This is a genomic window from Pseudomonas sp. AN3A02 (assembly GCF_011765255.1).
Taxonomy (GTDB): Bacteria; Pseudomonadota; Gammaproteobacteria; order Pseudomonadales; family Pseudomonadaceae; genus Aquipseudomonas.
This window is the reverse complement of sequence record NZ_JAARNI010000007.1, coordinates 1-210,694: the sequence shown is the minus strand read 5'-3', so window position 1 is coordinate 210,694 and position 210,694 is coordinate 1. Positions and strand designations below refer to the sequence as shown.

The 210,694-nt window shown below is 61.1% G+C and carries 184 protein-coding genes, 2 tRNA genes and 1 pseudogene; 97 read left to right on the top strand and 90 right to left on the bottom strand.

Going from position 1 to position 210,694, the window contains the following annotated elements; all coding sequences use genetic code 11:
- Window positions 1-324: 324 nt before the first annotated feature.
- Window positions 325-1,818 (bottom strand): CoA-acylating methylmalonate-semialdehyde dehydrogenase, encoded by a 1,494-nt coding sequence (locus tag HBJ59_RS23525; protein WP_167664900.1) that lies wholly within the window; start codon window positions 1,816-1,818, stop codon window positions 325-327.
- A 39-nt stretch (window positions 1,819-1,857) separates the two neighbouring features.
- Window positions 1,858-3,207, bottom strand: a complete 1,350-nt coding sequence (locus tag HBJ59_RS23520) for an aspartate aminotransferase family protein (protein WP_008430786.1) — start codon at window positions 3,205-3,207, stop codon at window positions 1,858-1,860.
- Window positions 3,208-3,333: 126 nt separating this feature from the next.
- Between HBJ59_RS23520 and HBJ59_RS23515 the strand changes: the two genes are divergently transcribed.
- The 4 genes from HBJ59_RS23515 (at window position 3,334) to HBJ59_RS23500 (ending at window position 7,076) form a co-directional block, all read left to right on the top strand.
- Window positions 3,334-4,254, top strand: coding sequence for a LysR family transcriptional regulator (locus HBJ59_RS23515; RefSeq protein WP_010174131.1), 921 nt, complete (start codon window positions 3,334-3,336; stop codon window positions 4,252-4,254).
- 86 nt (window positions 4,255-4,340) lie between these two features.
- Entirely contained in the window at window positions 4,341-5,735 is a 1,395-nt protein-coding gene (locus HBJ59_RS23510) for a uracil-xanthine permease family protein (protein ID WP_076017929.1), read from the top strand.
- Between the two features lie 87 nt (window positions 5,736-5,822).
- On the top strand, window positions 5,823-6,482 hold the full coding sequence (locus HBJ59_RS23505) for a TetR/AcrR family transcriptional regulator (RefSeq protein ID WP_003211175.1): 660 nt from the start codon (window positions 5,823-5,825) through the stop codon (window positions 6,480-6,482).
- A gap of 12 nt (window positions 6,483-6,494) precedes the next feature.
- Window positions 6,495-7,076, top strand: coding sequence for a YigZ family protein (locus HBJ59_RS23500; protein WP_076017930.1), 582 nt, complete (start codon window positions 6,495-6,497; stop codon window positions 7,074-7,076).
- 302 nt (window positions 7,077-7,378) lie between these two features.
- Here the strand turns inward: HBJ59_RS23500 and HBJ59_RS23495 are convergent, their stop codons facing one another.
- The gene (locus tag HBJ59_RS23495) at window positions 7,379-7,771 is read right to left on the bottom strand and encodes a hypothetical protein (RefSeq protein WP_076017931.1); all 393 of its coding nucleotides are present in this window, start codon (window positions 7,769-7,771) and stop codon (window positions 7,379-7,381) included.
- Between the two features lie 83 nt (window positions 7,772-7,854).
- Here HBJ59_RS23495 and HBJ59_RS23490 point away from each other — a divergent pair, with 83 nt between their 5' ends.
- The 3 genes from HBJ59_RS23490 (at window position 7,855) to HBJ59_RS23480 (ending at window position 10,422) form a co-directional block, all read left to right on the top strand.
- Entirely contained in the window at window positions 7,855-8,205 is a 351-nt protein-coding gene (locus HBJ59_RS23490; RefSeq protein WP_076017932.1) for a MerR family transcriptional regulator, read from the top strand.
- A 26-nt stretch (window positions 8,206-8,231) separates the two neighbouring features.
- Complete coding sequence (locus tag HBJ59_RS23485; RefSeq protein ID WP_167664899.1) at window positions 8,232-8,918, top strand: SDR family oxidoreductase; 687 nt, start codon at window positions 8,232-8,234, stop codon at window positions 8,916-8,918.
- 145 nt (window positions 8,919-9,063) lie between these two features.
- On the top strand, window positions 9,064-10,422 hold the full coding sequence (locus tag HBJ59_RS23480) for an 8-oxoguanine deaminase (protein ID WP_076017934.1): 1,359 nt from the start codon (window positions 9,064-9,066) through the stop codon (window positions 10,420-10,422).
- Window positions 10,423-10,577: 155 nt separating this feature from the next.
- Here HBJ59_RS23480 and HBJ59_RS23475 read toward each other — a convergent pair whose 3' ends face one another.
- Window positions 10,578-11,666, bottom strand: a complete 1,089-nt coding sequence (locus tag HBJ59_RS23475; protein ID WP_167664898.1) for a calcium:proton antiporter — start codon at window positions 11,664-11,666, stop codon at window positions 10,578-10,580.
- Between the two features lie 194 nt (window positions 11,667-11,860).
- On the opposite strand from HBJ59_RS23475, the gene HBJ59_RS23470 reads away from it, so the two are divergent.
- Window positions 11,861-12,814: an adenosine deaminase gene (locus HBJ59_RS23470; RefSeq protein ID WP_008430770.1), complete on the top strand. Its 954-nt coding sequence runs from the start codon at window positions 11,861-11,863 to the stop codon at window positions 12,812-12,814.
- Here HBJ59_RS23470 and HBJ59_RS23465 read toward each other — a convergent pair.
- Together HBJ59_RS23465 and HBJ59_RS23460 are read right to left on the bottom strand one after the other, a co-directional pair.
- Window positions 12,811-13,503 (bottom strand): helix-turn-helix transcriptional regulator, encoded by a 693-nt coding sequence (locus tag HBJ59_RS23465; RefSeq protein ID WP_076017936.1) that lies wholly within the window; start codon window positions 13,501-13,503, stop codon window positions 12,811-12,813. The genes HBJ59_RS23470 and HBJ59_RS23465 overlap by 4 nt on opposite strands.
- A 138-nt stretch (window positions 13,504-13,641) precedes the next feature.
- A complete protein-coding gene (locus HBJ59_RS23460) occupies window positions 13,642-14,571 on the bottom strand; it encodes a LysR family transcriptional regulator (RefSeq protein ID WP_167664897.1) in 930 nt (309 codons plus the stop codon).
- A gap of 117 nt (window positions 14,572-14,688) precedes the next feature.
- Here HBJ59_RS23460 and HBJ59_RS23455 point away from each other — a divergent pair, with 117 nt between their 5' ends.
- From HBJ59_RS23455 to HBJ59_RS23445, 3 genes are all read left to right on the top strand, one after another.
- Window positions 14,689-14,982 carry a putative quinol monooxygenase gene (locus tag HBJ59_RS23455; protein WP_167664896.1) on the top strand — a complete coding sequence of 98 codons (294 nt, stop codon included), beginning with the start codon at window positions 14,689-14,691 and terminating at the stop codon, window positions 14,980-14,982.
- Between the two features lie 27 nt (window positions 14,983-15,009).
- Complete coding sequence (locus HBJ59_RS23450; protein ID WP_167664895.1) at window positions 15,010-16,023, top strand: zinc-binding alcohol dehydrogenase family protein; 1,014 nt, start codon at window positions 15,010-15,012, stop codon at window positions 16,021-16,023.
- A gap of 145 nt (window positions 16,024-16,168) precedes the next feature.
- Window positions 16,169-16,348 (top strand): hypothetical protein, encoded by a 180-nt coding sequence (locus tag HBJ59_RS23445; RefSeq protein WP_003211153.1) that lies wholly within the window; start codon window positions 16,169-16,171, stop codon window positions 16,346-16,348.
- A 5-nt stretch (window positions 16,349-16,353) separates the two neighbouring features.
- Here the strand turns inward: HBJ59_RS23445 and HBJ59_RS23440 are convergent, their stop codons facing one another.
- Together HBJ59_RS23440 and HBJ59_RS23435 are read right to left on the bottom strand one after the other, a co-directional pair.
- Window positions 16,354-17,547 carry a multidrug effflux MFS transporter gene (locus HBJ59_RS23440; RefSeq protein WP_167664894.1) on the bottom strand — a complete coding sequence of 398 codons (1,194 nt, stop codon included), beginning with the start codon at window positions 17,545-17,547 and terminating at the stop codon, window positions 16,354-16,356.
- Between the two features lie 86 nt (window positions 17,548-17,633).
- The gene (locus HBJ59_RS23435; protein ID WP_063033291.1) at window positions 17,634-17,834 is read right to left on the bottom strand and encodes a heavy-metal-associated domain-containing protein; all 201 of its coding nucleotides are present in this window, start codon (window positions 17,832-17,834) and stop codon (window positions 17,634-17,636) included.
- 147 nt (window positions 17,835-17,981) lie between these two features.
- On the opposite strand from HBJ59_RS23435, the gene HBJ59_RS23430 reads away from it, so the two are divergent.
- The 3 genes from HBJ59_RS23430 (at window position 17,982) to cueR (ending at window position 21,142) form a co-directional block, all read left to right on the top strand.
- Complete coding sequence (locus tag HBJ59_RS23430; RefSeq protein WP_003211148.1) at window positions 17,982-18,362, top strand: hypothetical protein; 381 nt, start codon at window positions 17,982-17,984, stop codon at window positions 18,360-18,362.
- 180 nt (window positions 18,363-18,542) lie between these two features.
- The gene (locus tag HBJ59_RS23425) at window positions 18,543-20,744 is read left to right on the top strand and encodes a cation-translocating P-type ATPase (protein ID WP_167664893.1); all 2,202 of its coding nucleotides are present in this window, start codon (window positions 18,543-18,545) and stop codon (window positions 20,742-20,744) included.
- The gene (gene cueR / locus HBJ59_RS23420) at window positions 20,741-21,142 is read left to right on the top strand and encodes a Cu(I)-responsive transcriptional regulator (protein WP_076017943.1); all 402 of its coding nucleotides are present in this window, start codon (window positions 20,741-20,743) and stop codon (window positions 21,140-21,142) included. Before HBJ59_RS23425 ends, cueR begins: the two co-directional genes overlap by 4 nt.
- Window positions 21,143-21,284: 142 nt before the next feature.
- Here cueR and HBJ59_RS23415 read toward each other — a convergent pair whose 3' ends face one another.
- Complete coding sequence (locus tag HBJ59_RS23415) at window positions 21,285-22,184, bottom strand: PA4780 family RIO1-like protein kinase (RefSeq protein ID WP_076017944.1); 900 nt, start codon at window positions 22,182-22,184, stop codon at window positions 21,285-21,287.
- A gap of 266 nt (window positions 22,185-22,450) precedes the next feature.
- Window positions 22,451-23,728, bottom strand: a complete 1,278-nt coding sequence (locus HBJ59_RS23410; protein WP_076017946.1) for an acetyl-CoA C-acetyltransferase — start codon at window positions 23,726-23,728, stop codon at window positions 22,451-22,453.
- A gap of 114 nt (window positions 23,729-23,842) precedes the next feature.
- Here HBJ59_RS23410 and HBJ59_RS23405 point away from each other — a divergent pair, with 114 nt between their 5' ends.
- From HBJ59_RS23405 to HBJ59_RS23385, 4 genes are all read left to right on the top strand, one after another.
- Window positions 23,843-25,195, top strand: coding sequence for a 3-oxoacyl-ACP reductase (locus tag HBJ59_RS23405; RefSeq protein ID WP_167664892.1), 1,353 nt, complete (start codon window positions 23,843-23,845; stop codon window positions 25,193-25,195).
- Between the two features lie 2 nt (window positions 25,196-25,197).
- On the top strand, window positions 25,198-26,046 hold the full coding sequence (locus tag HBJ59_RS23400) for a MaoC family dehydratase (protein ID WP_167664891.1): 849 nt from the start codon (window positions 25,198-25,200) through the stop codon (window positions 26,044-26,046).
- Window positions 26,047-26,338: 292 nt separating this feature from the next.
- Complete coding sequence (locus tag HBJ59_RS23390; RefSeq protein WP_178124282.1) at window positions 26,339-28,009, top strand: collagen-like triple helix repeat-containing protein; 1,671 nt, start codon at window positions 26,339-26,341, stop codon at window positions 28,007-28,009.
- A 175-nt stretch (window positions 28,010-28,184) separates the two neighbouring features.
- Entirely contained in the window at window positions 28,185-29,870 is a 1,686-nt protein-coding gene (locus HBJ59_RS23385; RefSeq protein WP_167664889.1) for a ShlB/FhaC/HecB family hemolysin secretion/activation protein, read from the top strand.
- Window positions 29,871-30,023: 153 nt separating this feature from the next.
- Here the strand turns inward: HBJ59_RS23385 and HBJ59_RS23380 are convergent, their stop codons facing one another.
- Complete coding sequence (locus HBJ59_RS23380; RefSeq protein ID WP_167664888.1) at window positions 30,024-30,431, bottom strand: response regulator; 408 nt, start codon at window positions 30,429-30,431, stop codon at window positions 30,024-30,026.
- A gap of 65 nt (window positions 30,432-30,496) precedes the next feature.
- Window positions 30,497-30,688 carry a Flp family type IVb pilin gene (locus HBJ59_RS23375; protein WP_167664887.1) on the bottom strand — a complete coding sequence of 64 codons (192 nt, stop codon included), beginning with the start codon at window positions 30,686-30,688 and terminating at the stop codon, window positions 30,497-30,499.
- Window positions 30,689-31,004: 316 nt separating this feature from the next.
- Here HBJ59_RS23375 and cpaB point away from each other — a divergent pair, with 316 nt between their 5' ends.
- Genes cpaB through HBJ59_RS23335 form a run of 8 tightly spaced genes read left to right on the top strand, consistent with a single transcriptional unit; the run spans window position 31,005 to window position 38,457 of the window.
- Window positions 31,005-31,943 carry a Flp pilus assembly protein CpaB gene (gene cpaB, locus HBJ59_RS23370; protein WP_167664886.1) on the top strand — a complete coding sequence of 313 codons (939 nt, stop codon included), beginning with the start codon at window positions 31,005-31,007 and terminating at the stop codon, window positions 31,941-31,943.
- Window positions 31,944-31,963: 20 nt separating this feature from the next.
- The gene (locus HBJ59_RS23365) at window positions 31,964-33,187 is read left to right on the top strand and encodes a type II and III secretion system protein family protein (protein ID WP_167664885.1); all 1,224 of its coding nucleotides are present in this window, start codon (window positions 31,964-31,966) and stop codon (window positions 33,185-33,187) included.
- Complete coding sequence (locus HBJ59_RS23360) at window positions 33,184-34,374, top strand: pilus assembly protein (RefSeq protein WP_167664884.1); 1,191 nt, start codon at window positions 33,184-33,186, stop codon at window positions 34,372-34,374. The genes HBJ59_RS23365 and HBJ59_RS23360 overlap by 4 nt, the downstream gene beginning before the upstream one ends.
- Window positions 34,371-35,642, top strand: a complete 1,272-nt coding sequence (locus HBJ59_RS23355) for a CpaF family protein (RefSeq protein ID WP_167664883.1) — start codon at window positions 34,371-34,373, stop codon at window positions 35,640-35,642. Before HBJ59_RS23360 ends, HBJ59_RS23355 begins: the two co-directional genes overlap by 4 nt.
- A gap of 11 nt (window positions 35,643-35,653) precedes the next feature.
- Window positions 35,654-36,538 carry a type II secretion system F family protein gene (locus HBJ59_RS23350; RefSeq protein ID WP_167664882.1) on the top strand — a complete coding sequence of 295 codons (885 nt, stop codon included), beginning with the start codon at window positions 35,654-35,656 and terminating at the stop codon, window positions 36,536-36,538.
- 1 nt (window position 36,539) lies between these two features.
- Window positions 36,540-37,424, top strand: coding sequence for a type II secretion system F family protein (locus HBJ59_RS23345; protein WP_167664881.1), 885 nt, complete (start codon window positions 36,540-36,542; stop codon window positions 37,422-37,424).
- An 11-nt stretch (window positions 37,425-37,435) separates the two neighbouring features.
- Window positions 37,436-38,158: a tetratricopeptide repeat protein gene (locus tag HBJ59_RS23340; protein ID WP_167664880.1), complete on the top strand. Its 723-nt coding sequence runs from the start codon at window positions 37,436-37,438 to the stop codon at window positions 38,156-38,158.
- A gap of 20 nt (window positions 38,159-38,178) precedes the next feature.
- Entirely contained in the window at window positions 38,179-38,457 is a 279-nt protein-coding gene (locus HBJ59_RS23335) for a DUF3613 domain-containing protein (protein ID WP_167664879.1), read from the top strand.
- On the opposite strand, the gene HBJ59_RS23330 is transcribed toward HBJ59_RS23335, so the two are convergent.
- The gene (locus HBJ59_RS23330; protein ID WP_167664878.1) at window positions 38,454-39,242 is read right to left on the bottom strand and encodes a response regulator transcription factor; all 789 of its coding nucleotides are present in this window, start codon (window positions 39,240-39,242) and stop codon (window positions 38,454-38,456) included. The genes HBJ59_RS23335 and HBJ59_RS23330 overlap by 4 nt on opposite strands.
- A 113-nt stretch (window positions 39,243-39,355) precedes the next feature.
- Window positions 39,356-39,841: a prepilin peptidase gene (locus tag HBJ59_RS23325; RefSeq protein WP_167664877.1), complete on the bottom strand. Its 486-nt coding sequence runs from the start codon at window positions 39,839-39,841 to the stop codon at window positions 39,356-39,358.
- Between the two features lie 71 nt (window positions 39,842-39,912).
- On the opposite strand from HBJ59_RS23325, the gene HBJ59_RS23320 reads away from it, so the two are divergent.
- Entirely contained in the window at window positions 39,913-40,353 is a 441-nt protein-coding gene (locus HBJ59_RS23320; protein ID WP_167664876.1) for a TadE/TadG family type IV pilus assembly protein, read from the top strand.
- Window positions 40,350-43,094: a PAS domain-containing sensor histidine kinase gene (locus HBJ59_RS23315; RefSeq protein WP_167664875.1), complete on the top strand. Its 2,745-nt coding sequence runs from the start codon at window positions 40,350-40,352 to the stop codon at window positions 43,092-43,094. Before HBJ59_RS23320 ends, HBJ59_RS23315 begins: the two co-directional genes overlap by 4 nt.
- Here the strand turns inward: HBJ59_RS23315 and HBJ59_RS23310 are convergent.
- The 5 genes from HBJ59_RS23310 to HBJ59_RS23290 all read right to left on the bottom strand — a co-directional run bounded on the left by HBJ59_RS23310 (window position 43,091) and on the right by HBJ59_RS23290 (window position 47,529).
- The gene (locus HBJ59_RS23310; protein WP_167664874.1) at window positions 43,091-45,115 is read right to left on the bottom strand and encodes a pilus assembly protein TadG-related protein; all 2,025 of its coding nucleotides are present in this window, start codon (window positions 45,113-45,115) and stop codon (window positions 43,091-43,093) included. The two genes, HBJ59_RS23315 and HBJ59_RS23310, sit on opposite strands and share 4 nt — an antisense overlap.
- A 129-nt stretch (window positions 45,116-45,244) precedes the next feature.
- Complete coding sequence (locus HBJ59_RS23305) at window positions 45,245-45,802, bottom strand: DUF4136 domain-containing protein (protein ID WP_167664873.1); 558 nt, start codon at window positions 45,800-45,802, stop codon at window positions 45,245-45,247.
- 45 nt (window positions 45,803-45,847) lie between these two features.
- Window positions 45,848-46,453 carry a DUF4136 domain-containing protein gene (locus HBJ59_RS23300; RefSeq protein ID WP_167664872.1) on the bottom strand — a complete coding sequence of 202 codons (606 nt, stop codon included), beginning with the start codon at window positions 46,451-46,453 and terminating at the stop codon, window positions 45,848-45,850.
- 24 nt (window positions 46,454-46,477) lie between these two features.
- A complete protein-coding gene (locus tag HBJ59_RS23295) occupies window positions 46,478-47,227 on the bottom strand; it encodes a methyltransferase domain-containing protein (protein WP_076017967.1) in 750 nt (249 codons plus the stop codon).
- Window positions 47,224-47,529, bottom strand: a complete 306-nt coding sequence (locus tag HBJ59_RS23290; RefSeq protein ID WP_167664871.1) for a MazG-like family protein — start codon at window positions 47,527-47,529, stop codon at window positions 47,224-47,226. The genes HBJ59_RS23295 and HBJ59_RS23290 overlap by 4 nt, the downstream gene beginning before the upstream one ends.
- A gap of 153 nt (window positions 47,530-47,682) precedes the next feature.
- Here HBJ59_RS23290 and HBJ59_RS23285 point away from each other — a divergent pair, with 153 nt between their 5' ends.
- From HBJ59_RS23285 to HBJ59_RS23275, 3 genes are all read left to right on the top strand, one after another.
- The gene (locus tag HBJ59_RS23285; RefSeq protein ID WP_076017968.1) at window positions 47,683-47,976 is read left to right on the top strand and encodes a hypothetical protein; all 294 of its coding nucleotides are present in this window, start codon (window positions 47,683-47,685) and stop codon (window positions 47,974-47,976) included.
- Window positions 47,977-48,270: 294 nt separating this feature from the next.
- Window positions 48,271-48,573 carry a DUF6124 family protein gene (locus HBJ59_RS23280; RefSeq protein ID WP_167664870.1) on the top strand — a complete coding sequence of 101 codons (303 nt, stop codon included), beginning with the start codon at window positions 48,271-48,273 and terminating at the stop codon, window positions 48,571-48,573.
- 164 nt (window positions 48,574-48,737) lie between these two features.
- The gene (locus HBJ59_RS23275) at window positions 48,738-50,084 is read left to right on the top strand and encodes an MATE family efflux transporter (RefSeq protein ID WP_076017970.1); all 1,347 of its coding nucleotides are present in this window, start codon (window positions 48,738-48,740) and stop codon (window positions 50,082-50,084) included.
- On the opposite strand, the gene HBJ59_RS23270 is transcribed toward HBJ59_RS23275, so the two are convergent.
- The 5 genes from HBJ59_RS23270 to HBJ59_RS23250 form a co-directional block, all read right to left on the bottom strand.
- Complete coding sequence (locus tag HBJ59_RS23270; protein ID WP_076017971.1) at window positions 50,068-50,931, bottom strand: alpha/beta hydrolase; 864 nt, start codon at window positions 50,929-50,931, stop codon at window positions 50,068-50,070. The genes HBJ59_RS23275 and HBJ59_RS23270 overlap by 17 nt on opposite strands.
- Before the next feature lie 181 nt (window positions 50,932-51,112).
- A complete protein-coding gene (gene speA, locus HBJ59_RS23265) occupies window positions 51,113-53,026 on the bottom strand; it encodes an arginine decarboxylase (protein WP_076017972.1) in 1,914 nt (637 codons plus the stop codon).
- A 212-nt stretch (window positions 53,027-53,238) separates the two neighbouring features.
- Window positions 53,239-53,610 (bottom strand): translation initiation factor Sui1, encoded by a 372-nt coding sequence (locus HBJ59_RS23260; RefSeq protein ID WP_167664869.1) that lies wholly within the window; start codon window positions 53,608-53,610, stop codon window positions 53,239-53,241.
- Between the two features lie 297 nt (window positions 53,611-53,907).
- On the bottom strand, window positions 53,908-54,444 hold the full coding sequence (locus HBJ59_RS23255; protein WP_076017974.1) for an NUDIX hydrolase: 537 nt from the start codon (window positions 54,442-54,444) through the stop codon (window positions 53,908-53,910).
- A gap of 2 nt (window positions 54,445-54,446) precedes the next feature.
- A complete protein-coding gene (locus tag HBJ59_RS23250) occupies window positions 54,447-55,514 on the bottom strand; it encodes a DUF2333 family protein (protein WP_076017975.1) in 1,068 nt (355 codons plus the stop codon).
- Between the two features lie 274 nt (window positions 55,515-55,788).
- Here HBJ59_RS23250 and HBJ59_RS23245 point away from each other — a divergent pair, with 274 nt between their 5' ends.
- From HBJ59_RS23245 to HBJ59_RS23185, 13 genes and pseudogenes are all read left to right on the top strand, one after another.
- Window positions 55,789-57,459 (top strand): PleD family two-component system response regulator, encoded by a 1,671-nt coding sequence (locus HBJ59_RS23245; protein WP_167664868.1) that lies wholly within the window; start codon window positions 55,789-55,791, stop codon window positions 57,457-57,459.
- 1,519 nt (window positions 57,460-58,978) lie between these two features.
- Window positions 58,979-59,473: pseudogene (locus HBJ59_RS32090) on the top strand (methyl-accepting chemotaxis protein); the annotation flags it as partial.
- Window positions 59,474-59,737: 264 nt separating this feature from the next.
- Window positions 59,738-60,193: a type II 3-dehydroquinate dehydratase gene (gene aroQ, locus HBJ59_RS23235; RefSeq protein ID WP_017478426.1), complete on the top strand. Its 456-nt coding sequence runs from the start codon at window positions 59,738-59,740 to the stop codon at window positions 60,191-60,193.
- A gap of 25 nt (window positions 60,194-60,218) precedes the next feature.
- Window positions 60,219-60,674, top strand: a complete 456-nt coding sequence (gene accB / locus HBJ59_RS23230) for an acetyl-CoA carboxylase biotin carboxyl carrier protein (RefSeq protein ID WP_076017978.1) — start codon at window positions 60,219-60,221, stop codon at window positions 60,672-60,674.
- A gap of 17 nt (window positions 60,675-60,691) precedes the next feature.
- Window positions 60,692-62,053, top strand: a complete 1,362-nt coding sequence (gene accC, locus HBJ59_RS23225; RefSeq protein ID WP_076017979.1) for an acetyl-CoA carboxylase biotin carboxylase subunit — start codon at window positions 60,692-60,694, stop codon at window positions 62,051-62,053.
- 289 nt (window positions 62,054-62,342) lie between these two features.
- Window positions 62,343-63,221 (top strand): 50S ribosomal protein L11 methyltransferase, encoded by an 879-nt coding sequence (prmA, locus tag HBJ59_RS23220; RefSeq protein ID WP_017478425.1) that lies wholly within the window; start codon window positions 62,343-62,345, stop codon window positions 63,219-63,221.
- A gap of 30 nt (window positions 63,222-63,251) precedes the next feature.
- Entirely contained in the window at window positions 63,252-64,511 is a 1,260-nt protein-coding gene (locus HBJ59_RS23215; RefSeq protein ID WP_167664867.1) for a DUF3426 domain-containing protein, read from the top strand.
- Between the two features lie 185 nt (window positions 64,512-64,696).
- Window positions 64,697-65,710, top strand: a complete 1,014-nt coding sequence (gene dusB / locus HBJ59_RS23210) for a tRNA dihydrouridine synthase DusB (protein ID WP_076017982.1) — start codon at window positions 64,697-64,699, stop codon at window positions 65,708-65,710.
- Window positions 65,707-66,027, top strand: a complete 321-nt coding sequence (gene fis, locus HBJ59_RS23205) for a DNA-binding transcriptional regulator Fis (RefSeq protein WP_003186237.1) — start codon at window positions 65,707-65,709, stop codon at window positions 66,025-66,027. The genes dusB and fis overlap by 4 nt, the downstream gene beginning before the upstream one ends.
- A gap of 81 nt (window positions 66,028-66,108) precedes the next feature.
- Window positions 66,109-67,716, top strand: coding sequence for a bifunctional phosphoribosylaminoimidazolecarboxamide formyltransferase/IMP cyclohydrolase (purH, locus tag HBJ59_RS23200; RefSeq protein WP_167664866.1), 1,608 nt, complete (start codon window positions 66,109-66,111; stop codon window positions 67,714-67,716).
- A 148-nt stretch (window positions 67,717-67,864) separates the two neighbouring features.
- The gene (gene purD / locus HBJ59_RS23195) at window positions 67,865-69,157 is read left to right on the top strand and encodes a phosphoribosylamine--glycine ligase (protein ID WP_167664865.1); all 1,293 of its coding nucleotides are present in this window, start codon (window positions 67,865-67,867) and stop codon (window positions 69,155-69,157) included.
- 102 nt (window positions 69,158-69,259) lie between these two features.
- Window positions 69,260-72,037, top strand: a complete 2,778-nt coding sequence (locus HBJ59_RS23190; protein ID WP_167664864.1) for a hybrid sensor histidine kinase/response regulator — start codon at window positions 69,260-69,262, stop codon at window positions 72,035-72,037.
- 184 nt (window positions 72,038-72,221) lie between these two features.
- Window positions 72,222-72,818: a MarC family protein gene (locus HBJ59_RS23185; RefSeq protein ID WP_003217330.1), complete on the top strand. Its 597-nt coding sequence runs from the start codon at window positions 72,222-72,224 to the stop codon at window positions 72,816-72,818.
- Window position 72,819: 1 nt separating this feature from the next.
- Here HBJ59_RS23185 and HBJ59_RS23180 read toward each other — a convergent pair whose 3' ends face one another.
- The 5 genes from HBJ59_RS23180 to cobG all read right to left on the bottom strand — a co-directional run bounded on the left by HBJ59_RS23180 (window position 72,820) and on the right by cobG (window position 78,205).
- Window positions 72,820-73,611, bottom strand: coding sequence for a hypothetical protein (locus tag HBJ59_RS23180; RefSeq protein ID WP_076017985.1), 792 nt, complete (start codon window positions 73,609-73,611; stop codon window positions 72,820-72,822).
- 302 nt (window positions 73,612-73,913) lie between these two features.
- Window positions 73,914-75,554 (bottom strand): precorrin-3B C(17)-methyltransferase, encoded by a 1,641-nt coding sequence (gene cobJ / locus HBJ59_RS23175; RefSeq protein WP_167664863.1) that lies wholly within the window; start codon window positions 75,552-75,554, stop codon window positions 73,914-73,916.
- Complete coding sequence (locus HBJ59_RS23170) at window positions 75,554-76,285, bottom strand: precorrin-2 C(20)-methyltransferase (protein WP_088424735.1); 732 nt, start codon at window positions 76,283-76,285, stop codon at window positions 75,554-75,556. The genes cobJ and HBJ59_RS23170 overlap by 1 nt, the downstream gene beginning before the upstream one ends.
- Window positions 76,285-76,911: a precorrin-8X methylmutase gene (locus HBJ59_RS23165; protein WP_010174005.1), complete on the bottom strand. Its 627-nt coding sequence runs from the start codon at window positions 76,909-76,911 to the stop codon at window positions 76,285-76,287. Before HBJ59_RS23165 ends, HBJ59_RS23170 begins: the two co-directional genes overlap by 1 nt.
- Window positions 76,904-78,205, bottom strand: coding sequence for a precorrin-3B synthase (gene cobG / locus HBJ59_RS23160; RefSeq protein WP_167664862.1), 1,302 nt, complete (start codon window positions 78,203-78,205; stop codon window positions 76,904-76,906). The genes HBJ59_RS23165 and cobG overlap by 8 nt, the downstream gene beginning before the upstream one ends.
- 95 nt (window positions 78,206-78,300) lie before the next feature.
- On the opposite strand from cobG, the gene cbiE reads away from it, so the two are divergent.
- The 4 genes from cbiE to HBJ59_RS23140 all read left to right on the top strand — a co-directional run bounded on the left by cbiE (window position 78,301) and on the right by HBJ59_RS23140 (window position 81,117).
- The gene (cbiE, locus tag HBJ59_RS23155) at window positions 78,301-79,506 is read left to right on the top strand and encodes a precorrin-6y C5,15-methyltransferase (decarboxylating) subunit CbiE (protein WP_076017988.1); all 1,206 of its coding nucleotides are present in this window, start codon (window positions 78,301-78,303) and stop codon (window positions 79,504-79,506) included.
- On the top strand, window positions 79,503-80,228 hold the full coding sequence (locus tag HBJ59_RS23150; RefSeq protein WP_167664861.1) for a cobalt-precorrin-6A reductase: 726 nt from the start codon (window positions 79,503-79,505) through the stop codon (window positions 80,226-80,228). Before cbiE ends, HBJ59_RS23150 begins: the two co-directional genes overlap by 4 nt.
- 125 nt (window positions 80,229-80,353) lie before the next feature.
- Window positions 80,354-80,632: a hypothetical protein gene (locus HBJ59_RS23145; RefSeq protein WP_167664860.1), complete on the top strand. Its 279-nt coding sequence runs from the start codon at window positions 80,354-80,356 to the stop codon at window positions 80,630-80,632.
- Window positions 80,629-81,117, top strand: a complete 489-nt coding sequence (locus tag HBJ59_RS23140) for a PIN domain-containing protein (protein ID WP_167664859.1) — start codon at window positions 80,629-80,631, stop codon at window positions 81,115-81,117. The genes HBJ59_RS23145 and HBJ59_RS23140 overlap by 4 nt, the downstream gene beginning before the upstream one ends.
- Before the next feature lie 58 nt (window positions 81,118-81,175).
- Here HBJ59_RS23140 and HBJ59_RS23135 read toward each other — a convergent pair whose 3' ends face one another.
- On the bottom strand, window positions 81,176-81,415 hold the full coding sequence (locus HBJ59_RS23135) for a DUF6124 family protein (RefSeq protein ID WP_167664858.1): 240 nt from the start codon (window positions 81,413-81,415) through the stop codon (window positions 81,176-81,178).
- A gap of 395 nt (window positions 81,416-81,810) precedes the next feature.
- Here HBJ59_RS23135 and HBJ59_RS23130 point away from each other — a divergent pair, with 395 nt between their 5' ends.
- The 10 genes from HBJ59_RS23130 to HBJ59_RS23085 all read left to right on the top strand — a co-directional run bounded on the left by HBJ59_RS23130 (window position 81,811) and on the right by HBJ59_RS23085 (window position 92,561).
- Complete coding sequence (locus HBJ59_RS23130; protein WP_167664857.1) at window positions 81,811-82,221, top strand: DNA-binding protein; 411 nt, start codon at window positions 81,811-81,813, stop codon at window positions 82,219-82,221.
- 135 nt (window positions 82,222-82,356) lie between these two features.
- Window positions 82,357-82,752, top strand: a complete 396-nt coding sequence (locus tag HBJ59_RS23125; RefSeq protein ID WP_167664856.1) for a DUF2946 domain-containing protein — start codon at window positions 82,357-82,359, stop codon at window positions 82,750-82,752.
- A gap of 46 nt (window positions 82,753-82,798) precedes the next feature.
- The gene (locus HBJ59_RS23120) at window positions 82,799-83,281 is read left to right on the top strand and encodes a copper chaperone PCu(A)C (protein WP_076017993.1); all 483 of its coding nucleotides are present in this window, start codon (window positions 82,799-82,801) and stop codon (window positions 83,279-83,281) included.
- Window positions 83,282-83,345: 64 nt separating this feature from the next.
- Window positions 83,346-83,717, top strand: a complete 372-nt coding sequence (locus HBJ59_RS23115; protein ID WP_167664855.1) for a DUF2946 domain-containing protein — start codon at window positions 83,346-83,348, stop codon at window positions 83,715-83,717.
- Between the two features lie 93 nt (window positions 83,718-83,810).
- Window positions 83,811-85,883 (top strand): TonB-dependent copper receptor, encoded by a 2,073-nt coding sequence (locus tag HBJ59_RS23110; RefSeq protein ID WP_167664854.1) that lies wholly within the window; start codon window positions 83,811-83,813, stop codon window positions 85,881-85,883.
- 158 nt (window positions 85,884-86,041) lie between these two features.
- A complete protein-coding gene (locus tag HBJ59_RS23105; protein ID WP_167664853.1) occupies window positions 86,042-87,424 on the top strand; it encodes a PepSY domain-containing protein in 1,383 nt (460 codons plus the stop codon).
- Between the two features lie 152 nt (window positions 87,425-87,576).
- Complete coding sequence (locus HBJ59_RS23100) at window positions 87,577-89,682, top strand: TonB-dependent siderophore receptor (RefSeq protein ID WP_167664852.1); 2,106 nt, start codon at window positions 87,577-87,579, stop codon at window positions 89,680-89,682.
- Between the two features lie 139 nt (window positions 89,683-89,821).
- On the top strand, window positions 89,822-90,610 hold the full coding sequence (locus HBJ59_RS23095; RefSeq protein WP_076017999.1) for an ABC transporter ATP-binding protein: 789 nt from the start codon (window positions 89,822-89,824) through the stop codon (window positions 90,608-90,610).
- The gene (locus HBJ59_RS23090; protein WP_167664851.1) at window positions 90,607-91,554 is read left to right on the top strand and encodes an ABC transporter substrate-binding protein; all 948 of its coding nucleotides are present in this window, start codon (window positions 90,607-90,609) and stop codon (window positions 91,552-91,554) included. The genes HBJ59_RS23095 and HBJ59_RS23090 overlap by 4 nt, the downstream gene beginning before the upstream one ends.
- Window positions 91,551-92,561: an iron ABC transporter permease gene (locus HBJ59_RS23085; protein ID WP_076018001.1), complete on the top strand. Its 1,011-nt coding sequence runs from the start codon at window positions 91,551-91,553 to the stop codon at window positions 92,559-92,561. The genes HBJ59_RS23090 and HBJ59_RS23085 overlap by 4 nt, the downstream gene beginning before the upstream one ends.
- Here HBJ59_RS23085 and HBJ59_RS23080 read toward each other — a convergent pair.
- Complete coding sequence (locus HBJ59_RS23080; RefSeq protein WP_167664850.1) at window positions 92,558-98,503, bottom strand: hypothetical protein; 5,946 nt, start codon at window positions 98,501-98,503, stop codon at window positions 92,558-92,560. The two genes, HBJ59_RS23085 and HBJ59_RS23080, sit on opposite strands and share 4 nt — an antisense overlap.
- Window positions 98,504-98,625: 122 nt before the next feature.
- Window positions 98,626-103,197 (bottom strand): DUF4329 domain-containing protein, encoded by a 4,572-nt coding sequence (locus HBJ59_RS23075; RefSeq protein ID WP_167664849.1) that lies wholly within the window; start codon window positions 103,195-103,197, stop codon window positions 98,626-98,628.
- A 245-nt stretch (window positions 103,198-103,442) separates the two neighbouring features.
- Here HBJ59_RS23075 and urtA point away from each other — a divergent pair, with 245 nt between their 5' ends.
- From urtA to ureC, 11 genes are all read left to right on the top strand, one after another.
- Window positions 103,443-104,708, top strand: coding sequence for an urea ABC transporter substrate-binding protein (urtA, locus tag HBJ59_RS23070; RefSeq protein ID WP_076018004.1), 1,266 nt, complete (start codon window positions 103,443-103,445; stop codon window positions 104,706-104,708).
- Between the two features lie 138 nt (window positions 104,709-104,846).
- Window positions 104,847-106,349, top strand: coding sequence for an urea ABC transporter permease subunit UrtB (gene urtB / locus HBJ59_RS23065; RefSeq protein ID WP_167664848.1), 1,503 nt, complete (start codon window positions 104,847-104,849; stop codon window positions 106,347-106,349).
- Window positions 106,349-107,428 carry an urea ABC transporter permease subunit UrtC gene (gene urtC, locus HBJ59_RS23060; RefSeq protein WP_063033353.1) on the top strand — a complete coding sequence of 360 codons (1,080 nt, stop codon included), beginning with the start codon at window positions 106,349-106,351 and terminating at the stop codon, window positions 107,426-107,428. Before urtB ends, urtC begins: the two co-directional genes overlap by 1 nt.
- Window positions 107,425-108,285: an urea ABC transporter ATP-binding protein UrtD gene (gene urtD / locus HBJ59_RS23055; protein ID WP_003217378.1), complete on the top strand. Its 861-nt coding sequence runs from the start codon at window positions 107,425-107,427 to the stop codon at window positions 108,283-108,285. Before urtC ends, urtD begins: the two co-directional genes overlap by 4 nt.
- 128 nt (window positions 108,286-108,413) lie before the next feature.
- Window positions 108,414-109,112, top strand: coding sequence for an urea ABC transporter ATP-binding subunit UrtE (gene urtE / locus HBJ59_RS23050; protein WP_017478391.1), 699 nt, complete (start codon window positions 108,414-108,416; stop codon window positions 109,110-109,112).
- Between the two features lie 30 nt (window positions 109,113-109,142).
- Window positions 109,143-109,982 (top strand): urease accessory protein UreD, encoded by an 840-nt coding sequence (locus HBJ59_RS23045; protein WP_076018006.1) that lies wholly within the window; start codon window positions 109,143-109,145, stop codon window positions 109,980-109,982.
- Between the two features lie 148 nt (window positions 109,983-110,130).
- On the top strand, window positions 110,131-110,433 hold the full coding sequence (ureA, locus tag HBJ59_RS23040) for an urease subunit gamma (RefSeq protein ID WP_003217383.1): 303 nt from the start codon (window positions 110,131-110,133) through the stop codon (window positions 110,431-110,433).
- A gap of 9 nt (window positions 110,434-110,442) precedes the next feature.
- Window positions 110,443-110,964, top strand: coding sequence for a GNAT family N-acetyltransferase (locus tag HBJ59_RS23035; protein ID WP_167664847.1), 522 nt, complete (start codon window positions 110,443-110,445; stop codon window positions 110,962-110,964).
- Window positions 110,965-110,969: 5 nt separating this feature from the next.
- A complete protein-coding gene (locus HBJ59_RS23030) occupies window positions 110,970-111,503 on the top strand; it encodes a GNAT family N-acetyltransferase (RefSeq protein ID WP_167664846.1) in 534 nt (177 codons plus the stop codon).
- Entirely contained in the window at window positions 111,500-111,808 is a 309-nt protein-coding gene (locus HBJ59_RS23025) for an urease subunit beta (protein ID WP_167664845.1), read from the top strand. Before HBJ59_RS23030 ends, HBJ59_RS23025 begins: the two co-directional genes overlap by 4 nt.
- A 163-nt stretch (window positions 111,809-111,971) precedes the next feature.
- Window positions 111,972-113,672, top strand: a complete 1,701-nt coding sequence (gene ureC / locus HBJ59_RS23020) for an urease subunit alpha (protein ID WP_076018010.1) — start codon at window positions 111,972-111,974, stop codon at window positions 113,670-113,672.
- Here ureC and HBJ59_RS31680 read toward each other — a convergent pair.
- Window positions 113,669-113,797, bottom strand: coding sequence for a hypothetical protein (locus HBJ59_RS31680; RefSeq protein ID WP_256670878.1), 129 nt, complete (start codon window positions 113,795-113,797; stop codon window positions 113,669-113,671). The genes ureC and HBJ59_RS31680 overlap by 4 nt on opposite strands.
- A 246-nt stretch (window positions 113,798-114,043) precedes the next feature.
- On the opposite strand from HBJ59_RS31680, the gene HBJ59_RS23015 reads away from it, so the two are divergent.
- On the top strand, window positions 114,044-119,956 hold the full coding sequence (locus tag HBJ59_RS23015) for an NEL-type E3 ubiquitin ligase domain-containing protein (protein WP_167664844.1): 5,913 nt from the start codon (window positions 114,044-114,046) through the stop codon (window positions 119,954-119,956).
- 5 nt (window positions 119,957-119,961) lie between these two features.
- Here the strand turns inward: HBJ59_RS23015 and HBJ59_RS23010 are convergent, their stop codons facing one another.
- Together HBJ59_RS23010 and HBJ59_RS23005 are read right to left on the bottom strand one after the other, a co-directional pair.
- The gene (locus HBJ59_RS23010) at window positions 119,962-120,270 is read right to left on the bottom strand and encodes a chaperone modulator CbpM (RefSeq protein WP_003217397.1); all 309 of its coding nucleotides are present in this window, start codon (window positions 120,268-120,270) and stop codon (window positions 119,962-119,964) included.
- A gap of 2 nt (window positions 120,271-120,272) precedes the next feature.
- Window positions 120,273-121,220 carry a DnaJ C-terminal domain-containing protein gene (locus HBJ59_RS23005; protein ID WP_076018012.1) on the bottom strand — a complete coding sequence of 316 codons (948 nt, stop codon included), beginning with the start codon at window positions 121,218-121,220 and terminating at the stop codon, window positions 120,273-120,275.
- 288 nt (window positions 121,221-121,508) lie between these two features.
- On the opposite strand from HBJ59_RS23005, the gene HBJ59_RS23000 reads away from it, so the two are divergent.
- Complete coding sequence (locus HBJ59_RS23000) at window positions 121,509-122,777, top strand: Hsp70 family protein (protein ID WP_076018013.1); 1,269 nt, start codon at window positions 121,509-121,511, stop codon at window positions 122,775-122,777.
- 134 nt (window positions 122,778-122,911) lie between these two features.
- On the opposite strand, the gene HBJ59_RS22995 is transcribed toward HBJ59_RS23000, so the two are convergent.
- From HBJ59_RS22995 to HBJ59_RS22985, 3 genes are all read right to left on the bottom strand, one after another.
- Entirely contained in the window at window positions 122,912-123,925 is a 1,014-nt protein-coding gene (locus tag HBJ59_RS22995) for an AI-2E family transporter (protein WP_076018014.1), read from the bottom strand.
- Between the two features lie 191 nt (window positions 123,926-124,116).
- The gene (locus HBJ59_RS22990; protein ID WP_017478381.1) at window positions 124,117-124,431 is read right to left on the bottom strand and encodes a PsiF family protein; all 315 of its coding nucleotides are present in this window, start codon (window positions 124,429-124,431) and stop codon (window positions 124,117-124,119) included.
- 71 nt (window positions 124,432-124,502) lie between these two features.
- On the bottom strand, window positions 124,503-125,291 hold the full coding sequence (locus HBJ59_RS22985) for a helix-turn-helix transcriptional regulator (protein WP_167664843.1): 789 nt from the start codon (window positions 125,289-125,291) through the stop codon (window positions 124,503-124,505).
- Between the two features lie 97 nt (window positions 125,292-125,388).
- On the opposite strand from HBJ59_RS22985, the gene HBJ59_RS22980 reads away from it, so the two are divergent.
- Window positions 125,389-126,285, top strand: coding sequence for a DMT family transporter (locus HBJ59_RS22980; protein WP_076018016.1), 897 nt, complete (start codon window positions 125,389-125,391; stop codon window positions 126,283-126,285).
- Here the strand turns inward: HBJ59_RS22980 and HBJ59_RS22975 are convergent.
- Complete coding sequence (locus tag HBJ59_RS22975; RefSeq protein WP_076018017.1) at window positions 126,278-126,583, bottom strand: multidrug efflux SMR transporter; 306 nt, start codon at window positions 126,581-126,583, stop codon at window positions 126,278-126,280. The genes HBJ59_RS22980 and HBJ59_RS22975 overlap by 8 nt on opposite strands.
- Window position 126,584: 1 nt before the next feature.
- A complete protein-coding gene (locus HBJ59_RS22970; RefSeq protein ID WP_167664842.1) occupies window positions 126,585-127,226 on the bottom strand; it encodes an FMN-dependent NADH-azoreductase in 642 nt (213 codons plus the stop codon).
- A 124-nt stretch (window positions 127,227-127,350) separates the two neighbouring features.
- Here HBJ59_RS22970 and HBJ59_RS22965 point away from each other — a divergent pair, with 124 nt between their 5' ends.
- On the top strand, window positions 127,351-128,262 hold the full coding sequence (locus HBJ59_RS22965) for a LysR substrate-binding domain-containing protein (protein ID WP_167664841.1): 912 nt from the start codon (window positions 127,351-127,353) through the stop codon (window positions 128,260-128,262).
- Between the two features lie 99 nt (window positions 128,263-128,361).
- Window positions 128,362-128,892, top strand: a complete 531-nt coding sequence (locus tag HBJ59_RS22960) for a bacterioferritin (RefSeq protein WP_167664840.1) — start codon at window positions 128,362-128,364, stop codon at window positions 128,890-128,892.
- A gap of 137 nt (window positions 128,893-129,029) precedes the next feature.
- On the opposite strand, the gene HBJ59_RS22955 is transcribed toward HBJ59_RS22960, so the two are convergent.
- Entirely contained in the window at window positions 129,030-131,099 is a 2,070-nt protein-coding gene (locus tag HBJ59_RS22955) for an AsmA family protein (protein ID WP_167664839.1), read from the bottom strand.
- A gap of 368 nt (window positions 131,100-131,467) precedes the next feature.
- Here HBJ59_RS22955 and HBJ59_RS22950 point away from each other — a divergent pair, with 368 nt between their 5' ends.
- Window positions 131,468-131,917 (top strand): hypothetical protein, encoded by a 450-nt coding sequence (locus HBJ59_RS22950; RefSeq protein ID WP_076018022.1) that lies wholly within the window; start codon window positions 131,468-131,470, stop codon window positions 131,915-131,917.
- Between the two features lie 151 nt (window positions 131,918-132,068).
- Window positions 132,069-132,701, top strand: coding sequence for a TetR family transcriptional regulator (locus HBJ59_RS22945; protein WP_017478372.1), 633 nt, complete (start codon window positions 132,069-132,071; stop codon window positions 132,699-132,701).
- A 1-nt stretch (window position 132,702) separates the two neighbouring features.
- On the opposite strand, the gene HBJ59_RS22940 is transcribed toward HBJ59_RS22945, so the two are convergent.
- Window positions 132,703-133,191 (bottom strand): C40 family peptidase, encoded by a 489-nt coding sequence (locus HBJ59_RS22940; protein ID WP_076018024.1) that lies wholly within the window; start codon window positions 133,189-133,191, stop codon window positions 132,703-132,705.
- Window positions 133,192-133,529: 338 nt separating this feature from the next.
- On the opposite strand from HBJ59_RS22940, the gene ureE reads away from it, so the two are divergent.
- The 5 genes from ureE to HBJ59_RS22915 all read left to right on the top strand — a co-directional run bounded on the left by ureE (window position 133,530) and on the right by HBJ59_RS22915 (window position 137,249).
- A complete protein-coding gene (ureE, locus tag HBJ59_RS22935; protein WP_076018025.1) occupies window positions 133,530-134,030 on the top strand; it encodes an urease accessory protein UreE in 501 nt (166 codons plus the stop codon).
- Complete coding sequence (locus HBJ59_RS22930; protein ID WP_167664838.1) at window positions 134,027-134,701, top strand: urease accessory protein UreF; 675 nt, start codon at window positions 134,027-134,029, stop codon at window positions 134,699-134,701. Before ureE ends, HBJ59_RS22930 begins: the two co-directional genes overlap by 4 nt.
- Window positions 134,702-134,724: 23 nt before the next feature.
- Window positions 134,725-135,339 carry an urease accessory protein UreG gene (gene ureG, locus HBJ59_RS22925; RefSeq protein WP_003217431.1) on the top strand — a complete coding sequence of 205 codons (615 nt, stop codon included), beginning with the start codon at window positions 134,725-134,727 and terminating at the stop codon, window positions 135,337-135,339.
- A 24-nt stretch (window positions 135,340-135,363) separates the two neighbouring features.
- A complete protein-coding gene (locus tag HBJ59_RS22920; protein ID WP_167664837.1) occupies window positions 135,364-135,936 on the top strand; it encodes a HupE/UreJ family protein in 573 nt (190 codons plus the stop codon).
- A 182-nt stretch (window positions 135,937-136,118) separates the two neighbouring features.
- A complete protein-coding gene (locus HBJ59_RS22915; protein WP_076018028.1) occupies window positions 136,119-137,249 on the top strand; it encodes an AGE family epimerase/isomerase in 1,131 nt (376 codons plus the stop codon).
- Here the strand turns inward: HBJ59_RS22915 and HBJ59_RS22910 are convergent.
- The 9 genes from HBJ59_RS22910 to HBJ59_RS22870 form a co-directional block, all read right to left on the bottom strand.
- The gene (locus HBJ59_RS22910) at window positions 137,221-138,126 is read right to left on the bottom strand and encodes a cation diffusion facilitator family transporter (protein WP_003217435.1); all 906 of its coding nucleotides are present in this window, start codon (window positions 138,124-138,126) and stop codon (window positions 137,221-137,223) included. The genes HBJ59_RS22915 and HBJ59_RS22910 overlap by 29 nt on opposite strands.
- A gap of 223 nt (window positions 138,127-138,349) precedes the next feature.
- A complete protein-coding gene (locus HBJ59_RS22905) occupies window positions 138,350-139,117 on the bottom strand; it encodes an SDR family oxidoreductase (protein ID WP_167664836.1) in 768 nt (255 codons plus the stop codon).
- Window positions 139,118-139,908: 791 nt separating this feature from the next.
- Complete coding sequence (locus HBJ59_RS22900) at window positions 139,909-140,625, bottom strand: ABC transporter ATP-binding protein (protein WP_010173912.1); 717 nt, start codon at window positions 140,623-140,625, stop codon at window positions 139,909-139,911.
- Complete coding sequence (locus tag HBJ59_RS22895; RefSeq protein WP_076018031.1) at window positions 140,622-141,497, bottom strand: ABC transporter ATP-binding protein; 876 nt, start codon at window positions 141,495-141,497, stop codon at window positions 140,622-140,624. Before HBJ59_RS22895 ends, HBJ59_RS22900 begins: the two co-directional genes overlap by 4 nt.
- The gene (gene livM, locus HBJ59_RS22890; protein ID WP_167664835.1) at window positions 141,494-142,771 is read right to left on the bottom strand and encodes a high-affinity branched-chain amino acid ABC transporter permease LivM; all 1,278 of its coding nucleotides are present in this window, start codon (window positions 142,769-142,771) and stop codon (window positions 141,494-141,496) included. The genes HBJ59_RS22895 and livM overlap by 4 nt, the downstream gene beginning before the upstream one ends.
- 2 nt (window positions 142,772-142,773) lie before the next feature.
- Complete coding sequence (locus HBJ59_RS22885; RefSeq protein WP_003217447.1) at window positions 142,774-143,688, bottom strand: branched-chain amino acid ABC transporter permease; 915 nt, start codon at window positions 143,686-143,688, stop codon at window positions 142,774-142,776.
- Window positions 143,689-143,897: 209 nt separating this feature from the next.
- Window positions 143,898-145,034 carry a branched-chain amino acid ABC transporter substrate-binding protein gene (locus HBJ59_RS22880; protein ID WP_167664834.1) on the bottom strand — a complete coding sequence of 379 codons (1,137 nt, stop codon included), beginning with the start codon at window positions 145,032-145,034 and terminating at the stop codon, window positions 143,898-143,900.
- A 387-nt stretch (window positions 145,035-145,421) separates the two neighbouring features.
- Entirely contained in the window at window positions 145,422-146,705 is a 1,284-nt protein-coding gene (locus HBJ59_RS22875) for an FAD-binding oxidoreductase (protein WP_076018034.1), read from the bottom strand.
- Between the two features lie 169 nt (window positions 146,706-146,874).
- Window positions 146,875-148,365 carry an aldehyde dehydrogenase family protein gene (locus tag HBJ59_RS22870; RefSeq protein ID WP_076018035.1) on the bottom strand — a complete coding sequence of 497 codons (1,491 nt, stop codon included), beginning with the start codon at window positions 148,363-148,365 and terminating at the stop codon, window positions 146,875-146,877.
- Window positions 148,366-148,519: 154 nt separating this feature from the next.
- On the opposite strand from HBJ59_RS22870, the gene HBJ59_RS22865 reads away from it, so the two are divergent.
- The 3 genes from HBJ59_RS22865 to nadE all read left to right on the top strand — a co-directional run bounded on the left by HBJ59_RS22865 (window position 148,520) and on the right by nadE (window position 151,687).
- A complete protein-coding gene (locus tag HBJ59_RS22865) occupies window positions 148,520-149,416 on the top strand; it encodes a LysR family transcriptional regulator (protein WP_167664833.1) in 897 nt (298 codons plus the stop codon).
- Window positions 149,417-149,641: 225 nt separating this feature from the next.
- Window positions 149,642-150,856 carry a nicotinate phosphoribosyltransferase gene (gene pncB, locus HBJ59_RS22860; protein WP_076018037.1) on the top strand — a complete coding sequence of 405 codons (1,215 nt, stop codon included), beginning with the start codon at window positions 149,642-149,644 and terminating at the stop codon, window positions 150,854-150,856.
- A gap of 3 nt (window positions 150,857-150,859) precedes the next feature.
- Window positions 150,860-151,687, top strand: a complete 828-nt coding sequence (nadE, locus tag HBJ59_RS22855) for an ammonia-dependent NAD(+) synthetase (protein WP_167664832.1) — start codon at window positions 150,860-150,862, stop codon at window positions 151,685-151,687.
- Window positions 151,688-151,938: 251 nt separating this feature from the next.
- Here nadE and azu read toward each other — a convergent pair whose 3' ends face one another.
- The gene (gene azu / locus HBJ59_RS22850) at window positions 151,939-152,385 is read right to left on the bottom strand and encodes an azurin (protein ID WP_008439083.1); all 447 of its coding nucleotides are present in this window, start codon (window positions 152,383-152,385) and stop codon (window positions 151,939-151,941) included.
- 337 nt (window positions 152,386-152,722) lie between these two features.
- On the opposite strand from azu, the gene HBJ59_RS22845 reads away from it, so the two are divergent.
- Together HBJ59_RS22845 and HBJ59_RS22840 are read left to right on the top strand one after the other, a co-directional pair.
- The gene (locus HBJ59_RS22845; protein ID WP_167664831.1) at window positions 152,723-153,310 is read left to right on the top strand and encodes a TIGR00730 family Rossman fold protein; all 588 of its coding nucleotides are present in this window, start codon (window positions 152,723-152,725) and stop codon (window positions 153,308-153,310) included.
- 68 nt (window positions 153,311-153,378) lie between these two features.
- Window positions 153,379-153,558 carry a hypothetical protein gene (locus tag HBJ59_RS22840; RefSeq protein ID WP_076018039.1) on the top strand — a complete coding sequence of 60 codons (180 nt, stop codon included), beginning with the start codon at window positions 153,379-153,381 and terminating at the stop codon, window positions 153,556-153,558.
- Window positions 153,559-153,683: 125 nt separating this feature from the next.
- Here the strand turns inward: HBJ59_RS22840 and HBJ59_RS22830 are convergent, their stop codons facing one another.
- From HBJ59_RS22830 to rnr, 15 genes are all read right to left on the bottom strand, one after another.
- Entirely contained in the window at window positions 153,684-154,574 is an 891-nt protein-coding gene (locus tag HBJ59_RS22830; protein WP_076018040.1) for a transglutaminase family protein, read from the bottom strand.
- Window positions 154,574-157,060 (bottom strand): circularly permuted type 2 ATP-grasp protein, encoded by a 2,487-nt coding sequence (locus tag HBJ59_RS22825; RefSeq protein ID WP_167664830.1) that lies wholly within the window; start codon window positions 157,058-157,060, stop codon window positions 154,574-154,576. The genes HBJ59_RS22830 and HBJ59_RS22825 overlap by 1 nt, the downstream gene beginning before the upstream one ends.
- 175 nt (window positions 157,061-157,235) lie before the next feature.
- On the bottom strand, window positions 157,236-160,526 hold the full coding sequence (locus HBJ59_RS22820) for a transglutaminase family protein (protein ID WP_167664829.1): 3,291 nt from the start codon (window positions 160,524-160,526) through the stop codon (window positions 157,236-157,238).
- A gap of 187 nt (window positions 160,527-160,713) precedes the next feature.
- Window positions 160,714-161,163, bottom strand: a complete 450-nt coding sequence (locus HBJ59_RS22815) for a hypothetical protein (RefSeq protein ID WP_076018042.1) — start codon at window positions 161,161-161,163, stop codon at window positions 160,714-160,716.
- Between the two features lie 45 nt (window positions 161,164-161,208).
- The gene (locus tag HBJ59_RS22810; protein WP_076018043.1) at window positions 161,209-161,661 is read right to left on the bottom strand and encodes a hypothetical protein; all 453 of its coding nucleotides are present in this window, start codon (window positions 161,659-161,661) and stop codon (window positions 161,209-161,211) included.
- A 140-nt stretch (window positions 161,662-161,801) separates the two neighbouring features.
- Complete coding sequence (locus HBJ59_RS22805; protein WP_167664828.1) at window positions 161,802-162,251, bottom strand: hypothetical protein; 450 nt, start codon at window positions 162,249-162,251, stop codon at window positions 161,802-161,804.
- Window positions 162,251-163,168, bottom strand: coding sequence for an NAD synthetase (locus HBJ59_RS22800; protein WP_167664827.1), 918 nt, complete (start codon window positions 163,166-163,168; stop codon window positions 162,251-162,253). Before HBJ59_RS22800 ends, HBJ59_RS22805 begins: the two co-directional genes overlap by 1 nt.
- 221 nt (window positions 163,169-163,389) lie before the next feature.
- Window positions 163,390-165,693, bottom strand: a complete 2,304-nt coding sequence (locus tag HBJ59_RS22795; RefSeq protein WP_076018045.1) for a YgiQ family radical SAM protein — start codon at window positions 165,691-165,693, stop codon at window positions 163,390-163,392.
- Between the two features lie 99 nt (window positions 165,694-165,792).
- Window positions 165,793-167,187 (bottom strand): replicative DNA helicase, encoded by a 1,395-nt coding sequence (gene dnaB, locus HBJ59_RS22790; RefSeq protein WP_064450415.1) that lies wholly within the window; start codon window positions 167,185-167,187, stop codon window positions 165,793-165,795.
- Between the two features lie 134 nt (window positions 167,188-167,321).
- On the bottom strand, window positions 167,322-167,768 hold the full coding sequence (rplI, locus tag HBJ59_RS22785) for a 50S ribosomal protein L9 (RefSeq protein WP_003171376.1): 447 nt from the start codon (window positions 167,766-167,768) through the stop codon (window positions 167,322-167,324).
- Between the two features lie 18 nt (window positions 167,769-167,786).
- Entirely contained in the window at window positions 167,787-168,674 is an 888-nt protein-coding gene (locus HBJ59_RS22780; RefSeq protein ID WP_076018046.1) for a hypothetical protein, read from the bottom strand.
- A gap of 36 nt (window positions 168,675-168,710) precedes the next feature.
- On the bottom strand, window positions 168,711-168,941 hold the full coding sequence (gene rpsR, locus HBJ59_RS22775; protein ID WP_002551829.1) for a 30S ribosomal protein S18: 231 nt from the start codon (window positions 168,939-168,941) through the stop codon (window positions 168,711-168,713).
- A 28-nt stretch (window positions 168,942-168,969) separates the two neighbouring features.
- Window positions 168,970-169,392, bottom strand: a complete 423-nt coding sequence (rpsF, locus tag HBJ59_RS22770; protein ID WP_003217491.1) for a 30S ribosomal protein S6 — start codon at window positions 169,390-169,392, stop codon at window positions 168,970-168,972.
- 306 nt (window positions 169,393-169,698) lie between these two features.
- The gene (rlmB, locus tag HBJ59_RS22765; protein WP_076018047.1) at window positions 169,699-170,454 is read right to left on the bottom strand and encodes a 23S rRNA (guanosine(2251)-2'-O)-methyltransferase RlmB; all 756 of its coding nucleotides are present in this window, start codon (window positions 170,452-170,454) and stop codon (window positions 169,699-169,701) included.
- Entirely contained in the window at window positions 170,451-173,084 is a 2,634-nt protein-coding gene (gene rnr / locus HBJ59_RS22760) for a ribonuclease R (RefSeq protein WP_076018048.1), read from the bottom strand. The genes rlmB and rnr overlap by 4 nt, the downstream gene beginning before the upstream one ends.
- A 224-nt stretch (window positions 173,085-173,308) precedes the next feature.
- Between rnr and HBJ59_RS22755 the strand changes: the two genes are divergently transcribed.
- The 4 genes from HBJ59_RS22755 (at window position 173,309) to HBJ59_RS22740 (ending at window position 176,421) form a co-directional block, all read left to right on the top strand.
- Window positions 173,309-173,395 (top strand) — tRNA-Leu (locus HBJ59_RS22755).
- A 178-nt stretch (window positions 173,396-173,573) separates the two neighbouring features.
- Window positions 173,574-173,660, top strand: a tRNA-Leu gene (locus HBJ59_RS22750).
- Between the two features lie 170 nt (window positions 173,661-173,830).
- Complete coding sequence (locus tag HBJ59_RS22745; protein ID WP_063033383.1) at window positions 173,831-174,856, top strand: extracellular solute-binding protein; 1,026 nt, start codon at window positions 173,831-173,833, stop codon at window positions 174,854-174,856.
- Window positions 174,856-176,421, top strand: coding sequence for an iron ABC transporter permease (locus HBJ59_RS22740; protein WP_167664826.1), 1,566 nt, complete (start codon window positions 174,856-174,858; stop codon window positions 176,419-176,421). The genes HBJ59_RS22745 and HBJ59_RS22740 overlap by 1 nt, the downstream gene beginning before the upstream one ends.
- 108 nt (window positions 176,422-176,529) lie before the next feature.
- Here the strand turns inward: HBJ59_RS22740 and HBJ59_RS22735 are convergent, their stop codons facing one another.
- The 12 genes from HBJ59_RS22735 to HBJ59_RS22680 form a co-directional block, all read right to left on the bottom strand.
- On the bottom strand, window positions 176,530-178,464 hold the full coding sequence (locus tag HBJ59_RS22735; RefSeq protein ID WP_026078087.1) for a methyl-accepting chemotaxis protein: 1,935 nt from the start codon (window positions 178,462-178,464) through the stop codon (window positions 176,530-176,532).
- A gap of 139 nt (window positions 178,465-178,603) precedes the next feature.
- Complete coding sequence (locus HBJ59_RS22730) at window positions 178,604-179,893, bottom strand: adenylosuccinate synthase (RefSeq protein ID WP_076018051.1); 1,290 nt, start codon at window positions 179,891-179,893, stop codon at window positions 178,604-178,606.
- A 54-nt stretch (window positions 179,894-179,947) separates the two neighbouring features.
- Window positions 179,948-181,135, bottom strand: coding sequence for an ATP phosphoribosyltransferase regulatory subunit (locus HBJ59_RS22725; protein ID WP_167664825.1), 1,188 nt, complete (start codon window positions 181,133-181,135; stop codon window positions 179,948-179,950).
- A gap of 301 nt (window positions 181,136-181,436) precedes the next feature.
- Window positions 181,437-182,303: a protease modulator HflC gene (gene hflC / locus HBJ59_RS22720; RefSeq protein WP_076018053.1), complete on the bottom strand. Its 867-nt coding sequence runs from the start codon at window positions 182,301-182,303 to the stop codon at window positions 181,437-181,439.
- Window positions 182,303-183,478: an FtsH protease activity modulator HflK gene (gene hflK / locus HBJ59_RS22715; protein ID WP_076018054.1), complete on the bottom strand. Its 1,176-nt coding sequence runs from the start codon at window positions 183,476-183,478 to the stop codon at window positions 182,303-182,305. Before hflK ends, hflC begins: the two co-directional genes overlap by 1 nt.
- Before the next feature lie 96 nt (window positions 183,479-183,574).
- A complete protein-coding gene (hflX, locus tag HBJ59_RS22710; RefSeq protein WP_088425577.1) occupies window positions 183,575-184,876 on the bottom strand; it encodes a ribosome rescue GTPase HflX in 1,302 nt (433 codons plus the stop codon).
- A 12-nt stretch (window positions 184,877-184,888) separates the two neighbouring features.
- Window positions 184,889-185,152 (bottom strand): RNA chaperone Hfq, encoded by a 264-nt coding sequence (gene hfq, locus HBJ59_RS22705; RefSeq protein WP_003217515.1) that lies wholly within the window; start codon window positions 185,150-185,152, stop codon window positions 184,889-184,891.
- Between the two features lie 94 nt (window positions 185,153-185,246).
- On the bottom strand, window positions 185,247-186,218 hold the full coding sequence (miaA, locus tag HBJ59_RS22700) for a tRNA (adenosine(37)-N6)-dimethylallyltransferase MiaA (protein WP_167664824.1): 972 nt from the start codon (window positions 186,216-186,218) through the stop codon (window positions 185,247-185,249).
- Window positions 186,218-188,116: a DNA mismatch repair endonuclease MutL gene (mutL, locus tag HBJ59_RS22695; protein WP_167664901.1), complete on the bottom strand. Its 1,899-nt coding sequence runs from the start codon at window positions 188,114-188,116 to the stop codon at window positions 186,218-186,220. The genes miaA and mutL overlap by 1 nt, the downstream gene beginning before the upstream one ends.
- 14 nt (window positions 188,117-188,130) lie before the next feature.
- Window positions 188,131-189,564, bottom strand: coding sequence for an N-acetylmuramoyl-L-alanine amidase (locus HBJ59_RS22690; RefSeq protein ID WP_197680881.1), 1,434 nt, complete (start codon window positions 189,562-189,564; stop codon window positions 188,131-188,133).
- A gap of 3 nt (window positions 189,565-189,567) precedes the next feature.
- Entirely contained in the window at window positions 189,568-190,038 is a 471-nt protein-coding gene (gene tsaE, locus HBJ59_RS22685; RefSeq protein WP_076018059.1) for a tRNA (adenosine(37)-N6)-threonylcarbamoyltransferase complex ATPase subunit type 1 TsaE, read from the bottom strand.
- Window positions 190,026-190,886, bottom strand: a complete 861-nt coding sequence (locus tag HBJ59_RS22680; protein ID WP_167664823.1) for an NAD(P)H-hydrate dehydratase — start codon at window positions 190,884-190,886, stop codon at window positions 190,026-190,028. Before HBJ59_RS22680 ends, tsaE begins: the two co-directional genes overlap by 13 nt.
- A 62-nt stretch (window positions 190,887-190,948) precedes the next feature.
- On the opposite strand from HBJ59_RS22680, the gene queG reads away from it, so the two are divergent.
- Window positions 190,949-192,031: a tRNA epoxyqueuosine(34) reductase QueG gene (queG, locus tag HBJ59_RS22675; RefSeq protein ID WP_167664822.1), complete on the top strand. Its 1,083-nt coding sequence runs from the start codon at window positions 190,949-190,951 to the stop codon at window positions 192,029-192,031.
- Here queG and HBJ59_RS22670 read toward each other — a convergent pair.
- Together HBJ59_RS22670 and orn are read right to left on the bottom strand one after the other, a co-directional pair.
- A complete protein-coding gene (locus HBJ59_RS22670) occupies window positions 192,010-192,627 on the bottom strand; it encodes a trimeric intracellular cation channel family protein (protein WP_173860422.1) in 618 nt (205 codons plus the stop codon). The genes queG and HBJ59_RS22670 overlap by 22 nt on opposite strands.
- A gap of 205 nt (window positions 192,628-192,832) precedes the next feature.
- Window positions 192,833-193,375: an oligoribonuclease gene (orn, locus tag HBJ59_RS22665; RefSeq protein WP_076018063.1), complete on the bottom strand. Its 543-nt coding sequence runs from the start codon at window positions 193,373-193,375 to the stop codon at window positions 192,833-192,835.
- Between the two features lie 106 nt (window positions 193,376-193,481).
- Here orn and rsgA point away from each other — a divergent pair, with 106 nt between their 5' ends.
- Complete coding sequence (gene rsgA, locus HBJ59_RS22660) at window positions 193,482-194,513, top strand: small ribosomal subunit biogenesis GTPase RsgA (protein ID WP_076018064.1); 1,032 nt, start codon at window positions 193,482-193,484, stop codon at window positions 194,511-194,513.
- A 155-nt stretch (window positions 194,514-194,668) separates the two neighbouring features.
- Here the strand turns inward: rsgA and motB are convergent, their stop codons facing one another.
- Both motB and motA read right to left on the bottom strand, forming a co-directional pair.
- Entirely contained in the window at window positions 194,669-195,691 is a 1,023-nt protein-coding gene (motB, locus tag HBJ59_RS22655) for a flagellar motor protein MotB (RefSeq protein WP_076018065.1), read from the bottom strand.
- Between the two features lie 3 nt (window positions 195,692-195,694).
- Window positions 195,695-196,546 carry a flagellar motor stator protein MotA gene (motA, locus tag HBJ59_RS22650; RefSeq protein WP_076018066.1) on the bottom strand — a complete coding sequence of 284 codons (852 nt, stop codon included), beginning with the start codon at window positions 196,544-196,546 and terminating at the stop codon, window positions 195,695-195,697.
- A gap of 166 nt (window positions 196,547-196,712) precedes the next feature.
- Between motA and HBJ59_RS22645 the strand changes: the two genes are divergently transcribed.
- Genes HBJ59_RS22645 through asd form a run of 3 tightly spaced genes read left to right on the top strand, consistent with a single transcriptional unit; the run spans window position 196,713 to window position 199,999 of the window.
- Window positions 196,713-198,248 carry an HDOD domain-containing protein gene (locus HBJ59_RS22645; protein ID WP_167664821.1) on the top strand — a complete coding sequence of 512 codons (1,536 nt, stop codon included), beginning with the start codon at window positions 196,713-196,715 and terminating at the stop codon, window positions 198,246-198,248.
- A gap of 58 nt (window positions 198,249-198,306) precedes the next feature.
- Entirely contained in the window at window positions 198,307-199,122 is an 816-nt protein-coding gene (locus HBJ59_RS22640) for a rhodanese-like domain-containing protein (protein WP_167664820.1), read from the top strand.
- Between the two features lie 16 nt (window positions 199,123-199,138).
- The gene (gene asd, locus HBJ59_RS22635; RefSeq protein WP_076018069.1) at window positions 199,139-199,999 is read left to right on the top strand and encodes an archaetidylserine decarboxylase; all 861 of its coding nucleotides are present in this window, start codon (window positions 199,139-199,141) and stop codon (window positions 199,997-199,999) included.
- Window positions 200,000-200,119: 120 nt separating this feature from the next.
- Here asd and serB read toward each other — a convergent pair whose 3' ends face one another.
- Window positions 200,120-201,334, bottom strand: coding sequence for a phosphoserine phosphatase SerB (serB, locus tag HBJ59_RS22625; protein ID WP_003217536.1), 1,215 nt, complete (start codon window positions 201,332-201,334; stop codon window positions 200,120-200,122).
- A gap of 134 nt (window positions 201,335-201,468) precedes the next feature.
- Here serB and HBJ59_RS22620 point away from each other — a divergent pair, with 134 nt between their 5' ends.
- Window positions 201,469-203,001 carry an AhpA/YtjB family protein gene (locus tag HBJ59_RS22620; protein ID WP_167664819.1) on the top strand — a complete coding sequence of 511 codons (1,533 nt, stop codon included), beginning with the start codon at window positions 201,469-201,471 and terminating at the stop codon, window positions 202,999-203,001.
- Between the two features lie 168 nt (window positions 203,002-203,169).
- Here the strand turns inward: HBJ59_RS22620 and HBJ59_RS22615 are convergent, their stop codons facing one another.
- The 6 genes from HBJ59_RS22615 to HBJ59_RS22590 all read right to left on the bottom strand — a co-directional run bounded on the left by HBJ59_RS22615 (window position 203,170) and on the right by HBJ59_RS22590 (window position 210,409).
- Complete coding sequence (locus HBJ59_RS22615; protein ID WP_076018072.1) at window positions 203,170-203,877, bottom strand: membrane integrity-associated transporter subunit PqiC; 708 nt, start codon at window positions 203,875-203,877, stop codon at window positions 203,170-203,172.
- Window positions 203,878-204,054: 177 nt separating this feature from the next.
- Window positions 204,055-206,319, bottom strand: a complete 2,265-nt coding sequence (gene parC / locus HBJ59_RS22610) for a DNA topoisomerase IV subunit A (protein WP_076018073.1) — start codon at window positions 206,317-206,319, stop codon at window positions 204,055-204,057.
- Between the two features lie 10 nt (window positions 206,320-206,329).
- Window positions 206,330-206,851 (bottom strand): TIGR02281 family clan AA aspartic protease, encoded by a 522-nt coding sequence (locus HBJ59_RS22605; protein WP_167664818.1) that lies wholly within the window; start codon window positions 206,849-206,851, stop codon window positions 206,330-206,332.
- Complete coding sequence (locus HBJ59_RS22600; protein ID WP_076018075.1) at window positions 206,848-207,852, bottom strand: esterase-like activity of phytase family protein; 1,005 nt, start codon at window positions 207,850-207,852, stop codon at window positions 206,848-206,850. Before HBJ59_RS22600 ends, HBJ59_RS22605 begins: the two co-directional genes overlap by 4 nt.
- Complete coding sequence (gene parE / locus HBJ59_RS22595) at window positions 207,852-209,756, bottom strand: DNA topoisomerase IV subunit B (protein WP_076018076.1); 1,905 nt, start codon at window positions 209,754-209,756, stop codon at window positions 207,852-207,854. Before parE ends, HBJ59_RS22600 begins: the two co-directional genes overlap by 1 nt.
- A 44-nt stretch (window positions 209,757-209,800) precedes the next feature.
- Window positions 209,801-210,409 (bottom strand): YqiA/YcfP family alpha/beta fold hydrolase, encoded by a 609-nt coding sequence (locus HBJ59_RS22590; protein WP_076018077.1) that lies wholly within the window; start codon window positions 210,407-210,409, stop codon window positions 209,801-209,803.
- Window positions 210,410-210,488: 79 nt separating this feature from the next.
- Here HBJ59_RS22590 and HBJ59_RS31300 point away from each other — a divergent pair.
- Window positions 210,489-210,694, top strand: a 206-nt coding sequence (locus HBJ59_RS31300) for a hypothetical protein (RefSeq protein ID WP_218585938.1), incomplete at its 3' end; no start/stop codon positions are given.

Below are 210,694 nucleotides of genomic sequence, written 5' to 3'. Positions count from 1 at the left end.
GCGAATTCTACAGCGTTACACGCTGCTGTCAACACCTCTTTTTCTCCGCTTTCGACCGAGAAGATCGAACCGTTAATAGGGCCAAACAACACGGCCTTACTAACTCCTTCTGGGCTTCGATAATCTGAAGCAGCTCGCTGTCGAAACCTACATAACTCTTTGTTTACCAAGGAGTTTTCCGTTTCGACTGCGCCGGAAGTGGGGCGAATTATAGACTTCCAGAATCTGCCGTCAACACCTTTTTTCACAATACTGTCATATCGGTCAAAAAAGCCCTGAAAAGCAAAGGCCGGCCCCAAGGGGCCGGCCTTCTACTTACCGAACCTACAAACTAGGAAAGGCAAACTGCGACGCTTCATGACTGGCCCGTTGCGGCCAGCGCTGGGTAATCGCCTTGCGACGGGTGTAGAAACGCACCCCATCCGGCCCATAAGCATGCAAGTCGCCAAACAGCGAACGCTTCCAGCCACCAAAGCTGTGATACGCCACCGGCACTGGCAGCGGCACGTTGACGCCAACCATGCCTACTTCAATCTCGTCACAGAACAACCGCGCAGCTTCACCGTCACGGGTGAAGATGCAGGTACCGTTGCCGTACTCGTGATCGTTGATCAGCTGCATGGCCGCTTCCAGGCTATTCACCCGAACAACGCACAACACCGGCCCGAAGATTTCTTCTTTATAGATGCGCATCTCAGGCGTCACGCGATCAAACAGGCAGCCACCCAGGAAGAAGCCGTCTTCATGACCGGCAACACTCAAGCCACGACCATCGACTACCAGTTCGGCCCCCGAAGAAACGCCGTCTTCTATATAGCCGCTGACCTTATCCCGCGCCTGACCGGAAACCAGCGGCCCCATGTCCAAGCCACAGGTAGTGCCCGCACCGATCTTCAGCGCCTTGATCTGCGGCACCAACTTGGCAATCAACGCATCCGCTACCTGGTCGCCAACACACACGGCAACAGAGATCGCCATGCAACGCTCACCGCACGAACCATACGCCGCGCCCATCAAGGCACTGACCGCGTTGTCCAGATCCGCATCCGGCATCAGCACCGCATGGTTCTTCGCCCCGCCCAACGCCTGCACACGCTTGCCGCGCTTGGTCGCTTCGGAATAGATGTACTCGGCAATCGGTGTCGAACCCACAAAGCTCAACGCTTTAACTTCCGGCGCTTCGATCAGCGCATCCACCGCGCCTTTGTCGCCGTGCACCACACTCAGCACACCTTTAGGCAAGCCCGCCTCCTGCAACAGTTGTGCAATCAGCAGCGTCGAGCTTGGATCACGCTCCGACGGCTTGAGGATGAAGCAGTTACCGCAGACGATCGCCAGCGGATACATCCACAACGGCACCATCGCCGGAAAGTTGAACGGCGTGATACCGGCCACCACACCCAACGGCTGGAAGTCAGACCATGCGTCAATGTTCGGGCCAACGTTACGGCTGTACTCACCCTTGAGGATCTCCGGCGCCGAGCATGCGTACTCCACGTTCTCGATCCCGCGCTTCAGTTCGCCCGCCGCATCCTCCAGAGTCTTGCCATGCTCTTCGCTGATCAACTGGGAGATACGCGCTTCGTTCTGCTCCAGCAATTGCTTGAAACGGAACATCACCTGGGCACGCTTGGCCGGTGGCGTGTTGCGCCAGGCCGGGAAGGCCGCCTTGGCCGAGTCGATGGCGCTTTGAATGGTTTCGCGGCTGGCCAACGGCACCTGGTGAATCACCTGGCCAGTCGACGGGTTGTACACGTCAGCCGTGCGACCGTTCTCGGTCACCAGTTGGCCGTTGATCAAATGCTGGATGAGGCTCATGCAGGGCTCCTGAAAAGTTGTTCTATATAGAAGGAGAAATCAGTCGATCTTGTTCAGCACTTCGCCGACCGCATCGAACAAGCGATCCAGGTCCTGCGGCTTGCTGTTGAAGGTTGGCCCGAACTGCAAGGTGTCGCCGCCAAAGCGCACGTAGAAGCCGGCTTTCCACAAGGCCATGCCGGCCTCGAATGGACGCACAATCGCATCACCGTCACGCGGCGCAATCTGGATCGCACCGGCCAGGCCGTAGTTACGAATGTCGATCACGTTCTTGCTGCCCTTCAGGCCGTGCAATGCATTTTCGAAATGCGGTGCGACTTCGGCCACGCTCTGCACCAGGTTTTCCTTCTGCAGCAGGTCGAGTGCCGCCAGGCCGGCCGCGCACGCCACCGGGTGAGCCGAGTAGGTGTAGCCGTGTGGGAATTCCACCGCGTACTCAGGCGTCGCCTGATTCATGAACGTCTGATAAATCTCGGTGCTGGCAATCACAGCGCCCATCGGGATCGCGCCGTTGGTGACTTGCTTGGCAATGCACATCAGGTCCGGGGTCACACCGAAACTGTCGGCACCAAACATCGAACCGGTACGACCGAAGCCGGTGATCACTTCGTCGAACACCAACAGGATGTTGTGTTGATCGCAGATCTCGCGCAGACGCTTCAGGTAACCCTGCGGCGGAACCAGCACGCCAGCGGAACCCGCCATCGGTTCAACAAATACCGCGGCGATGTTCGACGCATCGTGCAACTCGATCAGCTTGAGCAGCTCATCCGCCAAGGCAATACCGCCCAACTCCGGCATGCCACGGGAGAACGCATTGCTCGCCAACAGGGTGTGAGGCAGATGGTCAACATCCATCAGGCCCTGACCAAAAATCTTACGGTTGCCGTTCACGCCGCCCAGGCTGGTACCGGCGATGTTCACACCGTGATAACCACGGGCACGGCCGATCATCTTGGTCTTGGTCGCCTGGCCCTTCAGGCGCCAGTACGCACGCACCATCTTCACGGCGGTATCGGCACACTCGGAGCCGGAGTCGGTGAAGAACACGTGGTTCAGGTTGCCCGGGGTCAGGTCGGTAATCTTTTCTGCCAGTTGGAACGACAACGGATGACCGTATTGGAAGCCCGGCGAGTAGTCCAACGTCCCCAACTGCTTGGAGACCGCTTCCTGGATTTCCTTGCGGGTGTGCCCGGCGCCGCAGGTCCACAGACCCGACAGCGAGTCATACACCTTGCGCCCCTTGTCATCGGTCAACCAGCTGCCTTCGGCCGCCACAATCAGGCGCGGGTCACGATGGAAGTTGCGGTTGGCGGTGTACGGCATCCAGTGCGCGTCCAGCTTCAGTTGGCTGGCCAGGGTGGACGGAGCGTTCTCGGGCATGTTCATAAGCAAAACCTCGCAAGGCGAAAGGCAGCGTAGGGATTTGAAAAGCGTTGTTGCAGCTAAATTGCCACGGGGATAAAGTCGGTGAAATCCAACTCTTCTAACCTTCAGTCAGGCCTTCACTAAACTATGAGCAGCCGTCGACCCGACCCTCTGGCCCAAGTCAGCGACTTCGATATCCGCCTGTTGCGCATCTTTCGCAGCGTGGTGGAGTGCGGTGGCTTCTCGGCGGCGGAAACCGTTCTGGGGATTGGTCGCTCGGCCATCAGCCAGCAAATGAGTGATCTTGAACAGCGCCTTGGCCTACGCTTGTGCCAACGCGGGCGTGCGGGTTTTTCCCTGACCGAAGAAGGACGCGAGGTGTACCAGTCGGCGTTGCAGCTGCTCAGCGCCCTGGAAAGTTTCCGCACCGAGGTCAACGGCCTGCACCAACACTTGCGTGGCGAACTGATCATCGGCCTGACCGACAATCTGGTCACCCTGCCCCACATGCGCATCACCCACGCCTTGGCACAGTTGAAGGAGCGCGGCCCGGACGTACAGATCCAGATCCGCATGATCGCCCCCAATGAAGTCGAACAAGGGGTGCTCGACGGTCGCCTGCACGTCGGCGTAGTCCCCCAGGCCAGCGCCCTGTCGGGGCTTGAATACCAGCCGCTGTACAGCGAACGCTCGCTGCTCTACTGCGCAGTCGGCCACCCGCTGTTTTACGCCGACGACAAGCAACTGGACGACGAACGCATCAACAGCCAGGACGCCATCGCCCCGACCTTCCGTCTGCCCGCCGATATCCAGGCGCACTACCAGGCACTCAATTGCACCGCCAGCGCCTCGGACCGCGAAGGCATGGCCTTCCTGATCCTGACCGGCCGCTACATCGGCTACCTGCCCGACCACTACGCCAGCCTGTGGGTACAACAAGGCCGACTGCGTGCGCTGAAACCGGCTACACGTTTTTACGATTTGAGCCTCGCTTCGGTCACGCGCAAGGGCCGTCGCCCTCATTTGGTGCTGGAAAGTTTTCTCGAAAGTCTGGCCGCAACGCGCTAACACGGGCCTTACAGAAAAACCTGAGCAACTGGACAGCTTTTTGCAAGGCAAGGGGATCTCGAACCATCAGCCATGAGCTCCCCACCATGCCGCCAGAATCCGAAAACCCCAGCGACCTGATCTACGGCCTCAACGATCGGCCCAAACCTTTGCCTGCATTGCTTGCCGCGTTGCAGCATGTATTAGCCGCCTTTGTCGGCATCATTACTCCACCGCTGATCATCGGTTCCACCCTCGGTCTCACCGCCCACCTGCCCTACCTGATCAGCATGGCGTTGATGGTTTCTGGTGTAGGCACATTCATCCAGGCGCGTAGGCCATTTGGGATTGGCGCCGGGATGATCTGCCTGCAAGGCACCAGCTTCGCGTTTCTCGGTGCGGTGTTGTCGGCAGGTTTCCTGGTCAAGCAACGCGGCGGGAGCCCGGAAGACATCCTGGCGATGATCTTCGGCGTGTGCTTCTTCGGCGCCGCAGTGCAGGTGGTGTTGAGCCGCTTTATCGGCCAACTGAGAAGAGTGATCACGCCCTTGGTCACCGGCATCGTCATCACCCTGATTGGCATCAGCCTGATCAAGGTCGGCATCACCGACTTGGGCGGCGGCTTCAACGCCCCGGACTTCGGCGCCCCGACCAACCTGGCACTCGGTGTGTTCGTGGTAATGACCATCATCCTGCTCAACCGCTCGAACACCCCATGGGTACGCCTCAGTGCCATCATCATCGGCCTGGCTTTGGGCAGCCTCGCCGCCTGGTTCAGCGGCAAACTGGTGCCGCAGGCCCTGCCTGACCTGCCATTGATCAGCCTGCCTACACCGTTCCACTTCGGTTTCAACTTCGACTGGAGCGCTTTCCTGCCGGTGGCGCTGATTTATCTGATCAGCACCATCGAAACCGTCGGCGACCTCACTGCCAATTGCATGATCGCCCGCCAACCCATCAGCGGCCCGTCTTATATAAGCCGGCTCAAGGGCGGCGTGCTGGGGGACGGTATCAGTTGCATGATCGCCGCTACCTTCAGCGCCTTTCCCAACACGACCTTCGCCCAGAACAACGGCGTGATCCAACTGACCGGCGTCGCCAGCCGTTACGTTGGCCTGTACATCGGCGTCGTGCTGTTTTGTCTCGGGCTGTTTCCGCTGATTGGCGCGGTGCTGCAACAAATCCCCAAACCGGTACTCGGCGGGGCAACCTTGGTGATGTTCGGCAGCGTCGCCGCCGCCGGCGTGCGCATCCTCGCCCAGGCACCGCTGGACCGACGCAGCATGCTGATCATCGCCACCTCGTTCGGCGTCGGCCTGGGGATCGCCGCTCAGCCAAACCTGCTGCACCTGATGCCAACGCTGGTGCAAAACCTGTTCGACTCCGCCATCACCAGCGGCGGCCTGACCGCCATTGTGTTGTGCCTGTTGTTGCCCGAACCCAAGGCCACCGCGAATGCCGCAAACCAGGCCCTGGAAAGCGACACTCTGGAGCCGCTTTGATGGTTTTATCGTATCGGGACTTGTCTGGGGCTTGAGGGTGGGTTATCTGTGCACACGTCGTATTCATCGATCTGCACGGAAACCTCCATGAGCCTCGAAGTTCCTGCCCACAGCAACCACGCCGGAAAACCTGCAAGCCGCATTCGGCAAAAGAACGAACAAGCGATTCTGCAGGCCGCCGAAGACGAGTTCGCCCGTCATGGCTACAAAGGCACCAGCATGAACACCATCGCGGCGAGTGCCGGGTTGCCGAAAGCCAACTTGCACTACTACTTCACCAACAAGCTGGGCCTGTACATTGCCGTGCTCAGCAACATCCTCGAACTCTGGGACAGCACCTTCAACACCCTGACCGCCGAGGATGACCCGGCCGCGGCCCTGACCCGCTACATCCGCACCAAGATGGAATTCTCCCGGCGCCAGCCACAAGCCTCGCGGATCTTTGCGATGGAGATCATCAGTGGCGGCGAATGCCTGACCGAATATTTCAGCCAGGACTACCGCGCCTGGTTCAGCGGCCGTGCGGCGGTGTTCCAGGCCTGGATCGACGCCGGCAAGATGGACCCCATCGACCCCGTGCACCTGATCTTCCTGCTGTGGGGCAGCACCCAGCATTATGCCGACTTCGCCACGCAGATCTGCCGGGTGACCGGTCGCACCAAGCTGACCAAGCAGGACATGGAAGACGCCGGCACCAACCTTATCCACATCATTCTCAAAGGCTGTGGCATCAAGCCGGCCCTCTAAACGAAGTTACCCATGCCTTTCACGCTTACCGGCTTTTGCGAGTTTCGCGAAGAAATTCGCAAAAGCCGCTTCATTACCCTCGCCGCCCCCATCAGCAGCCCCCAGGACGCCCAGGCCTTCATCGACCAGCACAGCGACCTGAACGCTACGCACAACTGCTGGGCCTGGAAACTCGGCGATCAATACCGCAGTAACGATGACGGCGAGCCCGGCGGCACGGCCGGGCGCCCGATCCTGGCCGCGATTGAAGCGCAGGACTGCGACCAGGTCGTAGTGCTGGTGATCCGCTGGTACGGCGGCATCCAGTTGGGCACCGGCGGCCTGGCCCGGGCCTATGGCGGCGGCGCCAACAAATGCCTGCAAGCCGCCGAACGCGTCGAGTTGATCAAACGTGTGCCGCTGAGTTGCTCCTGTGGTTTTGCCGAGCTGCAGTTGGTGAAACTGCGAGTGGCCGAACTGGGCGGGCTGGTGGTTGAAGAAGTCTTCACCGCCAATGGCGTCGACCTGCAACTGGCCCTCGGCGAAGCCCATATTGACACCCTGCAAACCCAGCTCGCCGACCTGAGCCGCGGGCGCATTCTACTGGAGCGCTGAAACTGCCCACATCTACTGTGCACCTGCCTGTGGATAACCTGAGCACACTCGCCTGTAACCCTTCTGTCACAAGGGTTCCAGGTGGTTGTTCAATTTTTGCTCAGCCCCCCGCACTAAAGTATTAATCCAGCTCAAAAACAGTCAGTTAGGCGGGTTATGTCCTTTAGAACAAAGGGCCGCAGCGCTTATATCCGCCGATCACGCTTGCGCACAATTACTGTGGAGCAACCTGTGGATAACCCGTGCAAGAGTGACCCGGCAGCAGAGCCCGCAACGCCCCGGCGCAACTGAGCGTTTTTTGATCAATTTTCTGCCTGGCGTACCGGCATCAACTGCGCCACCGCCCACAGCACTTCAAACACCACGACAATTACCAACACCACACTTGCGCCGTGGGCCAGCGCGTAAATCTGCCAAGTCGCAAATAACACCCGGCCGGCGGCGTCATAGCGGCCGAATATCGCTTGGGGATCACGGATTCGCAGCACCGACCACACGCACACAATCGAGCCCATCAGGTTGGCCATCAACATATGCACAGGCGCGAACGGCGGCAGTTCGCCGGGCAGATTCAACGCCACCAAAGCGTTATGCAGCAGAACAAAGGTCCAGGGGGTGACCAGCGCCGCGGTGACGATCAAATCGTACCAACCGCTGGCCCGAACCAGTTGACGGTATTGGTGTGCAGTCCACATAGCAGCAAGCTCCTTCAATTCAAGAAGCCAGCACGCTAAAGCCTGGAGTATGCTCCAGGGTCAAGCCCCTTCGAGCCCTCCGCATGCGTATCGGCGAATTAGCCCAGGCCAGCCAGGTCAGCCGCGACACCCTGCGCTTCTACGAGCAACGCGGGTTGATTGCCGCGCAACGCAGTGCCAACGGCTACCGCGACTATCCCGCCGACATGGTGCAGTTGGTGCTGTACATCAAGACCGCCCAGCGCCTGGGCTTCAGCCTGGCTGAAATCGGCAACAGCGTCGGCGCACTATGGCAAGCTCCAGATCCCGACAGCGCCGTCACTCAACTGTTGCAAGACAAGCTCAACCTGATCGAAACCCGCATCGCCGAACTCGACCAACTGCGCCAGGAGTTGCAGCAAAGGCTCGGCCAGCGTTGTCCACTGAACCCGTGAACCTCCATCGTCAAAGGAAGCCATTCATGTCCACTTCAAGAACCGCACTGATTATCGGCGCCTCCCGGGGCCTGGGCCTTGGCCTGGCCAAGCAACTGCTGGCGGACGGCTGGGACGTGACCGCCACCGTGCGCGATCCGCAAAAGGCCGATGCCTTGAAAGCCCTTGGCCCGGTGCAGATCGAAAAGCTCGACATGGATGACCAACAGGCCGTGATCGCCCTGAGCCAGCGCCTCAAGGCAAAAACCTTCGACCTGCTGTTCGTCAACGCCGGCGTCAAAGGCCCGGCCAATCAGGAACCGGGCCACGCCACCCTGGCCGAAGTCGGCCAACTGTTCTTCACCAACGCAGTGGCGCCGATCAACCTGGCCCAGCGTTTTGTCGGGCAGATCCGCCCGGATACTGGCGTGCTGGCGTTCATGAGTTCGATCCTCGGCAGCGTGACCATCCCCGACGGCTCGGACCTGGCCCTGTACAAAGCCAGCAAGGCCGCCCTCAACTCCATGACCAACAGTTTCGTTACCCAGTTGGGTGATCAAAAACTGACCGTGCTGTCGTTGCACCCGGGCTGGGTGAAAACCGACATGGGCGGCGAAAACGCACACATCGACGTGCCCACCAGCGTGCGCGGCCTGATCGATCAGGTAAATGCCTACAGCGGCAAGGGCGGCCATCACTTTGTGGACTACAAAGGCGAGACCATCGCCTGGTAAAAAACCGCGATCGTTATCGGCCGATTGCCGCCGATAACGATCCACACGTAAACTGCGCACCTCGCCCTTCCCGGCGACCCTGGATCAGCAGACAGGGCAACACTGAGCTGGCAAACCTGAACCCATCATTCAGAGGAGCCGGCCAATGCCTGCGACCCGTATCTGGTTAAAAAACCCCCTCGCGATTTTCACTGCAAATGGCCTCGACGCCCGTGGTGGCCTGGTGCTGCAAGACGGTGTGATCACCGAAGTGCTGGGCTGGGGACAAGAGCCCGCCGTGCCCTGCGGACAAGTCTTCGATGCCCGTGAGCATGTCGTCCTTCCGGGGCTGATCAATACCCACCATCACTTCTATCAAACCCTGACCCGTGCCTGGGCACCGGTGGTTAACCAGCCGCTCTTTCCCTGGTTAAAAACCCTGTACCCGGTCTGGGCCCGACTCACCCCGGAAAAACTCGCCCTGGCGAGCAAAGTGGCTTTGGCTGAACTGCTGCTCTCCGGCTGCACCACGGCGGCAGACCACCACTACCTGTTCCCGGAAGGCCTTGAAAACGCGATCGACATACAAGTCGACAGCGTGCGTGAACTGGGCATGCGCGCCATGCTCACCCGCGGCTCCATGAGCCTGGGCGAAGCCGACGGCGGGCTGCCACCGCAGCAAACCGTGCAACAGGGCGAAGTGATTCTGGAAGACAGCCGCCGTCTGATCCGCCAGTACCACGAGCGCGGCGACGGCGCGCAAATCCAGATCGCCCTGGCGCCCTGCTCGCCGTTTTCCGTCACCCCGGAAATCATGGAAGCCAGCGCCGAACTGGCCAACAACCTCGACGTGCGCCTGCACACGCACCTTGCAGAAACCCTCGATGAAGAAGACTTCTGCCTGCAGCGTTTCGGCCTGCGCACTGTGGATTACCTCGACAGCGTCGGCTGGCTCGGCCCGCGTACGTGGCTGGCCCATGGGATTCACTTCAACCCAGAAGAAATCGCACGCCTCGGCGCGGCCGGAACGGGGATCTGCCATTGCCCGAGTTCCAACATGCGCCTGGCATCCGGGATTTGTCCGACCCTCGACCTGCTCGCCGCCGGCGCACCGATTGGCCTGGGCGTGGACGGTTCGGCGTCCAATGATGCGTCGAACATGATCCTGGAAACGCGCCAGGCCCTGTACATCCAGCGCCTGCGATACGGGGCGGAGAAAATCACCCCGGAGCTGGTGCTGGGTTGGGCAACGAAAGGCTCGGCACAGTTACTCGGCCGCAGCGATATCGGCGAACTGGCCGTAGGCAAACAGGCGGACCTGGCGTTGTTCAAACTGGATGAGCTGCGCTTTTCCGGCAGCCATGACCCGATTTCGGCACTGCTGCTGTGCGGCGCCGACCGGGCGGACCGGGTGATGGTCGGGGGCAAATGGCGGGTGATCGACGGGCAGGTTGAGGGCCTGGATCTGAAAGGCTTGATTGCCGATCACAGCCAGGCGGCACGGGAACTGATCAACCGGACTTAACTGAAGAAACACCCTCAAAATGTGGGAGCGGGCTTGCTCGCGAAAGCGTTGGGTCAGTCAATATATCTGGCGACTGACACTCCGTATTCGCGAGCAAGCCCGCTCCCACACAAGCCCGGTTCCCACAATTATTTCTGCGGTGTTTTGAGGATTGGTTACAACCCCAACAGCGACAACATGATAAACGTCGCAAACAACACAAAATGGGTCATCCCTTCGATGGCATTGGTTTCGCCATCGTTGAGGTTGATCGCACTGACAATCAGCGTGATAAACACCATCACCGTCTGCACCGGCGTCATTGCCATCTGAAACGGTTGGCCGGTGTACAGAGCCATGGCTTCCATCACCGGCACCGTCAGGATCACTGTCGACAGCGACGCACCCAGCGCGATGTTCACCACCGACTGCATGCGGTTGGCCAGTGCTGCGCGCAACGCGGTCAAAATCTCCGGCGCAGCGGAAATCGCGGCCACGATGATCGCCGTGATCACCGGCGGGGCACCGGTTCCTTCCAGGCCCAGGTCGAGGGTCTTGGACATCACCTCGGCCAACGCACCAATCACGATCACGCCAAACACCAAAGTCCCGACAGAGAACGACAGGCTGATCGGCGGCGACTCTTCTTCCGGCTGTTTCTTGCGGCGTTTTTCCGGGTAGCTGTAGCTGAAGAAATAACTGTGAGGCCCCACCTGCATCCGCAGGAACAACGTGTACAGCACCACCATCGCGCCAATGGTGAAGGCCGAGTAAATTTTCCAGTCGGCTTCGGGGATAAATTCCGGCACCACCATCGACACACCCATGGCGGTAAGGATCATCACACTGTAGGTCCGCGCCGAATCGTCGTTATAGGACTGCTCGCCGTGCTTGATCCCGCCCATCAGCGCCGCAAGGCCGAGGATGCCGTTGATGTCAAGCATCACTGCCGAATAAATGGTGTCGCGCACCAGGGTCGGCGACGGCTCGTTACTCATCATGATCGCCAGGATCACCACTTCCACCAACACGGCGGCAAGGGTCAGGATCATGGTGCCGTAGGGATCGCCAACCTTTTCCGCCAGTTGCTCGGCGTGATGCGCCACGCGCATCGAGGCTACGACGATAAAACCGATCAGCGCTATGCCGCCGAGCAGCGCCACCATCTGCCCGCTGTGCAGCATCCAGTGCTCCAGCGGGTATGCGGCGATGGCGGCAATCAGCGCCAACAGCATGAATTTCTCTTGCTTGATAGATGTGAGCATTGCAGGCCTTTTGAACGCGGCGAATCCGTCATTGATGGGGTACAGACTGCACCGCGCCGCTAACGTTTCGTTACACCTTAGTTCACGCATCGCTTGCACGACGTTCGCGGATACTCACCGCTTGGTCAGGTTTTGCCGATTATTTCGGCGTGCGCCTGTAGAATGCCGCCATTGCACCTGATGAGAATTTATAAATGTACGATTGGCTCAACGCCCTGCCCAAGGCTGAATTGCACCTGCACCTGGAAGGCTCGCTGGAGCCTGAGCTGCTGTTCGCCCTGGCCGAACGCAACAAAATCGCGCTGCCGTGGAACGACGTCGAAACCCTGCGCAAGGCCTACGCCTTCAACAACCTGCAGGAGTTTCTCGACCTCTACTACAAAGGCGCCGATGTATTGCGCACCTCCCAGGACTTCTACGACCTGACCTGGGCCTACCTGCTGCGCTGCAAGGCGCAGAACGTGATCCACACCGAGCCGTTCTTCGACCCGCAGACCCACACCGACCGTGGCGTCCCCTTCGAAGTGGTGCTCAACGGTATCGCTGCCGCGTTGAAAGACGGCGAGCAACAACTGGGCATCACCAGCGGTTTGATCTTGAGCTTCCTGCGCCACCTGAGCGAAGAAGAAGCCGAAAAAACCCTCGACCAGGCGCTGCCATTCCGTGATGCGTTCGTTGCCGTGGGCTTGGACAGTTCGGAAATGGGTCACCCGCCGAGCAAGTTCCAGCGCGTGTTCGACCGTGCCCGTCACGAAGGTTTCCTGACCGTCGCCCACGCCGGTGAAGAAGGCCCGCCGGAGTACATCTGGGAAGCCATCGACCTGCTGAAAATCCAGCGTATCGACCATGGTGTACGCGCCATTGAAGACGAACGCCTGATGCAGCGGATCATCGACGAGCAGATCCCGCTGACGGTGTGCCCGCTGTCCAACACCAAGCTCTGCGTGTTTGACGACATGTCCCAGCACAACATCCTCGACATGCTTGAGCGTGGGGTGAAGGTCACGGTGAACTCGGATGACCCGGCGTACTTCGGCGGTTATGTCACCGAGAACTTCCATGCGCTGTACACCTCCCTGGGCATGACCCAGGATCAGGCCAAGCGCCTGGCGCAAAACAGCCTGGATGCACGGTTGGTCAAGCCTTAACCAACGACCGGTCTGGCGAGCCGGGCAATTTCCATTTGCCCGGCTTCACTGACCTGCAGCACCTGAGACTCATTGATCACACTGACCCAGTTCGACTGCAAACACAGTTGCAATAGCGCGACCCCCAACGCACCGCCCAGGTGCGGCTGCTGTTCGCTCCAATCAAAACAATCACACACGACCGGCTGAACCAGTGCCTGGGTAAAAATCCCCAGCGCAGCGAGTTTGCGCGCCCCCAGCGGTGTCACTTCAGTGCGCTGCTCCGCACGTTCGATCCACCCTGCTGCCATCATCCGTTGATACAAACCCGCCGCCAGTTCGCCGCCCAGGTGGCCATGGCAGAGCCTGGCCCGCCGCAAAGCGAGAGGCGCAATCAGTGACTGGGAATGGGTGGGCGTACTGCGTGCAACGCTGGCCATGGTGGTGCAGGCCAGGGCATCCACGGCGGCGCCCACGTCGGCGGCGGCCATACGGAAAAAGCGTTTGCCGCTACGGGCCTCGACGCGCAACAGCCCGCCGGCCGTCAAGCGTGTCAGATGAGCATTCGCCGAGGCCGACGACAGCCCCGCCAACGTAGCCAATTCATCGCAAGGTTTAGCCGAGCCGTCCATCAACGCCCAGACCATCGCGGTGCGTTTCGGGTCGGCCAGCAGGTTGGCGATCTGACTGATGCAAGGTGCCTGTTCCATGTGCTCATTCACTCCCTGTTGAATCATTCGTCTGCTGCAGTTCGCGGAAAAGTATAAGCGTGAAAACGCCGGGTTCCGTGCCGTCTTACAGCGCAACCAAGGACAGAGGCTGAAGGAAATTTCCCGATATTCCCGGAGTTAGGGTGTAGGGGCGGACCGCTCCGGCAACTGCGCAGTCAATGTCGCACAACGAGCAACGAGCATTTCCCGCAGAAGATTGATCGGCTTGCTCAGTTGCGCGCGATGGGCGCACAGCAGGTTGAGCGGCGTGCGCTCGCCCCGCAGCTCCGGCAGGATCAGGCGCAAGCGGCCGGCCAGCACATCAGAGCTGACATCCAGCCAGGACTTGTAGGCGATACCCACCCCGGCCACCGCCCAGCGCCGCACCACATCGGCGTCGTCGCTGAATCGGTCGCCGGTCACGGTCAGGCTGACGTCGCGCTTGCCATCGTTGAAACCCCAATGGTCATGCACCCGGCTGCCGAGCATATACAGCAGGCAATTGTGTTGGGTGAGCTGTTCCAGATGGCGCGGTTCGCCATGCCGCGCCAGGTAGCTGGGGGCGGCGCAGAGCACGCGGTGGTTGTCCGGGGCGATGGGCAGCGCGATCAGGCTGGAATCTTCCGGCTCGCCGTAGCGCAGGGCGATGTCCACCGGCTGGCGGAACAGGTCGGCAATCCGGTCGCCCAACAGCAGGCGTACGCTCAGGTCGGGGTATTCGCGCTGGAACTCATCCAGCCAGGGCAACAGCTGGTTACGCCCAAAGTCCGACGGCGCCGACAGTTGCAGCACCCCGCTGACTTGGTCCTGGCCACTGGCCAATAAGCGCCGGCCTTCATCCAGGCTGCTCAAGGCGGCACGGGCGTACTCCAGAAAGCCCTCACCCTCGGCGGTCAGGCGCAGGCTGCGGGTGGAGCGCGCCAGCAAACGTGCGCCCAGTTGCTGTTCGATACGCTTCAACGCCGCGCTGGCCACCGCCGCCGACATGTCCATGACCCGCGCCGCCGCCGAAAGGCTGCCCAGGTCTGCCGCACGCACAAACAACTGCAAGTCATCAAAACGCAGCACGCTGACCGCCCATTATCAAAAAAATGTTGAAAGAGACTGCTCTTTTAGCGGGTTTTATCTTCGAGAGAAATAGCCAATCATCTGTCCATCCCGTTCATCACGTATCTGGAGTCGAATATGTCTGCTGCCTTTAACGTCATCGCCACGCTGATCGCCAAACCCGGCCAACAAGCCACCCTGGAAACCCTGCTGCGCGAGCTGCTGGAACCGACCCGCGTCGAGGCTGGCTGCCAGCAGTACGACCTGCACCAGGACCTTCAACACCCCGAGACCTTCTACATGCTCGAACGCTGGAGCGACGACGCCGCGCTGGCCGACCACGACCAGAGCGCCCATATCCAGAATTTCCGCGCCAAGGCTGCCGACGTGCTCGAGCATTTCGAACTCAAGCGCCTGAAGCTTCTTGCCTGATCAACCGACCCCTTTTTGGAAACCATCATGAAAGCCATCGCCTACTACGCCGCATTGCCCATCAACGATCCAAAATCCCTGCAAGACATCGAATTGCCAGAACCGGTCGCCGGCCCCCGCGACCTGCTGGTGGAAGTCAAAGCCATCTCGGTGAACCCGGTGGACACCAAGGTGCGCCAGAACGTCGCCCCGGAAAACGGCGCCGCCAAAGTGCTGGGCTGGGACGTGGCCGGCGTGGTCAAGGCCGTGGGCAGTGAAGTGAACCTGTTCAAGGTCGGTGACAAGGTGTTCTACGCCGGCTCCCTGGTACGCCCCGGCGGCAACAGCGAACTGCACACCGTGGATGAACGCATCGTCGGCCACATGCCGAAAACCCTGGGTTTCGCCGACGCGGCCGCCCTGCCGCTGACCGCCATCACCGCCTGGGAGTTGCTGTTCGAACGCCTGCAAGTGCGTGAAGGCAAGACCGATGAAGGCCAGAGCCTGCTGATCGTCGGTGCGTCGGGTGGTGTGGGATCTATCCTGACCCAACTGGCGAAACAGCTTACCGGCCTGAAAGTCATCGGCACCGCCTCCCGGCCTGAAACCCAAGCCTGGGCCAAGGACCTGGGCGCCGACCTGGTGATCGACCACAGCAAACCGTTGAGCGAAGAATTGAAAAACGCTGGCCATCCGCAGGTGAACTATGTCGCCAGCCTGACCCAGACCGACCAGCACCTGGACCAACTGGTAGAAGCGCTGATTCCACAAGGCAAACTGGCGCTGATCGACGATCCCAAGGCGCTGGACGTCAGCAAGCTCAAGCGCAAGAGCCTGTCCCTGCATTGGGAGTTCATGTACACCCGCTCGATGTTCGAGACCCACGACATGATCGAGCAGCACAACCTGCTCAACCGCGTCGCCGAACTGATCGACGCCGGCACCCTGAAAACCACGGTGGGCGAGCACTTTGGCGTGATCAACGCGGCCAACCTGCGCCGCGCCCACGAACTGCTGGAAAGCGGCAAGGCCAAGGGCAAGATCGTGCTGGAAGGGTTCTAACGAAAGGTTCTGTCAGTGTCGTCTGTTATTCATGTGAGTAATGGACGACACCGCTAGTCAGAGACTTGATCCTTGTCATATTTGTGAGCGTATTCGGGTTTATATTGGCCGCCTTTGCCACGCAATTTACGTGAGGAAGTCAGCAATGAAGATCCTGATAAAAGCGCTAGCAAGATCCGAAGGCAACAAATGGCAGGTCCGTCTCGACCAGAACGCCTTTACCTTCCGCAGTGAGGCCGAAGCCCGCGCGTTTGCCGACACCCTGCAAACCCGTATCCAGGCCCCTCACCGATTCCCCGAAAGCCAGCAGCGTTCTGCTGGCTGACCCGCTCAGTCCGCCGCTTGCAGTGCCCGTTGGCGCTGCAGGCGCTGGGTCAGCATCGCGAACGTCACCGCAAGCACGCCACACAAGCTGATGACCATTGCCATCGGCATCGCCGTGCCATCGTGCAACACGCCGACCAACGACGCCGCGCCAGCTGCCACACTGAACTGAATGCAACCGAGCAACGCCGACGCGCTGCCCGCTCGTGCGCCCTGCCCACTCATGGCGCAGGCCGAGGTGTTGGGCAAAATGCAGCCCAGGCTGGCGATGCAGATAAACAGCGGCACCAGCAAAGGCCACAAGGCGTCAGTGCGCAGTGCAGTAATTGCCAGCAACGACAGGCCCGCCGCCAGGTAGACCCATACCGTGCGCGACAGCAAAAACGCCGGGCCGCGTGAGGCCAGCAAGCGCGCATTGACCTGTGCCACCAGGATAAAGCCGGCGGCGTTGGAGCCGAAGACCCAGCCATAGTGCTCGGCGGGCACGCCATAGAGTTTGATAAAGACGAAAGGCGAGCCCGCGATGTAGGCAAACATGCCGGCAATCGAGATACCACCGGTCAAGGCATAGCCCAGGTACACCCGGTCCGACAACAACCGGCCGTACTGGCGCAGCGCGCCCGACAGCGGCTGGCGCGGTTGATGGGCGGGGAAACTTTCCGGCAGCCCGACCGCTACCGCGATGGCCGCCATCACACTGAATGCCGTCAGCGCCAGGAAGATCGACTGCCAGCCCCAGATACCGACCATCACCCCGCCCGCCAGCGGCGCGAGGATCGGCGCCAGCCCGGTAACCAGCATCAGTTGCGAAAACACCTTGGCCGAGCCCACCGCGTCGCATTTATCGCTGACCACCGCCCGGGAGATCACCATGCCCGCGCAACCGCCCAAGGCCTGGACGAAGCGCGCGCCGATCAGCCATTCCAGAGAAGGCGCGTATGCACACGCGAACGAGGCCAGGGTAAACAGGGTGACGCCGCTGAGCAGCGGCCCGCGTCGGCCAAAACGGTCCGCCAGCGGCCCATAGATCAGCTGGCCGATCGCCAGGCCCGTGAAGTACACGGCCAAGGTCAGCTGAATATGTTTTTCGTCGGTGCCGAATGCCACGGCCATGGCCGGGAAACCCGGCAGGTAGAAGTCGATGGCCAACGGCGCGAACGCGCTCAAGGCCCCCAAAATCAGGATTATACGAAGGTTCATCAGGCACCCAGGTGAGTCGGCAGCCCGACAGTCTAGCCGGGCATGGGTGCCTTGAACATAAAGTTAGCTCGCTAACTATCAGAAAATCAGGCGAGCTTGACGCTGTAGCCTTCTTCGCTGATCAGGTTGATCACCTCCGCCGGCGAAAGCAGGCTGCTTTCCACCCCGACTTCCTTTGCTGCGAGGTCGACGCGCACGCTGGCCGCCGGGTCCTTATCCTGCACCGCCTGGGTGACCGAGCGAACGCAGTGGCCGCAGGTCATTCCTTCAACGCTGAATACTTGCATGACATGACTCCTTTGATGAGGTTGCCCGCAGTTTTGACCTTGCCACGATGGCAAGGTCAAGTTCTGAAAACATCGGCCGGGCTGGCATTCATTCGCGCCCTCGGCCAAGCTGCACCTATCCACGATGTGAACCTCGGAGAATTCGCCATGCGCTGGTCATTTTTTGGCCTTGTCAGCCTGATGGGCTTGTTTGCTGCTGTGCCACCGGCCAGCGCAGATGAAGATTATGCGGTGCTGATCATTTCCCGGGAGCGCCTCGAAGTGCCGACCAACTGCGAGATTGGTTTGTACATTCAAGACCAGTTGGCCGGGCGGCTGTTTCAGGAGCAGGCCACCTCCTTCAACTTGCCGGCCGGGAATGTGTCGCTACGCCTGAAATTGTTGCCGGGGCAATCCCAGGGCTGCTTGCCGGGCATGCTCGCACCACCGGCGCAAAACATCACGTTGAAGGCGGGCGACGTGCGCAAGCTGCGTATCGCGCAAGGTCCGGACGGCATGTACCTGAAGCCGGCCGCACTGGAATACTAAGCCCACCCTGTAGGAGCGAGCTTGCTCGCGAAGGTCGTGAACGATAACGCGCCTATCCTGAATGAACGCGGCGCTCTCAGGTTTTTCGCGAGCAAGCTCGCTCCTACAGTAAAAAAGCGTCTTGACCTTCCCCGCAGGTCAAGGTTGATCCTATGGGCAATCTCTCTTGGAGTACTGCCCATGAACGGATCCACCACCTTCGACCTGCCGATCAGCGGCATGACCTGCGCCAGTTGCGCCGGGCGGGTTGAACGGGCACTGGGCAAAGTGCCCGGGGTGCAAAGCGTCAGCGTCAACCTGGCCAACGAACGCGCCCACATCGAAGTGCTCGGCCAAATGGACCCCAGCGTCCTGATCGCCGCCGTCGACAAGGCCGGCTACACGGCCACCCTGCCCCAAAGCGAAACCGCCACCCAGGCCAGCCAGGAACAACGCCTGAGCCACGAACGCTGGTCGCTGCTGTTGGCGATCCTGCTCGCCGCGCCGTTGGTGCTGCCGATGCTGGTGCAACCGTTCGGCCTGCACTGGATGCTCCCCGCCTGGGTTCAATTTGCCCTGGCCACCCCGGTGCAATTCATCTTCGGCGCGCGCTTCTATATCGCCGCCTGGAAAGCAGTGCGCGCCGGAGCCGGCAATATGGACCTGCTGGTAGCCATCGGCACCAGCGCCGGTTACGGCCTGAGTATCTATGAATGGCTCACGGCGTCCGCGGGCACGATGCCCCACCTGTATTTCGAAGCCTCAGCGGTGGTGATCGCCCTGGTGCTGCTGGGCAAATACCTGGAAAGCCGCGCCAAGCGCCAGACCGCCAGTGCCATCCGCGCCCTGGAAGCCTTGCGTCCGGAGCGGGCGATCCAGGTGATCGACGGTCGCGAGCAAGACGTTGCCATCACCGCCCTCAAACTGAATGACCTGGTGCTGGTCAAACCCGGCGAGCGCTTCCCGGTGGACGGCGAAGTGGTTGAAGGCCAAAGCCATGCCGACGAAGCGTTGATCAGCGGTGAAAGCCTGCCGGTGCCGAAGCAGCCTGGCGATGCAGTCACTGGCGGCGCCATCAACGGCGAAGGCAGGCTGCTGGTGCGCACCCTGGCCCTTGGCGCAGAGAGCGTATTGGCAAGGATCATCCGCCTGGTGGAAGACGCCCAGGCCGCCAAGGCTCCGATCCAGAAACTGGTGGATAAGGTCAGCCAGGTGTTCGTGCCGGTGGTGCTGGTGCTGGCCTTGGCCACGCTGATCGGCTGGTGGCTGTATGGCGCTCCGTTGGAAGTTGCGCTGATCAATGCCGTGACCGTGTTAGTCATCGCTTGCCCTTGCGCCCTTGGTCTCGCCACACCCACCGCCATCATGGCCGGCACCGGCGTCGCCGCCCGCCACGGCATCCTGATCAAGGATGCCGAAGCCCTGGAGCGCGCCCATGAAGTCAGCGCCGTAGTATTCGACAAGACCGGCACCCTGACCTCCGGCGCACCGAAAATTGCGCACTTGGCCGCCGTCGATGGCAATGAAGCGGCCCTGCTGCAACAGGCCGGGGCGCTGCAACGCGGCAGTGAACATCCGCTGGCCAAGGCGGTGCTGGATGCCTGTACCAAGCAGGGCCTGGACGTGGCCGATGTCAGCGCCAGCCAATCCCTTACCGGGCGCGGCATCGCAGGCACTCTCGACGGTCGGCAACTGGCATTGGGCAACCGCCGCCTGCTGGAAGAAACCGGCTTGAGCACCGGCGACCTCGCCGACTCGGCCAGCGCCTGGGAGGCGGAAGGCCGCACCTTGTCCTGGCTGATCGAGCAAAGCCCGCAGCCCCGCGTGCTGGGTTTGTTTGCCTTCGGCGACACGCTCAAGCCGGGGGCGCTGCAAGCGATACAAGCACTCAAGGCGCGGCATATCAGCAGCCACCTGCTGACCGGCGACAACCGTGGCAGCGCCCGCGTGGTCGCCGAAGCCTTGGGCATCGACGACGTGCACGCCGAGGTATTGCCTGCGGACAAGGCGGCTACCGTCGCCGAGTTGAAGAAGACCGGCGTGGTCGCGATGGTCGGTGACGGCATCAACGACGCACCGGCCCTGGCCGCGGCCGACATCGGCATCGCGATGGGTGGCGGCACCGACGTGGCCATGCACGCCGCCGGGATCACCCTGATGCGCGGCGACCCACGCCTGGTGCCCGCCGCGCTGGAAATCAGCCGCAAGACCTATGCGAAAATTCGACAGAACCTGTTCTGGGCCTTTGTGTATAACTTGATCGGCATCCCGCTGGCCGCGTTCGGCCTGCTCAACCCGGTAATGGCCGGCGCGGCCATGGCCCTGTCCAGCGTCAGCGTGGTGAGTAATGCGCTGCTATTGAAAACCTGGAAACCCAAGGATCTGGAGGACGAACGTCCATGAACATTGGCCAAGCAGCACGCCAAAGTGGCCTGAGCGCCAAGATGATTCGTTATTACGAGTCCATCGGCTTGTTGAAAGCCGCCCATCGCACCGACAGCGGCTACCGCATTTATGGTGCCGATGACTTGCACACCCTGGCGTTTATCAAGCGTTCGCGGGATTTGGGATTTTCCCTTGAGGAGGTTGGCAAGTTGCTGACCCTCTGGCAGGACCGGGGCCGTGCGAGTGCCGACGTGAAGGCGCTGGCCCGCCAGCATATCGATGAGCTGAACCAGAAGATCCGCGAGTTGGGGCAGTTGCGCGATACGTTGCAGGACCTGGTGGAACACTGCCAGGGTGATCATCGGCCGGATTGCCCGATTCTCAAGGAGTTGGCGTCGGGCAGTTGTTGCGCCTGACGAGATTTAACTGACTGCACAAAGCAAATGTGGGAGCGGGCTTGCTCGCGAAAGCGGTGGATCAGTCAACTGATGTATTGACTGACACTACACATTCGCGAGCAAGCCCGCTCCCACATTTGGATATCCACTCGCCGTTGGATCACTGCATCCAAGGCGGCGGTGGAGGCTCTTCCGATGCTTTGCTCGGTGGAGCATCATCGGCCGCACGGATCGCCTGGCGACGCTCTTCATCGAGCCGCGCGGCTTCGATCTCGCGGATAACACCGCCCACGTCAGCCAACTCTTCCGGCTCGTCGAACTCGCCAGTCAAGACGCTGGCCGGGTGCAGAGTGCCGGCTTCATACAGCGCCCACATCTCCTTGGCGTACTTGGTCTTCTTCAACTCCGGGGCAAAGCGCCCGAAATAGGAAGCCATGTTGCCCACATCCCGTTCCAGCATGGTGAATGCGTGGTTGTTGCCCGCCGCATCCACCGCCTGGGGCAGGTCGATGATCACCGGGCCCGTCGGCGTCAGCAGCACGTTGAACTCGGAAAGGTCACCGTGCACCAGGCCGGTACACAACATCAGCACGATCTGGCTAATCAGGAAGGCGTGGTATTCACGGGCCTGGTCCGGCTCCAGCGTCACGTCGTTCAGACGTGGCGCAGCGTCGCCGTATTCATCGGCCACCAGCTCCATCAGCAGCACGCCTTCAAGGAAGTCGTACGGCTTGGGCACGCGAACGCCCGCACCTGCCAGACGAAACAACGCCGCTACCTCAGCGTTCTGCCAGGCGTCCTCGGTTTCTTTCTTACCGAACTTGGAGCCCTTGGCCATGGCCCGGGCCTGACGGCTGTTGCGGACCTTGCGGCCTTCCTGGTATTCGGACGCCTGACGAAAACTTCGTTTATTCGCCTCCTTGTAGACCTTGGCGCAACGTAACTCGTTGCCACAGCGCACCACATAAACAGCTGCTTCTTTACCACTCATGAGTGGGCGCAGCACCTCGTCGACCAGACCGTCCTCGATCAGGGGTTCAATGCGTTTAGGAGTCTTCATCAGCTTTTATTGTGGGTCCTTTATTACCAAACACGCGTATGGCACTCGTTATACGGCAATCCTCTCGCCGCGGGGAGAGGGTACCGACCTTTGACCGCTTAAGAATGCATCCAATATGCCAAATTAATCTGCGATCCCCTGTAGGAGCGAGCTTGCTCGCGAAAAACCCGAGGGCACCGCGTTGATTCAGGATGCCAGCGTCTTCGTTAACGACCTTCGCGAGCAAGCTCGCTCCTACAGGGGGTGGTTGTTCATCAATAATGTAATTAGCGCTCAATAATCGCGGTGACGCCCTGCCCTCCGGCGGCGCAGATCGAGATCAGACCCCGGCCCTTGCCGGCCGCGTCCAACAGCTTGGCCAGGTTGGCGACGATACGCCCGCCAGTGGCGGCAAACGGATGGCCAGCGGCCAATGAGCTGCCCTTGACGTTCAAGCGGCTGCGGTCGATGGAACCCAGCGGTGCGTCCAGCCCCAGGCGGGTCTTGCAATACTCCGGATCTTCCCAGGCCTTCAGCGTGCACAACACTTGGGCAGCGAAGGCTTCGTGGATCTCGTAGTAATCGAAGTCCTGCAGCGTCAGGCCATTCCTGGCCAGCAAGCGCGGCACCGCGTACACCGGCGCCATCAGCAGGCCTTCGGCACCGTTGACGAAATCCACCGCCGCCGCCTCGCCATCACGCAAATAGGCGAGGATCGGCAAGCCACGCTCCTTGGCCCAGGCTTCACTGCCCAGAAGCACCAACGAGGCGCCGTCGGTCAGCGGCGTCGAATTGCCAGCGGTAAGGGTGCCCTTTTCGCTTCGCTCGAAGGCGGGCTTGAGGCTGGCGAGCTTTTCAAGGGTCAGGTCGGGGCGCAGGTTGTTGTCGCGGGTCAGGCCGAGAAAGGGCGTGAGTAGATCGTTGTGCCAGCCCTCGGCGTAAGACGCGGCCATTTTCTGGTGGCTTTCCAACGCCAGTTGATCCTGCTCGGCGCGGGGAATCTGCCAGGTCTGCGCCATCAATTCGCAATGCTGGCCCATGGACAACCCGGTGCGCGGTTCGCCGTTACGCGGCAACTCCGGCTTGAGGTGATGGGGACGAAGTTGTAACAGGACTTTTAATTTATCCGCCATGGATTTGCTGCGATTGGCTTGCAGCAGGATTTTGCGCAGTCCCTCATTCACCCCGATCGGCGCGTCAGACGTGGTGTCGACGCCGCCAGCAATCCCGCACTCGATCTGCCCCAGCGCGATCTTGTTCGCCACCAGCAACGCGGCTTCCAGCCCCGTGCCACAGGCCTGCTGAATATCGTAGGCCGGGGTCTGCGGCGACAGGCGCGAGCCCAGCACACACTCGCGGGTCAGGTTGAAGTCCCGGGAATGCTTGAGCACCGCCCCGGCGGCCACCTCGCCAATACGCAGGCCGTGCAGGTTGTAGCGTTCGATCAGGCCTTCCAGGGCCGCGGTCAGCATCGCCTGGTTGCTCGCCGTGGCGTAAGGGCCATTGGAACGGGCGAAGGGAATGCGGTTACCGCCAATGATCGCTACACGGCGCAATTGAGTCATGGAAAGCTCCCTGAAGGTTGTGGGGTGAGTCTTTGAGACTAGCCTAGGCTCAATCGAACGACTTTCACCTATTGATGGTCCACCGTTTGAACCCCAGCACTCGGAGAGCGTTCCATGTCTGACCGTTATATTGACTTCGCCAACTCAAGCCTCGGCCATCGCCTGGTCGCTGCCATTGGCCTGCCGTCACCGGTGCGCCTGGAACGCTGGCAGGCCGGACGCCTGCGCCCGGTGGAGGGTGCGCTGCTGATCGGCGGCGGCCCGCTGGCAACAAAAATCCTGCCGTTCGCCAATAAGCTTACCGACGCTATCTATAGCTACGGCACCGAACCCTCGACGGCAACCACCTGGATTCCCGGACACGGGCCCAAGCTCAAGGCCGTGGTGTTCGACGCCAGCCAGTTGCAGCACACCGATCAACTCAAGCAGTTGCGGGAATTCTTTCAGCCGTTGATGAAGAACCTCGATCACAGCGCGCATCTGGTGATCCTCGGCCGCGCCCCGGAAAGCCTCAGCGACCCGTTTGCCGCCAGCGCCCAGCGCGCCCTTGAAGGCTTCAGCCGGTCGTTGGCGAAAGAGCTGCGCAGCGGCGGCGTCCTGCAATTGCTGTATGTGGGCGACGGCGCCGAAGACCAGCTGGAAGGTGCACTGCGGTTCTTCCTCTCACCTAAAAGCGCCTACATCTCCGGCCAAGTGATTCGTTTAAATGCCTGCCCGACCCAGGTCGAGGATTGGACCCGACCACTCGCCGGGCGCAGGGCCCTGGTGACCGGCGCCGCACGCGGCATCGGCGCCTCAATCGCCGAAACCCTGGCCCGTGATGGCGCCGAAGTGATTCTGCTGGACGTGCCGCAAGCCAAGGCCGACCTCGACGCACTGGCTGCGCGCCTGGGTGCCCGCAGCGTCGCCCTGGATATCTGCGCCGAAGACGCCGCCACGCAGTTGATCGAACACCTGCCGGACGGCATCGACATTGTGGTGCACAACGCCGGCATCACCCGCGATAAAACCCTGGCCAACATGACCCCGGAATACTGGGACGCAGTATTGGCGGTCAACCTCAACGCGCCGCAAGTGCTGACCAAGGCGCTGCTGGACAACGGCACCCTGCACGACAACGGCCGCGTAGTGCTGCTGGCGTCCATCAGCGGCATCGCCGGCAATCGCGGGCAAACCAATTACGCCGCCAGCAAGGCCGGGCTGATCGGCCTGGCCCAGGCGTGGGCGCCGTTGCTGGGGGAACGCGGGATCAGCATCAATGCCGTGGCCCCAGGGTTCATCGAAACCCAAATGACCGCGCACATTCCCTTCGCTTTGCGTGAGGCCGGGCGCCGTATGAGTTCGCTGGGCCAGGGCGGCTTGCCCCAGGACGTCGCCGAAGCAGTGGCCTGGCTCGGTCAACCGGGTTCGGGCGCGGTCAGCGGGCAAGCGTTGCGAGTGTGTGGGCAAAGTCTATTGGGAGCGTAAGCATGGAGTGGCAAACATTAGGCAGCACCCCGTTTCTGCCGCCGCTGTATTGGCGTGCGGCGCTCAAGCGCAAGATCACCGGCACCACGTTGCCCGAACAAGGGTTGCGCTGCCGGGTCAGCGTCAACCCCAAGGAGGTGGCCGCCTATCGCAAGGTCTGCGGGTTTGCCGAGAGCCCGGTGCTGCCGGCCACTTATCCACACATCCTGGCGTTCGGCCTGCAGATGCAGTTGCTCACCGACAAGGCGTTTCCATTCCCATTGCTGGGGTTGATTCACCTGAGCAACCGGATCCGCATCCTGCGCCCCTTGGGGGGTGTGAGCGACCTGACGGTTGGTGTCTACGCGCAGAACTTGCAACCCCATGCCAAGGGCGCGACTTTCGATATCGTGACCACGGTCGAGGATTCATTGGGGCTGCTGTGGGAAGCCGAAAGCCGGATGCTCTGTCGTGGCGTGAAACTCGATGGCGTTGCGGCGGATAACGCGTTGCAAGCCCCCGTCAGCGTCAGCGAGTTGACCCGATGGAAAGCCCCCGCCGATATCGGACGCCGTTACGCTCGGGTGTCCGGCGACTACAACCCGATTCACTTGAGTGCGATCACCGCCAAGTTGTTTGGCTTCCCCCAGGCAATTGCCCATGGACTATGGAACACGGCACGCACACTGGCCGAACTGGGTGAACACTTACCCGCAGCCAATATTGAGATAGACGTCGAGTTTAAAAAGCCGGTGCGCTTGCCCAGTGAAGTGACCTTATGGGCAAGTGCCGCCGGCTCAAGCGGTGAGTTGCAACTAAAGGGGGCCGGGGACATTGAGCATATGACGGGACGTTGGCGACCTATCGCCTGATTAATTGTATATATACACCTTAAGTTATAGCGGGCTATCGATAGCCCGCTAAGTTTATTAACCCCATGATTTTAAACACCTCCTGCTTTTCAATTCCCTCTTATATATACCCTTGGTATTAATCACTAAGCGGACCACTCGTGGGGGTATATAAATCGTTAATACCAAGTTGAGCATTGCGAGAAGAAGTGCCCGGGTCTGTTATAGCCATAACGGACGAATGTATCGCTGCCCTTAGAAACAGCGAACTTCGATAACAACAAAGGCTGTACCAGGTGCAAGGAACTCAATCATGAAAACTCAAGTCGTGTTGTGGAAAGCAAGTACCGCGCTGGCCCTGATTCTGGCAGTAAGCCTCGGAGGCTGCAGCAGCGGTGGTGGTGGTCATCACAGTAGCGTCGCCGCGTCCTCTCCGGATGCCGGCGCCGGATCAGGTGGTGGCACTGGCGGCGGAACAGATGGAGGCACTGGCGGTGGTACCGGCGGTGGCACTGATGGCGGTACTGGTGGTGGTACAGGTGGCGGCACTGGCGGCGGTACCGGTGGTGGCACAGGTGGCGGCACTGGTGGTGGTACAGGTGGCGGCACTGGCGGCGGTACAGGTGGTGGTACAGGTGGCGGTACCGGTGGTGGTACAGGTGGCGGCACTGGCGGCGGTACAGGTTCGACCACTCCGCTGGTCACCGGCCAGGTAGTGGGCGCTGTTGGCGGTGTCGTCGGCAACGTCGGCACCGCGGTGGGCGACCTGGGTTCAACCCTCACCACTGTCCCCATTGTCGGCACCACTGCTGGCGGGCTCGTCACCGCGACAGGCACTGCCGTCAACAGCATCGGCACCGGCCTGACCGACGGTCTGGGCACACTGGGTACCAATAGCAATTCCCTGGGCATCACTGTTGCCGGCGTCGCCAACGGCGTGGCCGACTTGGGTACCGGCGTTTCCAACACCGGTAAATCCCTGGGCACTACATTGGGTGGCATTCCCGTGGTCGGTGGTTTAACCGGGGGCGTGGGTGGCACAGCAGGCGGCCTGGTCGATAAGGTCGGCCAAACCGTGACCATGCTCGGCGACACCTTGAGCACGGCCAGCACCACCGGACCACTGGGCGGTTTGACCAATACGGTCGGCAAAAGCGTACTGGTACCCGTCGTCTCCCTGGTGGAAAACACCACCGGCAACCTGGGTAATAAAACCGGCCTGGGCAATCCTGTCGGTGGCGTACTGGACAAAGTCGGGGCCACGGTCAAAGGTCTCGGTGGCCAAGTGGCCAGCGCGGGCGGTGCAGGCAACCCTCTCGGGACTATCGTAGGCGGCGCGCTGACCGGTGTTGGCAACACCCTTGATAAGTCGAGTGGCTACGTCAATCCGGCAACCACTACCCCGCAATCGGGTCTGCCTGAACTGGTCGGTGGCCTCGTCGCCAACGTGGGCAACGGCCTGAATATCGGCAACACCAATGGTGCTGTCAGTGCGGCAGGCATCACCGGCGGCGCGGTGGGCAACACTGTCGCGTCCCTCGGCACTCTGATTGGCGGCAACGGTGTAGCCAACACCGGCGCCACCGCTCCAGTCGCTGCTCTGACGACCAATGTCGGTGCCGCGCTGAACCCAGTGACTTCGGGTGTTGCCGGGCTGACCCAAAACATCGGTACCACTACCGGCATCGGTGCACCGGTGAACGGTCTGGTCACCCAAGTCGGCGGCGCAGTCAGCGGCCTGGGTACCAACCTGACGGCAGCCAACGCCAACCCGATCACCAACGCCGTAGGCGGTACGCTGAATGCAGTCGGCAATACGGTCGGCTCGGTGGGTGGCTTGGTCACCGGCGGCACCAGCGGTAGCGGTGGTGGCCTGCTCGGCGGCTTGAATGTAGGGGGTGGCACTCCCGCCGGAGGCACTGCAAACACAAACACCGGTGGTGGCCTGGGCGGCTTGCTCGGCGGGCTGACCGGTAAAAAGTAGAATTGCACCTGGCCATTAGACGGCCTCCCCTCCAGCGCCTACGCTTGGTTGAGACGAGAGATTCCAATGAGTCTCTCGTCTTTTTTATTGGCCAGTGAAAGGCCTTCCCGAACCGCGCCCCAGAGCCCGGCGGGAATCCGCGAAACGCTGCTGCAGTTTGACCATGGAGTGTCCTATGCGCGCCTCGACGCCGTTGTTTCTACTCACCCTGATTGCTGCCAGTGTCCACGCCGAGACCCTGCCCAGCTTCCTCAACAGCAACGACACCATTCGCAACCTGCCGGTGCCCAATCTACCCGCCGACGCCTATCGTCCGGTCACGCCGCAGACCCAGTTGCCCGAGCCGGCCGCTACCCAGAATCAGCCACTGTTGATGGACACCAAAGTGACCATCCGCAAGCTGCAAATCGATGGCGGGACGATCTACCCGCTCAAGGACGTGGCCCAGGTTTTCGAGCCGCTGATTGGTCATGAAACCACCGTCTCACAACTGATCGAAGCCACCCGTGGCATCACCCGCCGCTATCAGCAGGACGGCTACCTGTTGTCCTACGCCTACCTGCCTGATCAGCGCTTCGAAAACGGCCTGGTGCACGTGGTACTGGTGGAAGGCTACATCAAGGATTACGACGTGCAGGGCGACATCGGCTCAGTCTCGGCCTACGTCGACAAACTGGCGAACAAGCTGCTGGGCGAGCGCCCGCTGACCCGCAAGACCTTCGAACGCTACACCACGCTGATGGGGCGTATTCCGGGTGTGACGCTGCAGGCGCAGGTACCGCCGCCGGGCACTACCGATGGCGGCACGCACATGCAGATCCAGGCCTCGCGCAAACCCTTCACCAGCAGCATGAGCATGACCGACGACAGCCGTGGTGGCCTGCAAGCCCTGATCACCGGTACCAGCAATTCCCAGACCTCCATGGGTGAGCAACTGAGCCTCAGCGGCCTGTTCCCGCCGGGCGAAGACAAGGAGCACTACTACCGCCTGGGATACAGCCAGTTCGTCAACGCCGAGGGCACCCAACTGGTGGTGAACGCCGAACGTTACCGCGCCGACCCGCGCAGTAACGTGCAACTGGACGGCGGTTTTGAACTCAAGCCACACCAGGAAATCGACCGCTACTCCGTTGGCCTCAGCCATCCGCTGATCGCCTCCCCGACCGAGTCGCTGACCTTGGGCACGCGGCTGTATGCCGTGGACCAAACCACCCGCTATCAACTGGTGGGTTTCCCTCAACGCTTCGACCTGGAAACCAACCTGCGCGCCCTGGCTTTTGAAGGCGACTGGCGCAAGTCCGACACGCGCCAACTGCGCATCCTCAGCGCCGGCCTGTACCAGGGCATCGACGGCCTGGGCGCCAAGACTCGCAGCGACTTCGAAGGCATAAAACCCGACATCGACTTCTTCCGCCTGCGCCTCTCGGGCGTGCAGAGCGACAAGTTCTTCGATAACTGGCAAGGGGTCGCCTCGGCGGCCGTTTACTGGAGCAACGACACCCTGCCCGACAGCGAACGCGCGACGTTCGGCGGGCAGAATTTCGGGCGTGGCTACCCGGATGACCAGGGCTCAGGCGACAAGGGTTGGGGCGTGGCATATGAGGTCAACTACAGCTTCAACCGCAGCGGCGAATGGGTAAAAATCCTGCAGCCGTATGTGGTACTGGATAAGGCCAAGACCTGGTTCAACGAGTTGCCGGTCAAGGCCAACAACATGTCATCGGCAGCGGTGGGCCTGCGTTTCGGTGACAACAAGTACTACAACATCGCGCTGGAAGCGGCCAAGCCAATGTCGGACATTGCCCTGGACAGCTTCAATCGCCGGCCGCGGTACACGCTGAGTTTCAGCTACCAACTCTGACCCCTGCTGCCAACTCCGCCCTCTACTGTAGGAGCGAGCTTGCTGGCGAAGAATGTCCAGACAACGCGGGAAACCAGACTGCCCGCGTTATCGTTGACGTTTTTCGCGAGCAAGCCCGCTCCCACACAAGCCCGTTCCCACACAAGCTCGCTGCTACATCAGCCTGATTTTGGGGATGGGGAAAAGGTTGTTGAGGGTGTCGATCAAGCGCACCAGGTAGATCGGCTTGCGAAACAGGTCCAGTACCTGCAAACGCAGCATATCGCTGACATCATCCATCTCGGCATGGCCAGACATGACGATCACCGGCAGGTGCTGGCGAGCGGTGTGTTCGCGCAGGCGCTTGATCAAGGAAATACCACTTTCCTCGGGCATGCGCAGGTCGGTGATCACCAGGGCGATATCGGGGTGCAGGGTCAGCTCTTGCAAAGCGAAGGTAACCGAGGTGGCGGTAAAACAGACAAAGCCCTCATTCTCCAGCGACTCCGCCAGTTCAATAAGGGCGTCCTCTTCGTCATCCACCAAAAGGATTTGTTGCCGGGGAGACAAAGAGGAGTTCATGGGGAGATGCCTGATGCGCAATAGATCATTCAGCGGAACCTGCACATGCTACGCGAGCACCAGAGTCAAGTATGAATGGCGGCCTGTATCGCAGTAAAAATGCCCGTTACCGCGGTCCGGATGGGGGTAATAAAGGCAGCCAGCGCCACCGCAACCATCGCCGCAACCAGTGCGTATTCGATACCCGATGCGCCCTCTTTGGAATAGAAAAAAATCTGGACTTTGATGAAACCCGTGCGAATAAGATCAAGGAACATAATGACTTCTCCTTTGCGCTCACGGCGCTGGTATCGCGGCATCACAAAAATGATTTCGGTGTGCCACTAGAGCATTGTCAACAAACCCCATACCAACAACTGTAATAACTGATTAATCACAAAGTATTAGTCGGCAGGCTGACGCCAAAAATCCAGCTTTTTTCAGCGCTTATGGAGATATTTTTCGCCCGGTAATGGCATTTCGTCCTAGCTGAACTACCTTCAAATAGCGAAATAGTTAGAAGTTTGAAGCGATCCGAATACGCCAGCATTAGTAGGAAAGAGCAGTGGATGCAGCAGGAAAAGGAGAGCCTTCATGAACAGTCGGATTAGCTTGATCCTCGCCGGGCTGCTATTGGTAGGCGCATTGATTGCAGGCTACTGGGGTTTAGTACTCAGCCGCCCTGCCCCTGTCGCACCGCCCGTGCCCCCATCACCTGAAGTGGCGCAACCCGTAGCCGAAGACCAGACACGCCAACCCGTGGTGGTGCTGGCCCATGACGTTGCGCCTTTTGTTGAGCTCACCGCCGCCGACCTGACCCTGGAAAGACTGCGCACCGTGCCCGCCGGCAGCCTGACCAGCCTCGACCAGGCCGTGGGCAAGGTCCCTTGGCGGCCGCTGTCGGCCGGTACCTGGCTGACAGAGGAAAGCTTCAATTCCGGCGGCACTCTGGCGCGGATGATCCGCCCCAACGAACGCGCCCTTGCCGTCGCCGTGGATGAAGTGATCGGCGCCAGCGGGCAACTCTCTCCGGGGGACTATGTGGACGTCCTGCTCTTCCTGCGCCAGGAAGCCAGCAACCCGCAGCAGTCCGCACAAATCGTGGTACCCGCCTTGCGCCTGTTGGGTGTGGGCGACCAATTGGGGCTGACCAACGATGGCAAGCCCGGCTCCGTACCACCGACCACCCCAGATGAAAAACTCAAGGCCCAGCAAAGTCGTGCCAGCGCACGTACGGTCCTCCTCGCCGTACCGGAGCAACTGATGAGCCGGCTGATGCTCGCCGCCCAATCCGGCGTGTTGCGCCTGGCCGTACGCAGTGCCGACGAACAACTGTTGAGCCAATACTGGGCCGGTGAAACGGAGTCCGCGATCAACCTGGAAAACACCCAGCGCGATCTCTATCAGTTCAACCAACTATCCTTCAGCCAGGCGCCCCTCAACAGCTTCGGTCCAGCCACTGCCAATGGCGCTCCAAAACGTTCGGGGGTCGAGGTGATACGCGGCAACCAGGTGACTCAACAAACGCCCTGAAAGCGCTAAGGATGCCTTGAATGAGCAGTCGTTCCGTGTGGTTTTTTTCGCGAGTATTCTGGGGCCTCCTCACCTTGAGCCTGCCTGTCGAACTGGCACTGGCAGCGTCCGGCAACTGCACAGCCCTGGGCCAACTGCCGGCGGTACTGGAGGTCGGCGAAGGCGCTCAACAGGCTATCCAATCGCCGGTACCGATTACGCGACTGGCCATTGGCGATCCGAAAGTGGCCGATGTGCAGGTCAATGGTAACCAGGCGTTCCTGCTCACCGGCATCGCCTCAGGCACCACCAGCCTGATGGTCTGGACGGCCTGTTCCAGCAGCCCGCGCCAGAGCATGGTGTTCGTTCAAGGCAAGGCCACGTCGGCCCTGACCAGCCTGGCCCTGTCGCCGTCCGATGACCCTACGCTGCCCAGCCAGGTGCAAACCGACATCCGCTTTGTGGAAGTGAGCCGCACCAAACTCAAGGAGGCCAGTACCTCGATCTTTGGTCGGGGCGGCAACTTTCTGTTTGGCGCTCCAAACAATGTCGCCAACGCGGCGGCCACAGGATTTCGCGGGCTGCCGGTAAACAACGACACCTTCAACATCGGCTTCGGTGGCGGCCGTGTCTCGGCCATGATCAACGCCCTGGAAAGCAGCGGTTTTGCCTACACCCTGGCTCGCCCAAGCCTGGTGGCGCTCAGTGGGCAAAGTGCAACTTTCCTCGCCGGTGGTGAAGTACCGATTCCGGTGCCCAGCAGCGGCAGCAACACCATCTCCATCGAATACAAGGAGTTCGGCATCCGCCTGACCCTGACCCCGACCGTCATCGACCATGGGCGAATTTCCCTGAAGGTGGCGCCAGAGGTCAGTGAGCTGGACTACAGCAACGCAGTCACCATCCAGGGTATCTCGGTGCCAGCGCTGACGGTCCGGCGTACTGACACCAGCATCTCCCTGGCCGACGGCGAAAGCTTCGTGATCAGCGGTCTGATCAGCACCAATAACACCTCAAGCGTCAGCAAATTTCCCGGCTTGGGCGACATCCCGATCCTCGGTGCATTTTTTCGCGACTCCAACGTCAGCCGCCAGGAAAAAGAGCTGCTGATGATCGTCACTCCGCACCTGGTACAGCCGCTGGCCGCCAATGCCAAGCTGCCCTCCTTGCCGGGGGAAAAACTGCGCAATTACGACCCGAACTGGTACCGCCTGTACTTCCTCGAAAATGGCAATTTCGACCGCCGCAGTGGACTGTCCGAATGAGCGAAAGCCTGAGCCAGACCTTTTTGGCCATTACCCGCAACACCACGGATCTGGAATGGCTCCAGGGGGCTCTTGCGCCCTTGGGACAAGTGGTCAGCGCCGGGGCGGGCAGCCTCGACGAACTGTTGGCACTGGTGGACGTGACGTTCGCCAACCTGGTGTTTATTGGCCTGGACCGTGAACACGTGACCACCCAGTGCGCCCTGATCGAAGGTGCTCTGGAAGCCAAGCCAATGTTAGCCATCGTGGCCTTGGGCGACGGTATGGACAACCAGCTTGTGCTGAACGCGATGCGCGCCGGTGCGCGGGATTTTGTTGCCTACGGCTCACGTTCCAGTGAAGTTGCCGGCCTGGTTCGCCGCCTGAGCAAACGCTTGCCGGCCGTCACCCCGAATGCCCACTTGGGCGGGCTGACAGTACTCTATGGCACCCAAGGCAATGCCGACGGCGCACTGATCGCCAGCCACCTCGCGCTGGTGGTGCAAAAAAGCGGGCAGCAGACGTTGCTGCTCGACCTGGGCCTGCCACTCGCTGACAGCCTGGCACTGCTGGGACTGGAAAGTTCTTTTCATTTCGGCGACGCCCTGCGCCACTTGCGGCGCCTGGACTCCACCCTGATCAACAGCGCCTTCACCTCGGCCGAAGGCGGTCTGCGCATTCTTGCCTACCACAATAACGATGAGCCGCTGGACCGTACCAGTGCGGCCGAGCTGTACATGTTGCTCAGCGCCCTGCGCCAGCACTTCCAGCACATCGTGGTGAACCTGACCGGCCAACCCGACAGCGAAGCCTTGCGCACCTTTGTCAGCCATTGCGACAAACTGCTCTGGTGTACCGACCAAAGCGTGCCGGACTGCCGCCGTAACCTGGCGGTACTGAACCTGTGGCGGGAAAAAGGCATGAAACTGGACCATGCCCGCCTGCTGGTCGACCGCTACCTCAAGGGTGCCGCCCCCGATTCGGAAGCCCTGAGCAAAAGCTTCGGGCTGGAAGTGATCGCCGTGTTGCCCTGGAGCCCGGAAGTTCGCCTGAGTGCCAAAAACCAGGCCCAGACCCTGTTCTCCCTGGCCCCGCGGGAAAGCCTGACGCAAGCCTTGCGTGCCTTGGGTGAGCGCCTGGCAAAACGCTCCGAAGGCCTGGAAAAACCCTCCACCAACTGGCTTAACCGCCTTCTGGGGACCAAATGAACGGTGAGAAGCTGTTTGGTATTCCCCCGCGCGGCAGCGCCGGCAACACCGATCACGACGGCCTGAAACTGGTGCTGCATCGCTACATCATCGATGCCATCGAAGAGTCGGGAAAAAACCTGTTGGAGGGCACACGCCAGTCCCTGGCGCAGTTCGTGATGGACAAGGTGGCCGAATACATCACGCGCATGCACCTGGCAATTTCCCGCTACGAGATGGAACGCCTGGCCGAAGAGATCGTCGACGAACTGACCGGTTTCGGCCCGCTGGAAGTGCTGCTGCGGGACCCGACAGTCACCGAGATCCTGGTCAACGGCCCGCACCGGGTGTTCGTCGAGCGCGATGGCCTGCTGCAACAAAGTGATTTGCGCTTCATTGACGACCACCATGTTGAGCGGGTCATGCAGCGAATCCTCGCGCCCCTGGGACGCCGGCTGGATGAGTCGTCGCCGATGGTCGATGCGCGCCTGCCCGATGGCAGCCGGGTCAATGCGATCATTCCGCCGATTGCCCTGGACGGGCCCTGCCTGTCGATTCGAAAGTTTCGCAAGGACATGCTTAAAAGTAGCGACCTGGTGGCCATGCAAACCATCGACCAGGCCATTTTCGACTTCTTCCAGGACGCTGTCGGCAAGCGCTGCAACATCCTGATCAGCGGCGGTACCGGCACCGGTAAAACCACACTCCTAAACATTCTCAGCCAACTGATCAACCCTCGCGAGCGCCTGGTCACCATCGAGGACGTGGCCGAACTGCAACTGGGCCATCCTCACGTTGTGCGCCTGGAAACCCGCCCGCCCAACGCCGAGGGGCATGGTGAGGTGAAGGCCAGCGACTTGATTCGCAACGCCCTGCGGATGCGGCCCGACCGGATCATCCTCGGCGAGATTCGGGGTGTGGAAGTCATTGATGTACTGACCGCCATGAACACCGGCCACGACGGGTCGATGAGCACCGTGCACGCCAACAACGCCCAGGACGCCTTGCTGCGTCTGGAAACCCTGGTGGGCCTGACCGGTCGGGTGGTGGCGGAAAAAACCCTGCGGCAAATGATCTGCGCAGCCCTGGATGTGGTGATCCAACTGACGCGCCTGCCCGATGGCCGCCGCTGTGTCAGTGAAGTGGTGGAAGTGGTGGGCATACGCGAGGACGTGTACGTCACCAACACCCTGTTTCGCCACGACAAGCGCACCGGCTTCGGCTTCCTGCGGGAAGCGGTCAACCCAGCCGGTGACAAGTTGCGCCACGAAGGTCACCTGCCGGTGTAGGAGGCAACCCAATGATCGGTCCGATTCTGCTCGCCCTGCTGGCCGTGGCCCTTCTGGTGCTGGGGATAGGCCTGATGCGCAACGGTTTGCGCAAAGCCCAGACCGACCGGGTGTTGGAACGTCTGGCCGAAGGGCAACCCCAGGTCATGAAAGACAACTCGGTGGTCACCAGCCTGGAACGCACCTTTATCCGTGCAGGCCTTGGCAGGCCGACCGAACGTTTGGGCCTGTGGCTGACGCTTTGGGCCTTCGGCGCCCTGCTGGGGGGGCTCTTGGGAGAGTGGATAGGCCTGCTTGTGATGGTGGTGGCACCGCCCTTGGCACTGCGCCTGTACATCGCCATACGCTACCAGCACCGGCTGCGCCGAATGATCGAGCAACTGCCGCAGTTGCTCGACCACGCAGTGCGCAGCCTCAAATCCGGACGCACCCTGGCGGACGCGATCCTGAGCGGCATCGATGCCAGTGACGACCCGTTGAAAAAATCCATGGGCCGCATCAAGCGCAATGTGCAACTGGGTGTCAGCCTGCCAGAGGCCGCTCAAGACTATGCCGAGTTTTATGAGCAGGATGAACTGCGCCTGTTTGCCCTGGGCCTCAAGGTCAACCACCGCTACGGTGGCAACGCCAGTGACCTGCTGGAGAACCTGATCAAGATGATTCGCGAGCGCGACCAGGGCGCACGGCAGTTACGCGCCATGACGGGGGAAACCCGGGTGACCGCACTCGTGCTCGCGGTGCTGCCGGTGAGTGTTGCAGGCTACTTCCTGATCATTAATCCAACGTACCTGATGGCCATGTGGGACGACCACAGCGGCCAACGCTTGATGCTCGGTGCGTTCGCCTTGCAAGTCATCGGCTGCGTGGCGCTGTGGCGCATGTTGCGGAGTATCTGAGATGGCGATAGTGATCAGTGCCGTATTGTTTCTTGCCGCGTTATTGCTACTGCTGGCCAACATCTTGAGCGGTCGTCGCCAACAACGCCTGGTTACCCAACGACTTCAAGGCGAGCCAAGCCGTAACGACAAAATGAGTGAGTGGTTCCACCAGTTGGGCAGCACCCGGATCGGTCAGCGCACCGTCAGCCTCGATAACGAAACGCAAACCCTGCTCAACCGCATGGGCTGGAGAAAGGCCAGCCAGCGTTCGATGTTCGCCGCCTGCCAGATCGCTTCGCCGATACTTCTGATGGGCCTGACCGCACTGGCACTGGAGCTGTTTTTCCCCGACACCGAGCATGAGTGGGTGATCGCCCTGCTGGGCCTGATCATCGGTTACCTGCTGCCCAAGCGAATCCTGGTTTCATTCGCCAAAAAGCGCCAGGAGAAAATCGCCCGGGAAGTAGCGACCTTCATACCCCTGGTGCGCATTCTGTTTGAGTCAGGCATGGCCGTAGAGCAAGCACTTCGGGTCATGGCCTACGACGCGCAGAAGCTGTTGCCGGTGCTGACCGCCGAACTGCGCCTGGTGCTGGCACGCGTCGATTCCGGGCTGGAATTGGGTGAGGAATTGAACAAGGCCAGCCAGGTATTGGCCGTCGATGAACTGACCGATACGTGCTTGATCCTCCAGCAGCTGCTTCACCAGGGTGGAGGCGCGATGAAGTCGCTGCAGTCGCTCAAGCAACTGCTGGATGACCGGCGCCTGACCCGCTTGCAGGAATACATTTCCAAGATGTCCGCCAAGATGTCCGTCGTGATGATGCTGTTCCTGTTTCCCGCGTTACTGATCGTATTGGCCGGCCCTGGTTTTATTGCCATCGCCAAAGCCTTCGTGCCTTGAGAGGACATGCAATGAAGACAGTGATGATCGCCTGCAGCCTGTTGTTGTTGGGCGGTTGCGCCAGTAACGGGCAACTGCCGTGGGCGGGTTTCAGCGCGCAGGGCAGTTGTGCCAAGCCCACCTCCAATCAGGAGTTGTCGCTGAACTTGGCCGACGATATGGCCAACGAGGGCAAGCTCCACGCCAGCCTGGCCAACCTGCAAAACCTGCCGGACAACCTGCCCCAGGTGCGCCAGCGCCAGGCCAAGGTGTACCGCCTGCTGGGCCGCAGCGAAGCCGAACCGTTGTACCGCAGCCTGCTCGGTACCTGCATGGCCGCCGAAGGCGAGCACGGCCTCGGCCAGTTGGCAGCCGCGAGAGGGGACAACGGCCAAGCCATGGCGTATTTGCAACGGGCGGCCAGGATGTCGCCTACAGACGAGAAAATCCGCAACGACCTGGGCGTGGTGTACCTCAATCAACGACGCCTGGAAGACGCGCGCTTTGAATTCCTCACGGCCATGGAGCTCAAGCAGAGTGATCAACTGGCGGCGATCAATCTGGTGACGCTGATGATCTACCAGGACAACTGGGAACAAGCCGCACAAGTGGCCAGCCGCATGGGTCTGAGCCCGGAACAAGTGACGCAAGCCCAGGCCCGGGCGCAGCAACTCAAGGCACCTGCATCAACGACGACACTGCCAAAAGATCAGGTCGCAACCGTAAGCGACGCGCTGCAAGCGCCGGTCAAATAGGTTTGAAGGGAGTACACAGGATGAAACTCACACTGCTCGCCACTCTGCTGTTCGCCAGCCTGCCGCTGACGGCGCAGGCCATTGAGCCAGGGCCTTCTTCGCCACAGCAAAAACAGACCGAAGGCTGGCTGCAAATGCAGGTCAGCGGCGAACGGGCATCCTCCAACCCACAAAAGGCCACGCCCGCTGAACGTAACCAGGCCATGCAGCGCCTGCTGGACAGCTACAACCACCCTATTCCTGAGTATTACGACCAGAAACAGGGCGGCAACACCCCAGGCGGCGGCAGCAGTAACTAGTGGGCAGTTACGCGCTGGCGTGCCGGTGAGTTATTCGGCGATAGCGCCAGCGCCAACTGGGTGCGGTTGTGCATATGGGTCAGGCGCAGCACCTGGGACACGTAGAGTTTCACGGTGTTTTCGGTGATGCCCAGTTCACAGGCAATCTGATAGTTGGTCTGGCCCTTGCCTACCAACCTTGCGACGTCCAGCTGGCGCGGGGACAACTGATTGAAGATCGCCGGTATTTCAACGCGGTCAGTGTCGCTGACTTCGCCATCGGCCTCATTCGACTGTACGGTTTGCGGACTGCTGCGCACCTTGTCGAGGTCATGATAAAGATCGTCGATGGACGCCGAGAGAAACTGCAGCTTCTGGTTCAGATGCCCCAGGTCGAGGTTTTTCTGCCGGTCTTGCAGCGCCACGACCTGGCGTTGCAACCCTTCAAGCAGTTCGCCCAAATTGATCGGCTTCTGGTAGTAATCGGCAATCCCGGCGCGCAGGGCCTTGATGACGTCCTGCTTGTCGGCACGCCCGGTCAACATGATGGCTTCAAACACCCGCTGTTTGCCGGCCAGGCGTTGCAGAGCCTGGACCAGTTCGATGCCATCCATCTCCGGCATGTGCAGATCACACAGCACCAGGCCGATCTCGGTATCGTCACGGAAACGCTCGATAGCCTGCTGGCTGGAGTTGCAAGGGACGCAACGGTAACCGTTACTTTCAAGAAATTCGCAAAGCTCTTCCACGATCAGGGGCTGATCATCGACAACGAGCACTTTCACTTCAGAGGTAAGCTTGTTCACGCGCTACTCCATGCCTGGGCAAGCCAAAGACCGACCGATCCATTCCGACCACTTTCCTATACAACCTACCCATAAACGTAGACGTACTTTCCTACTATGTACATAGCGATAGCCTACGTGGCGACTAATGGGATCCAAAGCCAGGCCAGGCAGAACCCGACCAATAAAAACGGCACGAACGGCTGTCTGGCCGAGCGTTCCGGATGCAGGTATTGCAAGGTGTTCTTAAGCCCTTGATTCATCAGCGGCCACAGTCTGGGGGCCAGCAGTAGCCAAGCAGCGCTGGCGAGGCCAGCGCCGATAAAAGTGCCCAGTACGTAGAGGTGGTTGGTCGCCAGCCCCAATGCCGCGATCAACTTCACGTCACCGGCACCCAGACGGCCCAGTGCGTAACCGGGCAGGGTAAACAACAGCGCCAGGGCAAATGCCCCACCGCCCTCGGCGGCAGGCGCGCCGAGCCAGGTGGTACCGTTCCAAAGCAGGTAGACCAGCGCCAGCAGGCCTGCGCCGAGGGTCAAGCGGTTGGAGATCTGACGTAGACGGATATCCTGCACAGCGCACAGCGCCAGCCAAACGAATAGGACGAGGCTTTGAATCACGTAAAAAAAATCCCTTTTTGCTGAATGATTCTATGCTGATATCAGGCAGTAGTAGTCAGGTTAGACGAGTCATGAAAAAAGGCCTCCCTAGAAAGCAAAAAGGTGCCGCCGCGCTGGAGTTCGCGATGGTCTTCATGATTTTTTTTGCCGTATTTTATGGTCTGGTCAGCTACAGCCTGCCGTTACTGCTGATGCAGTCCTTTACCCAAGCCGCTGCCGAAGGCGTAAGACGTAGCGTCGCGCTGGACCCCTCCACGCCTAACTACATAACGGCACTGCCCAATCAGGCCGTCGCCGCGGCCCAGGCACAACTGTCATGGATCCCCTCGTCGTTCAAGTTCCTGCCCACGTATGTCACGGCAACCTATAGCGCGAGCTCGCTGCTGACGGTGCAAATCAACTATCCAACGTCCAGCCTTCAGAACGTGTTGCCGTTTCTGGTCCTGCCAGGTTTGGGTACCGTGCCCAATCTGCCGCCCACACTGTCCGCCCAGTCGAGCATGCAGTTTTGACCTCAGGGGATAAACTATTCGGCCGCCTGCTCGGACGTGGCAACCACCTGAGTGCGGACGCCCCCGCCGCATTGCCAAGCACCGCCGCGTTGCTGTTCTACCTCGACGCCCAGGCCCGGGTCGTGGACATCCATGGCCCGCTTCGCCATCGACTGGAACGGCCCGCCGCGCAACAACCGCCAGCATCGCTGCTCGAGTACCTGACCCCGATGAGCAGCCTGGTGATCGAAGGCACGCCAGGCGACTGGCAAGGGCAAACCCTGGACCTGGATTTCAAAGGGCTTGCCGGGCAAATCCTGCATACACGCGGCTGGGTTCAACCCGAGGACAAGGGTTGGCTCCTGCAACTGCTGGACATTGGCGACCTGATTGCCCATCGCCAACTGACTCAGCGACGCGAACACAATCAGCGCGTGAACGACCAGATCAGCGAGCAACTGCGGGTCTGCAGCCTGACGCGTCTGCCCGAGGTGCTGCAGGACACTCTTCAGACTATCTCCCAGCACTGGCACATCCCCTGCACGGCGATTGCCTTGCTGGACGAGCAAGGCCAGGAATGGTGTATCCAGGGCTGTTACACAGCCCACGACGCTCCGGCACTCTGGAGCAACGGGCAAGCCCTGGGCGGCAGCCTCGACAGCCTGGGCGGTACAGCGCCGGTGAGCCTGGGGGTAAACCGAGGCCACAGCGACCACCCGCGCCTGCAAGGGCTGTTTGGCAATACCGATGGTTTTCTGGTGCCCTATCACGATGGTCATGGCCTTGGTGCATGGCTGCTGTGCGGCCTTTATAGCCGCCAGGAACAGACCAGTGACCGTGACTGGCTGCAACTGACCGCCGCCCTCGCCGCTCCGTTGCTCGGCCGCCTGCGCGAACAGCACCATCAGCAGCAACTGGAGCGCCTCGACGCCCTGCAGGGACTGCTCGGCACCGGCTGGTGGGAACTGCCCCCACACAGCGAGGACATTGAACTCGCCCCGCAGTTGCTGCACACCCTCAACCACGGCGAGTCCACCACACGGCTATCGTTGCCGATGTGGCTCAAGCTGATTCACCCCGCTGACCGGGAAGAACTCGCCAGCCGCCTGCAAGACCTCAAGACCCTGGGCAAGCCGCTGTCCACCAGCGTTCGCCTGCAACCTACCGACCCGGCGCAAAACCCCATCTGGTACCGCGTACAGGGGCAAGCGCTGGGCTCGGGCGAACACCGCCGCGTGGTGGGCTTCATGCTCGACATCAGCGATATAAAAAATCAGGAACAACAGGCCGCCGCCGCCCACGCACGCCTGGATAACCTGATCGCCAGCTCCCCGGCGGTGATCTACGTGCAACGCTACGTCGAAGGCACGCTGCAACCGGTGTTCTTCAGCGACAGCCTGCTGCCGCTGCTTGGCCGCAGCCTGGCCGACTTCACCCCGGCGACGCTGATCCAATGGATCCACCCCGAAGACCGCGAGCTCTACTTCGACCGTACCCGCCAACTGCTGCGCGAAGGCAGCGTGCGCAGCCGTTACCGGGTGCTCGACAAACAGGGCGATTACCACTGGCTGCTGGATGAAGCCCGGCTGCTGCGCGACGACCTGGGCTTACCCGTGGAAGCCGTGGGCCTGTGGCTGGATATCACCGAAACAACCCTCGCGGCGCAACGGGTCAAAGAGAGCGAGGAACGCTATCGAATCCTGGTGGAAGATTCCCCGGCCATGATCTGCCGTTACCGTCCGGATTTGACCCTGACCTTCGGCAATACTCCCTTGGCCAATTACATGGAGTGCTTGCCTGAAAAACTCCCGGGCATGAACCTCAGCCAGTGGCTGTCCGAAGAGCAACGCGAGGCATTTGTGCAGCGCATCCGGCAGTTAACCCCGGAGTTCCCCGTGAGCACCGCCGAAATCAGCCTGCAATTGCCGGGGCGTACACATGCCTGGTGGGTGTGGTCGGATCGGGGCGTGTTCGACGAACAGGGCCAGCTGCAGGAAATCCAGGCCGTAGGCCGGGATAACACCGAAGTCCGCCGCTCCCAGCAGCAACTGACCCAAAGCGCCAAAATGGCCACCCTCGGCGAAATGGCCACCGGCCTGGCCCACGAGATCAACCAGCCGTTGAATGTGATGCGCATGGCCATCGTCAACGTGCTCAAGCGCTTGAGCAATGGTGATGCCCAGATCGATTACCTGACGGAAAAACTCCAGCGCATCGACTCCCAGGTCCAGCGAGCCGCCCGCGTAGTGGATCATATGCGCGTGTTCGGCCGCCGTTCGGAAGTCGAACAGCAGCCCTTCAACCCGGCGCAGGCGGTGGAAGGCACCTTGTCGTTGCTCAGTGAGGGCATGCGCGGCAAAGGCGTAGAACTGCGGGTGACGCAGACGGACATTTCGGTGCAGGTCAAAGGCTATGTCGACCAGTTGGAGCAGGTGCTGATCAACCTGATGGTCAACGCCCGCGATGCCCTGCTGAGCAAACGCGAACACGACCGCGACCTGCGGCCGTGGATTTCGGTGCAGATCGAACACGACAGCCGTCACGTGCGCATCTGGGTAGAGGACAACGGCGGCGGGATTGACCCACGGCTGCTGGAGCGGATTTTCGAACCGTTCTTCACCACCAAGCCGATTGGCGTGGGCACCGGTCTGGGGTTATCGGTGAGCTATGGCATTGTGGAGAACATGGGCGGCCGGTTGAGCGTCGCCAACAGTGAACATGGGGCGAAGTTTTGTGTGGAGTTGCCGGTGGTTGAAGCCTAATTTACCAAGGCCGCTTGCCCGTGAGGACGGCAGCTGAGGTTGGCGCCCACTTCCACCGCATTCAGGTTAACTCCAAGATTCTGCAGCAGGTTGTTTACCAACGGATCCAGAATCGGGCTGAGTACCCCGCCGATCACAGAACCCAGGGTGCTATTGAGCCCGTTGAGCAGCGTGCCTGTCGTCTGCAGTAACCCTCCCAACAGGTTGAACCCCGTCGGTTTGTAGACCTGAAACTGAATACCGCTTAACGCGTTGCTGATCGCGCTCAACAAGCTGGCCGTCGATGAGGGGTAATACTGTGCAGGTATCACGTTGATTTCAGGAGGCTGATTGTAGGTGTGGGGTGGCAGCGTACTCACGGCCGCGCCCAACTGACTACTGACGCTGAGTCCGATACCGCCACCGTAGAATGGCTTCCGAGTCGCAGGGTCGCACGTCGTCGGGCCGAGCCCCAGCAACGGTTTGAAACAGGTAATCGCACCGATATCAACCACCGGTAGCGGCGCGACCGGATCCAGGGGGGTGTTGCTGTTGAACGCATTGATCAGCTGCGGGCTCTGGCCAATTTTCACGTTCACCAGTGAGGCGTTGGTTTGGGTGGTCAGGGTCTTGGTCGCATCACTGGCACAGGTGAAACCGGTGACATAGCTTTCAGCCGTGCCCAGTTCCAGAACCACATCGATCCTGGCCGCCGGCGGGTTCGAGGAAGAGGACAGCACTTGCAGGTCGGTACGCTGGCAATAGCCCCCCAACACACACAAGAGCGAACTCACCGTACCGCCCAGGTTCAAGCTCAACAGATTATTCAAAACGTCCGAAAGTGGTCCGATCAAGCCATTCAGAGCAACGTCCACCACTGGGGTGTCCAGCACCGGCAACCCCAGGGTCAGGCCGAGACTTAGCTGCGCGGTTTTCACATAAATCCTCGTCGCCGAGGTCTTGTCCTTGGCATAGGTAGGGTCACCGATCGCCGACAATTGTGGCGGCTGGATCACTTTCAACCGGACCCCGCCGTTAAGCAGGCCCGGGATATTTACCGGGATGGTAGCCACGGCCCCGTTTTTGGTGTTGGCCAGTTGCACGAAGGCTTCAGCGAGTTGGAATACGTTCAAGCTGGTGTTCAGTCCCGCTGACACCGCACCCGTTTGCAGCTGCAACAGGCTGCCCAGGGTGACATCCAAATTGCCCACCACCGTCTTGATGCTGGTAAGGCCGCTGACTGCAACGCTGGCCGTATTGCCTCCGGCACTGAGCACCGTAATCGCCGCATCGAGCAGTTGGCTGATCTTGACGGTCTTGGTCAACAGTTGGTCGTAGGCCCCTGCCGTAACGCCCACGTTCAGTGCCAACTGGTTGAGGTAGCTGAGCAAGTTGATGTTGGTGTCTACCAGGCCCTGCCAGCCTGCCACGCTCAGATTCAGTGAGCCGCCCAACAGTTGGCCGAACAACAGGTTCAGTGCTGCTGATTTGCTTGAGTCCACGGTGACCAGCGTGGATTTAATTGTCAGTTGTGCCTGGGGCGGCAGGATCTTCGGCGCGGCCACCGCGATGGCAGACAGTTGCGTGTTGAAGTTGTAGCCGCCACCACTGAACAATGCCCAAATACCCCCGGCAACGCTGGTCATGATCGGGCGCGAGGCAGTTACCTGGATGGCATCGGTCTTGGTCGAGTCTGCGGAAAACACCCGCTGGTTGGTCGCTCCGATTGTCAGCACGCCGCATTTCACTATCAGGGCGCTTCCCGGCGGGATGACATAACCGTTGCGCACTGCGCTGACACCCGCATAAGTGGGCGCGGTGTTGGTGGCGGCCAGGCAATCGCCCTTGCGCTGCACAGCCTCCAGCGCCGCCATATCGGCAATCCCCTGCAATTGCCGTTTTTCCAGGTACAAACGGCTGCTATCGATCACCAGCAACAGGAATACCAAGGCGATGCCCAGGGTCACAGCCGCAATCAAGCCAATCGCACCACGCTGCCTTGCATGCCCGGCCAGGCGGCCGGAACGAAGTCGAAGAGACATCGAGCACTCCTTTGCCGGCACACTGCCGAGCGCTTACTCTCCTGTGTTGATTGGGAGTGTAGTCAAGAGCGGCGGGGGCTGCAGGCCAGTCGCCATGAGCAGGCGACTGGCGGAGGGCGGATTAACGAATCAATGCGGCGGGTAGTTGGACAGCACCTTCGTCACCGTCGCACGAATGGCCGCGCTGCGGTCCTGTGGCTCGGGGGTACTGGCGAGGATTTGCTCATCGCTGCCGCGCCACACCAGTTTGCCGTCCTTGCCGTCGAGCAAATCAATCTGGATGGTGGCCACCTTGTAGGTGATGTTGCGGGTTTCGTTGTACATCGGCGCGCCCCAGTAGCCATTCCACGGGCCGCCCCAGGCGCCGCCGTAGTTGGTGGTGACTTGTTGCTGACGGTCTTCGACGATCAGGTAGGTCTGCACATTCAGGTCAGCCTTGGTGCCCGGCGCCGCAGGGCGCAGGCCACGCTGGTCGAGCTGCTCGCCCACGGCCTGGCGGATGCGCTGTTCGGTGAGGTCACTCTTGATCCGCGGGTCATCCGGGCGGTATTGCAATGCCGGCTCTTTCCAGCTCCAGCTGCGGTACGCGCCAAAGTCCCGGCTGGCGTCGAAATCATGGTTGACCTGGCTGGTCTGGCAACCGCTCAGCAACACAACAACAGCAAGTGCAGCGATACGACGAAGCATGGTTTTTCTCCAAAAGACGAACTGAGCCTGAAATGAGAATAGCTGCTAACTGGGCGGGTAGGCAGTCATTGCCTTTTGCATCGCCTCACGCAGGGAATCGGCGCGTTCGCTGAGGCTGCCCTGGCTCGTGGTTTCGGCGCTGGTGCTCCATACCGGCTGGCGGGTGCGGGCGTCGAACAGGCTGATGCGCGCCACGGCCACCGTCACTTCATAGGTGCGTACCACCGGCACGCTGTTGTACATGCCGTAGCCGTTGCCGTAGCGGTTATAGCCGCCGTAACCGTAGCCATAGTCGTCCTGGACCTGGCGCAGGCGCTTTTCCAGGCGCACGTCGGCGCTTACCAGCAGGTCGGGGTTGCGGTTGTCATGCAAGGGGCGCAGGCCGCGCTGGTCGAGGGCGCCGCTGACGGCATCGGCAATCTGCGCCGAATCGGCCCAGGCCGAGCCCGCCGGTAGCTGGTTGTTGAGCCAGGCCCAACTGCGGTAGGCGCCATAGTCGCGCAACGGCGCCGGGTAGGCGCTGGCATCAAAGGTGTTGGCCGCCTGGGCAGGCGCCGGCGGCATCGGGGCGGACGCCGCCACATACGGGTTGTTGCTCTGGCAACCCGCCAGGCCCAGGCCCAGCAGGATCAGTCCAAGACAGCGCTTCATTTCGACCTCCGCAGACTGGGCCGCTTAAACCGGACGGCAGATCCAGTGCAAATAACGCCCAAGTCCGGCAAAGCTTGGGTGACGACGGTGTGCGAGTTCCATCTCCAACAAATCCTGCAACTCGGCGCGGGCCTGGAATTCCACCGGCATATAGTCGTGGAACACTCGCACGCCACTCTGGGTTTCGACCTGCCACAGGCCCTCTAGTTGCGTCGCCAATTCCCGTGGATCGAGGGGTTGTTGTGGCGTGAGGCTCTGCTTCTCGCCGGCCATGTCGTTCTTGCGCATTTTGCGGAAGTGGCCTTTGAGCAGGTTGCGGTAAATCAAGGCGTCGCGGTTGTAGAAGGCCAGGGACAGCCAGCCGCCGGGCGCGGTCAACTGGTGCAGCACCGGCAGGATCGCATGGGGTTCGGCCAGCCATTCCAGCACGGCGTGGCACAGCACCAGGTCGTAGGGCTCGGTGAGCTGACCGAGCAGGTCCTGCCAGGGCGCTTGAATGAAGGTGGCCGTTTGCCCGGCTTCGGCGAAACGCTGGCGGGCGCCTTCGAGCATCGGCTCGGCGGGTTCGGCCAGGGTTACATCGTGACCGCGCTCGGCCAGCCACAGCGACATATGGCCCAGCCCTGCGCCGATATCCAGCACCCGCAGCGGGCGGTCCGGCAGCGCTTCGATCAAATCGGCTTGCAGCACCGCCAGGCGAATCGCGCCCTTGGCACCGCCGTAGATCTTCTCGGCGAAACGGGTAGCAAGCTGGTCGAAATGACGGTCGCTCATTTGGCAAACCGCCGTTCGCTGTCGGCCAGTTTGGCCTGTACAACCTGATCCATGTCCAACCCCAATTCGCTGCACAACAGCAGCAGATACAGAACAATGTCACCCACTTCCTGGCCGGCATGGGCGAGTTTGTCGGCGGGTAACTCGCGCGACTGGTCCTCGCTCAACCATTGGAAAATCTCCACCAGCTCGGCCATTTCGACGCTGGCGGCCATCGCCAGGTTCTTGGGGCTGTGGAACTGCTTCCAGTCGTTGGTATCGCGGATGCGGTGCAGGCGTTCGGTGAGGCGGTCGAGATTCATGGGGCGCTCCTGAAGGTGTATAGCTTCGGGCGCAAGCCGCGCGAAGGCAAGTGAATCCCTGTAACCCGTAAACCTCTATGCTAGAAGGGAACTAGGGTCAGGTAATAACGACCAAAGCCTCAGCTACGCCCACCTTTTCATCAGGACACACACATGCAGGTAGAAAGCTTTTTCGAATGGCTGGGCCAGGCGCTCGGTTCCGTCATCCGCTTTATCGTCGACGGGCTCAGTGGGTTGTTCAATGCGCTGACCCACGCGGGCGGGAATTTTATCGATGGGCTGTCACGCACGCTGGGCATGGACACCTCGATCATCAGCATCCTTACCCTGATCATCGGCCTGATGCTGCTGTACTCGGCGGTGCGCGCATTTATGCGGGCGTCGATCATCATGGGGATTATCTGGTTGATGCTGGGATTGTGGCTGTTGAGCTGGGTGGTGCGTTAATAAAGGGCCAGCAAGGCAAGTCCCTTTAATTTGACGGACGTTTCCGAGACAATCTTTCAGCCTTGTGCCTGCCAGGACCGGTGGCTAGTCTTCGCTCCTTCACTGCATATCAGTGATCGGGTTTAGTCGCCCGGAATTAGTGAGCGCAAGTTGTCGCCCTGCTTCATGGCGGCTGTGCGCAGGGCACCTTCGGGTGCGCCGGGTTCCACTAGCCGGTCGACTAACCTGCGTACAGCCGCCACCCTCGTTTAGTCGCGCGGGTGTCAGCTCCTTACCTACTAGTGGAGTTACACCATGAATAAGCTCGTCCCCGATCCACCCAGCGACCTCCTCAACGACCGCGCCGCCTTCAATCGCGCCCTCGAACACTACCTGCCATCGCAGGGTTTCCACACCATCAACGAAGACCTGAGCTTCGAAGACTCCCTGCTCTACACCGCCAGCCTGCTGAGCAGCGCCTCGGCCACTGCGCTTGATTGCAGTGAGCTGCTGGAGAGCCCACAGCGGGCGAAGATCCTGGCCGTTTGGCACTTGCTGGAAATTGCCAAGACCACCGTCGACCGCTCCATCGAATGCCTGCACCCGCGCAAAACCTGACACTACGCGGTCAAAACTGTGGGAGCGGGCTTGCTCGCGAAGGCGGTGGGTCAGCCAATACATCCGGCGACTGACACACCGCTTTCGCGAGCAAGCCCGCTCCCACATTGGATCTGCGGCGCAGCTAATGGACAGTTACACTACCGCTCCCCAAAGGAGCCCGCATGACTTCCCTGCTAACCGACTGGCGCGACCGCCCCACCCACCGCCGCGTGTGGGCCCTCGCCGCGCCGATGATCCTGTCGAACATCTCCGTGCCGCTGGTAGCGCTGGTAGACAGCATGGTCATCGGCCACCTGCCCCACGCCCATCAACTCGGAGCCGTGGCCGTCGGGGCCAGCCTGTACACCTTCCTCGCCTGGGCCATGGGCTTCCTGCGCATGGGCTCCACCGGTTTTGCCGCCCAGGCCGCCGGGCGCGGTGACGGCGCCGCGCTGAGGCAGATTCTGTTGCAGGGGCTGCTGTTGGCGCTGGGCCTGGCGATGTTGCTGGGCAGCATCGGCATTCCCTTAAGCGGCCTGGTGCTGGAGTGGATGCAGCCCTCCCCCGAGCTGAACCAGCTGACCCGGGAATTCTTCCATACCCGCCTCTTCGGCCTGCCCGCCGCCCTGGCCAGCTACGCGCTGGTGGGCTGGTTCCTCGGCACCCAGAACGCCCGCGCACCGCTGGCGATTCTGCTGACCACCAACCTCGTCAACATCGCCCTTAATCTGTGGTTCGTGCTGGGTTTGGATTGGGGCGTGGTCGGCTCGGCACGCGCCTCGGTGATCGCCGAATGGACCGGCGCCCTCCTTGGCCTGGCCCTCACCCAAAAAGCCCTGCGGGCCTACCCTGGCCATATCGCTTGGGCGGCACTCAAACTGTGGCAAAGCTGGCGCCCGCTGCTGGCGGTGAACCGCGATATCTTCATCCGCAGCCTGGCCCTGCAATCGGTGTTTTTCATGATTACCGTCCAAGGCGCGCGTCTGGGGGATGCCACCGTGGCGGCGAATGCGCTGCTGCTTAACGGATTACTGCTGACGGCTCATGCCCTGGACGGATTGGCCCACGCCGTGGAGGCGTTATGCGGCCACGCCATCGGCGCCCACGACCGCCAGGCCTTGCGCCGTTCGCTGGTGGTGGCCTGCGGTTGGTCGCTGCTGGCCAGCGTCGGCTTCGCGATCCTGTTCGCCGTGTTCGGCCACTTGTTTATCGCGATGCAAACCGACATCCCGAGCGTGCGCGAAACCGCCGACATCTACCTGCCCTACCTCGCCGTACTGCCGTTGATTGCCGTGTGGAGCTACCTGCTGGACGGCCTGTTTATCGGCGCTACCCGCGCCCGGGAAATGCGCAATGGCATGCTGCTGACGGTGGTGATTGTGCTGCCCTTCGCCTGGGCATTGCAGAGCCTTGGCAACCACGGCTTGTGGATAACCTTCCTGCTGTTCATGGCCCTGCGCAGCCTCACGCTGTGGGCGATTGCCTGGCGCCTGAACAAGCAGGACCGCTGGCTCACTGGCCCGGCGTGAAGGTGATAAACGCCGTGACCCGGTCGAGCACCGGCGCCAGCCAGCGCAGTGGCCGGGACATCGACGCCACCAACGTGGCATGGCTGGTCTTGGCGAAGTAGAACTCCTCCACCGGCACGCCCGCCGCCCGCAGTTTGTTCGCCAAGCCGCCAGTATTGCGCTTGGGGTTGACCAGGTTGTCGTCCACCGATGCAATCAACAGGCTCGGCGGTGCGTCATGGCTGACGTGATTGATGGGTTGGGAATCGGGCGGCGAATCCGGGTAAAAGAACACCGGGCGCACATCACGGTTTTCAATCGGCAGGAAATCATACGGCCCGGCGAGGCCGATCCAGCCCTTGAGCATGGACGGCGACAGGCCCACCGCCGCCAGTAATCGTGGATCCAGCGCCAGCATGGCCGCGTTATAAGCGCCGGAGCTGTGGCCCATCAGGTAAAGCTGCTTGGGGTCGGCGCCGTACTCGGCGATGTGTTGATGGGTCCAGGACACGGCTTTTGCACCATCCTGCAAAAACGCCGGGTAGCGCACTTGGGGATAAAGCCGGTAATCGGCAATCACCACCACGATTCCACGCGAAGCCAGGGCCTCGCCTACAAAACCGTAGTCATCCTTTGAGCCGCTGTTCCAGCTGCCGCCATAGAAAAACACCACGACGGGCGCGTTGGGCAAGGCGGTGACGGGACGGTAGATATCGAGTTTCTGGCGGGGGTCGTCGCCGTAGGCGATGGAGGAGGTTTTGGTGAAGGTGCTGGTGGGGGTGAGTGCGTTGAGCACTTTGATGGGCGAACAAGCCGCAAGAAGCGCGGCTATGGCCAGGGTGAGCGCTTGCAAGAGCTTTCTCGACATTATTCAGGCCCTATAAAAACTGCAGGACTTGCGGCGATCCAAATGTGGGAGCGGGCTTGCTCGCGAAGGCGGCGTGTCAGTCAATACATGGGCAAACTGATACACCGCCTTCGCGAGCAAGCCCGCTCCCACACTGGATCTCTGTCACTTTGAGATCTTTGTCAGCCTGGGAGCGGTGTACTTACGAGGACAGGTACGACGAACGAGTCAGGCCCAATCGCAACGCATCCAGGAACTGGGTCCGCTCCGCCGCCGTGATCTTCGCGCTGGCGCACTTGTCACGGTAGTGAGTCATCAACTCTTCCGGCGACAAGTGCACGTAGCGCAGCATGTCTTCGATGGTGTCGTGGGTCTCGATCCCGGCGCTGTACACCGAACCGTCTTCACGCTGGTAGATGTTCACCGAGTCGGTGTCACCGAACAGGTTGTGCATGTCGCCCAAAATTTCCTGGTAGGCACCCACCAGGAAGATGCCCAGCAAGTAATCTTCACCCTCGTTCACCGCGTGCACCGGCAGGCTGGTCTCGATGCTTTGCTCATCCACGTACTGCTTGATCTTGCCGTCGGAGTCGCAGGTCAGGTCTTGCAGCACGGCACGGCGCAGCGGCTCTTCGTCGAGGCGATGCAGCGGCAGGATCGGCAGTACCTGGCCGATGGCCCAGGTGTCCGGCAGGCTCTGGAATACCGAGAAGTTGCAGATGTACTTGTCGGCCAGCTTGTCGTTGAGTTCGTCCAGCACCTGGCGATGGGAGCGCTGGCGCGCCTTCAACGAGTTGTGCAGGCGGCGGCACACGGCGAAGTAGCACTGCTCGGCCAGGGCCTTTTCGGCGAGGGTCATTTTGCCGTCAGCGTACTGGGTGGCCACATCGCTCATGTAGTGCGTGGCGCGCCAGTAGGTTTCGGTGACCATTTCAATGTCGGTCGGGCCCAGCAGGTCCACCAGCCATTGAACGGTTTCCGGCAGGCTTTCCTTGTTCTCGATCACCGGCACGTCGTCGTTGTGTTTCTCGACGTCGGTCACTTGCACCACCAGCATGGCGTGGTGGGCGGTCAGGGAACGGCCGCTCTCGGAGAAGATGTTCGGGTGCGGCAGGCTCTGCGCGTCGCAGAATTCCTTGAGCATGCCCACGACCACGCCGGCGTAGTCGTCCATGTCGTAGTTGATGGAACTGGCGTTACGCGAGTGGGTACCGTCGTAGTCCACACCCAGGCCGCCGCCCACGTCGATGTGGTCCACCGGCAGGCCGAGGTTGCGCAGTTCGCCGTAGTAACGAATGGCTTCCTTGAACCCGTGCTGGTAGTCGGCCAGGTTGGCGATCTGCGAACCCATGTGGAAGTGCAGCAGGCGGATGCCCTGGTCCAGGCCCGCCGCGCGGAAGCGCTCGACCACAGACAACAGTTGCGCCGCCGACAAACCGAATTTGGATTTCTCGCCGCCGGTGTCCGCCCACTTGCTCGACGCCAGGGACGACAGGCGAACTCGCAGGCCCACCTGTGGCTTGACCTTGAGGTTGGCGGCTTCTTCGATCACCAGGCCGACTTCGGATTCTTTCTCGATCACAATAAATACGTTGTGGCCAAGCTTCTGGCCCATCAGCGCAAGGCGGATGAACTCACGGTCTTTGTAACCGTTGCAGACGATGGTGCCGCCTTTCGGCGCCAGGGCCAGCACGGCCAGCAGCTCCGGCTTGGAGCCGGCTTCCAGGCCGATGGACACGTCCTGGGTGGCGATGATGTTCTCGATCACCGCTTCCTGCTGGTTCACCTTGATCGGGTACAGCGCGGTGTATTTGCTCTGGTATTCCAGGCGCTCGATATTCGCGTCGAAGGCACCGGTCAGTTGGCGCACGCGGTCTTGCAGGATGTCGGGGAAGCGCACCAGCAACGGCAGGGACAGGCCGCTTTTACGCAGCTGGTCTACTTGCTCGTACAGGTCGACAGGCGTGCTGTTCGGGCCGTTCGGACGGACTTCAACGCGACCGGCATCATTGATCGCGAAATACCCGGCCCCCCAATGGCGAATCCCGTAAACACTGCGGCTGTCCGCAACTGTCCATTGGCTGCCATCGTCTTTGCGTGTGCGTCGTACGGACATCGAAGTCCCCTATAAATGAAGTCGAAGTGCACCGGCCTGATCAGAGGCTGGCGCAGTCTAAAGAATGAAAATGACGATTTGCCTGTGAGAGGGGTAGACCCCACTTGCAGGACAGAGTTTAGACACCGGTCAGGAACAGGCTCTGTGAAAACCATGGAGACGACAGTTTGCGTTCAGCAAGCGGGTCATCGGGGTGGTTTTCACAGAGGCTGCTAACCGCCGGATTTCTTCGCCTTGTAACCCAGCTTGATCAGCTCGGCCAACAGCAACTCGACGTGGTCGCCCTGAATCTCGATGATGCCGTCTTTCAAGGCGCCACCGGTGCCACAGCGCTTTTTCAGCGTCGTGGCCAACTCCTTCAGGGCATCTTCGGCCAGGGGCACGCCGGTGATGGTGGTCACCGTCTTGCCGCCACGGCCCTTGCTCTCGCGACGGACGCGGGCAATACCATCGCCTTCGGGAATCAGGGTTGTTTTGCAGGTACACGCGTCCACGGGCTGGCGACAGTCCGGGCAGTGTCGACCTGCGTCGGTGGAAAATACCAGGCCACCAAGGGCGGCGAAGGATGCGGCTTTTTTGGCCACCGGCAATCCTCTTGGGAGGACAAAGACTGATCGATGGGATCATCGACCGCGAAGCCCCACTCAGGCAGGGGCAGCGCTACTGAGCCGCAGATATTCAAACCACTGTAGGAGCGAGCTTGCTCGCGAAGGTCGTCAACGATTACGCGGGCATTCAGACAGCACGCGTCGTGCTTACGTTTTTCGCGAGCAAGCTCGCTCCTACAGGGTGGAACAACAGCGGTTCAGCCTGAAAAGTCGCGCAGTGTAACGGCAAAAAGGCCCCTTGCTAAGAGCCAAATGGCGCCAATTTATGCAACTTTAGCGACGCAGGGCCAAATAACGACGCAAGCCTTCCTGCGCATCCGGGCAATAGGGCTTTTGTTCGGCCTCCTGCAACACCGTCGCCAGTGGCAGAAAGCGCGCTTCCATGACTTCTTCCGGCTGGATCCGCAACGGCCCGTCCCACACGGCAGAGAACGAGGTGCACCAGAGCCGGCTGTCGCCGTCTTCGAAGTAGAAGTGGTCGTGCGGGGTCAATTCGACGCCGCTTACCCCCAGCTCCTCTTCCAGCTCCCGGGCCGCCGATTCGGCGTAGGACTCGTGGGCCGCCACCATGCCGCCCGCCGCCGTGTCCCAGAACCCCGGGTACATGGCTTTGCTCAGGGTGCGCCGGTGCACACACAGCTCACCGGCAGAGTTGAACAGGAAGATAAAGGTGCAGCGCCCGATCAGCCCGCGCTGGCGCAGGTCGGAACGCACCAGGCTGCCGAGCAGGTTGTCCTGCTCGTCGACCCAGGCAATCAGTTCGGCGTCGGAGGCCGCGCGGTGCGCAGCCTCCCGGGTGGAAGCGTCCATCATCAACCTTGGTTAAGCAGCTGACGCAAGTCGATCACTGCAGCGTTGGCCCGGGAAATGTAGTTGGCCATGACCAGCGAATGGTTGGCGAGGACGCCAAAGCCACTGCCGTTGAGAATCATCGGGCTCCATACCGGCTCCTGCGAGGCTTCCAGCTCACGAATGATCTGGCGCACGCTGACGGTGGCGTTCTTCTTGGCCAGCACGTCGGCGAAGTCGACTTCGATGGCACGCAGCAGGTGGGACAAGGCCCAGGCCTGGCCGCGGGCTTCGTAGAACACGTTGTCGATCTGCATCCATGGGGTTTCCACCACTTCTTCGTCGACCTGCGGCACTTCACCCGGCGCCAGCGCTTCGGTTTTCAGCGCGGTGTTGAGCTTGACCCGGCCCACGCTGGCCGACAGCCGTTGCGACAGCGAACCCAAACGGGTCGCCACATCACCCAGCCAGTTGTTCAGGTTGTCGGCACGCGCATAGAACAGCGCGCCGCGCTGATTCGGGTCGGACAAACGCGCTTCGTAGCGGCTCAGGGAATTGATGCCTTCCTGGTATTCCGACTCGCTGGACGGCAGCACCCAGCTCTTGTTGTCGAAGTTGAAACGCGGTTCGGCCTTGGCCAGGTCCGCGTCTTCCGCCGACTGCGACTGGGAACGGGCGAAGTCTTTGCGCAAGGCACGGGTCAGGTCACGCACCTGCACCAGCACGCCGTATTCCCAGCTCGGCATGTTGTCCATCCACAGGCCCGGCGGGAAACGGTCGTTGGAAATGTAGCCACCCGGCTTATTCAGCAAAGTGCCCACCACGGTCTTGAGGGTTTCGACGGTGGTGAAGCCCACCACCATCTGCTTGCCTTCCTTCTCGGCGGCAATCTGCGCGTTCTGCTGAACCGGGAACAATGCAGGCTCTTCGCTCCAGTACCAACCCAGGGCACCGGTGACCAACAGATACAACGCAACCAGCGAGAGCAATGCACGGCTCATCAGCATGTTACGGAAATAGCTGCGGGGGGCCGACTTGGTTTCAGGGGCCGGGCCCTTTGCACTGCCTGCGCGGTTTTTCCAGTCCAGCATGGCGATATCCTTTCAATCACTTGAGTTCAATAGCTACGACCACAACCCTACCCCATCGTGCCGAGCCGTGCGGCGCTTTTAGTCAGGGTGGCGCTTGTGCGCGGCTCGACTATAAAGGATGCACGCTGTTTACGCCCGCGCGACTGCAGGGTCGGTAAATGAATATCCATGACCTCGCAGTTAATTGACGTATGACACTCGTGCAACGGAAAAGAGGTGCTAGCATAGAGCCATCAGTTCGACCTCAGCATGCAGCCTAACTAGTAGTCAGGATATGACCGAGCCAGAAGACCCCAGCCGTGAGCGTCTCAAGCACCATTTTGCCCAGCGTGTAATTCATCAGGCACGTCAAATTCTTGAGATCTGGCAGCGCCTGCAACGCAGCGAATGGTCGACCGCCGACTTGACCGAACTCGGCGAGGCCAACCTGCGCCTGCTGCGTTTTGCCGAGCGCTTCGAGCAGCCGGAACATGGCCAGTTGGCACACCAGATCGGCGCTTCACTCAAGGCGGTGGACGATAACCGCGGCCGCCTGAGCAGCCACCTGATCACCGAACTCAACCGTCTGATGCAGCGCCTGTCGCGCACTGGCCTGCGCCAGGGCGATCAGCTTGAGCAAACCCTCCTGCCGCCGATGCGCAAGCCGATCTACGTGATGCTCGCCGATCACGATCGCGCCGAGCGCCTGGCCAAGCAGTTGGAATTTTTCGGCTTGAGCGCGCAGTCCCTCGACAGCGTGGCAGCATTTCGCTCATCGATGGCCGAACGCTTGCCGGCAGCCATCGTGATGGATGTGGATTTCTGCGGCACCGGCCTGGGCCTGAAGCTTGCGGCCGAAGCCCAGGAAGGCCTGGAGCAAAAACTGCCGCTGCTGTTTTTCAGCCTGCACGAAACCGATACACCCACTCGCCTGGCCGCCGTGCGCGCCGGCGGCCAGGAGTTCCTCACCGGAACCCTGGAGGCGTCGAGCCTGCTGGAAAAAATCGAAGTGCTGACCTGCGTCGCCCAGTACGAACCTTATAAAGTGCTGATCATCGACGACTCGCGGGCCCAGGCGATGCACACCGAGCGCCTGCTCAACAGCGCCGGTATCGTCACCCGCACCCTGATCGAACCGATCCAGGCCATGGCCGAGCTGGCGGACTTCCAGCCGGACCTGATCATCCTCGACATGTATATGCCTGCCTGCACCGGTACCGAACTGGCCAAAGTGATCCGCCACAACGACCGCTACGTCAGCGTGCCGATTATCTACCTCTCGGCCGAAGACGACCTGGACAAGCAACTGGACGCCATGAGCGAAGGCGGCGACGACTTCCTCACCAAGCCGATCAAGCCCCGACACCTGATCACCACCGTGCGCAACCGTGCGGCGCGGGCGCGCAACCTCAAGGCGCGGATGGTGCGCGACAGCCTCACCGGGCTGTACAACCACACCCACATCCTGCAATTGCTCGAAGACTGCAGCTTCCGTGCGCGGCGCGAGAGCAAACCGCTGAGCTTTGCGATGCTCGACATCGACCACTTCAAGCGGGTCAACGACAGCCACGGGCACCCCATGGGCGACCGGGTAATCAAGAGCCTCGCGCTGTTTCTCAAGCAGCGCCTGCGCAAGACCGACTATATAGGCCGTTACGGCGGTGAAGAATTTGCCATCGTGATGCCCGACACCGATCTCGACTCGGCCTGCAAAGTGCTCGACGAAATCCGTGGGCGCTTTGCCGAGATCCACTACCCCGCCAAGCCGCAGGATTTGTGGTGCACCTTCAGTGCCGGCGTGGTGGAGCTGTGTGACGGCTCCGACAGCCTGATGATGGCAGCCCAGGCCGACGAGGCGCTGTACCGCGCCAAGGATGCAGGGCGTAACCGGGTGATGTCGGCGCGCGCATCAAAGCAAAGTGCCACCTTTTCACCGGAATCCACCGAATCCGTCATAACTCTGTAATGGAAACGCAATAACTTCAGGCACTTACTTCTGCTGTCGGTTGAAACCACGCATGCGCCTGAAGCTGCTGACAAATCTGAACACCCTCCTTCTGGTCGCCGTTTGCCTGGCCCTCGGCGCGACGCTCTGGTGGTCGCAACGCGCCCTGGAACGGCCCTATCTGTTGATGGAGCGCTACCTGGGCCTATCGCAGACCTTCCAGAACCAGGCCGCGCGCAATATCGACGATTACCTCGCCAGCGGCGACGCCCTGCGCCTGAGCAGCGCCAGCCAGAGCCTGGAAAACCTGTTGCAGCATCTGGATGAACTGCCGGCAGACCTGGCGCAAAACCTGCGCCCCAGCCTGGTAGACCTGGACACTTTCAGCAAGACCGACCTGCTGGCCGCGGGCAAGCTGGCGGGTGACCCGCAAGCCTTGCTGCTGCAAGCCGAACGCGAACTCGGCGCCAATCTGGAGCAACTGAACCAGTACGCCAGCGGCGTCACCTCCCCCGACGCCGCGCGTTATCTGCCGCCGTTGCTCGCGGCGTCCCAGCACCTGGCCAAACTCTCCCTGGCCCGGGACAAGCTGGTGAGCAGCGGGCGCAGCGAACTGGCCGACGACGTGGAGCGCGAAGTCAGCAATATCCGCAGCCAGGCTGACGTGCTGGGGCAACTGCCATTACTGGGGGTGACCGCCAGCAGCGAGTCCAATACCGACGACTTCTCGGCCATGATGGGCCTGGAAAACGCTGAAAAAACCGTAGCCCAGGACACCGGCGTCGACCTCAAGCGCGAACTTAACAGCCTGCTGACCCGCTACCCCGCCGAGCTGAAACGCACCCGCGAGCAAATCCAGCAACGTACCGAACTGGCCACCAGCACCCACCTGAAAATCAACGCCGTGCAGCAAGCCATCGCCGGGCTGGAGCCGGTGGTGCGGGCCCAGCATGCGCAGATCCAGGGCGAAGTGCGGTTGATGCAAGGCGTCATGATCGGCCTGATCTTGCTGATCGCGCTGTTGATCGACACCTTGCAACGGCGCCTGGCTCGGGTGCTGACCAACCTGGCGCCGGCCTTGTCCACGTGGGCCGAAGGCAACTTCAGCCAGCCCATTGCCTTGGGCAAGACCAACCGCGAACTTCACGATATCGAGGAGTCCCTGAACCGCCTGCGCGCTTATCTGGTGGACCTGGTGGGCACCATTCGCGGCAACGCCGAGCAAGTGGCCGGCAGCAGCAGCGCCCTGGCGGAATTGAGCAATGGCATGCACGACGGCGCCGAGCGCCAGGCCGGTGACACCGCGCAGATTCGCGATTCCCTGGGTGAACTCGAAGCCACTATCCAGCAGGTTGCTGGCGACGCCAGCCAGGCCGCCGAGGCCAGCCGCAGCGCAGGCCAAGCCGTGGAACAGGGCCAACGGGTGATCGGCCTGAGCCTCACCGGGTTGCACGCATTGGTCGGCGAAGTGCAGATAAATGCGCAGATGATCGAGAAACTCGCCGAGGAGTCCGCAACCATCGGCGGCGTACTCACGGTGATTCGCTCAATTGCCGACCAGACCAACCTGCTGGCGCTGAACGCCGCCATCGAGGCCGCGCGGGCCGGTGAAGCCGGGCGCGGGTTCGCCGTGGTGGCCGATGAAGTGCGCTCCCTGGCCCAGCGCACCGCCGGCGCCACCGCTGAAATCCAGCACCTGATCGCCGGCCTGCAAACCGCCGCCCGGCAATCGGTGGAAGGCATGCGCGCCCAGGTCGAACACGCAGAAGCGACCGCCGAGCAAGCCCAGGCAGCTGACGGCGCGCTGGATGAAATCGTCGGAGCGATCCAGACCATTTCCGACACCGCGGTGCGGATTGCCGATGTCACCGCCCAGCAAAGTGGCGCAGTGAGCGAAATCCGCGATAACAGTGAGCGGATTCACCAGCTGGGTGAGGACAACTTGCTGCGAATTGGCCAGGGACGCAGCCAGGGAGAGCACTTATTGGTACTTGGCGGGCAACTCAACACTGCCGTACAGGCATTCCGCGTCTAACCGGCTCTCCCGCCTTGTGAAGATCAAAATGTGGGAGCGGGCTTGCTCGCGAAGGCGGTGCACCGGCCAACGCATGTGGCGGCTGAACCACCGCCTTCGCGAGCAAGCCCGCTCCCACACTGACCGGATTCAGGCTTGCGGTCACATATTTTGCGCAATCCTCGCTAATCGTGCTGCCTACTGCATAGAACTGGACAGTCACAAAGCCTTTGCGGCATAGTCGCCGGGTTCTACCGTGCCCACATCAATAACAAGGAACAGCCGATGGCGACCTTACTGGTTCTTCACGGACCCAACCTGAACCTGCTCGGCACCCGCGAACCGGGCGTCTACGGGTCAGTGACCCTCGAACAGATCAACCTCGATCTGGAACGACGGGCACGTGATGCCGGCCACCATCTGCTCTACCTGCAAAGCAATGCCGAGTACGAACTGATTGATCGTATCCATGCCGCGCGCAGCGAAGGCGTGGACTTTATCCTGATCAATCCCGCCGCTTTTACGCACACAAGCGTTGCATTACGTGACGCGCTGCTGGCGGTGAGCATCCCATTCATCGAAGTGCATTTATCGAACGTGCACAAACGCGAACCTTTCCGCCATCACTCTTACTTCTCCGACGTTGCGGTAGGAGTGATCTGCGGCCTTGGCGCCAGCGGTTACCGACTGGCCCTGGAGGCCGCCCTGGAACAGCTTGAAGACACGGCCAAGCGCCCCTGACCGACCCTTTGGGAGTTGATGATTCATGGATATCCGTAAAGTTAAGAAACTGATCGAACTGCTGGAAGAATCCGGTATCGACGAGCTGGAGATCAAGGAAGGCGAGGAATCCGTACGGATCAGCCGTCACAGCAAGACCCCGGCCCAACAGTTCTACGCACCTCAGATGCAAGCGCCGGCTCCGGCCGCTGCGCCAGTGGCTGCTCCGGTTGCTGCTGCCGAAGCCCCTGCTGCACCTAAACTGAACGGTTTCGTGGTCAAGTCGCCAATGGTCGGTACCTTCTACCGCACCCCGGCACCGACCTCGCCAGCCTTCGTTGAAGTCGGCGCAACCGTGAAAGTGGGCGACACCATCTGCATCGTTGAAGCGATGAAGATGATGAACCACATCACGGCTGAAAAAGCCGGCGTCATCGAATCCATCCTGGTAGAAAACGGTCAGCCGGTTGAGTACGACCAGCCGCTGTTCACCATCGTTTGAACCGCGGAGCGCCTTCGATGTTGAAACCTGCGAAGAAACTGCAAAAAGTCCTGATCGCCAACCGCGGCGAGATCGCGCTGCGTATCCTGCGCGCCTGTAAGGAAGAGGGCATCAAGACCGTCGCTGTTTACTCGACGGCCGATACCGAATTGATGCACGTGAAACTGGCGGACGAAAGCATCTGCATCGGCCCGCCACTGGCCACGAACTCGTACCTGAAAGTCTCGAACATCATCGCCGCCGCTGAAGTCACTGGCGCCGATGGTATTCACCCGGGCTACGGCTTCCTCGCCGAAAACGCCGATTTCGCCGAACAGGTAGAGAAATCCGGGTTTGCCTTCATCGGCCCGAAAGCCGAAACCATTCGCCTGATGGGCGACAAGGTATCGGCCAAGGACGCCATGATCGCAGCCGGCGTGCCAACCGTTCCAGGTTCCGACGGCCCGCTGCCTGAAGACGAGGCAACCGCCCTGCGCATTGGTCGCGAAGTCGGTTACCCGGTGATCATCAAGGCCGCCGGCGGCGGCGGTGGTCGCGGCATGCGCGTGGTACACAAGGAAGAAGACCTGATCGAAGCCGCCAAGCAGACTCGCTCCGAAGCGGCCGCCTGGTTCGGCAACCCGATGGTCTACCTGGAAAAGTACCTGACCAACCCACGTCACGTGGAAGTGCAGGTACTGTCCGACGGCCAGGGCCACGCCATCCACTTGGGCGACCGCGATTGCTCGCTGCAACGTCGTCACCAGAAGGTACTGGAAGAAGCGCCGGCACCAGGCCTGGATGAAACTGCTCGCCAGGAAGTACTGGCTCGCTGCGTCAAGGCGTGCATCGACATCAACTACCGTGGCGCAGGCACTTTCGAGTTCCTGTACGAGAACGGCCGTTTCTACTTCATCGAGATGAACACTCGTGTGCAGGTAGAGCATCCGGTTTCGGAAATGGTCACCGGTATCGACATCGTCAAGGAGATGCTGAGCATCGCCGCTGGCAACAAGCTGTCGTTTACCCAGGATGATGTGAAGATCCACGGCCACTCCCTGGAGTGCCGGATCAACGCCGAAGACCCGAAAACCTTTATCCCAAGCCCTGGCCTGGTCAAGCATTTCCACGCGCCCGGCGGCAACGGCGTCCGTGTGGATTCGCACCTGTACAGCGGCTACAAGGTTCCGTCCAACTACGATTCACTGATCGGCAAGCTGATCACCTGGGGCGCCACCCGCGACGAGGCCATGGCCCGTATGCGTAACGCACTGGACGAAATCGTGGTAGACGGCATCAAGACCAACATCCCGCTGCATCGGGATCTGGTTCGCGATGAAGGCTTCTGCGAAGGTGGTGTGAACATTCACTACCTGGAACACAAGCTGGCTAATCAGTAAGCGAAGTGATCCACCCAACAAAGCCGCCTTCGGGCGGCTTTGTTGTTTCTGCCCACCCGATTTTTCTGGATGGATACATTCCCCTTGTGGGAGCGGGCTTGCTCGCGAATGCGGTATGCCAGTCAAAACATCCATGACTGACACACCGCATTCGCGAGCAAGCCCGCTCCCACATTTTTGTTCTGTGTACACCAGCAGTACAGTCGTCTTCTGCTGTTCGCTCGCGTAAACTTGCGCGTCTTTCGCAGCCCTACCCCGCTGCACACTCATTTTTTCAAAGGTGCCCGCCATGCCTTGGCTGCAAGTCCGTCTCGCCATCAGCCCAGAACAAGCCGAAACCTACGAAGACGCTTTCCTCGAAGTGGGCGCCGTGTCGGTGACCTTCATGGACGCCGAAGACCAGCCGATCTTCGAGCCCGAGCTCAACACCACGCCGCTGTGGTCCCACACCCACCTGCTGGCCCTGTTCGAAGACGGCACCGATGCCGCCAGCGTGCTGGCCCATATGGAACTGCTGACCGGCGGCCCACTGCCGGAGCACCACAGCGAAATTATCGAAGACCAGGACTGGGAACGCAGCTGGATGGACAACTTCCAGCCGATGCGCTTTGGCCAGCGCCTGTGGATCGTGCCGAGCTGGCACGCCGCTCCCGAGCCTGACGCCGTCAACCTGCTGCTGGACCCGGGCCTGGCGTTTGGCACCGGCACTCACCCCACCACCGCCCTGTGCCTGGAATGGCTCGATGGCCAGGACCTGAAAGACTGCAACGTGCTGGACTTCGGCTGCGGCTCGGGGATCCTGGCCATCGCCGCCCTGCTGCTGGGCGCCAAGGAAGCCGTCGGTACCGATATCGACGTGCAAGCCCTGGAAGCCTCCCGCGATAACGCCGGGCGCAATAACATCGCTGAAGAGAAATTCCCGCTGTACCTGCCGGAGCAATTGCCCCAGGTGCAGGCCGACGTACTGGTGGCCAATATCCTCGCCGGGCCGCTGGTCGCCCTGGCACCGCAGCTGTCGAGCCTGGTCAAGCCGGGCGGCCGCCTGGCGCTGTCGGGCATCCTCGCCGAACAGGGCGAAGATGTTGCCGCTGCCTACGCCCAGGATTTCGAGCTGGATCCGATCGCCAACCGCGATGGCTGGGTACGCATCAGTGGTCGTCGGCGCTAGAATGAGCGCCTGCATGAATCGGATGGCCGCATGACCGACAGTTTCGTCACCCAGTGCCCACATTGCCAAGCACGCTTTCGCGTCAACCACGCTCAATTGAGTGTGGCCCGTGGCGTGGTGCGCTGTGGCTCATGCCTGCAAGTGTTCAATGCCGCCCGCCAACTGCTGGAGCAGCGCGCCAGTGCGCCCGCGCCCCAGGCAGCAGCGGTAGAGCCACCGCTAGCAGTACAACTGCCACCCGAAGCACCGCGAGCCATCAGCCAGAAGCAATGGACCGCCGAAGAGCTTGATCTGGATAACCTGGACCTCGACGAAGAGCTGGCCAAGCTGGAACGTCGCGAGATTCAGCACACCCAGCCCGTAGGTGCAGATCGTCGCCAACCCGGCGCCGACCGTCGGCAAAAAGAAGACTCCCTCAGCGCCAGCCGCGACACGGCCAAGGCCGAGGAAGAGCAATGGGCCGCCAGCCTGTTCAGCGAGCCTCGGGATGAACGGGCACAAGCCCCACAACCCACCGACGAAGAACCGCAACCGGCCAAGGCAAGCCTCGCCAAACCCAAGCGCACCGAACCCTCAATGTCGTTTGAAGCGGTCGAGCCCGACGAAGAACCAGCGCTGCACGCCAACGCCACCGATGACGAACTCGATCCACCGGTAACCGCGGTAACAGACGAGCCAGAACCCGAACAAGCGGAACGCCCGCAGCCCAAACGCAAGCGCCCTCGCCCCGAGGCCGGCGCCCACGACGACCTGCTTTCGGACCTGGAAGACGACCCGCTGCACCTGTATTCCCAGAAACGCGCCTCCGGCTGGGGCCGCCGTCTGTTCTGGGGCTTGCTGGTGTTGCTGGCCGCCGCCGGCCTGGCGGGACAATACGTCGCCTACCAATTCGACGAACTGGCACGCCAGGACGCCTACCGCCCGTGGTTCCAGGAACTGTGCCCGAAACTGGGCTGCACCGTGCCATCACGCGTCGATATCGCCCACATCAAGAGCAGCAACCTGGTGGTGCGCAGCCACCCGGAGTTCGCTGGCGCCCTGGTGGTGGACGCGATCATCTATAACCGCGCGACATTCTCCCAACCGTTCCCGCTGTTGGAGCTACGCTTTGCCGACATGAACGGGAATATGATCGCCAGTCGTCGCTTCAAACCCGCCGAATACCTCAGCGGCGAGTTGGCAGGCGTAACCGAGATGCCCTCCCAGACGCCGATCCACATTGCCCTGGACATCCTCGACCCGGGCAACAAAGCGGTGAATTACAGCCTGAGCTTCCACTCTCCCGAGTGATCCGGCCCAAGGAGTAAGGTTTGACGGCGGATTCTTGACTGCTCCGCCGTTGACCAAACCAGCGGCGATAAGAAAATAACTGTTCAGATTTTATCCAATTCAGCCTTTATCCAGTCATCGAGAGCGGGTATCATGCCAACCCTTTTTCGAACTCTAATGATCCGGCCCCACAACAGGGAAGTCCTATGTCGGCGGTACGCATCGGCCCATACACATTGCACAACGGCTTGATCCTCGCCCCGATGGCGGGCGTCACCGACCAGCCCTTTCGTCAGCTTTGCAAGCGTTTGGGCGCAGGGCTTGTAGTCTCGGAAATGGTCACCAGCGACATGAGCTTGTGGAACACCCGCAAATCGCGGATGCGCATGATCCACGAAGGTGATCCCGAGCCCCGCTCGGTACAGATCGCCGGCGGAGATGCGCAAATGCTGGCGGACGCGGCCCGGGCCAACGTGGAGTTGGGGGCGCAGATTATTGATATCAACATGGGTTGCCCGGCCAAGAAGGTCTGCAACAAGGCCGCAGGTTCTGCCCTGTTGAAGGATGAGCAGTTGGTGAGCGAGATCCTGCATGCCGTTGTCGCTGCAGTGGATGTGCCGGTCACCCTGAAGATCCGCACCGGCTGGGACCGGGACAACAAGAATGGCCTGACGGTGGCGAAGATCGCCGAGCAGGCGGGCATTACAGCGCTGGCGGTGCATGGCCGCACCCGCGCCGACCTTTACACCGGTGAAGCCGAGTACGACACCATTGCCGCGATCAAGCAGGCGGTGTCGATTCCCGTCTTTGCCAACGGCGACATCGATTCAGCCGAGAAAGCCCGGCGCGTGCTGCACGCGACCGGCGCCGATGGCTTGTTGATTGGCCGGGCTGCCCAGGGGCGGCCGTGGATTTTTCGTGAGATCGAGCATTTTCTGCGTACCGGTGAAACCTTGCCGGCACCGGAGCTGATCGAGGTGGAACGTATTCTGCTAGAGCATCTGGCCGCCCTGCACGCCTTCTATGGAGACGTGATGGGCGTACGCATTGCTCGCAAGCATGTGGGCTGGTATCTCGCAACCTTGCCGGGCGCCAAGGAGTTTCGCGCCCACTTCAATCGTTTGGATGATACGGAAGCACAGTGCGCCAACGTTCGTGAGTTCTTCAGCGAACGTTACAAGAGCCTGGTGACAGGGGACGGAGAAGGGGTGGCCGCATGACGATGATGACCGAGACTTTAGTGAGTGGAACAACACCCGTGAGCGACAACGTCAATTTGAAACAGCACCTCAACACGCCGAGCGAAGAAGGCCAGACCCTTCGCGGCAGTGTCGAGAAGGCGCTGCACAATTATTTCGCCCACCTTGAGGGCGCTGCCGTCACGGATGTGTACAACCTGGTGCTCTCCGAAGTCGAAGCGCCGTTGCTCGAAAGCGTAATGAACTACGTCAAGGGCAACCAGACCAAGGCCAGTGAGCTGCTCGGTCTGAACCGTGGCACGCTGCGCAAGAAACTCAAGCAGTACGATTTGCTGTAAGCATTCAATCAAACCAGAAAGGCGCCCGCGTAAAAACGGACGCCTTTTTTGCTGACTCCTTTGCTTTTGATGGAAATTGAAATGACCGACCAGACTACCCGCCTGCCGATCCGCCGTGCCTTGATCAGTGTCTCCGACAAGACCGGGATCCTCGAATTTGCCCGGGAGCTGGAAGCCCTGGGCGTGGAGATTCTCTCCACCGGCGGGACCTTCAAACTGCTGCAGGACAACGGCGTGGCCGCAGTGGAAGTGGCGGACTACACCGGTTTCGCAGAAATGATGGACGGTCGGGTCAAGACCCTGCACCCGAAAATCCACGGCGGGATCCTCGGTCGTCGCGGTATCGACGACGCCATCATGAGCGAGCACGGCATCAAGCCGATCGACCTGGTGGCCGTTAACCTGTACCCGTTCGAAGCCACCATCAACAAGCCAGGCTGCGACCTGCCGACCGCCATCGAGAACATCGATATCGGCGGCCCGACCATGGTTCGCTCGGCTGCCAAAAACCACAAAGACGTGGCCATCGTGGTTAACGCCAGCGATTACGCCAACGTACTGGAAAGCCTGAAAGCCGGCGGCCTGACCTACGCCCAGCGCTTCGACCTGATGCTCAAGGCCTTCGAACACACCGCCGCCTACGACGGCATGATCGCCAACTACATGGGCACCGTGAACCAGGCGGCTGAAACCCTGAGCACTGAAGGTCGCAGCCAGTTCCCGCGCACCTTCAACAGCCAGTTCATCAAGGCCCAGGAAATGCGCTACGGCGAGAACCCGCACCAGAGCGCGGCGTTCTACGTTGAGGCCAAACCTGCTGAAGTCGGCATCGCCACCGCGACCCAACTGCAAGGCAAAGAGCTGTCCTACAACAACGTGGCCGACACCGACGCCGCGCTGGAATGTGTGAAGAGCTTCGTCAAGCCAGCCTGCGTGATCGTCAAGCACGCCAACCCGTGCGGCGTGGCCGTGAGCCCGAACGCTGAAGGCGGTATCCGCCAGGCGTACGAACTGGCCTACGCCACCGACACCGAGTCGGCCTTCGGCGGCATCATTGCCTTCAACCGTGAACTGGACGCCGAGACCGCCAAGGCGATCGTCGAGCGTCAGTTCGTTGAAGTGATCATTGCCCCCTCCGTCAGTGAAGAAGCCCGCGCCATCGTTGCTGCCAAGGCCAATGTGCGCCTGCTGGCCTGCGGCGAGTGGTCGGCTGAGCGTGCCGCTGCCTGGGACTACAAGCGCGTCAACGGCGGCTTGCTGGTACAGAGCCGCGACATCGGCATGATCGGCAGCGAAGACCTGAAAGTGGTGACCAAGCGCGCCCCGACCGAGCAGGAAATCAACGACCTGATCTTCGCCTGGAAAGTCGCCAAGTACGTTAAATCCAACGCCATCGTCTACGCCAAGAATCGCCAGACCATTGGTGTCGGCGCTGGCCAGATGAGCCGTGTGAACTCGGCACGTATCGCTGCCATCAAGGCTGAGCATGCCGGCTTGCAGGTACAGGGTTCGGTGATGGCGTCCGACGCATTCTTCCCGTTCCGCGACGGCCTCGACAACGCCGCGAAAGCCGGTGTGACCGCCGTGATCCAACCGGGCGGCTCGATGCGTGATGCAGAAGTGATTGCAGCGGCTGATGAAGCCGGCATCGCCATGGTGTTTACCGGCATGCGCCACTTCCGCCACTGATCCAACTTGATCGAAATGTGGGAGCGGGCTTGCTCGCGAATACGGTGTATCAGCTACATATCCTGCGACTGACACACCGCTTTCGCGAGCAAGCCCGCTCCCACATAAAGCGCTCCAGCGGCGCCTTACAGAATTTGAGGTTTTTGAAATGAATGTTTTGATCATTGGCAGCGGTGGCCGTGAACACGCCCTGGCCTGGAAAGTTGCCCAGGACCCGCGCGTCCAGAAAGTTTTCGTTGCACCCGGCAACGCCGGCACCGCCATTGAAGCCAAGTGCGAAAACGTCGCCATCGACGTGCTGGCCCTTGAGCAGCTGGCGGACTTTGCAGAGAAAAACGTTTCCCTGACCATCGTCGGTCCGGAAGTGCCATTGGTAGCCGGCGTTGTGGACCTGTTCCGCAGCCGTGGCCTGGACTGCTTCGGCCCAACCGCCGGTGCCGCCCAACTGGAAGGTTCGAAAGCCTTCACCAAGGATTTCCTGGCTCGCCACAAGATCCCGACGGCCGACTACCAGAACTTCACCGAGATCGAGCCGGCCCTGGCTTACCTGCGTGAGGTCGGTGCACCGATCGTGATCAAGGCCGACGGCCTGGCCGCCGGCAAAGGCGTGATCGTCGCGATGACCCTGGCCGAAGCCGAAGACGCCGTGCGCGACATGCTCGCCGGCAACGCTTTCGGTGAAGCCGGTTCGCGCGTGGTGATCGAAGAGTTCCTCGACGGCGAAGAAGCCAGCTTCATCGTAATGGTCGACGGCAAGAACGTGCTGCCGATGGCCACCAGCCAGGACCACAAACGTGTAGGCGACGGCGACAGCGGCCCGAACACCGGCGGCATGGGCGCTTACTCCCCTGCTCCGGTAGTAACTGCCGAAGTGCACGAGCGCGTGATGGACCTGGTGATCTGGCCAACCGTGCGTGGCATGGCCGATGAAGGCAACGTGTACACCGGTTTCCTGTATGCCGGCTTGATGATCGATAAAGCCGGTAACCCGAAAGTCATCGAGTTCAACTGCCGCTTCGGCGATCCGGAAACCCAACCGGTGATGCTGCGCCTGCAATCGAGCCTGGTACTGCTGGTGGAAGCGGCGCTGGCCCAGGCCCTCGACAAGGTCGAAGCCCAGTGGGACCTGCGCCCAAGCGTTGGCATCGTGCTGGCCGCCGGCGGCTACCCGGCCGACTACGCCAAGGGCGATGTGATTGAAGGTCTGGATGCGGCTGCTACGCTGGAAGGCAAGGTGTTCCACGCGGGCACCGCGCTCAAGGATGGCAAGGTTGTCACCGCCGGTGGTCGCGTATTGTGCGCAACCGCCATGGGCAGCAGCGTAGATGCCGCCCAACAACAGGCTTACAAGCTGGCGGCGAAGATCGACTGGAAAGGCTGCTTCTACCGCACCGACATTGGCTACCGCGCCATTGCCCGTGAGCGTGGCGAAAGTCAGTAAACAGCTATCCGTTCGGTTAGGCAGGGGCCCTTGGCCCTTGCCCTACGCTTGTGGCCCCGCGCATAGTTATACCCATGCATCAACCTACGAAGGGATTTCGCCGTGCGCTGGCTCAGGATCGCCATAGGTTTCACTGTCAGTCTGCTGACCTTGCTCTGCTTGTTTCCAGCCCAGGCTGCGGCACAAGGCAGTGGCTGGGCGGTATTGCTTGATGAACAGGCCGATCTGCAACTGAGCGACATCCGCTCGCCCCGCTACATCAATCAATTCAGCCCCATCGAACTGGACCGGATTACCGCCGCGCAACCGGACGGTGCGTTGTGGGTGCGCTTCAGGCTGCAACCCGGCAAGCACGAGCAGGTGCTACGGGTATTCGCCCCGGACCTGGCACACCTGAACCTGTACGTGCTCGACGGCGACACCCTGGTGGAGCAGCAAGCCACCGGCACCCGCCAGCCCCAGGCCGAGCGCCCGCTGCCCAGCAGCGACTTCATGCTGCCGATGCCCCAAAGCCAGAAGCCGCTGGACGTGTACCTGCGCATGGTCTCGGAACACGAGCTGCGCCCGTACATCACCCTGGAACCCGCCGTACTCGCGGCGGCCAACCAGAACCAGACGCTGATCTACGGGCTGCTGTTCGGCTGCCTGGTGATGCTGATCCTGCACAACCTGACCCGCTACGCCTACCATCGCTCCCGCAGCAGCCTGTGGCTCGCCGCCTGCGAAGTGTTGTTGCTGCTCAGCCTGGCGCTGCTGCTCAACCTGGTCGGGCCGTGGCTGCCGAACTGGCACGCGGTACAGACCCCCGGTGCGTACCTCGCCCTGCTGCTGACGGCGCCGTGCGGGCTGATGTTCGCCTATCGCTTCTTTACGCCTCTGGGCCCGCATCCGCTGAACAAGCTGTTGATGGCGGACATCCTGTTGATCGTCCTGAGCGGGCTGTTGCTGTTGTTCGTCAATACGCTGCCGCTGAACATCATCACCTACGCGTTGGTGGCGCTGGCCGGCCTGAGCATGCTGTTCGTCTCGGCCTATCACTGGCAAAAAGGGTATCGCCCGGCGCGCCTGTTCATGGTGGCGATGGTGATTTTCAACATCGGCACGCTGATTATCCTGCCGGCCTTGCTGGGCCTGACATTGGTAGCGCCCCAAGGCTTGATCGTTACCCTGCTCGGTTTTATCTGCCTCAGCGGCCTGTTGATGAGCCTGGCCTTGGGCGAACGCCAGCGCGCCATCACCGAAGATAACTTCAGCCTCAGCCGCGACCTGGCCGCCAGCAATGCCGAGATCGCCGCCAAGGCCGAGTTCCTGGCGAAGATCAGCCACGAAATCCGTACGCCCATGAACGGCGTGCTGGGCATGACCGAACTGCTGCTGGGCACGCCGCTGTCGGTCAAGCAGCGCGACTACGTGCAAACCATCCACAGTGCCGGCAACGAATTGCTCACCCTGATCAACGAGATTCTCGATATCTCCAAGCTTGAGTCCGGGCAGATCGAACTGGACGACGTGCAGTTCGACCTCAACGCGTTGATCGAAGACTGCCTGAGTATTTTCCGCGCCAAGGCCGAGCAGCAAAACGTCGAGCTGATCAGCTTTATCCAGCCCCAAGTACCACGGGTGATCAGCGGCGACCCGACGCGCCTGCGCCAGGCGCTGTTGAGCCTGCTGGAAAACGCCCTGCAAAAAACCGATGAAGGCGAAGTGCTGATCGTGGTGGCGCTGGATGAGCGCAGCAGCAAACCGCGCCTGCGCATTGCGGTGCAAGACAGCGGCCTGCCAATGGAGCCCGCCGAGCGCGACGCCCTGCTGCACAGCGAATTGCACAGCAAGAATTTCCTGTCTGCTACACGCTTGAGCGGCCATCTGGGCCTGGTCATTGCTCGCCAGTTGATCCTGTTGATGAACGGCGAGTTCGGCATCAAGAGTGGCAGCCAACAAGGCAGCACCCTGTGGCTGACCTTGCCGCTGGACCCGGAACGTCTCGAACATCCCACCTCCGACCTCGACGGCCCGCTCAAGGGCGCGCGCGTGCTGGTGGTGGACGACAACGACACCTGCCGCAAAGTGCTGGTGCAGCAATGCACGGCCTGGGGCCTGAACGTGAGTGCCGTGCCTTCGGGCAAGGAAGCCCTGGCGCTGCTGCGCACCAAGGCGCACCTGCGAGACTATTTCGACGTGGTGCTGCTGGACCAGAACATGCCCGGCATGACCGGCATGCAACTGGCGGCGAAGATCAAGGAAGACCCGAGCCTGAACCACGACATCTTGCTGATCATGCTCACCGGCATCAGCAATGCGCCGAGCAAGATCATCGCGCGCAACTGCGGGATCAAACGCATCCTCGCCAAACCGGTGGCCGGCTACACCCTCAAGACCACACTGGCCGACGAGTTGACCCAACGCAGCAAAGGCACCGTGCAACCGCGCCAGCCGGCGATCAGCGCGCCAGCGCCTGTGACGGTGCCGAGTGATTTCCGGATCCTGGTGGCTGAAGACAACAGCATCTCCACCAAGGTCATTCGCGGCATGCTCGGCAAGCTCAACCTGCAGCCGGACACCGCGAGCAATGGCGAAGAAGCCCTGCAAGCGATGAAAACCCAGCGGTATGACCTGGTGTTGATGGACTGTGAAATGCCGATCCTCGACGGTTTCTCCGCCACCCAGCAACTGCGGGCGTGGGAAGTCAGCAACCAGCGCATTCGTACGCCGATCGTGGCGCTGACGGCGCACATTCTTTCGGAACACAAAGAGCGTGCACGCCAGGCCGGGATGGATGGGCACATGGCCAAGCCGGTGGAGTTGTCACAGTTGCGCGAGCTGGTGGAGTATTGGGTAGCACAGCGGGCACAACGCCCCGAGCACGCCCCGACTTCCTGACACGCCCCACCTGTAGGAGCGAGCTTGCTCGCGAAGAACCCGAGAGCGCCGCGTTAAACCAGAAAGCCCGCGTTATCGTTAACGACCTTCGCGAGCAAGCTCGCTCCTACAGGGGATCAGTGCAGCCCGTTCGTCACAGGCCTGATAAACTCCCGCTCGCCCTCCTTCGCTGTGAGCTCCCACCATGCTCCACGTGTTGTTCAGCGTTTACCTGAAGATGCTGGTGCTCTACAGCCCCTTCTTCGTGCTTTCCTGCTTTATCAGCCTGACCCGCGGTTACTCCAGCAAGGAGCGGCGACGCCTGGCCTGGAAAGTGGCCCTCGCCACCCTGGTATCCAGCGTGTTGCTCTACCTGTTCGGCCGGGTGATTTTCAGTGTGTTCGGCATCACCGTCGACGCCTTCCGCATCGGCGCCGGCAGTGTGCTGTTTATCTCCGCGCTGGGCATGGCCCAGGGCAAGTCGGCGGTGCAGACCGACAACGTGCAGCAGGACGTGACCATCGTCCCGCTGACCATCCCCCTGACCGTCGGCCCCGGCACCATCGGTGCGCTGCTGGTGATGGGCGTCAGCCAGCCGCACTGGGACGACAAGATCACCGCAATCCTCAGCATTGCCCTGGCCAGCCTTACGGTGGGCGTGGTGCTGTACCTGTCCAACCGTATCGAACGCATCCTCGGCGACCAGGGCTTGCAGATTGTCAGCCGATTGATGGGGTTGTTTGTGTGCGCCCTGGCCGCACAAATCATCTTCACCGGTGTACGCGGCTACCTGGTGCCGTAGGTCAGATCCTGTATTGGGCGATAGCCTGGCGGACCTTGTCCCCTGCGCTGTCGCGCAGCAGTTGAATCGTGGCTTCGTTGACCACCGAGCTGTTCAGCACCAGGCAGGTGCGGCCACTGAAGGCTTCAACGGACGCACTGTCCCACTCCAGAAACGGCATGCCCAACTGCTTGCTGACGCCGTGGGAACTGTAAGTCACCAGCACCATCGACACTTCCCCCGCCGTTTCCGAACACGACGCCAAGCCGAAATCACCGCCCTCATGGGTCGTGATATTTCGTTTGAATAACTCAAATGAGGCCGGGAGTTGCTTCAAGGCTTCGATAGCCTCCCCCACCCGTTTGGGCAGAGCGCTGATCAATGGTCCCGACAGGAATGTCGAGGCTACCGTGGCCGCCACCAGGTTCAGCGCCGCCAACTGCACCGACAACCCCTTGCGAGTCGTGTAGACCCGCTCGAAACTGCTCCTGACCGGCATCCACCCAAGGCTGCTCATCACGTTGATGAATTCGTTGTACCAGGCCTCCGTGCCCCGGGCGATCCGCAACACATCGCTGACGTAGCTGCTCGCCAGCAAATAGCTTTTGCGGGTGTACTCCTTGTTGAGACTCGTCATGCCCTCCACGAACGACATGACGCTGTTGTTCACCACCGCCGCGTTCATCTCCTCATCCCCTTCGGGCTGCACCGCCGGGCTCAAGCCCGACGGCAGGCTGGACGCGTCCGGAAGCCGGTAAGTGGCAATCAGCCTCCTCCTTTTTGCGCTGTTGATCCGTCTGTTGTTTCGCTCCATATCCATTTCTCCATAACCCCCAACATGGGGCTCAACGCCAACACTAGTCGAGTTGCCGGGGATTTTGAGCTGCTGGAAATTGACCACAGAACGCGCGGCGACACGCAGGAAAAAATCACTGCAGGCGGCGCAGGTGAGTAAACGTTGGGGATGAACCGGTGGTGCGCAAAGGCGTCGTATTTTTCTTCAATCAGTAGAGAAAGGTATGACCCGTCCCGACGCAAAAAGCACTCGGCAAGCAGACCTTTCTTCCATCACCTGATGACTTTTTCAAGGCAGCCCCGTTGCGGGGCCACCCTTTTTCAGAAGGCCGGCTTATCGCCATACCAACGTGGCGTGTACACCCACTCGCCACCACCGGCCCGGGGAAATACGCAGGTGGTGGACGAACCGATCAGCACCATGGTGCGCATGTCCACCTGGTCCGGTGTCAGTTGCCCCAGCGTTGTGACGCGCAAGGTCTGGCCCGGGCGACCGATATCACGGCCCAGCACCACCGGCGTTTCGGCCGTGCGATGCTGCGCGACGATCTCCAGGGCGCGCCCCAACTGCCAGGGCCGAGCACGGGAAATCGGGTTGTAGAACGCCAACGCCAGGTCGGCCTGGGAAGCCAGGTCCAGACGCTTCTCGATGATCGACCAGGGCTTGAGGTTGTCCGACAGCGACATCACGCAGAAGTCATGCCCCAGCGGCGCCCCCGCCTGTGCCGCCGTGGCGAGGGATGCCGAAACACCCGGCAGGATCTCCAGGTCGACCTGATGCCAGGCCGGGTCGCTGGACTCGTGCAGGGCCTCGATCACCGCAGCCGCCATGGCGAATACGCCAGGGTCACCCGAGGACACCACCACCACCGAACGCCCCTGCGCCGCCAGCTCAAAGGCGTGACGGGCGCGCTGCATTTCTTCGCGGTTGTCGGTGCAGTGCTGGATTTGATCCGGGCGGAACGGCCCAGCCATGCGTACGTAGGTTTCGTAACCCAGCACGTCGGTGCAGCGGGCCAGTTCGGCCTTTACCGCCGGCACCATCAGTTCGGCAGCGCCAGGGCCCAAACCGATGACCGCCAGGCGGCCACGGGGACGTCCGACCTGGGACAGGTCCAGAGGTGCATCGGCCACCGTGATTGCGATGTCCGCTTGGGTCGGCAGACCGGCGAAGCGCAACGGCACGCCCAACTCGACTGAAGCTTCATGCAACGACGAATTGGCCATCTCGGTTTCAGCCGCCAGCAAAACCGCCAGGGACTGCACGGCGAGCCCTGCCTCCTGCAACGCCGCACGAATGCGCGCGGCCAGTTGCGGCCCCGGCTGGCAGGTGACCAACACGTTCTTCGGATAAATCAGCAACTCATTGGCTGCAGGCGTGCGCTCGGCACTGCCGACGTGAATCGCCAGACGCGCCTGCTGATCTTGCGGTAAGTTGGCCTGATCCAGCCACGGCGCCGCGCCTTCAATACGTACCGATTCGCCAGCCAGCAAGTCGGAAACAAAGCGCTTGCCGAGCTCCAGATCGCCGAGCTGATAACCGCTGGGCGGGTTGAGCAGGCAGGTGCCGAAACGCAGTTCGCCACTGGTGGTGATCGCGGCGGCAACACCCAAGGCGGCGGCGATTTCCCGCGCCATTACATTCACGCCACCCAAGCCACCAAGCAGCGGCACTACGGCGCTGCCGTCTTCGGCAACCGCCAGCACGGCAGGCTCGACGCCCTTCTCCAGCAGCAGCGGCGCCAGGGTGCGGATCACAATCCCGGCGGCGCACAACGCGATGATCGGCGTGCCCTGTTGATACAACTGGCGCACGGTGGCACCGAATTCGTTATAGGCCTGATCTGCGCCCTCGACCCGACCGGCCAAGCCGTGGATCAGCGCATCGGGATACACCTGCTGGATAGCCCGGGCAGTGGCGAGACTGCCCTGCCCCAGAATGACAATCGCGGGAGCCGTCATCAGCCTTGCCACCTTTCGCCGGGAACGATGATCAGCGAGAAGTACGGCGAAGAGGTTGGATCGACGTCGCTCAGGGCGACGATTTTCTGATTGGCCATGGTCGCGCGCTCGACGTACAAAGCCCGGCTCGCCAGCCCCAACTCTTCAAGCACCTGACGCACCTTGGTGAAGTTGCGCCCCAGCTTCATGATCACCGCCGCATCGGCATCCGCCAGGCGACGCTTGAGTTCGTCATGGGGCAATACGCCGGAGAGCACCGACAGGCTCTGGTTGCGATACACCAGCGGCGCACCCAGCACGGACGCGCCGCCGAGCATCGAGCACACGCCCGGGATCACCTGGGCTTCATAGCGCTCGGCCAGACGGTCGTGCAAATACATGTAGGAGCCGTAGAAGAACGGATCGCCTTCGCAGATCACTGCCACATCGCGCCCGGCGTCCAGGTGTGCGGCCACGTCGACACTGGCGGTGTCATAGAAATCGCTGATCACTTGCTCGTACGACAGCGGCGCCGGCAACACTTCAGTGGTCACCGGGTACACCAGCGGCATCAGGGTTTGCTGTGGCACCAAATGGTCTTCAATAATGCCGAAAGCGTTGCCCTTCTTGCCCTTGGCCACGAAGTACGCCACCACCGGCGATTCGCGCAGCAGGCGCAGGGCCTTGAGGGTGATGAGTTCCGGGTCACCGGGGCCTACGCCCAGGCCAATCAAACGTCCGCGTGCCGGCATTATTCGACCTCCGTGGCCAAGGCGTTGACCGCGGCGGCGGCCATCGCACTGCCGCCCAGGCGGCCTTGCATGATCACGAACGGTACGCCGCGGCTGTCTGCCGCCAGCATCGCCTTGGATTCGGCGGCGCCGACAAAGCCCACCGGGAAACCGAGGATCAGTGCAGGTTTTGGCGCGCCGGCGTCGAGCATTTCCAGCAGGTAGAACAGCGCTGTCGGCGCATTGCCGATCACCACCACGCTGCCTTCCAGGTGCGGGCGCCACAGCTCCAGGGCGGCGGCGGAACGGGTGTTGCCCAGCTCGCGGGCCAACTCCGGCACGCTGTCATCGCGCAGGGTGCAGATCACCTGATTATTGGCCGGCAGGCGCGTACGGGTCACGCCTTCGGAGACCATCCGCGCATCACACAGGATCGGCGCACCGGCGGCCAGGGCTTCACGCCCGGCCTTGCCGGCACCTTCGGAAAATTGCAGGCCGTCGATGGCGTCGACCATGCCGCAAGCATGAATCACCCGCACGGCGAGCTTTTCCAGGTCGGCAGGAATGCGATCCAGCTTGGCTTCTGCGCGAATGATCGCGAAGGAGTTGCGATAGATCTCCTGACCGTCGCGGATGTAATCAATCATCGGTGTTGCTCCGTGGGTGGGCGCGCAACAAGGCGCCCGCCGCTTCAATAGAAAGAGTGCGCGCGCGCAGGCGGCCGAAACCGGGCTGGCCTGCGTCGCGAAAATAGAGGTCGTAGTGGCCTGGGCTCACGGCCAGCAAGGTGACGGGCGCGGTGTGTGCGGCCGCGCAGGACCGCGGGCAGCCGGACAGGTGCACGCTGTGGCCGGGCGCGAGCGTTGCCAATTGCAGGGCGTCGGTCTTGGTGTCGGCCAGGCCTTTGGCGCACCCACTGGAACCGGTGCAGGCGATCAGGCGCGCCAGGGGTTGGTCCACCGAGCACAAAAAGCCAAGCCGTTCGAGGCGCTCAATGACCGCCGCCGCATCACGGATATTGGGCAGCAACAGGCCCTGCCATGGCGTGACACGCAGGGTGGCGTCGCCATGGTCGACAGCCAATTGTGCGGCGCCCCTGAGCATCGCCGAATCCAGGCGGCCCAAGGGTGCGACGGCGGCGACGTAGACCTGGTTTTTTTGGCGCTGTGGATAACTTCCCAGGTGCAGCGGCGCGGAGTTGGGGCGCCTTGAAAAGCCTTCAACCGGCTGCAAGGGCAGGTTTAGTCGCTCGATAAAGTTATCCACAGCGGTTTCGGCCAGCAGGTGGCGCATCCGGGTTTGATCGGGCCGGGCCAGTTCAAGGAACAGCTCCAGAACCGCCACCACCAGTGCATGCCCTTGCGCCAAAGGCACGGCGGCCAACGGCGAGTCCTGCGCCGGGCAGCCTGCCAGGCCGAACGCCAACAGCGTCTCGCCGTTGGCGTCGAATGCCGACAGCCACAGGTCGTGATGATGTTCGAGCATTGCCAGCGCTTCACCGCCGTCCAGTTGTACGGCGAACTTGGCCGACAGTTCATGGAATCGCGGGTGGGTTTCCAGGGTGGTAAGGATTTCGTCGGCCAGCGGCCGTGTGTCGAACAGCATCTCGCGGTCAATCCCGGCGCTGGGGCTGAGCATCAGATTGCGCACATCGTCACCGGCGGCGCTCCTGGGGCCCAGGTCAGCCGCCAGCAAGGCGACGATCAATGCGTCGTGCCCGGCGCCTATTCCGCGAATTTGCAGGTTGGCGCGGTTGGTTGCCTCGATCACACCGCCGGCATGGGCCTGGGCCGCATCAGCCACGGCAAATGCCTGCTCGGCGCGGATCGAACCACCGGCCAGCTTGATCCGGCAAATCCCGCCGTCCAACGCCTGGACAATACGAAGCAACCCCGGACAGGCCGAGGGGCGCAAGGTATTGGACAGTGGTGTTGGTTTCACAGGGCTACCGGTTCACGGGTAAAGGCGCGGTATTATGCCTGCTTTGTCCGGCGGCATGAAAAGCCTGCCCGTCGGATGTCGTTCAAGGAATTCATATGTCGCCCTGGCTGACGGTAGTAGGCATCGGTGAAGACGGCTTCAAGGGCCTGGGCAGAAACGCCCGGCACGCCTTGTTACGCGCCTCGCGCATTGTTGGCGGCCAACGCCAGCTGGACTTGTTGCCGGTGTGTATCCGCGGCGAACGCCAGTTGTGGCCCAGCCCGTTTTCCCTGGAACCGGTGCTGGCCAAGCGTGGTGAAGCGGTGTGCGTGCTGGCCAGCGGCGACCCGATGTTCTATGGCGTAGGCGCGAGCCTGGCGCGGCAGGTGCCCGCCGATGAGCTGCTGATTTTGCCGGCGCCCTCTTCCGTGTCATTGGCGGCGGCACGTTTGGGCTGGCCATTGCAGGACGTGGTGACGCTGTCGGTGGTTGCCCGACCGTTGGCAGCGCTGAATGCGCACCTGGCCAGCGGCGTGCGTTTGCTGGTGTTGAGCAATGACGGCCAGAGCCCGGCGGCGATGGCGGCGCAGTTGGCTGAGCGCGGGTTTGGCGCAAGTCGCCTGAGCGTGTTTGAACACCTCGGCAGCCCGGATGAGCGGCGCATCGACGGCATCGCCCGGGATTGGCCAGGTGAACCGATTGCTGCCTTGAACCTGGTGGCCATCGACTGCGTGGCCGACGCTAACACCGCGCGCCTGTCACGCCTGGCGGGGCTGCCGGACTCGGCCTTCAAGCACGACGGCCAACTGACCAAACGCGACGTACGCGCCATGACCCTCGCCCGCCTCGCGCCGATGCCCGGCGAACTGCTGTGGGACGTGGGCGCGGGCAGCGGCTCCATCGGGATCGAATGGATGCGTGCTCACCCCAGTTGCCGCGCGCTGGCGATCGAAGCCGATGAAGGTCGGCAACTGTTGATCGAACACAACCGTGACGCCCTTGGCGTCCCCGGCCTGCAACTGATTCGCGGCACCGCGCCCCACGCACTCGCTGGCCTGGAAGCACCCGACGCCATCTTTATCGGCGGCGGCGTAACCCGCGACGGCGTCCTCGACACCTGCTGGCAACACCTGCGCCCCGGTGGCCGGCTGGTGGCCAACGCCGTGACCCTGCAAAGCGAAATGACCCTGATGGCCTGGCGCGAACAACACGGCGGCGAGCTGACCCGCATTCATGTGGCCCAGGCCCAACCACTGGGAGACTTTGATACCTGGCGCCAGGCGCTGCCGATCACCCTGCTGGAAGTGATCAAGCCGCTATGAAACGCATCCTGCTGCTGGGCGGTGTGACGGAAGCCCTGGCCATTGCCCGCACACTGGGCCCCGAGCATATCTACAGCCTGGCGGGTGTTGGCCGCGTCCCCACCGACCTTACGTGCCAGGTGCGCGTCGGTGGCTATGGCGGCGCGGAAGGTTTGGCGCAGTTCATTCGCGATGAAGGTATCGAGCTGGTGCTGGACGCGACCCATCCGTATGCCGCACAGATCAGCGCCAACGCCGCCCGTGCCGCGTGTGTGTGTGGCATTCCCTGCTGGGCCCTGCGCCGCCCGGCGTGGCAGCCACAGGCCGGTGATGACTGGCGCGAAGTCAGTGACTGGGCGGAGTTGATTGAAGCCCTGAAACCCTTCAAGCGACCACTGTTCACGCTGGGCCGTGAACCGTTGCAACACCTCGACGAAATCCCCGCCGAGCAGTTCTGGACTTTGCGCGCACTGGATGTGTACCCCGGCAATGAACGCTGCGAAGTGATCGGCGCCCGTGGGCCGTTTTTGATCGAGGATGAGCGGGCATTGTTTGAGCGACGGCAGATTGATGTGCTGATCAGCAAGAACAGCGGCAGCACGGCTACCGAGCCGAAGCTGGAAGTGGCACGGGAGCGGGGGGTGCCGGTGTTGGTGTTGAGGCGGCCGGTGTTGGTGGCGGTGGATCAGGAGCTTTTGTCGCCCGCAGAAACAATCGAGTTATTGGCAGATTTCATTCGATAGATCAGGATCATCGCCCACCTCTATCAACTCTATTTGTGACTAAAGGGACGGCGATGAATCCACAACATGAAGTGCTACACTCCAGAAACAGTTCAAGCCAGACTCAATTCTATTCAGGAGCTGACATGATAGACGTCAAAGAAGCCGTGCAAGTTGCCAAGGCAGCAGCCAATGACTTTCTCGGCCAGGAAACAGTGCTTCAGGACTTGATGCTTGAGGAAGTCGAGTTAAACCCAGGCGACAAAACGTGGGCAATAACACTTGGCTTCAATGTTCCAGCCCCTGATAAATATGAACGATTAGGCGCATCTCTAGCGGGACAAATGTACGCAAAAAAATATAAAACATTCTTTATTGACTCGGAGACTGGCGAGTTCCGCTCCATGAAGATCCGCGAAGTATGATCGAAACATATATCCGGCAATATCGAAGAAAAGGAATCATAGTCGACACTAACCTGCTGCTCTTGGCACTGATCGGAGGCACACCCAGTATTGCAGGCTTCAAAAGAACAAGCGGGTACACCGCCAAAGATTACAAACTTCTGCTTAACGTGATTGATCAATTCGAAAAGCTTACTTCAACTCCTCATATACTTGCGGAAGTCAGCAACCTTACAAACGGGCTTTATGGGAGCAAGCTACACGACTTCTACGCAACATTAAAAAAATCATTATCGACAGTCATTGAGATTCACTGCCCCGCTCTTGATATAAGTTGCGATTATGAGTTGTCGCCCTATGGCCTTACCGACGTCGGCATTATCTGGGCAGCCAAAGATAATTATCTGGTTTTGACAGATGACCTAAGAGTCGCTGGATTTGCTCATCAGCACAGCGTAGATGTCGTGAACTTCAATCACATACGGGAAGCAAGCTGGGACGTTTAAAGGCGTCTCACAGGATCATTCCCACACATCAGCGCAGGAACGATCGATCATCGAAGTGTTAAATGCGTTGTCCGGCACTTTCGTGCACCCGATCAGCCAGTAACTCCGCCAGTTCGATCAACTGAGCGACGCCCAACAACTCCTCTCGCTTCGATCCTTCCAGGCTAAACGCTAAGTCGCAACTCAGCGCGTTGGCCGAGGCGAGTGTTTCAATGAGGTTGACCAACAGGTCTTCGGTGCTGATTCCGTCGGCTACGGTGAACAGCCGAAAGGGGGGATTAGGGGTAGGTTTAATCATTGTGAAGCTCCTAAGGGACGTGGAGCTGCCACTGATCGCCGCGACGCGATGGAAGGTGGCAGCTGTGCGCAGGTTCGCGGACCGGTCCCTAGGCAACCCGGCATACCCGAAGGTATCCCGCGCACAGCCACCATAGCGCCGCACAGTAGACGATAAAAAAGCGCCAACTGAAAGCAGACGATGGCGCTTAGCGCCTATAGGGATCCGGGCCGCGACGCCCGACCGCTGAGTTTGCAGCGGTGTACGGAGACTAGAGATTGCGTTTCCTAGGGACAACCTCAAATCACTGTCGGAAATTTCTGTGGAGCATTCCCGTATCCAGGTTGCATGGAGGCCCAATGAGAAGCTGCCTACACCAACACCAGAACCCGCTGACTACCGGAATAAGTATTCCCTTGGCGATGATCTTCAACATTTCGTCCACCGACGTTAAACATGAGGTTCATCGCATGACTGAAAAATCCCGTCCCCGACGCTTAACTCGACCTGCTGAACATACGATTATCGAACACATAATCGGGAATCCCGAGCTTGCGCACGCGCTTGGCCTTGAAGCGGACGCATTGAAATCAGATGAGCCCGACGTCGCAGCACGATTAAACCAATGGCTGGAAAAAGCCCAATGCCTGCCTGACACAAAGACACAGTTCACGCGCTTCGATGCTGCAAACCATCTACGCACACAAGAAGAGATCGACGCTTATCTGGAAGCCTGCATCGAAGAAGACCCAGGCGATGGTTCATTGGTCAGCACAGCGCGAGAGACCATTGCCCGAGCAACCCGCAGGCTGAATACCAGGCAATAGCCGAATACAATCCCTCAGTTCCCGTCTATCCTCAAACCCAGCACTGCGACACCAAACCACACCGCGCCTTTTTACTTATCCCCCCCGATCAGGCTAAATACCCACCTGATCGTTTAACCCTACGGATTGTCCGCCATGGCCCGTCAACGCTTTGCAATTGCCTGGATAGCCTGCCTTGCAGTGCTGTTCAATGCGTTTGCCATGCCGCTGGCGAGTGCGATGCAGCAGGCGGATGACCCGGTCAAGCAATTGCTGTGGGGCAGTTTCTGCTCCTCCAACGGCACGAAACTGACGGCCATTGCCCTGGGCAAGCTGGAGATACCGGCGCCACAGCAGGACGATCACTCCACCATGCAGCATTGCTGGTGCTGCTCGGGCTCGGCGCCTCTGGTCGCGCTGCCCGGGCACACACCCAACCTGTATTTTGCTCGATTCGAAGCGGTGCAAGACCTGCCGCCGCCGTCATTGCAATCCCCTACCCCGCGCCAGCAATGGCCGAGCCTTAACCCCCGCGCCTCTCCAACGGTCTGATTTCTTCGCAAGTGAACTGCGTTTAGAACCGTTCTGGAGAACTGCCATGCTCAAATCTTCCCTGCTTCTGGCTGCGTTGTTGCTGCCGGTGTGTGCTGCTGCCAATGCCGAAGACTTCAAGGTCGGCGAACTGGTGGTCAGCGAACCCTGGTCCCAGGAACTGCCGCCCAACGCGCCGACCGTCGCGGCGTATTTCGTGATTCATAACCAGGGCGAGCATGCGGATCGCCTGCTCAGCGTCGACACGCCCGTGGCCGCCAAGGCCGAGCTGCATGAGCATGTGATGCAGGGCGACCTGATGAAGATGCAGCAGGTGACCAGCGTCGCGGTGCCGGCCAAAGGTGACCTGACGTTCGCCCCCATGGCCTACCACGTGATGCTGCTGGACCTGAAGGACCGCAGCGTCTTGCGCGATGGCCAGCATTTCCCGCTGACCCTGAATTTCGAGAAAGCCGGGCCTGTAAAGGTGGAAGTGTCGGTGCAGAAGCAACCGCCCATGGCCGGCCACGAGCATATGCACGCCCAATAGATCATTCTTGATGGGCGCCCCACGCGCCAGGTTGTCCCCGCACCGCCGTAAGCCTGTAGGCCTCATGCGCGGCAGCTGGATCAGCCTGTTCGCCATGCTGATGATCTTTATCGGTCCGCTGATTTCCCAAGCGATGCCGATGGATCATCACGCCGGTATGTCCATGGAAATGCCCATGGACGGCCCGAGTTGCCATGGCGACGCAAAGCCCCCAGCCGAACACAGCAAGGCCCCCGACGAGCATCACGTGCTCTGGGAAAAGTGCGGCTATTGCAGCCTGCTCTTCAGTTGCCCGGCGCTGCCTGGCAGCGTGTCGTTCGTCACCCTCGGCAGCCCGCCGCCCGCCAACGCCCTGACCCCCGCCCCACGCCTGGGCCATGCCCGGCAAACCGTCTTCCCCGGCGCCCGCAGCCGCGCCCCGCCCATCATCGCGTAAGCACTTCACACCGTTACTTCACCCCGGCCGACTTTAGACAGACAGCCGCAGGCTGCTGGCCGTGTTGTTTACGAATGATTGATGGAATTTTTCATGTCCAGGTTTTCTGCTGACACCCGTTTGGGACGTACTCCCGTGTTCGCCGTTTTGTGTGGTGCGCTGCTGGTTCCACAGGCCCACGCCGACGAACATGCCGACCACAATGAACTGAGCCCGACGGTGATCACGGCGGTCGCCCCCAGCTCGCCGCTGACCGTCGTCACCAACCCGAAAGACCCGCGCCAGCCAGTGCCCGCCAGCGATGGTGGCGACTATCTCAAGACCATCCCCGGCTTCGCTCTGGTGCGCAACGGCGGCACCAACGGCGACCCGGTGCTGCGGGGCATGTTCGGTTCGCGCCTGAATATCCTCACCAACGGCAGCATGATGCTCGGTGCCTGCCCCGGCCGGATGGACGCGCCCACCTCCTATATCTCGCCGGAAACCTACGACAAGCTGACGGTGATCAAGGGCCCGCAAACCGTACTCTGGGGCCCTGGTGCTTCAGCCGGCACGATCCTGTTCGAGCGCGAGCCCGAGCAGTTCGGCGAGCTGGGCACGCGGGTCAACGCCAGCATCCTGGCAGGCTCCAACGGGCGCTTCGACAAAGTCGTCGATGCGGCGGCGGGCGGGCCGCTGGGTTATGTGCGGGTGATCGGCAACCAGGCCCACGCCGATGACTACAAGGACGGCAACAACGACACCGTCGCCTCGCGCTACGACAAGTGGAACGGCGACGTGGCCGTGGGCTGGACCCCGGACGCCGACACCCTGCTGGAACTCACCGCCGGCCGTGGCGATGGCGAAGCCCGCTACGCCGGGCGTGGCATGGATGGCTCGCAGTTTTTGCGCGAGAGCCTCGGATTGCGATTCGAGAAGTCGAATATCGGCGAGGTGCTGGATAAGATCGAAGCGCAGGTCTACTACAACTACGCCGACCATGTGATGGACAACTACACCCTGCGCGTCCCGTCGGGCACCGGGATGATGGCCGGCCCCATGGCGTCCAACGTCGACCGCCGCACCCTCGGCGCACGCATCAAGGCCACCTGGCGTTGGGCCGATGTGCAGTTGATCAGCGGCCTTGATGCACAAACCAACGAGCACCGCCAACGCAGCGCCATGGGCGTCGACACCTACAAGGACCTGCCCCGCAGCAAGGACGCCAACTTCCACAACTACGGGGTATTTGGCGAACTGACCTGGTACGCCGCCGACCGCGACCGCGTGATCACCGGCGCTCGTGTGGACCGCGCCTCGGCCAAGGATTTCCGGCAAGCCATCGGCTCCGGGATGATGAGCAGCCCTAACCCCACCGCCGACAAAGCCCGCGCCGATACCTTGCCGTCGGGCTTTGTGCGCTACGAGCACGACCTGGCCGACAGCCCGACCACCCTGTACGCCGGCCTAGGGCACTCCGAACGTTTCCCGGATTACTGGGAGCTGTTTTCCCCCAACACCGGGGCGGTCGGTTCAGTGAATGCCTTCGATGGCGTGAAGCCTGAGAAAACCACCCAACTGGATTTCGGGCTGCAATACAAATCCGCAGATCTGGACGCCTGGGCCTCGGGCTACGTTGGCCAGGTGCGCGACTTCATCCTGTTCGATTACCAGCCGGGCATGATGGGCACCACTTCCCAGGCGCGCAATGTGGATGCGCGAATCATGGGCGGTGAATTGGGCGCCGCATACAAGCTGACCGACAACTGGAAAGCCGATGCCACCTTCGCCTACGCCTGGGGCAAGAACAGCAGCGACGGCAAACCGCTGCCGCAAATCCCGCCGCTGGATGCGCGCTTCGGGCTGACCTACAGCCAGGACGACTGGAGCGCCGGCGCCTTGTGGCGGGTGGTCGCGGCGCAAAACCGCATCGACCAGAACAAGGGCAACGTGGTCGGCAAGGACTTCGACAAGAGCTCGGGGTTTGGCGTGTTCTCGCTGAACGCGGCGTATCGCATCAACAAGAATTTCAAGGTCAGCACCGGCGTCGACAACCTGTTCGGCAAGGCATACGCCGAGCACCTGAACCTGGCCGGCAACGCCGGGTTCGGCTACCCGGCCAATGACCCGCAAGCCATCAAGGAACCGGGGCGCACGCTCTGGACCAAGGTGGACATGAGCTTCTAATGCCCAGTGCAGGAGCGAGCTTGCTCGCGAAAATCACCAACGATAACGCGGGGCTTCTGTATGACCGCGGCGTCCTCAGGTTCTTCGCGAGCAAGCTCGCTCCTACGGGATTGCGTTCATCAACGAATAACCAAAATGCCTTTGCGGAGCAGCCCCTGATGAGTACACCCAAGATTTCCTTCTACAACCTGGCCTGGCGTTGGCATTTCTACGCCGGGCTGTTTGTCGCGCCGTTCATGGTGCTGCTGGCCCTGACCGGCATCATCTACCTGTTCAAACCCCAGCTCGACCCGCTGATGTACGGCAACCTGCTGACGGTGCAAAGCGCCGAACACGCACTGAGTGCCGACGAACAACTGCAACGCGCCCAAGCCGCCTATCCCCAAGGCAAAATCAGCAAGTACCTGCCACCTGCCGACGCCACCAGCAGCGCGCAATTCGTGATGCGCAACGACGGGCACGAAGCGACGGTATTCGTCGACCCGTATCGCGGCACCGTGCTCGGTGAACAGGATTCCAAATACAACCTGCAAGCCATCGCTCGTGCGCTGCATGGTGAGTTGATGATCGGCACCATCGGCGATCGCCTGGTGGAACTGGCCGCCGGCTGGGGCGTGATGCTGGTGATTTCGGGCCTGTATCTGTGGTGGCCGCGTGGCAAGTCGGCGGCCGGCATTCTGTGGCCACGACTGGGCAGTCGCGGCCGCTTGTTCTGGCGGGATTTGCACGCGGTCGCCGGCTTCTGGGGCGCGGCTTTCCTGCTGGTGATGCTGCTCAGCGGTATGACCTGGACCGGCTTCTGGGGCAAGCAATATGCCGAACTGTGGAATAAATTCCCGGCGGCGATGTGGAACAACGTACCGCAGTCCGACCAGCAGGCCCGCAGCCTCAACACCGCGAGCCAACAGACCGTGCCGTGGGCCATGGAAAACACGCCGATGCCGATGTCCGGCGAGCATGCCGAGCACATGAAGCACGCCGGCATGAGCCAGGGCCCGGCAGCCCCGAGTATCCGCCTGCAACAGGTGGTAGACCTCGCCAACTCACGCAAGGTCGAGCCCGGCTACAGCATCACCTTCCCCACCACCGCCGAAGGCGTGTTCACCATCGCGGTGTTTGCCAACGACCCGCGCAACGACGCCACCCTGCATGTGGACCAATACTCCGGCAAGGTCCTGGCCGATGTGCGCTGGGAACACTACAACACCGTGGCGCGGGTCACCGAATCCGGCGTGATGCTGCACGAAGGCAAGATGTTTGGCGTGGTCAATCAGATCATCGTGCTGCTGATTTGCCTGATGATCCTGCTCAGTGCCGTCAGCGGCCTGGTGATCTGGTGGAAGCGTCGGCCACAGGGCAGCCTGGGGGTTCCACCGTTGCGCCATGACCTGCCGAAATGGAAAACCGCGATGGCGATCATGCTTGGGCTGGCGATTGTCTTTCCGCTGGTGGGCGCCTCATTGATTGTGGTCTGGGCGTTGGATCGCCTGGTGCTTTCACGTCTGTTTGGCCAACGTGAATCTGCTTCAGGTTCAGCGTGAAACAGACGAGATGCCCTGCCTAGAGGCGTTATGTAGTCTTACGCGGGCTTTCGCCCACGTCGCACAAAGTGTTATGTTGTAACACTTAATGCGTTCCCCCTCTCGCCGCGCCCAGCGGCGAGTACCGCCTCGAAGAAGCGATTTATCGTCCGATGAACAAGTACCTTGCGTCCGGCCTGTGCCTGCTCGCCCTGCAAAACAGTGCCCAAGCCCTGACGCTTCCCGCCAGTGCCGTGTCCGCCCCAGCCGTCGACGACGAGCGCGTCGACCTGCAAACCCCGACCACCGCAGGTTCGCGCTTGAACCTCACTGCCCTGCAAACCCCGGGCAGCGTTGAAAGCCAGACCGGCAAGCAGATTCGCGCCCGAGGCGATGCCACGGTGCAGGACGCCATTTCCCGGGCCACCGGCATCAGCCGCACCGGCACGCCGGGCGACGGCGGCACCTCGTTGTCGGCACGCGGTTTCACCGGCCAGAGTTCGGTGCTGCAACTGTACGACGGCGCTCGCATGTTCGATGGCGCGGGCACTTCCACCTTCCCGGTGGACACCTGGTCTGTGGAGCGGGTGGACGTACTGCGCGGTCCGGCCTCGGTGATGTACGGCCAGGGCGCCACCGGCGCGGTGATCAACACCCTCCCGAAGAAACCCTTCGAAGGCGAGATCGAAAACCATATCCGCCTGGGCTACGGCTCCTATGACCGCCAGCAGCAAGCCCTCGACAGCGGCGGCTCGCTGACCGACACCCTGAGCTATCGCCTGAACATCAACCGCCTGCGCAGTAACGGCTTCATCGACCGTGGCGACTCCAGCAGCGACTTCGTCAGCGGCGCCCTGCGCTGGCAGGCGGCGGACAACCTGAGCTTCACCCTGGCGTCCGACTACGGCGACCAGACCCCGCAAAACGACTACGGCACGCCGCTGATCAACGGCCAGTTGCACAAGGGCCTGCGGGACAAAAACTACAACGTCAGCAACGATATCCAGCACTACAACGACCAGTGGACACGCCTGACCAGCGAGTGGCAGATCAACGACAACGTCACCGCCACCAATGAACTGTCGTACCTGAAAAACCAGCGCCGCTGGCAGAACGCCGAGAGCTACAACTATGTCGACGGCGGGCTGGTACGCCAGAGCTACCTGGGCATCAAGCACAACCAGGAACAGATCGGCGACCGCCAGACCTTTACCTTCAAACACACCCTGTTCGGCCTCGACAGCCAGACGGTGACCGGCGTCGAGTACAACCGCATTCGCTTTCGCCTGGCCAGCAACTCGCCGTTCGATGACCTGACGAACGCCGGCCAACCGGTGGACATCAACCGCCCGGTACCGCAACCGTTTGAAAGCGCCAGCCCCTTCGTTCCGCAGTCCGTCAGCACCACCAAACAGCTGGCTGCGTTCGCCGAAAACCGCCTGCAACTGACTGATCAACTGTCACTGATCACCGGCGTGCGCCGCGACTACGTGCACATCGACAGTGACTCCCTGGTGGATGGCAGCGACGCCAACAAGACCTTTACCGGCAACAACTGGAAATCCGGCCTGGTCTACGCGATCACCCCGGACACCTCGGTATACGGCCAGTACGCCACCAGCACCGACGGCGTCGGCAGCCTGATTACCCTGAGCCCGAGCCAGCAGCAGTTCGGCCTGTCCACCGCCAGGCAAGCCGAGATCGGCCTCAAGCAGGCGTTCTGGGACTCGCGGGGTGAATGGACGCTGGCGGCCTACCACATCGTCAAAAAGAAGCTGTTGGTGAGCATCCCAGGCACCACCCTCAAGGAACAAATCGGCCAGCAATCCTCCAACGGCCTGGAAGCCAGCCTCGACCTGCAACTGCCGAACGCCTGGCAGTTGCAAGCCAATGCAGCCATCGTGCGTGCGCAGTACGACGACTTTTCTGAAGTGGTCAACGGCCAGGCCGTGTCCCGCGACGGCAACCGCCCCACCGACGTACCGCGCCGCACCGCCAACCTGTGGCTGAGCAAAGCCATCACTGACGACGTTCGCGCCGGTGCCGGCGTGCGTTATGTAGACTCGCGTTTCGCCAACGCCGGCAACACCAGCGAAGTGCCGAGCTACACCGTGGTCGATGCCAGCGTGTCGTGGAAAGCCATGCGCAACACGACATTGGGCCTGCAATTGAATAACCTGTTTGACCGCACCTACGCCGTCAGCCAATACAATGACGGCCAGCAATGGATCCTGGGTGAGCCCAGGTCGTTCTTTGTGACGGCGGACTACACCTTCTAACTGAACGCAACACTGTCCAAATGTGGGAGCGGGCTTGCTCGCGAATGCGGTGTGTCAGGCACTGTATCTGTTACTGATCCAACGCTTTCGCGAGCAAGCCCGCTCCCACATTTGTCCTGTGTTGGACCTGAGAGTAAAGATGACCTCACTCAACCTCACCGACCTCGCCTGGGCCCCACCCGGCCACGAGCACTGTCATCACCAGTTCCAACTGCGTGACGCCAGCCTGCGGGTGAGTGCCGGTGAGTTTGTCGGGCTGATCGGCCCCAACGGCAGCGGCAAGACCAGCCTGCTGCGGTGCGCCTATCGGTTCAGCAAACCGGCGGCGGGTGAGGTGCTGCTGGAACACCAGAACGTCTGGAAGCAATCCTCGAAGTGGTGCGCGCAACGTATCGCCGTGGTGCTCCAGGAGTTTCCCGATGCGTTCGGCCTGCGAGTGGATGAAGTGGTCGCCATGGGCCGCACGCCTCACAAGGGGCTGTTCGACAGCGACACCCTTGAAGACCGCAACCTGATCCGCCAGGCCCTCGAATCCGTCGGCCTGCTGGGTTTTGAAGACCACGCCTTCGCGACCCTTTCGGGCGGCGAAAAACAGCGGGTGATCCTGGCCCGCGCCCTGGCCCAACAACCGCAACTGTTGATCCTCGACGAACCGACCAACCACCTCGACCCGCGCTACCAGCTGCAATTGCTGCAACTGGTCAAGCGCCTGAACATCGGCACCCTGGCCAGCATTCATGACCTGAACCTGGCCGCCGCGTTCTGTGATCGGCTGTACGTGATCAACCACGGGCGCATCGTCGCCAACGGCACACCTCACGAGGTGCTGACCGCCGAATTACTGCGCGAAGTGTTCGGCGTTGAAGCATTGATCGACACTCACCCCTTGTCCGGCTACCCCCGAATTACCTGGATAACCCAACCATGATCCTGCGCTCCCTGCTGTCTCTCGCGTTGCTGCTCGGCACTGCTCAAGCGTTCGCCGAAGCGACTCATTACCCGTTGAAAATCAAAAGCTGCAACCGCGAAGTGACCTTCGCCGAGGCCCCAAAACACGCGGTCAGCCACGACATCAACATGACCCAGATGATGCTCGCCCTGGGCCTCAAGTCGCACATGGCCGGCTACAGCGGCGTGACCGGCTGGAAGTCCGTGACGCCGGAAATGGCGCAGATCCTCGACGGCCTGCCGGAACTGGCGAGCAAATACCCGTCGGTGGAAACCCTGCTCAACGCCAACGTCGACTTCTTCTTCGCCGGCTGGGACTACGGCATGCGCGTGGGCGGCGATCTCACCCCGCAAACCCTGCAACCGTTGGGCATCAACGTCTATGAGCTGACCGAGTCCTGCGCCTTCGTGATGAAGCGCCCGGCAGCCACCCTGGAAGACACCTATAACGATCTGCGCAACCTGGGCAAAATTTTCGACGTGCAGGACCGCGCGAATGCCTTGATCGCACAGATGCAGGCACAGGTCGCCGAAGTGCAGAAAAACCTGCCGGCCGACAAACCCCGCGTATTCCTCTACGACAGCGGCGAAGACCGCGCCATGACTTCCGGCCGCCTGGGCATGCCCCAGGCACTGATCGACGCCGCCGGCGGGCGCAACATTCTGGATGACGTGGACGCCAGCTGGACCCGGGTCAACTGGGAAACCGTGGTGGAACGCAACCCGCAAGTCATCGTGATCGTCGACTACAGCGAAATCACCGCTGATCAAAAAGAGCAGTTCCTGCTGAACAACCCGGCGCTGCAATCGGTGGACGCCATCAAGAACCAGCGCTTTATCGTGATCCCCTATGTGCAAGCCACGCCGGGCATCGACAACGTGCTGGCGGTTGAAACCCTGGCCAAGGGGTTCCACGGCGAATGATTACCCGTCGCTATGCCCTGCTGCTGAGTGCTCTTGGCGCGTTGTTGCTGATCTCTTGCGTGGTCTCGCTGGGGTTCGGCTCGGCGCGGGTGCCGGTGGACGTGGTGTGGCGGATCCTGCTGCATAAAGCCTTCGGCGTTGGCGAGGTGGACTGGAGCGCGGGGCAGGAACACATCGTGTGGCTGATCCGCGTGCCGCGCATGCTGCTCGGCGCGTTGGTGGGCGCCGGGCTGGCGTTGATCGGTGCGGTGTTGCAGGCGGTGACACGTAACCCGCTGGCGGATCCGCACCTGCTGGGCGTGACCTCCGGCGCCACCCTCGGCGCGGTGATCGTGGTGTTGCATGTGGGTGAAGTGATCGGCCTGCTGACCCTGCCCATCGCGGCGTTCATCGGCGCGTTGCTGAGCATGATCGTGGTGCTGGCGGTGGCCAGTCGCAACGGTCGGCTGGAGAGTGACCGCCTGCTGTTGTGCGGGGTGGCGGTGTCATTCGTGATGATGGCGGTGGCGAATTTGCTGCTGTTCATGGGTGATCACCGCGCGGCCTCGGCGGTGATGTTCTGGATGCTCGGCGGACTCGGGTTGGCGCGCTGGGAACTGCTGGCGATTCCCTTCGCCACGGTGTTGCTGGGGCTGGTGTTACTGCTGGGGATGGCGCGCCCGTTGAACGCGTTGATGGCTGGCGAACAGACCGCCGTGACCCTGGGCCTGAACGCACGCAATGTGCGGCTCAAGGTGTTCCTGATCGCCTCGCTGATGACCGGCGTGCTGGTGTCCATCAGCGGCTCCATCGGCTTTGTCGGGCTGATGGTGCCGCACATTGCCCGGCGCCTTGTAGGCGCCGAGCATCGCCGTTTACTGCCCGTGTGTGTGCTGCTGGGCAGTGTGTTCCTGGTGTGGGTCGATGTGGCCGCACGCACCCTGATCGCCCCGGAGGACCTGCCCATCGGTGTGGCCACGGCAGCCATTGGCGGTCTGTTTTTTATCGGGTTGATGCGCAGGCGTTAAACGTCCTGGTCGGCCTCCTTGAGTTCATGCAGCAGCCGCCGCCCGACCTGGCTGCGAGGTTGCCAAAAATGGTCGGCTTCCAGGATGGTCAGTTTGCCCAAGGTGGCCAGCCGGCGGATCACCTCGCTGGGCTTGACCTTCACCACGCCCGTGTTTTCGTCAATCCAATCATCGCGCAGCAACTGGCTTTCGTCCGAATGATAGCTGGGCTCATAGACAATCAGCGCGCCTTGCACCGGAGTGAAGTAGTAACGCGGTCCGGCCACCGGTTCATTGCGCAGCATCTCAATGAGTCCGCGAATTTCGTACTGGGCAATGAAGTTGTGGGCTAAGGCTTCCTCGTAACGATCAGCCATGCGTTGGCGTGCGCTGTGAATTTTGAACAACTGCTGCACACCCATCACCTTGAAGCCTGCCGGGTATTGAATCGAAGGGTTGGGGTAGCGCAAGTTCATCATGCTGAACAATGCCTTGTAGGCCGGTGTGTCCATCCGCATTCCCACCGCCACCGACGGGCCCGGATCCGCCACGGGATGCACCGCGATAAAGGTGTCGCTGTCGCCATTACCAAGGATCGCCCCCAGCCGTGGCGGGGTTGGCTGGTTTTTGAAACGTTGCCACACCAGGCGCGCGGCATCATCCGGGTGGCCGCACAATGGCCCCAGCGCCAGGCGCGTATCCAAAACTGTCAGCGTCGTAGCCAGGCGTTTTACTCGCGGTAGCAGGGCATCCCAGAATGGGCTGCTGTCGAGCACGCGGACTTCACCGGACTCAGCCAGTTTCAGCACATGGCTGTCATTGCTGCCACGGCTCTCGAGGCGGCGCAGATACCCCTCCTGTCGGTGGCTGGAATCCCAGTCAGGGTCTATCTGGACGGCCTGATAACGGTACAGCGAACCGTCGGCACAGGACACATACAGCGGCAGGAAGCGCTCGACACGCTGATTCAGCACCTGCAGAAAACTCAGTACCGCACGCACCACCGCCGGGGCCAGCAGTTGCTCATAGCCCTGTGCCTGAGGGAACCCGGCGGTGGCCTTCTCGGGTAGCCGCAGATACAGGCCGTGCAGGCTATAGCCGCCGGGCAGGTTGCCACGCAGGAATACGCGGTCGTAGCGGAACTGCAAGTCATCGCCCTTGACCGGTGCACTCGCGACAAAATGCCCGTTGTCGGAAGACTTGAGGATCAGGCCAAAGGTCAGCACGCCACGCCCGGTGGTGCCTTGATGCCCGTCGCGAGCAGCATCGTCGGCATGCTTGAACACGGGCCCCATGGCTCGATCTGCCACGGCATGCAGGGCCGCCTCAGGCGCAATATACGCCAGGGCCGGCATCCAGCCCGGCAGTACGCGCTTGGCAATCCCCCACAACGGGCCGCCCTCGAGCACTTGCAAGGTGCCCACCCGTGCCAGTTGGTTGACCAGTTCGGTCGGGGTTTTACGGCCCGCGCGCAGCTGCTGTTCAATGGCGTTACTGTCGGGATCCTGGGGTGCCAGGCTGTTGGGCGCGAGGGAAGTTTCCAACTGGTTGAGCAACTGCGTCGCTTCGTCTCGCTGGGCGTTGCTCATCAGGTTGCGCTCGGCGTCCCGGGTACTGAAACCGATCAGTGAACCGTCCGGCGTCAGCAGGTATTCGTGGGTCCACAGGTGGCCGGACTTCAGCGCGGTCTCCAGGGTCTTGGTGGAGAACAGGTTTTGATACGTCGCGTTTTCCTGAGTCCCCAGCCAGAACGGCAGCACCCGGGCAGCCCGCGAGCGGTAACGCCCGACCACTTTCCAACCGGGTGTCAGCAGCGCCTGGCTGACGTCCATGACGGGCAGGATCACGTTCGGGTCAAAGTCTTCACTCAACACCTGGATGCCCAGGGTAGCGACGAACTTGCCATTGCGTTGCAGCACCAGGCCACCGTATAGCGTGTCGCGATGTGGACCTAATTGCTGATGGACGTAACGTACGGCATCCGCCTGATTACTGAACAGCGGGCTCAAGCCTCGACGCATGAAGCCGCCAAAGGCGACCCAGGGTGCCTGGCTGACGTCCAGCTTGCCCGTCAGCGCCCAGCACTCACTCGGCACAAGCACACTCAGCCAGCTCAACTTCGCCACTTGGTTGACGAACCCCACCGCCGATAACTGGCCGCTGGACAACAAGGTCTGAACATCCTCGAAATTACCCGACGCCTGGCGGACCGGGTCGAACAAAGTTGAGGAGACCGGCGCTTGAACACGTAACAGTGCACGGTCGAGGGTCGAGATAAACACCGGCAAACCGCTCAAGGCTCCCGGCTCGCGCTGGCGCTTGGCTTCAACCGTAGCGCCGGCCAAATCCTCCGCTGACAGGAAGTGCTGCGCCAGCCAGCGTTCGGGACTGCCAAGCCCCTGCGGCATCCAGTGTCGTGCGTAGAACAAGGCATGCAACTGGTAACCCTCGGGGTAAATAACCTTGCCCTGCGCATCCACATCAAACAAGTCGTTCAAGGCGAACAACTCAGCTCTGCTCCACGAGGGCACGACCTCGCTGCTGACAAACGCATTCCTGTCCCGATGTTTGAGGATGAACGCAAATCCGGTTTGCGTCGGCCCGCCACGGTGTAACTTCGCGTGCAACGCTTGGGCGGATTCATCGGCACTGGCACACACTTGGCCGAAGGCAACCTGCTGCGGGCGTTGACTGCGGGGGATTGGCAAACGCGGGCGCCAGTGCTCGGTGATCAGCCCCGGCGCCCCCCAAAGCGGGCTGGACTGCACCACACGCACACTGCCGGCGCTCGCCACTTGCCTGACCCACTCCTGGGCCGTCAGCGTTCCATTGGCGAGGTTAAGCGCCGCCGGGCTTTGTTGTGTCGAGGGGGTGACGTCATTGAGCAGTTTCGCCAGCCCAGAGGAGTCGACCAGGTCATACACCAGCAAACTGTCCTCGTCGGCTGACAGGTAGGCGACTGGCACTTGCCGGCGGTTCTGGATCAGCGTGTAGAGGTCGTCGGGACTGAACATCTGCGCGGCCAGGTAAATATCATCCCTTGACCAGCCTGTGCGCAACATACGCTCGGGCTCGATCAGTGACATGCCGCGACAGGATGCGTAAAGCGCTTTCAGCCCATGTTTCACAGGCAGCAGCGAACGTCCCTTGGTGTCCTGAGGGTACACAAACCCCAGTGCAAAACGCCCGGAGTCGCTGGCATACAACGGCTCAGTCGCCACGTACAAACCATCCGGGCGTTGCAGAATATAGCCGCAGTATTCGCGCTCACGTTGACTGCCGATCTGTCCGTGAGCATAACGCGCCGCGTCTTCTATTTTTACAAAGGCGGGGCTCAGTTGAGGCCGCGCGGCCAATGCATAGGGCCGCCAGGTTTCGCTGACCAGCCCGGACACATCCCACAGCTTGCCCGTCTGAAGTACCGCCAATGACCCGGCTTCGGCGACTTTCAGGATCAGTTCGCGGGGAGTCAGCGTGCCGGCCCGCAACTCGTCTTCCAGGCCGTTGTCGGTGACACTGCCATCGGGCAATACCGTGTAAAGCTGGCTTTCTTCAGCTGAATGGGACGCCTCATAGCCCAGTTGCGCGCCATCGCTGGTGCTGAGGTACAGCGCCAGGTTGTTGCCAGGGCTGGTGCGAAAGGCCGCAACGGCCTGGGCGAAATCCGAGGTGGGGAAAAACGACTCGTAAACCCAGGGCTCGCTGGCCACGCCGGTGCTGTCAGGTTCGCTCTGACAGTACCAGCCTCGCAATGCGAAGCCAGATGGCAAGCGTGGCTGACCGTCGCCATCAAAGGGGAACAACCGTGAAAGTGCGAAGAGCCCATGCGTATCACCGGACGGCACGCTATCGCCAGGCTCGCTGACCACGTATTCCAATTCAGTCTGGTGCTTGAGAATACAACCGATACGCCGCCCGCCAGCATGCGCCTGCATACGATTATGGGCGTAGGACACAGCGCTTGGCAGGTCCGTAAAGACCCAGCTCAACGGCGCATCAATCGCCGCTGCCGCGGCGAACGGGGTCTCTGGAGCCCAGGTTGCGGGCACCCGTCCCTGAATGTTGTACCAACTGTCATCGGCCAGCAGCACCGTCAGTTCGCTGAGTTTTACCAGCTCCTTGATCAGCCCCTCAGGCGTTCCGTCGTAGCCTTGTGCACGCTTTCTCAGTACCCCGGTTTGAAGGGTAACGCGCAGATAATCGGCAAACTCACGCTCAGCACGTGAACCACTGGAGACGTATTTGAGCAGCGTACCGTTCGGCCCGCTGGTGTAAAGCGTCTTTATCAAGTCGGCAAAATGTATGCTCAGATAAACCGAATGAGCATTCGGCGCGCTGATCATGAAAGCCAGTTGCCGGGGGCTGCGTCGAGAAAACTGGCGGCTGAGCTCGTCCATGTCGGCTTCAGCCCGATTGAACTGGGCAACGATGCGATACCCCTCAAGCTCGACACGAGTCAAGTACTCACCGGTGGGCGACGGTACTCCCCATACGGCGTCGCACTCATCGGAACGCAGCAGCTGCGTCGCGACAAACCGGCCATCGGCGCGTTGCAGAATAAAACTGATGAATAGAGCATCACGCTGCCTACCCGCCTGATAATGCACGTAGCGCGCCGCATCATCGGCCTTCACGAAAGCCGGGCTCAGGGATTGATGGATGCTCTCGAAGGCTCGCCACTGTTGATCGACCACCCCGACCCGGGTAAAAACCTGCCCGGTCGCTACCACTGTCAGCGTGCCCACTGCGGCTACTTGCCGAACAAATTCGGAAGGACTCAAGGTGCCAGCTTTCAGGCGTTTGTCGATCGGCTTGCCTTGATCGGTGAGCAGCTGTTTTTGCGCCTCGGACCCCGTGCAGTTGTACACCAGCAGGGCTCCATCGTTGGCCCGCAAATACAGGTTTATATCCATGTCATCGGAGGCGGCCGCGGTAACGCCTGTCGCCAGGACAGACGCCGTGAAAAAACTCTCGGCCAGCCACGACTCCCTGGCCACGGGGGGTCCGGCCTTCGCCGCCAGCGAGCAGTAGATACCATGGAGATAGAAGCCGCTTGGCAGCTTTGGCCGGCCCTTGGGCAACGCCAACGCATTGGGGGCGGCCGCAAATATCTTCTTCAACGCGGCATCGGGCAGCATCGCCACGTAATCCCCGGCGTCGTCCTTGAGCAAATAGCCAAAGTAGCTTTCCGGCGTCCGCGCATCCAGGGGCGGCAACGCCGAACGGACCGCGTCCTGCCAGCGGCGAAAAACCTGGGTACCCGGCAGCGATTGCCGGGACTGGGCGAGCTGTGCCACGGTTTGGTTGAGGGTCCAGGGCTCAACAATCTGTCCTGCTTTGCCGCCCAATTCCTTGTTGGCCACCACCACACGCAAGACACCGGATCTCGCCGTGAGGTTGATCAGGAAGATAAAGTCGTCAAAGTCCGTGGGTGGGCGGGTCGTTTCCAGTGTGCGTAAAAAACCTGTTTCGGTTATAGAGCCGCTGCTTTCATATTTGATCAACGAATCGTGAAGCCCCGACAAATAGTAAATCGGGCAGAACTCGCGCTGCCCAATGATAAATATCAGGCCCTTCATTGAAAAAAAGCTGGCATCCAGCCGCCGCTGTGCCGGACTCCAGTGCGCCAACTCTTTCTTCAATACGTCGCTGTCGTCGGCGCGCGAACTGTAAAAAGCGTAGACACTGAAGTCTTCAGGGTGAATGAAATCGCCCTTGGCGTCGGTCTTGAGAATAGCCTCGAAGTTGAACCCGCGGGCATCGCCAGATGCCGGTACCGTCGGCAGGTAGCGGCCATCCGCGCGCTTGAGGATCACCCCGCCATAGACCCGCTCGCGCTTGTTGCTGACCTGCATATGTGCCCAAAAGGCCGCATCGTTACCGGTGATAAATGCCGGCCCCAGAGGGGGAAGCTGCGCCACCGCCCTGGCAGGCTGCTCGTGTTGAGTTTCAGTGCTGTCCATGTCCATTGCCACCTGATTGAAATGAGAAAGCCTGGCGTCACCCTCGAAATCCGGGGCACGCCAGGCAGGCTTAACTTCCAATGAATTGGCCAGGCAAAGGCGTTAGATAGTTAACGGGCGGCCTACAGTTCATCTTTGTCCCGGCCAAAGTCGACTTGGTCTTCATCCGGCTCAGCTGGTACAACGACGAATTGCCACTTTTCGCTCAGCAGTCCTCGTCGTGTCCAGAAGCTGTCGCTGTCCAGTACAGACAACGTGCCGAACCGCCTCAACTGGCTAACCAACTGGCTGGGAGTAGACGGCAGGCTGGGGTTGAGCAGTGCGGTTTCCTGGCTGTTAAAACCGGGCATGTATTTCAACAGGGCACCTCCCCGGCAGGCCAGATAGCAACTCTTCGCCGCGGGTAAATTACGCTGCAACACTTCCACGTAGCTTCGCAAATCCTGAACAGCAACGAAGTTAGCCAAGAGGTGAATGTCCAGGGGCACCTTGCTTGATGTCGAGGGTATCGCCTTGTAGAACGCCTGCACTGCCGCGATGGTGTAGAAGTAAAGTTCGTGAGAGGGCGGCAAATCGAACCCACTGTGATTCGGCCAGAAAAACAACTCCAGGCTGCTTTGTTCACCCTGCGCCCCATCCACATCCTCCACCGGCTCTATCGCCACAAATCCAGGTGTGTGCGGCGGCACCAGTACCGCGCCCAGATACTCCCTGCCGGCGAACGGGCCCAACTGCTTCTGTGCAAACCGCGCCGCATCATCGGCATCGGCAAACAACGGGCCGCAGAACGAGTGGAAATAGGGATTGCTGCTGAAGCCATGCGGGCTTTGCTGGGAATGCCATTGCGCAGTGACCCGTCCGGAGCGCCCCCAGATGCGGCTAGGGATACGAACATCCAACTCGCCACTCGCTACCAGTGACAGCACGTACTCACTCACGCGCTGCGAGCCTTCCAGCAGTTGCGTCGCGTCCCGGGGGGCACGTCTCATCAACTCATACAGCACATTCGGCGCCGTCAGCCGATACCGCAGCAGCGCTCCGTCAGCGCAGATCAGGTAGAGCGGCAACACTCGCCCATTGACGGGTTTGTTGACGAAATTCAGCCCGTTGGCAATAGCCTGGGGGCCCTGGAAGCTATAGACCATGTCATCGCCCGGCTCGGCGATCGCCTCGTTGCTGGCGCACAAGTACAAGCCCTCCAGCGCATAGCCCTGGGGCAGTTGGCCGTTAGGGAAGACTTGCTTCAAGTCGGCGTAATGCGCCCTCACCAGCGGCAGGGTGACCATGTACTGTGCCTTGTTGAGGGCCTTGAGCAGGAAGCCGAACGCTGGTTGAGCACCTACCGTATATCCCTGCTGGGCATGGCGCACCGCATCGTAGGGCCGGGTAAATATCGGGCTGCAGGCCGGGTCGGCGAGGGACGCCCGAATCAACAGGGCAGCCGGGCGCTCGACGTTCGCAATGAACTCTGCGGTGATCTGTCGGGAAGGGCCCCAGACTTCACTGCCCTCGATAACCCGCAGGGTTCCGGCACGTGCGACCTGGCTGACAAAGTCACTCGGCAACAAGGTGCCCTCGCGCAATTGCTGCTCGATCACAGTGTCGGCATTGTCTCCCCTGACCAGATTGCGCGGCGTCAGCTGGTTTTTCAGTTGGTTCTCTGCGGCAGAGTCCGACAGGTGATAGCTGAGTACCGAACCACGTGGTCCGATGACGTATTCACGCTTGAGGTGCGCCTCTCGCAGCATTAGGCTCGACAAAACTGCGCTGGGTATCATGCTGGTGTAGATAGCCTTTTGGGTCGCTGTCAATAAAATCGGGACTTCTTGCTCCACCACCGATGAATAGCGCGCAACGATTGTGCTGCCCACCGTGTACAGCCCTTTGGCAAGGATTTGGTCGGGGTAAATCCAATCAAGTGTGAACCCCCGAGGCGGCACGGCCAACGGCTCGGTCGCTGCAAACAAACCATTGGCAAGCCGCAGGATCACCCCGCCATAAGCGCGCTTGCGGCCCTGCCCCACCATCTGCGCCACATACCGCGCCGCATCATCGGCGTTGGCGAAGGCCGGGCTCAATCGTCGCCGTGTAATGTGCTCGTAACCAGACCAAGTTTCGCTCACCGGGCCCAAAGTGTCCCAACGCGGGCTGGTGCGTACCACGCTCAGTCGCCCGCGTTTCGCCCAGATCTGCACGAAGTCCCGCGCCTGTTTCTGGCCGCTGGTCAACTCCTGGGTGGTTTGCTCAAGCTCGCTCTCCACCTGCCCGCCATGCCCTATCTGAATGGGTGCAGGCACGTATCGGAGTAGCGCGCCCTCAAGGAGCGAGAAATAAATCGGCAGGTTGTTGCCCTTGTTGTAATCCCTCCCCCTGCGAACCGAGTCGTAGAGCGCGATATACATCACCGCAGGCGTTACAAAGTTCTTCGTCAGCCAGCCCATCGAGGAGTTAAGCCCGGTCGGCGCCCATTGCTGGGATCGAAACAGCGCGTGCAGCACGAAGCCCTTGGGAAACACGTATTCATTCGTTTCCGCCACTGCAAACAGGCTGTTGAGCTTGAAAAGCACATTGGCGCGGTCGACACAGACCACCTCGCTGGCAATGTACTGCGCCTTGTCCTGGTGCTTGAGGACAAACGCAAAACAGTCTTGAGTCTCCAGATTGCGACCGTGCACGCGGGCATGCAGGTCGCGGGCGGCCTGGTCGGCCGTGGCAAACACCGCGCCATAGGTCGCGTAGACCGGCGGCCCAACCCTGGGCTCATACTTGGAATGGGGCGTCCAACTACTGCCAATGACCGAGCGCGGCCCCCACAACGGGTTGCCCTCTATGACCCTCAGGTTGCCGCTTGCCGCCAACTGGCGGACCCACTCGGCGGGCTTGCCCGTTGCATTATCAAAGACCGGCGCGGCTGACGTGTCGGTAGGTGTATACGCCAGCAGACAGTCCTTAGCGCCGGACAGGTACCCCACCTGCCGCGACAGAATGATCGAGCGTATCTGCTCTGGCGAAAACGCCTGCAGGTTGGTCAGCGCCTCGTCCTGCGTCCATCGACGCTTATCGACCCAGCCCCGATCAATCATCGACAGCGCCGGGTGCGAGCCGTAGCGACCGTGCACTTCATAGCGCTCCGGCGGAATCAGCGGCCCCGCCCCGCCCAGGGGAAAGAACAACCGGCCGTCAAAGGCATTGACGGAACTTTCCCGAGGTTCGGAGATAAAAAAGCCCCCGTCCACGCCCTTCAATACATAGCCGCCGTAGTAGTGAGCCCGCCGATTGCCGACCACCTCATGCGCGTGCAATGCCGCATCGTTGGCCGAGAGAAACGAGGCCTTCAGGATGATCGCCTCTGACACCGCCACCACCGCAGAACGAGCAGTCACGAGACCGACATCGCGCCACAACTGCCCAGCCTTCACGACCGACAATTCGGTGGCAGCCATCACCCGCCGCACATAGTCGCGAGGGCTCAGGCTGCCGTCTGCCAGCGCCGCCTGAGTGCCCGTGTCCTCAAGCACACCCGCATGGATCGCGTTTTGGGTCTGCGGCACCTTGAGCTTGAGCAACGCACCATCCGACGCCTGCATGTACAGCTGCAATCCACGACGCTCGTGCTGCAATGCCAGGGTTGCATTGGCCTGAGTGATGGCCGCCTGCACTTCGCCCGGCGTGAAGAAAGCGTCATACAGCCAGGACTCCCGGGCAGGCATGTCGGCAGCCGAGGGCGATGAGCGAAAGTAGATCGCCTCGAGTCGATACTGGGCGGGCAGCGCCCAACCGCTGCGCGTCATGGGTGGAAAACGGCCCTGAGGAGAAAATAGCGGCAGGTCTTCCTCCAGGGCAAAGGTCGCCACATAGCGGTCAGCATCCGAGTGCTTGAGCACAAACCCGCAGGTGCGCCGGCCAGGTATCACCATCGATGACGCAAGTGCCGCCCCCACTGCGTCTTCGGCACGCGCAAAGACCGGGGTCAACAGTGGCTGGCTGGTCACGGCCTTTGATGTAAAGGGTTCAAACACCACCCAGTCCGCCGGTACCTTCCCGATGGAGCCACCCCATAATGAGGTGGGCACGATCAGGCTCAACTCGCCCAAGGTAGAGATTTTCTTCACAAACTCACTGAACGGGCCATACACACCGACACGATTGCCCGTCGGTTTGCCCGCCTTGATCCACAAGGCAAAGCTGCGCTCCGCAGCCGAGCCGCTGGGGGCGTAGCGAATCAGTGAACCATCCGGCCCGGAGAGATACGCGGCCGGGAAAAACTCCCGGTCATCGACATCATGGGTAAAGTCCGAGCCGGAAAAGAACCCGAGGAAAGCCTTGACCATCCTCGCGTCAAACGAGCGGTTGCGCTGCTGAATCAACGCATGCCGGGCCGGGTGGGAGTGATAGGTCGCCACACAGGTGTAGCCCCGGGGTTGCTGGTAGTAGCCTTCGGGGCTGAGGGCGAGAACTTTGAGCAGGTTGAATTCTATCGCATCACCGGGCACGGGCTCGGTTGCAAAGTACCGCCCGGCAGGGTTCTTCATAATCACACCGCCGTACTCGCGGTCGCGGCGCTCGCCGATTTTGCGGTGCGCCCAGTAGGCAGCATCCGCCTCATGCAAAAAAGCCGGGCTTAACGGTGGCAAGCGTGCAGCGCCTCGGTTGGTGCTGGCGGCACGTCGCTCGCGGTCTAATCGGATCGCCATGGGAACTCCTTTCAAGTAATCGTCAGCGTCCATTCTCGGCGGCCCACTCAGCGTTCAAGCGGTAGGTAAGTAGCCCGGCACCATCCGGGTGCACCTGCGTGCACAGGCCGCCGCGATTGGCGCCGCATTGGTGCGTCGCCCACGCGCATAGTCCAAGCAAAGCTCTGGTGCACCACGATTGCGCGCCTCGGCACAGCCTTTGCAATCACTCCCTCATCACATCATTGAGTCATGGAGATTGCACAATGAAGCGTCGCAGCTTGATCAAGGCTTTCACACTGTCGGCGTCCATCGCCGCCATGGGCATGACCTGGACCGTACAGGCCGCCGAGACCATCAAGGTCGGCATCCTGCACTCTCTGTCCGGGACCATGGCCATCTCCGAGACCTCGCTGAAAGACATGGCGCTGATGACCATCGACGAGATCAACGCCAAGGGCGGTGTGAACGGCAAGATGCTCGAACCCGTCGTAGTAGACCCGGCCTCCAACTGGCCGTTGTTCGCTGAAAAAGGCCGCCAGTTGCTGACCCAGGACAAGGTCGCCGTGGTGTTCGGCTGCTGGACCTCGGTGTCGCGCAAATCGGTATTGCCGGTGTTCGAAGAGCTCAACGGCCTGCTGTTCTACCCGGTGCAATACGAGGGCGAAGAGATGTCGCCGAACGTGTTCTATACCGGTGCGGCGCCGAACCAGCAGGCGATCCCGGCGGTGGAATACCTGATGAGCGAAGAAGGCGGCGGCGCCAAGCGCTTCTTCCTGCTGGGCACCGACTATGTGTACCCGCGCACCACCAACAAGATCCTGCGCTCGTTCCTGCACTCCAAAGGCGTAGCGGATAAAGACATCGAAGAGGTCTACACCCCGTTTGGCCATGCCGATTACCAGACCATCGTGGCCAACATCAAAAAATTCTCGGCCGGTGGCAAGACTGCGGTGATCTCCACCGTGAATGGCGACTCCAACGTGCCGTTCTACAAAGAGCTGGCGAACCAGGGCCTGAAGGCTACCGACGTACCGGTCGTCGCCTTCTCCGTGGGTGAAGAAGAACTGCGCGGCATCGACACCAAGCCGCTGGTGGGCAACCTCGCCGCCTGGAACTACTTCCAGTCGGTGGAGAACCCGGTGAACAAGAAATTCGTCGCCGACTGGAAAGCCTACGCCAAGGCCCACAACCTGCCGGGCGCGGACAAAGCCGTGACCAACGACCCGATGGAAGCCACCTACGTGGGCATCCATATGTGGGCCCAGGCGGTGGAGAAAGCCAAGTCCACTGACGTCGACAAAGTGCGTGAAGCCATGGCCGGGCAGACCTTTGCCGCGCCGTCGGGCTTCACCCTGACCATGGACAAGACCAATCACCACCTGCACAAGCCGGTGATGATCGGTGAGATCCAGTCCGACGGGCAGTTCTCGGTGGTGTGGCAGACGGAGGAGCCGATTCGTGCGCAGCCGTGGAGCCCGTATATCCCGGGGAATGACAAGAAGCCGGATTACGCCGTGAAGAGCAACTAAGCCACACCACAGGTCAAATGTGGGAGCGGGCTTGCTCGCGAAAGCGGTGGATCAGTAAGGGATGCAGTGACTGACACACCGCATTCGCGAGCAAGCCCGCTCCCACATTTTGACCGCGCATGATCAGGACATTTGTTTATGCCCACTGCCCTCAAACGCTATCTCATGACGTTGTTGCTGTTGCTGCCCTTCGCCGCACACGCCAGCGACGCCGAAGACTTCATCAACGCCAACCCGATGCGACAAGCCAAGCTGCTCCAGGACTGGGCCGCCCAGCCCGACCCGGCGCGCATCGAGTTGGTGAACGCCCTGCAACAAGGCCAGATCAGCGTCAACGGTGAAACCAAAACCGTGCGCCTGAACAACCGCCTGCGCGGCCTGATTGACAACGTGCAAGCCAGCCAGGAATTGCTCGCAGCCGATCCCAAGGTGCGCCTTGCCGCAGCGCTTACCCTGCAAAAAAGCGCACAACCTGCGCAGCTGAAATTCCTCGACCAGCAACTCGCCGGTGAAACCAACGACGACGTACACACAGCCCTCAGCCTCGCCCTGGCCAACCTGCAACTGGTGGACCCCGACCCGGCTGTGCGCCTGGCCGCCGTGCGCTTGCTCGGCGGCACCGGTGACCCGCTGGCCCGTACTCGCCTGGAAGCCCTGCTCGCGCCTGGTGTCGAAGCCGACGCCACCGTGCACACCGCTGCCGAAACCAGCCTGGCCCAGGTCAAACGCAAACTGATGGTGGGCGAGATTCTCGGCCAGGCCTTCAGCGGCATGTCCCTGGGTTCGATCCTGCTGCTGGCAGCGCTCGGCCTGGCGATCACCTTCGGCTTGCTCGGGGTGATCAACATGGCTCACGGCGAGATGCTGATGCTCGGCGCCTACTCCACCTATGTGGTGCAGTTGCTGATGCAGCGCTACGTGCCCCAGGCCATCGAGTTCTACCCACTGATCGCGCTGCCGGTGGCGTTTTTTGTCACCGCCGCCATCGGCATGGCCCTGGAACGCACGGTGATTCGTCACCTTTATGGCCGCCCGCTGGAAACCCTGCTCGCTACCTGGGGCATCAGCCTGATGCTGATCCAACTGGTGCGCCTGGTGTTCGGTGCGCAGAACGTTGAAGTGGCCAACCCCGAATGGCTGTCCGGCGGGATTCAGGTGCTGCCCAACCTGGTGCTGCCCTACAACCGCATCGTGATCATCGCCTTCGCGCTGTTTGTGGTGGTGCTGACCTGGCTGCTGCTGAACAAGACGCGCCTGGGCCTCAACGTGCGCGCCGTGACCCAGAACCGCAACATGGCCGCCTGCTGCGGTGTGCCCACCGGGCGCGTGGACATGCTCGCCTTTGGCCTCGGTTCCGGCATCGCCGGCCTCGGCGGTGTTGCCTTGAGCCAGATCGGCAACGTCGGCCCGGACCTCGGCCAGAGCTACATCATCGACTCGTTCCTGGTGGTGGTGCTCGGTGGCGTCGGCCAACTGGCCGGTAGCGTCATGGCCGCCTTCGGCTTAGGGATAGCCAACAAGATTCTCGAACCGCAGATCGGCGCCGTACTCGGCAAGATCCTGATCCTCGCGCTGATCATTCTGTTCATCCAGAAACGCCCGCAGGGACTCTTCGCACTGAAAGGACGGGTGATCGACTGATGAACCAGCCATTGATGCTCACGGCCGCGCAAAAGGCCGGCCCCAAGGTGACCGTTGCGGTCGGTGCAGTGATCCTGATCCTGCTGCTGGCGCTGCCGTTGTTCTCGCTGTTGTCACCGGAAAACCCGCTGCACGTTTCCGCCTACACGCTGACGTTGGTGGGCAAGATTCTGTGCTACGCCATTGTCGCCCTGGCCCTGGATTTGGTGTGGGGTTACGCCGGGATGTTGTCCCTCGGCCACGGCTTGTTCTTTGCGCTGGGCGGTTATGCCATGGGCATGTACCTGATGCGCCAGGCGTCCGGCGATGAGCTGCCGGCGTTCATGACCTTCTTGTCGTGGACCGAGTTGCCGTGGTACTGGACCGGTACCAGCCACTTCCTCTGGGCCATGTGCCTGGTGGTGTTGGCGCCAGGTTTACTGGCGCTGGTGTTCGGGTTCTTCGCCTTCCGCTCGCGGATCAAGGGCGTGTATTTCTCGATCATGACCCAGGCCCTGACCTTCGCCGGGATGCTGCTGTTCTTCCGCAACGAGACCGGGTTTGGCGGCAATAACGGCTTTACCAATTTCCGCAGCATCCTTGGGTTTGGCATCACCGAACCGGGCACGCGGGCGGTGCTGTTTGTGGCCACCGTGGCGTTATTGGTGGCGAGCCTGTACATCGGCTGGCGCCTGGCCCAGAGCAAGTTTGGCCGGGTGTTGACGGCACTGCGGGATGCGGAAAACCGCCTGATGTTCTGCGGCTACGACCCACGTGGCTTCAAGCTGTTCGTGTGGGTGTTGAGCGCGGTGCTGTGTGGTTTGGCGGGCGCGTTGTATGTGCCGCAAGTGGGCATCATCAACCCCAGCGAAATGTCGCCGACCAACTCCATCGAGGCCGCTGTGTGGGTGGCCCTCGGCGGGCGTGGAACCTTGATCGGCCCGTTGCTGGGCGCCGGTGTGGTCAACGGCATGAAGAGCTGGTTCACCGTGGCGTTCCCCGAGTATTGGCTGTTCTTCCTCGGTGCGCTGTTCATTATCGTCACCCTGTATTTGCCCAAGGGTGTGATTGGCCTGCTGAAGAAAAGGGGCGACCAATGAGAATTACAGCGACGGCGGAATTCATGCTCGAGCCCATTCTTGAACCGAACAAAGACCAGGGCAGCGCCCGCGATGCCATCGGCCTCGGCCAGGCCGCGGGTAAAGGGCTGAACACCCGCCACGGCACGATCCTGACCCTGGAAGACATCAGCGTCAGCTTCGACGGCTTCAAGGCATTGAACGACTTGAACCTGTACATCGGCGTCGGCGAATTGCGCTGCATCATCGGCCCAAACGGCGCGGGCAAGACCACGCTGATGGACGTGATCACCGGCAAGACCCGGCCCAGCCACGGCAAGGCCTGGTTCGGCGAAACCCTCGACCTGACCAGCATGAGCGAAGTGCAGATCGCCCAGGCCGGCATCGGTCGCAAGTTCCAGAAGCCCACGGTATTCGAAGCCCTGAGCGTGTTCGAAAACCTCGAGCTGGCGCAGAAGACCGACAAGTCGGTGTGGGCCAGTTTGAGGGCGCGTTTGAGCGGCGAGCAGAAAGACCGCATCAGCGAAGTCCTCGACACCATCCGCCTCACCGCCTCGGTCAACCGCCCCGCGGGTTTGCTGTCCCACGGCCAGAAACAGTTTCTGGAAATCGGCATGCTGCTGATGCAAGACCCGCAACTGTTGCTGCTGGACGAACCGGTGGCGGGCATGACCGACGCCGAAACCGAATTCACCGCCGAGCTGTTCAAGCGCCTGGCGGGCAAGCATTCGCTGATGGTGGTGGAGCACGACATGGGCTTTGTCGGCTCGATTGCCGACCACGTGACAGTGTTGCACCAGGGCAGCGTGCTGGCCGAAGGGTCGCTGGAACAGGTGCAGGAAAATGAGCGAGTGATCGAGGTTTACCTCGGCCGCTGAACCTGATCGTTCCCACGCTCCGCGTGGGAATGCATCCGGTGACGCTCTGCGTCACACGGCGGACGCGGAGCGTCCATTGCGGCATTCCCACGCAGAGCGTGGGAACGATCATTGAGGAGAATTTGAACATGCTGCAAGTCGACAAGCTGCACCAGTACTACGGCGGTAGCCACATCCTGCGCGGGCTTTCCTTTGAGGTAAAAGTCGGCGAAGTCACCTGCCTGCTGGGCCGCAACGGCGTGGGCAAGACCACCTTGCTCAAGTGCCTGATGGGTTTGCTACCGGCCAAGGAAGGCGCGGTGAACTGGGAAGGCAAGGCCATTACCGGCTTCAAGCCGCACCAGCGGGTGCACGCCGGTATCGCTTATGTGCCCCAGGGCCGGGAGATATTCGGTCGGCTGACGGTGGAAGAAAACCTGCTGATGGGCCTGTCACGCTTCCCCGGCTCCGAAGCCAAGGAAGTGCCGGCCTTCATCTACGAGCTGTTTCCGGTGCTGCTGCAAATGAAGCAACGCCGGGGCGGCGACTTGTCCGGCGGCCAGCAACAGCAACTGGCAATCGGCCGCGCCCTGGCCAGCCGCCCGCGCCTATTGATCCTCGATGAACCCACCGAAGGCATCCAGCCGTCGGTGATCAAGGAGATTGGCGCGGTGATCAAGAAGCTCGCGGCACGCGGCGACATGGCAATTCTGCTGGTGGAACAGTTCTACGATTTTGCCGCGGAACTGGCCGACCAGTACCTGGTGATGTCCCGGGGCGAAATCGTCCAGCAGGGGCGTGGAGAAAATATGGAAAGCGAGGGTGTGCGCGGGCTCGTTACGATCTAATCTGTAGCGTCCTAACGATAAGCACTGACCATGACTCTACCTGCCCCCACCGCGCTGTTCACCCCCAGCTGGCACGCCGAGCTGGAGCTCGGCTACGCGCGTTTCGGCGACACCACGCGCCCGGTAATGCGCCGCCACCTCGGCCCGCTGCGGGTGCAAAAGCACCTGTACGCCGAAGGCCCCGAGGTGTGCCAGCACATCATCGTGCACCCGCCAGGCGGAATTGCCGGCGGTGATCGCCTCGACATCACGGCCCATGTCGCCGAAGGAGCCTGGGCGCAATTGACCAGCCCCGGCGCGGCCAAGTGGTATCGCGCCGGCGGGCCGGCCTATCAAAAACTGGAGCTGACGGTGGAGGCTGGTGCGACGCTGGAATGGCTGCCGCAGGAGACCATCGTGTTCAGCGCCGCCCAGGCCGAACTCACCACGCGCATTGAGCTGCAAGGCGATGCCCGGCTGTTTTACTGGGACGTGGTCGCCCTCGGGCGCCCCGCCAGTGGCGAGCGTTTCGACCTCGGGCACTTCCAGTCGCACCTGGATATCCGCCGCGACGGCCAGTTGATTTGGCATGAGCGCCAGCGCATTGTGGGCGCCGACGGTTTGCTCGACTCACCCATCGGGCTGGACGGGCAACCGGTGTTCGCCACCTTGCTGGTGACCGGCGAAATCGACCCTGACCTGCTCGAACAATGCCGCTCCCTGCCCCACGCAGTACGCGGCGACCTGACCCAATTGCCCGGCCTGCTGGTAGCCCGCTGCCTGGCCAGTGAAGCGCTGCTGGCGCGAGGCTGGCTGATCGCGCTGTGGCGCCTGCTGCGCCCGGCGGTGCTGGGCCGAGAGGCTGTATCACCGAGAATCTGGAGCACATGAAGATTAAAAATGTGGGAGCGGGCTTGCTCGCGAATGCAGTGGGTCAGGCAAAGATGCATTCACTGACACACCGCATTCGCGAGCAAGCCCGCTCCCACATTGGATCTCCGGTGTTTTTACGAATGTATTTCATAGTGGACTTTGAACGATGGACCTGACCCCACGGGAAAAAGACAAACTGCTGATCTTCACCGCCGGCCTAGTGGCCGAGCGGCGGTTGGCGCGCGGTGTGAAGCTCAACTACCCGGAAACCATCGCCTACATTTCCGCCGCGCTGATGGAAGGCGCCCGCGATGGCCGCACCGTCGCCGAGCTGATGCACTTCGGCACCACCCTGCTCACCCGCGAACAGGTGATGGAAGGCATCCCGGAAATGATCCCGGACATCCAGGTGGAAGCCACCTTCCCCGACGGCACCAAGCTGGTCACCGTCCACCAACCTATCGCCTGAGGCCCGGCCATGTCCTTTCTGATTCGTGATGCGGTGCACGCCGATTTGCCAGGGATTCGCGATATCTACAACGACGCGGTGCTCAACACCACGGCGATCTGGAACGAACAACCGGTAGACCTGGGCAACCGCCAGGCCTGGTTCAGCGCGCGCCAGGCGCAGTTTTATCCGATCCTGGTGGCCGTCGAAGACGAGCAGGTCATCGGCTATGCCTCGTTCGGCGACTGGCGGCCCTTCGAAGGCTTTCGCCACACCGTCGAGCACTCGGTATACGTGCGCAGCGACCAGCGCGGCAAAGGCCTCGGGCCTCATCTGATGCAGGCGCTGATCGAGCGGGCGAAAACCTGCGACAAACACGTGATGGTCGCCGCTATCGAGAGCGGCAACCAGGCCTCTATCCGCCTGCATGAGCGCCTGGGGTTCATCACCACCGGGCAGATGCCCCAGGTCGGCACCAAGTTCGGCCGCTGGCTGGACCTGACCTTCATGCAACTGACGCTCAACCCAGGCGCTGTGCCGCCCAAGGAGTGATACCGATGAACGCCGCCCAACTGCGTCGAGTCAATGCCGAAAGTTTTGCCCATTACCGCCCGGGTTTGATTGAGCTGTTGCTGGACGCCGTGAAGCACGGCGCATCAGTGGGTTTCATGGCCGACTTCGATGAAGCCCAGGCCAGCGCTTATCTCAGCGGTGTGCAGGCCAGTATCACCGACGGCAGCCTGCTGCTGTGGGTGGTGGTGCGTGATGAGCAGGTCGTTGCCAGCGTGCAGTTGGCCCTGTGCCTGAAGGCCAACGGCCTGAACCGCGCCGAAGTGCAGAAGCTGCTGGTGCACAGCGAGGCCCGGCGCCGCGGCCTCGGCCAGCAACTGATGAGCGCCCTGGAACTGAGTGCCCGCCAGTACAAACGGGGGTTGCTGTACCTGGACACCGAAGCCGGCTCCGGTGCCGAAGCGTTCTACCAGTCGCTGCGCTACACCAAGATCGGTGAATTGCCCGACTACTGCCAAAGCCCGGACGGGCGCTACACCCCGACCGCCATCTACTTCAAGACCCTGGGACAACCCGCATGATTCCTGGCGAATTTCAGATCCAGCCTGGCGACATCGAACTCAACGTAGGCCGTCGAACCGCCACCTTGAGCGTAGCCAACAGCGGCGACCGGCCGATCCAGGTCGGTTCCCACTATCACTTTTTCGAGACCAACGACGCGTTGACCTTCGACCGTGCCGCCAGCCGTGGCATGCGCCTGAACATTCCGGCCGGCACCGCCGTGCGCTTTGAGCCGGGGCAGAGTCGCGACGTGGAACTGGTGGAATTGAGCGGCAAGCGCCGGGTGTTCGGGTTTGCCGGGAAAATCATGGGTGACCTGGACTGACCTGTGGCGAGGGAGCTTGCTCCCGCTCGGGCGCGCAGCGGCCGCTAAAGAACTGACTCAATCTTTCTGACTCACCCCGGTGCCTGGCTTTTGGGGCTGCTGCGCAGCCCAGCGGGAGCAAGCTCCCTCGCCACCTATCGGGAACGATCAAGGAACCAAACACATGAAGATTTCCAGACAAGCCTACGCCGACATGTACGGCCCCACCGTGGGTGACAAGGTCCGCCTGGCCGACACCGAGCTGTTCGTCGAAGTCGAACAGGATTTCACCGTCTACGGCGAAGAAGTGAAATTCGGCGGCGGCAAGGTGATCCGTGACGGCCAGGGCCAGAGCCAACTGCTCGCCCATGAGGTGGTCGACACCCTGATCACCAACGCGCTGATCATCGACCACTGGGGCATCGTCAAGGCCGACGTCGGCCTGAAGAACGGCCGCATCTTCGCGATCGGCAAAGCCGGCAACCCGGACATCCAGCCCGGCGTGACCATCTGCGTCGGCGCCAGCACCGAAGTGATTGCCGGTGAAGGCATGATCCTCACCGCCGGCGGCATCGACACCCACATCCACTTCATCTGCCCACAGCAAATCGAAGAGGCACTGACCAGCGGCGTCACCACCATGATCGGCGGCGGCACGGGCCCGGCCACCGGCACCAACGCCACCACCTGCACCTCCGGCCCGTGGCACCTGGCGCGCATGCTCCAGGCCTCCGACTCGTTCCCGATGAACATCGGTTTCACCGGCAAGGGCAACGCCAGCCTGCCGGAGCCGTTGATCGAACAAGTGAAGGCCGGCGCCATTGGCTTGAAGCTCCATGAAGACTGGGGCACCACGCCGGCGAGCATCGACAACTGCCTGAGCGTCGCCGACGAGTACGACGTGCAGGTGGCGATCCACAGCGACACCCTCAACGAATCCGGCTTTGTCGAAACCACCCTCGCCGCCTTCAAGGGCCGCACCATCCACACCTATCACACCGAAGGTGCCGGTGGCGGCCACGCGCCCGACATCATCAAGGCCTGCGGCTTCCCCAACGTGCTGCCCAGCTCCACCAACCCGACCCGGCCGTTCACCCGCAACACCATCGACGAACACCTGGACATGTTGATGGTCTGCCATCACCTGGACCCGAGCATTGCCGAAGACGTGGCCTTCGCCGAAAGCCGCATCCGCCGCGAGACGATTGCTGCCGAAGACATCCTGCACGACCTCGGCGCGTTCTCGATGATCAGCTCCGACAGCCAGGCCATGGGCCGCGTCGGTGAAGTGATCACGCGCACTTGGCAGACCGCCGACAAGATGAAAAAACAGCGCGGCCCGCTGCCGGGAGACGGCGAAGGCAACGACAACTTTCGCGCCAAACGCTACATCGCCAAGTACACGATCAACCCGGCGATCACCCACGGCATCAGCCATGAAGTAGGTTCCATCGAAGTGGGCAAGTGGGCCGACCTGGTGCTGTGGCGCCCGGCGTTTTTCGGGATCAAGCCGACGCTGATCCTCAAGGGCGGCGCGATTGCCTCAAGCCTGATGGGCGACGCTAACGCTTCGATTCCCACGCCGCAGCCGGTGCACTACCGTCCGATGTTCGCCAGCTTCGGCAGCTCGCTGCACGCCACCAGCCTGACCTTTATCAGCCAGGCGGCGTTGGCGGCGGGTTTGCCCGAGCAGTTGGGCTTGAAGAAGCAGATCGCCGTGGTCAAGGGTTGCCGCTCAGTGCAGAAAACCGACTTGATCCACAACGATTACCTGCCGGATATCGAGGTCGACCCGCAGACGTATCAGGTCAAGGCCGACGGCGTGTTGCTGTGGTGTGAACCGGCGGATGTACTGCCGATGGCTCAGCGTTACTTCCTGTTCTAGGCCCCGAGAATGGCACTGATCGCCTGATCGGTCAGTGTCCGGTTCAACGTCGTGAGCTCGCTGTCGATGCTGGCAAACGACGCGTCGTCGAAGGGGATAAAGGTGATGACCTTAGTCAGTCGCACCCGGTACTCGGCGCTAGCCATTTGAACGGATGTACGACGCACACCAGATTTCTCAGAAACGCGACATCCCCGGTGTAACGATACCTTGTGCAAAAGGGGCCTGCCGGGGCGGTAACCCGGTACTCGACCCATGCGTAATTTCAGGTTGCTGCGTTAACTATTGCAGCTGACCCAGCGGTTTTTCGACTTATTAATCCGATGATGTTTTCAGTAGGCTTTTCTTTTGCCAGCCCAAAGGAATGCCCCATGCAGGATGCCCCATCCGTCACCACCGACGTGTCGGTTGACGACAACAGTGACTTTATTCGCCAGGCCATTCCGGACTGGCTGGTACACGCCCCGCCCCACCGAATCAACGCGTTGAAACAGGTAGACCTCGAGCAAGCGCAGTGGATGGACAGCTTGTCACCGCTGCAGCGAAGAACGCTGAAAGCGTTCAATGAAACCAGTTTCAAATCTCAGCACGTTGTGGATAAACACCTGGAACACGTCCAGAAGCTCGAACCGTTCGCCATTGAGCTACTCAACCATGCGCTGAAAGAACAGTTCAATATCACTGTGGACGTCGAAGGCACTTACCTTCGTTTGTATGAGCCACTGACACTGGGCGTTCTGGGGGTCAAGGCCGGTAAATACAAAGTACTGGAAGTTTCGCTGTTACAGGCGGCCCTGCATAACTTTGAAGCCCACGAAAGCGAAGACGCAGCCTTTGATCCCTCCTCCGGGTTCACCCAACATCCCGATCGGGAAGGCGCCTCTCCCAGCGTTGGCCAGACACTGACCGTGCCTGGGTTTATAACGCTGTGCCGCACGCTGGACATAGGTGCCCGCTACCAGACTCACCTGAAGGAAACATTGCTGCCCACCGACGACGCAGCCGCCCCCTTGCGCGACGCCGTGATCACCAGCCAAAAAGACGCTCTCAGAGCAGCGGCGTACCTGGCGCTGCTCAAGCAAGATATTCGGCCTGACGATTTCATCATGGTGCTTGAGGTTGTCAACGGCGAACGCAACCCGACGTTGGGCGGCAAGCCCGTGTGGTTCAGCTGCCTGAGCGTGACAGGCCGTGCGCTGACGGGGAGCGTGGTGTTTACACCGGTGGAGAAATATCACTATGCCAGCGATTTCATCGTCTATCTGCCCCACGACCCGGAGCAACCGCTCAAGCGCTACAACACGTTTGACGAACTGAAAGCCGAGCTGAACCGCCAGTTGGTGACGCGCGATAAAGAGCCGAGCGAGCCGGGCAGTAAAGGCCGTCCGGAGCCTTCTCGCTACCAGCGTTTTTTCAGCCAGTTTCTCAATGAAAGCGACAAGCCGGCGTTCTTCACCCGGTTTACTGAACCCGCTCCGAACTCCACCTCCAGCGCCGATGCGATTGCTCGCTCGCCTGTGACCCAAACCATGCTGCAGATAGCCTTCCCGGTATTGGCTGCGACGGTCATGCCGCAAAAGCTTCCTCCACCGAAATCAGGCTGCAGGACAGTGACGGCGAACACTCCCGACCTGTACCTGCTGGTTGTATCGAGACGCGGCCTGTGGGCAGAAAACGTCGACCTGTGGGTTAGCCTGTTTGAGCATGGACGCGACAAGCTCCTCAAGGATGCACGCTACCAGGCAGTGCCCACCGCCGATGTCGACGCACGGGTGCGTGCGCAAAAAATCGCCCACTGGCTGGAGGTCGGCGCTGCCGCGCTCGGTTTGGCGCTGGCGTTCGTCCCGGTGCTCAGCGAAATCATGATGGCCGCCATGGCAGGCCAGTTGCTGTATGAAACCTTCGAAGGTGTGATCGACTGGAGCGAAGGCGACCGGGATACGGCCAAGGAGCACTGGTTCAGCGTCGCCCAAAACCTGGCAGCCATGGCCCTGTTGGCCGGTGCCGGAAAAGGCCTGCAAAAAGTGGCTGTACCGCCAGCACCTGCATTGGTACAGGAGCTCAAGCCAGTGCGTCTGCCAGGTGCAGAGCAACGGTTATGGAAACCGGACCTGACCGCCTATCGCAGCGCAGTCGTGTTGCCCAAAGACGCCGCCTTTGATGACCTGGGCCTGCACAGCCACGACCAACAGCCGCTGCTACGCCTCGACGATCAACTGTATGCGCTCGAACCCGAGCCCGACAGTGATAACTATCGCATACAACATCCGACACGCTCCGACGCTTATGCCCCGAAAGTGGCGCATAACGGTGCGGGCGCATGGCTCCATGAAGGAGAAGAACCACTGACCTGGGAGGGCTCGATGTTAATGCGCCGCCTGGGTTATCGCACCCAGGGCTTGAGCGACGCGCAGCTGGAACAGGTGCGCCTGGCCAGTGGCGTCACGCCTGATCAACTGCGCCAACTGCATGTAGACCTCCTGCCGCCGCCAGCGCTGTTGGCCGACAGCCTCGAGCGCTTTGGCATCCATCAGCGGATCGATACGTTTATCGAGAAAATGGGCAGCGATGATCCCCTGGACTATGCCCTGGCCGACCAGGCCATGACCGACCGCGTGGTTGCGCAACAAGGCCTGACCTATCCTGCGGTCCTCAACCCTACTCCACAGGCGCTGGATGAACAGACCATACAGTGGCGCCGAGAAGTCGCCCAAGCCGCCAGGGACAGCCGGGCCTCACTGTTCGACACAGATTACCGCGCCCACAATGTGACCCGCTCGCCTCACGTCCAACAGCTCATGGACCGGTTTGCCGGCCTGCCAGCCGACGTTGCGACGCAACTGCTGGAAACGGCCACAGACGCGGACCTGACGGCGCTCAGTGAACATCAGAAGCTGTCGCCAAGGCTTATGACCCAGGCCCGCGAAAGCCAACATCAGGTGCGGATGGCACGCGCCTACGAAGGCTTGTACGTGGACGCAATGGAGAGCCCGGACAGTCGACGACTGGCCCTGCATACCCTGCCAACCCTTCCGGGCTGGGACCCGAACCTGCGAATCGAAATCCGCGGGGGCAGCGAACAGGGGCCGCTGTTCGACGCCATCGGCCCACCGTCCGACACACCGCCACTGGTGCTGGCGATGGGTGAAGATGGATCATTCGGCGCTACCGATCTGTATGGCGCCGTCCTGGGAAAACTCGAACAAGGCCCACGTCGAGCACTCGGCGAGGCAGCACGCGACGCCGGCACCTTGAAGCAGAGGGTGCGGCAAACGCCGTTGGCCCGGGACGAGCTGCGCCCGGTGCTGCTGGAATTTCCTGCATGGCGTAAACCGCTGGCGGGAAACCTGCGCTTGCCGGGCGGTTCCCCGTTACTCAAATTCAATCGACTGCGCAGCCACTCAGCGCGATTGTGCAAGCTGTATCCGGACTTCCGCGAGGAGCACGTCAACGCCTTCATCGAGGCCCACGGGAGTGATGTACGCAGTGAACTGACGCGCAGGGAAGCACAGTATGCCGCCCTCAAACGCGAGCTCAAAGACTGGGTTAAACGAAGTGCCCGTGAAGAGGCTAACCAGCGACCATTTGAAGTGAACCCGGGTGGCCGGGAGCGGGCGGCGGCCGATGCGTTGAGAAACTGCTGGCGCCGGCAGACGGTGGACAGCGCCGGAGCAAATACCGGGCGCCGCCTGGAAATCAGCACACAGGTGACCCTGCCGGACGTGACCACTGACTTTGGCCATGTGGAAGAGTTGGTTCTCGACTCTGTGGGTTTTACCGACAGTCCCGGGCAGTTCCTTGGCCGCTTCCCCAATCTGAAACGTTTGACCCTCAAGCAAATCGGAGGCCTGGGTCGCCAGACGCTGACCGAATGGCCCGCAGCGGTCACCGCGATGAAGGAGCTGACGCATCTGGACGTGTCCGGCAATGCCATCCGCCTGAGCGAAACCAGCGCAGGCCAACTGGCTGGCTTGAGCCGCCTGGAAGAACTGTCCCTGAATGACAACCCCGTGGGTACCCTGCCCGATTTCAGCACCCTGCGACGGCTGCGCAAGCTGGAACTGCGCAACACACGGATCAACCAGTGGCCCACGGGCCTGCTCGAGTTGCCGGAACTCAGGGAACTCGACCTGTCCAGCAATCAGCTCAGCGCAGTGCCCGACAGCCTGCTCAACCCTGCACCCGAAAGTGTGGAGGCCAGTATTCGTCTCAACCGCATGACACGTCTGCACAACAACCCGTTCACCCCGCAAGCCAATCAGCAGATGCGTGCGTACATCACGCGCCTGTCGCAGACTCGACCGGGCTGGCGCAACGGTGGGCAGCCTGGTGCATTCGAAGTGCCCTTGAGCCACACCGAAGAAATGCTGCGGGTACGAGAGCTGTTTCCCGGTTTCAGCGAGGGAGAAAATGAGCAATTTGTGCTGAATGCAGGTGACGGGGCGCCGGCCGAGCTGACGCGCCTGGAAGGCCAATGGCAAGACTTGAACGCCCAACTGGACGCCTGGGCCGCGCAACGGTTTCTGATAGCCGCCGACGACGCAAACCTTCGCTTAGGGGACGCCGGCCACCGCCAGCAATTCGCCCGCAGCCTCAAACAGTGCTGGCGTCGCCTGACCCCCAAAGCCCTGGCTCGCGATGGCGTGCCCATCGGCTACACACTTGAAGCACTCGGCGTAAGCGTCGGTGACCTGCCCAGGCTGGAAGCGGATTTCAGCCACGTTGGGTCAATCAAATTGCAGGGCATGCATTCCCTGTACGGCCTGGATGAGTTTCTCGGCCACTTCAGCCACACCCGCTGGCTCGAACTCTCGAACAGCGAGTTGGGTTCAATCCCACCCAGCGTTGCGCGGATGAATCAGCTAACCCGCCTGGACCTCAGAGGCAACCTGCTGTCCATGACCGAGGCCGACGTGAATGTGCTGGAGGGGCTCACCTCACTCAAAATAATCAAGCTGGACAACAACCCGCTGTCGCGCACTCCGAACTTCAGCAGCCTGCGGAACCTGCGCGGGGTGTGGTTGAGAAACACCGGGATCACCGAATGGCCGCAGGGCCTGGGGGCTCATCAGACATTGGATATCATCGACCTCAGCGACAACCGCATCACGCAATTGCCTGCGTCCCAGGTCAACCCGCCGTCCGGGCAGGCCGTGTCTACCGTCCGCACCAATAACGTCACGTTTATCGGAGGAAACCCCCTGACCGCAGAAGCCCGGGGGCAACTGGCTGAATACTGGCTCAATGTTGCCTCGCGTCACCCCGAGGCAGAGACGGGGCGGCTCCTCGGCGCCATGCGCTACCAGGCGCCACGCCCGCCGGCAGAAGTGGCCGGCGCGGCACAAGTGCCGGCGGTGGACGACACGCCGGAGCCGGCATTCCATCACTGGATGAGTGGGTTGTCCCCCATGCAGATAGCCCAAAGACGCATCGCATGGGAGTCGATTGCCGAGAAACCTGGCTCGCAAGCCTTCTTCAACATCCTCAACAGCCTCGAAGCCTCTGCGGAGTACCGTAGCGGCTATATCGACCTGCAATCGCGCCTGTGGGATCTGCTCGACGCTGCCCGGCACGATGGCTTGCGTGAAGAGCTATTCAACATTGCGAGTGACCCACGCTGTGGTGACCGGGCAGCGCTGGTGTTCAGTGATATGGAAATCAAGAAGCTGACGTGGGATGCCACGTATGGGGCCAGCGACGACGAAGCAGGGCCGGCACTGCTGGACCTGGCAAAGGGCCTGTTTCGCCTGGACGAGGTGGAACAATCGGCAAGCGGGGATATTCGTGTTCGAGAAGGCGCGATTCGCATGTCGGGCATGACCCCGGAACAAAAAGCCACCGCCCTGGCAAACCTGGAAGACGTTGAAATCCGCCTGGCCTATCGTATGGGGTTACAACAACGTCTTGGCCTGCCTGGCCAACCCGGCGAGGCCCGCTACCTTGCAACGGGCCAGGTGACTCCGCAATTGCTGAAAAACGCTGCACGCCGAATCGAGCGATTGGACAACTCCAAGTTGTTCGTACAGTCACTGTTGGGCCGCGAGTTCTGGCAGGTATTTATCCGCAATCAGTATGCCGATGAGTTCAGCGCACTGAGAACACCCCATGACATGCACTTGAACAGGCTGTCGGAGGAACACGATTCAGGCACCCTGAGTGATGCGGACTACGCGACTCAGGCTGAAGATGTGCAACTGCAACTGGCCGTGAAGGACGCGCAGCTGATTCAGTCGCTAACCCTGCGTGACTGGGTGTCGTGCAAGGAGCACTGCAGCATTGCCTGATGGATTCAGGGTGTCTGCACCAACCGCCCCAAACGCTGCTTGAGCATCTGGTTCTCGGCCCGCAGTTGCTGGACTTCCTCCAGCAGGTCGAGCGCCAGGGCGACGCCTTCCCATTCCAGCTCCAGGTCCTTTTGCAGCGCCGAGGCACGCTTGGCCAGGGCCAGTTCGTAATCGGTAAAGCGCCAGGATTCGGGACTCGTCCCCACTGGTTCAACAATGCCGTGCTCGACGATTTCGATCACGTAGGCCACCGACAGGTCGGTGGCCTCACAGAATTCTGCCATGTTCACTTGAACCAAACGGGGACTGCTCATCGTTAGTTACTCCATGATTCTCTTGGATCGAAGGCGGCTTTTTGTGCCAGTTCCTGCCACAACGCCTTGACCTCTTCGTCGGTGTTTTTCGGCATCACCGCCTTGAGTTGCACAAACAGGTAACCGCGCTGCCCGGCCTTGTTCAACAAGCCGTGGCCCTTGGCGCGCATGCGCTGGCCGTTCTGGCTGCCGGCCGGCACCTTGAGGTTGATCTTGCCGGTGAGGGTCGGCACCGCCACTTCCGTGCCCAGCGCCAGCTCCCATGGAGCCAGTGGCAGGGTGATGATCAGGTCTTCGCCTTCCACATCGAATTTAGGGTGGGGCGCGAACTTGATGATCAAGTACAGATCACCTGCGGCACCCCCGCCAATCCCCGGAGCGCCCTGGCCCTTGAGGCGAATGCGCTCGCCGTCGGCCACACCGGCTGGGATCTTCACGTTCAGGCTCTTGGTGGTGTTGCTGACGTGCTGGCCGGCCGCGTTGTATTGCGGCACCTGGAAGTTGACCTGCTTGGACTCGTTGGACAGGGTCTCTTCGAGGAAGACCGGCAGTTCCATTTCCACATCTTGCCCTCGGCGCCCGGCACTGCGGCCCTGGGCACCACCAAAACCATTGCCGCGCGAACCGAAGATCGAGCTGAAGAAGTCCGAGAAGTCGCCGGTGTCCTGGCCACCGCCACCGTAGCCGCCACGGCTCTGCCAGCCTGGCGGGCCCTGGAACGGCTGGCCATGCTGGCCGTATTTGCGCAAATCGTCGTATTCGGCGCGTTTGTCGGCGCTTTTCAGCGCTTCATAGGCTTCGGACGCGTCCTTGAACTTGGCTTCCGCGTCCTTTTCCTTGCTTACGTCCGGGTGATATTTGCGCGCCAGCTTGCGATAGGCGGCCTTGATCGCCTTGTCGTCAGCGGTGGGTTCTACACCGAGAATCTTGTAATAGTCTTTGAAGTCCATCGGGGGCATCACCATCCATTATCGATATCGCACTGCCAGCGTCACAGCATGCGCCTGTTTGCGGCGTCTGGATTGACCGATCTCAATCTTGTGACCGAAGGGTGCGTCAGAAGTTTATCGGCGCTGCGGGCAGAATCGTGCAGCCACCAACCGTATGGGGAGGATTTGGGGGCAAAGCCCGGGCTTTCAAGGTAACAAGTCCGCTGTATTTAGCGGATAGTCGGCCTACGCATCTGCGCGCGGGTGGCATACACTGCGCGGCCGTTTTTCAACCGGAACCCGATTGACATGAAAAACCCATCCCCAGCCCGTGCCTGCGGTATCGACTTCGGCACGTCCAACTCCACCGTCGGCTGGATTCGTCCCGGCATGGAAACGCTTATCGCGCTGGAGGACGACAAGATCACGCTGCCGTCGGTGGTGTTCTTCAACTTCGAAGAACGCCGCCCGGTGTACGGTCGCCTGGCCCTGCACGAGTACCTGGAAAACTACGAAGGCCGGCTGATGCGCTCGCTCAAGAGCCTGCTGGGTTCCAAGCTGATCAAGCACGACACCAGCGTACTGGGCACGGCCATGCCGTTCACCGACCTGCTGGCGCTGTTTATCGGCCAACTCAAGAGCCGTGCCGAGACCACCGCCGGGCGTGAGTTTGAAGAAGTGGTGCTGGGCCGTCCGGTGTTCTTCGTCGACGATGACCCGATGGCCGACCAGGAAGCCGAAAACACCCTGGTGGACGTGGCCCGCAAGATCGGCTTCAAGGACATTTCCTTCCAGTACGAGCCAATCGCTGCGGCCTTCGACTACGAGTCCACCATCGAGAAAGAAGAGCTGGTGCTGATCGTCGACATCGGCGGTGGTACCTCCGACTTCTCCCTGGTGCGCCTGTCGCCCGAGCGCCGCCAGATCGACAACCGTCACGACGACATCCTCGCCACCGGCGGTGTACACATCGGCGGGACCGACTTCGACAAGCAACTCTCGCTGGCCGGCATGATGCCGTTGTTCGGCTACGGCAGCCGCATGAAAAGCGGCGCCTACATGCCCACCAGCCACCACATGAACCTGGCGACCTGGCACACCATCAACTCGGTGTACTCACAGAAATCCAAGCTGGCGCTGGGCAGCATGCGCTACGACATCGAGGACACCGGCGGCATCGACCGCCTGTTCAACCTGATCGAACAGCGCGCCGGGCACTGGCTGGCGATGGAAGTGGAAGAAACCAAGATCCAGCTGACCCAGCAGGACAGCCGCCATGTGCTGCTGGACCGGGTTGAGCCAGGGTTGAGCGTGGAATTGAGTCGGGCGTTGTTCGAATCGGCCATCGATGGCTTGCTGGAGCGGGTGCGCAACAGCGTGACCCAGTTGCTCAACGACGCCTCGGTGGACGTGGCCCAGGTGGACACGGTGTTCTTTACCGGGGGTTCCAGCGGGATTCCGGCGCTGCGCCACAGCATCTCGGCGATGCTGCCGAATGCGCAGCATGTGGAAGGGAATATCTTTGGCAGTATTGGCAGTGGTCTGGCGATTGAGGCCAGCAAGCGGTACGGCTACTGAGTTTTAGCTGAAACCGTGGCGCGCCCTTCGCGAGCAAGCCCGCTCCCACATTCGACCGAGTTCCAGCTTTGGAATGCAGCCGAATGTGGGAGCGGGCTTGCTCGCGAAGGGGCCAGTCCAGGCAACATCAATGCCTAAACCATCCCCGCCAGCTTCAACTCACTCTTCAAGTACGCATAATAAATCGGCCCCGCCACCACCCCCGGCAGGCCGAACGCGGCTTCGAACACCAGCATCGCCAACAACAATTCCCACGATTTGGCACTGATCTGCCCGCCGACGATCCGCGCGTTGAGGAAGTACTCGACCTTGTGGATCACGATCAGGTAGCCCAACGCCGCCACCGCCACCCAAATCGACAGCGACAAGGCCACGATGGTGATCAGGGTGTTGGACATGAGGTTACCGATCACCGGCAGCAGGCCCAGCAGGAATGTCAGCACGATCAGGGTCTTGGTCAGCGGCAGGTGAATCCCGCACAGCGGCAGCACCACCGCGAGGAAGATCGCGGTGAACGCAGTGTTCAGCGCGGCGATCTTGATCTGGGCGAAGACGATGTTGCGAAAGGCCTGGACCAGCAAGTGCAGACGATCGAACAGCGCAGCAGCCAAGGGTTTACGTTTGGTGACGTCCGGCACCCGTTGCAGGGCGATGATCGCGCCCAGCACCATGCCGATCAGCAAGGTCACGAACATGTGCGCAGCGTCTTTGCCCACCAACTGCAATTCGCTGAGGTGTTTGCTCAGCCATTCGCCGATGGCCACGCGAAACTCGGCGGCGCTGGCCGGCAGGTAGGCGTCGAGGAACGGCGGCAGTTGGCCGCGCGCACGGTCAACCACGCCCATGAATTTGTCGAGGGAAGCCCCCGGGTTTTCCGCTTCGTGCAGCAGGAAGCTGATGGCCCCGGCGAAGATCAGGGTCAGGATGCTGACGATCAAAGTCCCCAGCAACGCCACCGCCAACCAGCGCGCACGCCGGCCTTCGATCAGCCGCTGCAACTGCGGGGTGAGCATGTTGACCAGCTCGTACACCAGCAGCCCGGCCAGCAGGCTCGGCAGCAACTTCAACGGCAAAACCAGCAGCAGCCCGCCAAAAATCAGCACGCAACTAACCAACAACAACACGTGACGCTGAGAAAACGTTGGCATACAGCCTCAAAACGAACGGCGTTAAAAGATGCTGTTATTTGTAGGAGCGAGCTTGCTCGCGAAAAACGCAAGGAAGCCACGTTTATTCAGGATGAACGCGTTTTCGTTGACGTTCTTCGCGAGCAAGCTCGCTCCTACAAGACAACAGAGGGCTGTGTGCGAGTGTCGCAGCCTTCTATGGCACCCGGCTATTATTTCTTCAGGCAGGTGCTCATAAACGTTTTACGTGCATCGCCGGTCAGCGCCTGGGTTTTCGCCGTGGCGTTGCAGTCTTTCATCTTCTGCTGCTGTGGCGTGAGGGTCTTGGCGTCGTTGGCGGCCGGGGCGGCCTTGAGGCAGGTGCTCATGAATGCCTTGCGATCATCACCGGTTTTGCCACTGGTCTTGGCTTCGGCGTTGCAAGTGGTCATTTTTTGTTGCTGAGCCGTCTGTGCGGCAGTCGCGGCAAAGCCTTGGGAACACAACAGCAAGCCCATCATCAACAGCGGAATACGCAGCATCTTCATGGAGTTTTCTCCCTGTTACCGTGCCGAGGGGCACGGCCTCCCCAGCAGTGTAGTCAAACCTTGTTACACGTTCACCTGCTACGAATATTCGTCCGTCGGTACTGCTCCGGGGTGCAGCCGGCCTGGCGCTGAAACATCGCGATAAACGCCGAGGCGGTGCTGTAGCCCAGGTCAAAGGCCACTTCCTGGATGCTGCGCGGGCTATCCAAGGCTTCGATGGACGCGAGGAAGCGCAGGCGTTGGCGCCATTCGCCGAAACTCATCCCCAGTTCACGAGCAAATTGCCGGGCCAGGGTGCGCTCGCTGACATGTGCCTGCTCCGCCCACTGGGCCAGCGCGCGGTTATCACCTGGGTCGGCCTGCATGCCTTCCAGTACGCTGAGCAACCCGGGATGGCTGGCGTACGGCAGGAAGCAATCGTGCACCGGGGCCTGCCGGAGCTGGTCGACCAGCACTTGGGCGAGGCGCACATCAGCTTCATTCTCGGGAATGTTGACGTCACGCTCGGCGAAATCGCTGAGGATCGCCTTGAGGATATCGCTGATGGTCAGGGTGCACGGCTGCGCCGGCAAGTGCTCGCACAGCGTGGGCGCCAGGTACACCGAGCGATAGACAACCGCCTGGGCATTGTAGGAACTGTGCTGGGTATTCGGCGGGATCCACACCGCGTATTGCGGCGGCGACATGAAACGGCTGCCGGCGACTTCAAAACGCATCACGCCTCGGGCCGAGTAGTCCAGGGAGCCCCAGGCATGCTGGTGCGCACTGGCATGGGTGTCGGCCTCGAACTCCGAATAACGGAAGTACACCGGGGACGGCAACTGGTCGAAATCGGGAAGGTTGATGTACTTCTTGAGCATATTGTCTGGATACAAAGGTCGGATGGCTGGATCGAAGTATAGGCTTCGATCCAGACAAAGGATAATCGCCGCTCATAGACGTAACAGGTTCCTTTAGATGCAATACGCTTATCCGTTACTGGCCATTTTTATCTGGGCCGGCAATACCGTGGTCAACAAACTCGCGGTGGGGACGATTTTCCCTGCCGAGATCGGCTTTTATCGCTGGCTGCTGGCCGGCGTGCTGTTTACCCCGTTCATGCTCAAACCTGTCATCGCCAATTGGTCGCTGATTCGTCCCAACCTGGGCAAGATCTTTATCCTCGGCGTGCTGGGCATGGCGGTGTATCAGAGCCTGGCGTATTACGCCGCCAACCTGACCTCGGCCACCAACATGGGCATCATCCTCTCGCTGATGCCGCTGATGGCCCTCACCGCCGCAATCATCAGCCTTGGCCAACGCCTGACCTTCGGCGCCCTGACCGGTGCCGTGCTGTCGTTCGCTGGCGTGGTGGTGGTGGTCTCCGCCGGCAGTCTCAGCGCGCTGCTGCAACACGGGCTGAATATGGGTGATGCGATGATGCTGGTGGCCACCCTCGCCTACGCGGTCTACAGCACCCTGCTGAAAAAATGGCAGCTGCGGTTGCCGCCGCTGGTATTGCTGTATTTGCAGGTGCTGGTGGCGGTGGTGGTGCTGTTTCCGCTGTTCCTGTTCTCCGACAAGGCCGGCCTTGGCTGGTCGAATATCCCGCTGGTGCTGTATGCCTGCCTGCTGGCCTCGATGCTCGCGCCGTTGGCGTGGATGCATTCGGTGAAGACCCTCGGCCCAAGCCGCACCACGCTGTTTTTCAACCTGCTGCCGCTGATCACCGCGTTGATTGCCTCAGTGGTGCTGAAGGAGCAACTGGCGATGTATCACCTGGTGGGCGGCTTGCTGACCCTGGGCGGGGTGATTTTGTCGGAGCGCTGGACGACTCCGGTTCGCAGCAATGTCAGCGCGCCTGAAGCTACTTAAGGCCGACCACGCCGGCGACGATCAAGCCTACCGACACCAGCTTGATCATCGTCAGGCTCTCCCCCAGCAGCGCAAACCCGAGAAACACCGTGCCCAGTGAACCAATGGCGGTCCAGATCGGGTAAGCCACGCTCACCGGCAGTTCACGCATGGCCAGGGTCAGGAAATAGATCCCGCCCACCGCTGCAATGACGGTGATCAGCGATGGCCACAGCCGGGTGAAGCCGTCGGCGTACTTCATGCCCATGGCGAAGGTCACCTCAAACCCGGCAGCGATCAGCAGGAAGAGCCAGGACACCTCAGAAGCTCCCGGCCAGATCGCGCAGTTGCCCTTCGACCGCATCGCAGGAGCGGCGGAACACGCTCGGGTCGGACTCTTCACCTTCTGCTGCAATCACCGTGACGTCTTCAACGCCGATGAACCCCAACGCGGTGCGCAAGTGCGGATCGGCGTGGTTCATCGCCTCGTTTTCCCCGCCCGGGCCAAAGCCACTGCCGCCGCGGCTGGTGATGATCAGCGCCTTTTTACCCAACAGCAACGGCTGGTACTGGGCGATGCCCTGGCTGTCCTGGGTGATGTCCACGGTGTGGCCCATGCGCACGATCTGGTCGATCCAGGCCTTGAGGCCGCTGGGAATCCCGAAGTTGTACATCGGCACGGAAATCACCAGCAAATCGTGCTCGACCAGCTCGGCCACCAGTTCGTTGCTCAGTTGCAAATCAGCGTGCATGGACAAGGGCATCGACTGCGGCTCGGGGTGAAAACTGGCGGCAATAAAGGCTTCGCTGACATGGGGAATCGATGCACGGCCGACTTCGCGGCGACTCAGTTGCGCGTCAGGGTTGGTGGCGTGCCAGGCGGCCAGGAACACCTCGGCCAGGCGCCGGGAGTGAGAACGTTCGCCACGGGGGCTGGAATGGATCGCAAGCATTTTTTTCATCTGTAGGCCTTCACGCGCTAGACTCAGGCAACCTGACTGGCCGCCTCTCTTGCCCACAAATCTAGAGATGCCTGGCTTACCTCACAAATGAGCAATAGTTGTTCTGGATGATCTGAATTCATCCATGGAGCCTCATATGTTTGCCTCGCTGCCCCTGACCGCCCTGCGTGCCTTTGAATCGGCGTCGCGCCTGCTGAGCTTCAAGGCCGCCGCCCAGGAGCTGTCGGTAACGCCGACGGCCGTGTCCCACCAGATTCGCTCCCTGGAAACCTGGCTCGGCGTGCCACTGTTCGAGCGCCTGCCGCGCCAGGTGCGCCTGACAGAACGCGGCGAGCGCCTGTTCCACAGCCTGCACGGCGCGCTGCTGGACGTCGCGCAAAGCGTCGACACCCTGCGCCCGCAGCGCAGCGCCGGCAATCTCACGCTCTCCACCACGCCGGCGTTTGCCGCTCTGTGGCTGGTGCCGCGACTCGGCCGCTTCTATGCCGCCCATCCGGATATCAGCCTGCGCCTGGACACCAACTGCGCCGTGGTCGATTTGCAGCAGGACGCCAGCGTCGACCTGGTGATCCGCTACAGCATTGACGATTACGTGAACCTGTACGGTTTATGCCTGTTCGACGAATGCTTCGCGGTGTATGGCTCCCCCGAACAGGTCGCCCTGGCGAGCGAACGTACCCCGACCCTGATCAGCGTGTGCTGGCACAACTCCAAGCTGTACGCCCTGGGCTGGCAGGCCTGGTGCGAAAAGGCCGGGGAAGACTGGCTGCAATCCGCCTCGCCACTGCGCGAATACGACGAAGAGCACTACGCCTTGCAAGCAGCGATTGCCGGCCAGGGTCTGGTGTTGGCGAGCAACATCCTGGTTTCGGAAAGCGTCGCCAGCGGTTTACTGGTGCCTTACCGGCCACAGGTCCATGTCGACGGCGCCGGTTACAGCGCCCTGTGCGTGCCGGGCCGTGAACGACACCCGCCGGTCCGGGCGTTTTTTGAATGGTTGCAGGAGGAAGCGCGGCTATCGGGACACGCGCTGTAAAATCCGATAAAACTTTTCGGGTTGCCTGGGACTCACAACCAATGAGCGATCACGCCGGCAGAGCGTGGCGCAAAACCGGATTAGTACCAGGAGAATGAGATGACTGACTCACATTTGTCTGACGTAGCCACCTTACGTGAGCGCGCCCGCAAGAACGTCGAAAACGGTGCCGTGACTGAAGGCTATGACGCCGACCGCCAGGAAATCCTGCGTCTGCTCAACGAATCGCTGGCCACCGAACTGGTGTGCGTGCTGCGCTACAAGCGCCACTATTTCATGGCCAATGGCGTCAAGGCGCATGTCGCCGCCGAGGAATTCCTCGAGCACGCCACCCAGGAAGCCGAACACGCCGACAAGCTGGCCGAACGCATCGTGCAGTTGGGCGGCGAGCCGGAGTTCAACCCCGACCTGCTGTCGAAGAACTCCCACGCGCAATACGTGGCCGGCAATACGCTGAAGGAAATGGTCTACGAAGACCTGGTGGCCGAGCGCATCGCGGTGGACAGCTATCGCGAGATCATCCAGTACATCGGCGACAAAGACCCGACCACTCGCCGGATCTTCGAAGACATTCTGGCCCAGGAAGAAGAACACGCCGATGACATGGCGGATATTCTGAAGGACCTGTAACTAACACAGCTAACACCGCAAAACCCATGTGGGAGCGGGCTTGCTCGCGAAGGCGGTGGACCAGTCGGCACATTATTGACTGATCCACCGCCTTCGCGAGCAAGCCCGCTCCCACATTTGGTTCCTGGTTTTGTCAGCTAGCCCTTCACTGTTTTAGGCGCCTTGCCTTCCTTCATCTGTTGCAGCAACGGCGCACATTGGTTCGGCTCATCGCCGCTCGGTGCCACCAGCGCCAGCAAGCCTGCTGCCGGACCGGCAATCACACCCAGTGCAACCATTCCCGCGCCACGCAGCATCAGCGGCACCGCCTTCACGCCAGCATTCGGCTTGATAAACGGCCCGTTGACATACAACGGCGAGCGCAGGGAGAACAGGCGGAAGCCTTTCGACTCTGGCGTGATCGTCAGATCAAGCTGCTCACTGGCCATGTTCGCAGTGCCATCGATGTAGATGATCGCGTTCTCGGTATCGAACACAAACAGACGAGTCGTCGCCAGGCCGGACTTGATGCCAAAGTCTGCCGCCGCGCAGTTGATCTTCACTTCCTTGTCGCCAAACAGTCGGCCTACCACGTAGTTGCCGACGTTAAGCCCGGCGATTTCCATCAGGCCACGGCTGATGGCGCCGTCGTTGATCAACATCTTCAGATCACCATTCGACGTGCCCAACAGCGCCGCGACGGAGTTGCCGCGCCCGGAAATGTCGGCGTCACCGTTGAGTTCACCGAAGCTGGTTTTCATCGGTTCAAAGGTCGGGAACAGCTGCTTGAGCTTGAAGTTACGTGCGGTGAGTTTGGCCTGGCCTTCCATCGGCGTGGTGCGCCCATTGAGGCGAATCTGCGCGTCGAGCTTGCCACCGGCTACGCCGAAACGCAGGGGCTCGAGGCTCAACTGGCCGTCGTTCAACACCAGGTGGGTGTAGAGGTCGGTGAACGGCAGTTCGGCACTGTGGACGATGCGCTTGCCGGTGAATTCGACGTCGGCATCCATGTCGCGCCAGCGCTCCGTGCGGAACTCTTCCACCGGCAGCACCTTGGTCGCCGGCTGCTTGCTTTCGCCGCCACGGGCTTTTTGCTTGGCGTTGGAGTCAGCACCAATCAGCGGCGCCAGGTCGGCCATCAACAGTTGGTTGGAAACCAGCGCCCCCGTGAGCTTGGGCCGTGGCTGGCTGGCGACGTAGCCAAGGTTGCCGTGGATGTCGCTGTTGCCGATCTTGCCGTTGAAGTTTTCATACTGGAACGACGCACCGCTGGCCTCATGCAGCTTGGCGATCAGGTGGCCGTCGGTGGAATAAGCCGGCGAATCCGGCAAGGTCACACCAGTGAGCGGGTACAGGTTGCCCAGGCTGCTGCCGGAGAGCTTGAGGCGCAGGTCGAGGGCGCCGAGGTTCATCGGGTCGGTGAGGGTGCCGGCCAGCGCGATGCTGGTGTCGCCGATCCTGGCCTGTGCTTGCAGCGGGAACGGCTTGGCCGCGTCCTGCAATGCCAGCAAGCCACCAATCTTGCCGGTGCCATCGAGCTTCTGGCCGTGGTACTTGCCTTTGACCTTGAGGGCGAACGCGTAATCCTGCGGCGCCGAGCCTTTTTCCAGGGCTTTCTTGGCGTCGGCATCACCGACGATCTCACCGAAGGGAATTGGCTTGCCGAGCAAATCAATCACTACGTCGAGTTGGGTCTTGAGGGTTTGGTCGTCGAGGGTCACGTGGCCTTTGTCGAAACCAATCGCGCCGATGTCCACCACCCAGTTGGAGGGTTCAGCGTTCGGATCCTTGGGGTCGAACTTGAAGGTCCAGTTGGCGCGGCCGTCGGCCAGGCGCTGCAACTGCGCACTCGGTTCGGTGAGGTCGATACGCGGGATCACCACGCGCTGGGCCAGCAACGCCAGGGGCGAGACGCGCAATTCCACGCGTTTGAGGGTGACCATCTGCGGGGTTTTCGACCAGTCGGGGTTGCCCAGGGTCAGGTCTTCGGCAATCACATGGGGCCACGGAATCCAGGCGCGCCAGCCGCCTTCATCGGGCTCGCGCTGCCACACCACTGCCAGGTTGCCATTGATGGCAAACGGTCGATGCAGCTCTTCGGAGACCTTGGCGTTGAGCGGCGGCTTGATCCGGTTCCAGTCGAAGAACACCAGGACCAGCACCACAATGGCGATTAACAGAACGAAGCTGGCGCAGCTCCAGGCGAGAATTTTACGAGTGCGCGTCATTGCACAGGACTCCAGGTTACGACTGAGCGGGCGCATTGCGGCGCGCGTTTTGACTACAGCTTATATGGCTACGACTGACAAACGGCGCTGGGGTTTAACCACATTGATGAATTAGCCGTCAAAACCGCCTTTCCTGACCAATCAGACAGTTTCAATCATCAATCACGCACCGTTGTTACCCACGGTCGTGTCGAAAATACCCACCACGGTGCAAAAGCGCGGGCTTGAGACCTGCGAGATAGAGCCCTCGGCGAGAACAATCAATTCTGTTGATTATTACCATTGTGTTTATGAACTTTTATATCGACTTATCAAGAGTAGCATTAGCCCTGTACCCAATTTATCGCCCTCCCAAGGAGCAACCCATCATGAAACGCCAATTACTCGCAAGCTTTGTACTCTCCGTCCTGGCCACCAGCGCATTTGCCCTGCCAGCTGCTGAACAGGCCACGCCACAAGTAAAAGCCGATGCTTCCCACGTCAGCCAAACCCTGGCGCGCAGCGGTGCTTCGGACAAGAACAACACCGACTACAACGGCAGCATCACTGAAAACGGTTCGGACAACGCCAACAAACGCGCTTACACCGAAGGTGTTGTAGAAAACGGCCGTAATCGTCTGGAACAGAAAGGCCTGGTTGAAGGTGGCGCTGATCGCCTGATGGAACGCAACGCTGTTGCCGAAGGTGGCCGTGATCGCCTGGAACAGAAAGGTCTGGTTGAAGGCGGTGCTGAACAAGCCAACGAACGCGCCTATGCCGGTTCCGTAGCTGAAGGCGGTGCTGACCGTCTGCAAGAACTGCATCAAGCACAGAGCTAAGCCCGTGCTGGCCCTGGAAAAAAGCCCGATCACCCGATCGGGCTTTGACTTTGTGTGAACCGCAACGCCCTTCTCCCTTTTGAAGTTCGACGCTGGCAAAGCTGATTTGCTAGAGTGCGTCGCTGTCCTTGTCCACAAAGCCCGCCTGCCAATGCTGCCCCGCGCCGAACAGAAGCAACAGACCCGACTCGCCCTGATGGACGCAGCCCGCCATCTGATGGAGTGTGGCCGTGGGTTCGGCAGCCTGAGCCTGCGTGAAGTGGCCAAGACCGCCGGCATCGTGCCCACCGGTTTCTACCGTCACTTTGCCGATATGGATCAGTTGGGCCTGGTATTGGTCAGTGAAGTCGGCCAGACCTTTCGCGCGACGATTCGCCTGGTGCGCCACAACGAATTCGTAATGGGCGGCATCATTGATGCCTCGGTACGGATTTTCCTGGATGTGGTCGCCGCCAACCGTTCGCAATTCCTGTTCCTGGCCCGCGAGCAATACGGTGGCAGCCTCGCCGTGCGCCAAGCCATTGGTGCCCTGCGCGAAGACATCACCAGCGACCTCGCCGCCGACCTGACCCTGATGCCCAAGCTCCAGCACCTGGATGCCGACGGTTTGCACGTAATGGCCGACCTGATCGTCAAGAGCGTGTTCGCTACCTTGCCCGATATCATCGACCCGCCCGCCGAAGCGCTGCCTGCGCACCTCACGCCTCAAGCCAAGATCACCCAGCAACTGCGCTTTATCTTCATTGGCCTCAAGCATTGGCAAGGCCTGGGCAGCACCGAATAACTCAGCGCACGGCGTGGAATCGCTTGGCGGTGGTGTAGTTCTTGTTCCAGTAACTGTTTGCCAGTGAGTCGATGCGCACGCTTTTGCCGGTGCGGGGCGAGTGAATGAATTTGCCCTCACCTATATAGAGACCAACGTGGCTGACCTGGCCGCGCCCATTGCCCCTGAAAAATACCGCATCACCCGGTTGCAATGCATCGCGCTTGACCGTGGCCGCAGTTGAGCGATGCATCTCGGAAGTCGTGCGGGGCAGATGAATGTTGGCTTCAGTCTTGAACAGGTACACCAGGAAGCTGCTGCAATCGAACCCCTGCCGTACCGAGGTGCCGCCCCACTTGTAGGGCGTGCCCAGCAGTGCATGGGCACGATCGATCACGTTGTCGATAGAGGGCCGCGGGGCAAATGCCGGGGCCCGCTGGAGATTGGCCGAAGCGGATGAAAGGGCGAGCGACAGGCTGACAATGATTAAACAGAAAAATGACTTGTACATGATGGAACCGCTGAGAATTAAACACGGAGCGGAATCCTAATGAAACAGCGCGTAACCCGATGACCGCCTAATCCTGTAACTGCGTGGGAAAAATCCGAAACAACTCATCACCCCCCCAAAGATGAAAGAAATTTCATGCAGCGAGCCATGGAATTCAACGCTGAGCGCCCGAATCCGGTGCTATAAATCCACTCACGCACCAAAATGAAACATTTTGGAATAATTTCCTGCGCCATCAGGTGGCACATGCCGCCTGCCTACAGGGAATTCCTACTCTTCGCGTGGTTGGCAAGACCCTTGCTCTAGCTTGCTTATCGCTCATAGCTGGAAGCTTTCTGATGTTGGTGATCCACCGCCGAATCGCCCCCGAACCCGTCTGGGCCGCCGAGTTGCTGCTGAACTTCGAAGCCCGCAGCAAAAGCCGCCTGCGCTGTTTCAGTGCCGACGGAGAAGACGTCGGCCTGTTCCTGGAGCGCGGCCAATCGCCGCTGCACGATGGCGAATTCCTACAGGCCGAAGACGGACGTGTCGTACGCGTATGTGCCCGCCCTGAACAACTGTTGCACGTCACCTGCAGCAGTGCCTTTGAACTGACCCGCGCCGCCTATCACCTGGGCAATCGCCATGTCGCCCTGCAAGTGGGCGACGGCTGGCTGCGCCTGCTCGATGACTACGTGCTCAAGGCCATGCTCGATCAGTTGGGCGCGACGACCGAAACCATCGAGGCTCCGTTCCAGCCGGAACACGGTGCCTATGGCGGTGGCCACCACCACTCCCGCCATGGCGACGAAGACTTCAACTACCCGCCCAAGCTGCACCAGTTCGGCGTACGTCTATGAACCCAGCCTGGGCGCTGTTGCGCCTGGCCAGTCCGCAGCTGCCGATTGGCGGCTACAGCTATTCCCAAGGCCTGGAAATGGCCGTGGAGCAAGCCCGCGTGACCGACCCGGCGAGTGCCGGGCGCTGGATCAGTGATCAATTATTGCTAAACCTGGCGCGCTTCGAAGCGCCGCTGCTGCTCGCCCACTGCAAGGCCGCTGCTGAACAGGATTGGCCGCGCCTCGCGCAGTTGTGTGAAGAACACCGCGCCAGTCGCGAGACCCGCGAGCTGTACCAGGAAAGCCGGCAGATGGGTTATTCGCTGCATCAACTGCTCAACGGTTTGCCGGAGCTGGATGATGACGCGCGGGCGTTTCTCGCGCTGCGACCCGAACCGCACCTGGCCCTGGGCTGGGCGCTGGCCGCCCGCGCCTGGCAGATCAGCCCCGATGACGCCCTGGCTGCCTGGTTGTGGAGCTGGCTGGAAAACCAGTTGACGGTGCTGATGAAGACTCTGCCACTGGGCCAGCAAGCCGCTCAACGCCTGACCAGTGAACTGCTGCCGCTGCTGCAACAAGCCCAGCAAAGCGCCAGCCAACTCGACCCCAATCACTACGGCAGCGCCGCCTTTGGCCTGTCCCTGGCGTGCATGGCCCATGAGCGCCAGTACAGCCGCCTGTTCCGTTCCTAGGGCACTTTATCTTGGAGAATCACATGAACACCCAACCCCTGCGCGTCGGCATCGGCGGCCCGGTCGGTTCCGGCAAGACCGCCCTGACCCTGGCCCTGTGCCTGGCCCTGCGCGACCGCTACAACCTGGCGGTGGTGACCAACGACATCTACACCCGTGAAGACGCCGACTTCCTGGTGCGCAACCAGGCCCTGGCGCCCGAGCGCATCATCGGCGTGGAAACCGGCGGCTGCCCCCACACCGCGATTCGCGAAGACGCCTCGATCAACCTCGAAGCCGTGGACCAGTTGAACCGGCGCTTTCCCGGCCTGGACCTGATCCTGGTGGAATCCGGCGGCGACAACCTGTCGGCCACCTTCAGCCCGGAACTGTCAGACCTGACCATCTACGTGATCGATGTGTCGGCCGGCGACAAACTTCCGCGCAAAGGCGGGCCGGGGATCTGCAAATCCGACCTGCTGGTGATCAACAAGATCGACCTGGCGCCGCTGGTGGGCGCGTCCCTGGAGCTGATGAACAGCGACACCCAGCGTATGCGCGGCGGTAAACCTTTCGTCTTCAGCAATCAGAAAACCGGCGTCGGCCTGGAAGAAATCGTCGCCTTCATCGAACGCCAGGGCTTGCTGACCGCAGCCTGATCAACCCCAACAAGGAGCCTGTCCATGCGCCTCAATACACTTCTCGCCGCCGCAGCGTTGCTGCTCACTCCCGCCCTCGCCTTCGCCCACCCCGGCCATGGCGACAACGGCCTGGTGGCCGGCATCAGTCACCCGCTGGGCGGCATCGACCACTTGCTGGCGATGGTCGCCGTGGGCCTGTGGGCAGCTCAACAAAAAGGCTCAGCACGCTGGGCGCTGCCGTGCACCTTTGTCGGCACCATGCTGATCGGCGGGATGCTGGGCTTTGAAGGGCTGGAACTGCCGGCGCTGGAAAGCGGGATTGCCGCGTCGGTGCTGGCGCTGGGCCTGGCGGTTGCGCTGGCAGTGCGTCCGCCGTTGTTCGTGGCGGTGGCAGCGACTGCACTGTTTGCGCTGTTCCATGGCGTGGCGCATGGCTTGGAGCTGCCGGACATGTCCAGCCCTTGGGCGTATGCCATAGGGTTTGTGGGTGCGACGGCGGTTCTGCATGCGGCGGGCTATGCCGTGGTGCGTTTCCTGCCAGCAGCGGCAGCACCGTTGGTGCGGGTGGCTGGTGCGGCGGCGGCGGCGACTGGGGTTTGGTTGCTCGCTGCCTGATTTTCGGCGCTCCTGAGGGCCTCTTCGCGAGCAAGCCCGCTCCCACATTCGACTGCATTCCAACAATGGAACTCGATCGAATGTGGGAGCGGGCTTGCTCGCGAAGGCGGCAGTAAAGACAACACCGATCCCAAGCCTGATACCATGTCGCGCAAACACCCCTGCCGTGACGACGCCAGCCGATGCCCATCGCTCCAAGCTCCGCCCTCAAGCCTCAATTGACCGCTGTGTTGACGCACTTCCACGACCTGATCGTGCCGCTCTGGCATGGCCCGGGCTGGAATGCCGACCTGGCGCTGCCCTATGAGGCCCTGGACGCCGATCATCGGCCTTTGCCCCCGCAACGCTACCGCGCCATGGCCTGCGCACGGCAGTTGTACCTGTTCGCCAGCCTGATAGGAGAGCCCGGCGCAGCCTTTGCCGAGGAGCGCGCCGCCGCACTGTTCCGCTCCCTGCAACGGCACTTCCACGACGCGGAGCACGGCGGCTGGTTCTACAGCATCGACGCCCACGGCAAGCCGCTGGATAAACGCAAAGACCTCTACACCCACGCCTTCATCATCTTTGCCTGCGCCCACTATTGGGCCAAGGTGCGTGAATCGCTGGCGGAGTCGGTACTCGATGCCGCCCTGGAAGTGGTTGCCGAACGCTTCGCCACCGGCGACGGCCTGTACGAAGCGGTGCTGGAACGTAACTGGTCATCCCTCAAGTCCGGCCCTCTGCAAAACCCGTTGATGCACCTCGCCGAAGGCTTCCTCGCCACGCTGGCCGTGCGTGAAGACGCCGTCACCCAAGACGCACTGGTGGACCTGGCCAACGCCATGCAGAAGCGCTTCATCGACCGCCAACAGGGCGTGATGATGGAAAAACCGCTGGGCGCTGTGGATAACTGGTTTGAGCCGGGGCACCAGTTCGAATGGTTCTTCCTGCTGGAATCTTCGGACTTGTTGCGGGGCACGCCGCTGCACGCATCGTTGAACAAAGCGTTCACCTATGCCGAGCAAAAGGGTGTGGATAAAGTGACTGGCGCGGTCAGCGGAATGCTGGCCCTGGACGGCAGCGTACGCGACGGCACCCAGCGTATCTGGGCCCAGGCCGAATACCTGCGGGCGCTGACCTTGCGGCCCAACAGTGAAGCCGTGCTGCAACGCCAATTGCTGGCGTTGCAGCAGCGCTTCCTGCACGACAAAGGCTGGAATGAGTGCCTGGATGCCAAGGGGCACGTGAGCCGACGGGACATGCCGTCGACCACGCCTTACCACTTGGCGACGTGCTACCTGGGCCTTACGCAATCCATTTGCGATCCCCGGTAAAACTGATCGTCAGCCAGCGCGCCGCGTCCGGTTTGCCGAGCCCTGTGGATATTTCTTCGCGTAGCCCGTCCAGGGTGGCGACGTTATCCACCGGGTAATCCGCCGGCAGTACCACATGAATCTCGATAAACCGCGCCCGCCCGTGCTTCTGCACGTAGGACACGTAGTCGTCGAAACCATGCCTGGCCTGGGCCGCGTCCATCACTTCGCGGACTTTGCCGTCCAGTTGGTCCGGCACAATCCCCAGCACATCCCGTAGCGCCGGGCGCAGGATCTTGAAGGCCGGCGCCAGCATGCTCAACGCCAGCAGGATCAGGATCAACGGGTCGACATACACCGCCCACTGCCCGTAGCCCTGAGACTTGAGCAACAGCGCCGCCAGGAAGCTCACCAGCAGCCCCACCGACAGCATCGCGTCCACCAGCCAGCTGATGTTGTCGAACTGGATCAGCGACGACTTGAGCGTGCGATTGCGATAACGCACATAGAAGAAATAGGCGAACTCGACGACGGTAAACACCGCCGCGTAGATGATCACCAAGCCCAACTCGATATCGCGCCCGCCATTGATAATGCCGAACACACCGTTGAGAAACGCATAGATGGCGATCAACAGCAGGAAACTGCCCTCGATCAACAGCACCATGGGCTCTAGGTGCCAGTAGCCGAACTGGAAACGTTCGTTGCTTTTCTTGGCGATCAGCTTGGCCGTGATCAGCATCAGCACCTTGATGGCCGTGGCGATCAGCGAGAAAAAGCCGTCGAATAAAATCGATTGGGCGCCCGACACCACACCCGTGACAATCCCGGCGATCGCTACGGCGAACATCAGGATGGTCGATTGTTTGAGCAGCGACTGCTCACCTCGGTTACTCACATATCCTCCTGTCAAAACCTTTGAACCGCACAACGCGGCGGGGTTTTCAGGGGTGGAGTGTACCTTATGTCCTGTTTTGGCCGATTTGCCGCATATTCAAGACTGACAAAAACCTGTGGCGAGGGAGCTTGCTCCCGCTGGGGCGCGGAGCGGCCCTAGCTTTTTTGGGGCCGCTTCGCAGCCCAGCGGGAGCAAGCTCCCTCGCCACAACAGCTCGACGAAATTAGGCCTTGGCGCCGCGCTCAATCGCAAACCCGGCCCAGGTCTGGCTGACCGGCATCAGTTCCAGACGGTTGATGTTCACGTGCGCCGGGGTGTTCAGCACCCAGAAGATCGTGTCCGCAATGTCCTGTGGCTGGATCGGCTCGGCACCGGCATAAGTCGCGTCATAACGCGACTGGTCACCGGCAAACCGCACCAGGGAGAACTCGCTTTCGCATAGGCCGGGCTCAATGTTGGTCACGCGCACGCCGGTGCCTTGCAAGTCACACCGCAGGTTCAGCGAGAACTGTTTGACGAAGGCCTTGGTGCCGCCATACACGTGGCTGCCCGGGTACGGGTAGCTGCCGGCGATGGAACCAAGATTGATGATGCCGGCGCCACGGCCGTGGGCGATCAGGCGCGGCAACAGCAGGCTGGTGGTGGTCAGCAGGCCCTTGATGTTGGTGTCGACCATGGTTTCCCAATCGTCGAGGCTGCACTTGGGCGCAGGGTCGGTGCCCACCGCCAGGCCGGCGTTGTTGATCAGCCCGCGCAGCGTGGCGAAGGACGGCGGCAGGTTGGCGATCGCCTCTTCCATGGCCTTGCGGTCACGTACGTCCACCACCAGGCCGAGTACTTCGGTCTGCTTGGAGAGCTCGGCGCACAGGGCGTTCAGACGCTCTGCGCGACGGCCGGTGAGCACCAGTTTCCAGCCGGCTTCGGCAAAACGGCGGGCACAGGCTTCGCCGAAACCGGAGGTCGCGCCAGTAATAAACAGCGTATTGGACATGGTGTTCTCCTTGCAGGGCTACGAGGTAAAAAATCAGCCAGCAGAATGCCCGGCTGCCGGGCTGGCGGCAACTGATACACGCTGTGGACACAGGTGAACGCGGCTCATACTGTACGAAATTCAACCAATCCCTTGGGAGCCATACAGGCCGTGGCGTGCAGCCATGTGCGCGCACCTTATCCACAGCCCCGTCCACAGTCTTTGGGGGCAAGTGCAAAAGCTGAAAGCCGCGGTGTACAAGGCTTTCAGCACGATTCAAAAAGTTTTTTGCTTGACCTGGACCAAGCCATATGTAGCCCGGTTCAAAACAGTGCACTCAGGACGATGGCTTCAGGCCAGTCATTCCGGCCTCTGCGGCACTCTTTCCAGAGTTTAGTCACAGACTTATCCACAGGCCGGAGTGACATATTCCGGTCATATACCTGTGTCTTTAAACAGGTTGACAAAACCCTCGGGTGGTCGCGAAAAACTTACTGATCAATAAACAACCACCGCGCTACAAGCCACGAAAACAAAGGCCTCCAGCCAGCTACTCCCACGTTACCCACAGCCGGTTCCACAGTGGTTGGGGACAAGTCAAAACTGTGACAAAACAGGGATTTGCGGCGGCTATATGTCGCGCTTTGGCAGGTGGCTGGATTTGTTGTCCACAATTTCGGGAAAGCCTGCAGGCGACGCAAAAAAATGTGGGAGCGGGCTTGCTCGCGAAGGCGGAGTGTCAGCCTATACATGTGTGACTGATACACCGCCTTCGCGAGCAAGCCCGCTCCCACATTGGACCTGCGAACGACTTAATGCCCGCCGAGGTAGGCGTTGCGCACCTCTTCATTCACCAGCAGCTCCTTGCCGGTGCCTGTAAGGCGAATTTCGCCGTTGACCATCACGTACGCCCGGTCCGACAAGCGCAACGCATGGTTGGCGTTCTGCTCCACCAGGAAGATGGTCATGCCGGTAGACGCCAGCTCCCGCAGCGTGGCGAAGATCTGCTTCACCACAATCGGCGCCAGCCCCAGGCTCGGCTCGTCCAGCAGCAACAGCTTGGGCCGGCTCATCAGCGCGCGGGCGATGGCGAGCATCTGCTGCTCACCACCGGACATGGTCATCGCCCGCTGGTTACGCCGCTCCTTGAGCCGCGGAAACAGCTCGAACATCCGCTGCATGTCCTCGGTGGCGAACTTGTCGCCAATCGGGATGGTGCCCATCAGCAGGTTTTCCTCGACGGTCATGTCGGGGAACACCCGCCGCCCTTCCGGCGACTGCGCAATGCCGTTGGAGGCGATGTAGTGGGACGACTTGTGGGTAATGTCGACGCCGCGATAGATGATCTGCCCGGACTCGGCCCGTGGCTGGCCAAAGATCGACATCAGCAGCGTGGATTTACCCGCGCCGTTGGAGCCGATCAGGCTGACGGTTTCGCCTTCGTTGATGTGCAGCGAGACTTTCTTCAAGGCCTGGATCGGGCCGTAGAACACGTCCAGGTCTTTCAGTTCGAGGATTGGCTCACTCATACCAGCTCCTCTTCATCTGCGCCCAGGTAAGCCGCGATCACTTTAGGATCGTTGCGGATCGCTTCCGGGCCGCCTTCAGCAATCACGTTGCCGTGGTCCAGCACCACGATGTGGTCGGAAATACTCATTACCATGCCCATGTCGTGTTCGATCAGCACCACCGTCAGGTCGTGCTCGTCCCGCAGCAGGCGAATCATCGCGCTGAGGGCTTCGGTTTCCTGGGGGTTGAGGCCGGCAGCCGGTTCGTCGAGGCAGATGATCTGCGGCCGGGTGCACATGGCGCGGGCGATTTCCAGGCGGCGTTGTTGGCCGTAGGACAGCTCGCCGGCCAGGCGGTTGGCGCAGTCCACCAGGTCCACCACTTCCAGCCAGTAGAAGGCATGGTCGAGGGCATCGCTTTCAGCCTTGCGGTAACCCTTGGTGTTGAGGATGCCCGCGAGCATGTTGCGGTTGACCCACATGTGCTGGGCCACCAGCAGGTTCTCCACCACCGACATTTCCTTGAACAGGCGAATGTTCTGGAAGGTGCGCGCCAAACCGGCACGGTTCACCAGGTGGGTGCCGCCGAACATCTTGTAGAACACCCGGCTGAAGAAGCTTTTCGGTGAAACAAAGTCGGTGACCTTGAAGCGCTCGCCCAGCAGTTGGATCACGTTGGTCTGCTTGCCGCGCACATTGAGTTCGATCTTGCCGCCGGAGGCTTTGTAGAAACCGGTCAGGCAGTTGAACACCGTGGTCTTGCCAGCGCCGTTGGGGCCGATCAGGGCGAAGATCGAGTTGCGTTTGACCTGCAGGCTCACATCACTCAAGGCCTTGATGCCACCGAAGTGCATCATCAGGTGTTCCACAGAGAGGACGACTTCCTTGCTCATGGCGCCACTCCTTTACGTGGGACTACACCGGTACGGCTGATACGAATCAGGCCTCGTGGTCGCCAGATCATCATCACCACCATCAACACGCCAAACAACAGCACGCGGTACTCGGAGAAGCTGCGCAGCAGTTCCGGCGCCACGGTCAGTACGAACGCGGCAATCACTACGCCGACGGTCGAGCCCATGCCGCCCAATACCACGATGGCCAGGATCAGCGCCGACTCGAAGAAGGTGAACGACGACGGGTTGACGAAGCCCTGGTAGCTGGCGAAAAACACCCCGGCCAGACCGGCAGTGGACGCGCCGATGGTGAACGCCGAGAGCTTCACCAGCACGTGGTTGAGGCCCATGGAACGGCAGGCGATTTCATCTTCGCGCAAGGCTTCCCAGGCGCGGCCCACCGGCATGCGGGTCAGGCGGTGCTTGATGTACAGCACCAGCAGCACCACCAGGAACAGCACGATGTAGATAAACAGGAATTTGAAGTTGGGGTTGTAGTCGATGCCGAAGAACTCGTGGAACGGCACCCCGCCGTCCTTCGCCTTACGCACGAACTCCAGGCCGAAAAAGGTTGGCGACGGCACCGGCATGCCGTTCGGGCCACCGGTAAACGACAGCCAGTTGTTCAGCACCAGGCGGATGATCTCACCGAAGCCCAGGGTCACGATCGCCAGGTAATCCCCGTGCATTCGCAACACTGGGAACCCGAGTATGCACCCCGCCAACGCCGCGCAGATCGCCGCCAGCGGCAGCACCGTCCAGAAGCCCAAACCGAGGTATTGATAACCCAGCGCCAGGCCATAGGCGCCGATGGCGTAGAACGCCACGTAACCGAGGTCGAGCAGCCCGGCCAGGCCCACCACGATGTTCAGGCCCAGGCCCAACAACACGTAGATCAACCCGAGGATCACCACGGTCAGCAGGTATTTGTTGGCGAAGAACGGGAACACGATGGCAATCACGATCAACGCCGGGATGATCCAGCGCAGGCGCGATTTGTAGTCCGGCTTGAGCACATGCACACCGGAGCCGGTGCTTTCAAAACCCTGCAGAATCCGCAGGCCCTTGGGGGTTTGCAGGAACAGGCTCATGGCGAACCGACCGACCATCACGATGGCCACCAGGATGCCGACACGCGCCGGTTGCAGGTTGAAGCTGTAGCCGTCGAGGACCACGCCGACGATCGGACCGAACACGATCAGCGAAATCAGCCCGGCGAGTACCGCATCGACGACACTTTTCTTGATATCGATAGAGTAGGCAGCAGACATAGTTACACCTTCGCCACGAGTGGGCGACCGAGCAGGCCCTGGGGACGGAAAATCAGGATCACCACCAGCAGGGAGAAACTGAACACGTCTTTGTAGTCAGAGTTGATCAACCCCGAGAACAGCGACTCGGAAATACCCAGGATGATCCCGCCCAGCATGGCCCCAGGCAGGGAACCGATGCCGCCGAGTACCGCCGCGGTAAATGCCTTGATGCCGATGATGAAGCCGGCATAGAAGTCGAACGTGCCGTAGTTCAGGGTGATCAGTACACCGGCCAAGGCGGCCATGGCGGCACCAATCACGAATACGTAGGAGATGACCCGGTCGGTGTTGATGCCGAGGATCGACGCCATCTTGCGGTCTTGCTGGGTAGCGCGGCACATGCGGCCGAGCTTGGTGTACTTGATGATGTAGGTCAGCAGGCCCATGCCGACGAACGCGGCCACCAGGATGAACACCTTGGTGTAGGTCAACTGCACGAAGCCGGTGCCGATATCGACTCTCCAGGCGCCGGCCAGCAGCGTCGGGATGCCTTGTTGCTTGGCGCCCTGGGCGATCTGTGCGTAGTTCTGCAGGATCAGCGAAATACCGATGGCGCTGATCAGCGGTGCCAGTCGGGTGGAGTTACGCAGCGGTTTGTAGGCGACACGCTCGATGACCCAGCCGTAAACGCCGGTGACGACGACCGTGAAGATCAGAGTGCCAAGAATGAGCAGCGGGAAGGATTCGATGCCGAAGTAAGCCAGCAGTGCCAGACTGATCGCCGCGAGGTAAGCGGAAATCATATAAACCTCGCCATGGGCGAAGTTGATCATCCCAATGATGCCATAGACCATTGTGTAGCCGATGGCGATCAAGCCATAGACCGACCCGAGGGTCAGCCCATTGACCAGTTGCTGCAGGAAAATACCATCCATAACGCAATCTCACGCAGTGAGAGCCTGCACACGGGTGGGTGTGCGGATCTTCTAGGAGGAAAACAGAGGCTCGGCACTCGCCCACTGCAGGAGCGAGCTTGCTCGCGAAAAACCCGAGAGCGACGCATGCATCCAGGATGCCCGCATCATCGTTGACGTTCTTCGCGAGCACGCTCGCTCCTACAGAGAGGTCATGCAGTCAGTTCGGATTACTTCTGCTTTTCCAGCTGGTGATACTTGCCGTCCTTGTCCCACTGGTAAACCACGTAGTCGGAGATTTTCAGGTCGCCCTTGGTGTCCCAGTTCTTCTCGCCCATAACGGTTTTGACCGGGTGGGCCTTCAGCCACTTGGCAGCGTCTTCGCCCTTGTCGGACTTGGCGCCGTTGAAAGCAGCCGCCAGGGCCTGGACCGACGCGTAGGCGTACAGGGTGTAGCCTTCAGGCTCGGTGCCATTTTTGCGGAACTCTTCCACGACGGTCTTGCTGTCTGGCAGCAGGCGCGGGTCGGCGCCGAAGGTCATGTACACACCATCCACGTACTGCGCACCACCGGCGGTCGCCACCAGTTCGTCGGTGACCACGCCGTCATCGGACATGAACTTGACGTCTTTCAGGCCGGCTTCACGAATCTGGCGAACCAGTGGACCGGCTTCCGGGTGCAGGCCGCCGAAGTACACAACGTCAGCACCGGTGGAGCGGATCTTGGTGACCAGCGCGCTGAAGTCTTTCTCGCCACGGGTCAGGCCTTCTTCCAGCACCGGCTTGACGCCGCGCTTGGTCAACTGCGCCGCAGTGGCGTCAGCCAGGCCTTTGCCGTAGGTGTCCTTGTCGTTGATAACCGCGACTTTCTTGCCCTTGAGCACGTCGACGATGTAGTCGCCGGCCACGATGCCTTGCTGGTCGTCACGGCCACACATGCGGAACACAGCCGACAGGCCGCGCTCGGTCACCTGTGGGTTGGTGGAGCCCGGGGTGATCATGATCACGCCCGCATCGGCATATACCTCGGAGGCTGGAATGGTGTTGGACGAGCAGAAGTGCCCGACCACGCCAATCACTTTGTCCTGGTCAACCAGGCGGTTGGCCACGGCCACGGCCTGCTTGGGTTCGCAGGCGTCATCACCGGCCACCAGCTTGATCTGCTCGCCGTTGATGCCGCCGGCCTTGTTGATGACATCGGCTGCCGCCTGGGCACCTTTCATGTACTGCTCACCAAATGCCGCGTTGGCGCCGGTCATCGGCCCCGCTACGCCAATCTTCACATCAGCTTGAGCAAACGCAGAAACACCCAGCGCCGCAGCAACGGCGAGGGCTAGAAAACCTTTCTTGTAAAACGTCTGGGACATGAGTGGTGCTCCGAGGTTTTTGTTGAATTGGCATTCTTTTAATAACAGCCGGCTTCACTTCAAAAGCTTTCGGAAAGCCCAGAGCAAGCGGCGTGCCATTACGTTTTTATTATTCAAAAAGACACGGTGTCATTGTTATTACAGGTTTTTGGGCGCCTTTTGATTGGACGTGCAACCGTCTATCTCAACCGGGTGCAACCATTGGACCCATAAAGTGCAACCCGGCCGATCAAGCACTGCAACCCGGCCATTAAACGGCCACCCTTGAACCTGTAACAGCGTGCGTAACGGAAGTGCACATTTACAGTGCGTTACTGCTACGACTCGCACCAATACAGATTAGTAGCCTGCTAAGAAAATGCAGGCTTCTGAGCGGTATTTCGTTGATCAGATCACGATCCGCAGACATTGGCCCGCGTGATACAGCGAGAATCCCGCCTCATATAGACAGCTACGCAGGCCCACACCGGCCAGCGGCTGCATGGGTGCAAAGGGGATTGGCAACGCCTGTGGATCCTGGTGACACAGGTAATCCGCAAAGGCTTTACCCACGACACTGCCGGTCGTCACTCCACGCCCGTTGTAACCGGTGACGGCCACCAGCCCGGGCGCCGGCTCGAACAGGCGCATCAGGTGGTCCGGAGTGAAGGCAATGCAGCCGGTCCAGGTGCATTCCCACTGCACCGGTTTGAGGTACGGGAAATAGTGCTGCTGCACCCGATCGGCCCAGGCCTTGAGAAACCACGCGGGTTTCTGGTTGCCATTGCCCAGGCTGCCGAGTAGCAGCCGGCCTTCGGCGTCGCGGCGGATGCTGCTGAGTACCTGACGGGTGTCCCAGGAGCCTTGTCCGCCGGGGAGGATTTGTTGTGCGGCTGCGTCGGTCAGCGGGGCCGACGCCACCTGATAGTAATAACCGGGGAAGAAGTTGCGGCGCAGCTCGGTCCACTCGCCTTCGGTGTAGGCATTGGAAGCGATCACCACCTGTTCAGCCTGCACCGAGCCCTGGGCAGTTTGCACAGACCAGTGCTGGCCCTGGCGTTCCAGTTGGGTGACCGGGGAATGGTCAAACAACTGCCCGCCCAGGCCGACTGCGGCATTGGCCAAACCGCTGGTGTAGGCCATCGGGTTCAAGGTGCCTGCACGCCGATCCAGCAAGGCGGCGGCGATTTTTTTAGTACCGGTGGCTTGCTCGCAGGCCGCGCCGGTCAATAGTTCCACCGGTGCGCCGCGACGCTTCCATTGTTCTTCACGACTGCGCAGGTCCGCCTCGCCACGGGCGTTATGCGCCATGTGCAACGTGCCCTCGCGGCGCAGTTGGCAATCGATGTTGTATTTGTCGATCAGGCTGAACACCAGGGACGGTGCCGCGCCGAGCATGCGGTTGAGCTGGCTGCCTACCGCTTCGCCGAAACCGGCTTCGATCTCGTCCGGGGGAATCCACATCCCGGCGTTGACCAGCCCCACGTTGCGCCCCGAACCACCGTGGCCGGTGCGATGGGCTTCGAGTACAGCGACGCTTTTACCTTGTTCCAGCAAATGAATGGCCGCCGACAAACCGGTGATCCCGGCGCCGATCACGCACACATCCACCTTGACCTCGCCCTTGAGCGCGGCGCGATCCGGCCGGCCAGGGGTGAGTTGCTCCCACAAACACGCTTCGCGTAATGCCATTGCCAGACTCCGATGAGACCTAACAAACCACTTTTCCGAATTGTAAATACGGTCAAATGTGGGAGCGGGCTTGCTCGCGAAAGCGGTGGGTCAGATAAGTATTCGTTGACTGACACACCGCTTTCGCGAGCAAGCCCGCTCCCACATGGACCGCACTCCGAGCAGAGACTTAGTCGAAAGTAATGCCCTGGGCCAGCGGCAATTCCAGCGAGTAGTTCACGGTGTTGGTCTGGCGACGCATGTACCCGCGCCATGCATCCGAACCCGACTCACGCCCACCACCGGTCTCTTTCTCACCGCCAAACGCGCCACCAATCTCCGCGCCGCTTGGGCCGATGTTGACGTTGGCGATCCCGCAATCACTGCCTACCGCCGACATGAACTGCTCAGCTTCACGCACGTCAGTGGTAAAGATGCATGAAGACAGGCCTTGTGGCACCGCATTGTTCAGGCGCAGCGCCTCAGCAAAATCGGTGTAGCCGACCACGTACAGAATCGGCGCAAACGTCTCGGTGCACACCACATCACTCTGTTCCGGCATTTCCACAATCGCCGGCGACACGTAGTAAGCGTTGGGGAATTTATCTTCCAACTGACGCTTGCCACCAAACACCCGACCGCCTTCGCTCAAGGCTTGTTCCAGGGCATCCTGCATGTTTTCGAAGCTGTGTTTGTCGATCAGCGGGCCGATCAGGTTGCCTTCCAGCGGATGACCGATGCGCACTTTGGAATACGCGGCCTTGAGGCGGGTGACGATCTCATCTTTCACCGACTCATGGGCGATCAAGCGGCGCAGGCTGGTGCAGCGCTGCCCGGCGGTACCGACGGCGCTGAACAGGATGGCGCGCACGGCCATGTCCAGGTCGGCGCTTGGGCCGAGGATCATCGCGTTGTTGCCGCCCAGTTCGAGAATGCTGCGGGCAAAACGTGCGGCGACTTTCGGTGCCACTTCGCGGCCCATGCGGGTGCTGCCGGTGGCGCTGATCAGCGCAACGCGCGGGTCATCCACCAACGCGGCGCCGGCATCGCGGCCACCGATGATCACTTGGCTGAGGTACGGCGGCGCATCGCTGAAGTTCTTCAACACGCGCTCGAAGAGCGCCTGGCAGGCCAGGGCAGTGAGCGGGGTCTTTTCCGAGGGTTTCCAGATCACCGCGTTGCCGCATACCAGCGCCAGCGCGGTGTTCCACGCCCATACGGCGACCGGAAAGTTGAAGGCGCTGATTACGCCGACCACGCCCAGCGGGTGCCAGGTTTCACGCATGTGGTGGCCCGGGCGCTCAGAGGCGATGGTCAAGCCGTACAGTTGGCGCGACAGGCCGACGGCGAAGTCGCAGATGTCGATCATTTCCTGCACTTCACCCAAACCTTCCTGGGTGATCTTGCCGGCTTCCCACGACACCAACTCACCGAGGTCGGCCTTGTACTCGCGCAACACGTCGCCGAACTGGCGCACCAGCTCACCACGACGGGGTGCCGGCACCTTGCGCCAGGCGTCGAATGCATGCTCGGCGCGACTGACCTGCTGCTCCACCTCGGCGGCGCCTTCCCAGTGCACACTGGCAATCCGGCTGCCATCAATCGGCGAATGCACGGGTTGTTTACCCGACTGGTACAGCGCCGGGTTTACCCCGAGACGATCAAGCAATGCGGCAACCATGGGTCACTCCTTCAATCCACAAACAGAAATATGCGCCGCCAGTTCACACGGCGATCCAGACCTTATTTGTAGCTGGCCCAAGACTTGCCAACAAACGACGATTAGGCGAGATATCATTCCGTTTATTCATGCTAAGAACAAAAAGAGGCGTGCCGTGCTGAATAAAAGACATTTGCCCTCGATCACCGCCTTGCAGTGTTTCGAAGCGGTCACCCGTCACCTGAGTTTTACCCGCGCCGCCGAGGAGCTGAACCTCACCCAGAGCGCTGTCAGCAAACAGGTCGCGCAGCTGGAAGAACTGCTGCAGCACCTGCTGTTTCGCCGGGTGCGCCGCCGCTTGCAAATGACCCCGGCAGGCGATCTGTACCTGGTGGAAGTGCGCAAGATCCTCACCCAAGTGGAGATGTCCACCCATTACCTGCGTTCCTACGGCGGCGAGACTGAAGTGCTGCGGGTGTCCACGCCCTACACCTTCGGCGCCCGCTGGCTGGTGCCGCGCCTCAAGGGCTGGCGACTGCGGCATCCGCAGATTCACCTGGACCTGTGCAACGAACAGGAGCCCGACGAGCTGCTGCAAGGCAAGGCCGACCTGGCCTTCTACTTCGGCCAGGGCTCACGGCCCGGCACCGAGAGCCTCAAGCTGTTCAGCGAAGAACTGGTGCCCGTGTGCTCGCCCGACAGCCTGCCCTCCCAGCCGTTTACCGACCCCACGCAACTCAGCGAACTGGTGCTGCTGCAAAACGCCTCGCGCCCCCAGGGCTGGCACGACTGGTTCGCTGCACAGGGCCATCACACCGAACACAGCTACCACGGGCCGCGCTTCGAAACCTTTTATATGTGCATCCGCGCCGCACAAGTCGGCTGCGGCGTGGCGCTATTGCCCAGGTTTCTGGTGGAAGAAGAGTTGGCCGAAGGCAAGCTGGTGATTCCCTGGGAGCACGCGATGCCGAGCCAGGATGCCTATTACCTGGCCTACCCCGAGCACTCGGCGGAAGTGCCCAAGGTGCGGGATTTTGTGAAGTGGATGATGGAGCAGGTTGAGTCTGATTGAGGCGCGTCGCCTGCAATACCGCCTTCGCGAGCAAGCCCGCTCCCACATTTGGAACGCATTTCAAATGTGGGAGCGGGCTTGCTCGCGAAGGCGTCAGGGGCCAAACAACAATGCCCAGCTGAAAAAACACTGGCAAAACAACACAGGTCTATGCGCCACTAGCGCCATTCCTTAATTGTGCGTAAAGGTCGGCGCCCATCGCCGACCCGTCTGGAGATTCCCGTTATGAGCGAGAGTGTGTTTGCCGATCGCATCGTGCAGAACCTGCTCGACACCGACTTCTACAAGCTGACCATGATGCAGGCGGTGCTGCACAACTACCCGAATGTGGAAGTTGAATGGGAGTTTCGTTGCCGTAACAGTGAAGACCTGCGCCCGTACCTGGCGGAGATCCGCTACCAGATCGAGCGCCTCGCCGAGCTGAGCCTGAGCCCCGACCAACTGGGCTTCCTGGAACGCATCAGCTTCATGAAGCCGGATTTCCTGCGCTTCCTCGGGCTGTTTCGCTTCAACCTGCGCTACGTCCAGACCGGCATCGAAAACGGCGAGCTGTTTATCCGCCTGCGCGGGCCGTGGCTGCATGTGATCCTGTTTGAAGTGCCGATGCTGGCCATCGTCAGCGAAGTGCGTAACCGCTATCGCTACCAGACCGTGATCCTCGAACAGGCCCGCGAGCAGCTGTATCGCAAGTTCGACTGGCTGACGGCGAATGCCAGCGTCGAAGAACTCTCCGAATTGCAGGTGGCGGATTTCGGCACGCGCCGACGCTTCTCCTACCGCGTGCAGGAAGAAGTGGTGAGCGTGCTCAAGCACGACTTCCCCGGGCGTTTTGTCGGCACCAGCAACGTGCACCTGGCCCGTGAGTTTGATATGAAGCCGCTGGGCACCATGGCCCACGAATGGATCATGGCCCACCAACAACTCGGCCCGCGCCTGATCGACAGCCAGATCGCCGCCCTCGATTGCTGGGTGCGGGAATACCGTGGCCTGCTGGGCATCGCCCTGACCGATTGCATCACCACCGATGCGTTCCTCGGCGATTTCGACCTGTACTTCGCCAAACTCTTCGACGGCCTGCGCCACGACTCCGGTGACCCGGTGCAATGGGCCGAAAAGGCAATCGCCCACTATCACAAGCTGGGGATCGAGCCGATGAGCAAGACCCTGGTGTTCTCCGACAGCCTGTCGCTGCCCAAGGCGCTGGAGATTTTCCGCGCGCTGCGTGGTCGGATCAATGTGAGCTTCGGCATCGGCACCAACCTGACCTGTGATATTCCAGGTGTGGAACCGATGAGCATCGTGCTTAAAATGACCGCCTGTAATGGCCAGCCCGTCGCAAAGATCTCTGATGAAGCGGGCAAGACCCACTGCACCGATCCGAACTTCGTCGCTTATTTGCGCCACGTTTTCAAAGTACCTGCCCTACCCAGCAAGGAGTGAATCATGCAAGCCGTACAGCGCGAGATTGCTGAACAGCTCAAGGTCCAACCGCCGTTCAAGGACCAGGCCGCCCTTGACGCGGAGGTCGCCCGGCGCGTTACCTTTATCCAGGACTGCCTGCTCAATTCAGGCCTCAAGACGTTGGTGCTGGGCATCAGCGGCGGCGTCGACTCGCTGACCGCCGGCCTGCTGGCCCAGCGTGCAGTGGAAGAGTTACGGGCCGCCAAGGGTGACGAGGCCTACCGCTTTATCGCGGTGCGCCTGCCCTACGAAACCCAGTTCGACGAACACGATGCCCAAGCGTCCGTGGACTTTATCGAACCCGACGAGCGCCACACGGTGAACATCGGCCCGGCGGTGAAATCCCTGGCCAACGAAGTGGCGGCGTTTGAAGGCAAGGCCGCGGTCTCCCGGGACTTCGTGCTGGGCAACACCAAGGCGCGCATGCGCATGGTGGCGCAGTACACCATCGCCGGCGCGGCCAGTGGTTTGGTGATCGGTACCGACCATGCGGCGGAAGCGGTGATGGGCTTTTTCACCAAGTTCGGTGATGGCGCCTGCGACCTGGCGCCGCTGAGCGGGCTGGTGAAGAACCAGGTGCGCGCGATTGCCCGGCACTTTGGTGCACCGGAATCGTTGGTGGAGAAAATCCCGACGGCCGACCTGGAAGACCTCTCGCCGGGCAAGCCGGACGAAGCGTCCCATGGCGTGACCTATGCCGAGATCGATGCGTTCCTGCACGGCGAGCCGGTGCGCGAGGAAGCGTTCCGGATCATTTGTGACACCTATCGCAAGACCGAGCACAAGCGGGTGATGCCGTTTGCACCCTGAGGTAACTCAGCAGCTCATTGTGGCAAAAGGGCTTGTTGTGGTGAGGGAGCTTGCTGTGGCGAGGGAGCTTGCTCCCGCTGGGGCGCGAAGCGGCCCGTGAAACCTGCTTAGCGCTTTTTCTGATGCTACGCAGTGACCTTATTGGGGCCGCTCCGCAGCCCAGCGGGAGCAAGCTCCCTCGCCACAAGAGCAGCTTGTCTACAGGCAAAAAAAAGCGCCCCGAAGGGCGCTTTTTTTTGCCTGATGGGTGATTACTTCAGGGTCACAGTGCCTTTCATCATCGAGATGTGGCCTGGGAACGAGCAGAAGAACGCATAGTCAGTGCCTGCCGCCAGCTTCGACACATCGAAGGTCACGGAGTCTTTCTCGCCAGCACCGATGATCTTGGTGTGGGCGATGATGCGGGTGTCGCCGTCTTTGAGGTAGTTCTTGTCGATGCCGGCGGCCATGCCGTCGCTGGCGATGCCAGGCATGTCGGCGGCGGAACTCAGCACCCAGTTATGGCCCATGACGTTTTTCGGCAAGCTGCCGGAGTGGGTCAACTCAACGGTGAACGTCTTGCAGCTCTTGTCAATTTCGATGGCCTTGGTGTTGAAGGACATCTGGTCAGTGGAGTCGACAGTGACCTTGCACTCTGCAGCAAGCAACTGGCCGCTAGCCAGAGTCAGCAGGGAAACAGCAACGAGTTTGGCAAACATGTGAATCTCCAGGGCAGGGTTTAAAAAACGCGTATTGCGACAAGGGTGCCTGAGGCAGGCGGGAATTCTTATGATCTGAGTCAACAGATTGTATACAACTTTAGGCTATCAGACTCATCGACACAATCTACCGGCCAAAGTACTGATGCCGGCCTATGATCGGCTCATCACCCTTCCGGAGTCCGAGCCATGCACCTCAATAGCCTGTTCCGCAGCCTGCTTGCCGCCTATGCCTGTGGCGCCAGCGGCACCTGTGAAACGCCTCAACGCGAGGTTTAATCCTTTGAGAGACGCAGGCCAGCCTTTACTCTTTAGCCACAACTGAGTGGAGTCAGGTATGTCCTTGAAGTCTGTCTGTGTGTTTTGCGGTGCCAGCAGCGGCACCAACCCGGCCTACCGTGAAGCAGCCGTGGCCCTCGGGCGCGCGCTGGCCGAACGCAAGCTGACCCTGGTGTACGGCGGTGGCGCCGTGGGCCTGATGGGCATCGTCGCCGATGCCGCCCTGGAAGCCGGCGGTGAAGTGATCGGGATTATTCCCGAAAGCCTGAAAGTCCTGGAAATCGGCCACAAAGGCCTGACCCGCCTGGAAGTGGTCGACGGCATGCACGCCCGCAAGGCCCGCATGGCCGAACTGAGCGACGCCTTTATTGCGCTGCCAGGCGGCCTGGGCACCCTGGAAGAACTGTTCGAAGTCTGGACCTGGGGCCAGCTCGGTCACCACGGAAAACCGCTGGGTTTGCTCGAAGTGAATGGTTTTTACCGCAAGTTGACCGATTTTCTTGATCATATCGTCGGCGAAGGTTTCGTCCGTGCACCGCATCGTGCCATGCTGCAAATGAGCGAATCGCCGGCTGAGCTGCTTGACGTACTGGATGCCTGGCAACCGCTGGTCCTGCCCAAATGGGTGGACCAAAAACCCGATTAACCCTTGGGACGCGATTAAAGGCAGAATACGCGCCGCTCAACCTCACCTTCGACCCCAGAGGATCGCCCATGGCAAAACCTAATTACTCCTTCGCCAAACGTCAGAGAGACTTGGCCAAAGAGCAGAAGAAAGAGGAAAAGCTGCAGCGCAAGAAAACTGCAGCCGACGAAGAAGCCGGTGCACTGAACCCGGATGCTGAAGGTACAGTGGCTACAGACGAAACCGAAGCACCGAAAGACGCTGAATAGGTGATCGTTCCCACGCTCCGCGTGGGAATGCATCCTGGGGCGCTCCGCGTCCCGATTTGAGTGCAGGGTGACGCAGAGCGTCACGGCAGGCATTCCCACGCGGAGCGTGGGAACGATCTTGCGCATTACTCCAGCGGCATCACCGTCACCCGCACTTCCGGGTCATGGCTCCCTCCCCCCAGAATCACCCCCCGCAACGGCGAAACATCGGAGAAATCCCGGCCCCAGGCCAGGGTGATGTGTTCCAGTGCCGGCTGCACATTGTTGGTCGGATCAAAATCCACCCAACCCGACACCGGGCAAAACACTGACACCCACGCGTGGGACGCATCCGCGCCGATCAACCGTGGCTGGCCGGGCGGTGGCTGGGTCAGCAGGTAACCACTGATATACCGCGCCGCCAGGCCTCGGGAACGCAGGCACGCGAGCATCAGGTGGGCGAAGTCCTGGCACACGCCGCGCCGGCGCTCCAGCACTTCCACCAGCGGCGTGGCGACCTGGGTGGCTTCGGCGTCGAAGGTGAACTCGCTGAAGATCTTTTCCATCAACGCCTGCACACCCAGCAGCAACGGACGACCCGCCGGGAAACAGTCTTGGGAGAACTCGACGAAGCTTTTCTTCAAATGCACGTAGGGTGATTCGAACCGATAGCGGCAGGCCTCGATCACCTCGGCCGACATCGGCTGGCTGCTGTAGGTCAGGCCGTTGCGGGTCTGGTCCCAGGCCGGCGACAGGCTGAAATCCAGCACCGGACGCGCCAGCACTTCCACCGTCAGCCCGGCGTTGACCAATAGCTCATCGTGGGGCCGCTCGAACGCCAGCCGGGTGATCGGATTGCCAAACACGTCCAGCTCATCCCGGCGCGAGGTCGGCTCGGGGCTGATCTCCAGTTGCTGCGAGCTGCAGCGCTGCCAGGCGCAAGGCCGCGGCCACAGGTGCGCCAGCTGCTGGGCCAGGGACACCGGGCTGTCGTAGTGGTAATGGGTATCGTGGAAAATCTGGTAGCGGGCACTCATCACACAGACACCGTTTGCTGGCTGACATCGTCCACATGGGCAAAATGGCGCAAGGCCAGGCGGTCGGAGACTTGCCCGCTTTCATCGGCCACCGCTTGCAGCAGGTCGGCCAGGCCATCCAGCGCAGCGCGCACGCTGGACTCGCCGAACAGCGGGTTCTCCAGGCAGCCCAGGTCAAAGCGCGCCAGGCGCTCCACCAACGGCGCCAACCCGGTTTCCCGGGGCACGCCGAAATCGTCATTCAGGCGGCGCAAGGTGCGGCTCACCAGTTTCAGCTGGAACAGCACCGCGTGGGGGTTCTGCTCGTCCAAAAGCAACAGGTCCAGCACCGGAATCAATTGCGGCACCGCGAGGTAGCGCGAACGATAGGTGATGCTGCTGTTGCCCAGTTCCAGCAACCATTCCAGCCCGGCCTGATCGAACACCGCCACACCACGCAGGAAGGCTGCCAGGCTGCTGCTGAGAAACTGCAGGCGCTCGATGCGCCGGCCCATCATCAAGAAACGCCAGCCTTCGTCGCGGGTCATGTCGTCGAGGGCAAAGCCCGACAGCGCCGCCAGGGACATCACCAGGCGGTTGAGGAAATCCAGCAGTTCGCCGAAGTCCGGCTCTTCGCTTTCCAGCTCCAGGGCTTCGCGCTGCAATTCCACCAGCGCCTGCCAGTTTTCCCGGGACAGCTTGCCGCGCACCTGGGACGCCGCCCACTGCAAGCGCTGCAAGTTGGCCCGCAGGCTCGACGGCCAATCGTCACCGAGCAACGCCGCCTGAAGCCGCTCAGGCAACTCGCCCTCCTCCGGCAACAGTCGCAGGTTCTCACCCAGTTCAACCGCCGCCTGCAGCGCCAGCGGGTCGTCTCCGTCGACATAGCGGGCGAGGACGATGCGCAGCCAGCGCGCACTGTCATCACAGCGCTCGCAATAGCGGCCAAACCAGAACAGGTTTTCCACCACCCGCGACGGCAGGTACGGATCGCGCCGCACCAGGTCATGGGCGCCGATGGCCCGCTGGGCGCGCCATTGCTCGGTGCCGAGGGCGCGTTCGCCAAGCACCCAGGTGTCCTTGCTCGCACCGCCGCGCTGCATCGACACCACTTCGGCATCGGCTTCGGCGGCCACACGAGTCAGGCCACCGGGCAGTACCCGGTAACCGTCGGCGCTGGCCACGGCGTAGACACGCATGCCGATGGCGCGGTGTTGCAGGTGATCGTCGACGGTGTGCCAGACCGGCGCCTGTGACAGCTGCGCGAGTTCCTGGGCGACATAGGCGTAAGGCCGCGCGCGCATGCGTTCGGCCAGGGCCTCGCGTTGTTCGTCGTTCAAGTCGCGACCAAACACCGGGGTGAAACTTTGCGACGGAAACGCCGGTTTGATCAGCAGTTCCGGCAGTTTTTCCAGGGCTTCGGCCAGCACCGGCGCCTCACCGCACCACCAGGTGGCGATGGACGGCAGGATCAGTTCTTCGCCAAACAGGAATTGATTGATCTTCGGCAGGAAGCCCAGCAGGCCAGGGGATTCCAGCACGCCGCTGCCCAGGGCGTTGGCCACCAGCACATTGCCTTGGCGCACAGCGTCCAACAGGCCGGGCACGCCGAGGGCCGAGTCGGTGCGCAGCTCCAGCGGGTCGCAGAAGTCGTCGTCCAGGCGGCGCATGATCGCGTGCACCCGGCGCAGGCCGCTGAGGGTCTTGAGGTACACCGTGGCGTCGCGCACGGTCAGGTCGCCGCCTTCCACCAGCGGGTAGCCAAGCTGGCGGGCGAGGTACAAATGCTCGAAATAGCTTTCGTTGAAACGGCCCGGGGTCAGCAGCACGATCAGCGGTGGCTGGTCGTCGCTCGGCGCCTGGCGGGCCAGAGTTTCCTGCAAGGTGCGGAAGAACCCGGTGAGGTGCTGCACCTGCAAGTCACGGTACAGGTCCGGGAAGGCGCGAGACACGATGGTGCGGTTTTCCAGGGCATAACCGGCGCCGGACGGGGCCTGGGTACGGTCGGCGGTGACCCACCAGCGGCCATCCGGCGTGCGCGCCAGGTCCACGGCGTACAGGTGCAGAAAGGCGCCGTCGGGCGGCTGGATGCCTTGGCACGGCCACAGGAAATTGTTGTGGCCAAACACCAGTTCTGCCGGCAGCAAACCTTCGGCGATCAAGCGTTGCGGGCCGTAGAGGTCGGCCAGTACCGCATTCAGCAGGCGCGCACGTTGGGCGATACCGGCGGAAAGTTGCTTCCATTCATCGGCCGCCAGCACGTGGGGCAACAGGTCGAGTTCCCAGGGGCGATCGGCGCCCTTGGGGTCGGCGTAGACGTTGTAGGTCACGCCGTTTTCCTGGATCTGCCGGGTCAGCAAGGCCTGGCGCTGGGCGAGTTGCGCCGGGGTGCTGCGTTGCAGGTGATCGAGCAGGCGCTGCCAATGGGCACGAACCGCGCCGCTGTCGTCCAGCAGTTCGTGATAAGTGCCCGCGGTCAGCGGGTAACGGTCGAGCAAGTCGGGCATGGAACGCTCGGCAGGGGCAAGGGAAGTCAGGTTAACTCACAAACCACGCGATCCAACTGTGGGAGCGGGCTTGTGTGGGAGCGGGCTTGCTCGCGAAAGCGGAGTGTCAGTCACTTAATGTGTTTCTGACACACCGTATTCGCGAGCAAGCCCGCTCCCACATTTTGAATCGCGTTTATTCATTCTTATTGGGGAAACGTCGTAAATCCAGGGTCATCGGCAATTCATCGTTGATCACCACACTCGGCACCGGCAATTTCCCGGGGCTGTGTCCCAGACGGAAAAACCGCGCCATTCGCCGGCTTTCAGCTTCATTGGCATTCACCGGCAGGCTGTCGTAATTGCGCCCGCCCGGATGGGCGACATGGTACTGGCAACCACCCAGCGAGCGCTGCATCCACGTGTCCAAAAGATCAAACACCAGCGGCGCATGCACCGGGATGGTCGGCTGCAAACAGTTGGCCGGCTGCCACGCGCGATAGCGCACGCCAGCCACAAACTCGCCGACACGCCCGGTGGGTTGCAACGGCACCGGAATGCCGTTGCAGGTCAGCAGGTAACGCTGGGGTGGCAGGCCGCTCAACTTGACCTGCAAGCGCTCCAAGGACGAGTCCACGTAACGCACCGTGCCGCCCACCGCGCCCTCCTCGCCCAGCACATGCCAGGGTTCAAGGGCCTGGCGCAGTTCCAGTTCGATGCCGCTGACCGCATAGTCGCCGACCTTGGGAAAACGGAATTCCAAGTGCGCAGCAAACCATTCGGCCCGCAGCGGATAACCGGCAGCGTTCAGCTCGACAATCACGTCGGCAAAATCCTGCTCGATGAAGTGCGGCAGCAGGAAGCGGTCGTGCAGTTCCGTGCCCCAGCGCGCCAGCTTCGGCGGCGCATAGGGCTCACGCCAGAAGCGCGCGACCAGCGCCCGCAGCAGCAGTTGTTGGGTCAGGCTCATGCGTGCATGGGGCGGCATTTCAAAGGCGCGCAATTCCAGCAGGCCCAGGCGGCCGGTGGCACCGTCCGGCGAGTAGAGCTTGTCGATGCAGAACTCGGCGCGGTGAGTGTTGCCAGTGACGTCGATCAGCAGGTTGCGCAGCAGGCGGTCCACCAACCAGGGCGGGCATTCTTGGCCCACTTCGGGCATCTGGGCGAAGGCAATTTCCAGCTCGTACAGCGCATCGTTGCGCGCTTCATCGACCCGTGGCGCCTGGGAAGTCGGGCCGATGAACAGGCCGGAAAACAGGTAGGACAACGACGGGTGGTTATGCCAATAGCTGATCAAGCTGCGCAGCAGATCGGGACGCCGCAGGAACGGCGAATCCTTCGGCGTGGCGCCACCGAGGACGAAATGGTTACCGCCGCCGGTGCCGGTGTGGCGGCCGTCGATCATGAATTTTTCAGTGGTGAGGCGGGTTTGCCGGGCTTCCTCGTAGAGAAACTCGGTGCGCTCCACCAACTCGTCCCAGGTGGCGGACGGCTGCACGTTGACCTCGATCACGCCCGGGTCCGGTGTCACCCGGAAGTTGCTCAGGCGCGGGTCACTCGGCGGCTCATAACCTTCCAGCAGCACCGGGCAATGCAGTTCTTCGGCAGTGGCTTCGATGGCCGCCACCAACTCCAGATAATCCTCGACCCGCTCCAGCGGCGGCATGAACAGGTACAGCCGGCCTTCCCGCGCTTCGGCACACAGGGCGGTGCGGGTCAGCCAGTCGGCGGATTCGTCGATCTTCGGACTGCGCTCTTTGCTCTCGGCCGCCTCGCCGTGGCTTTGCAACTGTGAGGGGGTCGGCAGGTCTGCCAGATCCTGGTTGGGATCGGTGGGGTGCACGAACGGATAGTCCGCCGCCGTCACCCACGGCTGCGAGGCCAGTGGCAGGCGATAACCCAGTGGTGAATCACCCGGCACCAGGCGGCAATGGTTGTCCCGCAGGTACCAGCGGCCGCTCTGCCAGCGGTCATTGGCCGCCGTGCGCGCCAGCGGCAGCACCTGGCCGATGACTTTATCCAGGCCCTGGCTGAAGACTTTGCGCAGGCGTTCGCGCTCGAGCTTGTCCTCCAGGCGCGGATCTTCGGCGCTGACGTTTTGCGGCAAGGCGCCTTCACGCCACAGGTAATAGAAATTGTCTTCGTAGGCCGGGAATACAAAATGCGTAGGCAGTTTCAGGCGCTCGGCGACGCTGGCCAGAAAACGCCCGGCCATCACGCCGTCGGCGCCATAGCTTTCCTGCTCATCGGCGATCAGCGCGCTGTTGTGCCAGATCGGCACGCCGTCGCGGCGCCAGTAGCAGTTGAGGGACCAGCGCGGCAGTTGCTCGCCGGGGTACCACTTGCCTTGGCCAAAGTGCACCAGGCCCTTGGGCGCGTAGTGCTTGCGCATGCGCTGGAACAGCTCGGCAGACAGGCGGCGTTTGTCCGGACCGAGAGCGGCGGTGTTCCATTCCGCACCGTCGGGGTCGTCGATGGAGACGAAGGTCGGCTCGCCACCCATGGTCAGGCGCACGTCGTCCTTGAGCAGGTCACCGTCGATCTGCCGGCCCAAGGCCTGGATCGCCAGCCACTGCTCTTCGGTGTAGGGCTTGGTAACCCGTGGGGCTTCCCAAATCCGCTCTACGGACATCTCGTGGGTAAATTCGCACTCGCAGGGTTCCACCAAGCCACTGATGGGCGCTGCTGAGGAAGGATCAGGACTACAAGCCAACGGGATATGCCCTTCACCGGCGAACAAGCCGGAAGTGGCATCTAGACCGATCCAACCGGCGCCGGGCAAATACACTTCGCACCAGGCATGCAGGTCGGTGAAATCCACTTCGGTGCCGGACGGGCCGTCCAGGGCTTTGACGTCAGCGGTCAGCTGGATCAGATAACCGGACACAAACCGCGCCGCCAACCCGAGATTGCGCAGCAGTTGCACCAGCAACCACGCTGAATCCCGGCAGGAACCGGAGGCGTTTTCGAGGGTGAATTCCGGGGTCTGTACGCCCGGTTCCATGCGGATCAGGTAGCCGATGTCGGCGGCCAGTCGCTGATTGAGGCCTACCAGGAAATCCACGGCCGGCAACGGTGTGCGGTCGATACCCGCCAGGTAGGCGGCGAATCGCGGGGTCAGCGGCAATGTTTCCAGGTACGGCGCCAGCTCGCGCTGCTCATCGGCGGCGTAGCTGAACGGGATTTTTTCGGCGTAGGGTTCCAGGAAAAAGTCGAAAGGGTTGAACACCGCCATCTCGGCGACCAGGTCGACCTCAATGCGCAACTCGTCAGTTTTTTCGGGGAACACCAGACGTGCCAGGTAATTGCCCTGGGGGTCTTGCTGCCAATTGATGAAGTGCTGTTCCGGCAACACCTTCAACGCGTAGGACAGAATCCGCGTGCGGCTATGGGCCGCCGGACGCAGACGGACAATCTGTGGGCCGAGTTCGACCGCGCGGTCGTAGCGGTAATGCGTAACGTGGTGCAACGCGACATGAATCGACACGGCGGCCTCCTGCGAGCCAGGGCATGAAAACAAAGCGCGCAAGACTTATGCCAGAGCAGCAGTCATTGCGCTTTATCGTGGGACCCGGTGCAGTACAGCACCAAAACGGCGCGATGGCTGCCGTCGTGGTGCGAGGGTTGCACATTTTTGTGGCGGGAGTGTGAGGGTGGGTGGTGAATCTACCCAGTCACCGGGCTGTGTGCCTGCCGATCATGGCTTCGCGCAGGTGACGCACTTCGATCAGCTTCTGGCGCATTTCGCGGTGGCGCTTGCTGTTGAGCAATAGCAGCGCAAGCAAGGGTAAAAGCACGCTCACACCATAAATGAACGCATGCGGCTGATACACGATAGTGGGCAGCACACACGCAAAACAAAGCCCCAGTAACACCACCAGTGGCCAGACCCATTGCGGGCGCCCGCGCGCAATCATGAAGTTGCAGTGCACGATGACCATCGTTAAAGCGATTCCGCCGATAAAGGAGTACTTGGCGGTATCGGCCACAGAAAGGTCCCGGAAATAGCTTTCAAAAAACAATGGCACCGCAAAGGCCAGGGAAAATACCGATGCCAATATCACCCCCATGAAAACAGGAAAATACCGGGACAGAAAACCGCGAATGCTCGGTGCTTGATTCATTGCTCGATTCCCTTATCAAAATCGACAGGAGTGATGCCCTGATACCTATCGGGTTCGGCTCTTGGTCTTCAATGACTGCCGAATGTGGCGAATTCCCACGAGTTTAATGCGCATATCTCGCTGAACAGAGCTGTTGAGTATCAAGAGGCCAAACAGCGGAAAAACCAACGCCAGGCCATAAAGAACGGCGTGCGGCGTGTACTGAATCATGGGAAGCACAAACAGAAAGCAGGCGAAGTAAATACCCACCATTACCCACACCCACGACGGGCGCCCGCGCAAAATCATGAAATTGCTATGGACCGTTAACAGGATCAGCAATGCTCCGACGAGCATGATCGAAAAGCCCAAACCGCCAGCGAGAGGTGAATCACGAAAATAGGTCGCAAAGGAAAGCGCTGTAGCGAAGCCCAAAGAAAAATAGGCCGCAAATACACCACCGATAAAAGTAAGGAAGTAATCCCTGAAAAAATCACGAAGCGTCATCAGCTCGCTCATTCTCCGACCTCCTCATACAACCCCAATGCGATGGTTTTTACGTTGCCCGTGTAAGCACTCCCTATAAGGCCCGCCGTTGCGCCCCAAGCATTTTTAATTTGGCCGCTTGATACGAGCGTGGTGGTGACGGCACTACCCACTCAACGGGCCTTGTGCCTGGCGATTATGGCTTCGCGCAGGTGGCGCACTTCGAGCAGCTTCTGACGCATTTCGCGGTGGCGCTTGCTGTTGAGCAATAGCAGCGCGAGCAAGGGTAAAAGCACGCTCATTCCATAAATAAACATGTGTGGCCGATACTCGATCGTGGGCAGCACACACACAAAACAAAGCCCCAGCAACACCACCAGCGGCCACACCCACTGCGGGCGCCCACGGGCGATCATGAAGTTGCAGTGCACGATGATCATCGTCAGAGCGATTCCGCCGATAAAGGAGTACTTGGCGTTATCAGCCAGAGAAAGGTCCCGGAAATAGCTGTCAAAAAACAACGGCACCGCAAAGACCAGGGAAAATACCGATGCAAATATCGCTCCCATGAAAACGGGAAAGTACTGTGATAGAAAGCCGCGAATGCTCGGCGCTTGGTTCATTACTCGATCTCCTCATATAGACCTACGGCAATGGTCCGAACATTCCCGGAGAGCGCGCTTCCAGTGAAACCAATGGAAGCGCCCAGAGCGTCCTGTATTTGCGTAACCGTTGCATGCTTGACCTGTGTGGGCGTGAATCGCTTGGGCAACTCACCCGATAACTGCCGCAACTTGCGCATCTTCGAAGTCAGGCGAGGGTCGTTAATACTTAGCAACTCCTTGGTCAGTTTGGCGCGCTCCTGCCGATTCAAGCCCTTCAGCACCTCCCGAACACTTTTGCCGGTTGTCGCCTTATTCAGCCGAACCAGCTTGAGGGTGGTCAGTGACGATGCGCCGACACCTACCAACGATGCGGCGTCCAACGCAATCATCGTGTATTGATACCATTCCTCGCCGTCGAGCTCGTCGTTGCGCGATGGGTTTCTTATTTCGTTGACGGTGCGGTAGCCACCAGCAAAACACTGAACAGTACTGGCTGCCGCAGCGGTGTAGCCGAGGGCTGCAATCACAGTACTGGCGCCCGCCGAAAACGGTATTGCAACGGATCCGCTGAGCACCACTACCCAGCCGATAACAGCACCGGCACACGACAACGTGGTGTTGATCGCTTCCCCAACCAGCCGCGATTCACGGGGGTTGTCCTGAACCTGCTGGGCGAACTGCGCCGGCGCAATGTACCTCTGCGCTTCACGCAAGATCACACGCTTGGGCGTAATGCTGCAGAGGGGTTGGAATTCGCGCAGGGTGACGACATTGAAGTCAGCATCGATATACACCACACCCGCCCCCACAATGCCGGGGTCGGCGTCGATGGCGGCAAACAGGCGTGGCAGATTGATCTGGCTTTCGATGCGCTGGCGCGCCATGAACTGGGAGCGGTTGGAGTCCATGCCGATGCCAAGCAGGGGGCTGCTCATGGGGGTGTTCTTCCTTGAAATGGGTGGTGTCTGAACTGGCGCTTTCGCGAGCAAGCCCGCTCCCACATTCGACCGCATTCTCATGCTGGAACCTGGTCAAGTGTGGGAGCGGGCTTGCTCGCGAAGGCGATTTAATGGGCGCCACCTTAACAAACAGGCTACCCACCCGCTAGAAAGCAAAACGCCAGCACGAGGCTGGCGTTTTGCGTTTCAGGCTGCGATCAACGCGGCACGACCGGCTTGCGGGCTGGCTTCTTGCCTTTGCCCTTGGCTGCGTCGGTGCGTTCCTTGGCGGCCTGCTTGTTGCGCACCATGGCCGCGGCCTTGGCTTGCTCACGCTTGTCCCACGGGTTGCTGCCGTCACTGCCACGGGGCGGCAAGCCGGTGTGCTGGGTGAGGATCCTGGTGGTGGTTTCCTTCGCAACCTTGTGGCTGCCAGCCGGCGTCGAGTTCTTGCGACGGGCGCTCTGGTAGCTGTCGGTGGACGGCTGATGCAACGGGATCAGTTGCTCCTTGCCCGACCCGATCAGGTCGGCACGGCCCATACGGGTCAAGGCTTCACGCAGCATCGGCCAGCCTTTCGGGTCGTGGTAGCGCAGGAAGGCCTTGTGCAAACGGCGCTGTTCTTCGCTCTTGACGATGGTCACCGCGTCGCTCTTGTAGGTGACCTTGCGCAGCGGGTTCTTGCCCGAGTGGTACATCGCGGTGGCGGTGGCCATTGGCGACGGGTAGAACGCCTGCACCTGGTCGGCGCGGAAGCCGTTGCCCTTGAGCCACAGGGCCAGGTTCATCATGTCTTCATCGGTGGTGCCCGGGTGGGCAGCGATGAAGTAAGGAATCAGGTACTGCTCCTTGCCCGCTTCCTTGGTGTACTTCTCGAACATGCGCTTGAACTTGTCATAGCTGCCGATGCCCGGTTTCATCATCTGGTTGAGCGGACCTTCCTCGGTGTGTTCCGGGGCGATCTTCAGGTAGCCACCAACGTGGTGGGTCACCAGCTCTTTCACGTATTCCGGCGACTCGACGGCGAGGTCGTAGCGCAGGCCGGAAGCGATCAGGATCTTCTTCACACCCGGCAACGCACGGGCGCTGCGATACAGCTGGATCAGCGACGAGTGGTCAGTGTTCAGGTTCGGGCAGATGCCCGGGAACACGCAGGACGGCTTGCGGCACGCGGATTCGATTTCCGGGCTCTTGCAGGCGATGCGGTACATGTTCGCGGTTGGGCCGCCGAGGTCGGAGATGACGCCGGTGAAGCCTGGCACCTTGTCGCGGATCTCTTCGATTTCGCGAATGATCGACTCTTCGGAACGGTTCTGGATGATCCGGCCTTCGTGCTCGGTGATCGAGCAGAAGGTGCAGCCGCCGAAACAGCCACGCATGATGTTTACCGAGAAACGGATCATGTCGTAGGCCGGGATCTTTTCCTTGCCGTACGCCGGGTGTGGAACACGGGCGTAAGGCATGCCGAACACGTAGTCCATTTCTTCGGTGGTCATGGGAATCGGTGGCGGGTTGAACCACACGTCCACTTCGCCATGCTTCTGTACCAAGGCGCGGGCGTTGCCCGGATTGGTTTCCAGGTGGAGCACGCGGTTGGCGTGGGCATACAGCACCGAGTCGCCGCGGACTTTTTCCACGGACGGCAGACGAATGACCGTCTTGTCACGGGTCATGCGCGGGCTGGCCAGAATCTGTACGACCTTGGCTTCTTCCGGGTCGTCCGTCGGGCCCTTTTCCTGCTCGATGGCGCAGGCCTGGGTGTCTTGGGTATTCACGTACGGGTTGATGATCTTGTCGATCTTGCCCGGACGATCGATACGGGTGGAATCCACCTCGTACCAGCCTTCAGGCGTGTCACGGCGAATGAACGCGGTGCCGCGCACGTCGGTGATGTCTTCGATCTTGTGGCCCCACGACAGGCGCTGGGCGACTTCGACAATGGCCCGCTCGGCGTTGCCGTACAGCAGGATATCGGCGCAGGCGTCGATCAGGATCGAGTTACGCACCCGGTCCTGCCAGTAGTCGTAGTGAGCGATGCGGCGCAGGGAAGCTTCGATGCCGCCGAGCACGATTGGCACGTGCTTGTAGGCTTCCTTGCAGCGCTGGCTGTAGACCAGGCTCGCGCGATCCGGACGTTTGCCAGCCATGCCACCGGGGGTGTAGGCGTCATCGGAACGGATTTTCTTGTCGGCGGTGTAGCGGTTGATCATCGAGTCCATGTTGCCGGCCGCGACGCCGAAGAACAGGTTCGGCTCGCCGAGCTTCATGAAGTCGTCTTTGGACTGCCAGTTGGGCTGGGCAATGATCCCGACGCGGAAGCCCTGGGACTCCAGCAACCGGCCGATGATTGCCATGCCGAACGACGGATGGTCTACATACGCGTCACCGGTGACGATGATGATGTCGCATGAATCCCAGCCAAGCTGATCCATCTCCTCCCTGCTCATCGGCAGGAATGGCGCAGGACCGAAACATTCGGCCCAGTACTTGGGATAGTCAAATAACGGCTTGGCTGTTTGCATGACGGTGACCGGTGTTGAGATGAAAAATCGCGGGCGCGGAATATAGCACAAATTTTGACCAATTCCGACCTTTGCAGTCGGAATTGGCAGGACGACTTTTTACTCGTCGTCGAAGTTATAGCTACCCGGCGCCAGGTTTTCGAAGCGGGTGTATTTGCCGATAAAGGCCAGGCGCGTGGTGCCGATTGGCCCGTTACGCTGTTTACCGATGATGATTTCGGCGATGCCTTTATGCTCGGTTTCCGGGTGGTACACCTCGTCCCGGTACACGAACATGATCACGTCAGCATCCTGCTCGATCGCTCCGGATTCCCGCAAGTCGGAGTTGATCGGGCGTTTGTTCGGGCGCTGCTCCAGGGACCGGTTGAGCTGCGACAGGGCAACCACCGGGCAGTTGAATTCCTTGGCCAGGGCTTTCAACGAGCGGGAAATCTCGGAAATCTCGTTGGTCCGGCTATCACCGCTGGAGCCCGGGATCTGCATCAGTTGCAGGTAGTCGATCATGATCAGGGCGATGTCGCCATGCTCACGCACCAGGCGTCGGGTACGCGCGCGCATTTCCGACGGGCTGATGCCCGCGGTGTCATCGATAAACAGCTTGCGGTCGTTGAGCAGGTTGACCGCCGAGGTCAGCCGTGGCCAATCGTCGTCTTCCAGGCGACCGGCACGCACCTTGGTCTGGTCGATGCGGCCCAGGGACGACAACATACGCATGATCAGCGATTCACCTGGCATCTCCAGGGAGTAAACCAGAACGGCCTTGTCGCTGCGCAACACGGCGTTCTCCACCAGGTTCATGGCGAAGGTGGTTTTACCCATGGACGGACGGCCGGCGACGATGATCAGGTCAGACGGCTGCAGGCCGCTGGTCATGCCGTCGAGGTCGGTGTAGCCGGTGGACAGGCCGGTAATGGCGTTATCGGTGTTGAACAGGGTATCGATACGGTCGATGGCCTTGGTCAGCAGGTCGTTGACGCTGACCGGGCCGCCGGTTTTCGGGCGGGCCTCGGCGATCTGGAAGATCTGCCGCTCGGCTTCGTCAAGAATCTCTTCCGCGGTACGGCCTTCCGGGTTGAAGGCACTGTCGGCGATCTCGGTGGCGATGCCGATCAGTTGGCGCAACGTGGCCCGCGCGCGGACGATCTGCGCATAGGCCTTGATGTTGGCGACCGATGGCGTGTTTTTCGCCAGCTCGCCCAGGTAACCCAGGCCGCCCACTTGGGACGTCTGGCCTTCCTTGTCCAGTTGCTCGGCCAGGGTCACCACGTCGATCGGTGAGTTCTGGTCGGCCAGCTTGGCAATGGCGCGGAAGATCAGGCGGTGGTCATGACGGTAGAAATCGCCGTCCGAGACTTGATCCAGCACGCGCTCCCAGGCGTTGTTGTCCAGCATCAAACCACCGAGCACGGCCTGTTCGGCCTCGATGGAATGCGGCGGCACCTTCAGGGCAGCGGTTTGCAGATCGTATTGCTCAGGAGCGGAGATATCGTTCATGGCCACTTGGAATAGTTGGAGAATCAGGGGCTACAGAAAACAAAAGGCAGAAAAACAAAAGGCACGACCTGTAAACAGGATCGTGCCCGATGTTAACCGCCCGGCACGCGAGGTGCCAGTCAGTTAGGTGCTGCTTAAGCTGCTACCACAACAACGCGTACGGTTGCTTCGACTTCAGCGTGCAGGTGCACGGCTACATCGAATTCGCCAACGTTGCGGATGGTGCCGTTCGGCAGACGAACTTCGCTCTTCTGCACTTCAACGCCGGAGGCGGTCAGTGCATCAGCGATGTCGTGGGTGCCGATCGAACCGAACAGCTTGCCTTCGTCACCGGCGGTGGCAGTGATAGTCACTTCCAGCTCAGCCAGTTGGGCAGCGCGAGTTTCGGCCGAAGCTTTTTTGTCTGCTGCTGCTTTTTCCAGCTCAGCACGACGCTCTTCAAACGCAGCCAGGTTGGCAGCGGTTGCAGCGGTGGCTTTGCCGTATGGCAGCAGGTAGTTACGACCGTAGCCGGCCTTAACGTTCACTTTGTCGCCCAGGTTGCCCAGGTTGGCGACTTTTTCCAGAAGGATCAGTTGCATGTGAAAATCCTCTAACTTTTAACCTTCACCGTTCGCGTTATCGGCGTCTTTCGGCGCCAGACGACCGCGAAAATCAATCAGGCCGTCGACAATGGCCAAGACCACGAGTAACGGATAGATCAGCTGCATGAACAGCAACAGCGTTACGTACAACCCCACCAGCCAGAATCTGCCCAGTCGCTTTTGCGCCACCAGCCCATGAATCAGGGATAGCCCGGCGAATACCAGCGGTACGCTGCACAACGGCACCAACAGCGCCAGGCCAAAAGTCGGCCCGACCACCATGAACGCCAGCAGCAACATCGCCGGTCCAGCGGGGATTCTGATACTGCGAAACTCGCGACCAAAACCACCCGGGTTATACAACAACGCCTGCCAATAACGCCCAAGAATCAGGCTCAGCACGCTGACGATCTGCAACAGTGCCGCTATCAGGCCGGTAAGCATCGGTGCAACCACTGACGCAAAGCGCGCTCGCTCCTCTACCGATAACTGCTGGTAGAGATCCCCGAGGGCCAGCGGCAGGATCTTTATGATCTCCTGCGCCAGCGCCTCGATTTGCGGGCGGAAAGCCGCGCCAAGCGCCAGTGAATACACCAACCCCAATGCCACGCTGACCAGCAGCGTACGGACCCAGGACTCACTTGCGCGTAAAACCAACGCAAGGGCCGATGAACCGAGCAGTACCAGAAGTACCCGTGGATCATCGAATTTCAACCACCAGACCAAGGCCGGCAGCATTCCCAGGGCAAGAACGCCAAGGGCGTCCTTCAAACCGCGCCGCAGGAGCACAAGGCAACCTGCAGCAGCACCCAACCAATACAACAACGGCAACGCTGCACATCCAGCCACTACCAGAGTGGCCTGCACACGACCGCGCATGATGAACTCAGCTAAGGCGCGCATGCATTCAATCCCTTACTACTTGTCGACTGCCCGGTCTCAGCGGCCGTGGCTGTCGGTGTAGGCCAGCAGGGCCAGGAAGCGGGCGCGCTTGATAGCGGTGGCCAGCTGACGCTGATAACGAGCTTTGGTACCGGTGATGCGGCTTGGAACAATTTTGCCGGTCTCGGATACGTAGGCTTTCAGAGTGTTGAGATCTTTGTAATCGATCTCCTTCACGTCTTCAGCGGTGAAGCGGCAGAATTTACGACGACGGAAGAAACGTGCCATTTGATAGGCTCCTTAAAAGGTCCGTGGATTACTCGTCAGCGTTATCGCTGTTGTCGCTGTCATCACTATCAGCGCTTTCAGCGCCTTCGTGCTCAGGACGGTCGCGACGCTCACGGCGCTCACTGCGGTTTTCTTCAGCCTTGAGCATCTCGGATTGGCCGGTAACGGCTTCTTCGCGACGGATGACCAGGTTACGGATCACTGCATCGTTGTAGCGGAAGTTGTCTTCCAGCTCGGCCAGGGCCTTGCCAGTGCATTCAACGTTCAGCATCACGTAGTGAGCCTTGTGAACATTGTTGATTGCGTAGGCCAGTTGACGACGGCCCCAATCTTCCAGACGGTGGATTTTGCCGCCGTCTTCTTCGATCAGCTTGGTGTAACGCTCTACCATGCCGCCGACTTGCTCGCTTTGATCCGGGTGGACCAAAAAGATGATTTCGTAATGACGCATGAATGCTCCTTACGGGTTGTAGCCTGCCGCTCAAAAACGGTCAGACAAGGAGTGAATGACACTTATGGATCTTGCCGAGGGGAGGCACATGCGTGCCTGCCATGAAGGCAAGGGGCGCAATTGTAGAGAAGGGGGAGAAAGGGCGCAAGGTGATTGGTGATTATTTGAACAGCCCCACACACCACAAAAACAACTGTGGGAGGGGGCTTGCTCCCGAAAGCGGTGTGCCAGTCACCAAATGCACTGGCTGATACACCGTATTCGGGAGCAAGCCCCCTCCCACATTTTGACCTGCGCCAGACTTGGTTACTTCTTGGCTTTAGCCTTGGCGCCACGCTGGCGCCGGGCTTCGAACAGGCAGACGCCCGTTGCGACTGAAACGTTGAGGCTGCTGACGCTACCGGCCATCGGCAGGTGCACCAGGTAGTCGCAGTGCTCACGGGTCAGGCGACGCATGCCCTTGCCTTCAGCCCCCATGATCAAAATGGTCGGGCCGGTGAGGTCCTGGTCATAAATACTGACCTCGGCCTCCCCCGCCGTACCCACGACCCAAAGGCCGCGCTGCTGGAGTTTCTCCAGGGTGCGCGCCAGGTTGGTCACGGCTACCAACGGAATCACTTCCGCCGCACCGCAGGCGACTTTACGCACCACAGGGGTCAAGGTTGCCGACTTGTCTTTGGGCACGATCACCGCCAGCGCACCGGCAGCATCCGCCGAACGCAGGCAGGCGCCGAGGTTGTGCGGATCGGTCACGCCGTCGAGCACCAGCAACAGCGGTGCGCCTTCGGTGCGATCGAGCAGCTCGTCGAGCATCGCTTCGCCCCAGACCTGGCTCGGGCTTACGTCCGCAACCACACCCTGGTGAACGCCTTCGACCCAAACGTCCATTTCACGACGCTCGGCCTGGCCGATGGCGACTTTATTTTGGTTGGCCAGTTCGACCAGCGCTTGAACGCGCGGCTCACTGCGGCCTTCTGCCAACCACACCTGCTTGACGCGTTTCGGGTGGTGACGCAGCAATGCTTCTACGGCGTGTACGCCGTAGATTTTTTCCAGACTCATGACTTGGCCTTAGGTTTGCGCGACCCGCCGCTTTTCGCGGGGGCCGAACCCGCTTTTGGCGGGCCTTTACGGTGTTTACTCGGTTTGCTCGACGGTTTTTCCGCCTCGCGGGACTTTCCCCCAGACGCCGCTTTACCACCGCTTTTGGCTTCGTTGAGCAACTGCTGCTTCAACTCGCGGCTCTTGCGCAGCTCGGCGTTTTTCGCCGCGGCATCGCTTGGGCGATAAGCTTCTGGGGCCTTGTCCTTGGCAGACGAACGACGAGCAGGCTTGGCTGGCGCAGGTTCGGCGACCGCTGCTTTCGCAGGAGTACCTTTGCCTTTGCTGGCCGGCGCAGTCGTTTCGCCGCCACGTTTTTTACGGCCAGTCGGCTCGGCTGGCTTGTCGGGCATACCGAAGTCAATCTTGCGTTCGTCGAGGTCGACGCGCATGACCTGCACTTCCACGGTGTCGCCCAGACGGAAGCTGCGACCGGTGCGCTCGCCCGCCAGGCGGTGATGCACAGGGTCGAAGTGGTAGTAGTCACCCGGCAAGGCGGTGACGTGCACCAGGCCCTCGACGTAGATGTCGGTCAACTCGACGAACAGGCCAAAACCGGTCACGGCGGTGATCACACCCGGGAACGACTCGCCCACGCGGTCTTTCATGAACTCGCACTTGAGCCAGTTCACTACGTCGCGGGTCGCTTCGTCAGCGCGGCGCTCGCTCATGGAGCACTGCTCGCCCAACTGTTCCAGGGCCGCTTCGTCGTACGGATAGATCCGTGCTTTCGGAATGGTCATGGCACCGGCGCGCTGGACGTGCGGGGTGTTCTGCTTGGAATGGATCACGCTGCGGATCGCCCGGTGCGTGAGCAAGTCCGGGTAACGGCGAATCGGCGAGGTGAAGTGGGTGTACGCCTCGTAATTCAGGCCGAAGTGGCCCTGGTTATCAGCGCTGTACACCGCCTGGCTCAGGGAGCGCAGCATGACGGTCTGGATCACATGGTAATCCGGACGGTCCTTGATACTCGCGAGCAGAGCCTGGTAGTCCTTCGGCGTCGGGCCGTCCTTGCCTTTGTGCAGCGACAGGCCGAGCTCACCGAGGAACGCGCGCAGCTTCTCCAGACGCTCCGGCGGCGGGCCGTCGTGCACCCGGTACAACGCAGGAATCTCGTGCTTTTTCAGGAACTCTGCGGTGGCCACGTTGGCCGCCAGCATGCATTCCTCGATCAGCTTGTGGGCATCGTTACGTGTGGTCGGGGTGATCGCGGCGATCTTGCGCTCGGAACCGAAGACAATCCGGGTTTCCTGAGTTTCAAAGTCAATCGCGCCACGCACGTGACGAGCGCCCAGCAGCACTTTGTACAACGCATAGAGCTGCTTGAGGTGCGGCACGACATGGCCGTACTCACCGCGCAGAGCTTTCGCTTCGCTGGTTTTCGGCTGTTCCAGGATGGTGCTGACCTTGTTGTAGGTCAGGCGCGCCTGGGAGTGGATCACTGCTTCGTAGAACTGGTAATCGGTCATTTCGCCGGTTTTCGAGATGGTCATCTCGCACACCATGGCCAAACGGTCGACTTTCGGGTTCAGGGAGCACAGGCCGTTGGATAGCTGCTCAGGCAGCATCGGGATTACGCGCTCAGGGAAGTACACCGAGTTGCCGCGCACCTGGGCTTCGTTGTCCAGGGCCGAACCGATCTTCACGTAGCTGGACACGTCGGCAATCGCGACGAACAACTTCCAGCCGCCGGAGAACAGGCGCAGCTTGCCAGGCTTGGCTTCGCAGTAGACCGCATCGTCGAAGTCGCGGGCATCTTCGCCGTCGATGGTGACGAACGGCAGATGACGCAAGTCGATGCGCTTCTCTTTGTCTTTGTCTTCAACTTCCGGCTTGAGCTTGGCGGCTTCTTTGAGCACAGCCTCAGGCCAGACGTGAGGGATATCGTAGGTGCGCAGCGCAACATCGATTTCCATGCCCGGCGCCATGTAGTTGCCGACCACTTCAACGATATCGCCCTGTGGCTGGAAGCGCGCAGTTGGCCAGTGGGTGATTTTCACCTCGACGAACTGACCGACTTTTGCAGCGCCATTGCGGCCCGGGGTGATCAGCACTTCCTGCTGGACCTTCGGGTTATCCGGCACGACAAAACCGATGCCGCCTTCTTCGAAGTAGCGACCAACGATGGACTCGTGGGCACGGGACACGACTTCGACGATCACGCCTTCGCGGCGGCCGCGACGGTCGAGGCCGGAAACGCGCGCCAGAGCACGGTCGCCATCGAACACCAGGCGCATTTGCGCCGGGCTCATGAACAGGTCGTCGCTGCCGTCGTCCGGAATCAGGAAGCCGAAACCGTCACGGTGGCCGGCAATGCGACCGAGGATCAGGTCAAGCTTGTCCACAGGCGCGTAGGTGCCCCGGCGGGTGTAGATCAACTGGGCATCGCGCTCCATGGCGCGCAGGCGGCGACGCAGGGCTTCGAGTTGGTCTTCGGTGGTCAGACCGAATTCTTCAACCAGCTGCTCGCGGCTAGCAGGCGAACCCCGATCGGCGAGATGCGCCAGGATCAGTTCGCGGCTAGGAATAGGGTTTTCATATTTTTCCGCTTCACGAGCGGCCTCGGGATCGAGGGACTGCCAATCGGCCATTAGAGAGTTTTCACCTTGTCTATATGCGGGTTAGTTTGGCATACGCGTATTGAAACGGGAAATTTCAGGTGTCGACAAGCCCGTAAAAGCACTTTGTAGCCCTCGAAATGCACCTTGCGCGACCGCCCGCGAAATTTTCCAGGCTTTTTTGATAACGGGGCTTTACAGCGCAAAAAGTGCTCCGTATAGTGCGCGCCATCGACGACGGCAACGTTGACGATACTGCCCAGATGGTGAAATTGGTAGACACGCCAGCTTCAGGTGCTGGTGACCGCAAGGTCGTGGAAGTTCGAGTCTTCTTCTGGGCACCAATTCTAAACTTGAGGTTTTAACCTTGAGTCTCACAAAAGCCCGCGAAAGCGGGTTTTTGCGTTTCAAGCCTTTGATTTTTAACCATAAAGTTGATTTATAAAATCAAATCAGGGGTTTACAGATCAAAAAGCCCTCCGTATAGTTCGCTCCATCAACAGCGGCAACGTTGCTGATGCTGCCCAGATGGTGAAATTGGTAGACACGCCAGCTTCAGGTGCTGGTGACCGCAAGGTCGTGGAAGTTCGAGTCTTCTTCTGGGCACCAATTCCAAACTTGAGGTTTTAACCTTGAGTCTCACAAAAACCCGCGAAAGCGGGTTTTTGCGTTTCCGGGGTTTGAAAACTTCCAGGCCGATTTGCCTCATGACCGCACCTGAGAAACTTTATCGTTTATCCTAGCAACGATTTGTTGCACTCAAGTGAGGAACACCCCGGATGATGATCCGCGATACCCGTCTCAAGACATCCCTTCTGCGTGGCCTGACCATCACTCTGCTCGGCCTGACCCTGCTCTCGCCCGCTGCCTATTCTGCCGACAAGGTTGCACTGACCTTGTACAACGGCCAACACAAGGAGGTCGGCGATGAACTTGCCAAGGCCTTCGAAGCCAAGACCGGCATCCACGTCAATGTGCGCAAGGGCAGCAGCAACCAGCTGGCCAGCCAGGTCGTCGAAGAAGGTGACCGCTCCCCTGCCGACGTGATCTACACCGAAGAATCACCGCCGCTGAATAAACTCGGCGAGCAAGGCCTGCTGGCGACCATCGACGCCAGCACCCTCGACGTTCTACCCAAGGAATACGTGGCCGCCAACGGCGCCTGGATGGGCGTGACCGCACGCACCCGCGTCGTGGCGTTCAACCCGAAACTGATCGCCGAGAAAGACCTGCCCAAATCGGTGCTGGATTTCGCCGGCCCTGAATGGCAAGGCAAGGTTGGTTTCGTACCCACCAGCGGCGCCTTCCAGGAACAGGCCGTGGCGATCATCAAGCTGCACGGTCGCGAAGCAGCTGAAGAGTGGCTGACCGGCCTGCGCGCCTTCGGCAAGGTCTACAGCAACAACATGGTTGCGCTCAAAGCCGTGGAAAATGGCGAAGTCGCCACCGTCCTGGTGAACAACTACTACTGGTTCGCCCTGAAGAAAGAAAAAACCAACCTGGATTCGCAGCTGCACTACTTCACCGACGGTGATGCCGGCGGCCTCATCACCGTGTCTGCCGCAGCAGCATTGAAATCCAGCAAGCACCCAAAGGAAGCCCAGCAACTGTTGGCCTTCATGGCCAGCGAAGAAGGCCAGCGGGTGATCACCAACACCTCCGCCGAATACCCGTTACGCAAGGGCATGGAATCCAACCGCGGCCTCAAGCCTTTCAGCGAGCTGCAACCGCCGAAAGTCACCCCTGCCGACCTGGGCAACGCCGAAGAAGCCCTGGAACTGGAACGTGACGTTGGCTTGAACTGATGAACCCATCGCTCCCCGCCCCCGCCTTGCGCGGGGGTTTTACGCCGAGACGCAAACGCCCTTCGATCTGGTTGTTATTGCCGGTCCTGCTGCTGGTAGGCCTGAGCCTGTTGCCGCTGGCGTATGTCGGCCTCAAGGCCTGGCAAGCGGGCTGGGCCGAGGCGGTGCATTTGCTGTGGCGGCCTTATGTGTTCGGGCTGCTGCGCAACACCCTGGCGCTGATGGTCGGTGTGACCGTGGCCTGCGGCGTGATTGGCCTGTCGCTGGCCTGGCTGCTGGAACGCAGCAACTTGCCGGGGCGGCGTATTTGGGGAGTGATCCTGTGCCTGCCGTTTGCAGTGCCGGCGTTTGTCAGCAGCTTTACCTGGGTTTCGTTGAGCGCCAATTTCGAGGGGCTGGGCGGGGCAATCCTGGTGATGACCCTGTCCAAATACCCGCTGGTGTTTCTGCCGGTGGCGGCGACCCTGCGCAATCTTGATCCATCCCTGGAAGAATCGGCCCGCACCCTCGGCCTGAATCGCTGGGGCGTGTTCTTTCGCATCACTTTGCCGTTGTTGTGGCCATCGCTACTGGCCGGGGCGCTGCTGATTGCCCTGCATATGCTGGTGGAATTCGGCGCGCTGTCGATCATCGGCCTGCAGACGTTTACCACCGCGATCTATCAGCAATTCGAGCTGGAATTCAGTAACGCCAATGCGGCGATGCTCTCGGCGGTGCTGCTGGTGATGTGCCTGACGCTGCTCTGGCTGGAGTTGCGGGTACGCGGCAAAGGCCGGCATGTGCGCACCGGCCAGGGCGCGGCGCGGCATGCTGAGCAGGTTCGGCTCGGCAAATGGGCGCCGCTGGGGCAGTTGTATTGCCTGCTACTGGCAATCATTGGCAGCGGTATTCCACTGGGCATGCTCGGTTACTGGCTGGCAGTGGGCAGTTCGGCGGCGTTTCCGGTCGCCGAGATCAGCGAGGCGCTGCTTTCTTCCTTGGCACTATCGCTGGGCGGCGCAGCACTGTGCCTGTTGTTTGCAGTGCCGGTGGGCTTGCTGGTGGTGCGCTACAAGGGTCAACTCGCGCTGTGGGCCGAACGCCTGCCGTACCTGCTGCACGCGCTGCCCGGCCTGGTGATTGCGCTGACGCTGGTGTACTTCGCCCTGCATTACGTGCCGGCGCTGTATCAGACATCGGCGTTGTTGCTGATCGCTTATGCGTTGCTGTTTTTGCCGCTGGCCCAGGCGCCGATCCGTACGGCACTGAACAAGGCGGCACCTCAGCTGGAAGAGGCCGCGAGAACGCTGGGAGCTTCGTCGTTCAGTGCATTTTGCCGGGTGACACTGCCGATTATTTTTCCGGCATTGGGCGCGGCGTTTGCGCTGGTGTTTCTGGATGCGATGAAGGAATTGACGGCGACGCTGCTGCTTAGCCCTACTGGGTTGAACACACTGGCGACTGCCGTATGGGCGCATACCTCGAATGTGGAATTCGCGGCTGCCGCGCCGTACGCGGCGCTGTTGATTCTGGTGTCGGGGTTACCGGTGTATCTGCTTACGACGCGGATGTATCTGAGCCGCTGAAATAGCTTTCGCGAGCAAGCCCGCTCCCACATTTACTCGCATTCCAGAAGTGGAACTCGGTCGAATGTGGGAGCGGGCTTGCTCGCGAAAGGGCCGCACCAGGCGACATCAAGCCCGGAACTGCCCCAGGCTCGCCTTCAACTGCGCCGCCAACCCATCCAGCACCTTGCCACTGGCGGTAGTCTCCACCACTGCCTGAGCCGCGCGCTCGGCCTGGGCATGAATGATCTCCACCCGCCCACGCACCGCATGCGCGCCTTGCGCCTGATGCTCAGCCGCACGCGTCGCCAGACCAATCGCTGCATGCACCTGCTCCACCGAGGCCTGCACCGACTGCTGCAGGCGCACGCTATCGCGCAACACCAGCAAACCTTCGCTGGCCTGACGCCCGGCCTTGCCGATGGTCTCTACCGCCTCACGGGCGCCTTGCTGCAAGGCCACGATGTGCGCCTGGATATCACCGGTAGAACTCTGGGTTTTACTGGCCAGGGCGCGAACCTCGTCCGCCACCACAGCAAAACCGCGGCCGGTCTCGCCGGCTCTCGCCGCTTCAATCGCCGCGTTGAGTGCCAGCAGGTTGGTTTGCTCGGCAATCCCGTGGATCACCGTCAATACCACCTCAATCTGCTCGCTCTGCTGCGCCAGACGCTCGATCACCTTGGACCCCGCCTGCACCTGCCCCGCCAACGCCTCGATCAGGCTGCCGACTTCGGCTGACGTACGCGAGTTTTCATCAGTGGCCTGGCGAATATCCACCACCTGCTGCAACGCCGCCTGCATCGCATGACTTTCCGCCTGCGCCTCGTCGGCCATTTGCGACAGCGCCCGCAGGCTTTCGGCAACCTCATCACGCTGCAGGCCGGCGGCGGCATCGGCACCGGCATTACGCAGGGTCATCGCGCCGATTTCCACGCCGGTACGCTGGGCCACATCACCCGCTTCGCGCACGATGGGCTGCAACTTATCCACAAAGCGATTGACCGCTGAGGCCATGTCGCCGATTTCATCACGGCTGTTGATCTGCACGCGCTTGGTCAGGTCGCCCTCGCCTGCCGCCAGATCGTCCATCGCTGCAATCAGCAGCTTCAGGCGATTGACCACCCGACGCCCGAGCACCACGGCAATCAGCAACAGCACGCCAAAGCCTACGACCGCCAGACCCATGCCGATGCGCCAGCGCAAGGTACCTGCCGCCTCTTGCACAGCATTGGTGGTATTGGCGGTCATCTGGGTGGCGGTTGCTTGTGCCGACTGCAAACGCGCGCCCATGGCGGCAGCACTGTCAGCGGCGGCACCTTTGAGGCTGTCACCCACCAGTTGATCACTGCTGGCAATCAGCGCGGCGAAGCGCTTATCCAGCGCCGCCAGATCAACGTCCACCGAAGCGGTCGAAACCCCCATGATGACCTTGCCGATTTCCACGCCATTGGGGCTGATGGACGCCTCGAGGTAGTAGACCGCCGGATCGTTTTTCGCCGCATCCAACACCTTATCCAGGGCACGCTCGCCCTGCCCTTTCTCGAGCAGCGCAGCGTTAATCGGGTTATCCCGGTTCAGGTAGCGCGTCAGGTGCTGGCCGGTGGCATCGTCGTAGACCACGAACAACACATTGGGATTGCGCTGGGCACGCCGAGCAAATTCCGATAGCGTCGGCACGTCGCTGTCCCACATGGCGCGGGGCGCCACCGAGGCCAGCAGTTGCGCCATATCGTTGGCGGAGTCCTTCAGGTCTTTTTCCAGGGTCGCACGCAGTTGCTTCTGCTCGTCCTGCAGGCGCGTGGAAAGCCCCGCGGTGAGACGCTGGCGAGTACTGGAAGACAGGCTGTCCAGACTCGAGGTGACTTCCTTGCCGGCCTGGGCCAGTTCACCGGAAAGCTTTTGGCTGTCGACACCCAGCCGATTGTCTAAATCGGCTTCCAGGGCGGTGACCGTGCTCCGGGTCAGAGCGACAGCCACCAGTACTTGCACCAAAAGAGCGATACCTAGGGTAACGAACACGGGCCGCAACAGTCGGCTTTGTAACAATGAGAGAACGGCAGACACTGGGAATCCCTCCACCACGGGTGCCATTAATTTGATAGCACCGCGAAAGAAAGAACCATAGCAAGGGCCGTGCCGTTTACCAGGCGGAAACGACAAAGGGCTCCCGAAGGAGCCCTTTGCTTTTTACATCAACAGCTTATTAAGCGAACGGGTGACGCAGAACGATGGTCTCGTTGCGGTCCGGGCCCGTCGAAATAATGTCGATTGGCGCACCGATCAGCTCTTCAACGCGCTTGATGTAAGCGCGAGCGTTCGCTGGTAGTTCTTCCAGGGTCTTGGCGCCCACGGTCGATTCGGTCCAGCCCGGCACTTCTTCGTACACAGGCTGCAGGCCTACGTAGCTGTCAGCGTCGGTTGGGGCAACGTCGTTGCCTTGCGCATCTTTGTAGCCGATGCAGATGTTGATGGTTTCCAGGCCGTCGAGTACGTCCAGCTTGGTCAGGCAGATGCCCGAGATGCTGTTCACATCGATAGCGCGACGCAGGATAACGGCGTCGAACCAGCCACAACGACGAGCACGGCCAGTAGTTGCGCCGAACTCGTGACCTTGTTTGGCCAAGTGCGCACCAACGTCGTCGAACAGTTCAGTCGGGAACGGACCCGAACCCACACGCGTGGTGTACGCCTTAGTGATGCCGAGGATGTAATCCAGGAACATCGGACCAACGCCCGAACCGGTCGCAACGCCGCCAGCGGTGGTGTTGGAGCTGGTGACGTACGGGTAGGTGCCGTGGTCGATGTCCAGCAACGAACCCTGGGCGCCTTCGAACATGATGTCTTTGCCAGCGCGACGCAGGTCGTGCAGCTCGGCAGTCACGTCCAGCATCAGCGGCTTGAGCAGCTCAGCGTATTCCTTGCACTCAGCCAGGGTCTTTTCAAACTCGATGGCCGGCTCTTTGTAGTAACCCACCAGCATGAAGTTGTGGTAATCCACCAGTTCACGCAGCTTGTCTTCAAAGCGCGGCATGTTGAGCAGGTCGCCCACACGCAGGCCACGACGTGCAACCTTGTCTTCGTAGGCCGGGCCGATACCGCGACCGGTAGTACCGATCTTCAGCTCGCCACGGGCCTTTTCACGGGCCTGATCCAGCGCAACGTGGAAGGACAGGATCAGCGGGCAGGAAGGGCTGATACGCAGGCGCTCGCGCACGGGTACGCCTTTCTCTTCCAGCTTGGTGATCTCGCGCAGCAGGGCGTCAGGTGCAACCACCACGCCGTTGCCGATCAGGCACTGCACGCCTTCGCGCAGTACACCCGACGGAATCAGGTGCAAGACGGTTTTTTCGCCATCGATGACCAGGGTGTGGCCAGCGTTGTGGCCACCTTGGTAGCGCACTACGGCGGCAGCATGTTCGGTCAGCAGATCAACGATCTTGCCTTTGCCCTCATCACCCCATTGGGTGCCCAGGACTACGACATTCTTACCCATAACACTTGTCCTCATTCGCGCAAACTTGGTGCCGGCAGCGGCCGGCAGGAAAACTCAAGAAGCCAGTGGCGATACTTGCCAAAGCCCGTTCTGCAGAATCAATTGCCGGTCGCAGTCCGCTTCACGGGCGGCGGCCAATGGCTGCCCAGGCAAGGCCTGGACCACACGTTGACCCTCACTGCGCAACTGGCAAACCTGCTGCCAGAGTGCCGCGTCCGTACTGTCGGGCATCCAGATGCCACCAGACGGCAGCACGACCTCAGCACGCCCCAGGGTCACCAGGGTTTTCAAATCGGTGGAAAAGCCGGTCGCCGGACGGGCGCGACCGAAGTCGGCGCCGATATCGTCATAACGACCGCCCTGGGCGATGGCTTGACCAACACCCGGGACAAACACCGCGAACACCACACCGGTGTGGTAGTGGTAGCCGCGCAGCTCACCCAAATCAAAGTACAGCGGCAACTGCGGGAAGCGCGCAGACAACTGCTCGGCAATCGCCACCACGTCGTCCAGGGCCGCCAATACATCAGCCGGCGCGTTCGCCAGACGATCACGGGCGGCGGTCAGTACTTCACGGCCGCCACACAGGCCTACCAGCGCACGCAGCATGCCGGCCAGGTCAGCAGGCACGCCCGCCGTCAGGGCGATCACTTCATCGATGGCCTTGCGTTGCAGGGCATCGAACAACTGTTGTTCCACTTCACCCGACAAACCGGCCGCACGGGCCAGGCCGCGGTAGATGCCGACATGCCCGAGGTCCATGTGCACATCCGGCACATCGGCCAGTTGCAGCATGGCCAGCATCAGGCTGATGACTTCCACGTCACTGCTCGGGCTCGCATCGCCGTACAACTCGGCGCCCAGCTGGATCGGGCTACGGGAACACGACAAGGCACGCGGTTGAGCATGCAGCACGCTGCCGGCGTAGCACAGCCGACTTGGCCCTTCGCGACGCAGGGTGTGCGCATCAATGCGCGCGACTTGCGGCGTGATGTCGGCACGAAAACCCATTTGCCGGCCCGATTGCGGGTCGATGACCTTGAAGGTGCGCAGATCCAGGTCCTGGCCCGCGCCGGTCAGCAGGGATTCCAGGTACTCGATATGGGGGGTCACGACAAACTCGTAACCCCAGCTCTGGAACAGATCCAACACCTGGCGGCGCGCGATTTCAATGCGCGCAGCTTCTGGTGGCAGTACTTCTTCGATGCCATCTGGCAGCAGCCAGCGGTCTACCGTTGCCATTACGCCATTCCCCTATGATCCGGGCGGCCAGCCCTCGGGCGAGCCTTGAGTGAAGCAGAAAATACCCGGCCCCTGCATAAACCACGCGCAAGAGCGACGTGACGAACGACCAACAATCGGCCTCGTCGGGCACTTTCCTCGAAAAACCTGTGGCGCCTGCGGAGCAAAACCACAATCAAACATGCAGACGCAAAAAAGCCGGGAATTTCCCGGCTGCCGCATCATACACCCGTTTTCTGAAAGGATCACCCCGCCCGGCATTTTAGCCGCCCGACGGAGTGATTCTCAGACTACATGTGGGTTACTTGGACTTTTCCAGGTAGCGGAAGAAATCGCTACTTGGGTCCAGCACCATGACGTCGGTTTTGTTCGCGAAGCTTTCACGGTAGGCACGCAGGCTACGGTAGAACGCGTAGAACTCCTGGTCCTGGCCATACGCCTTGGAGTAGATCGACGCGGCTTGAGCGTCACCATCACCACGAGCCTCTTCAGACTCACGATAAGCTTCTGCCAACAGTACGCGACGCTGACGATCGGCATCCGCACGGATCCCTTCTGCCAGTTCGTTACCCTTGGCGCGGTGCTCACGAGCTTCACGCTCACGCTCGGTGCTCATACGCTCGAACACGCTACGGTTCACTTCCTTCGGAAGGTCGATAGCCTTGACCCGAACGTCGATCACTTCGATGCCCAGTTCTTTTTCCGCCATCGTGTTCAACGAACGCGTGATGTCAGCCATCAGCGCATCACGTTCACCGGATACCACCTCGTGCAGGGTGCGTTTACCAAACTGGTCACGCAGGCCCGATTCCAGACGGCGCGACAAACGCTCGTCAGCAATCTGCTTGAGGCCGGAGGTCGCGGTGTAGAAGCGCTCGGCGTCCTTGACGCGCCACTTGGCGTAGGCGTCAACCATCACAGCTTTCTTTTCCAGGGTCAGGAAGCGTTGTGTCGGTGCATCCAGGGTCATCAGGCGGCCGTCGAACTTGCGCACCTGGTTGACGTAGGGGACTTTCACATGCAGGCCCGGCTGGACATCTGCCTGGACCACGCGACCGAATTGCAGCAACACCGCGCGCTCGGTCTGAGACACGATATAGAAGCAGTTCCAGGCAGCGATGACCACGACGACGCCCACAATCAGGGCGGTCAGCGATTTATTGCTCATCAACGACTCTCCCTGGTACGTGTTTGCTGTTGCAGCAAGTCAGCGGCCGCACGGGCGCTCGCTTCGTTGGCAGCGGCAGTTGAACCGGAGGCCGGTGCGCTGGTGCTGCTACGACCACCTTCGATCATCTTGTCCAGCGGCAGGTACAGCAGATTGTTCTGCCCGCCCTTGCTGCCGGTCACGAGAACCTTGCTGGTGTTGGTGAACACTTCCTGCATGGTGTCCAGGTACAGACGCTCACGGGTGACTTCGGGTGCCTTGCGGTACTCGGCCACCAGCTTGGTGAAGCGATCTGCCTCACCCTTGGCGCGGGAAACCACTTCGTCGCGGTAACCGTTGGCATCTTCAAGGATACGCTGGGCCTGACCACGGGCTTCCGGCACCACGCCGTTGGCGTAGGTTTCAGCCTGGTTGCGCGAACGCTGCTCGTCTTCACGGGCACGGATCACATCATCGAAGGCTTCCTGTACTTCACGCGGTGCGGCTGCGCTCTGTATGTTGACCTGGGTTACGGTGATACCGGTGCGATAGGTATCGAGGAACCGTTGCAGGCGCTCCTTGATCTCGCTGGCCATCAATTCACGACCCTCGGTCAGCACCTGGTCCATTGCGGTGGAACCCACCACGTGACGCAGGGCACTTTCGGTCGCTTGTTGCAGGCTGATTTCCGGCTGATCAACGTTCAGCACGAAGTCCTGCAGATTGCTGATCTTGTACTGCACGGTCAGCGGCACCTCGACGATGTTTTCGTCTTCGGTCAGCATCTGGCCCTGCTTGGTGTAGGCACGCTCACGCGTGACGTTTTCCATGTACTTCTTGTCGATCGGCGGGAAGTAGATGTTCAGGCCGGGGCCGACCGTCTCGTAGTATTTGCCGAAGCGCAGCACCACGGCCTGCTCCTGCTCGTCCACTACATAGACGGCGCTGTACAGCCAAACGGCCGCCAGCACGACGAGGCCGATGCCAAGCAAGCCGTAACCACCGCCCTTGCTCGTACGACCGCCTTCGTCACCACCACGTTTTTTTCCACCACCGAACAACCCATTCAGGCTTTCCTGCAGCTTTCGGAAGGCCTCGTCGAGATCTGGTGGCCCCTTGCGGTCGCCATTATTGCGGCGTTTACCACCCCAAGGATCCTGATTATTCGAGTTGCCACCCGGCTCATTCCAAGCCATAGCGCTCTCCATCTGATAAAGCAAAGACGCACCCACGGCGCGCCGACCAATGCTACAGAATGCCTGTCACAGCGGCACAACCGCTTTTTCAGGCTTTTATTGCAAAGTGTGTTGTTCGATGAACTCCGCCGGCACAACACCTTCCCGGCTGACTAGCCGATTCAGCTCCGTGCGCGGTATTCGAACGGCCAGCAAGCTGACACCTTCTTCGTCGTGTTCTTCTTTCTGTACCGCGCCCAGCTCGAAAAACTGTGCACGCAGTCGAGCAAAACGCTGAGGCAAGCGCAAGGTGCCAACAAACAAATCGCTGCCCAACAGCTCGGCAATGGCTTGTTCAAGCAATTCCAGGCCACTGCCATCACGCGCCGACAGCCAGACCCGCTGGGGCTTGCCGTTTTCGTCGCGCTGGATTTGTGGCTCAACGCCTTCAAGCAAATCGAGTTTGTTATAGACCTCGAGGATGGGCAAGTCCTGGGCACCAATCTCACCCAACACCACCATGACCTGTTCAATCTGCAACATGCGATCCGGCTCAGCCGCATCGATTACGTGCAGCAGGAGGTCGGAATTGCTCGACTCTTCGAGCGTAGACCGAAATGCCTCGACCAGCTTGTGGGGCAAGTGACGAATGAAACCCACGGTATCGGCCAGGACAATCGGCCCCAGGTCGTCCAGTTCCAGACGGCGCAAGGTCGGGTCGAGGGTCGCAAACAGTTGGTCGGCCGCGTACACGTCCGATTTCGTCACGTTATTGAAGAGCGTGGATTTGCCGGCGTTGGTATAGCCCACCAGGGAAACGGTCGGGATATCCGCACGCATACGGCCACGTCGCGATTGTTCGCGCTGGCTGCGCACCTTCTCCAGGCGGCCCTTGATCTGTCGCAGGCGCACCCGCAGCAGACGCCGGTCGGTTTCCAGCTGGGTTTCACCCGGACCACGCATGCCGATACCGCCACCCTGACGTTCAAGGTGAGTCCAGCCGCGAACCAGCCGGGTGCTCATGTGGTCAAGCTGGGCCAGTTCTACCTGGAGCTTGCCTTCATGGGTACGGGCGCGTTGAGCGAAAATATCGAGAATCAGACCCGTGCGGTCGATCACGCGACACTCGAAAACTCGTTCGAGGTTACGTTCCTGACTGGGCGTGAGGATGTGATTGAAAATCACCAGATCGGCCTTTTCGGCATGGACCAAGTCGTGCAGCTCTTGGACCTTACCGCTGCCAATCAAGAATTTGGCGGTTGGCCGATGACGCGGCACGTTAAAAAACGCGACGGTCTCGGCGCCGGCCGAATTTGCCAACTCCTGAAACTCCTGCGGATCTTCGCGCGCCTCAGGGTCCTGTCCATCCAAGTGAACGAGGATTACTCGCTCACCACCACCGTGGCGCTCAAAGAACAAAGGAGACTCCTATCAGGCGTTACCTGGTGCAGGCTCGGCGTCACCCTGTTCTTCGGTTGCGCTAGGCAGACGAATCGGACGAACCGGCACTACGGTCGAGATAGCGTGCTTGTAAACCATTTGGCTTACGGTGTTTTTCAGCAGGATCACGAACTGGTCGAACGACTCAATCGTGCCCTGCAGCTTGATACCGTTGACCAGATAGATGGAAACCCCAACTTTCTCTTTACGTAAAGTATTCAAGTAAGGGTCTTGTAGCGAATGCCCTTTTGACATGTGCCGCACTCCTTTAAGGATCAATAATAAAAAATCGGAAAATAGATAGCTTATGGCCGTCACACCCCCAAGGATAGACGGCAATTGCAAGGACTCAGCTCAATATGGAGACCGTTCCCAAGTATTTCAAGGCGCGTGACAGATTGTCGCAATCCAGACTGTCCAACCAGTGTAAATCAGTCCAGCTGCGCAGCCATGTGAACTGGCGTTTCGCCAATTGGCGCGTGGCAATGATGCCGCGCTCCTGCATTTCGGCTGACGTCAGCTTGCCATCCAGATGATCCCAGACTTGGCGGTAGCCTACAGCACGTATCGAAGGCAACCCCGCATGCAGGTCACCTCTTGAACGCAGTGCTACGACCTCCTCCACAAACCCCTGTTCCAACATAATTGTGAATCTTTGTGCAATTCGTTCATGCAGCACCTGGCGATCCGTCGGAGCGATGGCCAGATTCGCCACAGTATAGGGCAATTGTGAGTGTCCCGAGGCGCCTGCTTCAGCACTTTGCGCAGTTTGTTTCAGCCTGTGTTCAGTCATGGTCTGGCCACTGACCCGCCAGACTTCCAACGCCCGTGTCAGGCGCTGGGGGTCATTGGGATGAATCCGCGCGGCGGAAACCGGATCCACAGCGGCCAACTGGTCATGCAAGGCCTGCCAGCCAAGGCGCGCAGCCTCTCCCTCAAGGTCGGCACGCACCTGTGGATCGGCCGGCGGCATATCAGCCAGACCTTCCTGCAACGCCTTGTAGTAGAGCATCGTGCCGCCTACCAACAGCGGAATCTTGCCCCGCGCGGTGATATCGGCCATGGCTGCCAGGGCATCGGTGCGAAAATCCGCCGCCGAATAGCTCTCGCGGGGGTCGATGATGTCGATCAACCGGTGCGGATACTGCGCCAGCAGCTCTTTTGAAGGTTTGGCGGTACCGATGTCCATGTCCCGGTAAACCAGTGCAGAGTCGACACTGATCAGTTCGCACGGCAAGACCTTGGTCAGCTCGATGGCCAGGTCGGTCTTGCCGGCGGCCGTCGGGCCCATCAGGAAGATCGCGGGGGGCAAGGCACTCATCAACGGCCGCGCAAGAACAGTTTGTCGAGATCGTCCAAGCCCATCTGGGTCCAGGTCGGTCGGCCGTGGTTGCATTGGCCGCTGCGCTCAGTGTTTTCCATGTCCCGCAGCAAACCGTTCATTTCCGGCAGGGCCAGCCGGCGGTTGGCGCGGATGGCGCCGTGGCAGGCCATGGTACCGAGCAGTTCATTGATGTGAGCCTGGATACGGTCGCTGGTGCCGTATTCCATCAAGTCCGCCAGTACGTCAGCCACCAGCCGGTTGGCCTCGGCCTGCTTGAGCAAAGCCGGGATCTGGCGGATAGCCAGGGTTTCCGGGCCCAGGCGTTGCAGCTCAAAGCCCAGTTTCTGGAATACGCTGACGTGCTCTTCGGCGCAATCGGCCTCGCGCTGGCTGACCGCCAGGGATTCCGGCACCAGCAGCGGCTGGCCACTAAGGCCTTCGCTGGCCATGGCGATCTTCAGGCGCTCGTACATGATCCGCTCGTGGGCGGCGTGCATGTCCACCAGCACCAGGCCATGGGCGTTTTCCGCAAGGATGTAGATGCCCTTGAGCTGGGCCAACGCGTAACCCAGCGGCGGCACGTCGCCCTGGCCTTCCGGCAAGGCGGCAGCCCCCGACTCGGCACCGGGCAGCGGCGCGAAAAACTCGCGATAGGCTGCCTGGGCTTCGGCCACTGGCAACGCTGATTGCGGGCGCGGCGTGTATTGGTATTGATAGCCGGCGCCTGAGCCTGAGCCTGGAGAGGTATAGCTCGGCTGGGCTTGCGGCGATTGCAGCAAGTTGGCCGCCAGGCTCATTTCGCCCTGGGGTCCGAACTCACCGGCTTCCGGCCCCGAAGGACGGACGACAGCCGTGACAATCGGTGCGGCCAGATGATCATCGGGGCGCACATCGCCCAAGGCGCGGTGCAGCGTGCCATAAAGGAAGTCGTGAACCATGCGACCGTCACGGAAGCGCACTTCGTGCTTGGTCGGGTGCACGTTAACGTCCACCACCGACGGGTCGACCTCGAAAAACAGCACAAACGTCGGATGCCGCCCGTTGAACAGCACGTCGCGATACGCCTGGCGCACCGCGTGGGCCACCAGTTTGTCGCGCACCGCCCGGCCGTTCACAAAGAAGTACTGCAAGTCTGCCTGGCTACGGGAGAAGGTCGGCAAACCCACCCAACCCCAAAGGCGCAGGCCATTGCGCTCGATCTCGATCGGCAGCGCCTGTTCCAGGAACCCCGCGCCGCAGATAGCCGAGACACGCCGGGCACGGGCCGCATCATCATGGGCCTCATGCAGGCTGAGGATGGTCTTGCCGTTATGGCGCAGGTGGAAAGCCACATCAAAACGGGCCAGGGCCAGGCGCTTGATGACTTCTTGCAAGTGATCGAATTCGGTTTTTTCGGCCTTGAGGAATTTGCGCCGGGCCGGGGTGTTGAAGAACAGGTCGCGCACTTCCACCGAGGTGCCCACCGGATGCGCAGCCGGCTGGACTCGGGGCGCCATGTCGCGACCTTCGGTTTCAACCTGCCAGGCTTGATCGGCGTCGCGGGTGCGGGACGTCAGGGTCAGGCGAGCCACGGAGCTGATGGAAGCCAGGGCCTCACCACGAAACCCAAGGCTCATCACTCGCTCAAGGTCTTCCAGGTCGCGAATCTTGCTGGTGGCGTGACGGGCCAGGGCCAGCGGCAGGTCGTCGGAGGAAATCCCGCTACCGTCGTCGCGCACCCGCAGCAGCTTGACGCCGCCCAATTCAACGTCGACGTCAATGCGCTTGGCGCCGGAGTCGATGCTGTTTTCCAGCAACTCCTTGATCACCGACGCTGGCCGCTCGACCACCTCGCCTGCCGCGATCTGGTTGGCGAGGCGCGGGCTTAGCAGCTCAATGCGCGAAGTGTTGCTCAAGACTGTTTCGCTCATTATTGCGCCGCCAGTTCAGTGCCCGGGATGGTCAACACCTGGCCGACCTTCAGTTCATCGGTCTTCAGGTTGTTGGCACTGCGCAAGGTTGCCGCAGACACCTGGAACCGCACCGCCAGCATTGCCAGGGTGTCGCCCGGTTGCACGCGATGGTCACGCGGACCCTGGGCGATCTTCCCGGAATCACGCAGCCAGGCGATGTAGGTGCCCGGCGGCGGGTTCTGCTGGAAGAACTGGCGAACACCGGCGCTGATGGAACGCGCCAACGCCTGTTGATGGCTGGAAGAGGCCAGTTTCGAGGCTTCGTTGGAGTTGGAGATAAACCCGGTTTCCACCAGGATCGACGGAATATCCGGCGACTTGAGCACCATGAACCCGGCCTGCTCCACGCGCTGTTTATGCAGCGAAGTGACGCGACCGATATTGCTCAGGACTTTCTGCCCGACGTTCAGGCTGGAGGTCAGCGAGGCGGTCATCGACAGGTCGAGCAATACGCCGGCGAGCATTTTGTCCTTGTCGTCGAGGGACACGTTGCCGGCCCCGCCGATCAAGTCGGAACGGTTTTCACTGTCCGCCAGCCAGCGGGCGGTCTCGGAAGTGGCGCCGCGATCCGACAGGGCAAACACCGAAGCACCAAACGCAGCAGCCGAAGGGGCGGCGTCGGCGTGGATCGAGACGAACAGGTCGGCGCCCTTCTTGCGGGCGATTTCGGTACGGCCACGCAGCGGAATAAAGTAGTCGCCGGTACGGGTCAGCTCGGCGCGATAGCCTTTCATGCCATTGATCTGGCGCTGCAGTTCGCGGGCGATGGCCAGTACCACGTCTTTTTCATGCTGGCCGCGCGAGCCGGAGGCTCCAGGGTCTTCGCCGCCGTGGCCGGCATCGATGACCACGATGATGTCACGCTTGCCCGCGGGTGCAGGTGGTGGTGGCGGCAATTTGACCTGAGGCTGGGACTGGTTGACCGGCACCGCCGGTATCGTCGCGACGCTTGGGGTTGGCGCGGGCGGCGGCGCGGCATCGGCGGCGTTGTCGAACAGGTCGACCACCAGCCGGTTGCCATATTGCGCGTTGGGCGCCAGCACGAAGCTTTTCGGGGTCACGGCCTTTTTCAGGTCGATGACCACCCGCAGATCGGTCGGCGTACGTTGGGCCGAGCGCATCGCGGTAATCGGGGTATTGGCCATGGCGACTTTCAACGGCGCGGCCAGGGTCGCACCGTTGATATCAATCACCAGGCGATCGGGCGCCGTAAGGGTGAAGACGCTGTGCTGAACCGGGCCAGACAGGTCGAATACCAGTCGCGTGTTATCCGGTGCCCGCCACAGGCGAACACTTTTCACCTGTGAGGCCGCCAGTGCATTGAAAGTCATTGCCGCAAGCAACACCCCTACGACAGTAACCAACGCGCGAAAGCGCATACCTAACCCCATCAATTATTTGAATTCCAATGCCAAAGCGGCGCACCACGACTCGCCGCGCGCGCTCTGGGACAACAACTTCAGCTGACGTCCATGCTTATGCGGGGTAATGGTAATGGTCAGGTCCGGCTTTGGCAAAAAGCCTGTGCCTTTATCTGGCCACTCGATCAGGCATAACGCGTCTTCATCGAAGTAATCGCGGATGCCCATGTATTCCAGTTCTTCTGGATCCACCAGGCGATACAGGTCGAAGTGGAAAGCTCGCACGTCGCCAATTTCGTAGGGCTCTACCAAAGTGAACGTAGGGCTTTTCACAGCACCTTGATGCCCCAACCCGCGAATGATGCCCCGGGACAAGGTGGTTTTCCCGGCGCCCAAGTCGCCTTCCAGAAAGATCAAACCCGAGCCTTTCGTCACCTGGGCGATACGGTTGCCCAGCGCGACCATGGCGTCTTCATCGGACAGGAAAAGGACTACTTCAGACACGGCGATTGCTCCTCCAGCAACTGACGAATGGCAGGAATCAGGTCACTGGCGGCCAGCCCGCGACCGTAGGTGCCCTGGCGATCTCCGGCAGTGGCATGCAGCCAGACCGCCAGGCAGGCGGCATCAAATGCCGACATGCCTTGAGCCAATAAAGCACCGACCAGGCCAGCCAACACGTCGCCCAGGCCGGCCGTCGCCATCGCCGGATGGCCCTGATCACAGCGGGCAACGCGGCCGTCCGGGCTGGCGATCAAGCTGCCTGCGCCCTTGAGGATCGCTACTGCATTGAATTTCTGACTCAACGCGCGCGCTACGTTAAGGCGGTCGGCCTGAACCTCGGCTGTCGAAATGCCCATCAAGCGGGCGGCTTCGCCAGGGTGTGGAGTGATCACACAATTGGCCGGCAAGCTGACGCTGCCCGTCGCCAGCAGGTTCAAGGCGTCGGCATCCCAGACCTGCGGCTGCCTGGCGTTGGCCGCTACCGACAGCAGGCTTTTGCCCCAAGAGGCTTCGCCCAGGCCCGGGCCGATGACGATCACGGAAATCTTTTCCAGCAAGCCCATCAACTGATTGGCCGAGTGCACGCCCACGGTCATGACTTCCGGCAACCGCGCCAGCGCCGCTGCAACGTGCTCGCTGCGAGTCGCCAGGGAAACCATGCCGGCACCACTGCGCAGGGCACTTTCGGCGCTGAGCAAGGCGGCGCCGCCAAAACCCCGGTCGCCACCGATCAGCAATACATGGCCGAACTGGCCTTTATGGTCGTCCGGGGAACGCGCAGCGAGTTGCGGCAATTGGCCGGGCAACAGGTGCTGAACGTCGGGTATTTCGTGTTTTGTCTGCGGCATGCGTCTTCAAGCTCCGATGTCTGGCAGAATTATACGCATCTAACCTGCGGTTTCTCTTGTTCATGCCTGCTATTACCTACGACCTGCCCGCCCTCGCCCAATCGATCAAAGACTGGGGCCGCGAGCTGGGCTTTCAACAAGTGGGCATCAGCGGCCTCGACCTCGCCGAGCATGAGCAGCACCTGCAGCACTGGCTCGACGCCGGCTACCACGGCGAAATGGACTACATGGGCGCCCACGGCAGCAAGCGCTCACACCCGGAAGAACTGGTGCCCGGCACCTTGCGCGTGGTGTCGCTGCGCATGGACTACCTGCCCGGTGACACTCAAATGGCCCAATTGCTGGCCAAACCCGAAAAAGCCTACATCTCCCGTTACGCGTTAGGCCGCGACTATCACAAGCTGATCCGCAAGCGCGTGCAGCAACTGGCCGACCGGATTCAGGCACAGATCGGCCCGTTCGGCTTCCGTGCGTTTGTCGACAGCGCCCCGGTGCTGGAAAAAGCCATCGCCGAAAAAGCCGGGCTGGGCTGGATCGGCAAAAACACCCTGGTACTCAATCGCAAGGCCGGCAGCTACTTCTTCCTGAGCGAGTTGTTTGTCGACCTGCCATTGCCGGTCGACCCACCCCACGCCACCGAACACTGTGGCCGTTGCACCGCCTGCCTGGACATCTGCCCGACCAACGCCTTCGTCGGCCCCTACGTGCTGGACGCCCGACGCTGCATTTCCTACCTGACCATCGAGCTGAAAAGCGCGATCCCCGAAGACTTGCGCCCACTGATCGGCAACCGGGTATTCGGCTGTGATGACTGTCAGATCGTTTGCCCGTGGAATCGTTTCGCCCGGCCTACCGACGAAGGTGATTTCAAGCCACGGCACAATCTGGATAACGCAGAACTGGCCGAATTGTTCATGTGGGACGAAGACAAATTTCTCAGCAGCACCGAAGGCTCGCCCCTGCGCCGCGCCGGCTATGAGCGCTGGCTGCGCAACCTGGCGGTGGGCCTGGGCAATGCGCCGTCAAGCATTCCGGTGCTGGAAGCGTTGAAGGCGCGAAGGGAATACCCGTCGGAACTGGTACGCGAACATGTGGAATGGGCGCTGAACCAGCACGCCGAACGTCAGTGCACGTCGTCGTTGTAGACGAACTTGGGCATTTCCCAATGGAAGCGGATCGCCAACAGACGCAATAGAAAGCCGCTGAACAGCGTCAGCAGTATCGATTGCTCGCTGGGCAGTTCCAGATAGATGCACAGCATGTAGAACCAGGCGGCCAGGAACGACACGCTGGCGTACAGCTCGCGGCGGAAGATCAGCGGGATGTCGTTGCAGAAGATGTCCCGCAGGATGCCGCCGAATACCCCAGTGATCACACCGCTGACCGACGCCACCAGCATGCCGTGGCCCATTTCCAGGGCGGTCATGCAACCGATCAGGGTAAAGGCCACCAGACCGACGGCGTCCAGCGCGAGGAACAGCGAGCGCAGGTGGCGCATCAGTGGGGCGATGAAGATTGTCACCAGAGCTGCGATGGAGGTCAGCACCAGGTATTCCGGGTGCTTGACCCAGGTCAGCGGGTAGTGGCCGAGCAACACGTCACGCACCGAACCGCCGCCCAGTGCCGTCACACAGGCGATCAGCACCACACCGAACCAATCCATGCCCCGCCGCCCGGCGGACAAGGCGCCCGTCATGGCTTCGGCGGTAATGGCGACGAGGTAGAGCATCAGCAGCATGATGGCGATCCTTGCAAAGAGGCGCGCAGTCTAATCATTTGGTGATGGCACCAAAAGGGGGCGAGCCCTCAAGAGCTTAAAGCTCGTCCTAATGTGGCGAGGGAGCTTGCTCCCGTTGGACTGCGCAGCAGTCCCATTTTTCAGGGCTGCTTCGCAGCCCAGCGGGAGCAAGCTCCCTCGCCACAACAGCTCTTCACCACGACTCAAATCAGAACTTGATGAAATGCTTGCGGTAATGCTGCAGCTCGGCAATCGACTCGCGAATATCGTCCAGCGCCAGGTGGGTGCTGCCTTTATGGAAGCTGTCTTTGACTTCCGGCGCCCAGCGCGCGGCCAGTTCCTTCAAGGTCGACACGTCCAGGTTGCGGTAGTGGAAGTAGCTTTCCAGCGCTTTCATGTGGGTATAAAGAAAGCGGCGGTCCTGGCAAATGCTGTTGCCGCAGATCGGCGACTTGCCCTTGGGCACCCACTTTTCCAGGAAGGCGATGGTTTGCGCTTCAGCCTCGGCCATGCTCACGCGGCTGTCACGCACGCGCTGGGTCAGGCCCGAGTTGCCGTGGGTGCGGGTGTTCCACTCGTCCATGGTGGCCAACACAGCATCGCTGTGGTGAATGGCAATCACCGGACCTTCGGCCAAGGTGTTGAGGTTGCTGTCGGTGACAATGGTCGCCATCTCGATGATGACGTCGGTGTCAGGGTTCAGACCGGTCATTTCCAGATCGATCCAAATCAGGTTCTGTGGGTTTTGCATGTCGTGGTTCCTTGGCACCTTGGCGTAGCTGCGCAGTTTAGCAGGCAGGGCGTGCTAGACTCGCGACCGTTTTACCTAACCTTTGCATTATCGACACGGAACACCAATGGCCAAACGCCAGCTCAACCGTCGCCAAAACTGGCGCATCGAAAAGATTCAGGGCGAACGCGCTGCTCGCGCCGCCAAACGTGAGTCCTCCGCCGTGGAAGCGCTTGAGGGCGGCGACCTGGGCCCCGAGCAAACGGGGCTGGTGATCGCGCACTTCGGTGTGCAGGTCGAAGTCGAGGCCACAGAAGGCGACCACGCCGGCCAGGTATTCCGTTGCCACTTGCGCGCGAACCTGCCTGCACTGGTGACCGGCGACCGGGTGGTATGGCGTGCTGGCAACCAGGGCATCGGCGTCATCGTCGCCCAGTTGCCGCGAACCACCGAACTGCGTCGCCCCGACAGCCGCGGCCAGCTCAAGCCGGTGGCGGCCAACGTCGACATGATCGTCATCGTCTTCGCGCCACTGCCCGAGCCCCATGCCAACCTGATCGACCGCTACCTGGTAGCCGCCGAACATGCCGGCATTCGCCCGCTGTTGCTGCTGAACAAATTCGACCTGATCGACGAGCAGAACGCCCCGGCGCTCAACGCGCTGCTGGCGGTGTACCGCACCCTCGGCTACCCGGTGCTGGAAGTCTCGGCGCATCACGGCAATGGCATGGAGCAATTGCAGACTGAACTGGATGGACGCATCAGCGTGTTCGTCGGCCAGTCGGGTGTGGGCAAGTCGTCCCTGGTCAACAGCCTGTTGCCGGAAGTCGAAACCCGTGTGGGTCCATTGTCGGAGCTGTCCGGCCAGGGCACCCACACCACCACCACGGCACGGCTGTTCCACTTCCCGGGCGGCGGTGAACTGATCGACTCCCCGGGCATTCGTGAGTTCGGCCTGGGCCATGTGAGCCGTGCCGATGTTGAAGCGGGCTTTATCGAGTTCAACGACTTGATCGGCACCTGCCGCTTCCGCGACTGCAAACATGACCGCGAGCCGGGTTGCGCCCTGCTCAAGGCACTGGAAGACGGCCGCGTGCAGCAGCAGCGAATGAACAGCTATCGCTCGATCATCGCCAGCTTGCCCGAGACCAGCTATTAACAGGTAGGAGCGAGCTTGCTCGCGAAAAGCGTGAGGGCGCCGCGCGCATTCAGAGAGCACGCGTCATCGTTAACGTCCATCGCGAGCAAGCTCGCTCCTACAGGATGTAGCAGATACAAAAAGGCCGCGATCATCGCGGCCTTTTTGTGTCCGGCTTACGAGCCAGTGGCAGGTTGAGTCGGATCCTTCATTCCACCGTCATCAAACAGGTTCAGCTTCTGCCGCAGCTCATGGGCCGGCAACGGCTCCTGCTCGGGCGGCAGTGCGTTCGGGTCTGCCGGCACTTCGCCCGGCGCACCGTCACCCGGGGTCGGTACCGGCGTCGTGACGGGCGGGTCACCTTCAATCGCACGCTGGGCCTTTTTGGTCAGCACGACGATATCAATGCGTCGGTTGATCGGGTTGAACGGGTCCTTCGGATCAAACAGCTGCGAGGAAGCAAACCCCACCACCCGTGCCACTTGCGGGTCCGGATAGCTACCCGCGACCAGTGCACGACGCGCGGCATTGGCCCGGTTGGCCGAGAGCTCCCAGTTACCGAAGTCGCCCTGCCCTGCATATGGCTTGGCGTCGGTGTGGCCACTGATGCTGATCTTGTTCGGCACGGCCTTGATGGTGTCGGCCATGGCCAGCAGGATGTCTTCAAAGTACGGCTTCAACCGCGCGCTGCCAGAGTCGAACATCGGCCGGTTGGCGGCGTCCGTGATCTGGATACGCAAGCCATCTGGCGTGATTTCGAAGGAAATCTGGTCCTTGAACTTCAGCAGTTGCGGGTTTTCCTCAACCTTGGTTTGCAGCTCTTGCAGCAACAGCTCGAGGCGTTCCTGCTCAACCTGATCAGCCATGGCCTCGACGGTATCGCGCTCGATCGGAATTTTTTCCTGAGGCGAGTCGGTCTTGATTTCAGGATTGATGGTGCGCTCGGGCGCCAGTTGCGGCGAACCACCGAGGTCGATCACAAAAGGCGTGCCGCTCTCGGAGAAACCGATGGGGTCCTTGAAGTAACCGGCGATAGCGATCTTCTGTTCCGGCGTGGCAGTGGACATCAGCCACAGCACCAGGAAGAACGCCATCATCGCCGTCGCAAAGTCGGCGAAGGCGATTTTCCAGGCGCCGCCATGGTGCCCCGCAGCGAAGCGCTTGACGCGCTTGATGATGATCGGCTGGTTGTTTTCCATGGCTTAGCGACCGCGAACCGCTTGTTCCAGCTCAGCGAAGCTTGGACGGTGCTTCGGATACAGAACCTTGCGCCCGAACTCCACCGCCAGCGATGGCGGCATGCCGGAAGCCGATGCCACCAGGCACGCCTTGATCGCTTCGTACAGATTCACTTCTTCCTTGGCATCGTGGGCCAGGGAAGTGGCCAGCGGGCCGAAGAAACCATAGGCCGCGAGAATACCGAAGAAGGTACCCACAAGTGCCGCACCCACGTGCATGCCGATGGCCTTCTGGTCGCCTTCGCCGAGGGAGGCCATGGTCACCACGATCCCGAGAACCGCCGCAACAATACCGAAACCGGGCATGCCATCGGCGATGCCGGTCACGGCGTGGGAAGGGTGTTCCAGCTCTTCCTTGAGGCTGAACAGTTCCATGTCGAACAGGCCTTCCAGCTCATGGGGCGCCATGTTGCCGGACGACATGATGCGCAGGTAATCGCAGATGTAGGCGGTCATGCGCTCGTCTTTGAGCACCGCCGGGTACTTGGCGAAAATCGGGCTCGCCGAAGCGTCCTCGATGTCGCCTTCGATGGCCATCATGCCTTCGCGGCGGCTCTTGTTGAGGATCTCGTAGATCAGCCCCAGCACTTCCAGGTAGAAGGTGTGGGAGAAGCGCGAGCTGAACATGCCCAGCGACTTTTTGATCACGTGCATGGTCATGTAGCCAGGGTTGGCTTGCAGGAATGCACCGAACGCCGCACCGCCAATAATCAGCACTTCGAAGGGCTGGATCAGCGCCGCAATCTTGCCGTGGGAAAGGACGTATCCGCCGAGCACGCTCGCGATGACGACGATGATGCCGATAATTTTAGCCATAGGGGATGAGTACTTGCGCCGTCGGGTTCAGGGTCATATTCGCAAGAGTTGAAAACTCTTGTTCTACTTATCGGCAAATCTGCGCCAGACTATAGCTCGTTATGGCGAAAAACCAGTTCGGCCCGTCCCGGGCGTGTTGACCGCAAGTGATGATCGCGCCCCAATCATGGCAAATGAAACGACAGTCCCACCTCAAAAACCCACGACGCTGGCCGCTTGGATAAAGCGTCTGGACGATGTGCTCTTGCCTGTTCCACAGGCGAGCCACGACCGGGTCTGCAAGGCCATCGGCGACAACCGTAGTTCGTTGCGCGATATTGCGGAGCTGATGCAGAACAGCCCGGCACTGGTCCTCAGCGTGATGCGCGAGGCGAATAACCAGGCCCACGGCAGCCTGGCGGAACCGGCGGAAAACCTCGAAGTGGCGATCAATCGCCTCGGCCTCAAACGCACCGAGGAACTGCTGTCGCGCTTGCCTTCAGTGCCACTGAATGAAATCCCCGTGGCCCTGCGCCAATTGCAGATGATCAGCCAGCACGCCTCGCAACAAGCCAGCGGGCTCTTCGCCAGCCGCCTGGCGCGGCTGTGGCAGGACATCCACTGGGGCAGCCTGCTGTTTCTTTCGCCGCTGTGGCCGATGGCGATTGCGTACCCCAAGCTGTTGGAAGAATGGGAGCTGCGGGTGATTCACAAGGGCGAATCGGCCCGCACAGTCGAACAGGAATTATTTGGCGTACGCCTGCTGGACCTGTGCCTGGGATTGACCGAGGCCTGGCGCCTGCCGATCTGGGTGTCCCAGGGTTATACGTTGCTGCTGACGGAACGGCGTTTGCTGGCCAAGGCGCTGCGCATCGCCCGCGAAGACGAGCCGTTGCGCCAACAGCAGTTGCTGGATGCCGACCCGAACCTGCGCCGCTGGCTGAACCAGCCGGCAAATACTGTGCTGTTGGCCAACGGCCTGGCGCTGGCGGCGCAGGAGTCGTGGACCTGCCCGCACACCCAACGCTGGCAATACCTGACCGCGCTTTACCTGCAACAACCGCTGGCCGAGGTGCAACAACAGTCTCACCAGCACGCGGCGATCAGTGCCCGCAACACCCTCATGCGCGACCTGTGGCATCCGGCGTTGTCGTTGATCTGGCCTTGGGATGTGCAGCGTGTTCACCACGGGTTGCTGCCGGCACCGCCGCCCACCGCCGAATCCCTGGCGATCTGGCGCAAGCGCTGCACCGAATTGCTGGTGGAGCCGAGCCGCTTTGCCAACGCCATGCACCTGACCACCTGCGCCAAGGAAGCCCTCGTGGCCTGCGGCATGCAACGGGTGATGTTGCTGATGGCGGACAAAACCCTGAGCGCCTTGCGGGTGCATCAAGTCGACGGCCTGCCCAAGGACGCCGACCACCTGAGCCTCGACGCAACACAAAGTACCCTGCTGCAACGCCTGCTGGCCAAATCCGCCCAGGTGCGCCTCAACCCCGACAATCACGCCCAGTTCTCGGCACTCCTGCCTGCGCAACTGCGCCGCCTGTTCAAGGGCGAACATCTGCTGCTGCGCTCCCTGAGTTGCAATGGCCGGGTGGTGATGCTGATGGTGGCCGACCAGGGCGGCGGGCCGTTCTCGGAAACCACCGTGCAGGCCTTCGGCAAAACCGCCCAATGCATCGAAAAGGCCCTGCACAGCTTTACCAACCGCAGCGCCTGAAGCTTGCGCTACAATCGCCCTCCTTTAGCGCCCAACTTTTATGCCCAGGAGACCTCACATGCCTGACTTCTCTGGCTTGCCGCTGGTTATCGAGGCCAGCGACCTGCTCGGTCGCCTTGATGCCGAACACCTGATTCTGGTGGATCTCACCAGCGCCGCGCGTTACGCCGAAGGGCATATCCCCGGCGCACACTTTGTCGACCCCAAGCGCACCCAACTGGGACAGGCGCCAGCGCCGGGCCTGCTGCCGGGCAAGGCTGATCTGGAAAAGCTGTTCGGCGAACTGGGCCACACCCCGGATGCCACCTACGTGGTGTACGACGACGAAGGCGGCGGCTGGGCCGGGCGATTCATCTGGATACTCGACGTCATCGGCCACAAGAAATACCACTACCTCGACGGCGGACTGCTGGCGTGGCTGGAGGAAAAACACCCCGTGTCCACCGAGGCACCGGCCAGCGCCGGCGGCCCGGTCAGCCTGACGTTGCATGAAGAACCCACCGCCACCCGCGAGTACCTGCAAAGCCGCCTCGGCGCTGCCGACCTGGGCATCTGGGATGCCCGCGGCCCGCTGGAATACTCCGGGGAGAAAGTCCTCGCGGCCAAGGGTGGACATATCCCGGGCGCGGTGAACTTCGAATGGACCACCGGCATGGACAAGGCCCGCCAACTGCGCATCCGCCGCGACATGCCGCAGATCCTCGAAGACCTAGGGCTGACCAAGGACAAAGAAATCATCACCCACTGCCAGACTCACCACCGTTCTGGCTTCACCTACCTGGTGGCCAAGGCGCTCGGTTATCCGCGAGTCAAAGGTTATGCCGGTTCCTGGGGCGAATGGGGCAACCACCCCGACACCCCCGTTGAGATTTAAGGTTTAAGGACAGTTAATGAAAAAGCAGTTGTTCATCCTCAGCCAGTACTTGCTGCCCCACCACCTGCTGTCGCGTCTGGCCGGCTGCATTGCCGAATGCCGCGTGCGCTGGTTCAAGAATGCGTTCACCACGTGGTTCGCCAAGCGCTATCAAGTGGACATGTCCCAGGCCCTGGTTGAAGACGTGACCGCTTACGAGCACTTCAACGCCTTCTTCACCCGCGCCCTGAAAGACGGCGCACGCCCGCTGGATCAAACTCCAGGTGCGGTGTTGAGCCCGGCCGATGGCGCCGTCAGCCAGTTGGGCCCGATTGAACATGGTCGGGTGTTCCAGGCCAAGGGCCACAGCTTCAGCGTGCTGGAATTGCTCGGTGGCGATTCGGCGGTGGCTGCGCCATTCATGGGCGGTGATTTCGCCACGGTCTACCTGTCGCCGAAGGATTACCACCGGGTGCACATGCCACTGGCCGGCACCCTGCGGGAAATGGTCTACATCCCTGGCCGCATCTTCTCGGTGAACCAGACCACCGCCGAAAACGTGCCGGAGCTGTTTGCACGTAACGAGCGTGTTGCCTGCATTTTCGACACCGAACGTGGCCCGATGGCTGTGGTGTTGGTGGGTGCAATGATCGTGGCGTCGATTGAAACCGTATGGGCCGGCCTGGTTACACCGCCGAAGCGCGAACTGAAAACCTTCCGCTACGACGAAGCTGCACGCGGGCCGATCCATCTGGAAAAAGGCGCGGAGCTGGGACGCTTCAAGTTGGGTTCGACGGCAATCGTGCTGTTTGGGCCGGACCAGGTGACATGGTCGGCAGAAATGCGCGCGGGGACGCCGGTGCAGATGGGCCAGGGCATGGGTTTACCGAAAGCCTGACCTAACGAGCATTCCCACGCTCCGCGTGGGAATGCATCCCGGGACGCTCCGCGTCCCAACCTCAAAATCGGACGCGGAGCGTCCAGGGCGGCGTTCCCACGCAGAGCGTGGGAACGATCTTCAGAGCTGACCGTCGCGGTCGCGGAAGCCCAACAGGTACAACACGCCATCCAGCCCCAAAGTCGAAATCGCCTGTTTGGCCGATTGCTTGACCAGCGGCTTGGCACGAAACGCCACACCCAACCCGGCAATCGCCAGCATCGGCAAGTCATTCGCCCCGTCGCCGACCGCAATGGTCTGCTCCAGACGCAACCCTTCCTTGTGTGCCAATTCCCGCAGCAAGTCAGCTTTACGCTGTGCGTCGACAATCGGCTCCACCGCCACGCCCGTCACCTTGCCGTCCACCACTTCCAGCTCGTTGGCGAACACATAGTCGATGCCCAGCTTGGCCTGTAATTGCTTGGCAAAGTAGGTGAAGCCGCCCGACAGAATCGCAGTCTTGTAGCCCAGGCGCTTGAGTTCGGCGAACAGGGTTTCGGCGCCTTCGGTCAGGCGCAGGGAGGCACCGATGGAGTCCAGCACGCTCACATCCAGGCCCTTGAGCAGCGCCAGGCGCTCCTTGAAGCTGGCACGGAAATCCAGCTCACCGGCCATGGCACGCTCGGTGATTTCCGAGACTTGCTCACCGACACCGGCAGCCTTGGCCAACTCGTCGATGACTTCGGCTTCGATCAGCGTCGAATCCATGTCGAACACCGCCAGGCGACGGTTGCGACGGAACAGCGAATCTTCCTGGAAGGCGATATCGACGTTCAGTTCCTGGGCAACGCTCAGGAATTCGGCACGCAGGGCCTGAGGATCTGCCGGCTCACCGCGTACGGAGAACTCGATGCAGCCCTTGCCCTTGTCCGCTGGCGTGTCCAACGGCATGCGACCCGACAGACGGTCAATATGGTCGATATTCAAACCGTACTGAGCCGTGATCGAACTGACACGCTGCAATTGCTCGGCCGTCACCTTGCGGGTCAACAGCGTCACGATATGGCGTTTCTTGCCCTGGCCGGCCACCCAGCTCTGGTAATCCTCTTCGGACACTGGCGTGAAGCGCACCTGCTGATCGAGCTTATACGCCGTAAACAGGATGTCCTTGAGCACGGAAGAGGCTTGCTCGGTGCTGGGAATTTCCACCAGGATGCCGAACGACAGCGTGTCGTGAATCACCGCCTGGCCGATGTCGAGAATGTTCACACCACCCTGGGCCAGAACACCGGTAATGGCTGCGGTGAGACCCGGACGGTCTTCACCTGTGATGTTAATCAGGACAATTTCGCGCAAAGCGCACCCCCGAGCTGGAAAAAAACCGCATTCTACCCACTTTCAGTGACCATCGGGCACAGCCAGCGCTTTGCCGGTCTTGGGCCTGTCGCTATACTGCGCGTCAACTTCACGGACTAAAGAGCCGAGCTTAAGTGAACCGGCCCACGCCAGTAAAAACCGATAACTTCTTCCTGCTGATCTTCCGGGCACTGCGCCACCGCCGTGTACCGATCGCATTACGCATCGCCAGCCATAACGTGATCCTGGTCGCTCTGGCCCTGGTCATCTACGCCTGCGTGATGGGTTTGCAATTCAAGCAGGCCATGCATGAGCAAGCCGACGCCCTGGGCGAGAGCCTGACCACCCAGACCGCCACCTCGGCGACTGAGTTGTTGGTGTCCAACGACATCCTCAGCCTCAACGTGCTGCTCAACAACCTGACCAAGAACCCGCTGGTGGCCCACGCCGCTATCTATAGCGTGGACAACCGGATCATGGCCGAAGCCGGGCAACGCCCGAAAAACGGCCTGCTGGGTGAAGCCGAAGGCCTGTACCAGAGCAATATCACGTTTCAGGATGTGAAGGCCGGCCAACTGCGCATCAGCCTGGACATGCAACAGTTCCAGCAGCCGATGACCATCAGCCTGCAAAGCATGGGTATCTTGAGTGCGATCCTGCTGGCCCTGTCCCTGGCCTTGAGCCTGCGCCTGGGCCGGCATATCTCCACGCCACTGATGCAACTGCGCATCTGGCTGCGGGATATCGACGAGCACACACCGGCCACCGACCGCCAGGACGAAATCGGCGACCTCGCCCGCCAACTGCACACCAGCTTCGCGCCGGAGCCCGTGGTGCCCGAGGTTGAACCCGAGCCCGAGTTCGACGACACCGAGTACGAAGACGACGAGCCAGAGTTTGAAGTGCGCAACCTGCGCGACCCAAGCTTCGACGAGTCCGCGCCGGTGGCCGGTCTCAAGCCGGCAGCCCGTCAGGTGATCAAGGCCGAAGAAGACGAACTGGACGAAGAAGACCCGTTCGCCGATCTTCGCGACAACTCAGCGCCAACGACCACCGTGCCGCAACCGGCACCTGTGCGCAGCACCCAGCCCCAGCACAGCGCCGTATTGGCCGTGCAGTTGGGCGCACAGGACCAACTGCGCCGCTTGCCGCGGGCACGCCTGACGGAGTTGCTGGAGCGCTATCGTGATTGCCTCGACCAGGCTGCCTCGCTGTATCAGAGCGAGTTGCACACCCTGAACGATGGCAGCACGTTGATGCTGTTCCACAGCGAAGACAGCGGCGAAGACTACCTGACCAACGCCATCTGCTGCGGTGAGCTGCTGCGGGCCCTGGGCCATGCGCTGCAGATCGAAGTGGCCGACAGCGGCATCACCTTGCAGCTGCAACTGGGCCTGACGGTGGGTGACGATCTGTATGGCATGAGCCAGATTGATCTGCTGCTGACCGAGATTGCCCAGGACGCCCTGGCCTTGTCGCAACACAGCCGCAACCTGCTGCTGGTGGAACGCAAGATCAGTGACGACGTGCTGATTCGCCAGCGTGCGCGGATCCGTCCGATTGCCAGTCCGGAGGGTGCGTGCTGTGTAGAGCGGCTGATGGAGCCTTACCCGTCGATGCTTGAGCGCCAGCTGGCGCGGATGCATGAGACGCGGGCGAAGAACTAACCCTAAGCCATAAAAAAGCCCGCCAATGATCACTCATTGGCGGGCTTTTTATTGGCTCTCTGTAGGAGCAAGCTTGCTCCGGGTGGCGTACTGGTAAAACGTGTCGCTCTTGTGTTTTTCGCGAGCAAGCTCGCTCCTACAGGGGGGCCTTTTCGTTGGTATGCCAGGTCAGAACCTGAACACTTCCATATCCGTACGAATCGGCACGGCCATCGGCATCTTCGGCTTCTCCGGTGCCGCAGCCTTGGGCTGCGCCGGGGCCTGTTTGCGTGGCGCCTCTGCAACCGCCGGCTGATTGGCCAATGGCTTGAGAGCGATGGACAGCTGCTCAGCCAAATGCTGCAGCAACACACCCTGGGCCTGGACCTGGGACGCGGTGCTGCCGGCGTGTTCTTCCTGCAAGTGCACGATGCGGTTATCCCGCACCTGGCCGCGGCGGTCGATCAAGCGCCACTGCGCGTCGAGGATCGCGGGCTGCGAAACGCCCGAGTCCAGCCGCGTAATGGTCAGCAGCACCTGTACGTCCGGGGCAAAACCCAACGGCGCCGGCGCCAATACCACACGCTGGCTGTCCAGATGGCCAGCCACCTGGCGCAACATCAACTGATTGATGTCGGACGACAGGCTACCGGCCCAGCGACCATCGGTGGAACCTTGCAGGCTGCCGTCGTTCTGACGTTGCAGCAGGGTTTCACGTTGCAGGTAGTCGGCCACCACAACCGGGCCAAGCAATACGGCCATGCCGGCACTTTGTGCAGGCTGAGCCGGACTTCCACTGTCCAGCTGATACAGCGACACAGGTTGATGTGTGCTGCAACCCGCCAGGCCCAAAACGCCAGCGAGCAACAAAAATAAAGGAAGGCGCGGAGCAGTCATCATCCCATCCAGGTGGCTGCCACAAGGCGAACCACAATGTAATACTTAAAAATAACCTATACGCGCTCAGCCACGCCGGCGCTGGAAAGGCCATATCATCCGTGAATATGCGCCATGACTCCAGCGCGAAAGCGTCGATCTACGGGTTAAATCGTAGATCGGGCGCTCTATATCGCGTTAAACCGGTGTTTCCACCAGTAAAGCATCCACTCGCTGGAAGCCGCGCGGCAGTTTATTGCCACGACGCCCTCGCTCTCCCTTGTAGTGTTCGAGGTCGTCAGGGCGCAGTGACAACGTGCGCTTGCCGGCCTGCAACACCAGGGTCGAGCCTTCCGGGATCACTGCGATGTCGGTCACGTACTCTTCGCGACTGGCCACCCGCTCCCCGGGGATACCAATGATCTTGTTGCCCTTGCCTTTGCCCAACTGCGGCAAATCGCTGATCTTGAACACCAGCAGGCGCCCTTCGGTGGTCACCGATGCCAGCCAATTGCCTTCACGGTCTTCCACCGGACGCGGCAGGATCACCTTGGCGTTGTTCGGCAGGCTCAACAACGCCTTGCCCGCCTTGTTCTTGGCCTGCAGGTCTTCACCCTTGACCACGAAGCCGTAACCCGCATCGGAGGCGATGACGTAAAGCGAATCATCGTCCGGCAGCAGCACGCACTCAAAATTCGCACCCGGCGGCGGTGTCAGGCGCCCGGTCAACGGTTCACCCTGCCCCCGCGCCGACGGCAACGTATGCGCCGGCACCGAATAACTGCGACCGGTGGAGTCGATAAACACCGCAAACTGGTTGGAACGCCCCGCCGCAGCGGTTTTGAAACCGTCGCCGGCCTTGTACGACAGGCCGGTAGCGTCAATATCATGCCCTTTGGCTGAGCGAACCCAACCCTTTTCCGACAGAACGACGGTAATTTTCTCGTTAGGCAGCAGCTCGGTTTCAGTCAGGGCCTTGGCTTCAGCGCGCTCGACAATCGGCGAACGGCGGTCGTCGCCATAGGTTTCGGCGTCTTTGATCAGCTCGGTGCGTACCAGCTTCTTCAGCTTGGCTTCGCTGCCCAGCAGGGCCTGGAGTTTGGCTTGTTCCTTGAGCAGCGCGTCCTGTTCGTCGCGCAGCTTCATCTCTTCCAGCCGCGCCAACTGACGCAGACGGGTGTCGAGGATGTAGTCAGCCTGGATTTCGCTGAGTTCAAAGCGCGCGATCAGTTCGGCCTTCGGGTGTTCGGCGGTACGGATGATGTGGATCACTTCATCCAGGTTGAGGTAGGCAATCAGCAAGCCGTCCAACAGGTGCAGGCGGCGCTCGACCTTGTCCAGGCGGAATTGCAGGCGGCGACGCACGGTCTGCACCCGGAACTCCAGCCATTCCACCAGCAATGCCCGCAGGTTTTTCAACTGCGGCTTGCCGTCCAGGCCGATGATATTGACGTTGACCCGGTAGCTGGACTCCAGCTCCGTGCTGGCGAACAAGTGCTGCATCAGCACTTCGTGGTCGACCCGGCTGTTGGTCGGGATGATCACGATGCGGCACGGGTTCTCGTGGTCGGACTCGTCACGCAGGTCGGCGACTTGCGGCAGCTTCGACGGCTTGGCCTGCATCATCGCGGCAATCTGCTCCAGCACCTTGGCGCCGGACACTTGGTGCGGCAGCGCGGTGACGATGATGTCGCCATCTTCGATGTGGTACACGGCGCGCATGCGCACCGAGCCTTTACCGGTCTGGTAGATTTTCAGCAGATCTGCGCGAGGCGTGATGATTTCCGCTTCGGTCGGGTAGTCCGGGCCCTGGATATGTTCGCAGAGCTGCTCGACCGTAGCCTTCGGCTCATCCAGCAGGCGCACACAGGCGCTGGCCACTTCCCGCAGGTTGTGGGGCGGCACGTCAGTGGCCATGCCCACGGCGATGCCGGTGGTGCCATTGAGCAGGATATTCGGCAAACGTGCCGGCAACACCAACGGTTCGTCGAGGGTGCCGTCAAAGTTCGGGCCCCAGTTGGCCGTGCCCTGGCCCAGTTCGCTGAGCAGCACTTCCGAATACCGCGACAAGCGCGCTTCGGTGTAACGCATGGCGGCGAAGGACTTGGGATCATCCGGCGCACCCCAGTTACCCTGGCCGTCCACCAGCGTATAGCGGTAACTGAACGGCTGGGCCATCAGCACCATGGCTTCGTAGCACGCCGAGTCGCCGTGGGGGTGGAACTTACCGAGCACGTCACCGACGGTACGCGCCGACTTCTTGTGCTTGGAGTCCGCGTCCAGGCCCAACTCACTCATCGCATAGATAATGCGCCGCTGTACGGGCTTCAGGCCGTCGCCGATATGCGGCAAGGCACGGTCCATGATCACGTACATGGAGTAGTTGAGGTAGGCACTTTCGGTGAAGTCAGCCAGCGACCGGCGTTCTACGCCGTCTAAGCTGTCTGCAAGGATGTCACTCATGCGGGCCTCATCATTGTTTGGTCTGGCGCAGCAGCAAGGTGCCGCTGCGCTGGGTAAATTCAAGTTGTTTCAATGCACTCATGCCCAGCAATACCTGTTCATCGCCCAAACCCGGTACCACGATGGCGCGCACGTCCTGAAGGACGATATCGCCCAGTTGCAGGCGGCCCAGCTCGGTCCGGAAGCCCTGGGTTCGCCCGTTGGCCGTACTCACGCCAACCGGCATGCCGCGTTTAAGCCCGAGACGGTCGGCCAATTCGGCCGGAACCGCCACGTCGGTGGCCCCGGTGTCGAGCATGAACTGCACCGGCTGGCCGTTGATCTGGCCAGTGGCGACAAAATGCCCTTGGCCGTTGCCCAGCAATTTTACTTCGACATAACCCTCGTGTTGCTCCGAGGTCACCACGGCATTGGGATTTTCCTGTCGCGCTTCCCACTGTCCAAAAAATCGTGTCGCCAAAAACAGGCCGGCGCCCCACGCGACGAACATCAACACCCGGCCGGCGCGCTTGCCCGGTGGTTGCGCACTCATGGCTTGGCGCTCCAGCCACCCGCAGGGGCGGCGAAACGATAGACCACCGGCCGCTTTTCGCCATCGGCGCGGGCGCCGAAGTTATTGTCGATGCCGATCCAGGCACCGTCAGCGTCCACCACCAAGGCTTCGGCCAATCCATAGGCCTGGGCATAACGCCGATTCGGCGTCAGCGCTTCATCGGCAAACGACCAGCACAACTCCACCTGGGCCGTGACCGCATCCCGGCGACACACCTGAAACGCATTGCGCTCCAGGGTAAACAGCTTGCCATTGAACAGCGCCAGGTCGGCAAAGTCCTTGGACACCGCCTTGGCGCCCGGGAACTGCGCCGGCTGCATCTCCTGGCCGGCCTCGCTCAGCAATACACAAGGGCCGTCACAATCCCAAAGGGTTTGCGGGCGCTTGATGGAGATCAGCCCGCGCCGCTCACGCTCTGCCGCGAGCCAGATTTGATTGCCTTCCGGGTTCACCACGATGCCTTCAAACAACGCATTGAAGTGCAGCAACATGCCACTGGCCCGAGCTTCGCGAACCATGCCCGGGGCGATCTTCAGCCACTCCGTATCACCGTGTTCTGCGGAGAAAGGCACCCTGAGAACCGCCGCGTGAGCCTCACTGACGATGTAACGGTTGCCCGCCGCATCGCAGCTGATGCCTTCAAAGTCCAGGTCGCCGCCACGAATCAACGCAGCTGCCTTGGTGCGTGAGCGCAGGCCAAAGGGCAAACCCGACTCCGGCACCGGCGGCACGTCAATCCCGTATTTCTCTGCTTTCCAGACATCACCAGCGGTATCGAGCCGGTAGATCTGGTCGTCATCGCGATCGGAGACTGTCCACAATTCGTTACCGCATAAGGCCAGGCCCGACAGGTTACCGCCGCGCATGCCTTCCACCGGGTGTTCCGACAACAGCTTCAGCTCAGCCACAGGCGCCGCGACCACCGAGGTGGCCGCCAACCCGCTCAACAACAGAATCGCCAGGGCGAAACTGCTGCGCATCAGCCCACAACCTCGGCCAAGTGGCCCTTGGACTCCAGCCAGCTCTTGCGATCCGGTGCACGCTTCTTCGCCAGCAACATGTCCATCATTTCAGAAGTGGCGGCGAAATCTTCCAGGGTCAATTGCACCAGGCGCCGGGTGTTCGGGTCCATGGTGGTTTCTCGCAGTTGCGGCGGATTCATCTCACCCAGACCTTTGAATCGGGTGACCTGAGGCTTGCCACGCTTCTTCTCCGCCACCAGGCGGTCGAGAATGCCATCACGCTCGGCTTCGTCCAGGGCGTAAAAAATCTCTTTGCCCAGGTCGATGCGGAACAGCGGCGGCATGGCGACGTAGACGTGACCGGCATCCACCAACGGGCGGAAATGCTGGACGAACAACGCGCAAAGCAAAGTCGCAATGTGCAGGCCGTCGGAGTCGGCGTCGGCGAGGATGCAGATCTTGCCGTAGCGCAGTTGGGCGATATCGGCCGAGCCCGGATCGACACCGATGGCGACGGCGATGTTGTGCACTTCCTGGCTGGCCAGCACTTCGCTGCCATCGACTTCCCAGGTGTTAAGAATCTTGCCGCGCAGGGGCAGGATCGCCTGGAATTCCTTATCCCGCGCTTGCTTGGCGGAACCGCCGGCGGAATCACCTTCTACCAGGAACAGCTCGGAACGCATCGGGTCTTGCCCGGCGCAGTCCGCCAGCTTGCCCGGCAGTGCCGGGCCCTGGGTAATGCGCTTGCGTTCGACTTTCTTGCTGGCCTTCAGGCGGCGGCCGGCGTTGTTGATCGCCAGCTCTGCCAGGGCCAGGCCCAATTCAGGGTGTTCGTTGAGCCACAGGCTGAAAGCGTCCTTGACCACACCAGAGACAAACGCTGCAGCCTCACGGGACGACAGGCGTTCCTTGGTCTGGCCGGAGAATTGCGGCTCCTGCATCTTCATCGACAGGACGAACGCGATCCGCTCCCAGACGTCTTCCGGCGCCAGCTTCACACCCCGTGGCAACAGGCTGCGGTATTCGCAGAATTCGCGCATGGCATCCAGCAAGCCCTGACGCAAACCGTTGACGTGGGTACCGCCCTGGGCGGTCGGGATCAGGTTGACGTAGCTTTCCTGAACGCTGTCGCCACCTTCCGGCAGCCACAGTAAGGCCCAATCCACGGCTTCTTTATTACCGGCCAGGCTGCCGCAGAACGGCTCGTTGGGCAGGCGTTCGAATTCGCTGACGGAGTCTTCCAGGTAGGAGCGCAAGCCGTCTTCGTAATGCCACTCGACCTTTTCGCCGGTGCCTTTGTCTTCAAAGCTGACCAGCAGGCCCGGGCACAGTACGGCCTTGGCCTTGAGCACGTGCTTGAGGCGGCTGATGGAGAACTTGGGCGAATCGAAGTATTTCGGGTCCGGCGCGAAGTACACGCTGGTGCCGGTATTGCGCTTGCCGACGGTGCCGATCACTTCCAGGTCGGTGGCCTTGTAGCCATCGGCGAAGGTCATTTGGTACTCGTTGCCGTCGCGCTTGACCTTGACCCGCACGTGGTTCGACAAGGCGTTGACCACGGAGATACCCACACCGTGCAAGCCACCGGAGAACTGGTAGTTCTTGTTGGAGAACTTGCCGCCGGCGTGCAGCTTGGTGAGGATCAGCTCGACGCCCGACACACCCTCTTCCGGGTGAATGTCCACCGGCATGCCGCGACCATCGTCGGACACTTCCAGGGAATGGTCGGCGTGAAGGATGACTTGTACCGACTTGGCGTGCCCGGCCAAGGCTTCGTCGACGCTGTTGTCGATGACTTCCTGGGCAAGGTGGTTCGGCCGACTGGTGTCGGTGTACATACCGGGGCGTTTGCGCACCGGGTCGAGGCCCGAGAGGACTTCGATGGCGTCGGCGTTATAAGAGCTAGCGCTGGGAGTGGCCATGGGGTCTCGTCGTGAGTCGTTCGATTAAAAAGTAACCTGCGGTTTCACAATGCGGTGAAATCGAAGGATTGGTACTGATCTGCGCCAATGCCGGCAAAACTCAACAGCGCCGGTAACTGCTGGGCGAAGCCTTGGTAACCGTGGTCGCCACCGGCCTGGATGCGCAAGGCACAGGCTCGGTAATACTGCTGGGCGAGCCGATAATCCAGTGTTTCATCGCCGGTCTGCAACCACACCTGATAACGCTGGGCGTCCTGGGGTGCCGGCACTTCCAGCTCGGCCAGGGCCGCAACGTGGTCGTGGGTCAATTCCCAGGTTTCATCGGTGTAGAGGTTCTTCTGGGTGCCCAGGTATCCGTCGAACATCCGATGAGGGCTGACTGCCGGGTTGACCAGCAAGGCGTTGAGGCCATGGCGTTCGGCAAGATGGGTTGCATAGTAGCCGCCGAGGGAGCTGCCTACCAGCAGTGGCCTTCCGAGGTCACGGATAGCCGCCTCCAACTGGGGGATCGCCTGGCGGGGGTGGTGATGCAGGGCCGGCACGCGCAATTGGTCGGCTAGACCGAGGCTGTCCATCACGGTGATCAACTGGCTGGCCTTGTTGGAGGCGGGAGCGCTGTTGAAGCCGTGGATATACAAGATCGATGCGGACATTCCGGGTCCTCTGTGGGTCAGCTCAAAGAGGGGGCAGTTTACAGGGAACTTGGGGGCTAGGCTCTAGCGGGGTTTCTGGGTGTATATCCGTTATTTTTGTAACGGCGACTATTGGTTCCGCTCTTACAGCCATCCCTTTCAAGGTCTTGGTTTAAAATCCCCTAACCAATCCAGTCAGGGCGACGAAACTATGTGGGACAAGGTTTTAGAACGGTTTGAAAAACTAGCACCAGCCAGTGTCATGACCAAGTTGGTCTTAGAGCAGGCGGTAGATGCCGAGTGGGT

Excerpts from the sequence above, each read along its gene's own strand:
- rlmB (WP_076018047.1), bottom strand. The coding sequence starts at position 170,454 with ATGAGTCTGGAAAAAATCTACGGCGTACACGCCGTAGAAGCATTGCTG.
- motB (WP_076018065.1), bottom strand. The coding sequence starts at position 195,691 with ATGGAAAACAACCAGCCGATCATCATCAAGCGCGTCAAGCGCTTCGCT.
- HBJ59_RS23035 (WP_167664847.1), top strand. The coding sequence starts at position 110,443 with ATGTCCTTTCTGATTCGTGATGCGGTGCACGCCGATTTGCCAGGGATT.
- HBJ59_RS22885 (WP_003217447.1), bottom strand. The coding sequence starts at position 143,688 with ATGGATGGTATTTTCCTGCAGCAACTGGTCAATGGGCTGACCCTCGGG.
- HBJ59_RS22880 (WP_167664834.1), bottom strand. The coding sequence starts at position 145,034 with ATGTCCCAGACGTTTTACAAGAAAGGTTTTCTAGCCCTCGCCGTTGCT.
- HBJ59_RS23145 (WP_167664860.1), top strand. The coding sequence starts at position 80,354 with ATGATAGACGTCAAAGAAGCCGTGCAAGTTGCCAAGGCAGCAGCCAAT.
- cueR (WP_076017943.1), top strand. The coding sequence starts at position 20,741 with ATGAACATTGGCCAAGCAGCACGCCAAAGTGGCCTGAGCGCCAAGATG.
- HBJ59_RS22930 (WP_167664838.1), top strand. The coding sequence starts at position 134,027 with ATGAACCCAGCCTGGGCGCTGTTGCGCCTGGCCAGTCCGCAGCTGCCG.
- HBJ59_RS23485 (WP_167664899.1), top strand. The coding sequence starts at position 8,232 with ATGTCCACTTCAAGAACCGCACTGATTATCGGCGCCTCCCGGGGCCTG.
- HBJ59_RS23450 (WP_167664895.1), top strand. The coding sequence starts at position 15,010 with ATGAAAGCCATCGCCTACTACGCCGCATTGCCCATCAACGATCCAAAA.
- HBJ59_RS22960 (WP_167664840.1), top strand. The coding sequence starts at position 128,362 with ATGACTGACTCACATTTGTCTGACGTAGCCACCTTACGTGAGCGCGCC.
- urtB (WP_167664848.1), top strand. The coding sequence starts at position 104,847 with ATGCCCACTGCCCTCAAACGCTATCTCATGACGTTGTTGCTGTTGCTG.
- HBJ59_RS23120 (WP_076017993.1), top strand. The coding sequence starts at position 82,799 with ATGCTCAAATCTTCCCTGCTTCTGGCTGCGTTGTTGCTGCCGGTGTGT.
- orn (WP_076018063.1), bottom strand. The coding sequence starts at position 193,375 with ATGCAAAACCCACAGAACCTGATTTGGATCGATCTGGAAATGACCGGT.
- rpsR (WP_002551829.1), bottom strand. The coding sequence starts at position 168,941 with ATGGCACGTTTCTTCCGTCGTCGTAAATTCTGCCGCTTCACCGCTGAA.
- ureA (WP_003217383.1), top strand. The coding sequence starts at position 110,131 with ATGGACCTGACCCCACGGGAAAAAGACAAACTGCTGATCTTCACCGCC.
- ureC (WP_076018010.1), top strand. The coding sequence starts at position 111,972 with ATGAAGATTTCCAGACAAGCCTACGCCGACATGTACGGCCCCACCGTG.
- accB (WP_076017978.1), top strand. The coding sequence starts at position 60,219 with ATGGATATCCGTAAAGTTAAGAAACTGATCGAACTGCTGGAAGAATCC.
- HBJ59_RS22945 (WP_017478372.1), top strand. The coding sequence starts at position 132,069 with ATGCTGCCCCGCGCCGAACAGAAGCAACAGACCCGACTCGCCCTGATG.
- aroQ (WP_017478426.1), top strand. The coding sequence starts at position 59,738 with ATGGCGACCTTACTGGTTCTTCACGGACCCAACCTGAACCTGCTCGGC.
- HBJ59_RS23345 (WP_167664881.1), top strand. The coding sequence starts at position 36,540 with ATGGCGATAGTGATCAGTGCCGTATTGTTTCTTGCCGCGTTATTGCTA.
- urtE (WP_017478391.1), top strand. The coding sequence starts at position 108,414 with ATGCTGCAAGTCGACAAGCTGCACCAGTACTACGGCGGTAGCCACATC.
- dusB (WP_076017982.1), top strand. The coding sequence starts at position 64,697 with ATGTCGGCGGTACGCATCGGCCCATACACATTGCACAACGGCTTGATC.
- HBJ59_RS22995 (WP_076018014.1), bottom strand. The coding sequence starts at position 123,925 with ATGCCAACGTTTTCTCAGCGTCACGTGTTGTTGTTGGTTAGTTGCGTG.
- HBJ59_RS22725 (WP_167664825.1), bottom strand. The coding sequence starts at position 181,135 with ATGGCAACGGTAGACCGCTGGCTGCTGCCAGATGGCATCGAAGAAGTA.
- HBJ59_RS23425 (WP_167664893.1), top strand. The coding sequence starts at position 18,543 with ATGAACGGATCCACCACCTTCGACCTGCCGATCAGCGGCATGACCTGC.
- HBJ59_RS23250 (WP_076017975.1), bottom strand. The coding sequence starts at position 55,514 with ATGCTGGACTGGAAAAACCGCGCAGGCAGTGCAAAGGGCCCGGCCCCT.
- parC (WP_076018073.1), bottom strand. The coding sequence starts at position 206,319 with ATGAGTGACATCCTTGCAGACAGCTTAGACGGCGTAGAACGCCGGTCG.
- HBJ59_RS23400 (WP_167664891.1), top strand. The coding sequence starts at position 25,198 with ATGGAGTGGCAAACATTAGGCAGCACCCCGTTTCTGCCGCCGCTGTAT.
- HBJ59_RS23285 (WP_076017968.1), top strand. The coding sequence starts at position 47,683 with ATGCAGGTAGAAAGCTTTTTCGAATGGCTGGGCCAGGCGCTCGGTTCC.
- pncB (WP_076018037.1), top strand. The coding sequence starts at position 149,642 with ATGAGCGAGAGTGTGTTTGCCGATCGCATCGTGCAGAACCTGCTCGAC.
- HBJ59_RS23075 (WP_167664849.1), bottom strand. The coding sequence starts at position 103,197 with ATGGCGATCCGATTAGACCGCGAGCGACGTGCCGCCAGCACCAACCGA.
- HBJ59_RS23095 (WP_076017999.1), top strand. The coding sequence starts at position 89,822 with ATGACCTCACTCAACCTCACCGACCTCGCCTGGGCCCCACCCGGCCAC.
- fis (WP_003186237.1), top strand. The coding sequence starts at position 65,707 with ATGACGATGATGACCGAGACTTTAGTGAGTGGAACAACACCCGTGAGC.
- HBJ59_RS23085 (WP_076018001.1), top strand. The coding sequence starts at position 91,551 with ATGATTACCCGTCGCTATGCCCTGCTGCTGAGTGCTCTTGGCGCGTTG.
- hflK (WP_076018054.1), bottom strand. The coding sequence starts at position 183,478 with ATGGCTTGGAATGAGCCGGGTGGCAACTCGAATAATCAGGATCCTTGG.
- HBJ59_RS22740 (WP_167664826.1), top strand. The coding sequence starts at position 174,856 with ATGAACCCATCGCTCCCCGCCCCCGCCTTGCGCGGGGGTTTTACGCCG.
- HBJ59_RS23350 (WP_167664882.1), top strand. The coding sequence starts at position 35,654 with ATGATCGGTCCGATTCTGCTCGCCCTGCTGGCCGTGGCCCTTCTGGTG.
- HBJ59_RS23300 (WP_167664872.1), bottom strand. The coding sequence starts at position 46,453 with ATGAAGCGCTGTCTTGGACTGATCCTGCTGGGCCTGGGCCTGGCGGGT.
- HBJ59_RS23150 (WP_167664861.1), top strand. The coding sequence starts at position 79,503 with ATGAAACGCATCCTGCTGCTGGGCGGTGTGACGGAAGCCCTGGCCATT.
- HBJ59_RS23495 (WP_076017931.1), bottom strand. The coding sequence starts at position 7,771 with ATGTGGACTGCACACCAATACCGTCAACTGGTTCGGGCCAGCGGTTGG.
- HBJ59_RS23455 (WP_167664896.1), top strand. The coding sequence starts at position 14,689 with ATGTCTGCTGCCTTTAACGTCATCGCCACGCTGATCGCCAAACCCGGC.
- HBJ59_RS22970 (WP_167664842.1), bottom strand. The coding sequence starts at position 127,226 with ATGAAAAAAATGCTTGCGATCCATTCCAGCCCCCGTGGCGAACGTTCT.
- rsgA (WP_076018064.1), top strand. The coding sequence starts at position 193,482 with ATGGCCAAACGCCAGCTCAACCGTCGCCAAAACTGGCGCATCGAAAAG.
- purD (WP_167664865.1), top strand. The coding sequence starts at position 67,865 with ATGAATGTTTTGATCATTGGCAGCGGTGGCCGTGAACACGCCCTGGCC.
- HBJ59_RS22690 (WP_197680881.1), bottom strand. The coding sequence starts at position 189,564 with ATGGGGTTAGGTATGCGCTTTCGCGCGTTGGTTACTGTCGTAGGGGTG.
- HBJ59_RS23390 (WP_178124282.1), top strand. The coding sequence starts at position 26,339 with ATGAAAACTCAAGTCGTGTTGTGGAAAGCAAGTACCGCGCTGGCCCTG.
- HBJ59_RS23105 (WP_167664853.1), top strand. The coding sequence starts at position 86,042 with ATGAGTACACCCAAGATTTCCTTCTACAACCTGGCCTGGCGTTGGCAT.
- asd (WP_076018069.1), top strand. The coding sequence starts at position 199,139 with ATGAAAAAGCAGTTGTTCATCCTCAGCCAGTACTTGCTGCCCCACCAC.
- HBJ59_RS23405 (WP_167664892.1), top strand. The coding sequence starts at position 23,843 with ATGTCTGACCGTTATATTGACTTCGCCAACTCAAGCCTCGGCCATCGC.
- urtD (WP_003217378.1), top strand. The coding sequence starts at position 107,425 with ATGAGAATTACAGCGACGGCGGAATTCATGCTCGAGCCCATTCTTGAA.
- accC (WP_076017979.1), top strand. The coding sequence starts at position 60,692 with ATGTTGAAACCTGCGAAGAAACTGCAAAAAGTCCTGATCGCCAACCGC.
- HBJ59_RS23005 (WP_076018012.1), bottom strand. The coding sequence starts at position 121,220 with ATGGACTTCAAAGACTATTACAAGATTCTCGGTGTAGAACCCACCGCT.
- HBJ59_RS23180 (WP_076017985.1), bottom strand. The coding sequence starts at position 73,611 with ATGGAGCGAAACAACAGACGGATCAACAGCGCAAAAAGGAGGAGGCTG.
- HBJ59_RS22980 (WP_076018016.1), top strand. The coding sequence starts at position 125,389 with ATGCAATACGCTTATCCGTTACTGGCCATTTTTATCTGGGCCGGCAAT.
- rplI (WP_003171376.1), bottom strand. The coding sequence starts at position 167,768 with ATGCAACTGATCCTTCTGGAAAAAGTCGCCAACCTGGGCAACCTGGGC.
- HBJ59_RS22730 (WP_076018051.1), bottom strand. The coding sequence starts at position 179,893 with ATGGGTAAGAATGTCGTAGTCCTGGGCACCCAATGGGGTGATGAGGGC.
- HBJ59_RS22805 (WP_167664828.1), bottom strand. The coding sequence starts at position 162,251 with ATGAACCAAGCGCCGAGCATTCGCGGCTTTCTATCACAGTACTTTCCC.
- HBJ59_RS23045 (WP_076018006.1), top strand. The coding sequence starts at position 109,143 with ATGACTCTACCTGCCCCCACCGCGCTGTTCACCCCCAGCTGGCACGCC.
- HBJ59_RS23500 (WP_076017930.1), top strand. The coding sequence starts at position 6,495 with ATGCCTTTCACGCTTACCGGCTTTTGCGAGTTTCGCGAAGAAATTCGC.
- HBJ59_RS22815 (WP_076018042.1), bottom strand. The coding sequence starts at position 161,163 with ATGAATCAAGCACCGAGCATTCGCGGTTTTCTGTCCCGGTATTTTCCT.
- HBJ59_RS22895 (WP_076018031.1), bottom strand. The coding sequence starts at position 141,497 with ATGAGCAAGGAAGTCGTCCTCTCTGTGGAACACCTGATGATGCACTTC.
- azu (WP_008439083.1), bottom strand. The coding sequence starts at position 152,385 with ATGTTTGCCAAACTCGTTGCTGTTTCCCTGCTGACTCTGGCTAGCGGC.
- HBJ59_RS23125 (WP_167664856.1), top strand. The coding sequence starts at position 82,357 with ATGGCCCGTCAACGCTTTGCAATTGCCTGGATAGCCTGCCTTGCAGTG.
- HBJ59_RS22680 (WP_167664823.1), bottom strand. The coding sequence starts at position 190,886 with ATGCCGCAGACAAAACACGAAATACCCGACGTTCAGCACCTGTTGCCC.
- HBJ59_RS23115 (WP_167664855.1), top strand. The coding sequence starts at position 83,346 with ATGCGCGGCAGCTGGATCAGCCTGTTCGCCATGCTGATGATCTTTATC.
- HBJ59_RS23140 (WP_167664859.1), top strand. The coding sequence starts at position 80,629 with ATGATCGAAACATATATCCGGCAATATCGAAGAAAAGGAATCATAGTC.
- HBJ59_RS22780 (WP_076018046.1), bottom strand. The coding sequence starts at position 168,674 with ATGCGCGCCTTAGCTGAGTTCATCATGCGCGGTCGTGTGCAGGCCACT.
- HBJ59_RS23410 (WP_076017946.1), bottom strand. The coding sequence starts at position 23,728 with ATGACTCAATTGCGCCGTGTAGCGATCATTGGCGGTAACCGCATTCCC.
- HBJ59_RS22950 (WP_076018022.1), top strand. The coding sequence starts at position 131,468 with ATGAAACGCCAATTACTCGCAAGCTTTGTACTCTCCGTCCTGGCCACC.
- HBJ59_RS23170 (WP_088424735.1), bottom strand. The coding sequence starts at position 76,285 with ATGCCGGCACGCGGACGTTTGATTGGCCTGGGCGTAGGCCCCGGTGAC.
- prmA (WP_017478425.1), top strand. The coding sequence starts at position 62,343 with ATGCCTTGGCTGCAAGTCCGTCTCGCCATCAGCCCAGAACAAGCCGAA.
- HBJ59_RS23110 (WP_167664854.1), top strand. The coding sequence starts at position 83,811 with ATGTCCAGGTTTTCTGCTGACACCCGTTTGGGACGTACTCCCGTGTTC.
- HBJ59_RS23355 (WP_167664883.1), top strand. The coding sequence starts at position 34,371 with ATGAACGGTGAGAAGCTGTTTGGTATTCCCCCGCGCGGCAGCGCCGGC.
- cobJ (WP_167664863.1), bottom strand. The coding sequence starts at position 75,554 with ATGACGGCTCCCGCGATTGTCATTCTGGGGCAGGGCAGTCTCGCCACT.
- HBJ59_RS23270 (WP_076017971.1), bottom strand. The coding sequence starts at position 50,931 with ATGTCGAGAAAGCTCTTGCAAGCGCTCACCCTGGCCATAGCCGCGCTT.
- hflC (WP_076018053.1), bottom strand. The coding sequence starts at position 182,303 with ATGAGCAATAAATCGCTGACCGCCCTGATTGTGGGCGTCGTCGTGGTC.
- rnr (WP_076018048.1), bottom strand. The coding sequence starts at position 173,084 with ATGGCCGATTGGCAGTCCCTCGATCCCGAGGCCGCTCGTGAAGCGGAA.
- HBJ59_RS23295 (WP_076017967.1), bottom strand. The coding sequence starts at position 47,227 with ATGAGCGACCGTCATTTCGACCAGCTTGCTACCCGTTTCGCCGAGAAG.
- HBJ59_RS23475 (WP_167664898.1), bottom strand. The coding sequence starts at position 11,666 with ATGCTCACATCTATCAAGCAAGAGAAATTCATGCTGTTGGCGCTGATT.
- HBJ59_RS22900 (WP_010173912.1), bottom strand. The coding sequence starts at position 140,625 with ATGAGTGAGCCAATCCTCGAACTGAAAGACCTGGACGTGTTCTACGGC.
- parE (WP_076018076.1), bottom strand. The coding sequence starts at position 209,756 with ATGGCCACTCCCAGCGCTAGCTCTTATAACGCCGACGCCATCGAAGTC.
- HBJ59_RS23100 (WP_167664852.1), top strand. The coding sequence starts at position 87,577 with ATGAACAAGTACCTTGCGTCCGGCCTGTGCCTGCTCGCCCTGCAAAAC.
- hfq (WP_003217515.1), bottom strand. The coding sequence starts at position 185,152 with ATGTCAAAAGGGCATTCGCTACAAGACCCTTACTTGAATACTTTACGT.
- HBJ59_RS23015 (WP_167664844.1), top strand. The coding sequence starts at position 114,044 with ATGCAGGATGCCCCATCCGTCACCACCGACGTGTCGGTTGACGACAAC.
- HBJ59_RS23520 (WP_008430786.1), bottom strand. The coding sequence starts at position 3,207 with ATGAACATGCCCGAGAACGCTCCGTCCACCCTGGCCAGCCAACTGAAG.
- HBJ59_RS23275 (WP_076017970.1), top strand. The coding sequence starts at position 48,738 with ATGACTTCCCTGCTAACCGACTGGCGCGACCGCCCCACCCACCGCCGC.
- HBJ59_RS22985 (WP_167664843.1), bottom strand. The coding sequence starts at position 125,291 with ATGCTCAAGAAGTACATCAACCTTCCCGATTTCGACCAGTTGCCGTCC.
- HBJ59_RS23215 (WP_167664867.1), top strand. The coding sequence starts at position 63,252 with ATGACCGACAGTTTCGTCACCCAGTGCCCACATTGCCAAGCACGCTTT.
- livM (WP_167664835.1), bottom strand. The coding sequence starts at position 142,771 with ATGTCTGCTGCCTACTCTATCGATATCAAGAAAAGTGTCGTCGATGCG.
- HBJ59_RS22940 (WP_076018024.1), bottom strand. The coding sequence starts at position 133,191 with ATGTACAAGTCATTTTTCTGTTTAATCATTGTCAGCCTGTCGCTCGCC.
- HBJ59_RS23360 (WP_167664884.1), top strand. The coding sequence starts at position 33,184 with ATGAGCGAAAGCCTGAGCCAGACCTTTTTGGCCATTACCCGCAACACC.
- HBJ59_RS22875 (WP_076018034.1), bottom strand. The coding sequence starts at position 146,705 with ATGGCATTACGCGAAGCGTGTTTGTGGGAGCAACTCACCCCTGGCCGG.
- miaA (WP_167664824.1), bottom strand. The coding sequence starts at position 186,218 with ATGAGTGCCTTGCCCCCCGCGATCTTCCTGATGGGCCCGACGGCCGCC.
- HBJ59_RS22905 (WP_167664836.1), bottom strand. The coding sequence starts at position 139,117 with ATGTCCAATACGCTGTTTATTACTGGCGCGACCTCCGGTTTCGGCGAA.
- cpaB (WP_167664886.1), top strand. The coding sequence starts at position 31,005 with ATGAACAGTCGGATTAGCTTGATCCTCGCCGGGCTGCTATTGGTAGGC.
- HBJ59_RS23505 (WP_003211175.1), top strand. The coding sequence starts at position 5,823 with ATGAGCCTCGAAGTTCCTGCCCACAGCAACCACGCCGGAAAACCTGCA.
- HBJ59_RS22845 (WP_167664831.1), top strand. The coding sequence starts at position 152,723 with ATGTCCTTGAAGTCTGTCTGTGTGTTTTGCGGTGCCAGCAGCGGCACC.
- HBJ59_RS22605 (WP_167664818.1), bottom strand. The coding sequence starts at position 206,851 with ATGAGTGCGCAACCACCGGGCAAGCGCGCCGGCCGGGTGTTGATGTTC.
- HBJ59_RS22965 (WP_167664841.1), top strand. The coding sequence starts at position 127,351 with ATGGAGCCTCATATGTTTGCCTCGCTGCCCCTGACCGCCCTGCGTGCC.
- HBJ59_RS23135 (WP_167664858.1), bottom strand. The coding sequence starts at position 81,415 with ATGATTAAACCTACCCCTAATCCCCCCTTTCGGCTGTTCACCGTAGCC.
- HBJ59_RS23245 (WP_167664868.1), top strand. The coding sequence starts at position 55,789 with ATGACCGAGCCAGAAGACCCCAGCCGTGAGCGTCTCAAGCACCATTTT.
- HBJ59_RS22645 (WP_167664821.1), top strand. The coding sequence starts at position 196,713 with ATGGCAAATGAAACGACAGTCCCACCTCAAAAACCCACGACGCTGGCC.
- HBJ59_RS22830 (WP_076018040.1), bottom strand. The coding sequence starts at position 154,574 with ATGAGTGCCCGCTACCAGATTTTCCACGATACCCATTACCACTACGAC.
- HBJ59_RS23445 (WP_003211153.1), top strand. The coding sequence starts at position 16,169 with ATGAAGATCCTGATAAAAGCGCTAGCAAGATCCGAAGGCAACAAATGG.
- urtA (WP_076018004.1), top strand. The coding sequence starts at position 103,443 with ATGAAGCGTCGCAGCTTGATCAAGGCTTTCACACTGTCGGCGTCCATC.
- HBJ59_RS23185 (WP_003217330.1), top strand. The coding sequence starts at position 72,222 with ATGCTCCACGTGTTGTTCAGCGTTTACCTGAAGATGCTGGTGCTCTAC.
- HBJ59_RS23025 (WP_167664845.1), top strand. The coding sequence starts at position 111,500 with ATGATTCCTGGCGAATTTCAGATCCAGCCTGGCGACATCGAACTCAAC.
- HBJ59_RS23000 (WP_076018013.1), top strand. The coding sequence starts at position 121,509 with ATGAAAAACCCATCCCCAGCCCGTGCCTGCGGTATCGACTTCGGCACG.
- HBJ59_RS23385 (WP_167664889.1), top strand. The coding sequence starts at position 28,185 with ATGCGCGCCTCGACGCCGTTGTTTCTACTCACCCTGATTGCTGCCAGT.
- HBJ59_RS22600 (WP_076018075.1), bottom strand. The coding sequence starts at position 207,852 with ATGCGCAGCAGTTTCGCCCTGGCGATTCTGTTGTTGAGCGGGTTGGCG.
- nadE (WP_167664832.1), top strand. The coding sequence starts at position 150,860 with ATGCAAGCCGTACAGCGCGAGATTGCTGAACAGCTCAAGGTCCAACCG.
- HBJ59_RS23090 (WP_167664851.1), top strand. The coding sequence starts at position 90,607 with ATGATCCTGCGCTCCCTGCTGTCTCTCGCGTTGCTGCTCGGCACTGCT.
- HBJ59_RS23515 (WP_010174131.1), top strand. The coding sequence starts at position 3,334 with ATGAGCAGCCGTCGACCCGACCCTCTGGCCCAAGTCAGCGACTTCGAT.
- HBJ59_RS22825 (WP_167664830.1), bottom strand. The coding sequence starts at position 157,060 with ATGCCCGACTTGCTCGACCGTTACCCGCTGACCGCGGGCACTTATCAC.
- rpsF (WP_003217491.1), bottom strand. The coding sequence starts at position 169,392 with ATGCGTCATTACGAAATCATCTTTTTGGTCCACCCGGATCAAAGCGAG.
- HBJ59_RS23415 (WP_076017944.1), bottom strand. The coding sequence starts at position 22,184 with ATGAAGACTCCTAAACGCATTGAACCCCTGATCGAGGACGGTCTGGTC.
- HBJ59_RS22955 (WP_167664839.1), bottom strand. The coding sequence starts at position 131,099 with ATGACGCGCACTCGTAAAATTCTCGCCTGGAGCTGCGCCAGCTTCGTT.
- HBJ59_RS23310 (WP_167664874.1), bottom strand. The coding sequence starts at position 45,115 with ATGTCTCTTCGACTTCGTTCCGGCCGCCTGGCCGGGCATGCAAGGCAG.
- HBJ59_RS23440 (WP_167664894.1), bottom strand. The coding sequence starts at position 17,547 with ATGAACCTTCGTATAATCCTGATTTTGGGGGCCTTGAGCGCGTTCGCG.
- HBJ59_RS23465 (WP_076017936.1), bottom strand. The coding sequence starts at position 13,503 with ATGGAACAGGCACCTTGCATCAGTCAGATCGCCAACCTGCTGGCCGAC.
- HBJ59_RS23510 (WP_076017929.1), top strand. The coding sequence starts at position 4,341 with ATGCCGCCAGAATCCGAAAACCCCAGCGACCTGATCTACGGCCTCAAC.
- ureE (WP_076018025.1), top strand. The coding sequence starts at position 133,530 with ATGTTGGTGATCCACCGCCGAATCGCCCCCGAACCCGTCTGGGCCGCC.
- HBJ59_RS23375 (WP_167664887.1), bottom strand. The coding sequence starts at position 30,688 with ATGTTCCTTGATCTTATTCGCACGGGTTTCATCAAAGTCCAGATTTTT.
- HBJ59_RS23305 (WP_167664873.1), bottom strand. The coding sequence starts at position 45,802 with ATGCTTCGTCGTATCGCTGCACTTGCTGTTGTTGTGTTGCTGAGCGGT.
- HBJ59_RS22920 (WP_167664837.1), top strand. The coding sequence starts at position 135,364 with ATGCGCCTCAATACACTTCTCGCCGCCGCAGCGTTGCTGCTCACTCCC.
- HBJ59_RS22810 (WP_076018043.1), bottom strand. The coding sequence starts at position 161,661 with ATGAGCGAGCTGATGACGCTTCGTGATTTTTTCAGGGATTACTTCCTT.
- speA (WP_076017972.1), bottom strand. The coding sequence starts at position 53,026 with ATGTCCGTACGACGCACACGCAAAGACGATGGCAGCCAATGGACAGTT.
- motA (WP_076018066.1), bottom strand. The coding sequence starts at position 196,546 with ATGGCTAAAATTATCGGCATCATCGTCGTCATCGCGAGCGTGCTCGGC.
- HBJ59_RS22745 (WP_063033383.1), top strand. The coding sequence starts at position 173,831 with ATGATGATCCGCGATACCCGTCTCAAGACATCCCTTCTGCGTGGCCTG.
- HBJ59_RS23030 (WP_167664846.1), top strand. The coding sequence starts at position 110,970 with ATGAACGCCGCCCAACTGCGTCGAGTCAATGCCGAAAGTTTTGCCCAT.
- cbiE (WP_076017988.1), top strand. The coding sequence starts at position 78,301 with ATGTCGCCCTGGCTGACGGTAGTAGGCATCGGTGAAGACGGCTTCAAG.
- HBJ59_RS22840 (WP_076018039.1), top strand. The coding sequence starts at position 153,379 with ATGGCAAAACCTAATTACTCCTTCGCCAAACGTCAGAGAGACTTGGCC.
- HBJ59_RS23290 (WP_167664871.1), bottom strand. The coding sequence starts at position 47,529 with ATGAATCTCGACCGCCTCACCGAACGCCTGCACCGCATCCGCGATACC.
- HBJ59_RS22590 (WP_076018077.1), bottom strand. The coding sequence starts at position 210,409 with ATGTCCGCATCGATCTTGTATATCCACGGCTTCAACAGCGCTCCCGCC.
- HBJ59_RS23435 (WP_063033291.1), bottom strand. The coding sequence starts at position 17,834 with ATGCAAGTATTCAGCGTTGAAGGAATGACCTGCGGCCACTGCGTTCGC.
- HBJ59_RS23380 (WP_167664888.1), bottom strand. The coding sequence starts at position 30,431 with ATGAACTCCTCTTTGTCTCCCCGGCAACAAATCCTTTTGGTGGATGAC.
- HBJ59_RS23280 (WP_167664870.1), top strand. The coding sequence starts at position 48,271 with ATGAATAAGCTCGTCCCCGATCCACCCAGCGACCTCCTCAACGACCGC.
- HBJ59_RS23255 (WP_076017974.1), bottom strand. The coding sequence starts at position 54,444 with ATGGACGCTTCCACCCGGGAGGCTGCGCACCGCGCGGCCTCCGACGCC.
- HBJ59_RS22615 (WP_076018072.1), bottom strand. The coding sequence starts at position 203,877 with ATGACTGCTCCGCGCCTTCCTTTATTTTTGTTGCTCGCTGGCGTTTTG.
- HBJ59_RS22915 (WP_076018028.1), top strand. The coding sequence starts at position 136,119 with ATGCCCATCGCTCCAAGCTCCGCCCTCAAGCCTCAATTGACCGCTGTG.
- HBJ59_RS23335 (WP_167664879.1), top strand. The coding sequence starts at position 38,179 with ATGAAACTCACACTGCTCGCCACTCTGCTGTTCGCCAGCCTGCCGCTG.
- HBJ59_RS22795 (WP_076018045.1), bottom strand. The coding sequence starts at position 165,693 with ATGCAAACAGCCAAGCCGTTATTTGACTATCCCAAGTACTGGGCCGAA.
- HBJ59_RS23480 (WP_076017934.1), top strand. The coding sequence starts at position 9,064 with ATGCCTGCGACCCGTATCTGGTTAAAAAACCCCCTCGCGATTTTCACT.
- ureG (WP_003217431.1), top strand. The coding sequence starts at position 134,725 with ATGAACACCCAACCCCTGCGCGTCGGCATCGGCGGCCCGGTCGGTTCC.
- HBJ59_RS23525 (WP_167664900.1), bottom strand. The coding sequence starts at position 1,818 with ATGAGCCTCATCCAGCATTTGATCAACGGCCAACTGGTGACCGAGAAC.
- urtC (WP_063033353.1), top strand. The coding sequence starts at position 106,349 with ATGAACCAGCCATTGATGCTCACGGCCGCGCAAAAGGCCGGCCCCAAG.
- HBJ59_RS22990 (WP_017478381.1), bottom strand. The coding sequence starts at position 124,431 with ATGAAGATGCTGCGTATTCCGCTGTTGATGATGGGCTTGCTGTTGTGT.
- HBJ59_RS23470 (WP_008430770.1), top strand. The coding sequence starts at position 11,861 with ATGTACGATTGGCTCAACGCCCTGCCCAAGGCTGAATTGCACCTGCAC.
- HBJ59_RS23430 (WP_003211148.1), top strand. The coding sequence starts at position 17,982 with ATGCGCTGGTCATTTTTTGGCCTTGTCAGCCTGATGGGCTTGTTTGCT.
- HBJ59_RS23165 (WP_010174005.1), bottom strand. The coding sequence starts at position 76,911 with ATGATTGATTACATCCGCGACGGTCAGGAGATCTATCGCAACTCCTTC.
- HBJ59_RS23365 (WP_167664885.1), top strand. The coding sequence starts at position 31,964 with ATGAGCAGTCGTTCCGTGTGGTTTTTTTCGCGAGTATTCTGGGGCCTC.
- HBJ59_RS22870 (WP_076018035.1), bottom strand. The coding sequence starts at position 148,365 with ATGGTTGCCGCATTGCTTGATCGTCTCGGGGTAAACCCGGCGCTGTAC.
- HBJ59_RS23340 (WP_167664880.1), top strand. The coding sequence starts at position 37,436 with ATGAAGACAGTGATGATCGCCTGCAGCCTGTTGTTGTTGGGCGGTTGC.
- queG (WP_167664822.1), top strand. The coding sequence starts at position 190,949 with ATGCCTGCTATTACCTACGACCTGCCCGCCCTCGCCCAATCGATCAAA.
- purH (WP_167664866.1), top strand. The coding sequence starts at position 66,109 with ATGACCGACCAGACTACCCGCCTGCCGATCCGCCGTGCCTTGATCAGT.
- dnaB (WP_064450415.1), bottom strand. The coding sequence starts at position 167,187 with ATGAACGATATCTCCGCTCCTGAGCAATACGATCTGCAAACCGCTGCC.
- HBJ59_RS22640 (WP_167664820.1), top strand. The coding sequence starts at position 198,307 with ATGCCTGACTTCTCTGGCTTGCCGCTGGTTATCGAGGCCAGCGACCTG.
- HBJ59_RS22800 (WP_167664827.1), bottom strand. The coding sequence starts at position 163,168 with ATGAGCAGCCCCCTGCTTGGCATCGGCATGGACTCCAACCGCTCCCAG.
- HBJ59_RS23320 (WP_167664876.1), top strand. The coding sequence starts at position 39,913 with ATGAAAAAAGGCCTCCCTAGAAAGCAAAAAGGTGCCGCCGCGCTGGAG.
- HBJ59_RS23010 (WP_003217397.1), bottom strand. The coding sequence starts at position 120,270 with ATGAGCAGTCCCCGTTTGGTTCAAGTGAACATGGCAGAATTCTGTGAG.
- HBJ59_RS23080 (WP_167664850.1), bottom strand. The coding sequence starts at position 98,503 with ATGGACAGCACTGAAACTCAACACGAGCAGCCTGCCAGGGCGGTGGCG.
- HBJ59_RS23490 (WP_076017932.1), top strand. The coding sequence starts at position 7,855 with ATGCGTATCGGCGAATTAGCCCAGGCCAGCCAGGTCAGCCGCGACACC.